The sequence below is a fragment of the Bythopirellula polymerisocia genome (assembly GCF_007860015.1).
GTDB lineage: Bacteria > Planctomycetota > Planctomycetia > Pirellulales > Lacipirellulaceae > Bythopirellula > Bythopirellula polymerisocia.
Window position 1 is genome coordinate 230,685 of record NZ_SJPS01000001.1, and the last position, 230,686, is coordinate 461,370.

193 protein-coding genes, 3 pseudogenes and 1 riboswitch (2 of these 197 only partly in view) are annotated in these 230,686 nt (G+C 53.2%); of the genes and pseudogenes, 100 read left to right on the forward strand and 96 right to left on the reverse strand.

What is annotated here, in order from left to right:
* From Pla144_RS00920 to Pla144_RS00940, 5 genes are all read left to right on the forward strand, one after another.
* A protein-coding gene (locus Pla144_RS00920) for a pyridoxamine 5'-phosphate oxidase family protein (protein WP_146447446.1) crosses the window boundary here: on the forward strand, positions 1 to 73 show its 3' portion. It extends 527 nt beyond the left edge of the window; the window shows 73 of its 600 coding nt (coding positions 528–600); the start codon falls outside the window, past its left edge; its stop codon occupies positions 71 to 73.
* 44 nt (positions 74 to 117) lie between these two features.
* Positions 118 to 789, forward strand: coding sequence for a cysteine hydrolase (locus Pla144_RS00925; RefSeq protein ID WP_146447447.1), 672 nt, complete (start codon positions 118 to 120; stop codon positions 787 to 789).
* Positions 790 to 867: 78 nt separating this feature from the next.
* Positions 868 to 1,524, forward strand: a complete 657-nt coding sequence (locus Pla144_RS00930) for an FMN-dependent NADH-azoreductase (RefSeq protein WP_146447448.1) — start codon at positions 868 to 870, stop codon at positions 1,522 to 1,524.
* Between the two features lie 570 nt (positions 1,525 to 2,094).
* Complete coding sequence (locus Pla144_RS00935) at positions 2,095 to 3,027, forward strand: S16 family serine protease (protein ID WP_146447449.1); 933 nt, start codon at positions 2,095 to 2,097, stop codon at positions 3,025 to 3,027.
* A gap of 32 nt (positions 3,028 to 3,059) precedes the next feature.
* Complete coding sequence (locus Pla144_RS00940) at positions 3,060 to 4,007, forward strand: hypothetical protein (RefSeq protein ID WP_146447450.1); 948 nt, start codon at positions 3,060 to 3,062, stop codon at positions 4,005 to 4,007.
* Positions 4,008 to 4,021: 14 nt separating this feature from the next.
* On the opposite strand, the gene Pla144_RS00945 is transcribed toward Pla144_RS00940, so the two are convergent.
* Positions 4,022 to 6,517 (reverse strand): alpha/beta hydrolase family protein, encoded by a 2,496-nt coding sequence (locus tag Pla144_RS00945; protein WP_146447451.1) that lies wholly within the window; start codon positions 6,515 to 6,517, stop codon positions 4,022 to 4,024.
* A 130-nt stretch (positions 6,518 to 6,647) separates the two neighbouring features.
* On the opposite strand from Pla144_RS00945, the gene Pla144_RS00950 reads away from it, so the two are divergent.
* Positions 6,648 to 7,799, forward strand: a complete 1,152-nt coding sequence (locus Pla144_RS00950; RefSeq protein WP_146447452.1) for an HlyD family secretion protein — start codon at positions 6,648 to 6,650, stop codon at positions 7,797 to 7,799.
* Positions 7,796 to 10,030: an ABC transporter permease gene (locus Pla144_RS00955; RefSeq protein WP_146447453.1), complete on the forward strand. Its 2,235-nt coding sequence runs from the start codon at positions 7,796 to 7,798 to the stop codon at positions 10,028 to 10,030. Before Pla144_RS00950 ends, Pla144_RS00955 begins: the two co-directional genes overlap by 4 nt.
* A 12-nt stretch (positions 10,031 to 10,042) precedes the next feature.
* Here the strand turns inward: Pla144_RS00955 and Pla144_RS00960 are convergent, their stop codons facing one another.
* From Pla144_RS00960 to Pla144_RS00980, 5 genes are all read right to left on the reverse strand, one after another.
* Complete coding sequence (locus Pla144_RS00960) at positions 10,043 to 10,981, reverse strand: PfkB family carbohydrate kinase (protein ID WP_146447454.1); 939 nt, start codon at positions 10,979 to 10,981, stop codon at positions 10,043 to 10,045.
* 284 nt (positions 10,982 to 11,265) lie between these two features.
* The gene (locus tag Pla144_RS00965) at positions 11,266 to 14,208 is read right to left on the reverse strand and encodes a PEP-CTERM sorting domain-containing protein (RefSeq protein ID WP_146447455.1); all 2,943 of its coding nucleotides are present in this window, start codon (positions 14,206 to 14,208) and stop codon (positions 11,266 to 11,268) included.
* 10 nt (positions 14,209 to 14,218) lie between these two features.
* Positions 14,219 to 15,778 carry a M14-type cytosolic carboxypeptidase gene (locus Pla144_RS00970; protein ID WP_197530297.1) on the reverse strand — a complete coding sequence of 520 codons (1,560 nt, stop codon included), beginning with the start codon at positions 15,776 to 15,778 and terminating at the stop codon, positions 14,219 to 14,221.
* A 65-nt stretch (positions 15,779 to 15,843) separates the two neighbouring features.
* A complete protein-coding gene (locus Pla144_RS00975; RefSeq protein WP_146447457.1) occupies positions 15,844 to 17,526 on the reverse strand; it encodes a gamma-glutamyltransferase family protein in 1,683 nt (560 codons plus the stop codon).
* Between the two features lie 203 nt (positions 17,527 to 17,729).
* Entirely contained in the window at positions 17,730 to 18,533 is an 804-nt protein-coding gene (locus tag Pla144_RS00980; RefSeq protein ID WP_146447458.1) for a PEP-CTERM sorting domain-containing protein, read from the reverse strand.
* A 357-nt stretch (positions 18,534 to 18,890) separates the two neighbouring features.
* Between Pla144_RS00980 and Pla144_RS00985 the strand changes: the two genes are divergently transcribed.
* Together Pla144_RS00985 and Pla144_RS00990 are read left to right on the forward strand one after the other, a co-directional pair.
* Entirely contained in the window at positions 18,891 to 19,985 is a 1,095-nt protein-coding gene (locus Pla144_RS00985) for a DUF1559 domain-containing protein (RefSeq protein ID WP_146448927.1), read from the forward strand.
* Complete coding sequence (locus tag Pla144_RS00990) at positions 19,969 to 20,460, forward strand: hypothetical protein (RefSeq protein ID WP_146447459.1); 492 nt, start codon at positions 19,969 to 19,971, stop codon at positions 20,458 to 20,460. Before Pla144_RS00985 ends, Pla144_RS00990 begins: the two co-directional genes overlap by 17 nt.
* A gap of 835 nt (positions 20,461 to 21,295) precedes the next feature.
* Here the strand turns inward: Pla144_RS00990 and Pla144_RS00995 are convergent.
* The 3 genes from Pla144_RS00995 to Pla144_RS01005 form a co-directional block, all read right to left on the reverse strand.
* Positions 21,296 to 21,619, reverse strand: a complete 324-nt coding sequence (locus Pla144_RS00995; RefSeq protein ID WP_146447460.1) for a hypothetical protein — start codon at positions 21,617 to 21,619, stop codon at positions 21,296 to 21,298.
* Positions 21,620 to 21,860: 241 nt separating this feature from the next.
* A complete protein-coding gene (locus Pla144_RS01000; RefSeq protein ID WP_146447461.1) occupies positions 21,861 to 23,096 on the reverse strand; it encodes an ROK family transcriptional regulator in 1,236 nt (411 codons plus the stop codon).
* 542 nt (positions 23,097 to 23,638) lie between these two features.
* A complete protein-coding gene (locus Pla144_RS01005) occupies positions 23,639 to 24,739 on the reverse strand; it encodes a hypothetical protein (RefSeq protein ID WP_146447462.1) in 1,101 nt (366 codons plus the stop codon).
* Positions 24,740 to 24,881: 142 nt separating this feature from the next.
* Between Pla144_RS01005 and Pla144_RS01010 the strand changes: the two genes are divergently transcribed.
* Entirely contained in the window at positions 24,882 to 25,532 is a 651-nt protein-coding gene (locus tag Pla144_RS01010) for a TVP38/TMEM64 family protein (RefSeq protein ID WP_146447463.1), read from the forward strand.
* Positions 25,533 to 25,724: 192 nt separating this feature from the next.
* A complete protein-coding gene (locus Pla144_RS01015; RefSeq protein ID WP_146447464.1) occupies positions 25,725 to 26,570 on the forward strand; it encodes an EF-hand domain-containing protein in 846 nt (281 codons plus the stop codon).
* 12 nt (positions 26,571 to 26,582) lie between these two features.
* Here Pla144_RS01015 and Pla144_RS01020 read toward each other — a convergent pair whose 3' ends face one another.
* Both Pla144_RS01020 and Pla144_RS01025 read right to left on the reverse strand, forming a co-directional pair.
* A complete protein-coding gene (locus Pla144_RS01020) occupies positions 26,583 to 27,527 on the reverse strand; it encodes a DUF1559 domain-containing protein (RefSeq protein ID WP_146447465.1) in 945 nt (314 codons plus the stop codon).
* A gap of 5 nt (positions 27,528 to 27,532) precedes the next feature.
* Positions 27,533 to 27,793, reverse strand: coding sequence for a hypothetical protein (locus Pla144_RS01025; RefSeq protein ID WP_197530298.1), 261 nt, complete (start codon positions 27,791 to 27,793; stop codon positions 27,533 to 27,535).
* A 373-nt stretch (positions 27,794 to 28,166) separates the two neighbouring features.
* Between Pla144_RS01025 and Pla144_RS01030 the strand changes: the two genes are divergently transcribed.
* From Pla144_RS01030 to Pla144_RS01040, 3 genes are read left to right on the forward strand one after another with little or no spacing between them, the layout of a single operon-like run.
* The gene (locus Pla144_RS01030) at positions 28,167 to 28,556 is read left to right on the forward strand and encodes a GntR family transcriptional regulator (RefSeq protein ID WP_146447467.1); all 390 of its coding nucleotides are present in this window, start codon (positions 28,167 to 28,169) and stop codon (positions 28,554 to 28,556) included.
* An 8-nt stretch (positions 28,557 to 28,564) separates the two neighbouring features.
* The gene (locus tag Pla144_RS01035; protein ID WP_146447468.1) at positions 28,565 to 29,506 is read left to right on the forward strand and encodes an ABC transporter ATP-binding protein; all 942 of its coding nucleotides are present in this window, start codon (positions 28,565 to 28,567) and stop codon (positions 29,504 to 29,506) included.
* Positions 29,503 to 32,730 (forward strand): hypothetical protein, encoded by a 3,228-nt coding sequence (locus tag Pla144_RS01040; RefSeq protein ID WP_146447469.1) that lies wholly within the window; start codon positions 29,503 to 29,505, stop codon positions 32,728 to 32,730. Before Pla144_RS01035 ends, Pla144_RS01040 begins: the two co-directional genes overlap by 4 nt.
* A gap of 173 nt (positions 32,731 to 32,903) precedes the next feature.
* Here Pla144_RS01040 and Pla144_RS01045 read toward each other — a convergent pair whose 3' ends face one another.
* The 3 genes from Pla144_RS01045 to Pla144_RS24365 form a co-directional block, all read right to left on the reverse strand.
* Positions 32,904 to 34,772, reverse strand: coding sequence for a phosphoenolpyruvate carboxykinase (GTP) (locus Pla144_RS01045; RefSeq protein WP_146447470.1), 1,869 nt, complete (start codon positions 34,770 to 34,772; stop codon positions 32,904 to 32,906).
* 253 nt (positions 34,773 to 35,025) lie between these two features.
* On the reverse strand, positions 35,026 to 36,342 hold the full coding sequence (locus Pla144_RS01050; protein WP_197530299.1) for an esterase-like activity of phytase family protein: 1,317 nt from the start codon (positions 36,340 to 36,342) through the stop codon (positions 35,026 to 35,028).
* A complete protein-coding gene (locus Pla144_RS24365) occupies positions 36,332 to 39,409 on the reverse strand; it encodes a tetratricopeptide repeat protein (protein ID WP_197530300.1) in 3,078 nt (1,025 codons plus the stop codon). The genes Pla144_RS01050 and Pla144_RS24365 overlap by 11 nt, the downstream gene beginning before the upstream one ends.
* Positions 39,410 to 39,790: 381 nt before the next feature.
* On the opposite strand from Pla144_RS24365, the gene Pla144_RS01055 reads away from it, so the two are divergent.
* Positions 39,791 to 40,033: a hypothetical protein gene (locus Pla144_RS01055; RefSeq protein WP_231936112.1), complete on the forward strand. Its 243-nt coding sequence runs from the start codon at positions 39,791 to 39,793 to the stop codon at positions 40,031 to 40,033.
* Positions 40,034 to 40,296: 263 nt separating this feature from the next.
* On the opposite strand, the gene Pla144_RS01060 is transcribed toward Pla144_RS01055, so the two are convergent.
* Positions 40,297 to 41,511 carry a GNAT family N-acetyltransferase gene (locus tag Pla144_RS01060; protein WP_146447472.1) on the reverse strand — a complete coding sequence of 405 codons (1,215 nt, stop codon included), beginning with the start codon at positions 41,509 to 41,511 and terminating at the stop codon, positions 40,297 to 40,299.
* Between the two features lie 249 nt (positions 41,512 to 41,760).
* Between Pla144_RS01060 and Pla144_RS01065 the strand changes: the two genes are divergently transcribed.
* Complete coding sequence (locus Pla144_RS01065; protein WP_146447473.1) at positions 41,761 to 42,918, forward strand: hypothetical protein; 1,158 nt, start codon at positions 41,761 to 41,763, stop codon at positions 42,916 to 42,918.
* Here Pla144_RS01065 and hemC read toward each other — a convergent pair.
* Together hemC and Pla144_RS01075 are read right to left on the reverse strand one after the other, a co-directional pair.
* Positions 42,915 to 43,838, reverse strand: coding sequence for a hydroxymethylbilane synthase (gene hemC, locus Pla144_RS01070; RefSeq protein WP_146447474.1), 924 nt, complete (start codon positions 43,836 to 43,838; stop codon positions 42,915 to 42,917). The two genes, Pla144_RS01065 and hemC, sit on opposite strands and share 4 nt — an antisense overlap.
* 92 nt (positions 43,839 to 43,930) lie before the next feature.
* On the reverse strand, positions 43,931 to 44,860 hold the full coding sequence (locus Pla144_RS01075) for a DUF502 domain-containing protein (protein WP_146447475.1): 930 nt from the start codon (positions 44,858 to 44,860) through the stop codon (positions 43,931 to 43,933).
* On the opposite strand from Pla144_RS01075, the gene Pla144_RS01080 reads away from it, so the two are divergent.
* On the forward strand, positions 44,859 to 45,278 hold the full coding sequence (locus tag Pla144_RS01080; protein WP_146447476.1) for a hypothetical protein: 420 nt from the start codon (positions 44,859 to 44,861) through the stop codon (positions 45,276 to 45,278). The genes Pla144_RS01075 and Pla144_RS01080 overlap by 2 nt on opposite strands.
* 220 nt (positions 45,279 to 45,498) lie before the next feature.
* Here the strand turns inward: Pla144_RS01080 and Pla144_RS25405 are convergent.
* Positions 45,499 to 45,762: pseudogene (locus tag Pla144_RS25405) on the reverse strand (double zinc ribbon domain-containing protein); the annotation flags it as partial.
* 118 nt (positions 45,763 to 45,880) lie between these two features.
* Between Pla144_RS25405 and Pla144_RS01085 the strand changes: the two are divergent.
* Positions 45,881 to 47,014, forward strand: a complete 1,134-nt coding sequence (locus Pla144_RS01085; RefSeq protein ID WP_146447477.1) for an LptF/LptG family permease — start codon at positions 45,881 to 45,883, stop codon at positions 47,012 to 47,014.
* A 128-nt stretch (positions 47,015 to 47,142) separates the two neighbouring features.
* A complete protein-coding gene (locus Pla144_RS01090; protein WP_146447478.1) occupies positions 47,143 to 47,577 on the forward strand; it encodes a peptidylprolyl isomerase in 435 nt (144 codons plus the stop codon).
* A 100-nt stretch (positions 47,578 to 47,677) separates the two neighbouring features.
* Here Pla144_RS01090 and Pla144_RS24370 read toward each other — a convergent pair whose 3' ends face one another.
* The 12 genes from Pla144_RS24370 to Pla144_RS01145 all read right to left on the reverse strand — a co-directional run bounded on the left by Pla144_RS24370 (position 47,678) and on the right by Pla144_RS01145 (position 58,714).
* Positions 47,678 to 47,854 carry a hypothetical protein gene (locus tag Pla144_RS24370; protein ID WP_197530301.1) on the reverse strand — a complete coding sequence of 59 codons (177 nt, stop codon included), beginning with the start codon at positions 47,852 to 47,854 and terminating at the stop codon, positions 47,678 to 47,680.
* 52 nt (positions 47,855 to 47,906) lie between these two features.
* Positions 47,907 to 49,562, reverse strand: coding sequence for a type II secretion system protein GspD (locus Pla144_RS01095; protein ID WP_197530302.1), 1,656 nt, complete (start codon positions 49,560 to 49,562; stop codon positions 47,907 to 47,909).
* Between the two features lie 243 nt (positions 49,563 to 49,805).
* The gene (locus tag Pla144_RS01100) at positions 49,806 to 50,336 is read right to left on the reverse strand and encodes a hypothetical protein (RefSeq protein ID WP_146447480.1); all 531 of its coding nucleotides are present in this window, start codon (positions 50,334 to 50,336) and stop codon (positions 49,806 to 49,808) included.
* On the reverse strand, positions 50,333 to 50,923 hold the full coding sequence (pilO, locus tag Pla144_RS01105; protein WP_197530303.1) for a type 4a pilus biogenesis protein PilO: 591 nt from the start codon (positions 50,921 to 50,923) through the stop codon (positions 50,333 to 50,335). The genes Pla144_RS01100 and pilO overlap by 4 nt, the downstream gene beginning before the upstream one ends.
* 11 nt (positions 50,924 to 50,934) lie before the next feature.
* Positions 50,935 to 51,516 carry a hypothetical protein gene (locus tag Pla144_RS01110; RefSeq protein WP_146447482.1) on the reverse strand — a complete coding sequence of 194 codons (582 nt, stop codon included), beginning with the start codon at positions 51,514 to 51,516 and terminating at the stop codon, positions 50,935 to 50,937.
* Positions 51,513 to 52,592, reverse strand: coding sequence for a hypothetical protein (locus tag Pla144_RS01115; protein ID WP_146447483.1), 1,080 nt, complete (start codon positions 52,590 to 52,592; stop codon positions 51,513 to 51,515). The genes Pla144_RS01110 and Pla144_RS01115 overlap by 4 nt, the downstream gene beginning before the upstream one ends.
* 24 nt (positions 52,593 to 52,616) lie before the next feature.
* The gene (locus Pla144_RS01120; protein ID WP_146447484.1) at positions 52,617 to 53,813 is read right to left on the reverse strand and encodes a type II secretion system F family protein; all 1,197 of its coding nucleotides are present in this window, start codon (positions 53,811 to 53,813) and stop codon (positions 52,617 to 52,619) included.
* Positions 53,814 to 53,855: 42 nt separating this feature from the next.
* Positions 53,856 to 55,643, reverse strand: coding sequence for a GspE/PulE family protein (locus tag Pla144_RS01125; protein WP_146447485.1), 1,788 nt, complete (start codon positions 55,641 to 55,643; stop codon positions 53,856 to 53,858).
* Positions 55,640 to 55,975, reverse strand: a complete 336-nt coding sequence (locus Pla144_RS01130) for an STAS domain-containing protein (protein ID WP_146447486.1) — start codon at positions 55,973 to 55,975, stop codon at positions 55,640 to 55,642. Before Pla144_RS01130 ends, Pla144_RS01125 begins: the two co-directional genes overlap by 4 nt.
* Positions 55,975 to 57,792, reverse strand: coding sequence for a sensor histidine kinase (locus tag Pla144_RS01135; RefSeq protein WP_146447487.1), 1,818 nt, complete (start codon positions 57,790 to 57,792; stop codon positions 55,975 to 55,977). The genes Pla144_RS01130 and Pla144_RS01135 overlap by 1 nt, the downstream gene beginning before the upstream one ends.
* A 42-nt stretch (positions 57,793 to 57,834) precedes the next feature.
* Positions 57,835 to 58,212: a response regulator gene (locus tag Pla144_RS01140; protein ID WP_146447488.1), complete on the reverse strand. Its 378-nt coding sequence runs from the start codon at positions 58,210 to 58,212 to the stop codon at positions 57,835 to 57,837.
* A gap of 61 nt (positions 58,213 to 58,273) precedes the next feature.
* Positions 58,274 to 58,714: a type II secretion system protein gene (locus Pla144_RS01145; RefSeq protein ID WP_146447489.1), complete on the reverse strand. Its 441-nt coding sequence runs from the start codon at positions 58,712 to 58,714 to the stop codon at positions 58,274 to 58,276.
* 398 nt (positions 58,715 to 59,112) lie between these two features.
* Between Pla144_RS01145 and Pla144_RS01150 the strand changes: the two genes are divergently transcribed.
* Genes Pla144_RS01150 through Pla144_RS01170 form a run of 5 tightly spaced genes read left to right on the forward strand, consistent with a single transcriptional unit; the run spans position 59,113 to position 64,327 of the window.
* Positions 59,113 to 60,738 (forward strand): HD-GYP domain-containing protein, encoded by a 1,626-nt coding sequence (locus Pla144_RS01150; protein ID WP_197530304.1) that lies wholly within the window; start codon positions 59,113 to 59,115, stop codon positions 60,736 to 60,738.
* A 34-nt stretch (positions 60,739 to 60,772) separates the two neighbouring features.
* Complete coding sequence (locus Pla144_RS01155) at positions 60,773 to 61,273, forward strand: pilus assembly FimT family protein (RefSeq protein WP_197530305.1); 501 nt, start codon at positions 60,773 to 60,775, stop codon at positions 61,271 to 61,273.
* A gap of 23 nt (positions 61,274 to 61,296) precedes the next feature.
* The gene (locus Pla144_RS01160) at positions 61,297 to 62,367 is read left to right on the forward strand and encodes a PulJ/GspJ family protein (protein WP_146447492.1); all 1,071 of its coding nucleotides are present in this window, start codon (positions 61,297 to 61,299) and stop codon (positions 62,365 to 62,367) included.
* Positions 62,364 to 63,017 (forward strand): type IV pilus modification PilV family protein, encoded by a 654-nt coding sequence (locus Pla144_RS01165; protein ID WP_146447493.1) that lies wholly within the window; start codon positions 62,364 to 62,366, stop codon positions 63,015 to 63,017. Before Pla144_RS01160 ends, Pla144_RS01165 begins: the two co-directional genes overlap by 4 nt.
* Positions 63,018 to 63,043: 26 nt before the next feature.
* Entirely contained in the window at positions 63,044 to 64,327 is a 1,284-nt protein-coding gene (locus Pla144_RS01170) for a hypothetical protein (RefSeq protein WP_146447494.1), read from the forward strand.
* A gap of 83 nt (positions 64,328 to 64,410) precedes the next feature.
* Here the strand turns inward: Pla144_RS01170 and Pla144_RS01175 are convergent, their stop codons facing one another.
* Positions 64,411 to 65,580 (reverse strand): hypothetical protein, encoded by a 1,170-nt coding sequence (locus Pla144_RS01175; RefSeq protein WP_146447495.1) that lies wholly within the window; start codon positions 65,578 to 65,580, stop codon positions 64,411 to 64,413.
* A 569-nt stretch (positions 65,581 to 66,149) separates the two neighbouring features.
* On the opposite strand from Pla144_RS01175, the gene Pla144_RS01180 reads away from it, so the two are divergent.
* A complete protein-coding gene (locus Pla144_RS01180; RefSeq protein WP_146447496.1) occupies positions 66,150 to 67,646 on the forward strand; it encodes a diguanylate cyclase in 1,497 nt (498 codons plus the stop codon).
* A 22-nt stretch (positions 67,647 to 67,668) separates the two neighbouring features.
* Here Pla144_RS01180 and Pla144_RS01185 read toward each other — a convergent pair whose 3' ends face one another.
* Positions 67,669 to 68,469 carry a hypothetical protein gene (locus tag Pla144_RS01185; protein WP_146447497.1) on the reverse strand — a complete coding sequence of 267 codons (801 nt, stop codon included), beginning with the start codon at positions 68,467 to 68,469 and terminating at the stop codon, positions 67,669 to 67,671.
* Between the two features lie 400 nt (positions 68,470 to 68,869).
* Between Pla144_RS01185 and Pla144_RS01190 the strand changes: the two genes are divergently transcribed.
* Positions 68,870 to 70,339, forward strand: a complete 1,470-nt coding sequence (locus Pla144_RS01190) for an ATPase, T2SS/T4P/T4SS family (protein WP_146447498.1) — start codon at positions 68,870 to 68,872, stop codon at positions 70,337 to 70,339.
* Between the two features lie 11 nt (positions 70,340 to 70,350).
* Here the strand turns inward: Pla144_RS01190 and Pla144_RS01195 are convergent, their stop codons facing one another.
* Genes Pla144_RS01195 through Pla144_RS01205 form a run of 3 tightly spaced genes read right to left on the reverse strand, consistent with a single transcriptional unit; the run spans position 70,351 to position 73,865 of the window.
* On the reverse strand, positions 70,351 to 72,420 hold the full coding sequence (locus Pla144_RS01195) for a helix-hairpin-helix domain-containing protein (protein ID WP_146447499.1): 2,070 nt from the start codon (positions 72,418 to 72,420) through the stop codon (positions 70,351 to 70,353).
* Complete coding sequence (locus Pla144_RS01200) at positions 72,413 to 73,180, reverse strand: PP2C family serine/threonine-protein phosphatase (RefSeq protein ID WP_146447500.1); 768 nt, start codon at positions 73,178 to 73,180, stop codon at positions 72,413 to 72,415. Before Pla144_RS01200 ends, Pla144_RS01195 begins: the two co-directional genes overlap by 8 nt.
* 1 nt (position 73,181) lies before the next feature.
* Positions 73,182 to 73,865, reverse strand: coding sequence for a vWA domain-containing protein (locus Pla144_RS01205; RefSeq protein ID WP_197530307.1), 684 nt, complete (start codon positions 73,863 to 73,865; stop codon positions 73,182 to 73,184).
* A gap of 288 nt (positions 73,866 to 74,153) precedes the next feature.
* On the opposite strand from Pla144_RS01205, the gene Pla144_RS01210 reads away from it, so the two are divergent.
* The gene (locus tag Pla144_RS01210; protein WP_146447501.1) at positions 74,154 to 74,966 is read left to right on the forward strand and encodes a hypothetical protein; all 813 of its coding nucleotides are present in this window, start codon (positions 74,154 to 74,156) and stop codon (positions 74,964 to 74,966) included.
* 49 nt (positions 74,967 to 75,015) lie between these two features.
* On the opposite strand, the gene lpxA is transcribed toward Pla144_RS01210, so the two are convergent.
* Complete coding sequence (lpxA, locus tag Pla144_RS01215) at positions 75,016 to 75,879, reverse strand: acyl-ACP--UDP-N-acetylglucosamine O-acyltransferase (protein ID WP_146447502.1); 864 nt, start codon at positions 75,877 to 75,879, stop codon at positions 75,016 to 75,018.
* A 302-nt stretch (positions 75,880 to 76,181) separates the two neighbouring features.
* Between lpxA and Pla144_RS01220 the strand changes: the two genes are divergently transcribed.
* The 18 genes and pseudogenes from Pla144_RS01220 (at position 76,182) to Pla144_RS01300 (ending at position 103,578) form a co-directional block, all read left to right on the forward strand.
* A complete protein-coding gene (locus Pla144_RS01220) occupies positions 76,182 to 76,511 on the forward strand; it encodes a tetratricopeptide repeat protein (protein WP_146447503.1) in 330 nt (109 codons plus the stop codon).
* Positions 76,512 to 78,647: 2,136 nt separating this feature from the next.
* Entirely contained in the window at positions 78,648 to 79,367 is a 720-nt protein-coding gene (locus tag Pla144_RS01225; protein WP_146447504.1) for a PEP-CTERM sorting domain-containing protein, read from the forward strand.
* Between the two features lie 101 nt (positions 79,368 to 79,468).
* Entirely contained in the window at positions 79,469 to 79,597 is a 129-nt protein-coding gene (locus Pla144_RS25260; protein ID WP_261342306.1) for a hypothetical protein, read from the forward strand.
* Between the two features lie 155 nt (positions 79,598 to 79,752).
* The gene (locus Pla144_RS01230) at positions 79,753 to 80,157 is read left to right on the forward strand and encodes a hypothetical protein (RefSeq protein WP_146447505.1); all 405 of its coding nucleotides are present in this window, start codon (positions 79,753 to 79,755) and stop codon (positions 80,155 to 80,157) included.
* A gap of 543 nt (positions 80,158 to 80,700) precedes the next feature.
* On the forward strand, positions 80,701 to 80,988 hold the full coding sequence (locus Pla144_RS01235) for a hypothetical protein (RefSeq protein WP_146447506.1): 288 nt from the start codon (positions 80,701 to 80,703) through the stop codon (positions 80,986 to 80,988).
* Between the two features lie 262 nt (positions 80,989 to 81,250).
* The gene (locus tag Pla144_RS01240; RefSeq protein ID WP_146447507.1) at positions 81,251 to 82,021 is read left to right on the forward strand and encodes a hypothetical protein; all 771 of its coding nucleotides are present in this window, start codon (positions 81,251 to 81,253) and stop codon (positions 82,019 to 82,021) included.
* A 353-nt stretch (positions 82,022 to 82,374) separates the two neighbouring features.
* Positions 82,375 to 83,436: an SUMF1/EgtB/PvdO family nonheme iron enzyme gene (locus Pla144_RS01245; RefSeq protein ID WP_146447508.1), complete on the forward strand. Its 1,062-nt coding sequence runs from the start codon at positions 82,375 to 82,377 to the stop codon at positions 83,434 to 83,436.
* 768 nt (positions 83,437 to 84,204) lie between these two features.
* Entirely contained in the window at positions 84,205 to 84,882 is a 678-nt protein-coding gene (locus Pla144_RS01250) for a DUF642 domain-containing protein (RefSeq protein ID WP_197530308.1), read from the forward strand.
* 170 nt (positions 84,883 to 85,052) lie between these two features.
* Positions 85,053 to 85,825 (forward strand): annotated as a pseudogene (locus Pla144_RS24990) (DUF4185 domain-containing protein); the annotation flags it as partial.
* Positions 85,826 to 85,849: 24 nt separating this feature from the next.
* Complete coding sequence (locus tag Pla144_RS25410) at positions 85,850 to 86,059, forward strand: PEP-CTERM sorting domain-containing protein (protein ID WP_391580953.1); 210 nt, start codon at positions 85,850 to 85,852, stop codon at positions 86,057 to 86,059.
* A gap of 397 nt (positions 86,060 to 86,456) precedes the next feature.
* Positions 86,457 to 87,713, forward strand: coding sequence for an IS110 family transposase (locus Pla144_RS01265; protein WP_197530309.1), 1,257 nt, complete (start codon positions 86,457 to 86,459; stop codon positions 87,711 to 87,713).
* 877 nt (positions 87,714 to 88,590) lie between these two features.
* Positions 88,591 to 91,371, forward strand: a complete 2,781-nt coding sequence (locus Pla144_RS01270; RefSeq protein ID WP_146447513.1) for a hypothetical protein — start codon at positions 88,591 to 88,593, stop codon at positions 91,369 to 91,371.
* 159 nt (positions 91,372 to 91,530) lie between these two features.
* Positions 91,531 to 92,532 carry a hypothetical protein gene (locus Pla144_RS01275; RefSeq protein ID WP_146447514.1) on the forward strand — a complete coding sequence of 334 codons (1,002 nt, stop codon included), beginning with the start codon at positions 91,531 to 91,533 and terminating at the stop codon, positions 92,530 to 92,532.
* Between the two features lie 847 nt (positions 92,533 to 93,379).
* A complete protein-coding gene (locus Pla144_RS01280) occupies positions 93,380 to 93,985 on the forward strand; it encodes a sigma-70 family RNA polymerase sigma factor (protein WP_146447515.1) in 606 nt (201 codons plus the stop codon).
* 76 nt (positions 93,986 to 94,061) lie between these two features.
* A complete protein-coding gene (locus Pla144_RS01285) occupies positions 94,062 to 95,819 on the forward strand; it encodes a serine/threonine-protein kinase (protein ID WP_146447516.1) in 1,758 nt (585 codons plus the stop codon).
* A gap of 162 nt (positions 95,820 to 95,981) precedes the next feature.
* Positions 95,982 to 98,681: a hypothetical protein gene (locus tag Pla144_RS01290; protein WP_146447517.1), complete on the forward strand. Its 2,700-nt coding sequence runs from the start codon at positions 95,982 to 95,984 to the stop codon at positions 98,679 to 98,681.
* 26 nt (positions 98,682 to 98,707) lie between these two features.
* Positions 98,708 to 99,421 carry a hypothetical protein gene (locus Pla144_RS01295; protein ID WP_231936113.1) on the forward strand — a complete coding sequence of 238 codons (714 nt, stop codon included), beginning with the start codon at positions 98,708 to 98,710 and terminating at the stop codon, positions 99,419 to 99,421.
* Positions 99,422 to 99,444: 23 nt separating this feature from the next.
* The gene (locus tag Pla144_RS01300; protein WP_146447518.1) at positions 99,445 to 103,578 is read left to right on the forward strand and encodes a DUF1559 family PulG-like putative transporter; all 4,134 of its coding nucleotides are present in this window, start codon (positions 99,445 to 99,447) and stop codon (positions 103,576 to 103,578) included.
* 327 nt (positions 103,579 to 103,905) lie between these two features.
* Here the strand turns inward: Pla144_RS01300 and Pla144_RS01305 are convergent, their stop codons facing one another.
* Entirely contained in the window at positions 103,906 to 104,307 is a 402-nt protein-coding gene (locus Pla144_RS01305; RefSeq protein ID WP_146447519.1) for a hypothetical protein, read from the reverse strand.
* A gap of 162 nt (positions 104,308 to 104,469) precedes the next feature.
* Positions 104,470 to 105,900 carry a selenium-binding family protein gene (locus Pla144_RS01310; protein ID WP_146447520.1) on the reverse strand — a complete coding sequence of 477 codons (1,431 nt, stop codon included), beginning with the start codon at positions 105,898 to 105,900 and terminating at the stop codon, positions 104,470 to 104,472.
* A gap of 291 nt (positions 105,901 to 106,191) precedes the next feature.
* Here Pla144_RS01310 and Pla144_RS24375 point away from each other — a divergent pair, with 291 nt between their 5' ends.
* Positions 106,192 to 106,365 (forward strand): hypothetical protein, encoded by a 174-nt coding sequence (locus tag Pla144_RS24375; RefSeq protein ID WP_197530310.1) that lies wholly within the window; start codon positions 106,192 to 106,194, stop codon positions 106,363 to 106,365.
* A 169-nt stretch (positions 106,366 to 106,534) separates the two neighbouring features.
* On the opposite strand, the gene Pla144_RS01315 is transcribed toward Pla144_RS24375, so the two are convergent.
* Positions 106,535 to 107,467 (reverse strand): hypothetical protein, encoded by a 933-nt coding sequence (locus tag Pla144_RS01315; protein WP_146447521.1) that lies wholly within the window; start codon positions 107,465 to 107,467, stop codon positions 106,535 to 106,537.
* 862 nt (positions 107,468 to 108,329) lie between these two features.
* On the opposite strand from Pla144_RS01315, the gene Pla144_RS01320 reads away from it, so the two are divergent.
* From Pla144_RS01320 to Pla144_RS01360, 9 genes are all read left to right on the forward strand, one after another.
* Complete coding sequence (locus Pla144_RS01320; RefSeq protein ID WP_146447522.1) at positions 108,330 to 108,602, forward strand: hypothetical protein; 273 nt, start codon at positions 108,330 to 108,332, stop codon at positions 108,600 to 108,602.
* Positions 108,603 to 108,737: 135 nt separating this feature from the next.
* A complete protein-coding gene (locus Pla144_RS01325; protein ID WP_146447523.1) occupies positions 108,738 to 111,167 on the forward strand; it encodes a hypothetical protein in 2,430 nt (809 codons plus the stop codon).
* 248 nt (positions 111,168 to 111,415) lie between these two features.
* Complete coding sequence (hpf, locus tag Pla144_RS01330) at positions 111,416 to 111,868, forward strand: ribosome hibernation-promoting factor, HPF/YfiA family (protein WP_231936114.1); 453 nt, start codon at positions 111,416 to 111,418, stop codon at positions 111,866 to 111,868.
* Between the two features lie 59 nt (positions 111,869 to 111,927).
* Positions 111,928 to 112,401: a PTS sugar transporter subunit IIA gene (locus Pla144_RS01335; protein ID WP_146447524.1), complete on the forward strand. Its 474-nt coding sequence runs from the start codon at positions 111,928 to 111,930 to the stop codon at positions 112,399 to 112,401.
* A 62-nt stretch (positions 112,402 to 112,463) separates the two neighbouring features.
* Entirely contained in the window at positions 112,464 to 112,769 is a 306-nt protein-coding gene (locus tag Pla144_RS01340; protein WP_146447525.1) for an HPr family phosphocarrier protein, read from the forward strand.
* Between the two features lie 349 nt (positions 112,770 to 113,118).
* Positions 113,119 to 114,861, forward strand: a complete 1,743-nt coding sequence (gene ptsP / locus Pla144_RS01345) for a phosphoenolpyruvate--protein phosphotransferase (RefSeq protein WP_146447526.1) — start codon at positions 113,119 to 113,121, stop codon at positions 114,859 to 114,861.
* 222 nt (positions 114,862 to 115,083) lie between these two features.
* Complete coding sequence (locus Pla144_RS01350) at positions 115,084 to 116,724, forward strand: Rne/Rng family ribonuclease (protein ID WP_146447527.1); 1,641 nt, start codon at positions 115,084 to 115,086, stop codon at positions 116,722 to 116,724.
* Between the two features lie 197 nt (positions 116,725 to 116,921).
* On the forward strand, positions 116,922 to 117,236 hold the full coding sequence (rplU, locus tag Pla144_RS01355; protein WP_146447528.1) for a 50S ribosomal protein L21: 315 nt from the start codon (positions 116,922 to 116,924) through the stop codon (positions 117,234 to 117,236).
* A 149-nt stretch (positions 117,237 to 117,385) separates the two neighbouring features.
* Positions 117,386 to 120,883: a mechanosensitive ion channel domain-containing protein gene (locus Pla144_RS01360; protein ID WP_146447529.1), complete on the forward strand. Its 3,498-nt coding sequence runs from the start codon at positions 117,386 to 117,388 to the stop codon at positions 120,881 to 120,883.
* Between the two features lie 56 nt (positions 120,884 to 120,939).
* Here Pla144_RS01360 and Pla144_RS01365 read toward each other — a convergent pair whose 3' ends face one another.
* Positions 120,940 to 121,251 carry a hypothetical protein gene (locus Pla144_RS01365; RefSeq protein WP_146447530.1) on the reverse strand — a complete coding sequence of 104 codons (312 nt, stop codon included), beginning with the start codon at positions 121,249 to 121,251 and terminating at the stop codon, positions 120,940 to 120,942.
* A 1,197-nt stretch (positions 121,252 to 122,448) separates the two neighbouring features.
* On the opposite strand from Pla144_RS01365, the gene Pla144_RS01370 reads away from it, so the two are divergent.
* From Pla144_RS01370 to Pla144_RS01390, 5 genes are all read left to right on the forward strand, one after another.
* On the forward strand, positions 122,449 to 124,014 hold the full coding sequence (locus tag Pla144_RS01370) for a sigma-70 family RNA polymerase sigma factor (RefSeq protein ID WP_391580954.1): 1,566 nt from the start codon (positions 122,449 to 122,451) through the stop codon (positions 124,012 to 124,014).
* A 192-nt stretch (positions 124,015 to 124,206) separates the two neighbouring features.
* Positions 124,207 to 125,382, forward strand: coding sequence for an alpha/beta hydrolase family protein (locus Pla144_RS01375; RefSeq protein WP_146447531.1), 1,176 nt, complete (start codon positions 124,207 to 124,209; stop codon positions 125,380 to 125,382).
* Between the two features lie 68 nt (positions 125,383 to 125,450).
* A riboswitch (cobalamin riboswitch) is annotated at positions 125,451 to 125,679 on the forward strand.
* 155 nt (positions 125,680 to 125,834) lie between these two features.
* Entirely contained in the window at positions 125,835 to 126,671 is an 837-nt protein-coding gene (locus tag Pla144_RS01380; protein ID WP_231936116.1) for a DUF1559 domain-containing protein, read from the forward strand.
* A 46-nt stretch (positions 126,672 to 126,717) separates the two neighbouring features.
* A complete protein-coding gene (locus Pla144_RS01385) occupies positions 126,718 to 127,752 on the forward strand; it encodes a hypothetical protein (RefSeq protein WP_146447533.1) in 1,035 nt (344 codons plus the stop codon).
* A 71-nt stretch (positions 127,753 to 127,823) separates the two neighbouring features.
* On the forward strand, positions 127,824 to 128,633 hold the full coding sequence (locus Pla144_RS01390) for a class I SAM-dependent methyltransferase (protein WP_146447534.1): 810 nt from the start codon (positions 127,824 to 127,826) through the stop codon (positions 128,631 to 128,633).
* On the opposite strand, the gene Pla144_RS01395 is transcribed toward Pla144_RS01390, so the two are convergent.
* Complete coding sequence (locus tag Pla144_RS01395; protein ID WP_146447535.1) at positions 128,588 to 129,427, reverse strand: hypothetical protein; 840 nt, start codon at positions 129,425 to 129,427, stop codon at positions 128,588 to 128,590. The two genes, Pla144_RS01390 and Pla144_RS01395, sit on opposite strands and share 46 nt — an antisense overlap.
* A gap of 188 nt (positions 129,428 to 129,615) precedes the next feature.
* On the opposite strand from Pla144_RS01395, the gene Pla144_RS01400 reads away from it, so the two are divergent.
* On the forward strand, positions 129,616 to 130,470 hold the full coding sequence (locus tag Pla144_RS01400; protein WP_146447536.1) for a shikimate dehydrogenase family protein: 855 nt from the start codon (positions 129,616 to 129,618) through the stop codon (positions 130,468 to 130,470).
* 111 nt (positions 130,471 to 130,581) lie between these two features.
* Positions 130,582 to 131,265, forward strand: coding sequence for a dethiobiotin synthase (gene bioD, locus Pla144_RS01405; RefSeq protein WP_146447537.1), 684 nt, complete (start codon positions 130,582 to 130,584; stop codon positions 131,263 to 131,265).
* 76 nt (positions 131,266 to 131,341) lie between these two features.
* On the opposite strand, the gene Pla144_RS01410 is transcribed toward bioD, so the two are convergent.
* The 4 genes from Pla144_RS01410 to Pla144_RS01425 form a co-directional block, all read right to left on the reverse strand.
* Complete coding sequence (locus Pla144_RS01410) at positions 131,342 to 133,525, reverse strand: alpha-amylase/4-alpha-glucanotransferase domain-containing protein (RefSeq protein WP_146447538.1); 2,184 nt, start codon at positions 133,523 to 133,525, stop codon at positions 131,342 to 131,344.
* Between the two features lie 206 nt (positions 133,526 to 133,731).
* A complete protein-coding gene (locus Pla144_RS01415; RefSeq protein ID WP_146447539.1) occupies positions 133,732 to 134,748 on the reverse strand; it encodes a galactose-1-phosphate uridylyltransferase in 1,017 nt (338 codons plus the stop codon).
* Between the two features lie 54 nt (positions 134,749 to 134,802).
* Positions 134,803 to 136,293, reverse strand: coding sequence for a glycogen synthase GlgA (glgA, locus tag Pla144_RS01420; RefSeq protein WP_146447540.1), 1,491 nt, complete (start codon positions 136,291 to 136,293; stop codon positions 134,803 to 134,805).
* Positions 136,294 to 136,441: 148 nt separating this feature from the next.
* Entirely contained in the window at positions 136,442 to 137,635 is a 1,194-nt protein-coding gene (locus tag Pla144_RS01425; protein ID WP_146447541.1) for an amino acid aminotransferase, read from the reverse strand.
* 158 nt (positions 137,636 to 137,793) lie between these two features.
* Between Pla144_RS01425 and Pla144_RS01430 the strand changes: the two genes are divergently transcribed.
* From Pla144_RS01430 to Pla144_RS01440, 3 genes are all read left to right on the forward strand, one after another.
* Positions 137,794 to 139,065, forward strand: a complete 1,272-nt coding sequence (locus tag Pla144_RS01430) for an inositol-3-phosphate synthase (RefSeq protein WP_231936117.1) — start codon at positions 137,794 to 137,796, stop codon at positions 139,063 to 139,065.
* A 525-nt stretch (positions 139,066 to 139,590) separates the two neighbouring features.
* A complete protein-coding gene (locus Pla144_RS24380; RefSeq protein ID WP_197530311.1) occupies positions 139,591 to 139,884 on the forward strand; it encodes a hypothetical protein in 294 nt (97 codons plus the stop codon).
* A gap of 221 nt (positions 139,885 to 140,105) precedes the next feature.
* Positions 140,106 to 141,389: a DEAD/DEAH box helicase gene (locus Pla144_RS01440; protein ID WP_231936118.1), complete on the forward strand. Its 1,284-nt coding sequence runs from the start codon at positions 140,106 to 140,108 to the stop codon at positions 141,387 to 141,389.
* A gap of 29 nt (positions 141,390 to 141,418) precedes the next feature.
* On the opposite strand, the gene Pla144_RS01445 is transcribed toward Pla144_RS01440, so the two are convergent.
* Positions 141,419 to 142,474 carry an extracellular solute-binding protein gene (locus tag Pla144_RS01445; RefSeq protein ID WP_146447542.1) on the reverse strand — a complete coding sequence of 352 codons (1,056 nt, stop codon included), beginning with the start codon at positions 142,472 to 142,474 and terminating at the stop codon, positions 141,419 to 141,421.
* 176 nt (positions 142,475 to 142,650) lie between these two features.
* On the opposite strand from Pla144_RS01445, the gene Pla144_RS01450 reads away from it, so the two are divergent.
* Entirely contained in the window at positions 142,651 to 143,391 is a 741-nt protein-coding gene (locus Pla144_RS01450; protein ID WP_146447543.1) for an MBL fold metallo-hydrolase, read from the forward strand.
* Between the two features lie 54 nt (positions 143,392 to 143,445).
* Here Pla144_RS01450 and Pla144_RS01455 read toward each other — a convergent pair whose 3' ends face one another.
* The 3 genes from Pla144_RS01455 to Pla144_RS01465 form a co-directional block, all read right to left on the reverse strand.
* Complete coding sequence (locus Pla144_RS01455; protein ID WP_146447544.1) at positions 143,446 to 143,688, reverse strand: DUF6868 family protein; 243 nt, start codon at positions 143,686 to 143,688, stop codon at positions 143,446 to 143,448.
* A gap of 41 nt (positions 143,689 to 143,729) precedes the next feature.
* On the reverse strand, positions 143,730 to 145,028 hold the full coding sequence (locus Pla144_RS01460; protein WP_146447545.1) for a flavin-containing monooxygenase: 1,299 nt from the start codon (positions 145,026 to 145,028) through the stop codon (positions 143,730 to 143,732).
* A 215-nt stretch (positions 145,029 to 145,243) separates the two neighbouring features.
* Positions 145,244 to 146,161: an EF-hand domain-containing protein gene (locus Pla144_RS01465; RefSeq protein WP_146447546.1), complete on the reverse strand. Its 918-nt coding sequence runs from the start codon at positions 146,159 to 146,161 to the stop codon at positions 145,244 to 145,246.
* A gap of 209 nt (positions 146,162 to 146,370) precedes the next feature.
* Here Pla144_RS01465 and Pla144_RS01470 point away from each other — a divergent pair, with 209 nt between their 5' ends.
* Positions 146,371 to 148,230, forward strand: coding sequence for a cation:proton antiporter (locus Pla144_RS01470; RefSeq protein WP_146447547.1), 1,860 nt, complete (start codon positions 146,371 to 146,373; stop codon positions 148,228 to 148,230).
* Here Pla144_RS01470 and Pla144_RS01475 read toward each other — a convergent pair.
* The 36 genes from Pla144_RS01475 to Pla144_RS01650 all read right to left on the reverse strand — a co-directional run bounded on the left by Pla144_RS01475 (position 148,199) and on the right by Pla144_RS01650 (position 174,087).
* Positions 148,199 to 149,020 (reverse strand): DUF3891 family protein, encoded by an 822-nt coding sequence (locus tag Pla144_RS01475; RefSeq protein ID WP_146447548.1) that lies wholly within the window; start codon positions 149,018 to 149,020, stop codon positions 148,199 to 148,201. The genes Pla144_RS01470 and Pla144_RS01475 overlap by 32 nt on opposite strands.
* An 81-nt stretch (positions 149,021 to 149,101) precedes the next feature.
* Positions 149,102 to 150,145, reverse strand: a complete 1,044-nt coding sequence (gene fba / locus Pla144_RS01480; RefSeq protein ID WP_146447549.1) for a class II fructose-bisphosphate aldolase — start codon at positions 150,143 to 150,145, stop codon at positions 149,102 to 149,104.
* Positions 150,146 to 150,355: 210 nt separating this feature from the next.
* A complete protein-coding gene (locus Pla144_RS01485) occupies positions 150,356 to 151,243 on the reverse strand; it encodes a hypothetical protein (protein ID WP_146447550.1) in 888 nt (295 codons plus the stop codon).
* Positions 151,244 to 151,352: 109 nt separating this feature from the next.
* Positions 151,353 to 151,934 (reverse strand): hypothetical protein, encoded by a 582-nt coding sequence (locus Pla144_RS01490; protein WP_146447551.1) that lies wholly within the window; start codon positions 151,932 to 151,934, stop codon positions 151,353 to 151,355.
* A 78-nt stretch (positions 151,935 to 152,012) separates the two neighbouring features.
* Positions 152,013 to 152,684, reverse strand: a complete 672-nt coding sequence (locus Pla144_RS01495) for a bL17 family ribosomal protein (RefSeq protein ID WP_146447552.1) — start codon at positions 152,682 to 152,684, stop codon at positions 152,013 to 152,015.
* Positions 152,685 to 152,719: 35 nt separating this feature from the next.
* Positions 152,720 to 153,766, reverse strand: coding sequence for a DNA-directed RNA polymerase subunit alpha (locus tag Pla144_RS01500; RefSeq protein WP_146447553.1), 1,047 nt, complete (start codon positions 153,764 to 153,766; stop codon positions 152,720 to 152,722).
* 68 nt (positions 153,767 to 153,834) lie between these two features.
* Complete coding sequence (gene rpsD, locus Pla144_RS01505; protein ID WP_146447554.1) at positions 153,835 to 154,461, reverse strand: 30S ribosomal protein S4; 627 nt, start codon at positions 154,459 to 154,461, stop codon at positions 153,835 to 153,837.
* A 51-nt stretch (positions 154,462 to 154,512) separates the two neighbouring features.
* Complete coding sequence (gene rpsK, locus Pla144_RS01510; protein ID WP_146447555.1) at positions 154,513 to 154,911, reverse strand: 30S ribosomal protein S11; 399 nt, start codon at positions 154,909 to 154,911, stop codon at positions 154,513 to 154,515.
* 93 nt (positions 154,912 to 155,004) lie between these two features.
* Positions 155,005 to 155,388 (reverse strand): 30S ribosomal protein S13, encoded by a 384-nt coding sequence (gene rpsM, locus Pla144_RS01515; protein ID WP_146447556.1) that lies wholly within the window; start codon positions 155,386 to 155,388, stop codon positions 155,005 to 155,007.
* 77 nt (positions 155,389 to 155,465) lie between these two features.
* A complete protein-coding gene (gene rpmJ, locus Pla144_RS01520; protein WP_146447557.1) occupies positions 155,466 to 155,579 on the reverse strand; it encodes a 50S ribosomal protein L36 in 114 nt (37 codons plus the stop codon).
* 169 nt (positions 155,580 to 155,748) lie between these two features.
* Entirely contained in the window at positions 155,749 to 156,561 is an 813-nt protein-coding gene (gene map, locus Pla144_RS01525) for a type I methionyl aminopeptidase (protein WP_146447558.1), read from the reverse strand.
* A gap of 62 nt (positions 156,562 to 156,623) precedes the next feature.
* Complete coding sequence (locus tag Pla144_RS01530) at positions 156,624 to 157,193, reverse strand: adenylate kinase (RefSeq protein ID WP_146447559.1); 570 nt, start codon at positions 157,191 to 157,193, stop codon at positions 156,624 to 156,626.
* 69 nt (positions 157,194 to 157,262) lie between these two features.
* Positions 157,263 to 158,639 carry a preprotein translocase subunit SecY gene (secY, locus tag Pla144_RS01535; protein ID WP_146447560.1) on the reverse strand — a complete coding sequence of 459 codons (1,377 nt, stop codon included), beginning with the start codon at positions 158,637 to 158,639 and terminating at the stop codon, positions 157,263 to 157,265.
* 65 nt (positions 158,640 to 158,704) lie between these two features.
* Complete coding sequence (gene rplO / locus Pla144_RS01540; RefSeq protein WP_146447561.1) at positions 158,705 to 159,205, reverse strand: 50S ribosomal protein L15; 501 nt, start codon at positions 159,203 to 159,205, stop codon at positions 158,705 to 158,707.
* On the reverse strand, positions 159,202 to 159,723 hold the full coding sequence (gene rpsE, locus Pla144_RS01545) for a 30S ribosomal protein S5 (RefSeq protein WP_391580950.1): 522 nt from the start codon (positions 159,721 to 159,723) through the stop codon (positions 159,202 to 159,204). Before rpsE ends, rplO begins: the two co-directional genes overlap by 4 nt.
* A 78-nt stretch (positions 159,724 to 159,801) precedes the next feature.
* Positions 159,802 to 160,170, reverse strand: a complete 369-nt coding sequence (rplR, locus tag Pla144_RS01550; RefSeq protein ID WP_146447562.1) for a 50S ribosomal protein L18 — start codon at positions 160,168 to 160,170, stop codon at positions 159,802 to 159,804.
* A 55-nt stretch (positions 160,171 to 160,225) separates the two neighbouring features.
* Positions 160,226 to 160,768, reverse strand: coding sequence for a 50S ribosomal protein L6 (rplF, locus tag Pla144_RS01555; RefSeq protein ID WP_146447563.1), 543 nt, complete (start codon positions 160,766 to 160,768; stop codon positions 160,226 to 160,228).
* Between the two features lie 70 nt (positions 160,769 to 160,838).
* A complete protein-coding gene (gene rpsH, locus Pla144_RS01560; protein WP_146447564.1) occupies positions 160,839 to 161,240 on the reverse strand; it encodes a 30S ribosomal protein S8 in 402 nt (133 codons plus the stop codon).
* Between the two features lie 49 nt (positions 161,241 to 161,289).
* Positions 161,290 to 161,475 (reverse strand): type Z 30S ribosomal protein S14, encoded by a 186-nt coding sequence (locus Pla144_RS01565; RefSeq protein ID WP_146447565.1) that lies wholly within the window; start codon positions 161,473 to 161,475, stop codon positions 161,290 to 161,292.
* A gap of 63 nt (positions 161,476 to 161,538) precedes the next feature.
* Positions 161,539 to 162,099, reverse strand: coding sequence for a 50S ribosomal protein L5 (rplE, locus tag Pla144_RS01570; protein WP_146447566.1), 561 nt, complete (start codon positions 162,097 to 162,099; stop codon positions 161,539 to 161,541).
* Positions 162,100 to 162,171: 72 nt separating this feature from the next.
* Complete coding sequence (rplX, locus tag Pla144_RS01575) at positions 162,172 to 162,519, reverse strand: 50S ribosomal protein L24 (RefSeq protein WP_146447567.1); 348 nt, start codon at positions 162,517 to 162,519, stop codon at positions 162,172 to 162,174.
* A gap of 2 nt (positions 162,520 to 162,521) precedes the next feature.
* Positions 162,522 to 162,890 (reverse strand): 50S ribosomal protein L14, encoded by a 369-nt coding sequence (gene rplN, locus Pla144_RS01580; protein ID WP_146447568.1) that lies wholly within the window; start codon positions 162,888 to 162,890, stop codon positions 162,522 to 162,524.
* A 65-nt stretch (positions 162,891 to 162,955) separates the two neighbouring features.
* On the reverse strand, positions 162,956 to 163,264 hold the full coding sequence (gene rpsQ / locus Pla144_RS01585; protein WP_146447569.1) for a 30S ribosomal protein S17: 309 nt from the start codon (positions 163,262 to 163,264) through the stop codon (positions 162,956 to 162,958).
* A 29-nt stretch (positions 163,265 to 163,293) separates the two neighbouring features.
* Positions 163,294 to 163,506, reverse strand: coding sequence for a 50S ribosomal protein L29 (gene rpmC, locus Pla144_RS01590; protein ID WP_146447570.1), 213 nt, complete (start codon positions 163,504 to 163,506; stop codon positions 163,294 to 163,296).
* 70 nt (positions 163,507 to 163,576) lie between these two features.
* Positions 163,577 to 163,987: a 50S ribosomal protein L16 gene (gene rplP / locus Pla144_RS01595; protein WP_146447571.1), complete on the reverse strand. Its 411-nt coding sequence runs from the start codon at positions 163,985 to 163,987 to the stop codon at positions 163,577 to 163,579.
* Positions 163,926 to 164,621: a 30S ribosomal protein S3 gene (gene rpsC / locus Pla144_RS01600; RefSeq protein WP_146447572.1), complete on the reverse strand. Its 696-nt coding sequence runs from the start codon at positions 164,619 to 164,621 to the stop codon at positions 163,926 to 163,928. Before rpsC ends, rplP begins: the two co-directional genes overlap by 62 nt.
* 54 nt (positions 164,622 to 164,675) lie before the next feature.
* Entirely contained in the window at positions 164,676 to 165,002 is a 327-nt protein-coding gene (rplV, locus tag Pla144_RS01605) for a 50S ribosomal protein L22 (RefSeq protein ID WP_146447573.1), read from the reverse strand.
* A 79-nt stretch (positions 165,003 to 165,081) separates the two neighbouring features.
* Positions 165,082 to 165,354, reverse strand: a complete 273-nt coding sequence (rpsS, locus tag Pla144_RS01610) for a 30S ribosomal protein S19 (protein WP_146447574.1) — start codon at positions 165,352 to 165,354, stop codon at positions 165,082 to 165,084.
* A 94-nt stretch (positions 165,355 to 165,448) separates the two neighbouring features.
* A complete protein-coding gene (gene rplB, locus Pla144_RS01615) occupies positions 165,449 to 166,312 on the reverse strand; it encodes a 50S ribosomal protein L2 (protein WP_146447575.1) in 864 nt (287 codons plus the stop codon).
* Between the two features lie 77 nt (positions 166,313 to 166,389).
* Positions 166,390 to 166,704 (reverse strand): 50S ribosomal protein L23, encoded by a 315-nt coding sequence (gene rplW, locus Pla144_RS01620; protein ID WP_146447576.1) that lies wholly within the window; start codon positions 166,702 to 166,704, stop codon positions 166,390 to 166,392.
* A 21-nt stretch (positions 166,705 to 166,725) separates the two neighbouring features.
* Entirely contained in the window at positions 166,726 to 167,376 is a 651-nt protein-coding gene (gene rplD, locus Pla144_RS01625; protein ID WP_146447577.1) for a 50S ribosomal protein L4, read from the reverse strand.
* A 48-nt stretch (positions 167,377 to 167,424) separates the two neighbouring features.
* Complete coding sequence (rplC, locus tag Pla144_RS01630; protein WP_231936203.1) at positions 167,425 to 168,078, reverse strand: 50S ribosomal protein L3; 654 nt, start codon at positions 168,076 to 168,078, stop codon at positions 167,425 to 167,427.
* Between the two features lie 206 nt (positions 168,079 to 168,284).
* Positions 168,285 to 168,608 carry a 30S ribosomal protein S10 gene (rpsJ, locus tag Pla144_RS01635; RefSeq protein WP_197530312.1) on the reverse strand — a complete coding sequence of 108 codons (324 nt, stop codon included), beginning with the start codon at positions 168,606 to 168,608 and terminating at the stop codon, positions 168,285 to 168,287.
* A gap of 231 nt (positions 168,609 to 168,839) precedes the next feature.
* On the reverse strand, positions 168,840 to 171,938 hold the full coding sequence (locus Pla144_RS01640; protein WP_231936119.1) for an efflux RND transporter permease subunit: 3,099 nt from the start codon (positions 171,936 to 171,938) through the stop codon (positions 168,840 to 168,842).
* Between the two features lie 89 nt (positions 171,939 to 172,027).
* The gene (locus Pla144_RS01645; RefSeq protein WP_197530313.1) at positions 172,028 to 173,326 is read right to left on the reverse strand and encodes an efflux RND transporter periplasmic adaptor subunit; all 1,299 of its coding nucleotides are present in this window, start codon (positions 173,324 to 173,326) and stop codon (positions 172,028 to 172,030) included.
* 35 nt (positions 173,327 to 173,361) lie between these two features.
* A complete protein-coding gene (locus Pla144_RS01650; protein WP_146447581.1) occupies positions 173,362 to 174,087 on the reverse strand; it encodes a TetR/AcrR family transcriptional regulator in 726 nt (241 codons plus the stop codon).
* 249 nt (positions 174,088 to 174,336) lie between these two features.
* Between Pla144_RS01650 and Pla144_RS01655 the strand changes: the two genes are divergently transcribed.
* Genes Pla144_RS01655 through Pla144_RS01670 form a run of 4 tightly spaced genes read left to right on the forward strand, consistent with a single transcriptional unit; the run spans position 174,337 to position 178,969 of the window.
* Positions 174,337 to 175,008 carry a PEP-CTERM sorting domain-containing protein gene (locus Pla144_RS01655; RefSeq protein WP_231936120.1) on the forward strand — a complete coding sequence of 224 codons (672 nt, stop codon included), beginning with the start codon at positions 174,337 to 174,339 and terminating at the stop codon, positions 175,006 to 175,008.
* Entirely contained in the window at positions 175,005 to 176,234 is a 1,230-nt protein-coding gene (locus Pla144_RS01660; RefSeq protein ID WP_146447583.1) for a hypothetical protein, read from the forward strand. The genes Pla144_RS01655 and Pla144_RS01660 overlap by 4 nt, the downstream gene beginning before the upstream one ends.
* A 1-nt stretch (position 176,235) precedes the next feature.
* Positions 176,236 to 177,237, forward strand: a complete 1,002-nt coding sequence (locus Pla144_RS01665) for a DUF1559 domain-containing protein (RefSeq protein WP_146448948.1) — start codon at positions 176,236 to 176,238, stop codon at positions 177,235 to 177,237.
* A 58-nt stretch (positions 177,238 to 177,295) separates the two neighbouring features.
* Entirely contained in the window at positions 177,296 to 178,969 is a 1,674-nt protein-coding gene (locus tag Pla144_RS01670) for a DUF1668 domain-containing protein (protein WP_146447584.1), read from the forward strand.
* A 118-nt stretch (positions 178,970 to 179,087) separates the two neighbouring features.
* Here Pla144_RS01670 and Pla144_RS24385 read toward each other — a convergent pair whose 3' ends face one another.
* Positions 179,088 to 179,237 (reverse strand): hypothetical protein, encoded by a 150-nt coding sequence (locus Pla144_RS24385; RefSeq protein ID WP_197530315.1) that lies wholly within the window; start codon positions 179,235 to 179,237, stop codon positions 179,088 to 179,090.
* A gap of 385 nt (positions 179,238 to 179,622) precedes the next feature.
* Between Pla144_RS24385 and Pla144_RS01675 the strand changes: the two genes are divergently transcribed.
* The 4 genes from Pla144_RS01675 (at position 179,623) to Pla144_RS01690 (ending at position 184,582) form a co-directional block, all read left to right on the forward strand.
* The gene (locus Pla144_RS01675) at positions 179,623 to 180,687 is read left to right on the forward strand and encodes a polysaccharide biosynthesis/export family protein (RefSeq protein WP_146447585.1); all 1,065 of its coding nucleotides are present in this window, start codon (positions 179,623 to 179,625) and stop codon (positions 180,685 to 180,687) included.
* Between the two features lie 98 nt (positions 180,688 to 180,785).
* Entirely contained in the window at positions 180,786 to 181,604 is an 819-nt protein-coding gene (locus Pla144_RS01680) for a hypothetical protein (RefSeq protein WP_146447586.1), read from the forward strand.
* Positions 181,605 to 181,826: 222 nt separating this feature from the next.
* Complete coding sequence (locus Pla144_RS01685) at positions 181,827 to 182,585, forward strand: exosortase-associated EpsI family protein (protein WP_146447587.1); 759 nt, start codon at positions 181,827 to 181,829, stop codon at positions 182,583 to 182,585.
* A gap of 539 nt (positions 182,586 to 183,124) precedes the next feature.
* Positions 183,125 to 184,582 (forward strand): NADH:flavin oxidoreductase, encoded by a 1,458-nt coding sequence (locus Pla144_RS01690; RefSeq protein ID WP_146447588.1) that lies wholly within the window; start codon positions 183,125 to 183,127, stop codon positions 184,580 to 184,582.
* Positions 184,583 to 184,634: 52 nt separating this feature from the next.
* Here the strand turns inward: Pla144_RS01690 and Pla144_RS25415 are convergent.
* Together Pla144_RS25415 and Pla144_RS01700 are read right to left on the reverse strand one after the other, a co-directional pair.
* Positions 184,635 to 184,766: pseudogene (locus tag Pla144_RS25415) on the reverse strand (IS5/IS1182 family transposase); the annotation flags it as partial.
* Positions 184,767 to 186,082: 1,316 nt separating this feature from the next.
* The gene (locus Pla144_RS01700; protein WP_231936121.1) at positions 186,083 to 187,609 is read right to left on the reverse strand and encodes a DUF1254 domain-containing protein; all 1,527 of its coding nucleotides are present in this window, start codon (positions 187,607 to 187,609) and stop codon (positions 186,083 to 186,085) included.
* A gap of 1,386 nt (positions 187,610 to 188,995) precedes the next feature.
* Between Pla144_RS01700 and Pla144_RS01705 the strand changes: the two genes are divergently transcribed.
* Positions 188,996 to 190,480: a vitamin K epoxide reductase family protein gene (locus Pla144_RS01705; protein ID WP_146447590.1), complete on the forward strand. Its 1,485-nt coding sequence runs from the start codon at positions 188,996 to 188,998 to the stop codon at positions 190,478 to 190,480.
* 445 nt (positions 190,481 to 190,925) lie between these two features.
* On the opposite strand, the gene Pla144_RS01710 is transcribed toward Pla144_RS01705, so the two are convergent.
* A complete protein-coding gene (locus Pla144_RS01710) occupies positions 190,926 to 192,410 on the reverse strand; it encodes a cation:proton antiporter (RefSeq protein ID WP_146447591.1) in 1,485 nt (494 codons plus the stop codon).
* Positions 192,411 to 192,448: 38 nt separating this feature from the next.
* On the opposite strand from Pla144_RS01710, the gene Pla144_RS01715 reads away from it, so the two are divergent.
* Positions 192,449 to 192,676 (forward strand): hypothetical protein, encoded by a 228-nt coding sequence (locus tag Pla144_RS01715; RefSeq protein WP_146447592.1) that lies wholly within the window; start codon positions 192,449 to 192,451, stop codon positions 192,674 to 192,676.
* 895 nt (positions 192,677 to 193,571) lie between these two features.
* Here Pla144_RS01715 and Pla144_RS01720 read toward each other — a convergent pair.
* The gene (locus Pla144_RS01720; protein WP_146447593.1) at positions 193,572 to 194,819 is read right to left on the reverse strand and encodes a carbohydrate porin; all 1,248 of its coding nucleotides are present in this window, start codon (positions 194,817 to 194,819) and stop codon (positions 193,572 to 193,574) included.
* A 386-nt stretch (positions 194,820 to 195,205) separates the two neighbouring features.
* On the opposite strand from Pla144_RS01720, the gene Pla144_RS01725 reads away from it, so the two are divergent.
* The 7 genes from Pla144_RS01725 to Pla144_RS01760 all read left to right on the forward strand — a co-directional run bounded on the left by Pla144_RS01725 (position 195,206) and on the right by Pla144_RS01760 (position 203,236).
* On the forward strand, positions 195,206 to 196,153 hold the full coding sequence (locus Pla144_RS01725; RefSeq protein ID WP_197530317.1) for a YybH family protein: 948 nt from the start codon (positions 195,206 to 195,208) through the stop codon (positions 196,151 to 196,153).
* A 70-nt stretch (positions 196,154 to 196,223) separates the two neighbouring features.
* Positions 196,224 to 197,828, forward strand: coding sequence for a protocadherin (locus Pla144_RS01735; protein ID WP_197530428.1), 1,605 nt, complete (start codon positions 196,224 to 196,226; stop codon positions 197,826 to 197,828).
* Between the two features lie 36 nt (positions 197,829 to 197,864).
* On the forward strand, positions 197,865 to 198,107 hold the full coding sequence (locus tag Pla144_RS01740; protein WP_146447596.1) for a DUF3302 domain-containing protein: 243 nt from the start codon (positions 197,865 to 197,867) through the stop codon (positions 198,105 to 198,107).
* Positions 198,104 to 199,225 carry an HlyD family secretion protein gene (locus tag Pla144_RS01745; RefSeq protein WP_146447597.1) on the forward strand — a complete coding sequence of 374 codons (1,122 nt, stop codon included), beginning with the start codon at positions 198,104 to 198,106 and terminating at the stop codon, positions 199,223 to 199,225. The genes Pla144_RS01740 and Pla144_RS01745 overlap by 4 nt, the downstream gene beginning before the upstream one ends.
* A 271-nt stretch (positions 199,226 to 199,496) precedes the next feature.
* Positions 199,497 to 201,149, forward strand: a complete 1,653-nt coding sequence (locus Pla144_RS01750) for an FAD-dependent oxidoreductase (protein ID WP_146447598.1) — start codon at positions 199,497 to 199,499, stop codon at positions 201,147 to 201,149.
* A gap of 28 nt (positions 201,150 to 201,177) precedes the next feature.
* Complete coding sequence (locus Pla144_RS01755; RefSeq protein WP_231936122.1) at positions 201,178 to 202,449, forward strand: putative sensor domain DACNV-containing protein; 1,272 nt, start codon at positions 201,178 to 201,180, stop codon at positions 202,447 to 202,449.
* 304 nt (positions 202,450 to 202,753) lie between these two features.
* Complete coding sequence (locus Pla144_RS01760) at positions 202,754 to 203,236, forward strand: DUF1269 domain-containing protein (RefSeq protein WP_146447600.1); 483 nt, start codon at positions 202,754 to 202,756, stop codon at positions 203,234 to 203,236.
* Positions 203,237 to 203,301: 65 nt separating this feature from the next.
* On the opposite strand, the gene Pla144_RS24390 is transcribed toward Pla144_RS01760, so the two are convergent.
* From Pla144_RS24390 to Pla144_RS01775, 3 genes are all read right to left on the reverse strand, one after another.
* A complete protein-coding gene (locus tag Pla144_RS24390) occupies positions 203,302 to 204,717 on the reverse strand; it encodes an HlyD family secretion protein (RefSeq protein ID WP_197530318.1) in 1,416 nt (471 codons plus the stop codon).
* A gap of 12 nt (positions 204,718 to 204,729) precedes the next feature.
* Entirely contained in the window at positions 204,730 to 205,095 is a 366-nt protein-coding gene (locus Pla144_RS01770) for a DUF3302 domain-containing protein (RefSeq protein WP_146447601.1), read from the reverse strand.
* Positions 205,096 to 205,830: 735 nt separating this feature from the next.
* Positions 205,831 to 207,429: an efflux transporter outer membrane subunit gene (locus tag Pla144_RS01775; RefSeq protein WP_146447602.1), complete on the reverse strand. Its 1,599-nt coding sequence runs from the start codon at positions 207,427 to 207,429 to the stop codon at positions 205,831 to 205,833.
* Between the two features lie 209 nt (positions 207,430 to 207,638).
* On the opposite strand from Pla144_RS01775, the gene Pla144_RS01780 reads away from it, so the two are divergent.
* The 16 genes from Pla144_RS01780 to sdhB all read left to right on the forward strand — a co-directional run bounded on the left by Pla144_RS01780 (position 207,639) and on the right by sdhB (position 228,025).
* The gene (locus Pla144_RS01780; RefSeq protein ID WP_146447603.1) at positions 207,639 to 208,379 is read left to right on the forward strand and encodes an LssY C-terminal domain-containing protein; all 741 of its coding nucleotides are present in this window, start codon (positions 207,639 to 207,641) and stop codon (positions 208,377 to 208,379) included.
* A gap of 186 nt (positions 208,380 to 208,565) precedes the next feature.
* Positions 208,566 to 210,287: an arylsulfatase gene (locus Pla144_RS01785; RefSeq protein WP_146447604.1), complete on the forward strand. Its 1,722-nt coding sequence runs from the start codon at positions 208,566 to 208,568 to the stop codon at positions 210,285 to 210,287.
* A gap of 94 nt (positions 210,288 to 210,381) precedes the next feature.
* Positions 210,382 to 211,392, forward strand: a complete 1,011-nt coding sequence (locus tag Pla144_RS01790; protein ID WP_146447605.1) for an HAD family hydrolase — start codon at positions 210,382 to 210,384, stop codon at positions 211,390 to 211,392.
* A 116-nt stretch (positions 211,393 to 211,508) separates the two neighbouring features.
* Entirely contained in the window at positions 211,509 to 211,973 is a 465-nt protein-coding gene (locus tag Pla144_RS01795) for a hypothetical protein (RefSeq protein ID WP_146447606.1), read from the forward strand.
* Positions 211,970 to 212,326, forward strand: a complete 357-nt coding sequence (locus Pla144_RS01800; RefSeq protein ID WP_146447607.1) for a hypothetical protein — start codon at positions 211,970 to 211,972, stop codon at positions 212,324 to 212,326. The genes Pla144_RS01795 and Pla144_RS01800 overlap by 4 nt, the downstream gene beginning before the upstream one ends.
* A 168-nt stretch (positions 212,327 to 212,494) precedes the next feature.
* On the forward strand, positions 212,495 to 214,132 hold the full coding sequence (locus tag Pla144_RS01805; protein WP_146447608.1) for a DUF1254 domain-containing protein: 1,638 nt from the start codon (positions 212,495 to 212,497) through the stop codon (positions 214,130 to 214,132).
* 174 nt (positions 214,133 to 214,306) lie between these two features.
* The gene (locus Pla144_RS01810) at positions 214,307 to 216,820 is read left to right on the forward strand and encodes an arylsulfatase (protein ID WP_146447609.1); all 2,514 of its coding nucleotides are present in this window, start codon (positions 214,307 to 214,309) and stop codon (positions 216,818 to 216,820) included.
* Positions 216,821 to 216,908: 88 nt separating this feature from the next.
* Positions 216,909 to 217,574 (forward strand): potassium channel family protein, encoded by a 666-nt coding sequence (locus Pla144_RS01815; protein ID WP_146447610.1) that lies wholly within the window; start codon positions 216,909 to 216,911, stop codon positions 217,572 to 217,574.
* A gap of 214 nt (positions 217,575 to 217,788) precedes the next feature.
* Positions 217,789 to 220,161 (forward strand): ABC transporter permease, encoded by a 2,373-nt coding sequence (locus Pla144_RS01820; protein WP_197530319.1) that lies wholly within the window; start codon positions 217,789 to 217,791, stop codon positions 220,159 to 220,161.
* A gap of 117 nt (positions 220,162 to 220,278) precedes the next feature.
* Complete coding sequence (locus Pla144_RS01825; protein WP_146447611.1) at positions 220,279 to 221,502, forward strand: efflux RND transporter periplasmic adaptor subunit; 1,224 nt, start codon at positions 220,279 to 220,281, stop codon at positions 221,500 to 221,502.
* A 107-nt stretch (positions 221,503 to 221,609) separates the two neighbouring features.
* Positions 221,610 to 222,104: a 5-(carboxyamino)imidazole ribonucleotide mutase gene (gene purE, locus Pla144_RS01830; RefSeq protein WP_146447612.1), complete on the forward strand. Its 495-nt coding sequence runs from the start codon at positions 221,610 to 221,612 to the stop codon at positions 222,102 to 222,104.
* A gap of 60 nt (positions 222,105 to 222,164) precedes the next feature.
* Positions 222,165 to 223,322: a 5-(carboxyamino)imidazole ribonucleotide synthase gene (locus tag Pla144_RS01835; RefSeq protein WP_146447613.1), complete on the forward strand. Its 1,158-nt coding sequence runs from the start codon at positions 222,165 to 222,167 to the stop codon at positions 223,320 to 223,322.
* Between the two features lie 183 nt (positions 223,323 to 223,505).
* Positions 223,506 to 223,979, forward strand: a complete 474-nt coding sequence (locus Pla144_RS01840) for a hypothetical protein (RefSeq protein ID WP_146447614.1) — start codon at positions 223,506 to 223,508, stop codon at positions 223,977 to 223,979.
* Positions 223,980 to 224,170: 191 nt separating this feature from the next.
* Positions 224,171 to 225,016, forward strand: coding sequence for a succinate dehydrogenase cytochrome b558 subunit (locus tag Pla144_RS01845; protein WP_231936123.1), 846 nt, complete (start codon positions 224,171 to 224,173; stop codon positions 225,014 to 225,016).
* A 46-nt stretch (positions 225,017 to 225,062) separates the two neighbouring features.
* Positions 225,063 to 227,078, forward strand: a complete 2,016-nt coding sequence (gene sdhA, locus Pla144_RS01850; protein WP_146447616.1) for a succinate dehydrogenase flavoprotein subunit — start codon at positions 225,063 to 225,065, stop codon at positions 227,076 to 227,078.
* A 92-nt stretch (positions 227,079 to 227,170) separates the two neighbouring features.
* On the forward strand, positions 227,171 to 228,025 hold the full coding sequence (gene sdhB, locus Pla144_RS01855; protein WP_146447617.1) for a succinate dehydrogenase iron-sulfur subunit: 855 nt from the start codon (positions 227,171 to 227,173) through the stop codon (positions 228,023 to 228,025).
* A gap of 10 nt (positions 228,026 to 228,035) precedes the next feature.
* On the opposite strand, the gene Pla144_RS01860 is transcribed toward sdhB, so the two are convergent.
* From Pla144_RS01860 to Pla144_RS01870, 3 genes are all read right to left on the reverse strand, one after another.
* Positions 228,036 to 229,337, reverse strand: coding sequence for a YbaY family lipoprotein (locus Pla144_RS01860; RefSeq protein WP_197530320.1), 1,302 nt, complete (start codon positions 229,335 to 229,337; stop codon positions 228,036 to 228,038).
* A 75-nt stretch (positions 229,338 to 229,412) separates the two neighbouring features.
* Positions 229,413 to 230,411 carry a PstS family phosphate ABC transporter substrate-binding protein gene (locus Pla144_RS01865; RefSeq protein WP_146447619.1) on the reverse strand — a complete coding sequence of 333 codons (999 nt, stop codon included), beginning with the start codon at positions 230,409 to 230,411 and terminating at the stop codon, positions 229,413 to 229,415.
* Positions 230,412 to 230,545: 134 nt separating this feature from the next.
* On the reverse strand, positions 230,546 to 230,686 hold the final stretch of the coding sequence (locus Pla144_RS01870; RefSeq protein ID WP_146447620.1) for a YhdH/YhfP family quinone oxidoreductase. Its footprint extends 867 nt past the window's final position; the window shows 141 of its 1,008 coding nt (coding positions 868–1,008); its start codon lies off the right edge, out of view; its stop codon occupies positions 230,546 to 230,548.

Genomic DNA, 230,686 nt, shown 5'->3' on the forward strand with positions numbered 1-230,686 from the left:
AGTTCAGTTCGAGATCGAGCGTCTCATGCGAGAGATCGATGATCTGAAAGCTCGGCTTGGCGACGTAGCGTAATCCAGTTCAAGAATCATTTCCCCTTTCACTCCAAGGAGTTTGTCATGCCGTTGCCAATCCCCGGATTCGAATTCTCCCATAATGACACCGCCCTGGTAGTCATCGACCCCCAGAATGACTTCCTGAGTTCCGAAGGCGTCGCGTGGGGCGTCGTCGGCCAAAGCATTACCGAGAACAAGACCGTCGAAAACATCGAGTCTCTGTTCCGTTCTGCGAAAGAAGCTTCGCTACCCGTATTCATCTCGCCACACTATTACTTTCCGCATGATCACAAGTGGAGATTTGAAGGCTCTCTCGAACGGCTGATGCATGACATCAAGATGTTTGACCGTCCGGGTCCGCTAGACTTAACGAGCTTCGAGGGTTCTGGCGCTGATTGGCTCGAACGTTACAAGCCGTACATCGACGATGGCGAATCAGTCATCGCCAGTCCGCACAAGGTCTTCGGGCCGGAGTCAAACGACCTTGCACTGCAACTGCGTAAGCGAGGCATCGACAAGGTGCTGCTGGCCGGCATGTCGGCGAACCTGTGCGTCGAGTCGCATCTACGCGAGCTATTGGAGCAGGGTTTTGAAGTAGCTGTCGCTTGGGATGCTACCGCTGCGGCCATTCTGCCAGAGTTCAATGGCATGGCGGCAGCAAAGACGAACTACCACATGCTCGCCAGCGAGACGCTCGATACCGCCGAGGCAGTCCGTCGCATCGCCTCTCTTTGATGCCGCGGCAAGTACGCCGAGCGCGGCCAAGAATCCGTCCCAAATTTACGCGATCCTTCAAATATCCAACGAAAAACCATGACTACAATCCTCAAACTCAATGCTAGCGCCCGAAGTGAGCGTTCACTTACGCGACGCCTCTCTTCGCATTTCGTACAAAACTGGTTGAAACGCCGTCCGGAAGATGTGGTCGTTGAACGAGACGTTGGCAGAGAGCCGCCACCGCCCGTGACCGAAGAATGGATTGCTTGCGCTTTCACGCCTCCTGCCGACCGATCAGTGGAGCAGGCAAACATGCTCACTCTTTCGGATGCTCTTATTGCAGAGCTCGCGGCTGCTGACATCATATTACTTGGTACGCCGATGTATAATTATGGTATGCCTTCATCGCTGAAAGCGTGGTTCGACCAAGTTATTCGCCTCAATAAAACCTTCTCCTTCGATCTTGACCGCGGTGACTTTCCACTCGAGCCGATTCTATCTGACAAGACACTTGTCATCCTTACTTCATCGGGTGAATTCGGATTCGAAACTGGGGGAGTACGGGAACACATGAATCACTTGGTACCTCACATAAAGACTTGCTCTTTCTATCTCGGCGTTAATGGGGACGACGACATTCACCATATCGGTATTGAATATCAAGAGTTTGGCGATGACCGCCATCGCAGATCCATTGACGAAGCGCTAGGTGGCGTCGTTACTCTCGTCGAAAAGCTGGTCAAAACTTTATAGCCGTTTTGTCCAATATGTCGTGGATAACGTTCGTTCGGCAGGGTTGAGCGTGTTTCGAAACCGCGGGCATCCCTGCCGGAGTCGATTCACCGATGCAGATTTGGTCCATCGCCAAGGCGAAGCGGCTGGACCAACACCAGCGAGATTCGGCCTGGGGAAATTGAATGAGGTGGAGGAGACCTCTGCAGCTGCGCCATCATGCGTACTGCACCGTGGTCATGCTTTTGGGAATCTTGTGCAAGTTTCATTCTTGCGACCAAGGAAGGCAGCTCCTGGGGGCAATAGGCACCGGTCTATATTGCGGTCGGAGAAATCGCCCTCAGGCTCGAACGGAAACTGGCCAAGTCTGAGCAGGGTCCCAATTACGTGTGCTTTTGGAATTCTCTTAGCATGAGATTTTCTCAAAACTGGTCGGCACCTTAGCGTAGAAATGCATCTCGATCTCGGCCGCTTGTCTGCTAGATTTCTCTATTCAATCTAACTATCCTGTTTGTAGGTCGTGTTCGAAGGCAAGGGAATTGTCGTTTCCCGAAAAGATCTTAATTCATTGGTAGCTGAAAGGTTTCTGCGATGAAATTCCTTGGTGTTGCGTCGATATTGTTGTCGATTCTTTTTGGTACAGCGACACGCAATTGCTCGGCGCATGAGGAAGGCACGGAACCAGGGGATGCCTTGCAGTCGGTGACTGTCAATGTCTACCCGCTGGCGTATTACGACCCTGGCCCTGGCAAGAAACCATGGGGAGGATGCGACAAGGTGCCGATTACGGTCGGAGGGTATCCCCATGGAACGATTCGAGTCGGCGTGTTTGAGTCGATACTAGGAGGTACAGGACAATTGTGGCGGGCAACCTCCTGGCAGGCGGCACTCACTGCCTCTCAACTTCTTGATTTCGATCCCCATGCCATGCAGGTCGCCGTTTCGGTCGAAGGAAAGATCGATGGACCCAGTGCCGGCGCACTGTTCACCGTGGGAATCCTTCCTGCCGTGCGAGGCGATCAGCTCAACGAGGAAGTCACCATGACGGGCACGATCAACCCCGACGGCACGATCGGCCCCGTGGGCGGAATTGCTTACAAGCTCGAAGGTGCAGCTCAAGCCGGGAAGAAGACCGTGTTGATTCCGGCTTTTACTCGTCTGCAATACGACGCGTATTCCAAAGAACACATTGATCTCGTGGAACACGGAAAGAAACAGGGTCTAACGGTTCATCAAGTCAACGACGTGTGGGAAGCCTACGAATTATTCACAGGAAAGAAGTTGCCGCGGCACAAGGAAATAACATTGCCGATGGTTTCATCCATGATGAGCAACCACCTCCGCGAGCGGACCGAGAAATGGATTGAACTGCAGAGTCGTGCTCACAAAGCGTATTCCTCCTGGGACGAGGACAGACACTCGGACTACGCCGATGATTTTCTGGAAGGTTCTGAAGACTTGATGAAGCGTAGCCTGGCGGCAACCAGCAAGGGGAGTTTGCCTCGGCCTATTGGGATGCAGTGATCTCTGCCGCCCAGGCGTGGAATGCTCATGAAATGGGCCGCTATTACCACGCAGTAGAGAACGAAGAAGACTGGGAGGGAACGCGCAAGTTGCTTTTTCAAGACGATTGGCTCACCAAGGAAGTCGACAAGACCGCCTCTGCGATGCGTTTCTACCGACCTACGACCCTTGAGCAAGTCGCTGTCTATATGGGTGCCTGCGAAGCCTTCTACGAAGGCTTGTGCTACAAAGCGCTCTCCGAAAAAATGCGGAACATCAAGCTAAAAGATGAAGACGAAAATACTGAATTGATTTTAACTACCGCAGAACAGCAATTGATTGCCTGGTTGGACATGATGTTGGCGATGGACTATCTGGAACTGGCGAATAGCTATGAAGGTCGGCCCGTGACCAACGATGAGGGTGTCGTTGAACTGGCCAGGTTTTATGAGCACTGTGCCATTGCCAGTCTCACGGTCGTGGATGAGATTGAGGTGAAGCGCGTTGGCAGTCGCTATGGCTTGCAACAGGATTCGGCCCGGGCAGAACTCATGTACCGTGACGTCGACTATGCTGCAGCCAGACTTGCAGCGACTGAAGTCTTGCCCAACCTGCATAATTATTTCGGTACCGGACCCCAGTATAATTATGCTCGGCTTTCTGCCACGACGATGTTGCATACATGGTCCGCCATGTTGATAGCCAAGTATTACTCGCTGGGAATTGAAACGGACGAGTACTACAACATCATCGGCGTGCGAAGTGAAAAAACGCTCACCGATTGGCTGGAGGATTCACGGGGACAAGCCAACCGAGCCATTGGTTCGCTGATTGACAATGGCATTGATGCAACGACCTGTTTGCAACTCTACTCGGTAGCCCGTACGTCCGAAGGTAGAGGTGAGGAAGATCGACTCGATGCGCTGGAAGGCTACTTCAACGTGAACGTGACCGCCCAGGTCTTGCGGCGACTTGCAGGCGTCAAAGGCGTGGGGAATTGACCTGTTTCTTCCGCTTATAGCGCCACATCGCGCCACACAATCTCCCCCGGTTCCACTGTCCAGCCGAGGCCAAAGTAGCCAGCCGCCCTGATGTCGTCATCACCTTGAGTGAGACTTTCGGCGCTCAGGAGTAGCAGATCGGGAAAGTTGACACCATTCACAAAATACGGCAGGCGGTCGGTGGCCCGCATTCCGGTGATTCCCGTACCGCTCACCACTCCGACAATCGCTGTTGAGCTGCGCTGGCGGGGCCTGACGAATACGCAGGCCAGATCATCCCCCACCTCGGGTCGGCGATCGATAATCACGTTCCCGTTGCGGACTTGCACGGGAGAGGTCGACAGGAGCCGCGGCCAAGCCGAGTTGGTGTCGGCATTGCCGTAGAGCATTATGTTGCGATCGGGCTCGCTCGTGGGATCGAAGGATGTATCTGCAACGACGTCGATCGAGCCGTTGGTTCGCACCAACCAGGTCTCGGCATCGTAACGGGACTTGGCCAGAGCCCAGGCGTTTTCTTCATCGCTGCCATGCGTGCCGTAGACAAGAATCGGCTGATTGGCAAACACACTGCGGAATCCACCGTAGCGCTGGGGTTGCTTTAGCACTTTTGGTAACTCAGGAGCGGGATGCCATCCGAACTCGTCGTGGACGAATATGAGCTGTCCCCCATCGACCGCGGACTGGCCGATTGGCTCACCATCCAGGACGACGTCCACGGTCGTGTCTTTCTCAAGATGAGCAACCGCGATCGACAACGCAGCGACATTCGATGTCATTCCCAGGTACAAGCGTTGCTCAGGATCATACCGCACAGCTGCGCGGCTTAGTGACCCCTGCTCGATTTGTTGCAGGATCGTGAGCCACTCAACCCGAGAGTTTTTGCCAGGATCGAATGTGACACAATCGACCAAGTCCACCTCCGAAACGAGCGGAGCCGTGTGGTCCCGACAAAACCTCAGCAGTTCCTCCCTGGCGGATGCCAAACTAGCGGGTGTGAAATCGGTCCGTTGACGGAAGATAAAGTCCGGGTGAAATAGGGACAGGGTTTGTGCGATTTCGCGTGAGTCATCGGCAGACCGGCCTGACCGCTGGCCGATGCTTTCTAGCAGAATTGCAGCGTGAGCCGTATTTACTAAAAGCGGAGCCAGTTCCCCGGCTGCGTTGATTCTTGCGAGCATTGCTTGAATCGGTGTCTGCCCGTCGGTAGGTGTCGACTCTCTTACTGCGTATTCCAACCAAGCATTGGTGGGCGCTAAAGCAGCCCACCGATTGGGGGCCGTGCTTCCCAGTCGCAATGCGCCATGTCCTCCGGTGCCAGTGCCTCTCAGCCACACACGGCGAGCGTCAAATGCAAAATGCTGGGCCGCATCGTCCAATGCTTCCAGCGCATCGGTTGCTGACCATCCTTCCCAGTCACATCCCTTAGTTCGCCTGCCGCTGGGAGCAAGAATCGAAATAGAGGGGACCGGACCATACTGGGCGAGTTGCTGCCCACCTGACTCGTCGGCGCTGTGCAGAGTCACAAGCATGCCAACAGGCAAGGAAGGTATGTCTGTGTTCGTTTCAGCCGGAAGCACATCGTAAGCCTGAACGCTCTGATCCAACTTGCTGCGAAACGTACGCCTCTGCATCTTCTGTTTGCCGACCATCGATAACTCAATCGTGGTCGTGGCTGTGGGATTATCTTTGGCTAGCTCGTTGAGGGACAAATTGACGGGAACCTTTGCAGGAAGCTTAGGCTCCTTGAATGTGCTCGGATCGAGCGGAATCGCCACCTTGCGTACGCCCAGGGGAGGTATGCTGTCTACCTTGGTGATCAGCGAACTTCCCGAGTCAAAGCTGGCGGTTGCCTGGCAATTGACGAGGCTTTTCTCCCGACAATTCACCAGCAAGACTCCCAGCCAAAGCGGGCTGGTTTCGCCCTCGACAAGCGAAGGAAGTGTCATATCGCGCTGATCAAAGAAAACCTCTTGCTGGGGCCGAATCAACTCCGCTCTCAATTTGCCTGCGGCACAATGAAACAGCAACTCGTTGCGTCCCTCACGCAAGACGATGGGCAGGATGGTTCGCCCCGTAAGATACGGATCGCCAACGCGCGGCTCGCCATTGATAAATACCATCGCGTGCCCCGACGCCTCCAGTAGCACGACCTGCCGCTCTATCGTAGTGACTTCGGCATAGGCATATCCCCCGCGGAGCGAAGAATGTTCCAGCCATCCTGTTGAATCCGATTTTGCACTGTTCCAAGTAAGTGCCCTTCCGCCGTGACCGAGAACGCTATCACCGACATAGGGTGCTTTCCACGATCCTTTGGCAATCGCGGCCTGCAATGGATCAACATGATTCGGAACGCGTCCGTACCGACCCACTTGGGGAATCACGAGAAATTCAGAAATCACAAGTTTATTTTTTGCAAATTCCTCGGCATGAACCGGCAGAACGAGTTGCTCAGACAGCAGCAAGGCCAGGGAAACAATTCCGTAGCGATATAAACATGCGAGTCGGTTCATGACCTCGGTTGTAACCTTTGTGGTCAGTGTTTCCCAGGGTGTCCGACTAACTTTCCGGCCGCAGTAGTTTCACTCTCTGAATGCAGTTAGAATCAGAGTATCTGTAAATCACCACACGAGAACCCGATTCATGACAGCACGCATTCTGGCAATTCTCTTGGTCGTTGCCTTGCTGACTGGACTCATCACCTACAGCAAGCTGCGACCCGAATCGAATCACGTGTCGGGATTCATCGAAGCTGAGGAAATCCGTCTCGGTTCTCGAGTCGGTGGTCGTGTGCAGGAAGTGCTTGTCGAAGAAGGGTCACCCGTCGAGGCGGGTCAATTGCTAGTACGACTCGAACCTTTTGATTTGGTTCAGCAGCGCGAGGTAGCAAAGGCGAATCTGGTAGCAAGCGAAGCAGATTTGGCTCGACTCGAAGCGGGCCATCGCGAGGAAGAAGTCGGCCAGGCCAAGGCCCGTTACGAGCAACTGCAAGCAAAGTTGGATCAACTCGTGGCCGGAGCGCGGAAACAGGAAATCGATGCCGCCCGTGCTCGCCTCAGTGTTGCTCAGGCCGAAATGCGTTTGGCCGCGCAAAACTTCAATCGCATTCAAGGTTTGGCCAGTACCAACGCCTTCATCAAAGAGGACTATGATCGAGCAACCGAAGGTTTGGAATCGGCCAAGGCAACGGTCACCTTGCGGGAGGAAGAACTGAGTCTCATCGAAGCAGGAACTCGCGAAGAAGAAATCCGAGGGGCCAAGGCCCAGGTCGAGGAAGCCCGACTGGCATGGCAACTCGCCGAGAAGGGATTCCGTAGCGAAGAAATCGACGCCGCCCGCGCGGCGCGGGATTCCGCTGCTGCGGCGCTCGCGGCTATTGACGACCGAATTGAAGAACTCACGATCAAGAGCCCGGTGGACGGAGTTGTCGAGGCACTGGAACTCCAGCCGGGCGACTTGGTCTCGACAGGGGCACCAGTCATGTCGGTACTCGACAAGAGCCACTACTGGGTTCGAGCCTACGTTCCCCAAAGATGGATGGATCTAGAATTGGGCCAGTTGGTTGAGGTGACTGTTGATAGCATGCCCGAGCGAAGCTTTGCTGGCGAAGTAACTTTTATCTCGCGCCGAGCCGAATTCACGCCCAGCAATGTACAAACTCCCGAGGAACGCTCGAAACAGGTGTTTCGCATCAAGGTGACTCTCAAGGAGGGACTCGATGTACTGCGCCCAGGCATTTCGGCTGACGTATGGCTCGACGGAGTGCCAAGCGATGCGGAGAAGTCCCCACCATGAACGAACTCGTCTTGAGCGACGAGACTGGCGAAGCAGTTATCGATGTCCGCGACTTGAGTCGTTCGTTTGGCGATTTGGTCGCGGTGCGGGACGTCAACTTTCAGGTCCAACAGGCGGCAATCTTTGGGCTGCTCGGTCCCAATGGTAGCGGCAAGTCCACAATTATCCGCATGCTGCTGGGGATTCTCTCGCCCACGTCAGGATCGGCAAACGTGCTAGGCTACGACGCCGTCCGCGACGCCGAGCAGATCAAGCGGCGTGTCGGATACATGTCGCAACAGTTCAGCTTGTATGCCGACCTCTCTGTTCGGGAAAACATCGAGTTCTACGGGCGTATCTATGGGCTCGACAACGCCCGCATTGCCGAACGGCAAGCGGTGGTCCTCGGGCTTACTGGCCTGGAAGATCGGCTCGACCAGTTGGCCGGCACACTTTCGGGTGGTTGGAAACAGAGACTTGCTTTGGCTTGTTCTTTGATTCACGATCCCGAGATTCTGTTTCTCGACGAGCCCACCGCTGGAATCGACCCGGTCGCCCGGCGGCAATTGTGGGATCTTCTGTTCGAACTCTCCGGTCGCGGGGTTACGCTCTTTGTCACCACGCACTACATGGACGAGGCAGAGCGTTGCACCGATGTGGGCTACATCTACATGGCGCAGCTCCTGGTCCTTGGCAAGCCATCAGACTTGAAGTCACTTCCAGCCGTAACACCCGCTGGGACCAGGCGCTACGAACTCCGAGTCCCCCGTCCCGCAGAACGCTTGCCCGAGATTCGCAAACTGGAGGGTGTCCGCGACGCGACGTTGTTCGGCGAGACGGTGCACGTGATGGTCGATGATCGGCTCACACCAGAGAAACTTGCCACGCACCTTTCAACCTCGGTCGACGAAGCCGATATTCGCGAAGTTCCCCCGACTCTGGAAGATGTGTTTGTCACTCTCACTAAAAACGCGGAGGAGGACAGAACACATTCTCAAGAAACACTTTACTCCACCAACGCCCCGAGATTGACTCTGTCTCAAAAAGATGGCCGGGGCGTTGCTGCGCTTACAAAGCCAGGTGATGAGAATAAACGTGGCGGCCCCTTCGCGGGGCTTTTGGCCGTGATGGTAAAGGAATTCTTCCACATCCGTCGCCAACCCTCGACGATCTTCTTCATGCTCGTGGTGCCGGTCATGCAGACCATCATTTTCGGGTACGCGATTGACATCCAAGTCGAGCACATCCCCATGGTCGTGTTCAACATGGATGGCCGCCAGCCGAGTCAGCAGCTTGTTGATGCCTTTGTCAACACAAGGCGATTCGATGTGGTGGGTAATGTCGGGGATGAAGATTCTTTCCAGCGCTGGATGGCCACCGGCGATGCGAAGGTCGGTATGAAGATTCCGCCTTACTATTCCGACCGCCTGATTCGCGGCGAACAGGTCGAAGTGCAAGTGCTTATCGATGGCAGCGATTCGCAGGTGGCCACCACTGCACTGAATACGTCGCAACTTCTGGGTGTGAATCTCTCCCTGCAACTCGCGCGGCAAAAAGCCGAGGCAGTGCAGATGGCACCGGCACGCGATCCCACCGGGCGTGCCGACCTACCGATCGACATCCGGCCCCGACTGCTTTACAACCCCGATCTTGAAAGCGCCCACTTCTTCGTCCCGGGGCTGGTGGGTATCATTCTGCAACTTGTGACCTTGTTTCTCACGTCGTTTGCCATCGTCCGCGAACGAGAACTCGGCACGCTGGAGCAACTATTTGTCACTCCGGTGAGTCGTGCTGGGTTACTGCTGGGAAAACTGATTCCCTATGCAATCGTGGGATTCATCGAGACCCTGATAATGCTCACCGTGATGATCTACTTGTTCGGTGTGCCAATTCGCGGCAGCGTGGGATTGCTGTTATCGCTTTCAATGCTGTTCATGGTCTGCTCGCTGGGACTGGGGCTATTGGTCTCGACAATCGCCAAGAGCCAGGTCGAGGCCGTACAATTCGCCTTTGTGGTGATGCTCCCGTCGGTGTTGCTCTCGGGTTTCGTTTTCCCTCGCAGCCAAATGCCGCTGCCGATCTATCTGGTGACTTTTGCGATCCCCGCAACGTACTTCATTGAAATCCTGCGCGGAATCGTCCTCCGCGGTGCGGGCCTGCTGGACTTGGTGCCGATGGTCACTGGCCTGGTGATCTGCGCAATCGTGGTCCTCACCATTAGTGTGAGCCGCTTTCGCAAGCAACTCGAATAAGACGTTTGCGGTTTAGCGACCAACCAACTCTAGAATCTCCGCGGGCAACTCCGGCGTCGCTCCCTGCACCGAGGCCACGAACGCTCCCACCCGATTGGCCAGGGTAACAATCTCCCCGAGCGGTTTCCCCAGCAGCAGCCCGACTATCAGGGCAGCACAACACGAGTCCCCGGCACCAACGCTGTCAGCCTGCGGCTGACGCAGATACTTTGGCACTTCCCCCTCGACCCGTTCGTCGCCTGAGTACAAAACGGTCCCAGCTTCGCCCCGGGTGAATGCCACGACCGACAGGTCAAACCGGCGTTGCAGTCCCGCAATCTGGTCGTCCACTGGTAGCTCGCGCGACTCAAGTTTGAGGAGTTCTCCAATGACAGAGAGTTCTTCCTCGTTGAGTTTGACGACATTGGCAGCCTGCAAGCTGCTCTCGATGACTTCTGCTGTGAAGAATTGCTGCCGCAGGTTGATGTCGCACACCCGCAGGGCATTTTTCGCTGAAGCCAGAAAGTGCTGGATAGACTTGCGACTTATCGGCGCTCGCTGAGCCAATGTACCAAAGCAAACGGCCGAGCAACTTTTCGCCAATTGGGCCAATGAGTCAGTGAACTCAATCCCGTCCCACGCGACGTTCTCTGTGATCTCGTACTGGGGATGCCCGGCAACATCGACAGTCACTTGCACGGTTCCCGTCGGCACTTCGGGGACAACCGTAAGATAATCGGTCGTCATCCCCCTCGCTGCAAGCTCCTTCTGCAGCCGTTCTCCGAGCGGATCGCTGCCAATAGCACTGGCAACCACCCCCCGGCAGTGAGCATGACACAGCAATTGATTGGCATGCACCGCCAGATTCACAGGTGCCCCACCCAGCACCGTCCGCTCACCAAAACAATCAAACAGCGCTTCGCCCAAGCCAACAACAGTGTAGGGTCCGGAATTGGGAGTGAAGTGCGACACGCGAAATATGTGTTCAATCTAATTCAGAAAAAAGGCCACGGATAATCCCATCTCGGCCCCAGGCCGCCACCAAGAGATTTTTCTCACAGAGGCACAGAGACACAAAGAATATGGTTATTAGTCCTCTGCTCTCTCTGTGCCTCTGCGAGAGATTATCATCTTTCCAGACAACGAGTTAGGATAATTTAAAATTGCAAAAACAACAATCAGCGCAAATCCGCCCAATCAGCGTTCATCCGCCTTTCATTCTTACAAAATGACCAACGTGTCGCAAGAAAGCATATTCACAGGCTCAAACGCCGCGTCCGGAAACAGCCCAATCCAACCAAACCCATTCCGATAAGCAGCACCGAGACTGGTTCAGGTACGGCTTGTGCCGCTGCTTGCAAAGTGCCGCTACCATACTGCGCCTTCCAGGCCGCCAGTGCCGCTGCACTCAAGGGTGGACTCGTAGCTCCTTGCTGCCAGAGCAAGAAATCACGACCATCGACGTTACCATCACCATCAAAGTCCGCGTTGATACCCAGCGAGGCTGGAACGACATTACCAGTTACCACGGCCCCTGTATCGGCATTGCGATACTGGAAACTGAGCGAATTGATGTCCCCACCCACTTTGAACGCATTGCCAAGTGTTTCCATGCGATTAGTGGCAAATACTGACTTGCCCAATAAGAATCGCTCAGCCAACACCTTGTTACTCGAACCCGGAGCTTCGTCCCAGGTTTCGCCCACGCCGTCGCCAGCGGTCGTACCACCATCGGGACCATCAACCGCATCTAAGCCGGGGACTCGGTCATTCAAGCTATTCCAACCGGCGATATTCAGGTCACCACTAATTGTCGAACTGCTGATAGTATAGGCGTCGATTTCAAATGTCGTCGACGTGTCATTGATTAGCCTCATCAAGCCTGACGCAGCATCCACTTGCAAAGTGAGTCGGTCCGGGTTCACATTCGTAGGATTGGTATTGGTGAGATACATCCGGTCAATGTCAAAAAACTCTCCAGTGCCTCCAAAGTTGTTGTTGGCCACGAACCTCACAGCAAGCCCATCTCGCCCAGACTGGTGGGGTGCCGTGCCAAGCAACGTGAAAGGCCCAGCGTTGTCTTTGTAGTATACCGAATAGTTTTCGGCATCTTCATCGATTTCCAATACAACAGTAAATGGAGTCGTCCGATTGAGAGTCAAGGGCAGGGGACCGAATTCGGGTGCACCGGTAGTGAGCCTACCCACCAATTCGATTCCTCCTGCCGAATTGCGCTGGATGTTTGCTTGAGCGGTGATCGTGCTGCCACCCTGTGCATTTCCATCGTTATTCAGAAAGGCAAAGCGGATCTCTTCCGGTTCCCCTGCGTCGAATTCGCCAGGTCCAACAATCGAAGAGAAATTCCATCCTGACATCTCTGCCACCCACCACGCCTTGCCAGATGTCACGTTCGCTACGTCCAGATAATTTGTGCCGAAATCATTATTCGACTTCTGAATTCGATACTTGCCGTTCTGCACGCTAGAACCCGACATATCGACGGTATCTTCACCCCACATATTCCCAGGTGTGGCGTTGTTTGAGGTGTCGGCCAGCAAAGTTCCATTGGGATCGTCAAACAAGAATTCCTCCAGAATGGCGCCTTGAGTCGTGCCACCGGCGATAAAGAGCACAGCAAGTGCCATAGCCACACCGGCAAGTGGTTTCGTGAAGCAGGTCATGTTGCGATCCTCATGTTTGATATGTGAGTCTAATCGTATTTCGACAAAGTTTTGCTGTAGCCGACGCCGACGACCCAAAAGCAATAGGCTTCCCGTTGCTAACAATAGGACAGTACTTGGCTCAGGAACCCCGGCAATCAGCGCCTCAAAAGCTGGCAACCCGTTCGCCGCAACGTACGCATTCTTGAATATTGAGAAATCAAAAATGTCGTTAAAGCCATCGTTATTGAGATCACCGGCTTGGTATTTTTGTGCCTCAGTCAATCCAGCCAAGTTAAGCTCGGCACCCGCATTAAAGATTGTCCAGTCAGAAGTCGTGATCGAACCGTTGAAATCAAGATCACCCACGACAAACCGCTTACCTCCGTTACCGACGAAATTTACATTGGCCTTGCGGGTGATTCCGCCATCAAAATTGAGTGTGACTTCCAGGTCTTCAATCGGGCTCTTGATCCAAGAGCCACTTCCTTGGCTCAAGACGACCATTTGATTGTTACTAAGGTTGCCGCCATTGCCACCAATGACCCCCTCGCTGAGATCGAAAGCAGTAGTCGAAGTCTTCGACCACGCTCCATCAATATCGACGCTTCCATTTTGGGGAGCCTGATCGTAGTTGTCCGTCACCGACTTCCAATTCGCTGAGTTCAAGGCACCTGCTTCTGACGTAATCGAGTATGACCTAAGATTACTGAGAGCTGCTCCTGTGGTATTCTTGAGTGTCATCACTCCCGTTATTCGATCGACTTCTAAAGTCATAAGGTCTGTGAGTGGATTGGTGTCACTAAGAGCAATTCGATCGATCGAGAAGAACTCATCAAGTGTGCTGCCAAAATTGTTGTTCACTGTAAAACGCATCGAATTACCGTTTCGGCCAGGAGAGATTGGAGCAGCCCCCAGAGCTTGAGACGGATTCGGTCCATCTTTGTAAAAGACTTCATAGGTATTCGAGGTCTTGTTGAGTTCCAAAACCATCGTGAACGGAGAGGTTTGGGTTGTATTGAGTGTGGCACGACTGGAGATATCACTTGAACCTACACCGATCGCCGTTCCGCGAAGTTCGATGTCGCCGGTATCAGTGTTTCGATCTATTCGAACCTGCGACGTCACACTGCTACCACTATTGCCAGTATCATCGTCCAAGAAATCGAAGCGGATTTCTTCCCCCTCTCCCGGCACATTATCGTAGAAGTCCCAACCTGACATCCGTACGACGATATAGCGACTCCCTACGGTCGATGAGGTAATGTTTTCAATCTGCAAATAGTTGTTGGCAATGCTATCGTTGAATTTCGCGATGCGGAAATTTCCTGCCCCATCTGTTTCCGAATCTGTGAGCAAGTTGGATTCGTCCCAAGTCTCAATACCAGGCGTTCCCGTATTGGGGGCTTGGGAGAGAAATTGGCCAATGCCCCCTGAGAATTCAAAGGCATGAAAATCGACCGCAAGACAGGGTTGGGAAATGAATAGCAGACAAGCGAGTGTCGTGGAGGCAAAAACATTCAATCGATAGCAAAACATAACTAGCTCCTCAAAAGGATCCAGAACAAAGGGGATGTCGAGAAATACGAAATAGCGCAAGGCAAAACAAGGCGATCAAGGTTGTTGATTTTGAATTCGGTTCGGGCACCTGGGTAAAGAGTGCCTGAAAACCTGGAAGCCCATTTGCCAGGACATACGCGTTCTTGAATATACCAAAATCGATGATGTCATTAAAACCGTCGCCGTTAAGGTCGCCAGCAGCATAAGCGTCGATCGGCGACAGAATAGACAAGTTGGTCTCGCTCCCGGCTAGAAACAAGTTCCAGTCCAGCGAAGTCAGTTGGCCGTCAAAGTTGAGATCAGCCGCGACCACAAACGTTCGCTCGAAGGCAAGGCCGAAGTTGCGCCCTAACGTCAGGAAGCGATCGATGTTTTCTCCCGCCAGGAATTGTGTCTCAAAAGTGGCCGAGAATTCAGCATTCAAGTGAACACGACCAAACTTGGCTCCAGTATCATCGATCAAACTGGCGCCCTGGGTATGCACCCCTGGATCCAACTGCAACAGATTCAACCACATGGGATCGGATTGATAGGCTGGCAAGATGAGTCCGTGGTGCCCATCCTTACCGTTAACGGTGGAATGGAAATCGAGCAGATAATCCACATCCCCCCCCGTGTCGGCAATTAAGGCGTCCCCGACCACTTCGATATCATCCAGATTGTTGTAATTGGGCGGCACCCAATATCGATTGGGGTCAAGAGATTCCCGTTGCACGGTGCTTCGATTGTACCCTGCAAAACGACCGTCCGGATTCGCCATGGGATACACATAGAAGTCGGCGTACTTGCGCAATAGCGAAGCTTCAATGTCATCGCTCACCAAAAAATCCACGAGGCCTTCGAGATTGTAATTCCCCAACGTTTCGTTGGAATGGACCCCACTCACTAAGGCGATCTTTTTCTTATCGGGGACACCCGTGGGATCGGAGATCTTATAACCGTACATATCCTGCGGCATAACCGTGCGCCCCAGATCGTCAATGCCCCCAGGCGATTGGCCGATCACAAGTGAACTGTTACCGCTCAGTGTCGGAGAAACCCACGGACTGCTGACAAGCTGACTGGTGTGGCTCGCCGTTCGCCCCGCCGAGTAGGGAAGTCCGTACGCCACCCAGACCTGATTCTGAGTAAAAGCACTGTTGTTAGAAAATGTGAAAGTGCCAGCCGAGCTACTGCGAGCATTGTTGTCGAAGAAAGACCAATTCTCCTGATCATAGCTATAGACCATCGCATGACCGACGAGGCTACTTCCTCCCGTGTTAAAGTTGTCGCCGATGCGAAATGTTGGTTGCAGGCCGTTGACTCCATCAGCTGAGAAGTAGAGCCATTTCCAATCTCCCGCATTGTAATTGTCGCGTCCAGCAAGCATCACGAGATTACCAGCAACCGACGAGTTGGCCTCATCCAACCCGCCATGGTCGAAATCACCGTCGAGCGTAATGACAGCCCGAGCGCTAGACACGCTGAGTAAAATCAGCAAGCAAGCGCAGACTATTTTCTTGGTAGGCATTGTCATTGGCGTGTTGTATTTCTTACGTGGGGCAGGCATCCTGCCTGTCATATCCAAAAAGACAGGCAGGATGCCTGCCCCACTTACTTATACGTGCTTGTATTCTAATCTCCCGCGACAAAATTAGTGCGCCTGGGGTCGGCCACTCCGATCAATTTGCCAGATTTCTCAACCTGAATTGCATTGCCTCCCCCGAAATAATGACCATTGCGAGGGTAACGTTTTGTTTTCCACCCCAGGTCGGCCAGTTCTTGATCCCAACTGGCCGGGGCATCGTCTTCAAACTCCATCAGATTGAACGGCTGCTTTGCCGTCACGGGCCGCATCAGGTGAAACCGAGGTGCCGCAAAGGTTTGCTCCAGAGTCTTTCCACGGTCAAAAAACTGCCACAACAACTGGGTCGTCGTCGTTGGAATTCGTTGCCCCCCGGGGATTCCTAACGTCAACACCGCCCGGTCCCCCTGCGTGACCAGGATCGGAGCGATTGTGCTGCGAGCCCGTTTACCAGCAGCTACGTGATTGACGTTCTCCGGATCGTGAATGGAAAAATTACTAAGACTGTCGTTAAGCAAAAAGCCTGTACCGGGGGCTACCACTGCTGCCCCGAAATGCAAACTCAGGGATTGTGTCAGGCTCACCATATTGCCTGCTGCGTCGGCCACGACCAGATGAGTTGTGCTCGCTGATGGTAAGCCATCAGCAGCCGCTTCTACATTCTTAGTTTTGGGATAGGGGTTTTGCGGATCGACCTTTTGAGCTGCGGCAGCCAGTCGCACGGCGGACTCCGGAGTGAGCAGCGCCTCGGCTGCACTGCGAGAGGTCTCCGCATCGCCAATCTGATCTTGAATCTCTGGATAGAGACCTAAGTAAGTCCGGCCCATTCGGTTCGCATAGGTCAGAAAACCTGCTTCCGCTGCAAGTGGCGGTTGTTGCTCCATTGCTTCGAGTGCTGCAAGGACGGTGGCTCCACCGGTAAGTGGAGGGGGACAAGAATAAATCTGGTGTCCCCGATAATCGATCACGAGCGGATCGCCGAATTCAGCTCGATAGTTGCGAAAATCGTCTAGCGACATGGCTGAGCCGGCTCTCTGGGCCGCTCGTACAATACTCTCGGCCGTCGCCCCCTCGTAAAAAGCCCGTCCGCCTTGATCACCAATCACCCGGAGCGTAGCCGCCAGATCCGCATTTTTGAGTCGTGCCCCCACCGGAGGCAGTTCGCCTTTATAGAGATAAAGGTCCGACGCCTCGGAATCTTTCTGCAAGTCAGCGACATGCGACTTATAGAGCCCTTGCATCGTCGCATCGATCTCTATGCCCGCCTCGGCCAACTCTGCAGCGGGTTCAACCAATTCCTGCCAGGGTTTGGATCCCCAACGCTCGTAAGCCTCATCGAGTCCGGCAGCGAGTCCGGGCACTCCCACCGCAAGATATCCGTGCTCACGTTGATCTTTCGAAAGCCCTCGAAAGGCCTCGGCATCCAACTCGGCAGGTGAAGAACATAGTGCGACGATGGAATACACTTTTCCTGTTGCTGCTTCGCGGTAGAGCAGGATCAGTTTGCCTCCCAAGCCTGAACCGTATGGCTCAGTGACTCCGACGGCCAGCGACGTGGCAATTGCCGCATCGATCACATTGCCTCCGTTGCGTAAGACTTCTAGTCCAACGGCAGTGGCGGAAGGGTGCCCACTGGCGACGGCATACTTCTCGGCCTCGACCTCCTGCTGAGCATTGGCACTCGCAATAGAAAACACGATTATGAACATCACGAACAGCTTCGCGAAAGTCATTTCTAGTCCCAAAACTAATTGTTGAGTTACTCTGTAGGCCGGAACGAGTTATACGAGTTCCGGCATTGCAGTGCTAATTGTGACATTCTGCCGGAACTCGCGTTGCTGGTTCCGGCCTACAATTCAAACGGGGCTTCGTGCAATTGCGCGAAGCCCCGAATGGTGAAGCATAAATCAACTAGATCAGATGAAATCTAAATGAACTAGCCTCTTTGACGACGACCCACTATCCCAACGAGTCCCAAAGCAATCAAAGCTAAGGAAGCCGGCTCAGGGATAACCGACACTGCAAAACGATCTATTAGCAGTCTATCGCCTGTAAAATCTTCGTTGATAACTAGGCGAACGGATTCAATGCCGCGGCTTGGATCTAGAGCACCCGAGCCAGCAGAGATGAATGACGCACCATTGTCTGAGGAATAGAACAGCTCCATAGTGCTGGCACTCAGATTCAAGTCGAGCATAGTCAAGAGATTTCCGCTACTTCCAAAAGTGACCGTTGGTGTGTCGGACGAGCCGGTACCGACCGCATTGCCCACCAACTCTACTGCCGTAGCGGAAGTGCGCGTAAAAAAGATCTCACCAGTAACAAAAGTGGATCTTGGGTCGAACTGAATCAACGACAAGCGAAATTCTTCATCCTGTGCCGCGTCATAGACATTCTCATCGAAGGCCCAAGACACATCGAACAACCCGATCACACGCCCGGAAGCAATGCCTGCAATATCGACGTAGTTACTCCCGAAATCAGTATTGTTTTTTCCAGAAGCATCAAGTTGACCCGAACCGTTTGTAACTACATTGTCAGTATCAGGAGAATCGGAGTCAAAAGACTGACCGCCCGCCGCGGAGTTGACTGTGTTAGGAATCTGGGTGCCGCTGGCATCGCCGAACTGGAAGTCGGTCACGATCGTGCCGCTATTGAAATCATCCAAGATGGTCGCCTCCGCCACGGAAGCGGCGCAAACCAACGCACAGGCAAGTGAAAAACTACATAACTGCTTCATTAGACATTCCCCTAAGATGACGGAAACCCTGATCTTGCCCAATCGACCCTCGATTGTTGGCAAGAATCCAAAGTACGACGAAACTTACGCACCTTGCAGTTTAGCCACTTTGTGTCGGGTACGCCAAAGAATTCAGCCAAAAATTGCAAAAAACAGCCTTCCGAGTCGACTGGGGTATCCGGACCCGGCCAGAGATTTTAGCCAACCCTAGGAGGTAGTTCATGCTTTTTCCCGATTATTTGTCGAAGAACAATTGTGCCTGGTGTCGTAAATTCGTACAATCCAAGATGGTCCGCACTTTGGGTCACCCGCCTGCAATTGTTCTTTCTGCACGTTTGTTCAGGGGAGATAGCCGCAATGGTTCGTCGCATAGCCCGTTCGCGAGCGTTTCGTTCGCGCCTCGCTTTCACTTTGGTTGAGCTCTTGGTGGTGATCGCCATCATCGGTGTTTTGGTCGCCCTCTTGTTGCCAGCCATCCAAGCCGCTCGCGAAGCGGCAAGACGCTCCCAGTGTGTGAACAATTTACACAATATAGCACTGGCAACCCACAATTTTGCCAGTGCTCGAGGCACCCTTCCCCCTGGCGATGTTCGCGACCCATTCTTCAATGGTGGATCGCAGATTAAATCGATGTATAGCTGGATCACGCTAATCATGCCTTATATTGAAGAGGCGAACGCTCAAGGAATCATGGATTGGACCCAAGGATTAGAAGTCAATCAAAATTCATCCACTCCAGCGCATCATATTTTTTTGAAGACCTTTGCTTGCCCCTCTGAAGTGAACCAAGCTGCCGACATCGGTATTGTAAATGATTTCTATGGAGCCCGAGGCAACTATGTTGGCAACGCCGGCCTAGGATGGTTTTGGGCCGACGACATTTCACCAAACGATCAGCTATCGGGATGGTTGAATGACACGTCTGCGGGCGGAAATCCTCTGAAAGCTCGCCCCAGTCCTACCGGGGTTCACATGACAGCTCTTGGGACATTTGTGGTCAGCACATTGACCCCTATTAAGGGTCGCAAGTTTGGGGCATTCACGGATGGCACAAGCAATACCGCTGCCATTTGTGAATTGAGATTGGTTCCCAATGGAGATGTTGCCGATACGCGTGGTGCGATGCACTTTGGTCCATCTTCACTTTATATGCACGACTGGGTGCCCAACGTGGCCTTTGGCGCACGAAATGACTTAAATGGTTTCAGGGCTGAGGACTTTACGCGCTGGTGTGATCGTCAAGGAGCGCCGAAAGATATCGCCCCCTGTCGGCCAACTTCCGGTGGCTACTTGGGATTGTGGCAACACACAGCTCGAAGTTACCACAATGGAGGAGTAAATCTTGCTATGGCAGACGGCTCTACAAGGTTTGTTTCTGACGATATTGATCCCTTAGTTTGGTTAGCCCTCGGCACCTCCGACGGTGGAGAGGTCATTGATTCCAGATTCTAGATTCATAATATCAGCCTTTGCTACCCTTGCTCAGCCCACGCGTAGCGCAGTTGCCTTAATTCTATTTGCAGAGCTTTTCTGTTGGGGTTGCAGTGGCGGGGGACCCCAGCGTTTTGCCCTCAGCGGCCAAGTCACTTACGATGCTCAACATGTGACGGATGGGACAATCGGGTTTGCGCCTTCCGATACAACCACTCGTAAAGGAATCGCAGCTGATATTGTCGATGGTCATTACGACATCCCTGCCTCGCAGGGCCCCGTAGCTGGCACATACACTGTGTGGATCGAAGCCCGCAAGCCAAGTGGCAAAAAGATCCCTAGTGAGGATGGCTCGCCTCCCACGGACTTCTTAATTCAATACATCCCAGCCGCCTACAACACCGAGAGCACACTCGAAGTCGAGATCACTGACGACAGAGACGAACTCGACTTTAATCTCGAGAAAGTCGCCCCCACTCCTCGTCGCCGCCGGTAGTCCTCTGGTTTACCACAACACGGCAGACGGTTGGATCTCGTCAGAGCAGAGCCCACATTCTCCACCGTGGCCCCAAAAATCGCCACTAACTAACGGTCATCTGTTTCATATAATGACCCATGAGAGCAAAGCACAGGGTTTTCTTAGAGCCAATGAGCTGAGAAGTTCGCACCGGTTCAGATGCAGCGGACCAATCGACAGTTGAATGATCTGGCTAGAGGATGACTGGTGCTGCGTGGAGTTTGCGTGAGAGTTCGAGCGCTGGGGCGCCCCATTTTTCTAGCGATGAGAAACTACCAATCAATCATTCGATTCCCCCCTGACAACAGTTAGGCTGGGGTTATCTGTATTGAAGGAGAGGCGACTAAAACAACCAGGCGGAGCCGAAGGGAAGGTGATCGCGTGAAGGGTTTTGTGTTACAAAACTCCGGACCGCCGAGGGCGTTGTGTTTTACGCAAGACTCGACTCGCTAACGGGTTGAAGCAATTCGGACCGACGAAAAGTGAGGGGGTTTTTTAATAAAAAAAACGAATTTCGATAAATGAGGCGTGACAAAACCCCTGCCCCGGTGCGCAGAAGCGAGCAGAGATTGCTAGGTTTACGCAAGCTGCGGTCCCCCAGCGGACAATTCTGTGGGATCGACTTTGATATTCTGTTCGCGTTTCAGAATGGCCTAAATAATCACCTTTCGCTCCGCAAAAGTAGCGCTACTTTCGCGGAGCGAAAGGCGACAAAAAGTGCCGAAAACAACCAATGAGGGAATGTGTCAAAGCTGCCCGCGTGCAGTATAGGAGAGGCGTGGCAGACCGGACTAACTCATTACGCCAAACGGGCTCAATTCCCGTGATCCCAGTGGCCGGTCTGGTGGTAATCGTAGTGACCGGGGACATAATCAAAGTGGTTGTAGTGTCGCACGTAACCACCCGGATGATAGTCGTAGTGGCTGGTGTCGTGGTAAAAATGCCCACCACCCCAATGGCCCGGGTGATGCACCCGATAATTGTTTCCGTAGAACCCTCGGTAATTCCCGTCATTCCAACCGCCGTGATGGCGTGACTGTCCTACGCTAATGTAAAGTCCCTGGCCATTGGCTTCACTCGCATATCCTGCGACATAGCTGGTGACCAATACCGCTCCAATCAACATGACACTCTTCATTTCTGGTTTCCCCTTTTGCAGAACTCAATGACCAAATGGTCGAGGAAAAACCAATGCGAAATGCGTGCCGAAAAGATAGATTCGAAGAGAAATCGGCAAAAACTGCCGATTCATCGCTTGTAGTGTTTGAAAAGAGCCCTGGCATGAGATCGAAATTTGGACGAACGTGTCGTCGAAGTGATCTGTGAGATAAGAGAAAATACGGCTACTCTGCTCCCGTCGGCTCATTGTTTCCTGAGCCTCAACTTGGGACCAACGTCTCATCTGCAATCGAGTTTTGAGAATCACCTTGGCTCAAAGAACTCAGATAGTCTTCCAGGTTGGGTACCAGTGAGTCCGTGAGATAGTTGATAACGCTTGCCACGGTTCCATCCAGCAGAGAGCCATTCGCGCGAGCAAAGCTGCAGGCAGCCACCGAAGGTTTCAACGCAAGTTCTTCCGTTTTCTCTACAAGCAGATCGAATAGCTTAGGGCATGCTTCAAAGACTCGCCCGTAAATGAAAAACGTACCAGGGTTAAGTATATTCACGACGTGTGCCACGCCGATGGCCAGGTAGTCACACATCCTTTCCAATTCCTGCATGACTTCCAGATTGCCCCCCTGCGCCAATTCCAGCACTTCGGAAATCTGAACAGGTCGCCCTAAGAGCTTTGAGACACGTTCTTCCACCGCCCATTCGCTGGCCACAGTTTCCAGGCAACCCTTCTTCCCACATTTGCACAACTCGCCATCAAGGACGACAGGAGAGTGGCCAATTTCACCTGCGAATCCACTATCCCCGGTCAAAAATCTCCCTTCCACCATCAGACCCAAGCCAATACCGATACAATGATCGAGCATCACAAAATTGGAAAGTTCCTTTGCGTTTCCATGCAGACGTTCCGAAAGAGACAGTGCATGCGAATCGTGGATGATCACACACTCGTGCCCCAAAAGGTTTTGGATGTCTTTACCAATCGACTTGCCGTTCACGAGCGGCAGGTTGGCAGACATGATGGCAACTTGCTTACCGTAGTCAATCACGGCGGGGACGCTCACTCCCACACCTAGCGTTGACTTGCCACTGCTGGAAATAAAACTCTTTGCACAAGTCTCTATTTCGGCGAGTAGTAATTCATAAGTTGCAGGAGTGGGAAAACGGAGGACACTCTCTTTGTGTACGGTGCCATTCAAGTCGCCGGCAACGACAGTGCATTCGTCTCCGCTAAGTGTGATACCGATGACTTGAGAGTTTTCGCTTGCTAGGCGAAGTCGCTTGGCCGGGCGACCAGGGCCTGCTGAGGCATCGTCAATCTCTTCGAGGAGTTGCGACTCCAGGAGAGACGAAACGGCTTTAGCAACCGTGGGGAAAGTAACACCAATGTACTTGGACATCTCCGAGCGTGTGGAAGGGCCTCGTTCTTGGATCATCCTCAAGACCAGACGTTCGTTGATCTTGCTGAGAAGTTTGGGCTGAAAGGGAGAAACATTGCTCATGAGTTTGTCACACACTTTGCTTCAATAGGGAGATACTACAAAAACGGCTTGCTCAGCGACCTATGTCTTCGCAAATATCTGACGGTCTACTAGAAAATTCCCTCTGCTTCAGTCGGCGTTACCTCATCGATTCCATCTGTATCTAATGACCAGCAGGTTTATAGATGTGGGCACCATTCAATGGGGCTTGGAAGTCTGCGAGCCACGAATCCGTTCTTGAGGTTAAACTTAAGAACCACTGCCTATTTTAAGTGGCGTTAAATTAAGGTGTCAAGCTTCATAGGATACGAAGCTAACATTCGCTGCTTTGCCGGCAATCCAACCAAAAAATACGCGAGATATAGCTTCTCGGCTCACAAAGAGAATTGCAGGCTAAGCATTTATTCGAGTGCAAAAGCTGCTTGCAGGATCGTTCGAGACAGCTGCAGTAAACGTGGTAACCGGATTACGGAGTGCGCAAGTGAGCTATCCAGAACAAGTATTTGACGGTCCAACAAAGTTTTTGCGGAGTCAAGGAGTGAGAAGTAAGACAACCGATTCGATCAGTTGTCCATCCGCGAGTTAATGGCCGACAGCAATTCACGCAACTCGGCAATCTGTTCGGCTTGGGCTCCGTCGATGGAACCGAGGAAGTCGGAATCAAGCGACGCTTCGTAGCGATCAAGCTGGCGATCAACTTCTCGGAGAGTGGCACTCAGAGGACGGGGTTCCAAGATAGACCGTTGTTCCGCTTCAGTCAGTGACTCGTAATAAAGCTTCAAGAACCGATAGTCGCGGGTCATTGCGTAGAGGCGATTTGCTTGCTCGGCAACTAAGGTCAAATTCGCACTGTCGGCACGTAGCAGTGACGTCTCGATCTCATCAAGCACGTCGTGATATCCGGCAACGCGGGCCGCAAGTTCCGTGAGATTGACGGTGACTGGTTCGGCTACGGGTGGCTCAGCAACGGGAATCGGTTGCTCGGCTGGACTGGTTTCATCAATTGTGTCAAAGCTCACAAGGGACGACCCAGGCAGAGGGGCCGGTGGCCAGGTTGCCGACGTTGCGTTGCGTTTGTTGACGGCCCTTTGTTGAGTCGGGATCACGGAAGGTGGTTGCTCTAGAGCCGCTATTTTTTTCGGGGCCTCGGAGGGGGTCTCTTCAATCTCTGCAAACGGGTCATAGGGGGTCGGTGTGATTTGCCTCTCAAGAGGTGCTGTTCCACTCAGTAATTTCGGGATCAATAGGGGAGGGGTTAAAACCTGTCGAGGCAACACTGTTGATTGCGACTGCGCGAGATTATTGGATTCGCGCCCGCTGAATTCTGGAGCCGATGGCAAGTCGTTGATACTACCAGGTATAGATCGTACGGCCGTCTCGGAGAGCCAATCGATCAGCAGCTCGCGATCGCTGTCGCTCTGCGTGGATTCTTTCCAAGCAGCCATGACGGCTTCCACTTCGGCCAGACGTTCATCGCGCTTGCGAGCGTCGTGGCGGAAAACCGTTTTGATTTGATAACGTACGTCTGACTCCCACTGTTCTGGTTCATTGCTGGAGGAAGAATCGTTCTGCCGGGCTGTCACTCCAGCAGCGAGAATTGCAATGGCAACCAGTGTGCAGACAATGGTCGTTAAGCGTTCGTTATTTTCTTTAGAATGAGCCATCCGCCAGTGAGTTCCTTACCGTGAGGTTGGCACGCTTGCCTCCGGCTTGCGGCTAAACGAAATATGGATCGATCTTCTTGCACGATGCCCTACAATGGCATCGACCTAAGTGGAAAACAGGATTTAATGTAGTCTCACCACCATGAATAATCCGCTCATCAAGCCCCTGCTTCTGATATCGCTTGTGCTGGTTTTACCGCTGGTGCTACTTGCGCTGCGAGGTGAGAGCTTCCAATCACTTGTCGATCGTTGGCAGACAGGTCCACCCGAACGTTGGCAAATGTTCGTCGTCGTTACGGCAGTACTAGCCAGCGATGTCTTTCTACCTGTTCCGTCGGGGCCAATCAGCACCCTAGCCGGAAGTCAACTTGGATTTTTGCTGGGAACCGCCGCTTCGACACTCGGCATGACTTTGGGAGGGGTGGTTGCGTTTGGTTTGGCTCGGCGCTGGGGCATGCCACTGGCTGAGCGGCTCGCTTCCAAAGAACATTTGCGTAACATGTCGCAAGCCACCTCACAGCAGGGCGGGTGGATGGTGCTGCTGACGAGACCCCTGCCTATCCTGGCTGAGGCTTGCGTTCTCTTGGTGGGCACATTGCAAATGCGCTGGAGAAAGTTCCTGCCGGCACTCGTGGGAAGCAATCTCGTCGTGGCGGGTATCTACTCAGCTCTGGGGCAATCCGCCGGAAACCACGGCTGGCTCCCTGCGGCCGTGTGCACGTCTATTGCCCTGCCAGGGCTAATTGCTTGGTGGATGAGGGAATTCCTGGCCAAGCACCGGAGCAAGGACTAAGTCATCAAGAATTCCCCCCAATTCGGGCGCAGTTGACAGCCGGGATAAGAAACTCCCACAATTGAATGTCGGGACACGATTTCTGAGAAACTCGCCCTTGTCGGCGGGGTTGCATGTGCGGAAGCTTTGCGTGTAGGCGAAGTAGCTGCTTCCTCATGTTGCCCGCTATTCTTAATTTTGAGGAGAAAAGTCATGTTATGCCGTTTGCTTCTGATCGCTGTGTTGTTTGGCGGATTTACGGCAATGGCCGTGGCTCAAAATCCTGATGAAGATGCCTTTGGTGGTTCCTCTGACAATGATGGTGCTCCCCGTGATCGTGGGGATCGTGGCCGGGGGGATAGCGGTGATCGAGGCGACAGGGGTGACCGAGGCAGGGGCCGGGGACCTGCCCCTAATCTCATGTTCGAGGCCATTGATATCGATGGTGACGGCACTATTACCGCCAAAGAACTCAAACGAGCCATCGTCGGACTGAAAAAACTCGATACCGACGGTGACGGCAATCTCACACTCGATGAAGTGACGCCCCAGCGAGGGCCCGGTGGACCCGGCGGCGACCCAAATCAATTCATCGACCGCATCATGGAAAACGACCTCAATGGCGACGGACTGTTAACTCCTGACGAAGTCCCCGAGCAGTTAGCACGCATGTTGACTGGTGCGGACTTGAATGCCGACGGTGCAATTGATCGCGCAGAACTCGGACAGGCAATGCAATCGATGCGCGATCGCCGGGGTGGGCCCGGTGGGCCAGGTGGATTTGGTGGTCGCGGTGCAGCGAGTAATCCGGAAGATATGACTAAGCAACTCATGGCCGGTGACCGAAACGGCGATGGCATGCTTTCGCCTGACGAAGTATCCCCGCAAGCCCTTGGTATGTTGCGCGATGCAGATACCAACGGCGACGGCCATTTGAATGCCAAGGAAGTCCGGCAAGCGATGGAAACCGCGCGCGGGCGGATGCAGCGCTTTCAAGGAGGGCAGGGCCAAGGTGGGTTTGACCCCAGCGAGCGTGCGCGACGCCGGCCGCAGCAATGAGGTGAATAGTAACTAATTCACCGTTGCCACGGTTTCTGCTCCGTTCATGGTGCCAAGGGCTTGGTAGACATCGAACTCAATGTTTTCGTCGACCGAGTGGACCGAGCCATCGCAGAGCAGAAACTGAGCAACGCCTGCGTGTGGGGCTGCCACATCGCGGTCGTCACTCTCGGGATGGTTCGGTGTGTGGCCGGTCTGAAAGAGGACCATGTGACCATGGTCGTCTGTGGGGTCAGTAATTTCGCGGACCGCGCCAGCCCAAGTCGTTTCGTATTCGACATGTACGCCATGCACACCTGCGGTGCGGAAGGGTCCGTTTTGCCGCTCGCCGAGCATGAGAGTGTTAGAAGTGCCGTCGGAGATTTCTGCCAGCCTCGTTTCACTATTGCGATAAAAGGGCGCCCAAGCTCCTTGAAAGGGTCCAAATGGATTTGTGTCCCCCAGCGTTTGCTCCTGATCGTCGTCCAGATCGGGCGCGCCGAAATTCGCCACATAGCAGGCCATCGCATAGCGCTCGTTTTCTTGCATCTCGACAAAGTTGGTGGGTGACAAGTCATCAGTTGGGCAAAGTAGCGTTTCGATGTGCTGTTCCCGCACCATGGCGTTGACATTGTCGAATATCGGTTTGTCGAAATCGAATTGATCGTACATGGTGCGAAGCTCCATGAATGGTAAGAGCCATGCGCCCCACGAGTAGCCGCGATCATTGCCCTCAGGACCTTGCAGATATTCGTAGCCCGGTGGCAGATGGCGCAGGGAGGATTCATAGTTGTGCATCGCCAAGCCCACCTGCCGCAGGTTGTTCTTGCATGAGTTCTTGCGCGCCGCTTCACGGGCCGCTTGGACGGCAGGAAGCAAGAGTGCCACGAGTACGCCGATGATGGCGATCACGACCAAAAGTTCTACCAGGGTAAAACCGCGAAGAGTGATTTGAGGTTGATCTGACTTACGAAGCATTTGTTTTATCTTTCGTGATTCTCAGTGTCCGCAACTGGGGTTTCGTTTATTTGTGGTTCATCTTCTGTGTTACGCTGGTGCAGGTGTGCGTGGGTGTGGGCGGTTGATTGGGTGAGTTCGTGATCATGGTCGTGAGCGATTTCTGCTCCATGAACGTGATAATGTGTGTGGTCGTCGTCGACCATAGTTGGGGAGTTGTCCTCCTGCATACTGCAGCCCAAGAGCAAGATTAACATCAAGGATCTTAGGAGTTTGAGCGGGATCATATTCACAACTCGAGCAAAGTCAATTCTTCCAAAGATTTACTCCATTGTTGGTGAGCTGGCTTACATTTGGCAAGGGTTCGTTTCTCTGGATGGGTTCGCATTGGCTGCTCCCAAGATACTACCCGAGTTGGAGAGGAGTTGGATTTGGGTTTCTTCCATATGGGGAGATAATCCAGGTGACAAATTGTCATTTTTGTGCTGCGCGGGGAAGTTCCGCGCTCCGCTGCGCCGAGCTCAACTCGACTACCGCGTTGCGGCTAACAAATCTTGAAATCTGCTTGACAGGCACGAAGTGTCGTGTTACCGTACTATCTCAGTAGTACAGTTAACTTATTTTTCGTATAGTTCACAGGCTGGAAGCCTGCGCCACAAGATGTTTCTCCATATCGAAACCGATAACGGTCTGGCCGTTTACGATCAAATAGTCCGGCAGGTGAAATTTGCCGTGGCCGACGGGGCGCTCTCTGCCGGCGAGATGGTCTCCAGTGTAAGGGAGTTAGCCAAGGAGCTGGCGATCAATCCTAACACGGTCGCCCGGGCTTATCGGCAGTTGCAGGACGACGGGGTTCTCTCCCAGGTGCGAGGTACAGGGCTCGTTGTTGAGAATGGCGCTAAGCGGGCCTGCATGGCCGAGCGAAAACGACTCATTCGCGCCCGTTTGCACGACGTACTTGTTGAAGCGCATCAGAGTGGGCTCGATGAATCTCAGATTCAGGAACTTATCCAAGATGAATTGCAGGCCGCGCGTCGGCCAGCCAAATGAGGTGATCTATGAATCCAGTCATTGAAATCTCGCGCGTCACTAAACGATTTGGTAGCCACACGGCACTCTCAGATGTGTCGCTCACCGTGCCAACGGGGACGGTATTTGCACTATTGGGTGAAAACGGCGCCGGCAAGACGACCACGATCAAACTCCTCCTTGGACTCGAAGAGGCCGACTGCGGCTCGCTACGCGTGCTGGGACTCGACTGCCGGCGAGAGGCCGAGGAAATTCGCCGCCGGGTCGGATACGTTCCTGAGCAACCCGCACTCTACGACTGGATGACAGCGAGCGAAATTGGGTGGTTTACGGCTGGATTTTATCCAGAGCCCTACGAACAGGAATATCGCAAACTGCTCGAACGGTTTCGTGTGCCGTTGGGAAGGAAGATCTCGCAAATGTCCAAAGGAATGCGGGCGAAGGTCTCGCTGTCGCTCTCCCTGGCCCATCAACCGGAGCTTTTGATTCTCGATGAACCGACCTCAGGACTCGATACGTTGGTGCGGCGCGAGTTTCTCGAGAGTATGGTCGACATTGCCGCCGCGGGGCGTACAGTACTCCTCTCCAGCCATCAGATCGGCGAGGTGGAACGCGTAGCCGACATCGTGGCGATTGTTCGCGAAGGGGAACTCTTGGTGGTCGAATCGCTCGACACGCTCAAGTGCCAAATCCGTGAGTTGACTATCACGATGAGCGGCAGCCGTCCACCGGAATTGCCTTGTGATACTCTCTCTCGTCGGCAAAGGGGCCGGCAATGGCAGTTCTTGGTTCGCACACTGCAGAACACCGATTTCGACGACCTCAGCAAACAGCCGGAAGTCGTCGCCGTCGAAACCCGCACTCCTTCGCTCGAAGAAATTTTCGTGGCTTACATGCAGAGTGACAAACGAGAAGGAAGCAATGTGGAGGAAGAGTCGCGAAATTACGACCCGGCGGAGGTGCAACCATGAGCAGCTTGGCGCTTGCCGAAACGACTCGTCCACCTGACAAGGCCCAACTCAACAAAGCATTGTGGGTACGCTTCGCCTGGAAAGAGTACCGCATGTTGCGCGGATTCTGGCTGGCGATTTTGGTGCTCGGCGCGGTGGGGCAATGGGTCTCAACGCTGATGATGATAAATGATTACCTTATTCCCAGCTGGTTGTTTAGTTCTGCGTGGGGAGCGGCGGCGCTGTATGCCGTGGGGGCGGCGGTCACACTGTTTGGGGCTGAGAACGAAGAGCGGACGCGGGGCTTTTTGCAACTTCTGCCGGGTCTCTGGCAGCCGATATTTTTTGCCAAGCTGGCGGTCGCTGTTGGTAGCGCGGTATTGCTCGCTGGAGTGTTGTGCCTCACCGGTTGGATGATCGCGGGTTTTGTTTGGCCCGCCGCGGAACAGTGCATACTCTCGCTCACTGTTGCCGGAGTGGCGATCGTGGAAGCCACTGTTTGGGGCTTGCTGTTCTCACTTCTATGGAAACAACCACTCATGGCGGCAGTCGCGGCAATGGCAGTTGCTTCTTTCGGTTCGCAGTTGGCGGTTCTAGCCACGCCCCTTGCACGAGACTCGTTCAGTGCCGAATCCTATCAAGCGGCCATACCGATGCGACTGGCGATTTGTCTGGTAGTATTCGTTGTGGATGTATTGATTGGAAGTCAGTGGCTTGCACCGTTGGGACTAGTGGGAAAGCGGCGGAAAGAGGCTTCCAGCGAGTTTTCTCTGGTCACCGCTAAGTCGCAAGCGGCTGTGAAATCGGAGTTTCAGCCATGGCGGCGACGGATGTTTGTGCGGTTGTTATGGCAGACGTGGCGAGAGTCGCGGGTAGCGATTCTGACCGCGACTGGGCTCGGTCTCTTGCTGACCGTTTCCTGCTTTATACCTGCAACACTACTCGGTCAGGGAGGTTCTTCTCCACCTTGGCAGATTTTCTTTTTGCTAATCCTCCCCGCGTTGTTCGGGGCGTTGGTGTTCCGCGGTGATCAGAAGCGGAACCATCGGCTCTTTTTGGCAACACATTCCGCGCGTCCGCGACTGGTGTGGCTGGCGCGACAGATCGTGTGGCTGGGAGCACTCCTCATCGTATTGCATGTGATTCGATTTAGCTTTTGGAGGATTATCCCAATGGAGACAGCCAGGCAGATCGCTTCCTCTCTCGCAGAATTTGGAAGTAATTTTGAATTTCGAGGAGACTATTACAAAGTATCAGAGTGGTTGCAAAGGTGGTGGCATGGTCAAGTGATAGGCGCAAACCGCAGGATGGCTTTAGGGGCTTGGAGTGCAGTGTTGGCAGCATACAGTTTGGGTCAGTTCTTTTCGCTGACATTTAAGCGGGAGGTTCTGGCTGGTTTTCTTGCGATATTGTTCTCAGTCTTGCTGGCTGCGTGGTCGCTGGTGGTCTTCGTTTGGCAGTTGAATCCTCTTGCGTTTGTGCTGCCACTTGCAGTCGCATCGCTGGCCGCAACATTGTTGCGGATGCCTTACTGGCTCGTGGAAAGAGGGTCGCTACGGTATTGGCTGTTGCCGGCCCTATCGCTGGGTTTGCCCTTACTGTTTATTTCGCTCTATCTCCCTTTAGCACGGTTGCGGCAAATCGACTTGCCTATGCCGCGATTTCGTTTTCAACAGGCACCATTTGAAGCTACTCTGAAAATCTATGAACAAGGCCAACTTGATCGTCAAGAGTCAATTGTTCGCTTCGAACGGATTGCAGGAATTGCTGAGGAGGAGCTTGAAGCAGAATCTATTCGAATGCAGAGCTTCGCTGAAATCACCGTTGATGGAAAGACCTTTGAAGAATTCGGCATCAGTCCTACTGAAGTGGAAGAATACAGTTTCGGTAGTAAGAAATCGCTGGAGCCTAGTGTGAGGAAAACCTTAAATAGATTCGAGCATAAAAAACGTGAATCTTACCAAGCTTTTAAAGAAGCACATCTGGCAATTGTTGTGGAAAAGCTCCAAGAAGTGGAGTTTCCAGTACCGCTTTATAATGCGAAGAAGCAAAATCGAAATCTTCCTAGTGCGAATTTACTTTTGAATCTTGTCGAAGATGTCGAGCGACGAATGGAAGCAAATGAGCTCGAGGATGCATGGATACGCTTGCAATTCGTTCTTTCCATCGACTCCGAAGATTTTCTCGAAAGGAAATGGTTCGAGAATAAACTCCGCGATTGGGCATCGCATCCTCAGCAAACCAGTGAACGAATTAAGTTTGCAGTAGCTGGGTTAGAGAGCATCTTTTCAGCACTACCGCATCCCCAAGATTATATTCTGCAGGACTATCTGAAAACGCGTGATGTGATACTTGAAAAGCAACTACCGCAATATTTGAATGACCGGAATTCCCAATATTTCGCTTTCTTGGCAAACAAATTTCCCTGGGAGAGCGAACGAGCCTTGCAGGCACTCGATTATTTCGCGAGGCAAGCCCTGAACTATTGCGATGCCGTCGTGACACTTCCCAACGGGATGTCAACTGGTGCGGATGTCACGCCTAGATCGATCCGAGATCTCTTACTGAAAGCGCCCTACTCCAAACTCTTTGCCATAAATAGGGGTGTATTCGAGGACGATTGGCAAGAATTTGCCAGGGCTTGTAACTTGACCTACGTCGGATATACGAGCTTTCTCGCCGCAAAGGAATTCGGCAACAGCGGTGATTTCCATCATTTGCTAAATGATTGGGCCATTGCAGAAACCAAGCGGCGGGCACTCTTGATCGAACTTGCGCTACTCGCCTATCGACTTGATCATCGGGAGTACCCCGAGAAGCTTGCCGAGTTGGTCCCAGAGTATCTCGCGAAGATGCAATTGGATCCGTATTCTGGTGAAGATTTTCAGTATCGACCGGAAGGGTTGAAACATCCGTTACTTTATCATGCAGATGAAAGCACAGTTTTGAGTGAATTACCTGCAGAGTCACCGCTGTTTTGGAGTGTCGGGATCTTCGATTGCCGATTGGAAAAACTGTCAAACTATGCTGATCTCTCCAGCTACTACGAAAAAGAGTTTGGTATGAGCGGTGGTTATGGTGGCGATGGGAGCTATGGTGAAGTCAACGTCGAAGAACCAGAGAATATCGAGCCACTTCCTGAAGGCCACATCGTTTATCAATTTCGCGGGAAAAACTCTGAGGAGTACAATCCGCACAATCTAGTATTTCCCTTGTCTAGGAAGCAAGCGGAGCAGAACCCGTAAGCCGGAAGGAGTTCTGCGAGTTCCGGCATATTTTGGGCGTAAACCTTGGCAATGCCGGAACTGCCTAGAGCTTGTTCCGGCCTACAGCTTGCGTTCCGCTCCGACTCGCTAGTGGCGTCGCGGCAAACAAGGAGCCGGGTCGAAGCTTATGCGACCCGGCTCGCTCATCACTCTTACTTTTCTTCGTCCTTGCTGCTGGATTCCCAGTGCTCGGGCGAACGCCACAGGCCGGAGAGCAAAAGCTCGCGAATGAAGGTCATTTCCTTAGGCAGGCGGTCGTACAGCTTGAAGAACAGTTCGTCGTGGGAAGCGATCTCCTTCATCCAATCGCCCCGATCGACGCTCATCAGTTGTTTGAACTGCTCCTCGGAGAAGTCCAGTCCTTTCCATTCGAGGTCCTTATAACGGGGCATCCAACCCAAGGGGCATTCGATGCTGGCGGCTTTTCCCTGAGATCGCTCGACGACCCATTGCAGGATTCGCATGTTGTCGCCAAAGCCGGGCCAGAGAAAGTTGCCTTCCGCATCCTTCCGGAACCAGTTCACATTGAAAATCCGTGGTGGATTCGGGAGTTTGCGGCCAAAATCCAACCAGTGGCCCAGGTAATCTCCCATGTGGTAGCCACAGAACGGGAGCATTGCAAAAGGATCGCGCCGGACTTCGCCGAGTTGACCAAAGGCAGCAGCGGTCATTTCCGAACCCATCGTGGCACCCGTGTAGACACCAAAAGCCCAATTAAAGGACTGGTAGACCAGCGGCAACACGGTGCTGCGTCGGCCACCAAAGATGAATGCCGAGATCGGCACGCCCTTGGGATTGTCGTACTCGGGGTCGGCACAGGGGCATTGTGAGAGCGGGGCAGTGAAGCGGCTGTTGGCATGGGCCGCCTTCTTGTCGCTCTTTGGTGTCCAGTCGTTCCCTTGCCAGTCGATGGCATGCGCGGGGGGCGGGCCGTCCATTCCTTCCCACCAGATGTCACCATCGTCTTTGAGGGCCACGTTGGTAAAGATCGTGTTTTCGCGGATCGATGCCATCGCATTGGGGTTGGTCTTTTCGTTGGTTCCTGGGGCTACGCCAAAGAAGCCCGCCTCCGGATTGATCGCATAGATCTGCCCGTCATCGCTTGGCTTGATCCAGGCAATATCATCGCCGACGCAAGTGACTTCCCAGCCATCATCTTGAAATTCCTTGGGAGGAATCAGCATGGCAAAATTGGTTTTGCCACACGCGCTGGGGAATGCCGCGGCGACGTAGGTCTTCCTGCCTTCGGGATTCTTGACCCCGGTGATGAGCATGTGCTCGGCGAGCCACCCTTGCTCGCGGGCCAAGACCGACGCGATTCGCAGAGCGAAACATTTCTTGCCCAAGAGGGCGTTGCCGCCGTAACCGGAACCGTAACTCCATATCGCTCTTTCTTCGGGGAAATGGACGATGTATTTGTTCTGGGGATCGGGACTGCATGGCCATGCAACATCTTCCACTCCTGGGTTGAGAGGCATGCCGACCGAGTGCATACACTTGATATAATCCCCCTCCCCCAGAGCCTCGAGCACCGCAGTTCCCATGCGGGTCATGATCCGCATGTTAGTAACGACATATGGGGAATCGGTAATCTGAATGCCGATGTGGGCGATAGGCGAACCGATGGGACCCATGCTGAAAGGAATCACATAAAGCGTGCGTCCCTTCATGCACCCCTCGAATTTTGGGGTCAAGAGGGCCTTCATCTCCTTGGGGGCCATCCAGTTGTTGGTTGGGCCAGCATCGTTCTTGCTGAGTGAGCAGATATAGGTGCGATCTTCGACCCGGGCGACGTCGCTCGGATGGCTGCGAGCCAGAAATGAATTGGGACGCAAATCAGGATTCAAGCGGATGAACGTGCCACTCTCGACCATTTCTTCACAGAGCCGGTCATATTCCTCCTGAGTGCCATCACACCATTGCACCTCTTCCGGCTGGCACAGAGCGACCATTTTGTCGACCCATTTGATTAATTCGTTGTTCTTGACTGCATGGGGAACTTCGACCGTGGCAGTAGACATCGCCGTTTCTCCTGATATTGAGTTGACAGACCGCATCCAAACGCTGTGCGTTAATTGATTGATTTGCAGACTTAATTGTGACGTTTCCGTTGGTTGTAACGCAACTCCCAGGCCAAAAGGAAAATTGCCCAGAAGTCGAATATTCTGGTAGAAGGAATTCCTGCGGGTGCTGTTTCGCCCGGATCTGGCACTAGAGTGTGCGGATATGGCACAGTGTGCAGATTTGAATCAGTAATAAAGATGAATCGCGCAGTCAATTGCCGAGGCGACGCACAGCAATCATTGATCCTACTATGAATAACAGCAAGCTAATCGCCGCTGGTTCCGGCACTGCAAGTGTTGTCGCTGAGAGCGGGGCAGGGTAGGCGGACTGCCAGAAAGTCAGATCGTCGATATCGACATCGCCGTCGCGGTCGGCGTCTCCGTCAGAGTGAGCGGCACCGATTGATTTCCCGAAGCCGCGTTGCCAGGCGAGAAAATCTTGGCCATCGATGTCGCCATCGATGTCGAAATCAGCCGAGGGGTTTGCGGAGAGCGGGAAGGCGACGATAGTATTCAAGCTCACGGGATCACCATTATCCACGACCCCCAGCAGGACCCAATCGCCATTAGCCAAACGCGGGCCCAAGGTGAGTCCTTCGAGATTCTGGCCGTTGGTGTTGTCTGCCGCTCCGGACCAAAGTTGCTCTTTGCTAACTGGGTTAAAAATCTGTCCGATGAGTCCGGCATCGAAGGGCGTGGCACTCACGTCTGTGGCTGCCGTGAGATCAATTTCATAGATCCGATTGAGGTATAGCGGCGAAGTGAATGCCACGGACCGTTCCAATGCCAGCAGTGTGCCGTCAGGAAGCGAAACCAGATCACTCAAGCCACTCTGAGGCGAACCAAAAGTACTCGTGCCATGAATTTTATCAACGTGGTAGGCATACTGCTCGGCAGCAGTGACGCTGTTGCCAGCCACTTCCATCCGCATTAGCCGCACTGTTGTACCAGCGGCGGCCGACGACACATCTCCGTCGACCGTAAGGGCTTGCTCGTTGGCCGTCCACATTGTCGTGCCGTCTGGGCTGCGTGCAAGAGACTCAAATCCGCGATTGGCTCGGCGATTGGCAAACACACTGGGGATAGCAACACTTTGCAATTGTGCGCCATTTGCCAAACTGTATTCGCGAATGCCCGGGGTTCCTTCTTCAGCAAGAAACACACTGTTACGAGTGGGATTGGTGTAAGCAGTCCCTTCAAAGTCGAGACTCATTGACAAGGTTTGCGCGCTGACCGCTGTGGCGGAGAGCAAAGTTCCCGTCGGAGAGAGTGCCACATCAATCGTTAGCAAGACGCCGCCAGTATTCTGGACTGCTGCGAAGCGATGTAACCCGGCCGTCGGAGAGGGCCCCAAGTAGGTTACGCCGCTCATTTCGCCGATGGTACCCACTGCGGTCGTATCGAGCAATTGGTTACTGGGTGCACCGACGTTCCAGTGGGCTGCCCAACACTCGGCAGACCATCCAGATAACAACACTGTGACAAACAAGATTGCACGATTTAGTAGCAAGGCCGAATCACTTATCATCGTTCTCGATCGCTTTTGGAGGAGCAGGCTTAGCAGGAGGAGAGTCAGCTTTGGCGGATTCAATAGGGGCTGGCGTAGGGGGTTCGCCACTGTCGACGAGTATGTAGCCGGCCCAGAAGAAAGGGAAGCTGGCCGTGGGTGGATCATCCCCTACCGCGCTACTCACGCGAGGTTCCAGGGCCGGTTCCAACTGGAGCTCTTTGGCAACTTCAATACATCGTTGCCACGCGTCGGCTGCCGAAGTGCGATGCAACTCTTGGACGAATTCCCGTACGATCTCCAGGGTCGATTGCCCGCCAACGCGCCAGCGGCTTAGAAGAATCGTCTGCGCCCCGGTCGACATCAAGCCACAACTAGCCAGGAACAGTTCGCTCCCCGGCATATCTTGACTTGCACGGCGTCGAGATGTCTTGCCTCCGTTTTCGGCGATGGTGTGCGCGCCTGGAAAGATAAGCCGCTGAGGACCCATGATGGGCAACGCCAACCAGGCGGCAAGTTCCCCGTCGTGTCCCTCGCGGGCATTGGGAATCGGCGACCAAGCGAGTGGTTCAGTCCGTTCGATGTCGAATTCATCAAGCACTACCAACCCTTCCAGCAGCGAGGCAAGCACGGGCGACGCCACGGGCGACGGGTCGGGTAGCTTAATCAAATTCGGCATCGCCGTTTTGAGCGGTTCGAGCACCTCTGCTTTCGTTTCCTCCTTGTCGCCGGGTACGAGTTCATCGCCAACGATGCTTGAGTGCTGGACGCGACGCCAAGGCTGCGCATGACCGTAGGCCAAACCCATGGTCGGTACCACTCGGACTCGCGATAGCGAAGTGAGCGGAACGACTTTGCCTTCGAGATTGATCGGCAAGGCATGCAGAGGCACGTACCAGACCAGCCCATCCGGTACAACGACCAATTCCTCCATCGAATCGGGATCGATCGACGAGCCATCGAAGAGAGCATGAAACAACGCCTGACCTGACTCAAGCCAGGCGGTCGATTCAAGTTGCTTCTCGTCGAGCGGACTATTGCGATCGTTACTCCCCAGATCGCGCAGAAACTGACTCAGCAAGCGAGCAATTGCTCCATTCGGACCACAGTTCCAGCTTGTCGATGCCCGATCGGTTATTAGAAAGCCAAGCAACCCGCCACCGGTCTCGTGAAACACAACCACTGCCTGACCGGGTTGGAGCAGGCCCTGCAACTGCTCCGCTGTCACGAATTGGGGAAAGCCATACTGGCTGGATACTCGAGTCAAACTCGTTCTTCCCAACATGCCTTCGCGTTCGGCGAGATTGTCGGACCATTTTTTCCAGAGCTTGCCGAGTTCCTGTTGGTCATCCTTGCTCATCTCGGGTTTCCACTCGGCTCGGAGTTGGCTCTGAATTTGCTTGCCCTTTAGGTGAATGTCTCGGTAATCGGGATATCGTAAGAGGAGATCATCGCGCAAAGTGCGCTCTGCGGGGGTGAGCGTGATGGTCGGAGTTTCAAGCGTCTCGCGGAGTGCTGCCAGGCGTCCCCCCAGCATCAGCGAATTGTAGTAGCGGCGACGCTTGGCCAGATCGGTTACTTCCAAGGCACCATGTCGATCTTTACGCTCCTGAAGTGCCACCAGCCACCGGTCGAATGAGCCATCCAACGGCGTCTTCATCAGTGCCATTGTCTCCAATGGTCGCAAAGCCCAGTCGGCTTTTTGGGGATCGCTCAGCAATTGGTTATAAACTTCGTTGGCAGAACTTGCCCTTAACTGTTGCTGATCGAACCACCGATCGGTCAACTGCAATTGCAACGTGCGATTGGACATGCCGATTTGGTTAGCAAGAGCACTCTCGAGGACGCTGATAGCCGTAGGTTTGCCTAGCTCGGCAAGCACGCGGGCCTCCAGATACTGCGACCAGTTTCCTAACAATCCTGTGCGAGCATCCCCCAATTGCGACTGTCCGGTTTGCAACACGGAGGCAGCCTGGCGCCAATTACCTGCGTTCATCCATTCCTCAGCCCGCGCGAAACTCAGCCGAGCGAAGATATGGGCAAACCGCTCACGCCGAGCCCATGCCGCGGCATTGTCGAGCGCTGGGATGGGAACAGGATTGTGCGAGGCGAGCCGATTTTGACTAGCCAGCCGGAAGGCCTCATCGATAACTCCGGCATCTTCGTAGTAGAAGGCAGAATAGCTGGCTTCGGCGAGCAATTGGTCTGCCAGGTCCGTCTTACCCGCTTCCATGGCCAAGCGACCTTGCTCCAAGAGGGCCACACACGTCAGTGGGTGATCGAGTCGGCCTGCAAGTCGTTCAGAACGTTGCAACAGGCTATTGGCTTGATCCAGATTTCCCTGACCGGCATAGGCGATTCCCAGTAGGAGATCGGCCCAGGCGTTTGACCAATGGTTAGGGGGGGCGATGCCACTGGAAAGCTTGTTGACCATATCGCGGGAAATCGGGTCATGGGCAGCCAGCGGTCCCAATATCTCGTTGCGGCGTCGGATGGCAAGCGCCGTGGCTCGCACAATTTCCACCACGTCGATCTGCCACATTTGCAATTGGCGCAACACGCCTCCCTGCTGCGCGACTTGGCTCTGAGTAGCATAGTCATCTCCCATTTGGATCGACATCTGCTCGGGGACGTCACCCAAGATGAATTGTCGGGTACTGGTTCCCCAAGGGACTACCTTGCGGGCCAAGCTTGTGTCGGGCCGCGGATCAGAATTGAATCTGACCTGTAACAACCATTTAGGATCAACCAGATACATCGAGCAGGCTTGATCGAATTGCTCCAATGCGAGGGCAGGCTGACCGGCCTGATAGAGCACCTCACCCCACATCGCATGATAGCAGATCGAGTCGATCCACCTCTCGGTTACTCCCAAGCGTACTGACCCGCGCGCTTCGCGGTTGAGAGTCCGCAATGCGTCGCGGTACTCGCCCCGATAGAGATCCTCAATTGCCTGATAGTAGGCTTGACTAGGTATTGTGTTCGTCAGTTGACCGGGAAGGACTTGGCCAACGACAGGAGTCAACAAGCTGGCAAGGAGCAAGCATGCTACGAGAGGTAAGATATTTTGTCGCACAGATCGAATCATCGCTAGCACCGTGGCCTGCAAATAGCTAGTTGAGTGATCAGCCGCATCGCACTAGCGAGCGGTTTCAAAAAACGCATGTCCAAACCCAAGTGCTAGCTCACCACGGCCAACATATGACAAGAGCGGACGCAAGTTACAACCTTGCCGGACTCATCTCATTCTAGCAAACCCCGAGAAAAAGGCGATTTATCCTCCTCACCAACTTGGGTCTTCAACCGTGCGAAGTAGCTCCTGCGATGGCAGTAATGCTAGCGTATACGCGACTTTTAGGCCAAATTCTCGGCTGTAGTCAAAGTTTACCGATCAGGGGGACGATAACGATTGTGCACGCCGATGTATTGGAACCTGCGTGGCAAAGTCCCTCCGGTAGGAGCAACGATTGTGAAAACCTTGTCTACGAAAAACCGCTGCCACATGATCACACTGGGCAGCGGGCTCTTGATGCTGTTATCGCTCTCTGCAATTGGTTGCCAGGCAGAATACGCTGGCCAAACCTTGCCCAGCGCGTACTACCTGACCGACGACGTGCAGTACTACGCCCCTGGTCCAGAATTCAAATTAGCTCGTGAGGCGGCCGCGCTTAAAGAGCAAGCTGCCAGCACTGTCAGTGAACCACAACGCTAATCCCGAGCAAAGTTGCCGTATTAAGTAGGCAACTGGGTTGAAATACGTAAATAGAGTGATAGGTAGAGTACAATTTTTGCCGCTTGTTGTCGACTACTGCTCCAAGGTCGACGACGAGATAGGGGGGGACGGCACCTCAGTGGCAGACGTCTGAGGGGCGCGAACGCAACCGCGTCGCGTGCCTCAGGCGTCTTCGCCCGAGGATTTGGAACTACCATGTTCTTGTGACGAACAGATCTAAAAAAATCGAAATTCGTCTTTCGTTAGGCAATCGCCGGCTTCGCTTTTGTTTCTTTCACCGTGCGATCATTCGTCAGCCGCTGCTTGAGCCATTGAGTAAGTCGCACTCCTTGGCCACGCAAGGCATTCCAGGGATAGTAGCAATACCGGTAGCTTGTTTCGACATTAGTCCGAAACCGCGACTTGAAGTCATATTCTCCAATGCCTAAATCCAGTGACTGATCCCCCCGTTCGAAGCTGTCTTCGATAAATTTTGCCAGTAAGAGTTTGCCTACTCCTTTGTCTCGCATTGCAGAGAGATATCCCATCCGTAAGCCAGAAACTTCACCACGAGAAAAATAGTTGTATTGGAAGGCGACTGGAGTGCCAGCGAATTGCAGGATCGCCATATCCATCATTCCCAGTCGGGCTGCCTGAGCGTGGCAGTCAGTGAGAAACTCCAATACGCTATCGTGACAGAGAGTGTTGCCGTTGGTGACCTTCGCCTGCCACCCTCCGCGTGATATTTCTACACATTGGTCGAATAGGTCCCAGCGGGGATCTCCATCTCCATCGGCAGCAGACTGTGGGCGATGGCGAATAAATTCCACCGTCCCTTCCCGTTGGAGATTTCGAGTCTGTCTTCTTATTTCGTGCCGCCATTTCTTTGAGAGGCCGCGATGGTAGTCTTCCCAGTTAGTCTCCGAAAAACGGACGACCGAGCTTTCCTGGTGGGGGGCACTTTGGGGCTGCCATCCGGCTGCAGACATCGCACGACGAGTGGCATCGCCATCTCCTGAAGCACCGGAGGTCCAACATAGGTCGATCACGTCCCATTCACGGTGCGTATTGCGAAGGTGCTGTAACGCCATAAATAAAGTGGCCGAGCGATTGGGACCTAGCGGCCCATACCACATCCCCCAGTCACTCAAGGGATACGTGAGTACTCGTACAGTCGTGAGCCGATATTCTTTCTCGACGATACACAGGGGGAGAATGCCGATCGTTGAGTCGCTAGAGCGGACGATTAGCACGCGCATCTGCTGATTTGCCCCGTGATGTCGCCAAAAGGTGACGAACCAGTCATATGTCTGAAAGAAAGACGCACGTGGAGTTTGCAAGTGCAGGGCATTCCAAGCCAGTTGATAGGGTTGAAGCTCTTCGAGCGAATTGATTTCGATGACTTCGGCCATTGCGAACCCTGCTGGTAATTCCTGAGAATCGTCGTTGCAGCAAGTATTTCGCAAGGTTTGTGCCATTCGTTGTTTCGAGAGGTGGAACTGATAAGATGCACTGATTGCAAGGTAAGTTTAGCAGCTATTTGCGTAGGGAGGTTCGACTCGCCATGTGGCAATTTGGCATCATGTTGTATTCTGGCAACGACTGAATACATCATTAATTCACTTTGCCACAGACTTCGCAGCGAATGCCGAGAAAGCTCTCAATAGTCCGCTTTGCTTTGTGCACTCGAAGACCATCCCTTTTTTTTTAATTAACTGGACGCACTGGTGAAGAATTCCACCTGGAAACAACTGTTGACACAAATTCATTCCAGTGGTCGTCGCTGTGTGCTTGCCATCACTGGAGGAGGTGGCCAAGCTATTGGCAAGTTACTCTCCACACCTGGAGGTTCGAACTCGCTGCTCGAAGCCGTAGTTCCTTATTCCCTGTCGGCCCTGTCTGAGTTTCTCGGTGGAGAACCCGATCAGGCGTGCAGCGAACCGACTGCCCGGGCAATGGCCATGGCTGCCTGGATGCGAGCCAAAGTTCTAGCCCCAGCTGCGGACCCGCACATGCTTGTCGGAATCGGCACTACCGCGAGCTTGGTGAGCAACTCCCCTAAGCGAGGCGAGCATCGCATCCATGTTGCCTTGCAGACCGCAAACCAGACCACATCGCTTTCACTCAAGCTGGTCAAAGCAAAACGGACTCGACAACAAGAAGAACGCCTGGCGGCAAAACTACTTCTTGTGGCCTTAGGCGAAGCCTGTGGAGCAAACACGGCTGCCTGTCGTCATTCTCTTGAACAGAGACTCATGCAAGGTGAGCAAATTCTCCGCCGCCATCAAGAAGCGGAATCGAAATGGACAGAACTCCTCTTGGGCGAGCAAAGTTTCGTGCAATGGCCCCGAGGAGTCAGCGAGCAATTGCCCAGTGCGATCTTTCCTGGGGCATTTCATCCCTTGCACCAAGGTCATCGACGCATGGCAGAGATTGCTGCGAAACTCACGGAGTCGGAAGTCGTCTACGAGTTGTCGATCACAAATGTCGATAAACCCCCGCTCGATTTCGTGGAGATTGCTGACCGGCTTGCTGGCATCGAGAAAAATGATCCTGGAAGCAGGGTGCTACTGACTACAGCTTCTACCTTTATCAAAAAGGCTGCTTTGCTAGCCGGTTGCACATTTGTCGTGGGAGTGGACACATTGCAACGGATCGCCGACCCGCGCTACTACGGTAACGACCAGATAAAGCGCGATTCAGCAATCCACCAGATAGCGACTGCCGACTGTCATTTCCTGGTATTTGGTCGGCAGGTGGAGGGAAAGTTTTGTTCGCTCGGAGACTTGCAACTTCCTAACGATTTGTTGCGACTCTGCACAGAAGTTCCTGCCAGCGAATTTCGCGAAGATGTTTCGTCGACGGAGTTGAGAAGGGATCCTTAGGAATTTCGTGCCGCATCGATTAATTGCTGGGCCCCCTGGGCCAACAACTCCTCAGCCACTGTCCTTCCCAATTGCAGCGGATCATCAAGCGAACCGCTTGCCGCCGCTCGCAGAATCTGTGTTCCATCCAAGCTGGCCACGAGGCCGTCCAAGCGTAGCTTGCCATTCTCAATCCGACCCCAGGCACCGACCGGAGCGGAACAACCCGCATGCAAGAGGGCCAACATGGAACGCTCAGCGTCGGTGGACGCGCGGGTGTCGGGGTGCTGGATTTGGGCGACAAACTTGAGAAGTAACTCGTCTGCTAACCGACATTCAATTCCCAGAGTCCCTTGCCCCGGGGCGGGTAGCATTCTTGGTGGAGCGAGTTCTTCGCTAACTTTTTCTGCGAGACCAAGTCGATTGAGTCCCGCGGAGGCGAGAATGATCGCGTCATACTCACCAGTAGTCAGTTTACTTAGCCGGGTATCCACATTCCCGCGAATTCCCCGCACATTGATGTCGGGTCGCATCGCTCGCAGTTGTGCCTGCCGCCGCAGACTACCGGTGCCGACTATAGCCCCTGATGCCAAGGCAGCGAGCTTTTCGCCCGAGGCGGAGACAATGGCATCGCAGCAATTCTCCCGTTCCGGGACGGCTGCGAGTGTCAGTCCCCAGACCGTTTCCGTGGGAAGATCCTTGAGACTATGCACCGCCAAGTCGACTTCGCTCCGCAACACGGCGGCTTGAATCTCCTTAGTGAACACTCCTTGCAAACCCAATTCAACAATTGGTCCGCTCTGCTGTCGATCACCCTGCGTGGTGATCTCAATGATCTCGACCTGTGCCCCAAGCCGCTCAAGCTCAGCGGCAACCCATCGGGCTTGCCAGAGTGCCAGTTGGCTGGAGCGAGTACCAATGCGGATGTGAGGGGTGGACACAATGAATTAAGCAATGATCGCGGAATGAACTCGAAACGGGAAAGCTCATGGTAAAGATTCCCGAATTGGTCGGCAACCAGGGGTGCAATGGCTCAGAGCCCGTCCGGATTCGACAACCGGGCATGATCGCTTCGTTCGCGCGCTGCCAAGGCATCGGCAAGTTGCTGGGGCGGCACGACCACGCCACAACTCACGATGAACTGGAACGCTTGCTCCATCGTAATATTGAGGTCGATCGTCTCACTTTTCTTTACTGTGACAGTAAAACCGGTGAACGGCATCGGGGAGGTCGGAATCAATACCGAGACGACTGGCTCATTAGCAGCACCACGAATATCCAGTAAGCTCTCGCCGGTGAGGAATGCCACGGTCCAGACGCCTTTGCGTGGATATTCGACAGCTACAACCCGTGTATATTCGAGCCTAGGCTCGCTGAACATGAAATCGGTCACTTGTTTGACTGACGAGTAAACATTGCGCACTAGGGGCAGTCTGTGGATAATTCGCTCGATTTGAATCCAAAAAATGCGTCCGACACCAGCCGCTAGAAATTTTCCCAGCAAGTATAAGATCAGTAGAAATACGCAAAGAAACGTCGGGATCACTATATAAGGTGGCAAGAAACGACGGTTGACGTATGTTCGGATCAGTTCATCCGATGTCTGGGGCATCGGACTAACTCCTAGTTCCACTACATAGTCGTAGAAGCTAGAAGGCACGAGTCGATCGTCGGGCATTGGCTGAAAAGGACGCAGGGCATTGACGTCATTACCATCCCTAATCTCATTCTCTGGGACTTCCTTGCGATTGCGTATATCACCGCGAAAATGACGGGTCAGCAATTGGCGCGTCCCCGATTCCATCGGCGCGAGCAGATAATTATTGACCGTGTTTCCCACCCACAGAAATATCACGATGGTCAATAGAGGCGGAAGCAAGACCCCTAGCCCCCGGAGCACGGCCCGGCGGAAGGGGTCGAGCGCCTTGATCGTCGCATCAGTCTGCGGAGGGATAGGTTCCATGGGTCCTCATTGTGCGATTCGTTTGCAGGGATACAAGCCGAGTTATCCGGTGTTGGTCCAGCGAACGGAGCTAGGTGGGATTGGTCGGTGGAATACTTGGGTCAAGAGTCTGATGTTCGGCCTACGACCAGTACAGTTACCAGAGAAGCACCTCGCCTTTTCAGTGTCCGAGCAGCTTCGCTACATGTGGCACCTGTGGTCAGCACATCGTCCACCAGCAGGATGTGGGGGAACTCTAAATGATAGCCCCGGGGAACGCTCAGCCCGCCACGAATATTGCGAAATCTCCCCGGACGAGATAAACCGTGCTGCGGCAGGGAGTTACGACGACGGGTCAATAGGTGAGGCAGGTGCAACCAGCCCATGGAACTTGCGATTTTCCGGGCAACTACTTCCGGAGGATTCGTTCCCCGAATGAGGCGGCGCAATGGGGTCATGGGAATAGGCACGACAGCGTCAATCGGCAGGCTCTGGAGCTTCTCCCCCCAGCGCTCCTCTAGCAAGCAGGCAAACAATCGTCCGAGCTTCTCACTCCTTTCGTTTTTCATTCTTAAGACCAGATCTCTGAGCAGACCCTCGTAGGGTCCTAAGGCAAATGTGTTATCAAAGTGTAGTTTGTCTGTTTCACACCTCGGACACGTTTCCATCGATCCGCTCAACTCTGGTACTCTGGCACCGCACCGAAGGCAAACATTATCCAGTGGAGCCAACAGCTCAGCTCGACAATCCAAACAGAGGCCACTGGAAGTCGACTGCTCCATTTCGGCAGCGCAACTCAGGCAACTGGGAGGAAACAACAGATCGAGCGATCGGTCCCCGAGTCGATGCAGCCAGTTTGTTGTCGAGATTCGCATCGGTGATTGAACTGCAAATTGGAATTTCCGCCTTGGATTGGAACTCATGATACACTTTGCCAGCAGTGCCGTCAGTAGGTGAGAGACAGCTCTCTTGACGCTAGCAAACTGGCTCCGTTACTCTTCCGACCCACTGCTTTCCCCCAACCGACCACGATTCTCGACGATGACTATCCTCGACCGCTATGTTCTGAGACAGTTCGTGCAGATTTTCCTAATTTGCTTTCTCAGCTTGGGCGGGCTGTATGTGGTGATCGATGCTTTCCAGCATCTCGATAGTTTTTCTTCTTACGCGGAAGAAAAAGGGAGTCTGCTGGGTGCCATCAGCGAATACTACGCCTATCAATCATTCGATCTCTTTGATCGCACCGCTGGGATCCTGGCAATGATTTCCGCTATGTTCACCGTGACTTGGCTGCAACGACATCATGAACTGACCGCGATGATGGCTGCAGGTATTTCTAAGTTCCGTTCGATCCGCCCGATCTTGTTCGCAGCGCTTGCGGTTAGTGTATTAGGAATGTTGAACCGAGAGATCGTAATCCCCCAGATTCGCAATGAGTTGACTCGCGACACTAAAGACCTGGGGGGGAGCGAACTACGCGACTTGGAACCCCGTTTCGACGGGCAAACCGAAATCGTTTTAGGAGGCGACAAGACAGTCGCTAAAGAACTACGAATCGTCAAACCAACTTTTGTTTTGCCGGACTCGCTGTCAAAATACGGCAAGCAACTGGTCGCCGAAAATGGTTTCTATCTTAGTCCCACAGCAGATCACCCGGCTGGATACCTACTTGATAAAGTCAGCGTTCCAGGAAATATCAACAAAGTTTCGTCATTGCGCAGTGAAGGTCGCGCAGTTGTTGTTACGCGAAAGGATGCACCGTGGCTCAAGCCCGGGCAGGTATTTGTGGTCTCGCAAGTTCCCTTCGAATTGCTGGCCAACGGGTCAACGTGGAGACGCTACGCATCGATCGGAGAAATGGTTCGTGAATTGAACGAGCCAAGTACCGAGCCGGGGACCGATCTTAGAGTTGCTGTTCACACGCGTATCTTGCAGCCGTTTATGGATTCGACGATGCTTATGCTGGGATTGCCCCTCATGTTTTCTCGACGCAACAGGAACGTTTTTGTGTCTATCGGAATCTGCCTCTTGGCCGGGATTTCATTCTCGCTTGTGACGCTCATCTGCCAATCTCTCGGTGGACTAAGCCTCTTGCGACCCACTCTTGCTGCCTGGCTACCGCTGATGGTATTCGTGCCCATTGCCGTCGCTCTGGGGCATTCATTTCGCACCTGAAATCGACGATCTTCCGCAAGCAGGGGTTGCGAAAGCTGCCCTCCGCTGCCATCTTGGGGTCTTCGTCTGGCTCAGCAATTGCGATGGCCATGGACCGCTTCATATTCTAGTAAGGACGGGATGACAGGATGAAAGTCGCCACAATCACCACCAATCGCGGGGATATCCGTATTGAGTTGCATGAAGACAAGACGCCGAAGACGGTGGCAAATTTCGTCAAGCTCGCCGGCGATGGCTTTTACGATGGACTCAAATTCCATCGCGTGATCGACGACTTCATGGTGCAGGGAGGTTGCCCGGAAGGGACGGGATCTGGAGGTCCTGGCTACAAGTTCGAAGACGAATTTCATGCCGACTTGAAGCACGACGGACCGGGGGTCTTATCGATGGCTAATTCCGGCCCCAATACAAACGGGTCCCAGTTTTTTATCACTCACGTTGCTACCCCGTGGCTCGACGGTAAACATTCGGTGTTTGGCCGGGTACTTGATGATGGCCAAGAAGTTGTCGACGTGATCCAGCAAGGGGATAAGATCGAGAAAGTCGTCATCAGCGACGAATGATCAGTTTACCGAATTGCTAGTTCGATAGCACCACTTTGAGTGTGCGCCGTTGGCAGAGCAAGAAACTCGTAGCGCAGGCGAGGTCTATTCAGATGACGTATCAGCTGATGTCATCTGCACGACGGCCCGTCCCATGACGCCGGTCGTGGGCAGGCTGATCGCATTGTGCGTCCGTCGAGGACTTTTTCTCGCCAGCCAATTCCTGCTGACGACGGTCCTTTTCCCGTTTTTCAATTAACAGTTCCAGTTCTTCTGGAAGATTCAAGCGATTAGGCATGGTTACGTTCTCCCTGGGAAAGCGAATTTGGATTCAAAAAGCGTGGGGAGAGCTAGTACTGGTAATCGATTTCTGGCAATGGCTGATTGGGGAAGGCAATCTCTTCAGAGTCTAACTCTGTTGGACAGTCCCAGGTCTCCTCAACAGGAGGTAGCGGCATAGGCACCATCGAAACCATTGGCACCTCATGATGGGCAGCATGGATCGTGGCAATCGGTCGGCGAGGATTGCGGAAGGTATCGTAAAGTTGCGCTTCGTAAGGTCGTGGCACGCGCACTAAAGGACCCGTGAGCAAGCGATCATGAGCCGCCTTCATGTAATCATTCGATTCACGAGAATCAATGATAGGATTGTACGGCTGGACGTGGGGTACTAAGGTGACGATGATTTCGGTTCGCTTCTTCACGACTTGACGATTCTGGAACAAGATCCCCACATACGGCAAATCACCGAACCAAGGAAGCTTGCTTTCCGAGAGAGTGTCTTCTTCTTGAATTAATCCCCCGATGACCATACCCTGGCCATCGCTCAGAAGAATACTGCTGTCGACATTCGCAGTTTGTTTCGAGGGTGTTTGGGTCTCTGCATTGACCTGCCCTTTGGAGACTTCGGGCTTGACTCTCATCAGCACTCGCCCATCGCGAGTGATTCGTGGCACAACGCGCAGGATGACGCCCGTATCCAGAAACTGAATGTTTTGCTGTGTGGTCTGGTTCACATTCGTGGTGACTTGCGAATAACCGAGTTGGTCGCCAATCTGAATACTGGACTCTTGACCGCTCACCGAAAGAATTTTCGGCGAGGCGAGCGTTTTGGCGTCAAGTGTCGTCTGCAGAATCTGGACGAAGCCATTCAGAGCCGTGCCATCGACTGAGATAAACGAAGTGGAATTCGTGGGTGCTGCATTTGCGCTACCCGATGGATTGGTGAAGCCTCCTGAGAGAAATCCAAAACCAACCTGATTGTTGTAGAAGCTGGTGATCTGCTCAAAATTGACGCCACTGCGGCAATCATCATTCAGTGTTACTTGCAGAATATTGGCTTCTATCAAGACCTGCCGAGGAGGCTGATCCATCTGGCAGATGTAATCGCTGATCCGCGCGACATTTGCCGGGTAATCAAAAACAGCTACCACTTCGCGGGTGCGGCGATTGTCATCCGAACTCGTTTCGACCAGCCAACTATTGCCAGCAGGGGAGAGCAGGCCTTTCACCGTATTGTCGACATCCACGGCAGCGGCAAAGTCGAGTTCAAAAACTTCTACGACTCTACCCCCTGCTTGCGGTGAAACATAGTCAGCCGCTTCGATATTTGTGACGTAAATGATTCCCTCGTTCATATGCCACGTGTGGCCCGAGATAGAAAGCAGGGCTTCCATCACTTGTTGCCACGGCATGCGGTCGAAGGAAGCGGTGACGGGTACTTCGGCTGGTGATGCGAACACGATATTCAGCTTTTGCGTCTCAGCCACCAGTGCAATTACTTGCCTCAAAGGAGCATCGCGAACCATCAACGAGATCAGTCCAGCATCTTCCTGGACTTGGATGTTTTCAGCAGCAACCTCGCCCAGGGGAAGTGTCCGACGGTTTGGCAAATCCTCTGGATTGCTCGGTGGTGCCGCAAGCGTATCAGTTCCTGTCTTCCCTGCCCCAACTGCCTGGCGTAAGGCGTCCAGATTCACGGATGTCCATGGTGAAGAGGGTGCCACCGGGGCAGCTTCCGGGGAAACTGCTGGCTGTTGTTCTACTACAGGATTAGCTGGCTGAGCGCCAATTGTACGCTCTAGTTTGCTTTGGCCCGACCAAGCCTGAGTCTCCGGAGCCGATTGTCCCCAGACGGGTACCGAACAGAGTGCGCACACCAACCAGCAGACAACCGGTCTATAGGCCCGGCGCCTCATTTGTGAGCCGCACTGTTCTCCCCCCAAATTCATAGCCTGCTCAAAGTGTTCTCAGCGATGGATCTCCGTGAGGACAATTCCATCCGTATTAATTTCAGTAATCTCATAGCCTGCGACGGTGTCGCCAACTCTAAAACTTTCATCTCCGAAAGTGGCGATGCGTTCTCCGTTGGAAATCACGACTATCATCCTCTGCTCGTTGCGAAGTTTTTCCAGCAGCTGTTCGGTTTGTGAAGCTATTTCACCACTACTTTGCGATGGATCAACGATCGTCGCCAGGTACCACGCTGGCATCGCAAAGGGATCATTTTTTACTACCCTTTCAAGCGGCATCTGCGGCCACTTCAAGGGTATTTGTTCTTTCGACTCGGCATCGACTTTTTGGGAGACAAGGTTCTTATTCGCGACTTCTGCTTGTTGATTAGGAGGCGATTGAGGAGTACTTCTGGAGACCAATGTCTCGTCGGTACCATCTGTCTGCTGATTCCATAGTACGAAGACAAGTCCAACCGCCAGGCAGACCACCAGTGCTAGCTTGCGTGGTGTCGCACCTGATTTCTGCATCCAAGTGCGCTCACTCATAGGACTTCCCCTCTCATACTTCTATCGTGGGAATTTCCCCCAAAATACAAGACAAAATTTACCTGAATAGGATACCTTTCCAAATACTTATCCGATTCGATCTCCAACTGGGAAACTTCCGTAAGCCTGGGGAGATGGTCAATCCCATGCAGGAATCGACAGATGCTGGCAAAGCTACCTTTGCATTGGAAAGTTACGTACGCTTTCGAGTAGCTTTCCAGCCGTTCCGTCAGGCCACTCTGGTGGCCCACAATCTTGACACCTGAAGCCAGGGCGACCGAGTTGACCTGCTCAATAAACTCATTCTCATCGAGTTCCGCTGGGAGCCGGAGCAAGGTTTCCTCGACCGAGGCTTTCAAGGCCTGTAGCTCTGCTTTGCTCTGACTGTAAGCTGAACGGACTTGAGGGGCTCGCTTGAGCACTTCTTTTAGTTGCGCAACTCTGCTGGTACTTTGATCCAACTGGGTATTGAGAGGTCGGGTCACCAGTGCAAAATAGGCCCCCACAAAGACAAGGACCACCAGGACCCCTGCAACATGAAGCGCCCACCCAAGCGAAGCAACTTGTTTTTCTTGGTAATTTCTCACGGTTTGAACCTCTAATTCTGGAAAGTACCGTGCAAGGCGAAATTGTGCATCAATAGATTGTTGATGCGTGTCTCTTTATTCGTCGTCACGTCCACCTTTCCTGCTGGGATCGAGGATTGCAACTCTTCGGCAACCTGAATTGCGGCCGCTTTGTTGTCGGCAATGCCGGCAATATCCAACACCATCGGTGAGTTCGTCTGAGGGTAATCGGTTCGTCCGGAACTAGATAACTCGATCTTCTCAAAGAATACTCTGTCGCCGACTTTTGCCACCGCACTCCCCAAAAGTCCTAACACAGTTACGGTATGATTTTCGCTGGATAGGGCCAGGACAAATTGCTCCTCATCGCGTATAGCCGCTATTTGCTTAGCGAGCCGTTTATTTGCCTCTTTGAGGTGATTGATCGGCTCAAGCATAGTTTCCAACAATTGTTGTTCGAGACCAATTTGCCGAACGTAGTAGTAGTGAGCAGACGTCACCAGTGCTAATACCAGAAACAGGGCGCTAGTGATCTTCAGCCATTGTCTCAACCGGGCACGGTAAATCTCGCGGCGTCGGGCATACGGTGTCATGAGGTTGATTGTGCGACTCATGCGTTCTCCCAGGCCAAAGCCGACAAAGCGAGAGCCGGACCAAACAGGCATTGGTTTTCGCATTCTGAGGAATCGTAAACAGACGGATCAGGATTCAATCCCCACACCCGCGATTCAATTTTCAATTGGCGAGTCAGGTAATTAGTCACACCCCGAATGAGACCGCCACCGCCGAAGACATAGACTTGTTGCGGCTTGATCGACCGGCGTAAACCATTCACATACGATATGGTCCGTGAAAGTTCATGTTCCAATTGATTCAAGGGTTCCTTGATGAGTTCCGCAACTAGAACGGCCATCTCGTCGGCGTTGCGCGACTTCAAACCGCTTAGACCATAACGGGACAGCAGTCCATACGCCTGCTCGGTTCGTATACCGAGTCCCTGAGCCAGCGAACACATTATTCGATCTAGACCGCAGTCCTTTAGCATCCTCGCATAGACAGGACTCCCATCTTGCACGATGCAAAAAGTTGCCTGACTGGATCCCCAGTCGAGCGTCGCCACTGGCAATGTAAGGGGGGTGGGGAGGCCCAATCCAACCGCCCTGGCTAGGGAGTGCGGCAGCCCGTCGATTCTTTGGCAGGCAAAACCATTCTTGACCACATCCCAATAGAGTTGGTCAGACCACGGTCTTGCCACCGCCATCACATTCCACCGCAATGGTTGGTCTTTGCCGTCAACGGACTCTGCCGGCCATAGATCGAATTGCAGATGTTCCGCCGAAGCTTGGGTAGCCGTTTCGACAGCTCGCCGTACGACTGAATCAAGGTCGTCAGAAACGTCGCTCAAACTATCCAGGTGGTGAATGTCGCAGAGCCCCATGGGCATCGTGAGGGCGGCTTGCCTCCCACGAAGCCCACCCGCCAAAGCTACGGCGGCGCCAATCTCTCCGGAAGCCGACCAACGGGATTCGTTTTCCGTCTCTGCGTCCTCACTGATTTCGGGCGCAGAACGCGGCACGATGGCTCGCGCGATGATACGCAGTTTACCATCGAACTGCGCAAGTTGCGCGACCTTGACAGTAGCACTGCCAATGTCGATTCCAATCCAACCGTTTTTTTGTTGACGGAACATCACTATTGATTTTCTTTCGAAGTATTAGTGTCCACGATTGGCAAGGCTGGAAAGATCGAACACCGGCAACATCACTGCTAGGACGACAATCGCAATGACGAGCCCCATACCCACTGTCAGAGCTGGCTCGATCATGCCCACTAGTTGCCGCATCTTTGCCTCGGCTTCTTCCTCGTAATAGTCCCCCAGCAATCTGCTCACTTCAGCTACGTTGCCAGTGCTTTCGGCAGTCACAAGCATATCGCGGGCTGATATCGGAATGATCTCGGCGGTTTGCAGAACACTCGCCAGGTTGCGACCGTTCACCACGGAGTCTTCGAGTCTTATCAACAAGGCTCGGTACAATGAATTCTCAACTGCATCGCGAGTTAGTCGTAAGGTCTCCAGTAACGGCACACCGTTGGACAACATTATTCCCATCAACCGACAGATCCTTCCTGTCAAGCGAGCACGGCAAACGTCTCTAATTCCGGCGGTATTGACCCACATTGCATCCAATGTCTGTCTCCCTGCTACCGACTTACGCCATACAAGCCCCCCTCCGACGAACGCGATTGCAAGCGGCCCCCAGAGCCACCAACGTCCGCGCAACTCATCAGCGAAGGAAATCAACATTTGGGTTATAATTGGCAGGGCAACATCATATTGCGCGAATATTCCTGAGAAACGCGGTAGGACAAAAATTACCAATCCAGCGACCACTGAGGTCGACACCGCCAAGAGTAGGACCGGATAGGTCATCAATGCCCGCATAGTTCGACGATTGCGGAGTTCGTTGCGTTGCATCTGAGATAACTGAACTAAAACGTCTGCCAAAGAACCCGACGCCTCACCGGCGGCAACCGTGGCAACGAATGCAGCATCGAAGACCGATCCGTGGCGACGGAGGGATTCCGAAAGGGTGGTACCTGCTAGAACCGACTGATGGACTCGCAGCAGCACGTCGGCAAGCTGCGAATTTTGGCTTTGTGCTACCAAAGAACCGAGCGCTGTCGAGACATCGATTCCTGATTTCAGCATAATTGAGAGTTGGGCGGTGAACTCGGCGATGTGCTGCAAGGGTACCGACTTGCGGCGTTTTAACGCTTGCTTCTCGATAGACGTCGAGGCAGACTTCCAGCGGATAAGATCCGCAGTTTCCAGCCCAGAACGTTTGCCGGCACGCTCGGGTTGAGCGGACGACTGCTCCTGCATTCCAAAGGTGGTGTTGTATGCATTCATAATGAATTAATCGCCGTTTGCAATTGTGTTCATTCAGGTGGACTATTCAACAAATGCGACCCGAGCAACTTCTTCCAGACTGGTCATTTCATCTTCCGCCAGCCCTAACCCACATTGCAAGAGATCGGGTAACCCCTTCCCTTGAAACCACTGTCGCACGGATTCCAATGAGGCACCTTCGCCAATGAGTCTCCGTAATTCTGCTTCTGCAGGAAGGACTTCATAAATACCTATGCGTCCTTGAAAACCTGTGTCAAAACATTCTCGGCACCCCTGGCCGCGAGAGAAGCTCCGTCGCTTGTCTCCCCGATATTTCAATGCCTCCAAGTATTCTGCACTTGGATAGTAGGAGCTGCGACAATGCGGACAGATTGTGCGCACAAGACGTTGGGCTATGACCCCCTGCAAGGCCGCAGCAAGCTTGTATCCTTCGATTCCCATATCGGTCATTCTTGTGATAGCGCTGACACTGTCATTTGTATGAAGCGTGCTCAATACAAGGTGCCCGGTCAAAGCTGCTTGCACAGCGACTTTGGCTGTCTCGGCATCGCGAATCTCACCAACCATAATCACGTCGGGATCTTGGCGCAGGATCGACCGTAGTGCGGTGGCGAAGTTGACGTTCCGACTGGAATCGACCTGTACCTGATTGACCAGCTCGATCTGATACTCGACCGGATCTTCTACAGTTACGATGTTGTGGTGTACGGACTTGATTAGCTCTAGAGCGGAGTACAGCGTCGTCGTCTTACCGCTACCTGTTGGTCCAGTGACTAAAACCAACCCGTAAGGTTTCTTCAGGAGAGCCTTGACCATGGTCAAGACGTCATCGGGAATTCCGAGGCGCTCAAGGTTAAAAGTGAGTCGGGCTTTGTCGAGAACACGAATCACGACTTTCTCACCCAAAACGGTCGGTAGCGTCGAAACGCGCAGGTCCACTTCCTTGCCATCGGCGACCACTTGGCAGCGGCCGTCTTGTGGAGTCCGCTGTTCAGCTATGTCGAGTTTGGCCATGACCTTGATACGAGACACGATCGCCGGAAAAATATCACGGCGAGGTCGCAACATCTCAATCAATTGACCGTCGATGCGAAATCGCACCGTTCCAAACTTGCGATTTGGCTCAATATGGATGTCGCTGGCTTGCTTGCGGATTGCCTGCAGGATCAAATAGTTAACCAGATTGATTACCGGACTTCCATCCACCAGATTGTGGACCGAGGCGACATCCATGTCGGCACTGTCAAGCTGGAGTTCGACTGCCGATTCGTCCATATCTGCTGTTACGGTGTCGACATGGAACCCTTCTTCATAGGCGCGCTGTAGTATGCGAGTGATCGATGCCCGAAATGCAAACACGGGACGAACGTCGAAGCCTGTGACTTTTTCAATGCAGTCGATTACGTCCAGATTAGATGGGTCATCCATTGCCACAGCAAGTTGGTTCCGTACTCGGAAGAGGGCCAGAACCCCCAACTTTTCCGCCAATGGCCTCGGAATTATTTGTACTGCAACTGGATCGAGCATTCCTTCCCGAAGTCGTACTCCAGCTACGCCGATTTGAGTTTCCACGAACGGCAAAAGTTGCTCTTCGCTGGCGAATCCTAATTCCAGGAGTGATTCACCCAACTTGTGGCCATTCTCCACCTGGTGACGCAATGCCGACTCAAGCTCCTCTTCACCTATAAGATCAGCACTGAGAAGTCGCTGGCCCAAAGGACCTCGACTTGACAGCGGATTCAAAGCCGGATCGTCGCTGTCAACGCCCAACGGAACTGTATATTGCTCGATCTGATCTTCTTGCCGATCTGATACGATAATGGCACTCATTGTACAAAGCTCCTTACGGCAGCCTTGTCGTCGGGGAATACCTCAAAATGTTCTGCTACCCCAGTTATTCTCAAGATGTCTTGACTCAACGGAGTTAGCGAAGCGAGCTTGACACTCCCGCCACGCTCGCGAACCGTATCACGGATATCTAGCAACGATTCCAGGCCGTCACTGTCTATCAGGGGTACGTCATGTAGGTTGAGTACCACCATTGGCAGCCCGTTAGAACTACAATGCTCAATGGTTTCGCGCAGCTCGTCGGCGTGTTCGCCCGTGAGTGGCACGTTGGGAACTATCACCTCGACGGCACCTTGGCATCTGATCGCGAACATCAAGTTGCTCCTTCAAGTGGAATCGTAACCAAGAAGGTCGAGCCCTGATTGAGGACGCTTTCGACGCTGATTTCGCCGCCGTGCATCTCTACTATTTCCTGTGCTAACGAGAGCCCTAAGCCCGTCCCCACTTCCTCTTGCACGCGCTCGTCGGCACTGCGGAAGAATTTGTCGAACACTTTTGGTAGTTCTTCAGCGGCGATTCCCACACCCGTGTCCACAACAGCAACTTCCAGCGATCTCTGGTCTAGCTTGACACGCAACGTGACGTGGCCGCCAGCTGGGGTATATTTGGCTGCATTGCCTAGTAAATTCACCAGCACAGCGACAATTTTGTCTTTGTCCAACTTGATTTCAGTAAGCTTTTCTGGCAACTCCTTGATGAAAGCAATCTGCTTTTGTTGCATCAAAGGTTCAACTTTTTCGAACACTTCTGAAAACAATCTCGCCGTATCAACTTTCTGTCGGTCAATACTCAGCGATCCCATTTCCATACTACTAATACTCAATAGGTCATCAACAAACCGTGCCAAACGGGTTACTTCGCTATTGATGATGTTACAGAATTCTTTCTGCTGTTCGACGTCAATGGCATCGCCAGTAACTAACGTTTCTGCATAAGCTTTGATATTCGACAGTGGCGTGCGCAGCTCATGAGTTGCTGTGTCGATAAACTGATCTCGCATCTTATCGGAGAGTTTTTGCTGAGTAACATCACGCAAGCACCAAATTTGGCCTGGCCGTTGAGTACTTTGCATCCCTTGTCTCGATACACGAATCACACGTTCAGTGAGATTGCCTTTTCGGTGGATCTCGCACACATTTGCATGGTTCTCGCTAGGAGAATCAGTCAAGTGTTTTGCATTGTTGTCCATCTCTGCCAGTAGTTGTTGGATTGCGACTCCTTCGGTCGCATCGTCGCCCAACAAGGCTGCCACAGCTCGATTGGCAAATGTAATGCGGCCCTCTGCATCGGTCATCGCAATGCCGTCTGGAATACTCTCCAGGATCTCACGGTCCTGGTTGGCTCGCCTCGCAGCAGTCGCTTCTAGTAACTTTGACTCTAGGGCTTGGTTTTCAGGATTAGCCTTTTGATGCTCTAATAGAGTGGCGAGGCGGTTCCAGCCTAAGGAGAGTGCATCACGAACTGGAATCTTCGTGATTACTTCTGGATCTTCCGGCGCGAGTGCTGCAATGTGCTGGAGTTGGTTGCTGATTTCTCCTAAGGGACTCGTCATACGTGAAAGTACAAATCCACCCAGTCCTATAAGCACAAGCGGTACAAAGATGGCTACCGGAGCGAGAGGTGCCACCTCAGCCAATGTTCGCCATAACTCGGGTTCCACGACACCTATGTGAAGTGTTCCAATGGGTTGATCGTTAACAATCAATGGCAAGCGATATTCACTGACTTGTGCTCCATTTGAGTCTCTATAACGAATCCCCTTGAGTCCCCCCCATTGAAGATGGCTTCCCTCGCGTTCGGGAGGTGCCTGACCAAGAAATTTGGTTTTCGTGTGGCTACAGTAGAGCCCGTCGTTTGAGACAATGGCACAGAAGTCGAGTCTTGACTCAGACTTGGCCCGCATCAAGAGTGGCTGAAGGTTCTTCGTACCACTGTGAAGATACTCAAGCTCGATTGCCGCCGAGAGCTTGTCTAGCTTTGACAGGCACGAACCGATAGTTTGGCTATTAAGAACTGTGTGAGTCGTAACCAGTACACCTACAGTCAACCAAGCTACGGGAATAATACAAAAGAGCAAATAATAGGAAACAACCTTACGCGGAAAGCCCAGATTGGGACGAAACACTTTCATGGTTTTTCTGCAATCTGAGCATGTGAGCAATCAATTCGATGCCTAAACGCAGACACCTAGGAGTTCTTTGATTTCATTGACAATGGCGGCCGGGCTAAAAGGCTTGCAGAACACTGCGTTGATCCCCAGTTCCTCCCGCAATTTGGGCAGCTCTAATTCCAAGCCTTTGGCGGTCAGCAGGAGCAGAGGACAATCGACATAATCCGGCAACTCTCGTAGCGCCCGACATAACTCAGTGCCAGACATGACGGGCATTTGTTGATCGGTAACTACAACATCAAATTGAAACTCTTGGGCCAGCTCGAGTGCAACTTGGCCATTCTTGGCTACTTGTGTCTCAAAGCCAGCGCGATCCAGAGCGAACTGGGTCACCCGCGCTAGGGCAATGTTGTCGTCGACGATCAGTGCTCGTAATTTCATGGTTCTCGATATTCCTTGGCCAACCTATTCCCAAAAGTGGCTTTCAATAAACGTTTGAAACTTACAGTGCATCATACGTTACTGCACCATTCGTCGGTGTAGCCGAGGTGCTATTGCAGATGAATTCACCCGTCGTCGGATTGTACATCCATCCTGTGGTATCATCTGCAACAACAGGGTCGACCGCGGATACCTTGATTAAGTTGTCTTTTGTTCCCACGGGGCAAGTGGGAAAGTCTCCACGAATGTAAGTCTTCATCAAATCGTGGAAATTGCCTGCACCAGTTCCGTCCCCAGTACAAGTGGGAAAACTGCCAGCATTGTCGGCGGAATAAAGTTCAATTCCATCTCGAACCACTGACAACGTCTGGCGCAGTCCGTTCTCGGTCGCAACTCCTGAAGTCGAAAAGAGCTTCGGTGCTCCCACTCCAGCGAGAATTCCAAGAATCAAAATCACAACCACAAGTTCGATCAGCGTGAATGCATTTTTCTGGTGAGACATGTGTAAGTCCTCTTATCTTTTTCAATTACAATACTTTGTGAACTTTTTGCCAATTGCGGCACTATTAACTTAGCTTGCAAATTGGCCAATCAGAGAAAGGTAGTGAATTAATTCACACGAATCTGCCTGTACTAAGAAATAAATAGCACATCTTCTCGTCGTGATGTACAAGATTTTGCAAGGCTTACATGGCATTATCCTCATATTCCTCACTTGCCCTACACTCGGATAAATGCCTGTAAGCTAGTATTTGAAAAACACATTTCTGAGCTATTCTTCGAAATATGAATACTTATATGAATCCCTGAAGTGGACTCACTATAAGAAGTTTGCTTTGCATGAGAAACCTACTGGAATTGCGACCAGAATCGTTCAGCGTTGGCCGGAGTTGTCGTCCCATGACTATTGACCTTTTAGCGAAGCCTCCGAGTGCGCGTACTGGATCTCAGCATCTTCGTGAACTCGAAGATGCGCTTGGAACGCATTTCGATACTTGGGTAAAAGTAGGTGATCAATGGGAATGCCGCTCTGCTGATTACGATTACAAGGATCTATCTCACGAACTGATTTATGCAGCATGCTCTGCGGTTTGGAATACGCGGCGCCCTGTCGTGAAGGAATTAGAGGTTGGAGTTACCCTTGTCGCGTTCCCATGGAAAGACTCGGCAACAAGATCCACCCAGGTCCTCGCCACAATAATCGCCTCTGCATCTAGTAAGTTGTTGCTATTCGCGCTAAACCAGACTCTCAAAGCGGAACAGCAACAGGAAGAATTGGAGGGGCTTCGCGATGAAAATCTTGCTTTCTTGCGACAAGTGACCGAAGATTTCGAGGAACTCACGTTCCTGCGGTCCATGGCCGAGCAACTTACTTTGGAAAACAGCAGCCAGGGGCTCAATCACCTTACCAACTATACATTGTCACTGTTGGGTCAGCTGGTAGGCATCGAGCAACTGTACTATCTCGAAAATGTGAAGGGCAAATCACATGTCAGTGCAGTGTGGAACGAATTTGAAGAGACGACTAATTCACTGAGCAACTGGCAAATTGAATCCGTCGTCGATGGTTTTTCTGGTCAGTTGAATGGAAAACCGCTCGTAAGGAACAAGGTCAAACCCCTTGAATTGGGCAATGGCATTCGCACGATAAAAGAACTGATAATTGTACCGGTATCGACTACGCGCACGCGAATTGGTTGGTTGGTCGCAATTAACCGCAAAAAGAACAACACCGAAAATCGGGCGGAACCAAAATGGAATCTCAGTCAGAACGAACTCGGTTCTCGTGAAACTTCACTTCTGACCACTGCTGCAGCAATGTTGGGTTCTCATTCAAACAACCTCGCTCTGTTTGACGAACGAGAAAAACTGCTAGTCAATGTGGTGCGCACGCTGGTTTCGGCTATTGATTCGCGCGATCCGTATACCTGCGGCCACAGTGAGCGGGTAGCCCTTTATGCCAAGAGACTTGCAAGTGAGATCGGGCTCAGTGATGAAGCCTGCGAGAAAATCTATCTGACTGGCTTGCTGCATGACTTAGGAAAAATCGGCATTCAGGACTCAGTCCTCAAGAAGGATGGGCCACTCACTCCAAAGGAGTATGCCGAGATTCAGCAGCATCCCGACTTTGGCTGGAGTATTTTGCAGGACCTCGAACAGTTCAACTATGTTCTGCCAGGTGTACTTCACCACCACGAACGCTATGACGGTCAAGGATATCCAGACCAACTTCACGGAGATGAAACTCCTTTGGAAGGTCGACTCTTGGCGGTCGTGGATGCATTCGACGCGATGACTTCCACTCGAACTTATCGACCGAGTATGCCCCTGGAAAAAGCAATCAACATTCTCGCCGAAGGAGCTGGCACTCAATGGGATTCCGATATCGTCGATGCCTTCTTGCGAGTCATGCCTGAAATCCAGGAAATCCGCGATTCATACCGTCGACCTCCCCTGCCCAAGCGAACACAACACGCTACTTCTTCCCTCGTCGAAACGACAACCGAAGTACCCGTCGCCGTTTGATTGGAACCTTGGGAGAGTGGCAATGGACAACATAATGAAGACTTCTCGGTGGTCATATTTGCGTACGCGATGTTTTGCCCAACCGATATGCCGTTCGGCCTTCTCGCTTGTCGAGCTGACTATAGTTGTCTTGGTCGTAGGTATCGTTACAGCAATTGCAGCTCCAAAGTTCGACAATGCGTTGAAATTAGCTCGTGTTCGCTCGGCAGCAAAATGGATCAAAAGTGATCTCTCCTTCGCGCAGCGACATGCGAGCCGAACTTCTTCTAACCAAACAGTGAATTTCGACACATCGACTCATTCGTATGCCCTGACTGGGGTGTCGGATATTAATCGACGCGGCCAAAGCTACGTGATCTATCTCAACGATAGTAAGTTTAATGCACAACTGGTTTCTGCCGACTTCGGCGGCAGTAGCAGCGTGACCTTCAACATTCACGGTCAGCCTGACAATGCTGGAACGGTTGTTGTTAGGTCAGGCAATACGACTAAGACAATAGTGATGAACTCCCTCGGACAAGTAACGATTCCTTAAATCAGATGGCCCAGAACTTCAACATGCAGCGACACGCCTTCAGTTTACTGGAGCTGATGATAGCCTTGGGGACGAGTTCTCTACTCGTCGCGGGACTAGCCTCGTCGTTGTATATTTCTAGCCAGGCACTCAGTGATAACCCGAACTCTTCAGAGCAATCGCGCACGTCGGCAATTGTGCTCCACGACTTGGCAGCCGATCTCAACAAGGCGATTTCATTCTCGGAGCGCACCGCTACGGCCCTCACGTTTACCGTCCCTGATCGCAACGGGGACGGTACATCGGAGACTATCCGTTATGCCTGGTCTGGCAGTCCGGGTGATCCTCTGACATATCAATACAACGGCGGAGCGATAGTCAACGTCGCCACTGATGTGCAAAGTTTCAATACGACTGCACTCACTCGTGAGATGATGGCCGATTCGGTGGTGGCATCGGTGGGAGGCGAGGTTGTCTTCGAAGAATTTAGTTCTGCAAAATTAGCGAGCAATGGCACCTCGATCGTGATTGCAAAACCTCCCGGCACCTCGGAGGGCGACTTGTTGATAGCCGCCGTATCCACCGATGGAAACGCTACCACTTCGCTCGCGGGCCCCGCTGGATGGTCTCTGATCACCATTGGTCCAACCTCAGGTTCAATTCGGCAGACTTTTGGTGTGTGGTGGAAGATCGCGTCCTCCTCGGAGCCGAGCAGCTACCAATTCAGTTGGGCACCCTCCGAACAAGCCTTCGGATGGATCATGCGATTTACTGGCCACGATTTAATAACTCCGATCAATGCTTTTGCAACTGAGTCCGGCTACGCGATCCTTACGGCCTCGAGCCCGGCAGTTATCAGCTCAGTGGGGAATGCCATGATCCTGCGATTGGCTGGATTCGACAATCGCCTCGTGTCAACTGATCTGCCCGGCTTGCTCGGCCATACTCCTATCAACATGGATTCAAGTAGTACAAGTTCAAGCGCGGCCTCAGGAGGTGCGGGTTACTTGATTCAAACTGCTGCAGGCGATAGTGGATCCTCAAGCTTTAATCTGACCGGCGCTGAAGAATTCACGAGTGTCACCATTGCGATTGCTCCGGAGGTGAACCCATGACTAAGCTTCGCATACATCGTTGTGGGACCCGTTCACACCTCAGGCATGGCATTAGCCTGTTGGAAGTTGCAATATCATCACTGCTGGTCGGTGTAACTTTGGTCGCATCGTTGCAAACCGTAGGTGCCGTGTACCGGACCCAACGGCTCAACGCTTCAAGGCTGACGGGTTCCAGCTTGGCCATGGAACTCATGACCGAAATTCTTGCGATGCCTTACGAAGACCCGGACATCAATAGTCTCACTCTCGGGAGAGAATCCGGTGAATCCGCCGTCAATCGGTTGGATTTTGATGACGTGGATGATTACAAGAATCTTAACTCTCTGGGAGTCAAGTCAAAGGATGGAACTGCAATAGCCGACCTCACAGCCTGGCGCCGCCAGGTCGATGTAAATTGGTTTGATCCGTTGACGGGTCTCAATGCGATCTTGGATTCTAAACTCAAAAAAATCGTTGTCACTGTCACCAGCCCCGTGGGGGACGTTACAACATTGACTGCCTACCGTTCGAAATGGGGGATGTTGGAACAAACCCCAGTCGTCGATACGACTGCCGTTACTTGGATTGGAGCCACTTTGCAAGTGGGAGTCGGAAATCCATCCACCTACATTGGCACTCAAATAACGAACCTTGCTAGCGATGCACCCTGATGAATGGGTAAATGAAGGGATAGGGTATGGAAGAAATAATAATTCGAAGACGCACTTCCTGCATGCGCGGTGGCACGGTCTATGTGGCCGTGATGGGCGTCTCGCTGATTGTGGCAGTTATCAGTATCGCCGCTATTCACGTTGCCCGGATTGAGATGAGCGAAGTCACTGCAGTGAATGAAATCTCGCGCGCTCGACTGATGGCCGAGTCTGGCATCGAATTCGCTATCTGCAAGATCAAATCTAATCCACTTTGGAGGACCGATTACACTAGCGGCGTTACGAATATACTCAGCGTCGCACTCGGTTCGCTCAACGGCTCAGGACAATTCGATTTCACGCTTACTGACACCGACGGCGATTTGAGCGACGATGATCAAGACACAGTTACCCTCCGTTCGGTGGGCACCGCGGGTAGCGCTATAAGCGTAGTCGAAGTGTTGCTACAACCCACTGGTTCAGGGCTTAGCTGTTTGGAATCATCTTTTCATAGTTCCGGGACGTGTATTGTTCAAGCCACGATGAATACTGATCAAATTATCAGCGCGAATGCTCTGATTGATGCCACCCATTCCTTGGCCAACGTACAAGGAGATGCCTGGTCGACCAATGCAGTCAATGGGAACGTATCGGGTACGAAGTACCAAAACCAAGCTCCACCCCGAGAGATGCCAGACCCTCTAAGTGTATTCGAATACTATGTTGCAAACGGCACAGCAATTAGCGCTGGCAGCATTGGCTCACGAATTGAACTCTGCGTACTCTCTCCTGGAAATAATCCTTACGGGTCAGGTGCAACGAATTCACAAGGCATCTATGTGATTGATTGTTTAGGAGGGAGTATGAATGTGCACAACTGTCGCATCGAGGGAACTTTAGTATTTCTCAATGCTCCTGGCGGAGTGAAGCTTGAAAACTCCATCAATTGGAAACCTGCAATTTCGAATTTTCCTGCACTAATGGTGCAAGGCCCCGTTCAGATGGATTGGGACCGAAATTCAGCACTTTCGGAAGCAGCTTTGGGGATCAATTTCAATTCCGCAAATTCGCCAGATAACGGCATTTCGGACAATGACACCACCGATACTTATCTCGGGAACATCAGTGGGGTCATTTACATTGACGGCAACCTAGCGATTACACGTAGTTCAAGCTTCACTGGAGTCGTTGTTGTAGAGGGATCTGTTCAAGTGGATGCAAGCACGAATTTGAACTATCAATCGACATTCTTAAATAATGCGCCACCAGGTTTTGCTTCTGGAACGGACATGCAGATCGTTCCCGGCACCTGGAAACGAGTAGCATATTGAGGGCTGAAGAATTTAAGCGAAGGAAATGAAAAGGAACGGGAGAAAATTAGATCCTCCCGTTCCAGGAATTCTTAATTTTCGCCTTACACAACGAATTCTTCCAACATCTCGAAGGCAAGGTCGAGTTCCAAGTTGATGTCGTTACCACCCAAATCTACTAGGGAATCATATCCTTGGCCACCGTTAAGCAAAGCCAACTTAGAAACAACAACTTCTTCAAGTGCAAGGACATCATCACCTTTGCCAAGTTTTACGAACAGCAACTCAAACGCCGAATCGAATATCTCTACCTCATCATTTCCGTCCCCTGTAGAGATCGACAAAATGCCTGTGGAGCTAGCGTCTATACCCACAACATCATTCCCATTAGTTGTCACGATAGTTATGAATGAGGTGGCCGTGACCTCTCCAAGCCCGATGTCATTGGTCCCGGAACCAACCACTGACAGAGTACGTCCAGCATCGAACAATGAGAGACTTAAGAAGTCGTTGCCATTTCCTAGGCTCACTAATGTAGAGCCACTGACTGTCGTGAGAAGCCCATTCACAATATCATCACCGCCATCGACTGAAACGAGCAAGTTGTCATTTACTATGGCACGGTTGATAGAGATGTCGTCGTTTCCACTTCCCATGACGATGGTAAAATCGTCACCCACGGACGTCGACTCATCGCTATCTTGATATATCGGAAATGGCAAAGTCAGAGTATTAGAACCTTGTGTGTCAACCACAGTGAAATCGTCAGCAACTCGGACAGCAGTAAACTCGAAATAGTCATCTCCTGTTCCGCCCTCGACGATCAAGTCGTCAGAAATTGACAATGGCAATTGGGAATCAGGGTTCGATAGGGAACTGCCCATAGCCAATTCGTCATCTCCGTCTCCCAAATCGATCCTCAAGTCGCCCGGAAATATAAGGGGATCCAGGTCATCTGTATTCGACCCACCGAAAATGCGGACCGAGTCGTCTCCGCTTCCGGTGTTGATAAGGACGTTGCCCGTAATTCCGGAGTAAAGAGTATTAAATGCGTCCGGCACCTCGTTATTAATTGTATCTCCGGCGATACCCAATTCGAACTTAAACTGTCCACCATCTGCCACTCCACTGCGAAGAACAAATGAATTGGGCTCGGCGTCACCAGTGATGACAAGATCGCCATCAATCACCGCGACAGTCAGGTCAGCGGCGAGCAATTGCTTTTTTTCAAGGCTTTCAAAACGCAGACGCTTTTCCATGCGATTGTGAAACATGTTACTTTCGATCTCCAAAAATGACATTGGGTGCAAAGATTTCCCCGAACAACTTTCAAACGTGCCGGGTTTAACAAGAGTACCAAGTTAGGTATTTCTAATCAGTACGATTCTGGGCGAACAACCATTATAGACAGAGTTCCAGGCCTTATAAAAGAGCACTCGTGCGATTTTCCAGTTATTCAAATAGTTCTGCTTCTGATGAATCTGTCAAAGAATCTGTGTGGCACTGACTGGACTGGCTTCGACGCTTAGCTAAGGATGCTACAGACGGCTTATTCGGCCCCCTAACATGAGGGGAGTTGCTCTCCACTTGAATTCATTCTGCATAGAGAGATTCCCAAGAGGAATGGTTCCAACTGTGGCGATTTGGCAGCTAGCATACTCATGAAAGTGTCGAGTTTCACAGGTGGTACCTCACACTTTTCGCATCTGTAGCCTAACCTTTAATAGGTAAAATGTGAGGGCCGTGATGCCTCACAATCCATCTATTCGTCCCGTTGCCTTTGTCCGTTGCCCCAAACTGTTCGACGGATTTGCTGGCAGCCACGATCCAGATAATCTGATAAATGCTTAGCTTCCTACCAAATATCTCCTCGATCACTGTAAAGCGAGCTTCTCTGCTCGAGTACGCACTCCTGCTTGCCGTGGGTATGATCACACTGGTTATGTCGAAATCTGAGCATCATGACATACTACTGCATCTGTATTACCTCCCTACTCTGATTACAGGATTCTTTCTTGGCTCTTATCGGTCACGGTTTATGGCGCTGCTGTGTATTCTCTCAGCAACCTTAGCCTTGATACCAGGAATATGGACTTCGTCAGCGAAGCTTCCAGAACCCCTGTTGCTGTCATACAGTATCTGGGCCGCCACGATCCTTTTGGTCGCCATTCTCGTGGGAAAACTTAGCGACGGCTGGCGAGATGCTTTGGAAAGTCTTCGCCGCGAACATCAGAAAGATGTTCTCACGGATTCACTCACAGGAATTGCCAATCGCAGGGCCTATGAATTTGAACTCAACCGTCGCATCTCTCAATGGGAGCGAGATGGAACTCCCGTGACACTGATATTGCTCGATATCGACTTGTTTAAGAAACTCAATGATCGCTATGGCCATCCTGCCGGAGATTCTGTTTTGAAGGGCGTGGCTGAGGTTCTCCAGTCTCTCATTCGCAAAGCCGACCTCTGCTGCCGCTATGGTGGCGAAGAGTTTAGTATCATCCTGCCCGGCATAAGTATTGCAGAAGCTGCGGAGGTTGCGGACCGGGCCCGCACACTTATTGAGGAACGCCGATTTTCTTTCAATGGGCTTCTGTTGCGAACTACCGTAAGTGTGGGTTTTGCTCAGGTTCAACCCTGTGAGGAGTCGAGTTCGTTGATGAAACGGGCAGATGCAGCTTTATATTCTTCTAAAGAGTCAGGCAGAAACCGTATTTTCTTTCATGATGGGATCGCATGTCATCAGAAAGGCACAGGATCTGCGATCCCAGCTAATGTTGCAACTCCCTTCGAACGTCTTTCTACAACACCGGTGGAAGCCTATGCCGATGAAACAACGGGGCTACCTAGTCAGAGAGTTTTAGTCGAAGAATTGCGCCGGCGGGCAGCCGAACGTAGTCGCTATGGGACAGATCTTGTCATGGCACTTGTGCGAGTTGAACACCATAACTCCACCCCTGAGTGCCAGATACACACCAAGAAAAATCTATTGGCTATTACCGCCAGGCTGATTTGTTCGCAACTTCGTGAGACCGATTTAGTGGTTCGCTATGGGATAGATACTTTTGGAATCTTAATGCCCTCCACGACTGTTCAGGGGGCCACTATTCCTCTGGAAAAAATCTGCAATCAAGCCAACACTTATCGAGACGATCAGTACCCAAGTCTTTCCTACTCGGTCAGCATTGGAGCTACTGAAGTTGCTCGTAACGAAAATCCTGGCTCAACGATTGATAATGCCGATAAGGCATTACAAATCGCAGCTGAGGGCTGCGTCGAGTACTATCATCCAGCAAGCTTCTTGGAAAAATCTTCCTTGACTTCTTCTTCGCTCATTTCTTGAGCTTCGCCAGGGTGGGTTGTGCTTACCAGTTGCGAAATGTCGTAGTGAGTCCCCGCGAAAAAGGCCGGAAACCAAGTTGCCGCGTGTTATGGGTAAGCTCATTACTAAAAAAACGACTTCCCTCGTAGTATTGGAGTTGTTCTCGAAACGGGTTTAAAGTCCGCAAGTCTACCGGAACACTGGCCTCAAAATTACCAGTCCCAGGAATTCCCAGACGCACGTTGACTAGTGCAGTTGTGCAGAGGGCGAGGTCGAATTCGGGGCGGATCTGTCGAAAACGCAAGGATACCCCTGCCACGCCGTCGGCAAACATCGAATCTGCAATTCTCGAATTCCAACTTTCCAATTCCAGAAAGCTCACTCGACCCGTGTGCTGGTCGAATAGCTCACCCAGCAAACGCACAGATACGTTTCCACACACAGGCACTATTCGTCCGTGTGCATCAAGAGGTGATACTGCTAAAACAATTCCGTCAGGTTCAACTGTGCGGTCAAGATTAGCCAATCGCGCACCGATCTCCAAGCTGGCCACTCGAGGAAGTAGCCCATACTCTGGAACAACTCGCTCAATGATCTGACTCTCTTGAGCCAAGACCTCGTATTCAGTCAGAAATCCTTCTGGGCCGTTAGACCCTAGATGGGAAACCTGAGAGGCGAGTTCCATCTTTGCAATTTCTTTTCCGTCGAGTCGTGTCGAGATTATTTCTGTCCAAGGTACGGCTGTGGTGAGAATGATGCCAGAGTCTCTATAGCGTATCCACATCGTTTGCGCATCGCTCTGCGCGTCGATCTCGCCGTTTAACACGCGACCATCCGTTGTCATGACCTCAATTGCTGCTTGGGAAGATCCAGCCGAGCAAACAATAATGAGGAACGCACACAGCTCGGTAGCGAGGTTTCGGAGGTATTGAGAAGTTCTAGATTTCATGAGAAAACCGGGCAAAAGTGGCAATTGGCCCAAGGAGCGTGGTGAAGTGGTTAACTCCATTTTCCTTGCCAGCTATCAGGCATTCCACAAGAAAATCCGGTCGTCGTGATAAATGCCGACAAGAAGTTCCATCTAACCGATACAACCGAGCCTCTGAAAAGCACTCAAAGACTTGGCGAAATTCACCGGTTCTACCGCCCGCAGGAAAGTTGGAATAGAATGAAGCGGTCTTTCCTCTTGGTGGGATGCTCTCGTTTCATTATCTCAACGGCAAGTGTTACCGGAATTCTTTTCGATGAATGACCAATGGTTTTTCGAGATTGGCGACGGCAATACCTATGGGCCCTACCCATTGGAAAAGCTCCAGAAATGGGCCGAGGCGGGCAACTTGATGCCCACGCATCGGGTGCGCAACGTCGATTCCTCGGAATGGGTTATTGCCGCTTATGTACCAGGACTTGAACTGACGACGGTCATTCCTGACTCCGTTGAGCAGGGCGAAAAGACTGAGCAAGCTCCGAGCAACTCCTTGGGCACCCTGGTGCGCGGTTTAGGTCGCAAGCACAAAGAGGGGAATGGAAAAAAATCAGTACCGACGGATCCCCCTGACATCGTTGCGATGTGCAACGAAATGCTGAAGATTGCCTTTCTGCGGGGCGCATCGGATCTACACATTGATCCTGAACGCAATGTCACACTAGTGCAGATTCGCGTTGATGGCGAACTGGAAACGATCCGTAAGCTTCCCAAGAATCTGCACAATCCAGTTGTGAGTCGCTGCAAGGTGCTCTCCAACATGGACATCGCCGAGCGTCGTTTGCCACAGGATGGGCGATTCGTTCACAGCTTCGATGAAGAAAAACGCAAAGTGAGCATCCGGGCTGCCTGCCTCCCAACGACCCACGGCGAGCGCATGACCCTGCGACTCCTGGCACTCGAAACAGAGGAATTGACTCTTAATCGGTTGGGCATGTCCCGCAGGACCTACGATACTTTTGTAAAATACGCCAGCCAGCAGCAAGGCATGATCTTGATGACTGGGCCCACAGGGAGCGGCAAGTCAACGACACTCTACGCTGCACTTCGTCATCGTCTGGCAAACTACCCTGGACGAATTATTACGGTTGAAGATCCCGTGGAATTCGACATCGTAGGTGTTGCCCAGGCTGAAGTAGATACAGCGGACAAGGTGCAGTTTACAACCGTCCTTCGCAATATTCTTCGTAGCGATCCTGACGTTATTATGATCGGGGAGATACGCGATTTTGAATCGGTCGACATAGCCATCAAGGCCGCCCTCACGGGGCATTTGGTGTTCAGTTCACTGCATACCAACTCTGCAGCAGGTGTCGTCACACGGCTAATTGACATGGGGGTGAAATCATATCAAGTTGCCGCAACATTACGACTGTGTGTCGCCCAGCGGCTTGTCAAACGACTCTGCTCGCAATGCCGCAAGCCCCGAAATCTCACGGCGGTTGAAGCAGCCAATCTAGGCAACCCAACCTTGGAGGGGAGCATTATCTACGAACCGGGTCGGTGCGAGCGTTGCAACGAGCGCGGATTTCATGGCCGAGTCGGCATCTTCGAAATGCTTCCCGTCGATGACGAACTCATCCGGCGCATTGTCGCGAATTGTGATGAAAGCCAAATTGTGGATTATATGCGAGAGTGCAAAATGCCACGTCTACGAGACGACGCTGTAGACAAACTTTTAGCCGGAGCCACCAGCCTCGATGAAATTCTTGGCATCCTTATTTGGTAACGCGGAAACTATCAGCCAAAAATAATGCGCAGGATGTATCCCACGAGTGGAATGCCAACTGCCACGACAGCTGTCACAGCCGGATGGCGGTTTAATTCACGCTCCAAAAATCTGCGACCGCTTTGGAATTCTCGTAGTTGGTTGGCGATCTGTCGCCCTTTTTCCGCTACATCATTGAATCGCTTCAGATCGCGCTTAACCTCTGCCTTGCCCACCTCTGCCAGTGCGTCCAGCTGTGTCCCTCCTATGAGTACCTTACGAGCCTGAGCGATCTTGAATCGACGAAGGGCCGCTTCACTTGCCAGCTTGGCATCCTCGATGGAAACTCCATGCTCCGGCTTATACCTGAATGAATTGACCACGGTCTCACGCCAACTCAAGAGCTCCAAGGTCAATTCCGGACTCAGCATGGGTACTCCCATCAGTTTCACATCGTCAACATCCCAGGCGGATTCGACGCCGTAGGATTCCAATACGGAAAGGATTGAAAACGTCAGGCCAGGAATCCGAGCAACATTATCTTGCAGTAGCTGTCCCGCCAAGTAGCGATTCAGTTGTGCTGTTCGCTGAATGGCGAGCACGTCTTGCAATTGGTCTTCTTCCGACTGGTAAATCTCGTAGGCTTTCTTGAGATCTGCGACCGAAGCATTAAACTGGCGCTTGCGACTTTGATATTTGGCCATTATCAGCCTTGCCCCCTTGGCAAGCTGCGCCTGATTATCCTCCAGTTTTCCTAAAAGTTTTCCACCACGTTCCCGCTGTTCACGACCCGCTTTGCTAAAGATCAAGTATGCGGCAGCCCCGAAAGAAGCAATCGCCCCGAGACCAAGCGCAGGTAACCATTTGATGCCAAGCAAACACAGACTTGCCGCTACCACCATCCCACTGGCTGCCACGTCAGAAAGAGTGGCAGGTGGGGATTTCGATAACTTTTTGGGTTTAAGCACGCTGGGCAGTTTTAACTGGCCTGGAGACAAATCGACGAACTCTGGGATAAGTAAACGTTGTATTTTCTGATCCAGGGCTTCCAGGCGACCTACGGAAATCTTCGAGACGCCACCGTCTGTGAAGAAAAATGCCGGTCCTCCCCCGTCTTCTATACGGCACCAAGGGCATTCCTTGAGTTGATTGAAGTAAATGTGCGAATGGTCGTAGGAGCAAATACTTCGTTGTTTAATGAGCAATTCGAGTTGCTCAACCCACTGGGGGGGAGCGGGACGACTCTGCTGGTCGCCGTTGCTACGGAAAGCAGCCTCAAACATCTCCGCTAAAGGAGTCGGAAGATCGTTAAGCAAGAGCGAAGCAGGAGGAGGATCGACTTGAGTTTCCTCTCGATGCCGTGAGAAAGCGAAGCGGCGCTCGGCGATGGCAGATTCGATGGTCAAATCCCCTTCGCCAAGGTACCTACCAGCAAATGGATGGCGACCCACATAAAGCAGGTGAAAGATGACAATTGCCAACCCGAACGCATCGTGATCGATCGTGCGTTGGACATTTCGTAGCTTCAGTGACTGTAACTCCGGAGGTGTGAAATGAGGTGTCCCTACCGGACAAGGAAAGACCTGTCCGCCATGCTCAAATTGAAACGAATCGCAGTCAATAAAGCGAACGCACATATTTTTGTCGACAAGCATGTTACCCTGGTTTACGTCCCCGACAATCATGCCTGCGGAATGGAGCGTTTCGAATGCTGCCGCGACATTACGTGCTGCCAAAAGCAGATGATGCCAGCGAGCTTCGGGAAATTGGCGCCGCCGATTGGCCGTGCCATAGAGATCATGCAAATGGTACGAGTCGGCTACCCGCGGCATGATGATCCCGAGTACGTCGCGACTTCGCGGATCATGGATCAGCGATCGTGGCCACGCGGAGATGGAATCCAATTCTGAGGTCCGCAACGAGACCATGGCCCGAATTTTGGCGAGCATCTCATTAGATAAGGGTCGCTGGTGGTAGAGCTTGGCAACAAGAGAGTCTTCGCCCTCAATATCGTAAACGCTCCCCTCACCCCCTTTACCGATGGCCTCCCCGAGAAGTATCTCGCGACCCTGGGAATCAAAAAGTTTTGGGGAGTTAGTCATTAGTGAGCGAGGCTAAGAGGAGTGTCTTGTCGTCGTCGCTTCGGCTTGCAACGGAGGATGACCGGAGAAAAATTTCTAATTTTTCGCCTAGGCTCTGCCAATCCGGAAGCGTTCGTAATGCTTGAAACAACGGCCCAAAAAAAGGGGGATGCGGGGTTCGGGTGTCAAATCGAAGTGCGATACGTTCGATACCGTCAGTGAATAATGCCACGTTGTGGAAGGCATCAGATGTAACATAGGACTGAATACGATCACGATATTCTTTGGAGGTCAGGAATGTCGTTGTATTGATATATTCCCCAGATTCAGGCCAAAATACGACGCCACAAATACCTGCCTTTTCGAGCACGATCGCTCCATCACCGATCTGGAAGAAACATGAACCGGTAGGAGACAGAATAGCCGCACAGATGGTAGTAGCGAATTCTGCTGACAAGGATTCACGAAGTTTGGCTTCCTCTTCGATTCGTCCACGGGCAACTTCACACCACTGCAGAATGTGTGACTCTTCTACGTTTGCAATCGTGCCATGCTTCTCCATATACGCATCTATGCATTCGACGATCGCGCTACAAGCCACTAGCGATCCGACCGCACTATGCTTTGCAGACCCTGCTCCATCCGCTACGCAAGCAACCAGTGTACCATCGGATTTCCCATCCAGAATGCGCACCCTGCTATTGTCTTGACAGGGGATCTCGTCCGCCAAATGTGAAGCACCTTGCACGCTGCGAAAAATTGGACGCCAGACGCTTGCCATATCAGATTTGAGCCCAACCACGTGGGCCAGTAGTGGGATCTTCCAGAGGGACTTCGTCGCCGGGCGACGAACGCGAGACCGCCTGCTGTGAGTTGGATAGCCAACTGAATAGCTCGCAGAATTTCGTTCCCTGCAGCCAGAGAGGCTTGCGCACACTGATTTCATCGAGAACCGTCATATTGGCTCCCTCGACCCCAACGGCAAAGAAGCAAAATGACTTTTGCTGTTCTCCGCTGTGGACTCGCGAAATGACTGGTTTCCAATGATCGTTCGGCTCGCCATCGGTGATCAAGAAGGCCCAGGGACGATAGTAGGCGATGCCGTTATCTCGATAGCTTGCCTTACGCTCTTCGATCATGTCCAGGGCCAAGCTGATCGCTTCTCCCATTGGCGTTCCGCCGATCACGTTCAGTTTGGGAGGGTTAAAATCCAGTGCTGTGGCAAATTCCACTAAACGAGTAACCCGACCGCCGAAGGTGACGATTGCCACCTCTACCCTCTTAGCCGCCAAGGGGTCGGCCAGCAGTTCATTCCGATAGGTTTCCAGTCCCTTATTTAGCTCCGCGATTCGTGGGCCGTGCATGGACGTAGAAGTATCCAGGATCAGCACGCAAGGAACCCGAGGTTCGGGATTCTCAGCGAATTCCACCGAATCAAACGCGTTTTCAGCAGAGATTTGGTCCATTTCCACCCCCAACTTTCGCACCGGGCCGAAGGAACGCTAGCAAACTGGGACCGCCCCCAAAGGCGACCAGTTCGCAGTGACAAGAAGCCCAGTATGCACGGATTGCTAGCACGTTTCAAGCCATAGCGACAATCTGAAAGTCCCTAAATTAACCTCTAATCGGATTGACCTATACTGCTTGCAATCGTGAGAACCGCCGTTTACCGAGCCTTTCGATGTTCGTATTCTCCCTAGTCGTGCGAAGCAGATTTCGCACCCCGCAAGAAAACTCTCCTAGGGAGCATGACCATGCAAGTTCGCTTTTCCTTCTTTAATTCATCCCAATTCAGCTGGTTCGCACTCCTGGCAGCGGTAACCTTTGCTTATCCAGCCATAAATTGTATTGCACAAGAATTGCGGATCGAGACAGATATCTTTGCTGAGGATGAAGAAGAACCCTTAAGCCGGACAGTCACGCTCTTTGATTCGAATACGGTATTCGATTTCACAGAGAATCCCCCTGCGGTTGCCGTGTTCCGCCCACCCTCTCCCTCACATGAGGGCCAATTCATCTTGCTCGATTTGCAGTCGGAGAAGCGTACCGAGGTTTCTACGCAGCGTATTACGGGACTCATCGACAAACTGGTGCGCTGGGCGCGGGATCAGAAAGATCCCTTGCTAAAATTCTGTGCGGATCCACAGTTTGAAGAATCCTTTGATGCCTCCACAGGTATGCTCAGTCTTACCAGCGAGATGTGGAATTACCACGTCGCGACGGTTCCAGCTGATGATCCCACCACATTAAAGCGTTATCGCGAGTTCACCGATTGGTACACACGACTCAATACCATGATGCATAGCACTCCCCCTCCCGGACCACGGTTGGAACTCAACAAGGCCTTGGAAAAGCACGGTGTTGTGCCCGTCGAGATCCGTCGCACCGTGGATTCCAGTGGCTCAACTCTCCGAGCAGTCCACCTATTTACTTGGCGGCTGTCACGGGAAGACCGCGCAAGATTGGAAGAGGTACGTCGCCACCTTGCTACCTTTGAGAAGGTAGACAATGCGAAATTCATTGCGCAACGTTTTGAGTCGGAACTGGTTCGCGGGCAATCTGAGTAACGAACTCTCGCCCGAATTCCAAGCCTACGCGGTAATGAGTTCCAATTCCCTAAGCAGCGTGTGGGAAGGCCTTGATTGCCGGCTTGTCCGTTTCTTCTTCGTCGACCGCTGGATGAACTCGCAGGGCAAACTTCGGCGGGCTACGGCGTTCCTGGACGAAGCCACGGGTTCCGACGCGGAAGAACTCGGCGAATTCAGCAGCAACGCCCACAGGAAAACGGCCTTCCAGAGCAGAGACCATCTCGCGGAACGTAAGCCCTTCTCGATAGATCAGGCGGTAGGCTGCCTTCAGTTCCAGCACCTCTTCACGAGAGAAACCGGCTCGTTGAAGTCCAACTTTGTTGAGCCCGACGATGAGAGCTGTCGCTCCATCGGTAAGTACAAACGGTGGTAAGTCCTGTACCACCTTGGTGCAACCTCCCACCATTGCCAGGCGGCCTATGCGACAATGCTGATGCACAGCGGCATTCCCGCCGAGGCAGGCTCGATCCCCTACCTCTACGTGCCCACCTAGCATGACGCCATTAGTGAGTATCACGCGATTGCCGACCCGGCAATCGTGAGCCACATGGGCACCTACCATGAGCATGCAATCATCACCGATGGTAGTGGTTTGATCTGCTTGAATCGCACGATGCACCGTGGAATGCTCGCGAATGATGTTTCGTGAGCCGATCATTACGCGGCCCGAATTCGGAGGACGATTCGCGTGCTGTGCAAACCCACCCAGCACGGCTCCTTCGCAAACGGTATTGTCCGCGCCCAGGGTAGTGCCACTCTTAATTGTGACATGGCCAGCTAGCTTGGTTCTGTCTCCAAGAACTACGTCAGCTTCGACGATGGAGAAAGGGCCGATCTCAACATCGGCACCAACTTGGGCCAGCTCACTGACGATTGCGGTTGAGTGAATCATAGAAGTTGGGTCCTTGTGTGGGCCGGATCATAGCAAGGTGTGCGATTTAGCGAAACGTCGAGCGGAGCCAGCAATTGGGGGGCAAAGTTGGCAGATTGCCCTCTCCCTGGTAGTATCGGATGGGAGGGTTATGACGGGTTAGGTTCACTGGCATAACCGGTCCATTTTGACAGGAGGGGTACGTGACGAGTCCCGAGCCCCTGGGCTAAGCGTGCTATCGTGCATTACACTCAGGTGGTCGGGCGAATCCAACTGCTAGCACTACCCTATAGCCCAGCTTTCACACAGGAGCACCGAGAGCCATGAGCGATGAAGTACGTCTCTATGACGAGGCCGACCAACTTAAAGCCGCTGGGGAATTGGAAGAGGCAGCTAAGAAGCTAGGCGAAGCGATCGCCATCAACGACGAGTACGCGTTGGCCCACTCAGCACTGGCCGTGGTCTTGCAGAGGATGGGCAAACATGAAGAAGCCCTTGAGCACGCTCGCAAGGTAAGCGAGCTGGAGCCGATGGATCCCTTCAGTTTCACCGCCCTGAGCGTCACCTATCAACGTGCCTACGCCGGCACTGGCAATATGGACTACATCCGTCTTGCCGAAGAAGCAATGGAGCGCAGTCGGCAATTGGGTTAGAGTCGAGGGAAAAGTGTAAGTCGAGCAGGATGCGATAGCTTCCAGACGGTTCTGAACTGGTGCGAACTTTTCAGCTCATTGAGTCTAGAAAAACCAGTGCCTTGCGTTCGTCATTATATCTTTTCGGGGTGGTGTGTTTAGAGACTATTTTTGGGCCAAAGTAGTTTCGAGTGGCCAGGCGCGAGGCGCTAGTCAGAATTATGATTCTCTGCGCCGAGGGAAAAATGACCGAAATCATTCCGCAAACTGTATTCCCCCTAGCCTCTGCCCTCTAACATCTAGCCTCTATTTTGTTGAGGGCTGGGGGAAGATTTTCACTGCGGAGTCGCAGGGTCGCAGAGGGGAGGATGGGTGGTTCTGCTGGCTGAGGGATACTCAACGCTTCGGAAGTATGTCGGCCAGCAGGTTCACCCATCTGAATTGGCCTACGCATCGAAAGATGGGTGCAAGCACGCCATCCTACGAAAGACCCTAGCGACGATTGGCTTGCCGCGAAGGTAGGTGACCGGACGGATGTAGCCACAGCATTCCCCCCGGTAGACGGGCTTATTTTTGTGTAAACGTTTTTTTATTAAATAACCCCCTCCATTTTCAAGAGACTCACTCGCTTCAAATCATTGGCAGATAACGACTTACGTAGCATGCGGCCGTTCAGTTTCTGGGGAGTTTTGTAAAACAAAACTCGACTCCCCCGCGAAAAAACTCCATGTGCTTCGCGCCATCGGAGGCCAGGCGCTCTACCGACGGATCTCTAGCCCAGTCGCCGGTCTTGGGCAACAATAAAACAATTCGATTATCAAGGTACTTGCCTGGTGGATGGCAAGACACATTGTACTAACCAGAGTGGCACAATTTCTACTAAAAAAGTGACGAGTGGAGAGAGGGGGAAAGCCGTTAGCCGGAACGAGTAATCCAGAGCGGGACCTAGCCGTAACCAAAATTCGTGGAACAGGAGTTAACCAAGCTAACAGAGTAAATGCAAGTAATAAAGAAAGAAGCACTTATTTCCGCTAATTTTCACTAACCTGGATTAGCGCTGATTAGCGTGGATTAGTGTTCCTGATTCTATCCTTTCCATTCCCTCCGTTTTCTTTGTTACCTCATGTTCAATAAATTGATGCAAGCTGCCAAGATTTGTATCATTACTCCCACGGAAATAGAAGGAATAGGAGGAATTGGGGAATGGAGGAATGTTCATACTACGGCTACAACCGAGTTCTCATCCGTTAGGGTGAACACCATCATGCAGGCTCAAAGTGAAAACAGTTGCCGAGCCAGTAATTTGAATCCACGGTGTTTGCTGCTTCAGGCTTATTAGCTATTAGCTGTTAGCATTTAGCCAGAAAAAAGGCGAAACTGCGGCGATCTCTGGCTAAAAACTAATAGCTAACGGCTAACAGCTTACTTTGAGATTCTAACAAATCGCGCGGCCAAAAACTTGCGCAAAGTTACGACAAACTGCCTCTCCCAATACCCTCCCCCGGGAGGGTCGGACGCGGTAGCGGCCGGGGAGGGGATTGGAGAAATCTTGGTATTGGGTTAGGCCCTGACTGCCAAAGCAGAAAATACAGCCACTCACGCCCAGGTATCGGAACGACCCCAATGCGATGAACCCAGCGCTTGCTTCACTCAGATGAACCCTATTTGGCTGGATAGAAGGAGGCAAACCAGGGGACCGCCTCCGACGATTCACACAGGTCCGATACTGCCCCCCCGCAGGAGGGTATTTGGGGGGCAGCCCATCCAGATTTATCTAGCGGCGGACGAGAAAACCGAGGGACTTAGCGAACTGCCGTTTCTGGCGGCGGTTGTGCACGCAGACTGCTCATATGTGTGCGTCAAGGTGTAGTCACTTCGATTACGCTTTTCACTGACGCGAACTCGCTGAGGCGTCGGCCGAGGCGAGACACCTCCAGCAGTTCGCCAAAGTCCTAAACCGCCGCGGCTGATGCATCCTCAGCAGGTTTGGAAGGACCGTTCCTCACAGCGGTCAGATTCCCAGCCGTTAGTTAATAGAAACACTCAAAATAGACTACTGGGCGATCTTAATTGCGTGATTGGGGGATTTGGAGGATAACAGAGATGTGCTTGTTCTTGACTCTATCCTGAATTGTGAGCAATGGGGGGTACAATAATATGACTCAGAGAATTGAGCTACTCGTAAGCGTTGCGATTGTGCTCGTACTAGCCAGTTCTGCGATAGGTGGAACTGCTTGGAATGTCGATTTCCAGGGCGATAGAGACCACCTCAGACTATTTGGCCAAACCAACCCCGTTGACCATACAGAACTTGGCATCTTTTGGAACACGTTTGAAGTTCAGGCATTCAATTCGACGACCAACAGTGAATTCGAATCGAATACTTCGATGACACTTCTAGATGCCTTTGGAAACGACGAGGGTGTAGCTCTGGCATTTTCTGGAGACCTCGTTGGGTGGGCCGGTTCATCCGGGGCCGACTCGCTTGTTGGTGATTACCTGATTCTTGCTTCATTTGCCGGTATCGACACGAGTTCTGTTTCGTGGACAGTATCGGGCCTGGACGCGAATACCGAATACGATCTGACTTTTTACGCACATAGCACGGGAGGCACGGGGAGCCCTGTCCGAGGCATAGACTATGCGATGAACGGAGGAGTGTCCTTCACACAAACGAATGCCGACGCTCCAGTCACGGTACGAGTGCTGACAGAGGTTAATGGAAAAATTTTTGGGACCGCAATGAATATGCTGGAACCAGACGCGGAAGGAAACTGGGCAGGGTTGCAGATTGAGCGAGTCCCCGAACCCTCCACCCTTGCCCTAGCAACCCTCACTCTCCTCGGCATGAGTTACTGTAGCCGCAAACACACATAGACTAAATCACAGTTACTCCGCTTACAAAAGGGATGGGGCCGTTAAAAAGTCTGTGGCTAACTCGCAGTTTCCTGCGGCGTGCACAACCGCCGCCGCTTCAAATGGCAGCCCCGTCCAAGTACAGCGGTTTGGCACGCCGCCGCGTCCTGGACTTTGCCGTATCTGGCGGCGGGCAGATTCACGCCACACTCAAAGTGTCGTGTCTAACTGTGGACGAAACGGCTCAATAGTGAGGATGACCGGCGTGACTTATTGCTAAAGGTCTCATCGTATCGGACGATGTATCCTGCAAATTTGGTGCACATGCTGTTACAATGGACGGCGTTCTGAAACTAGAGCGTTCCCAGACCGGACCCGAATTGGAAATCCCGGATTGAGAGGCCGAATGCGTGTAATCGCAGCCATTCATGTCGCTGTGGCACTTGGTCTGGTAGTAGCGATCGGTGGTCTATGGAATTGGGGCGATCCGTCGGAGGCCATTTGCTGGGGTTTCCCAACGATTCTGCTGCTCACAATGGCCTGGGGTCTGTGGAGACGTCAGGCTTGGGCTCTTGATGTTGTATCGATCGCTTACCGACCAATGTTTGACGTAGGAATTGTACCCTTACTTTTATGTCTCTCATACTATTTTCTAGTTCCGGCTAGGGGGATCGCAGTCTTGCACGTTTTCGCGGCTTTAGGGATTCTTCTTCTGTTCCCAGCCGTACTCGTTACGGGCTCGACAGTTTGGTTCTTGAAACGGCGAACGTCCAGTGAACAGAAGAAGGGACAGGACGATTTGATGGAGTAGGGCGAAGAAAGCAGCTATAATCTTCGTTGAAGGCAGCCTTGGTCTAGGTGAACTTTTCTCGGTGAAGCTCTCGAAACTAATATCGCCATCATAAAGCGGCGTGAAAAAAATCTGGGCTATAACAGCTTGCTGCTAAGTTCAACGCCATTATCGTCCGCCGCTAGATAAAGCACCTTGGCTAAGTTCCGAGGTTTGGCACGCCGCCGCGTCCTGGCCTTTGCCGTATCTGGCGGCGGTCAGGTTCCCCGCCGCACTTTGACTGTGTACGTAAAATGCATTCGTTAAGCATCACAGATTCGGCTCATCGGAGCCGAACAAGGGGCAACGGCCAAGAACAGCCTTGAAAATTGTTGCAATTTAAAGGCTCTGGGAGGAGAAATGTGAGAATGGGGTGTGAATTAACCCAATACAGGTTCAGATTAGAACCAAATGGCATATCTGATATAATGCGTAAGGGCACAAGGACGGCAGATTCTGGGCCGTGAGTGCCAGACCACATGGCGTCGAGAGACTTCGTTTCCTTCATTTAGAGGAGTGAGTCCGATGTGGAAAGTCGTGGCAACCTTAGCTTCAATGGTAGTCTGCGGAGCTGTAACTCTGTTTGTGACGGCCCTCGTTCTGATGGAACTAGGCTCACAACATCATAATAACAAGGACTACTACGGTAGCCATCCAGCGTTGGTCTTGGGACCCGCGGTCCTGGGCTTCCTAGTCCCGTGGGCATTGGTGTGGTTGCTCGACAAGTTCGTAAACCAAGAAGCATGGAAAGTCGGACTTCTGGTCTTCGTGTCGCTGGTGCTATGTTTAGCGATAAGAGTATCGCTGGGTTAAGTTGCTGTGGAGACATACAGTCTACTGACTCTCTTGCGGCGGCGTGCACAGCCGCTGAAGAAAACTGTGTTCCAACTAGTTCCGCGGTTTGGCACGCCGACGCTGGATAAGTGCTGGCCCCTTTATTTGGAGTAGGTACAATCTAGTGAGGTGACTGGTCATCCACACTCACTCGGCGAACGCTGGGAGGGCTTTTCGTTGGTTTCGTGCCGTCCACTTCTGCAGACGCTCACGATTAGCATTTTTCACGAGAGGTAAGTAAATGAAATCCGGCTTAATCCTTGGTCTGGCCACCGCCGTTCCGGCATTTCTTGTTCTCTTGATTCCTATGGGCGAGCCCACATCTGCCATTGCAGCGTTAGTAGCTGGAATCGTACTCTCGGCAGTCTGCGGACTACTTAGTCCAACACGTCGCAAATCAACCTGGGCCAAGGGTAAAGTCTTGGTCGTCTGGTGGACCGTTGTTGGTATTCTTGTTGGCGTTGCTGAGGGCTTTGCTGCCGGAGTTTTTATCGACGTTCCTCCTGGTGATTTTCTTGCCATGATGGTTGCGGTGTTAGGCTCACTATATCTGGGAATCTTGGGGAGTAGTGTGGGGTTCGTCATCGGCCTAGCCCATTCCTACCAATTACGCCCATCCCAATTCACGAAATTCAGTCTTCGCTCACTGTTACTCGTCGTTACCTGCGTCGCCGTCGTTTTGGCAACTATCGCATATTTCCTCGCCCCACAGAGCGAGCAAGGCCGGTTAAAAGAACAAATTGAGCATTTGGAGCAGGAGGCTCGGATGTTGGATGAGAAAGCCGAGCAGCTAGGCCACTATATCGAGGGTTCTGAAAAACCACCTGGATGGAATGTACATGTGGACATGGCGAGAATGAAGGGCACGCCGATGACTGATGCAGAGCAAGAGGAGTTACGCATCCGTATGTTAGAAATGGAGCGTGGAGAAGTGGAGAAGGCTCACAAGGCCGCAGAAGAAAACCGAAATCTAGCGAATGAAAAGCGAGAGCTGCTCAAGCAGATCGAATAGCCCATTTGCCAGAAACGGCAGCCTTGACTAAGTACAGCGGTTTGGCACTCCGCCGCGTAGTAGCTTATTGCCTTTCAAGCTCCGGGGCGACATGTCCTAGGCGCACAAGCGTGCCAACCTAGAAGGCAATCTCCGCGAGCTCGGTTGATTTATGCGGCACCACAACAAGGTTCGATCGCTCCGACGATTCCGGGAAATTCCCCAAGATTCTTGCTAGGGCGCTAGTCACGGGGAAGTGGGTGCATTGGTAGAATAGGGGCTGTGCGCCGACAAGCTTTCGGTACGGTCAGTGGGAAGCTTACTTTCGTTCACATGCCAAAAATGCATTGACCAACATAGGGGCTTAACCAATTATGAAAGTCTCCACAGCATCATTTTTATTCGTGCTGGCCACGCTTGTCAGTGCGGTCAATGCTGCAGTTACCTTTGATTGGGCCACGGTCGGGAATCCTGGAAATCTCGGCGACAGGCAATATGTTCAAGGTCAAGGTAGTTTCGGCGCTGTCAATTATGTCTACCGTATCAGCAAACATGAAGTCACCAACGCCCAGTACACCGAGTTCCTGAACGCTATCGATCCGATGGGGTCAAAGCCGAATTTGGGCGGGAGTGATCCATTTCTCTACACCCACTTCATGTTCACCAACGCAAACGGCGGCATCAACTTCAACGGCGGCGCCGCCAACGGTTCGAAGTACCAGGTCAAGCCAGGACGCGACAACAACCCGGTTACCTTCGTGTCATTCTTTGACGCGATGCGTTTCACAAACTGGCTACAGAACGGCCAAGGCAGCGGCTCGACGGAATCGGGGGTTTACACGATTGGCTCGGGCTACAGCGAAATTCGCAATCCGAGCGCCACGTACTTCATTCCCAGTGAGGATGAGTGGTACAAGGCGGCTTATCACAAGAATGACGGCGTGACAGCCAACTACTGGAGATTTCCGACATCGACCCATGCCACTCCGTACAGCGACCAGCCGCCCGGGAGTGGCTCGCCCACCCAGTCGAACACAATGAATAGCAGAAATGATGACGGCATCGCCAACGGCTACGACGACGGTTATGCTGTCACCGGTTCAACGAGCACCAGCAGCACGCAGAACTATCTGACCGATGTGGGCGCCTACACGGCATCGCTGAGCCCATACGGCACGTTCGACCAGGGGGGTAACGTGTTGGAGTGGAATGAGGCTGCCATTTTCCAAAGTTCTTTTTCCCGCGGTCTTCGGGGCGGCAATTGGACCTGCTCTTCCAGCTGCTCGATCGCGTCGCCCCCACTATACTCCTACACTGGGACCGAGAGCGAAGTCATTGGTTTTCGCGTCGCAAGCGCTGTCCCCGAGCCAAGTACAAACCTGTTAGTAGCATTCGCAACCCTGGGATTGATGATTTGGAGACGAAGGTTAGGGTGAAGATTACTGCCGGTCCCAAACCCTATCGGCTTTAACGACCGCCTCTAGTTAGGGCATGGTAGAGGTAGATCGATGACTCCCCACATACATCTGGCCGTCGCTTTGCTGGCAAAAACCACCGCTCTGGACCCTGGCTCTTCGGTGAGGTTCGGCCTTCTACACACTCTGAGGACACACCCGAGCTCTACGCCAAGTTCACCGCGTGCACACTGTCACTCCCAAGTTGGTTGAGAAAATGACTCCGTTGCGGGGTAGCAGCTTCTCTGAGGATGTCTCAAACCTGCGTTGGGTTAATGAGATGTTGGCACTTTGAATTGCGACATAAGTGTAGAGACTTGAGCGTCCGAAGATTCATCGGCTATTAGACTTACGGCGACTGGTGCTAACAAACCAACACTTTCCGGCAGCGTAAAGTGTAGAGTTATGGCTACAGATTCCGTGGTGATTCAAAAAAGTTTGGGAATTTCGTTGCAATGGGAGTTGGGTGGTGTTAGCATTGCGCTTGATTTCAGTTTCGATACGAAACGCTCCAAAAAGGTAAGCTAACCAAAGCCGCCACGAATCCATGCACTTGACCGCCTTCTGGCAGTCAGCGGCGCGAGATTCGTGACGGCTTTGTTTCGTTTGAATTCGACCGATTCTTAGTTGGTCTGTGAACACCTACCTGATTGAGGAGAACAAGATGATCGAAGTGCACTATGCCGCAGCTCTCACTATAGAAGGAGCTACATCACGAGATCGCTAAAAATAGGAATGGTTTTTCTAGTGGTGGCCTTGCTGTCTCCAACGGCCGTAGCGTTGACGAACTTGACCGTCAATGGAGATTTTGAATCCCCTTCAGCTCCTGGTTTCGTAACTTTCAACGCGCCGAGCAACTTTCTCGGATGGAGAGTTACGAACGGCGGAGTAGATGTCGTCGCGGACAACTTCTACGCGCCCGCATCGGGGCATCAGTCACTGGATCTCAACTCCGTGGCGAGCGGTTCTGTTTTTCAAGACGTTGCCACTAACTTCGGTCAGGCGTATCTATTCGTATTCTCATTCGCTGCCAATCCCTTGCCCGATAACCCTGCATTCCCGTCGCCAGCCATCAAAATAATGGAGGCTCGATGGAACGGCACGGTCCTGGGCACTTTCGTACAAGACACCACGGGGCACACGGCGTCGAATGTTGGCTGGCTGGATTACGCTTTCGGTGTCTTTGGGACGGGTGTTGATCGGATTACATTTACTAGCTTGACGGTCGGATCCGCCGGTCCGGCGATCGATAATATCCGCTTGTGGGTTGTTCCCGAGCCATCGACCTTTGTTCTTTTATCGGGCTCGATAACCCTTCGGTTGCTCGTTCGACGGGGATGTCAACTCGTCACACTACCGGTTTTAGCTCGAAGAATCTCGCCGCAAAGCGGTCACGAACAGAACCTTAATAGAGATTATCCACAATGAACGTCACCAAATTGACTTTAGGAGCTGCCTGTGCGTTGCTCCTCAGCTCGCAAGCGTCGGCGAGAGACATCGTCGGAATTCAGAACTTTCGAATCGTCTCGCGATTGACGGGATCTGCCTCCCAGAACCGAACCGACGCCGTCGGAGTTGGCGGCACGGATCTTGGCCATATGGTCAACCACAACGGCAAGACCTATTTTCTCTTCGGCGATACCTTCACCGGCGAGACTCCGTTCGTCGGCGGGGATTGGCGGCAAAACGCGATGGCATGGAGCACGGATTTGAATCCGAGCAACGGCATCACTTTTGACGGCTGGGTGACTCGACCTAACGGGACTGCCAACCAGGTGATCTCACCGGGCAGTCAGCCAGTCACCTACATTCCTACTGGTGCAATAAGCGTCGGCGACAAGATTTACGCTTGGTACATGCACGTATCCGACTGGAATGGGTGGACGCTCAGCCATGCTGGGCTCGGCTGGTGGCGGGAAGGGGATAGCCAGTTCACCAACGTGCCCAACTACCGCTTCGAAAATCCGGCAGGTGGCGCCTACACGACCGGCAATGGTACCCTGGGTGGTAACTTCGGCATGGTGGCCGCGAGGGAGGAGTCAAGCTCGCCCGGGTGCTGCCAGGCCTGATCGAAGATTTATCTGCATACCGCTACTTCGATGGCCTGGTCGCGGACGAACCACAGTGGACGACCAGTGAATACGATAGCAACAAGCTGATTCAGAACAGCGTTGGCGAGATGTCGGTGATGTATAACGAGTTCCTCGGAGCATGGACGTTGATGTACATTACTGGCGGCGCCGAACCCGACTTCGAGATCCGCCAAGCTGAGTATCCGTGGGGACCATGGTCCGAACCGATCACTGTCGCCGATTTTTCACAGGCTCCGGGGCTCTATTCGCCTTATATGAATCCGCTCTACGTGGAAAACAAGGGCGAGACAGTGTACTTCACAATGTCGCTTTGGGGTCCGTATGACGTTTATCTCGCGAAGGTGACACTCGTATCCGTACCCGAGCCGCAATCTGTAGCTATGTTTGGTGTCGCATTGGCCGCGTTTGGCATGGCCACATTGCGTCGCACTCCATGTCATCCTGTATGGGTATTGGTCTCGGGGCAGCTTGGCGGGATCGCAATGTACGTAAGGCTGTCGATCGACGCATGATTGTGAAACGTGGAACCAAGGGAGGATGGACCAGTTTCAGCAAGTTACGCTGGATGCTAAGTTGCTGAGGTGTTTCTCAGATTGAGACACCTTATAGAATCACCAGTCCACCGGCTTTGTGCGACTCGCTGAAACGTAGGCTCTTCTCGTTTGCACGAAGTTTCAGCGAGACGGAAACACAAAGCCGCTGCAATAATCGATTGGAATCGGTAGCCAGCGGACGTTACGGATAGTAGACACCAGCCGTTTAACGGCTTCGCAGAGACGTCCGAACGCCCGCTTGCTTCGCCCGATAACGGATCACTCAGATGACGCTCAGCAAAGCTCTCTATAAGGTTTCCGCCAGGACGAAGCTGGACTACCGACTTACCTTCTTCCAACTTAAGGAGATTCAATCGTGAACGAAAACCCCAAACCTGGCCTCTTCATTGGCATCGACTGGGCCGACCAGAAGCACGACATCCATGTCATCGACCGTCAAGGCAAGGGATTTCACCAGCAGTTCGAGCACTCGGCCGAGAGCATCCACGCTTGGGTTGGCGATATGCTCAAGCTCGCTGGTGGACAACCCATCGCCATCATGCTCGAGCAGTCTCGCGGAGCACTCATCCATGCGCTCATGTTCCGAGAGAACGTGCTACTCTATCCGGTCAACCCCAAGCAATTGGCCCGCTATCGTGAAAGCTATCCTGGCGTTGGCAAGAACGATCCCACGGACGCCATGTATCTGGCGCGGATGCTGCGTGAACGAATCACGACGCTGAACGTCTGGCAGCCTGACGACGAAAACACGCGCCTGATTGCCAATTTGTCCCAGCAGCGGCGCAAGCTCGTGGACGGTCAAACGAAACTGCGACTGCAGCTAACGGCCCTCTTGAAGTCGTATTTTCCCTTGGTTCTAGAGATTTTCGGCAAGCAACATCAGCTGCCATTGTTGCTCAGTATACTGCGCCGATGGCCCGACCCTCGCCAATTGCGTCGCGCGGATCGTCGACTCATTTGCCGCGTCCTGTGTGAGCACTCTCTCCGCAACGAACAGCAGCAGAAGGAGATCATCGAGCGTATTCGTGCTGCTCAGCTACTGACCCGCGATGACGCGCTGATTACTCCTTCGGCGATGTCGGTCAAGCTGTTGGCCTATCAAATTCAGCAAGCCCAGAAGATGATCAAGGAGTTCGATGACGCAATTGACGAAGCGATGAAGCAACATCCCGACGCACACTTATTCGCGAACCTGCGTGGCGCCGGTAGCGCGCTGGCGCCTCGCCTCCTCTGTGCGTTCGGCTCGCAGCGTGACCGCTGGGAAGATGCCGAGAGCGTGGCGTCGTTCAGTGGGATCGCACCTGTGACGAAGCAGAGCGGCAAGCAGCGCCACGTCCACCGGCGATTCGCTTGTCCGAAGTATCTGCGGCAAACGTTCCACGAGTTTGCCGACTGTGCACGACGACATTGCCCATGGAGCAAAGCCCGCTATCGTATGCTCCGGGACCGCGGGATGAAGCATCACGCGGCGCTGCGAAAGATCGCTCGCAGTTGGATCCGAATCCTGTTTCGCGTCTGGAAGACACGAGTACCCTTTGACTGTGATCGCTACATCGCCAACCTGAAACAGCGCTGCCCAGACATCGTTCCCTACTTCGCCCAAGAAAACTGACAATTATTCCCAAGACCACTTGACGACAACTCAGATGCCTCTGCGCATTGGAAAAACCCCTTCGAGCTGGCGGGTGATGCATCCTCAGCGAGTTGGCCAGTTGCCAAACTGATCGAAGTCAGATTCACCTCCGCAGCCAAACGGTCACCCCACATCCGGATGAGAACTGACTCCGATGCGGGGTAGAACTTTCTATGAGGGTGTCTCAACCGACGCCGATTCGATGGCAAACTGGCACTATGATTGATGACATGGGTTTAGAAAAGGCGTGGTGCGAAGATATTGACGTATTTAGACTAATGTCGACGAGTGCGTCAATCCAACTTTTTCTCGGAAGGAGACGCTTGGGTGTTTTGGCCTGTCGGATGCTCCATCAAACCAACGTTTTATTGGAGGTGCCGTTTGCAGTTTGCAGGACATTCGAGCTGACCGGAAGTTAACCTCTCGTGATACCTGCCAGAGGCCTATTCTTATCCAGGATTTGGACGACTTATCTTAAATTGCGGCCAAAACCAGAGCACCTGGCGGCTCTAATCGAAGGGTTTCAGCAAACGGGCGATTGTGATCGACCCCGGTAGTTCCTGGTGGCAATAAACCAAGCACCGCGGCAATAGATGCAAAGAGACATTCGACGAAGCGCTAGCCAGTTCCGTCGAAGAACACAAGATCGATACTTGTATTAACTAAGTCGCTTTGATTTGCTTTATGGTCGAGGGCGGAACCAACGTCGCAAATCATACGGGCTCCACGCCGGTCGGGCTTGGGAGACCCCTCGATGAAACTCATGGAAGGGGGATTGCTTCGCGAGGTCTACTAATTCATACTGGTGAGCTGGACGGTGCCGTCCTAACTCATCTCTCCTGCGGGAGGCGGTTCCATGAAAGTTGTAGAGCTGTTTGTTGGCGCGTGTTGCTTGTCGATGGCCTGCGCGGCTAGTTCTGTCAAGGCGGCCCCAATCATCTCGGTCGACGTGCCGATCGCTCAGCCCCTGGCCGTGGCATTCTCGCCGGACGGTCGGCAAGCGGCGGTCGGCGGCACGGAGACGATCGGCAACGTTCCTAACGACGGAGTCGTTGCTTTAGTGGACGTCGAAACGGGAACGCAAAAGGCACTGCTCCGGCACTCTGGCGCAGTCAAACTTGCCTCCGGCGGAAGCTCCGCCTCTATGAATATTATTCACGACCTAGCGTACGCGCCGGACGGGAAGTTACTCGCCGTAGCGGCCGAACTGGGTTTACACCTGTGGAACACCGCTGACGGATCCGAGTCAGCGACGCTTGTAGGCGACAAGCCTAAGGAATATGTCGGCGGGATTTCTTCGGCCACGTTTTCACCCGATGGAAAGCTTTTGGCGGCAACCTTGGGTTGGAAAAGCAAGGTTGGATTGTGGGATGCCGACACGAGCGCGCGACTCCGTGAAATCGAGGGCAGCGGTCACGCCGACTTGGCTTTCACGGCGGACAGCCTGCACTTGGTTTCCGCGGAGCACGGCAATCTCGTTCGCCTCTGGCGTGTCTCCGATGGTCGGCAGTTAACAGAGGTGCATGCCCAAATGGGTCCGCTCTATGGCGTTGCGATCGATCCCGCAGGGAAGCTCCTGGCGGCAGTCGGCGAAGGTGGCGAGAAGATGTGGAGGTTAGGGAGTACGGCGGACGACCAGTGGCGATTTACCGATGAGGTGCAGCTAGTAGGCCAGACGGGGCCTGTGCAGAGCGTAGCCTTCTCTCCCGATGGGAAGCTGTTGGTCACTTCAAGCGCCAGCGGCGTCGTGATGCTCTACGACGTCGAGACGCGCGCTGTGTGCGGGGCGTTGTGGGCCGGTGGGCCTTGCGCATTCTCGCCCGACGGAGAGCGCCTGGCAGTTGCCGAGACGGTGCGCGGGAGACGCGAACCTAAGAGTCGATTCTCGATTTGGAGGGTGGCTGACTTGTTGGACGGCGACCGACTGGCCGAGCAGTCTCGCATGGCGGCAGAAACATTGATCCGCATCGCGTCGTCGGACCGGCCGAATTACGACGCCCAGCCGCGAACGATCGCGGTGTTAGCCGTCCCGCAGGCCGCTGCGGCAGCGCCGGCGCTGATCGACGCGCTGACCGATCCCAAGATCAAGCGGAAGAAGCTCGTTGCCATGGGACTGGGACGGATCGCAGCCGTCAGTCGCGAGGCGGTCGCCGCCTTGACCAAAGCGCTGCGCGAGGACCCGGACGTCGACGGGCGGACTGACGCGGCCCTGGCCCTATCCATGACGACGCCTGAGGCGGCGGAGTTCGCCGTGCCTGCGCTGACGGACGCGGCATTGAACGACGCTTCTCCCGCCGTCCAGCGTATCGCCCTGCGTGCCTTGGAGAAAATCGATCCGATAGCGTTTCGCGAGACGGTGACCAAGCTGCGGGCCCGCGGCCCGGTGCGGGCGAAGGTCGAAAAGCGCAACGACGAGTTCTACTACCAGGACCGCTCGCTCGATGATTGGATGGACCGACTCACTCAGTGCTTTATCCCAAACGAAATCTTCGGGCGGCCAAGCCCGCAGGAGCCACTGGCCGCCATCCGGGCCATGGGCGCCGACGCCGTCCCGACGCTTATGAAGGCGCTTGAGAGCACCGAATGGTCGCGGCGACAGGCCGCGGCAGCAGGACTTGAGATTCTGGGTCCCGCGGCGGCAGTCAACGCGGGAGTCAGCGAGGCGGAACTGCAGCAACTCATTCGAGCCGCCGTCGCTCCGCTATCCCCTCCAGCCGTCGCACCGCCATCCCCTCCAGCAGTCGATCGCGCCATAGTTCGCCCAAAGAAGCGATTATTGCTCGAGCCGGGCACGGTAAAAGCGTGGCCGACCGGTGCGACGCCGATCGAGATCCGAAATCCGAGTTTTGAAGACGACAAGATCGCCGACGGCAAGTGGCTAGGGGGGCAGATCAGCGGCTGGACGAACGTCACGCGCGAAGATTTTGCTTACGGCGCCCAAAATCCAACGGATGCTCACTTTGCCAAAGCCAACGACGCCGACGGCCGGCTCAGTGTGGTCCCTGACGGCGCCAACGTCGCCTTCAGCTACGGCTGGGGTCGATCGCGGGGTTCGACAATCGCCCAGGTGCTCCAGGAGGTTTTAAGGCCCGACACACGGTACTACCTGAACGTCGAGGTAGGAAACCGGCTGGATACGAAGATGCCGAAGTACAAAGTACAATTACTAGCCGGCGGCAAGGTGCTGGCGGGGGACGACAACATGCTACGGCCCAAGCACGGTGAGTTTCTTACATCGCGGGTCGAGTATGTCAGCGACGATCGCCCGGCACAACTTGGTAATGTGCTCGAGATTCGCCTGTCAACGTTTGACATGGACGACTCCACGGGTTGGACGCAAGCAGAGTTCGATCATGTGCGACTGGTGAGCCTGCCCACAGCAGAGGCCAACGAGCGACCGTCCATTTCCCTAGCGTGGCCCCACGGCAAACCAGAGGACCGGTGGTTGATTGCTCGTGCGCCGACGCCCGCAGGGCCATTTTCGGTGGTTGGCCAAGTGACGGGCGGAGAGGGCGCATTCGTCGACAGCGACGCGAGGTTGCAGCCCGCAACGACCTACTACTATCAGGTAGAAGGCGACGGGGCCCAGTCGACGGTGAGCGCGGTGATTGGCGTTACGACGCTCGGAAAGCACTAGCGTGCGACACGACTCGTGATGGAAGTGTTGGGCTCCCTCCAAACTTTGCCCATACCTTCTACTAGGTGCATCATGTAAGAACCCGTTCGAACACGGTTTAACTAATCGTCCGGCAGCGGCCTAGGAGACTGCTGGACATTTAATGGAGGAAATAGTGCCATGGTTGTTTTGCAAACAGTGCGATCGAGAATAGTATGCGTAGACCAGCAGCTGGCTACCAACAGCAACGATTCGGTTACTGACAGATCCCACCCCGACCCTGCGTTGGCCTCCCATTCGCGTACTTGTCGACGTAAATGGATGATTAGCGCCGACGCGCCGCTTAGCCAATTCTTGTTGGCAGGAATTCTGCTCATCATTAGAGACCCGAATGGCAATGAGACGAAGCGATTGGCACTCGAAAAAGGATCTCGGGTCGAAATTGTTGAAAACACGTCTCTGCAGACTCCAAGCGATCCATTAAAGCAATCAAGTAGCAAGCCACCGAATGTCAATTCGCTAGAACTCGTCGACGATCAACCTTCCGGACGATTCACGGTCTTTGCGCCAACTTACGAGCCAACAGCAACCCGTCTGTTGACGGAAATGATGACGTCGGTAAACAAGCCGGATTCAGTCCACGTCATCGATAAACTATCGGACATCGGCGCCGACGATCGCGACGTAGTGCTGCTAGTGATGGACAGTAAAGCATTTCTCGAAATTGGCGACTACGATCCTCAGAATCTGAAACAGCGAAAGGTGATCGGCATCGGATACGGTGCCGCCAAGCTCTTCGGCGAGTTGGGTCTGGAGATCAATGGTGGCGCTTGCGCACACGGAGTCCAAGGCCCACCGCGAATTTCCATGGAACCAAATAGGCTGATCGTTGAATCCCGCGTTCCGGCTCCGTTGTTCGTATTTGAGCCTCCCGTGATTGACGCCGAGCACTATCACAACGACTTGTTTTTTGGAATGTACATCGGTGATAAAAAGCCAATGCGCCGTGACTTGGTTGACATCATCTCCCTCCAAACTGCCGACAAAAAATACGCTCCGATTGTTCGACAAGGAGTTAAGGTGTTGATTTGCGTCGATGCACCTGCGGACCAATGGTCGAAACCTTTTCGTCAACTGGTGAATGAGATCGCGATTGCTCTTGATTCTCATCGACCAAAATGATGCGCAGTGTCACAGTTGCTGACCTGCGCAGCTAGTGGAGGGGCCGTACACGAGCCACTATCCCTGCTGCTGATATTTGCAACTGCAGTCTGGCGTTGCCGACCCGCATTGACAGAGCCGAAAAGCAATTCAATTGAGAGAATGTCAACAAACCACCGTCTTAAAATTGGCTGAATCGCTTCAGTGGGCGTTCTAAAACCCGTCGTTGCGGTAGCTTCTTGACACAGATTTTTCGTGCCGGAAAGTCATACGTGTTCTCAGACTGAGACGCTTCGACTTTTTGTCCCGTTAGATGCGTTAATCAGCCAACCTTTATGATGCTCTAGAATACGCTTTGAGAACTAAGTTTTAGATTCGCCGGTCGTTCAGAAAAATGCTGAACAACTTCGCTAAACGATAAATCCAGCTGTCACTGGCCTGTTTTTAAGAAATGTCATTGACAGTGCCAATCCGCCAGCCGAAGATTGGGTATGCACGTCCCAATCCGAGGTGCACTCTTTTCACAAGACTTGTTTGGAGGACTAATCTACAGCAATTGACTCAACAAAGGATCGTTCTGTACTCACGAAGACTTTCTTTTACCCCAATCTGCCAGAAGGTGCTCGCACCTTTTGGTACCTGTAGCCGACGTGCGGGAGAAATCGCGAACACTTTTTTATTGCGCCGACCAAGTAAGTCGGATGAGGTTTACATACGGAGTATTCGAAATCTGAAACGATTCCAGGCACAGCCATATGGGAAATACCGGATCAGACTTTAATATGCGGCCGACCTCGCGCCGACTTTCATGTGGTGGTTCACAGTTCTCGTCTCGCCGTAAAAATGCGTGTGCAGATTGGTTTCTGGCATGAGCGAATTCCCGGATACTCCCACGCAAGCCGAGGAAATTCAGGCGGAGTTGGAACGGTGCCGCAATTACTTGCGGTTCCTGGCCGACATCAAACTGCATCGTCGGCTCCGTCGCCAAATCGATCCCTCCGATATGGTCCAAGAGACTATGCTGAAGGCATACGCTGCCTGGGATAAGTTTGCTGGGAGCGAACCAGGGCAGCGAGTGGCCTGGTTGAGGCAGATACTAATGCGAACGATCCTCCACGCGCTACGTGATGCTCATTGTGCTAAGAGGGATATTGCTCGCGAGCAGCGACTGGAAGGCCTCATCGAGGAGTCGTCTCGCAGGATAGAGCAGTGTCTGGCCGCTGACGAATCATCTCCGAGTGCGGCCGTACAGCAGGCAGAAGAATTGATGAGAGTTGCCGATGCCGTCTATCAGTTGCCAGAGGCGGAGCGCATCGCTGTCGTGGGATATTACTGGCAGGGGGGCACGCTTAGTGAAATTAGTGAAACTTTGGGGCGCAGCGCGCCAGCCGTGGCTGGACTGGTCCATCGAGGCTTGCGTCGCTTACGTGGGCAATTGATCGATATGGATTCTCGGGAGCTGACAAATACCTGACACCGACTGACTTTCGCTTGACCATACTCCTTGGGCAAGTGGCGTGTAGGTGATTCAGGCCTTGTAAGAATAACACATGGGTCAGATGAATAGACCGTCGGCCGGGGATGACCAGCAGCGATTGGAGCGCGCCATTGCCACGTATCTAGATGATGTGGCGCAGGGCAAGCCTCGAAACCCAGACGATTTGCTTGCCGCTCATCCGGAGTCGGCGGACGCCCTACGCCAGTTCCTGGAAGACCATGAGCGACTCATGCGGCTCGCTCGATCCTGGCGTTCGGACGCTCCGGTCAATGACAATGAACTTAACGCTGCCAGTCGATTCAACTCTGAGAAAGTCAAATCGAGCTTCCACCAGTATCCAAGACGAGAGTGCGATCCTGCCGGACAGACGGCTATCTTCGAGACGCATTGTTCAGGACTAGGCCAGTTTGGCGACTACGAGCTCCTGCACGAAATCGCCCGAGGCGGCATGGGCGTGGTCTACAAGGCTCGTCAAGTGAGCCTCAATCGCATCGTCGCGATCAAGATGATACTGCAGAACCGCTTGCAGGAAAGTGAGGACATTGAGCGATTCCGTCTCGAATCGCAGGCCATCGCCAAGCTTACTCACCCGCACATCGTCGTGATTCATGATGTCGGACAAAATGGTGAACAACATTATTTCTCGATGGAATTTGTCGCAGGTCAGAGCTTAGCTGAGTTAATCCGTCGAGGCTCTTTGACCAAGCAAAAAGCCGCGGAGTATGTCGAGCAAGTAGCCAGGGCGGTTCATTTCGCCCACGAACACGGAGTCATTCATCGCGACATCAAGCCGTCGAACGTCCTCATTGACGAAAATGACCGGGCCCGGGTAACAGATTTCGGCCTGGCGAAGCATATTGATCGCGGGGAGCAACTGACCGTGACTGGACAACTTTTGGGCACTCCTGCCTACATGGCACCCGAGCAGATCACCAGTCGCCGCGGCGTAATTGGACCTTCATGCGATGTGTATGGTCTCGGCGTACTCCTCTATGAGTCCTTAACTGGACAACCTCCGTATAGAGGTCGTGACCACATCGATACGCTCCTGCAGATTCTGGAGTGCGACCCTCCAGAGCCCCGACAACTCAACCCGCAAATCCCGCGAGACTTGGAACTGATTTGTCTTAAGAGTTTGGAAAAGGACCCTAAGCATCGCTATGCATCGGCTGCCGAAGTGGCCGACGACTTATCGCATTATCTGGTAGGCGATTCGATAAGTCTTACTAGTCCCAACCTGATGGACACTTTTGTGCGCACTCTTGAGCGCAGTCACTATGATCGCGAGTTCCACACTTGGTCGCGCATGCTGCTGCACTTGGCTTGGATCTCGCTGGCCACGCACCTGATGGTGTTCCTGAATCGGGAGCTCGAACTTCCGCATCCGTTAATTGGTTTGATGGGGACTCGGCTATTCGAAATCGTCGGCATGGGAGCGGTCATGTGGGGGTTTCACAAGCAGTGGTACCCGCCGCGCGGAGCTCCGGGGAGACAATTGCTTTCGCTGTGGCTGGGGTACATGGCAGGCTCGCTCGCACTAGTGAGCATTGCCTACATTCTCACTCCAGCCGATACTGCGTTTAACGATTTTCTGGCATATCCACCAATGGCAGTATTGGCAAGTCTATTGCTATTGATGCTAGGCAGTAGCTATTGGGGTTATTGCTACATTCTCGGGGCTGTATTTCTAGCATTGGCATTCTTGATGACGTTGTGGCTGGGGATCGCTCCTTTGTTGTACGGGGTGGCCTGGGCAGCCAGTCTTTTGACACTTAGTAGGCGCCTGGGCCGGTTGGCCGAGAGTCAGTGAGAGTTTTTTTCTAATTATTGCAGATCGGCGCGCAGGGTTCGGGGGGTTTCGGGCTCTATAGTCTTAGGCAGACCCTCAGGGAGATGAGTTCGAAGTAGGCCCAAACGTGTGGCGACGGGTGGACTGCGCGGTGGTTTGCGATCCAACTATGGGAGAACCTAGATGTCCATTTTCCTTAAATGTTCTTGCGGAGAAGCCCTTCAAGTGCCAGACGAATTCGCTGGACGCCGTGGAGAGTGTCCCGTCTGCGGCAAGGCGGTGGAAATCCCGAGTGCTCCCTCTGAGGAGGCCGTTTCGGCCGGATCTGCGGGCAGCCCCGCTCCTGGGGCGATGCCATTTACGATTGAACACTTTCTCGACCCACCGGCTGAACATCAAACCACTACGGCGGCGGCTACCCCCCGCAAAAACCTAATTTGGCAGCGCATGTTTGAGGCCCTGCTCGACCCGCGGAGTATTCAATGGATGCTCATGATCGGGGGTGGCTTGTGTGTGCTGGGTTCGATAGTCTGGCTCGTGAGTAAAGGAGTTTTCGAAAATCCACGCGTGTTGGCGGTGGCCTTGGGTGCAGGGACATTAGCTATCCTGGGTGCCGGCTGGTTTGTCGCGCTGCGTACTCGCTTCCACATTGCAGGCCAGGCGCTCACCTTCCTGGGATGTGTCGTGGCACCGCTGAACCTGTGGTTCTATCACGCCCAAGATCTGGTGACAGTTGATCACCATTTGTGGGTAGGGGGCGTTGTCTGTTGCTTGCTCTATGCGGCAACGGTGTTTGTACTTCGCGATCCACTGTTCATCTATGCGTGTGAGGTCGGCGTAACTCTCACAATACTACTGCTGTTAGCCGACATGGGTAAGATCACAGATACAACCTGGCTCAGTCTATTCTTTATGGCATTGGGGCTGATTTCGATCCATAGCGAACGGGTGTTCCCTCCAGCAGAAGAAAACGAATTCCCGCGCCGGCGATTCGGTTTGCCTCTGTTCTGGTCGGGGCACATTCAGATTGCCGCCTCGCTGCTGATCCTCTTGGGGTCGCAGTTGTTGACTTGGTTGGCGGAACCAGCCCGCGGACTGTTGGGCATTGAATGGACGGGAAACCTGTTGACCAGCAACTATTTGTTGGCGGCCGGCGTGTGGCTGGCGGGCGTATACGCCTATCTCTATTCAGACATCGTTGTGCGTAAAGTCGGCATCTACTTGGCACTGGCTGGCGTGTGCCTCGTGATGGCGGAGGCGACACTGCTCTTAGGATTTGACGTACAGGCTGAGTGGATCATTGCGGCCCTGGCGGTGACGTCCGTTCTGGTCAATGTTGCTCATCATCAATGGCCAGACACCTACAAAAATGTGGACCGCTTCGTTTCGCCATTAGGCTGGATCTTGGGTATTGTTCCGGTTTTGTGGGGAGTCGTGCTCCACATTCGTGCCACAAGTGCCGCGGCCACGTCGTTCGACTGGACGTATGAGACTGGTGGCCAGTTCGTGGCAGTGATGTTAATCACGGCTGTGGCGAATCGTGTCAACGCGTATTTGTGTCGACACACCGATCCCAAATCGTCGGCCGTTTACCTCTTTGTCAGTGCTGCTTCTTTGCTGGTCGCAGCTGCCGGGCTGTTGCGTGTGCTCGGGCTAACCTTGTGGAGCGAACAAGCACCGTGGATGATGCTCATCCCCATCGGTTATCTGATCGCCTCTTGGCTGTGGCGTAGACACAGTGCAGAACGGCCTTTGTATTGGGTCGCTCAAACGGCAACGATCGTGATTCTGCTGAACGTATTTGGCGCCACGGTGGAGAATATGCAATCCTTCGCACCGATGGAAGGGCTGCGCTCGAGCCTGCTATTGGGACTGGTTTTTACGGAGGCAGCCCTCTTCTATTTGTTGGCGGGGATCCTGCGCCAACGGAGCATCAATGTCTATCTTGCCGCTGCGGCGGCGTGCGGAGCACTGTGGCAGTTTATGGGATACTACGGTATCGATGATCGATACTACACGATGCTGTACGCTGGACTTGGCCTGGCATGCCTGATCGTTAGCCGTACGCTTGGGCTCCGACAGATCACCGTTTATCGAGCGAACAACGAACAGACCTTGGTCACCCGCGGTCGAGGTCTGGCAGCGTTCCAATCCGGCAATGGCATTTTCTGCGTTGCCTGCTTGGCAGCGATCATGCAGGGCCTCGCCGGGGTGGCCACAAAGACAGGCGGCTGGCTGGACGTCGGATCGCTAGGCGTGACGGCAGGATCGGCCGCTCTCGCGGCTGCTGTCGTGCCGGCCTTTCGCTGGCGCCGGGTTTACACCACTGCAGCGGTTGCTTTGGGCGCTGTGACGTTCTTACGATTGAATCTGCTTATCGATTTGAGCGGTTGGCAAAAGCTCGAGATCTTCTGCGTCGTCGCCGGCCTGGGCATGCTTGTGGCCAGCCACTTGGGAATGTTCCGTGAGGCAGATGGTAAACGTAGCCAAGAAGTGGACTTTGGCTTGGGCCTCGGGAGTATCTTGGCGACATGGCCGCTGGTGTTTGCTTTTCTGTACCACCGCTGGGCAAATGGAGAGCCATCGCTTTACGATGAAATGGCAATCTTGACCGTGACAATCTTGATGCTCGTGACTGGCCTGAGCTGGCAAGTCAAGGCCACGACGATGTGGGGCGGTGCGGGGCTGGTCCTGTACCTGATCGTGTTGATCGCCTCGCTGGCTTATCGTCCACAAGTGGCGATCGGTGTCTATATGGCCACGGGCGGGGCGCTGGTGTTCGCACTGGGAATCGCACTGAGTATCTACCGCGATAAGCTACTAGAGCTACCTGAGCGAATGGCCAGACGGGAAGGTGTGTTTCGAATTCTGAATTGGCGCTAGGAGAGTCGATCCACGATAAATTCTTTATGAACGAGGTACTAGTATCAATGAATCCAGCAGCTCAGACGAGTGCGGCGACGCCTGTAGGAAAGCGGGTATCCAGCATTCCGCTATGGGCTAAGCTGGCCTATACGGCATTCGTAACGGTACTTGTGCCGTACTACTTGAAAACGTACGGGCCGACCAACTTTTTGTATTTCTGCGACGTGGCGCTGCTGATGACGGTGGCGGCAATGTGGCTAGAGAGTCCTCTGTTGGCGTCGATGCCGACGGTGGGCATTCTGCTACCCCAGATGTTTTGGTGTCTCGATTTTCTCGTCACGATCATTGGACATCCAATCACTGGCATGACAGCGTACATGTTTGACGAAAACTTGTCGCTGTTTGCCCGCGGTCTGTCGTTTTTCCACTTTTGGCTGCCGCTGCTCTTGGTGTGGCTGGTCTGGCGGTTGGGGTACGACCGCCGGGCACTGGTTCGCTGGACGCTGTTGACTTGGGTGTTGCAGGTGGTGTGCTTTTTCGGGATGCCGGCACCACCTGCTCCCGCTGATGATCCTAATCTGCCAGTCAACATCAACTATGTTTATGGATTTAATGAATCAGTCCCCCAGGCATGGATGCCTCCAGGCACATTCTTGACCCTGATGATGATCGGGCTACCGATGTTGGTGTTTCTGCCGACACACCTAATCCTTCGCCGCGTGTTCGGCGGGAAGCAAGAGGTAGTTAGTTCGGAATAAATTAAATGAAAGGAAACTAAGCCATGTTCACACGAAATCTCAGATTCACGATGGTGGTGGCGGTCGCACTGTTAACATCTCTAGCAAACCTATACGAAGGAGTGGGGCAACAGCCTGTTCAAAGTGCCGATCCGGCCGTTCTTTCCCGCGATGACTTCACCGGCTCTCTCTCACTTCAGTGGGACGTTCGCCGGGAAGATCCCAGTCACGTCTCGCTCACCAAGCACCCCGGATTTCTCACAATCACCACACAGTTTGGGGATCTGATCGAAAGACGCAGCACGGCCAAGAATCTGTACCTTACGCGAGCTCCAAAATCCTTTTCAAATATTCAGCTTACCACGTGCATTGATCTCTTTCGGCCTCAAGCGAATTGGAATCAGGCGGGACTCCTTTGCCTCACTGACGAGGACAATTATGTAAAATTTACTGTGGAAAATAATCCCCAAGGGGGACGACACTTCGTGATGATTGGAGAGTCTAACGGACGCCCTGAAATCAAGAGCGCAGCCGATCCGATGCCAACGGCCCAGAAACTGTGGTTGAGAATTACGACTAAGAATGGCGCCTATCAATTCTCTGTCAGTGCCGACGGAAATCTGTTTCAGATATGTGGCAGTCAACCCTGGGGTCGAAGAAATGGATTGGAATCTCCTCAATGGGTCGGCTTGATGGCAATCAACGGTCCCGACCAAGCTGCCCCGAACATTGATGCTTCCTTTGATTACTTCGAAGTACGACGCTTGGAAACAAGGCAACACTACCCCGGACGACTCGCCTGGACCCTTGACGAGGCGATTGACCATCTGAGGCTCTATCCCCGGGACGTCTATATGCAATACGTTGCCCTGCAACTGGCGCGAAACGAAGGACGCTTGCAGGAAGTGACTGCAATAATCCAAAGTGTCAACCCAGGGCAGAGTCGCTTTGCAGCGCGCCAAAGACAAGTCGATCTGTTTAGCATTTTCTCGGGGCAGCTTGCCGTACAAGAGAGCTTGCAGCTCGACGCTATGGCGGCGGAGGAACCTATTGAGGAGCAGGCAAGCAACGCTCGTGCAGTCGTCGAAGGACGCGCGGGGCCCCCGCCGATTGGACAACAGGAAGTTCGGAAGTCTGACCAGTCGAGTACGGTCGCAGTGTCGGAGCTGGAAGGACCAACGATCAAGAGCCATCCCTGGCAGGAGATGCTCGCAGACCAGTCCCCGGTAGTCAGTGGATTGGCGCTCAATGTGCCGAGTGATTTCTACTTCGTAAGCTTCCGCTCAATGAATAAACTTTTGGACGCAGCTGACCTATCTACTCTGTGGGGATCTCACGTCTTTAACCAGGCTAATCGGGAGGCACAGACACACTTGGTGGGCGAGCGGCTGCTAAGACAACTCGCCATAGAGGCAGAACCCGAACTGCGGCCGTTTTATGACACGGTGGTGGATGAAGTCGCGTTAGTCGGTAGCGACCTGTTTCTACGCGAGGGGAGCGACGTGACACTGCTGTTCCATGTGGAGCAACCAGCCGTGTTTAGGATGAAGCTAGATCAATCCCTCACCAAATCAGAAAACACCAATCATGGCACACGCCGCACGGAGGGTGAGTATCTGGGAATTGAGTATGTGCATGTGTCGACGTCCGATCGGCAGGTTTATGTGTATTCGGCCTATCCCACGCCGGAACTCCATGTACGCAGCAACTCGCTGGCGGGCCTGAAGCGTGTGCTAGAGACTATTGTCGGCCACGGCAAGAATAGTGAGCCGGTCGAGCGGCTTGGTGAGACGAACGAATTCCGCTATGTCCGCACACTCATGCCGCAAGGCGCTGCCGAGGAGGATGGGCTCATCTATCTGTCTGATCCGTTTATGCGGCAGATGATGAGTCCTAAGCTTAGACTGACAGAACGACGACGGTTGGTGTGCTACAACGACCTGCGGATGATCGGGCACGCTGCCTTGATGTACCGCACGCAGACCGGCCAAGTTGCCAAGTCGCTAGACGATTTGGTCGCAGCGAATTGTGTGCCGGGGCAGTTCGGTCAGGACAAGCTGGCGTGCCCCGACCACGGCAAGTATTCACTCGGCAGCGATGGTCATACAGCCGTCTGCTCGGTGCATGGCTACGCCAGTTACCTTACACCATGCAGCGAACTCGAACTAGCAGACGTTAGCCGGGCAGAAGCGCAGGCCTACCGGCAGTTTGTCGAAGAGTACAGCCGCTTCTGGCGTCTGTTTTTTGATCCGATTGCCATTCGGCTGCAGATTACGCCGGAGCGTTACCGGGCCGAGACCATTGTCCTGCCCTTAATTGACAACACAATTTACTCCGGCCTCGTCCGATCCTTGGGCGGGGAGCCCGAAGCGCTCGATGCGCTGCCTGTGCCCAAGCGGAATATCTTTAGCTTTGCCGTGCGGCTGAACAAAGAGGAAATATTGAAGCAAATGGGAATGGAGGAATTACTGGAGGAGGACTCCAATGAGACTGTTTCCGGGCAGCAAGTGGCCGACACAGGTAGGGTAATTAATTCACTGCAACAATTGTCATTTGGCGTCCATTATTACCATGACAAACACCAGCGGTTTCCGCAGGCTGCCTTGTTCGACAGCAATGGCCAATCGCTACTGAGCTGGCGAGTGCAAATCTTGCCATTTATTGGACAGCAGCAGTTATACGAGCAGTTTCGTCTCAGCGAGCCGTGGGATAGCGAACACAACCGCAAGTTGATCGCGCAGATGCCGGACGTCTTTCGCCCCGCTGACCACCAGTTGGCTGCAACGGGAAAAACGAAGTTCGTCGCCCCACGCGCTGATGACACCGTTTTTCCCGCGAATAATCAGCAGGTGAAGTTCGCGAACATCCATGACGGCTTGTCGCAAACAATCATGATTCTCGAAACGGATGATGAACATGCCGTAGTGTGGACCAAGCCAGACGACTTAAATTTCGACGAGAGCCAGCCGCAACGAGAGTTGGAAATACGTCCATCAGGAGTATTTCTGGCGGCGTTCTGCGACGGCAGAGTTTGTCAAATCGCCCGCGAAATTGACCAACCGGCCCTGGCGGCGCTGCTGACTCGCGCAGGCCAGGAAACTCACACTTGGCAGCAGTTCGATAGGACGCCTCCACCGCGGAGGGGAGCGTTCGGACATCTCCCTGTAGAACTTGTCCAGAAACTCCGTCTCGGTGAATTCCTTACCAAGGGGGTGGGCAATCAGATCGGTTTCCACGTCTACGATTCCGAACCGATGTTCGATTTGAGCCTTTCCCGCTTCATGGGCATGTCGCTAAGTTCGTTCCGCGGGGGGATGATTGACGATGACTTTCTGTTTATTTTTCCACTGGTGGGAGCACTCAACGGCCCGGTGTATCTTTCCATTCCAGTGCAGGACCACGAGATCGTCGACGGCTTCCTCAATCGCTTGGACGATTACTTGGCCCAATTGGCCCGTCGCTTGCCCCGAGGCTGGTTCTTCAGCGTCGATCAAGATTACTATCGATTGTCCAACACTAATGGTCAATCTACTCGGGCTTACAGCATTGAGTTCGGCCCTCTCAAGTGGCGTTTCTTCTGGGACCGCATCGGCGACGCCGTTTGCATCGCCAGCAAGCAAGCGGTGCTCGAAGACCTGTCAGCGTTGGAGTCCAACGGCAATGCGATCACCGCTCCGGTTGAGGATGTCTCGCAGGCCTTGGTGCGACTACGCCCCCAAAACTGGAATCGCGTGCTCGACACATATCGCTTGGGTTGGGAGGAAAACCAGCGAGAAGCGTGCCTCAACAACCTGGGTCCGCTCAGCAGCTTAGGCCGGGGAATAGCTTCCAGCACCGAAGCCGGCGGCCAGATTACTGAAGGTGAGTTAAATCAGTATGCCGGCCGAGTCTACGACGTTCACCACTTCTGTCCGGATGAAGGGAATTATGAAATCTCGGCCGATGGCCGCACCGTTGCCTGCTCGGCGCATGGCACGGCACTCAAGCCGCGACAGACGGAGGGACCGGCTGAAGCTAGCGAGCTTGGACAGCAGATGAGGCGGTTTCGCGACTTGAGCATCACGTTCTCTTTCCTGGAAGATGGCCTGCGAGCAATCGTAACCTTGGAGCGACAACCGGGACAGCCTCTCCATCCCAATAATTTGAATGCTCCAGATGCAAAGAACACGGGAAACTAAGGCTCATGCTCAGCAAAGAAGTCATCGGCAAGGAGGATTGATCTTTGGACCAGTCCTCTTTTCAGCAGCATGACCGGGAGTTGCCAACACCAATGGCACTTCGCGCTTTATCAAACTGCAGGAGGTTGGACCATCCGATGTGACTTAAGCTCTCCTCAAACTGATGCAGGTGGTGGCGACCTCTGTCGTTGCGCCACCAAATCGACAACAACTAATCCCTGGCTGGCGAAGCCCACTTCGACTACACCCTTCGGGCAAAAATTTGGTGTGTCCTTTGCACGCAACCCGTATGCCGTAACCCGCAAAAGAGTGAGACGCCAAAGCTAGTTACTGAGCTTGCCAGGACGCGGCGGCGTGCCAAACCGCCGCTAGAAATGGGGCTTGGCATGCCTCGCCCTTCCGGGGAAATTCCTGCGATTCTGCCGATGACTCGGCTCGGAAGAGAATAGGGTTCCAGGCCGAGGGACGTGGCAACTCGAACTCGCCACTTCTCCCCGCCGTAGGGGCACCTCGGGCGACCGCTTGGCGGAGCGCGGCCAGTTCCGCTTCGCTTTCCACTCCGTTGACATAATACGTCCAACCACGAAATTTCTCCAACGGCCCTTTTGAAAGCAAGCCCCCTCTGAAAGCCAACCCGGCGGACTGTTGGCCGGCTTTAAGCTCGACCACCGCCAGTCCTGGCTGCGACGGACCAAGCCGGTGCGCAGCGGATTCCGTTCGACGTATCACAGCACGGTCCAATAGTGCTCGTCGTCTTGGAGGGGAAATGCCTCAAAGCGGCACTGCCATGGGAGAGGTGTCCCCCGCACTAGGCTCTGGCAGTTCTTGGCATGGAGATTTGCTAGCAAGTAAGTTCGGCGAAATTAAATTAGAATGACTCTTTGACTAAATTCAAACCCAAATATCCGACGTACAATCTCCCCCGGGAAAACGAATTTCATGTGCACGTGCAGGCCCCCAAGGCTCTTTTCCGAAATCGACTAGGAACTCATCGTTTAACTTCATACCTTCTCTTTCGATATTACAGTCTATTTGCATCATCCAGGAACCTTCCTCTGCCATCGACGGATAAAACTGATTATCCCAGACGCTATAAAGTGAACTAGTTACATAAAGCCTTTTTCCATCCAGACTTAGCTGCAGCATCTGAGGGCCACCGGTCAACTCATCTCTTTTATGATCCGGCTTATGGCCTGTAACTCCCCCCAGCCACAACTGCCCCGTCAAACGAGGGCTAGCTGGGTCACTGACGTCATACTGACGAATATCACCATGCAACCAATTCGAGAAATAGAGGTATCGGTCGTCGAGTGACAACACCACGTCGGTAATCAGACCTGGTACCGGAAAGGGCCACCCGTCTGTCTCGATAGGATTAACCTGAATCACATTGTCTGCATTCCATTGAGTTCCTTCCTGGTACCAGTGGAAGATCGCACTGCTCAACGCTGCTCCGACAAATCCATGGGTGCTGTCAGGATTGTGGTGGAAGCGGACCTCCAGTGGAATCATGCCTCCTTCTCCTAGATCCACTGACTGTGAAATCTCTCTTCTTGACCAATCCCAGAACTGTAAGTGTTGCCCGTATTTGCCGGCTTGGACGTCTTCAAGATGAAATCCTTTTCGGACCGTGTTGGGGGCCGCCCATTCGCTACTGACCATGACGTTATGCCGAGGTTGATACCAAAAGTCGTAGTTGAAATTCATTCCTTTTGAATTATCTTCCCATGTCCCGATCAAGTTGAATTCTTCATCGATCTCCAAAAAACCTCCAGGTGCATTCCCCTGAGCGTCTCCTAGCATGGAGATCATTATGATTCCGTCGGCACGGCAATGAACTGTGTGTGGTGTTGATAAATTGCTTTTTTTAGCGATCTCCTCGGCAGTAATAGTTTTATGTAATTTAAGTTGCTTAGGGTTCGCAGCATCGATGATATAGATGTTGCTAGAGCCTAGGCCAGGGACGACAAGGTATCGCCGATGCCTTTCGCCATGGCAACTGCTGCATGCGTTCCAGCCGTAGTGATGTAGTTCGTCACCTACATTTGGCAGCGAGAACCGGCCCACTACTGTGCCGTAGGTGACAGATTTTGGATTGACATCTACGGTGGCCATATAGTCTGGATGCTTTGATTGAGTTCCCACTAGAATGGCAGGAACAAATGCATATTCTTCTGCCGGAGCAGCCATAGCTGCTTTCAAGTCGGCATAAGTTGCATGGCACTGCCCCTGGGTTTCTGAGTTGGCCAACAGAGAGTTAACCGAAGTGCCATTGAGTAAACCATAGGCTGCCGCTGTACTGAGAAATTCACGACGTCTCATTATTTAAACTCTCGCTATGAACCGTTGTTCACAAAAAAGCATGAACAAGTATTATCTCGTTACCCTTAAAAACAACTCACTTTTTGAATGTAGAGGGTACGAGACGAAGTAATCACAAGAAAGCAAACGTCAAAGTCATATATCGCGAGCTCCGGATAATATGCTCAGAAAGCCGAGTCTAAGCGTGAAATATAAGGCAAACTAAACGCGAAAAATATACTGTACATGGGTATACTTCTGGCTATAATAGTGGCAGGGCAAATCTTCTTGACCTTCACGGAGAACTCCACCATGCATGCTAACCCGTCGGACCTTCCAGCACCGGCTAACTCAGATTACCACTCCATCGGAGAGATTCTCCCAGCAGTGCTGGCGCGCTATGGAATTGACGAGGAGCCCAAAGACTCCTTCGCCTGCTTGGGCTGTCTGCAGGGTGCAGACTACTCGGTGCTTGTTACTCAATAGGGCTTTCAGATGTCAGAGCAATCTCCAGACAATGAAATGGCGTGCGAAAAAGAGCCTCCCGCTCGGGAGCACACACAAGATGAGTTGCAGGCTCGCTACCTGGAGCAGCAACGCCGAATGCAATGCCACGGCTGTGGGGAGTCGATTGAGATTTACTGAGAGTGGTGTTCTAGGCTTCGCCTTCTAGACCTGGGCGGCTTAGGTATTTTCTGCTGCGTCTAATCGCAATGCATGCGACGAGGAAAACACAAAGTAATCCTGAATTCGGTTCAGGTACGAACTCGACGCGGAAATTGTCGAAGACCGCCCGTTGAAAATCAGGTACTGCCGATAGCCCCGCAAAGGGATCCATATATCCTAGGAAAGGGGTTCCATCTGTATTGGTGGCAGTTTCACTGAAGAACCGAACACCACTAAAAAAAACGTCGACGACATTGTTTTCTACGACAATGTCAACTGGCACCCAGCGATTCCACGGAACATTGTTCGGCGAGACACTGCCAAAAGCTTGTGAAAAAAATGGAGCTTCATCTGGCGGCTGCTGCCTTAGTTCTTGAACAGCCACATCCTCATTATAAAAGGTGGCATCTTCACTAAGGAATCCTCCATCAACTGCTAACCAACCCCAGACCCCATCATTGGCCGTCGGTGCACCTCGTCCATTGGCATTCGTATCACCCGTTCCGATTCCCCACAGCATTGCTTGTGTTGAACCTGAATAAGGTAGAGAAGCGATTCGCAAACTCATGTAGACATCGAACGAGACGCGATAATTATTGGTTAAATCAAGAGTAGGACCATTAGGTGCGATAAGTGCCGTCGCATTAACTGAAGAAACGGTGCCTGGTGATGATCGATTCACTTCGATAACGAGCCCCGTAGTGGCCGAACCCCCAGGGACCGAGCGGGGTGCCTCAGGAATGAAAAAACTAGATGCGTAATCCGCCACGAATACATTGTTCGAACCCCCGAATTCAGTGAGCGCCACCTTCGCATTCGTCAACGAGTCAAACGATTCGGACCACTCAGTACAGTTGCCACAATCAGGTTGCGTGGCGGCAATTAATAGAAAGACAAGAGACAAGACTCGATAGCAATTCATTATCGTACTCCCTCAGTTTCAAGGAATTAAGAAAAGAGCATGAAGCATCTCAAACCTGCTGAACGCTTGTTGAATGACATTTACAACGATGATGATATTTACCGAACGATTGCAATGCCCAGTCACGAATTGGTCTCGCATTCCGCAGTCTATCGACCTGTCAGGGAGAAAGCAAACTACAGAGTCCAGGATTCCGAAGCGGACTATTCACAAAAATTGAATCTGCATAGAACCCAGGCAAATGAACAAATAGCAGGCCAAACTCGACTCTGGCAGGGCAGTTGTCGATGATTCCTTGCCAAAACTCGGCGGTGGTGGGACAGGGGGGGCGAGTAGAGGGGCGTACAAGAACTCAGTTAGCAGGACGGAGAATTGGCCCTATCAATCGACCACCTTCACGCATGGAGAGGCGTCGCCTTGCCGAATTAAGATGTCGGAACATTATGCCACATCGAATGTGACTCCGATCGGTACCTCTGCTGGACCGTACTAGAATCGGTACTGATTTAACTGTTGCCCAATCCTTATTGGCGAGAGATAAAGACATGCTGCGAGCTTGGAAGGTCCTGCTTCAGCCTTTTCACCTCTTAGTCGCCTACATCTAGCTCTCCAGCTGCAGATACGGCGGGGTGACGCACGCCATCAAGCCTTTCACCAATGTTGACCTGCGGCAACATGGCGGTTGATTTTCTGCCACAGTCACTAGCACTCGACTAGGCCGACTTCTCACAAACGACGAGAAATACGGCACTTCTACCCTTTCCGCCTCTCGCGGAACGCGCCTTGCGAATTCCCCACTTGAAGGATTGGGCATCTGCTCTCTCCTTCGATTCTCTTCTGGAATTCTCGGAGACACTTCATCGTGCTGCGAATGTTGTTTACCATCTGTGCCGTGGCGGCTCTTAGCTACGCAGCGAGCCATCTCGAAAACGCACAGGCCGACCGCGCGACTTTGCCGCAATGGGTTCGCACTGTGGACGGGTGGGAGCCGGCCACGGTCCTCAGTACCGATCTAAGCCCGACGAAGCTCCCATCGTTGCATCCCTTTCTGGTCGCGGGGTTTGAATTGGGGGCCTCTCTGTTCGTGCTGCTGGCCTTTCCTGGCAGCGCCACTCGGCGAGCCATAGCCCCGTAGTAAGATTATCTGCCGAAAATCTGATTTCTTTGCACGAAGTCCTCGCGATCTCACCACTATTAACTGTGGATGCGGAATGTCCGCGATTGCGATGATTTGTCCCGAAGCAGAAAACATAGCCCCCCTGAGGTTTCCATGCGACTTACTCTCCGCACCATGCTGGCATACATGGATGACATCTTGGAGCCGGCCGATCACGAAGATTTGGGGAAGAAGATCGAAGCCAGCGATTTTGCTGCTGAGCTGATCCACCGCTCCCGTGATACTGTACGTCGATTGCGATTAGGGGCTCCCGACGTGCTTGCCGACGAATCCGATGACGTATTGGACGGTGACCCGGCTGCCGACGCTAATGCTGTGTCGGAGTATTTGGACAACACGCTTCCTCCAGATCGCGTGGCAGAGTTCGAGCGTTGCTGCCTGGATACGGGCACCACGGCAGATATGCACTTGGCAGAGGTGACCTCTTGTCACCATGTGTTGACGATGGTGCTAGGAGAACCTGCTGAGATCGATCCAACCTTGCGTCGACGCATGTATGAATTGCCTGAGAAACTTGATGGCGGTCAAAAGCTGCGTATCGATCCTTCCCACACCCCGGTGGCCCAAGCGGAGCCAATCACAGTAGCTGCCCCGGTAGCTCCTGAGCAGGTTGAATTTGTGGAAACTGACACTGTCACTCCTTCTGTTGTAACCACGCATGTTACTCACCTCGAAGAACCAGCCAGCGAAGTCTTGCCGGATTACTTGCGCGTGGCAGCTGACGGCAAACGGCGCCGCCACCTCATGGCAACTGCAGGCGTGTTGGCTATTCTGGGTGGGCTGACGGCCTATGTAGTTTTGGAATCCGTGAAAGAAACCAAAGTACCTGATAGCGTTGCGGAGAATGTTGATCCCGATCAGATGGTTTTAGATATTTCGGTAGGAGAAGTGGCCTCACCTACTACGCCTGCTAACGAAGTGCCACCTCATGTTTCGATACCTGAGTCTGGGAATAACGGCGGGGAACTCATTGCCGAGGAAGATCGGTATGGTGGTTACGAATCTCCTGAAGGGTCTAGTGACGCTCCCCCGTTTGCTGGCGAGCCATCAGAGCCTCCAGCAAAATCCATCTCCTCGCTCGATTCAACGACTGATTCTGGGCAGCCCGGAGATCCAACGGATACTAAGTTATCCGGTGATCCCAGTGTGTTGATACCCGACGACCTTGAGGAAGGTACTTTAGATATCGGGTCTGCACCTGGTCTACCTGGCGCGGAATCGGATCTCCCGACCGTTCCAGGCAAAAATAACGGCGAATTGGCTCTGGGGGATCCTTCCTCGCAAGACCCGCTTGGTCTCGGATCACTGTCAGGAGACGCTGAACCTGGTACTTCTGAGGAAGAAGCGGCGCCGCCCGAGCCAGTCGGCCCAATACAGTTGGGCACTTACCTTGGCAATAACGATATTCTGCTAAGTTATGCACCCGCCACGCGTGAATGGATTCGTCTCCCTCCACGCACTGCCCTCACGGGGAATACAAAACTGCTGTCCTTGCCGAAGTATCGCACCCATGTTGTCTTGGGAAACATCAATGCATATCTATCCGGCGGAACCCAAATTACTTTGCCTGAGCAAGAGCTGTCGGGTGATGATCCAGTCTTGGCACTGGAAATGAGCTATGGCAGGCTGCTACTCAATGCCGGTCTCAAAGGGGCGGATTTGTCACTGCAGGTCGGCAACGATTTGCGCGAATTCCATATGGATAGCTCCGCTAGTTTGGCAGTGGACGTGCATCGCGTATTTATCCCCGGCAGCAGTTACGAAGTTGACAATGCCCCCGTCGAAGCCAACTGGTATTTGACAAGTGGCAACGTGAACTGGTCCGACTCAACGGGCTCAACATCAACCATTCGCGCTCCCGCGACCTGGAAGACAGTCAATGACCTTGATGAAGCCCCCGTGCCTATTCTTGACCTACCTCGTTGGATCGACCGTGAACCGATGACCTCGTTGGAACGCCGTGCACGTGATCGGTTTGCTGAAGAATTGGTGGTTGGACGTCCTGTCGAACTGCGATTGCAGGAGCTCAATGAAGAGCAGAGCGCCCCACGCGAAGTGAAGATGCTCTCCGCCGAAGCGAGTCTTTACGTCGGAGAGTTTGCCCCGTTCGTTAATTCTCTCAATGACAGCGACCAACGCGTTGCCTGGCGATCGCACATCGAAGCCATGCGTCAGGCCTTGGCGCGTAGCCCCCAAGTCGCTGAACAGCTCCACGAGACATTCATCCGCCTGCGTGGAAGTGAGGACGGTGAGGACCTGATGCGTATGGTCCGTGGATTCAGTCCTACTGAAGTGGGGACCACAAGAGAGGAAGTTAAGCAAGGTGTCGTAATTGATCTGATCCGCTGGCTCGAACATCCAAGCCTGGATTATCGTGTTCTGGCCATTTACAACCTGGACGAAATCAAGGGAACCAAAGATCTCAAGGATTATCGACCGGATGGCCTCCAGAGAAGTCGCGGGATCGCCGTATCTAAGATTCGCCAATTGGTAGAAGACAATGAGTTTTTACCAGCTCGATAGACCTAGTAGATCCATCTGAGAGATTCGGCTCGGTGATTTACGCTATCCAATTGAGGGATTTAGTCGGGACGCAGGAATCGACCCCAAAAGCATGTTTGGACCTGGACGTCAAGGTTGGGCATGAGGCGAATTCTCGTTGCTCGCCATCATTTCTTAGGCAACAAATAGCCGCTAATTGGCCGAAAGAGCCGGTTTGTCGCCCAGGCCATTTCTCGCTAGAATGGAAATCTAGGCGGAAGATGCATTGTGTGCGATTGGCACGTCTCGCGGTCTTCCGCCGACGTTTCTTTGGCCTATGGGCAGAATCTAAGCAAGGAGTTGCATCTGTGCAGGTAAGTATTTCAGCAAGACATGGCCACTTGGGCGAGGCCAGTCAAGAGAAACTCAAGGCCAGGGCGGAGAAACTTGCTCGTATTTTCGAGCGAATCATGGCGATCGAAGTGACGGTCGACTTGAAAAACGAGCAGGTTCCTGAAGTTGGTATCCATGTTTCGGCGGAACACAAACACGATTTTGTGGCGCATGCAACGTCGGAGACCCTGCAGGGTGCACTAGATGGGGCCGTCCAAAAAATCGAACAGCAGTTGAGGAAATACAAAGAGCGCGTCCAAGAGCGCCATCGCAACTCGAACGCACGTCATATGGATGTGGGAGCCAATCTTGCTGAAGAAGGCGTTGCTGACGAACTGGTTGAAGAATAGCGTCTTGGATGGTGTACGCGGCTTCAGAGAATATTTTTCAATAGAGGATAGATTTAATTATGAAGTTCGTTGATTTTGTGAGCCGTGAGGCGATTCGAACGGATATCGAAGTGGACAATAAAGAGCAGGTCATCCGGGCAATGGCAAATGCGTTGCTCGAAGCCGGCAAAATTGCTGAAGACCAACACGAGAGCATCGTAGAAGCGATTCTCAAGCGTGAAGAACTGGGCAGCACGGGAATTGGTCGAGGGGTAGCGGTACCTCATACCAAACATCCAAGTGTGAAGGAACTCGTGGGGACCGTGGCGGTCAGCGACTCCGGAGTCGACTTCGATAGTCTTGATGGCGAGAAGGTCCATCTGCTATTCATGCTCGTCTCCCCTCCCGACCGACCGGGGGACCATTTGAGAGCCTTGGAAAACATCTCCCGCCAACTTCGTGACGAAACCTTTTGTCGGTTTCTCAAGCAAAGTAAAGAACCCGGCGACGTGTGGCAACTTCTAGAAGAAGCTGACAACAATCAATTTGTATGATTTCTCGATGAATGCAATCGTGACCGTTGGTCACAATTGTCCGAAATCAGACAGTGAGAGTGATGAACGAACAAATCGTGCAGCGATTGGTGGTAATCAAGAACGAGCAGGGTCTGCATGCGCGGCCTGCCCAAATGATGGCCCGGCTGGCCCTCCAATTCGAGTCGATGATCGATCTAGTTCGTGATAGCCAACGTGTGGATGCCAAAAGCATATTGCACGTGTTGACCCTGGGGGCAGACCAGGGGACGGAATTAATCATTGAGGCCAAAGGGCCTGATGCTGAAGAAGCATTGGACGCACTCGTTCGCTTGGTGGAGAGCGAGTTTGCGACCGACGAAACAATTAGCCAGGAAAGTTCGGGGTAGTTTTCCCGTTGGTGGGGAGCATCCAATTGATGTCGCCTCATCCAGTCGGCACCCAGATGGACTTGACTTGGTAAAACAATGGAGCTTAGTCCCGCGACTGACTCCGGAGCGAACAAGATGGTTACTGCGTTAATTCGCTTGGATCTCATTGCATAGCGAGTGGTTGGCAATGAATCTCATGTCAAGTAAATGTAGTGCCAGTCGTGACAGATTCGGCAATCTGCTAACTTTCTGTAGATAGTTAGTTCCTGTCGAGGAGTGGGTCCCTAGGGACACTCCCCATAATGTCTGGCGACAATCCTGTTGTGCTCTCAAGCTAGTCGGGACTGGCGTGTATAGAGAGGGCGCAATGGAACGCCTGCAAGGTATCGCCGTATCACCAGGAATCGCAATCGGCGAAGCACTGGTTCTGGATAACGAGGGGTTTCGGATTCCTCGGCGGTTCCTCCCGCGCGATGCTGTCGAAGAAGAGCTAATTCGTCTTGATAAAGCATTCCATGCTGCCGAAGCCGAAGTCGATCGCAATCGAAAATCTGTAGCGGAGCAGCTGGGAGACGATTACGCTGCGATCTTCTCGGCTCACCTTCAGATGCTGCGGGATCGCCGTCTGCATGATGAAATCGAAGAGATGATTCGCGTCCGGCACTACTCTCCCGAGTATGCAGTCAGTCGGGCCCTACGCCGCTATGCCAAAGTTTTCCAGTCGCTTCAAGGCAAATATATGGCCGAGCGGGCGAATGATATCTTCGATATTGAAAAGCGGATTTTGCGGAATCTACTTGGCCGAAGTCGCGAAGAGCTAGCGAATATCACCTCACCAGTGCTAGTCTTGGCCCACAACATCACCCCCAGCGAAACAGCCAGCCTTAACCCTCGATTTGTCCTCGGATTGGTGACCGAAGTGGGGGGGCCCGGCAGCCATACGGCGATTGTCGCCGAAGGCTTAGGAATCCCGGCCGTAGTAGGTGTGGGTCCCTTTCTGACAGATGTTTCCGGGGGTGACACGATCATTATCGATGGCGATCAAGGACAGATCGTCCTTCGTCCCGATGAAGAAACAGTCGCCCGATACCGCCACGAGGTCGAAGAGCAACGATCACTTGCCGCCAAGCTCGAATCACTCCGCGACCTGCCAGCTATTACGACAGATGGACAGCACGTCCAGTTGATGGGCAATATTGAATTTCCCCATGAAGTCGAACTCTGTAAACAACGCGGTGCCAATGGTATCGGGCTTTATCGTACCGAATTTCTCTATTTAGGCCGCGATGACGACCCTTCCGAGGAAACCCATTATGAGGCGTATTCGGCAGTCGTCCATGACATGGGCAACCTACCCATAGTCATGCGGACCCTAGATCTGGGGGCCGATAAGATGCGCTCGCTTCCCGATCCAGAAGATGAGCGCAATCCCTTCCTGGGACTCCGTAGTATTCGTCTTGCCCTTCGAAACCGTGATTTGTTCCGAACCCAATTACGGGCGATTCTGCGGGCAAGCACCTGGGGCGAGGTTCGGATCATGTTTCCTTTGATTAGCACCATCATGGAATTGCGCCAAGCGAGAATGGTACTCGCAGACGCGATGGAGGATCTCGAGGAAGCCAAGATTCCTTTTGATCGCTCGATCAAGGTCGGCATGATGGTGGAAGTTCCATCAGCCATCATGATGATGGATCGTTTTGTGGATGAGGTTGATTTTTTCAGCATCGGAACCAACGATCTCATTCAGTATTGCCTGGCCGTTGATCGTAGTAATAAAGATGTAGCGAGCCTGTACACAGCCGCCGATCCTGCAGTCATTCGTATGATCGAAATTGCTGTGCGTGTTGCCAATCAACATGGTGTCCCCATCAGCATGTGTGGCCAAATGTGTGGCAACCCTCTCTATACGATGTTGCTTTTGGGTTTAGGGTTGCGGAGTTTCAGCGTCACACCCGCAGCAATCCCTGAAATCAAACGCGCTTGTCGCAGTGTCTCCACCGAGCAATGTGTACGGGTTGCCGAACACGTACTCAAATTGGAAAGTGCCCGCGACGTTAAGAATTACCTCAAAGAAGAGTTAGCTAAAGTATTTCCCGAGTTACCGCTCTAACAAGAACTAGAGCAAGAGTTTGAATCAATTTCGTTATGGATAAGTGCATTTTACAAGCAAGGCCTACAGCTTCAGGCGGTCACCACTTCATGGTGCACCAGCCGCCTCGCTCAATTGGGTCTCTGACAAGCGAATGCCAATCCACATACAAGCACAATTGTCACCACAAGATTCGAGGACAGAACTCCAATCCCAACGGTGCAAGTCCCAGAAAGAAGCAATATGAAAAAGGAGATGTTGATCAACGTCGCCCAACCGGAAGAGTGCCGGATCGCGATCGTTGAAGACGGCATACTCGAAGAGTTGTACGTCGAACGTAGCAGCCAAGACAATTATGTCGGAAATATTTACAAAGGTCGGATCGTCAACCTAGAGCCTAGCATTCAAGCCGCCTTCGTCGATTTCGGTGTCGGGCGCAATGGCTTCCTGCACATCAGCGATGTCGAGTCGCAATATTTTCGACAAGGAGGGTACGATCCCAGCAAACTTATTCAGCCGGGTGAAGGACCCCCAAGTTCGGACGATGACGAAGATTGGACCGAAGATGGTCCCGTCGAAAAAAGCCGCAATGGTCGCGGTGGAACGCAAACCCGCAAGGCCCGCCCCGGAGTGCGCCCGCGCGTAAAGCCTCCGATTCAAGAGATCTTTAAACGCGGGGACGAAGTACTTGTGCAGGTAATCAAGGAAGGGATCGGCACCAAAGGACCAACCCTTTCCACGTACATAAGTATTCCTGGCCGCTATCTGGTGTTGATGCCGGCGCTGGGACGTATCGGCGTTTCACGCAAGATCGAAGATGATGATGACCGTCGGCGACTGAGGGACATCCTCCGCGAGCTAAACCCCCCCAAAGGCTTGGGATTCATTGTCCGAACCGCAGGTACCGATCGGACTAAGAAAGAACTCTCGCGCGACTTGGCTTATCTCTTGCGACTTTGGAAAGTCATTGTGCGGCGGATCAAAAAAACCACCGGTCCGGTCGATATCTATGAAGAAAGCGACATGATTATCCGTACGATTCGTGACATCTTTAGCAACGATGTCGATGCAATAGTTATCGACGAACCTCAAGCGCATGAGCGAGCCAAGGAGTTTTTGCAGATCGTGATGCCTCGCTATGCAAGCCGGCTGTCGCTCTACGAAGGGAAAGAGCCTCTGTTCCACAAGAACAAGCTTGACGAAGAAATCGCCCGAATCCATCAACGGCAAGTACCACTTCGAGGAGGCGGATCGATAGTGATCGACCAAACTGAAGCTCTGGTGGCTATCGACGTGAACAGTGGCAGTTTCCGCACAGATGGTTCCGCCGAAGAATCAGCTTTCCGGCTCAACCAAATTGCCGCCAAGGAAATTGCTCGGCAACTTCGCCTCCGCGATCTGGGGGGTGTGGTGGTCAACGATTTTATCGACATGAGAAAAGAACGCCATCGTCGCACCGTTGAGCGAACCCTTCGCGACGCCGTCCGACGGGACAGAGCCAGAACCAAGATTCTGAGGACAAGTCCATTTGGCCTGATCGAGATGACCCGCCAGCGAATCAGGCCCAGTCTGCGCCGCAGCGTCTACCGGGAGTGTCCCGCTTGCAATGGCTCAGGATTGGTTAAGAGTGCCGAGAGCATGGCAATTGAAGTAATCCGCAAGCTACTGATGTGTGCCCATAACGAGCGGATAGCTCGGGTTTCAGTCCGGATTGAGGAGAACGTGGCCAACTATCTCAACAACCGCAAACGGCGCGAATTGACCCGCATGGAGGACGAATACAGTTTGCAAGTACAGATCCTCAGCGATGAGGATGCCTCACCGGAATTCCTGCGAATTGAGTGCGAAGACGCCTCGGGGCGGGAAATCCGGTTCACGGAATAATACACGGGGCAGCCACCTTGGCTGTCCTTTAGCGGGTGGAAACCTGTACCAAGAAGCCAGCCCCTCGACAGGGCGAAATCGTTCCGTTAAGTTATGGGGTTTGGTGACGGCTGAGCCTGCTCTTAGGAGGTTCGCTTCTCACCCCCCCGAATCATTGACATTTATTTTTTGCCAGGATCAGAGCAGGTTATTTTGCCATGTATGCAATTATCTTAGATGGTGGACGACAATTCAAAGTGGAAGAAGGTCAGGAACTCACGATCGACTATCGTGATTTGCCGGCAGGCGACAAACTAACCTTTGAGAAAGTGCTGGCCATCTCCAACGGCTCGGGTGATCTGCAACTCGGCGCACCCACGGTCGCTGGTGCCACCGTTACCGCTGAGGTATTGGGTGCTGACAAGGGCGAAAAACTAGTCGTACAAAAGTTCCGTCGCCGCAAAAACTCCCGCCGCAAAACGGGTCACCGCTCGTTGCTAACGCGTGTGAAGATCGCCAAGATTTCTGGCTGATTGTCGGCTTGTTTGGTTAGTTGAATCGAAACTGCCAGCACTTTCTCACGCATTCTTTCCAGCCTTTCCAAGAATTCCGCCCTGGAGTTCCTCCGTCGAATCGCGACAATGGAGTTTACGGGCGAAGTGTATCTTGAGAGGGGTTTGTGATGCGAACAGATTTTCTGCGGCGCTATTCATTGGCGGCTTGCTTGAGCCTGGCGATCGGGAGCTTTTCAACGCCGCTATTTGCCCAGTCGACAGACAATATCCCCCCTTCTCCTCCGCCAACGGCATCTCCCAAGAATGCTGTCCCAACTGAATCCGTCGTCAAGGCGGAAGAAGGCCAAGACTCGGCAAAGCTCCTCACGGCTGAAGAAATCCAGCAACGGCTAAGTACTCTCGAAAGCGCTTCGATCGACGAAGTCGACAAACGCAAAGCGACCGAGTTCTATCAAAAAGCTCTCAGTTCCCTCTCGGTTATCGAGCAAAAACAAAACGATTTGGCCCATTTCGAAAACCTCAAGGCGAGCTACGAACAGGATCTCAAGAATAACAAGGAGGGTCTTGCCAATCTCCCGTCCGAAGTCCCTGGCATCGACGATGGGAAAACCCTTACTGAATTAGAAGATGAATTAGCACGGCGCGAGCAGGCGTTTGTAGATCTCCGTAGCGAACTTGAGAAAGCCAATACGCTACTTAAAAATCGCACGGACTGGCTTGCAAATTACCCCAAGAAGCTAGCGGACACGCAACTGGAGTTTGATCGGGCCAAGCAGGAGTCTGAAAAGTTTAGCGCCGCCGAAAAAACAGGCGTTGTTGCAGATGCAGAGAGAGCCAGTCTCAAAGCTTCAGAAGAAGCGCTCGCCAAAACGCTGCTAGTGATAGAAAAAAGGCGACAATACTACCTGATGAGCGGTGATCTGGCGCAAGTCCGCCGCGATTACCGTGCTAAACAGGTGTCTCTGGATGAGAAATATCTCGCCACTCTGAGAGAAGTTGTCAATCAACAGAGGTTGGCAGATGCCAACCAACAGGCCTCTGCCGCGGCCAGCGCTGCTGCCGTGCAACGTCCTGAAGCAATAGCCAAGCTCGCGACTGCGAACGCTGCCCTCGCTAAGGATCAAGCAGCTATCGTCTCCAAAATCTCTGCATTGGACAAAGAATTAACGGCAACGAAAAGCCAGCTATTGAAAGTAGCTGATGATAAGAAACTAAGCGAAGAACGTGTCAAGGCGGCTGGTCTTACTGAGGCCAGCGGCCAGCAACTCCGTCAACAACAGGAATTATTGCCCGACAATCGAGGCATTGCTCGAGAAATTGCCCTTCGCGAAACCGAAAAATCGGATGCCGTCTATACCCAGTACAAACTGCTCGATCAACGCAATGAAATCGAAGATGCCGATCTTGAAGCACGGGTCGCAGGCATTCTGGAGCTGGTGCCCGCTGATCAACGTGCCACTGCGGAACAGGAAATCCGCTCGCTGTTGGACTCCGAACGTAAAATCCTGGATTCGACCTTCGACAATTATGGAAAATATGTCAAGAATCTCAATGATCTGACGGCTGCCCAAGAAGAACTTATTCGCACGACAAATGAGTACCGCGAATTCATTGCCGAACATATTTTGTGGATTCGCAGTTGCTCTTGGCCTCGCTTGGCAGACCTGGAGCCAGCGGCCGGGGCTCTTGCATGGAGTCTCGATCCCGCGAATTGGCAGGCCGCACTGACTGCTTTCTGGGCACGTACGGGAAAATCCCCGCTTGTCGTGAGTATATTCGCCTTGGTGTTGCTTGTTTCTCTGTATTACCACCGACGTTTGCGGGTCCGTTTGCGCGAACTCGGAGAACAAGCCGCCAAACGCACGACGAGCGAGTTCTTGCCGACATTCAAGGCATTGTGCATTACCCTCCTATTGGCCCTGCCCTGGCCAGCATTACTGGCCTTTGTTGGATGGTGGATTGATAGCCCGCTAAACGAATCTGAATTTGTCCGCGCGTTGTCCGCCAGTTTACTTTTTACTGCATTATGCTTGCTGCGACTCGAGGTCGTGCGTCATATGTGTCGCTCTGGAGGATTGGCCGACGCCCATTTCGGTTGGTCGCAGGCTGGACTGGGTCAAGTTCGTCGGCACGTACGCTTGCTCATTTGGGTGGGCCTCCCATTGGTATTCTGGCTCACAGGATTAGAATTGCAGAACGTCGAGAAACTATGGAGTTCTACTCTGGGGCGGGCCTGCTATGTCGCCGTGATGCTGATCGTGGCGATCACTTGTTACCGTATCTTGCTTTCTCACCGGAGCCCCTTCCGGCAACTGTGGGCCAGTCATTCTGAGAAAGGCATCTCACTTTACACCTTTTGGACCCCAATGGTGACGGCACTCCCGCTTTTGCTGGCCCTGCTGGCAGTCGTTGGCTATTACTACACAGCTCAACAACTGACATTGCGACTATTGCAGACAGCGGTTCTCGTCTTTTCACTCATTGTAATTGGTGGGTTAACGCGACGCTGGATACTGCTCAATCGACGCCGTTTGGCCCGAGAACTTGCCAAACAAAAACGGGCTGCTGCTCTTGCCGCAGCCGAAGCCGCAGCAGCAGGAGGAGAAACTCCTGCAATTACGTCCGCTGAGTTGGTTGAAGACTCTGTCGATTTGGTAGCGCTTGGCGAGCAAACCATCAAATTGGTTGTCACGATACTCATGTTCATTGGGTTGGCTAGCGCTTGGTTTATCTGGGGTGAAATGTTGCCTGCCTTGGCGCGTGTAGATCAATGGGAAATCTTCCCTCAAGAGGGTGTCGAAGATCTTCTCACCTGGGGCCAACTGCTAAAATTTTTCTTGGTCGTTATTATTACATTTGTCGCTGCACGCAATGTTCCGGCCCTGCTGGAGTTTGCAGTTCTCCAATATCTGCCGATGGACTCCGGTTCACGCTATGCGGTCACAAGCATATGCCGCTACGTCTTGGTTGCGATTGGTATGGTCATGGCCTACACGTCACTCGGATTTGATGGCACAAGTATCCAATGGCTAGTCGCCGCGATGGGTGTCGGCTTGGGTTTCGGTTTGCAGGAAATTTTTGCCAACTTTGTGTCCGGTATTATCCTGCTCTTTGAACGTCCGATCCGGGTAGGCGACATTGTCACCCTCGGCGAGAAGACAGGTGCCGTCAGTCGCATCCGCATGCGTGCCACGACGTTAGTGGACATGGAGCGCAAGGAATACATCGTCCCCAACAAGGACTTCGTCACCGAACGGCTCTTGAATTGGACGCTGAGCGATCAAACGATCCGGATCGAGATTCTTGTCGGAGTTGCCTATGGATCCGATACAGAATTGGCCTGTCGATTGCTACGCGAGGCCGCCGCAGAACATCCTCATATTCTAAAGGAACCGGAGCCACTTGCCACGTTTTTTGGATTCGGTGATAGCGCTTTGAGCTTGCGATTATTCGCCTTTATCTCGAATTTGGAAAAGCGCCTACAGACAACGCATGACTTGCATACGGCGATCGACAAAAAGTTTAAGGAGGCTGGACTGGAAATCGCCTTCCCGCAGACCGACCTCCACATCCGCAGTTTGCCGCCAGATTGGCACCAACAGTCCTCCCAGCACAGCCAACCTGCGAATGGTAGAGCAGCGGAATCGACTGGTAGCAAGACGTGAAAGAGTCTGTGACTAAGTCTTACCTGCAAATCATTCACTATCGCTCGTCATGCGATTCACTCATCTACAGAAGGCGACAAGACCAATCGAGTATTCGGCAAGTTGCGGGGATTGATAGCGATTGTCATGTCCCGGCTGAATCCCAAAGCGGCCATCGCGGTTGATGAGAAAACCGAAGTGCTGTCGCTCGGGGTCAACCTTCCAGTATTCTGCGACGCCGAATTATGCCCGGATGTTGAGTTTATCGAGCGATCGTAACGGGGATTCTCGGAAAGAATCTGGATGACCAAATTAGGGGGGACCACGACATGTCGCTTGACGATATTGCGTTGTTCTTTGGAGATATAGGGAAAAACGGGTTGGGGCATAGAAGGATCCAATATCCATCGCAGCAGGAATCACCCAACAGCAAATGCGCGGGACGTTTATGCCCCTTGAGCTTGCCGCACAATGTCTTGCCGTCCATCGTTACCGTTTCGAGACTGTCTGAGGTGGACACTCCCTGACCGTTCTTGGCGCGGTGGCCCGCGAGTGAAGCCAGGAAGACGCCGGTCGTCGGAGTGCTTGTGGAATCCTAAGTCCTTTTGCCGTAAGGCAATCAGGCGTTGCCAGCAGGCTTTGACTGACCTGACCAGCCGGTACCCTCTTGCTAGGCACTTGACGAAACTTGAGCCTTTGTCAAGTTTTTTGCGAAAAAACCACTAGACTCCTCTGTCAACTCGATTACAATTATAAAGTTGAAAACAAGTCGTTCTCCCCCTTCCCCTCAAGCAACTCCCCAAAGCCAGTCGCACGCAAAGTAAGACAGCTCACCGCACGAAAAAAGACTCGCTAAACCTCTTGTGACGGCAGAGGATAGCTCCTTTAGTCCGGTAGCCTTACGGCCTATATGGCAATCTCCGCTGGCACAGCCGATGACGGCTAGGGGATCTCTGAGTCTAGGGCCCGAGAATAGGGTGGTGTTCCTGTCCGGTGCAAGTGCGTGCATTTCTTGCTCCGAGGTTTTTGGTTTTTTCCTAAAAGTTTCCCACGAACGGGAGGCTTCCTGACTAAAAGGACTTTCTTACTCGGCATGGGGCATGCTTGGTTGGTCCGTTGAGCATCAGAGGGAAACTGGATTGTAAGTCTAGTTTCCCTGCGCAGCGCGTACTCGATTACTCTTGCTCACTTCTTGCTGATGGATTGTCTGGGAAGCCCAGTTGCGTTAGGCAATTTGAATCGAGCGAAATACGATTCTGTTTGCCTATCGCAGGTGACTCAAACGTAATTTTTTTCCAAATTTTAGAACGTGTCAGCCATGCGAATTGTTGGTGTTAGAATTGGTTGTCTAGCTGATGCTTTTCAGGGGGAATTCTTGCTGACTCTCGACCAATCTCTTTCCCGATATGCCCTGACCAAACTATCTGATTTACTGATTTTGTCGGGCTATTTGGGTCAGCTAATGCCTTATTGTGCATGGCCCACAAAAGCTCTGTGCCCTGCAATGAATATTCATCATGGCATTTCACCATCGTCCAATACCTGAGCACTTATATATTTGAGGAGTAATTAACTTGTACGACGCGATCATGGATCACGATTTAGAGGATGACTCGAGTGTCTCCGAGGTAGACAAGGACTTTGACACCAAAGGTCTGGGCGACGACTCCGATTCCGATGGGGATGATGATCTCTCCCTTGAACTGGGGAGTAATTCCGACAGTAAGGATGCCGCTGTTGAAAGCGACAACGAGTTCGACGACGAATCTGTAGAATTGGAATCCTGGTCGGACGACCCGGTGCGCATGTATCTGACGCAGATGGGTGAGATTCCCCTGCTAACCCGCCAGCAGGAAATCAGCCTGGCCCGGAGAATTGAACACACACGCACAGCGTTTCGCCGCCGCCTACTAGCCTGCGACTATGTAATCCGTGTGGCTTATAAGGTGCTCTGTCGAGTCCATCGAGGCGAGTTACCTTTCGACCGCACAGTGCAGGTTTCCGTAACAGACCGGCTCGAAAAGGAACAAATCCTCGGTCGCTTGCCACACAATCTGCGCACTCTGGAAATCCTGCTCCAACGCAATGAGGAAGACTACACACTGGCTACCAGCAAGAGTGCCAAGCCTGCCATAAGGAAAGCGGCTTGGGCGCGTTTGGCCAGTCGGCGTCGTCGGGCCGTGATGCTTATCGAAGAACTCGGTTTGCGGACCCAGCGGATCGAATCCATGATTGCTCCGCTCGAAGACTTCAATCGGCGTGTTTGTGAACTCAAGCAGCAGCTTGATCAGATGAAAAAAGATCGCAGACCGCTTTCCGAGCGGAAGCCCTTGTTGGTTGAGTATCGCAATATACTGCGGATGACTCAGGAAACCCCTACAAGTCTTCGCAATCGTGTGTACTACTTGCGAGAAGTCTTCTCGAAATATCAGCAGGCCAAGCGAGGCCTTTCGGAAGGCAACCTCCGTCTGGTCGTCTCGATCGCAAAGAAGTATCGCAATCGTGGACTGAGCTTCTTGGATTTGATTCAGGAAGGGAATGCTGGTCTTATGCGGGCGGTGGACAAGTTCGAGTATCGTCGCGGATTCAAGTTTTGCACTTACGCAACCTGGTGGATTCGTCAGGCGATCACTCGCGCTGTAGCTGATCAAAGCCGCACGATTCGCATCCCGGTCCACATGGTCGAAACCATGAGCCGAGTCCGCAACGTGTCGCGAGCCCTACTTCAACGATTAGGCCGCGAGCCGACGATCGAAGAAACGGCTCGGGCTGCCGAATGTACTGTCGATGAAGCTCGCCGTGTGTTGGCCATGAGTCGCTATCCAATTAGCCTCGACCGTCCAGTCGGCAACAGCGAAGATAGCCATTTTGGGGATTTGCTGCCTGACTCGGGCGCGGAAAGCCCTGCCATTGGTGCCGGCCAAGAGATGCTGCGAACGCGGATTACCAAAGTGCTCAAGACGCTCAGCTATCGCGAACGCGAGATCATCAAACTTCGCTACGGATTGGGCGACGGCTACAGCTACACGCTCGAAGAAGTGGGCCATATTTTCAAAGTGACCCGCGAGCGAATTCGCCAGATCGAAGCCAAGGCTGTCCGCAAGCTGCAACAACCTAGCCGCAGCCAGGAACTTTCGGGATTTTTGGATTAAGCTCGCCCGATATTTGACACTCAACCCCCGCGGTGCGTTTTGCATCGCGGGGGTTTTTTGTTGAGGCGATTATTCGAGTGTTCTATTTCTTCCCATGCAGTACGATTTGGGAAGCTGATATTGAGCAACTCAACTGGAGTTGCGTCATTGCGTTCCCTTTTCTGTCAACTTCTTTAGCTAGAAGGATTTGCGATGAAATTGTTTTATCTCTATGCATACACTCTTTTTTTTCTATTGAATCTGTTCTTGGTCGATGCTTCCCACTCGCAGGTGGTGACGCTCATCCGCGGGCGGGCCTATACCGAGACGGTTGCTGAAGAGAAGCTTGCCAAGCTCGCTGAGTCGTACAGCGATCAAGCGGCGTGGCAAGAGCGTGCCGAGATGCTTCGAACGGGAATGCGTCGGGGTATGCAACTGGAAGGGCTTCCCCCACCGTGCGAATTGAAACCAATTCGCCACAGCAAGCGCGAGATGGACGGATACACGGTAGAGAATGTCGCGTTCGAAAGTCTGCCCGGCTTTTGGGTCACTGGTAATCTCTACCTTCCGGTAAACATCGAGGGGAAGATACCTGGGATTCTGAATCCCCACGGGCATTGGGGTAATGCCCGAATGACCGATCAAACCCAGGCTCGTTGCGCTGCCCAGGCTCGCATGGGAGCGGCTGCGTTTGCTTACGATATGGTCGGCTACGGCGAGTCCAAGCAATGTGAACATCGTCGCTTTCAGGTGCAGCGTTTGCAAACCTACAACAGCATGCGCGCGATCGACTTCTTGCTCTCGCTCGGCATAATCGACGAGGATCGACTCGCTGTGACTGGGGCTTCGGGGGGTGGCACGCAAACTTTCTTGCTCTCCGCGATCGATGATCGAATCGACTTGTCGATACCAGTGGCACAAGTGTCAGCACATTTTTTTGGTGGCTGCGAATGTGAGAGCGCCATGCCGATCCACAAGACGGACGAATATGAAACCAACAATGTCGAAATCGCGGCTCTCATGGCCCCCAAGCCACAGTTGTTGGTTTCAGACGGAGGGGATTGGACAGTGAACACTCCGCAAGTTGAGTTTCCCCATGTTCAGCGAATTTACTCGTTCCTTGATGCCGCGGATAACGTAGAGAACGCCCACTTTGCCAACGAAGGCCACGACTATGGCCCTTCGAAGCGGGCTGCCGCATACCGCTTTCTGGCGAAGCATTTCGGGTTGAATCTTGCCGCGGTGGAGAACTCACTGGGCGAGATTGACGAGGCCTTTTTCAAGCCAATTCCAGAGGACGAACTACGAGTCTTCACGGCCGAGCATCCTCGCCCTGACTATGCGATTACGGATTGCGAGGAGGTTCTAGGGTTGTTGAATAAGAAATAGAATCGCTGCTATATCGAGCAGTCATGGATGCCATTTGACAACCCCTTTTCTCCCCGCTAAACTGCCTGCTGAATTGATCGTGCCTTGGTGATCGGCCAGTGAGAATGTTGTCTCAGCCGACAAACAGGGAACTCCGGTGCGAATCCGGGACGGCCCCGCCGCTGTGACCGAGCAATATCAAGCGAATTTTTCTTTTGTGCCATTGTCTGTAGTGCCCTGCAAGTTGTGAGGCCAGGCGAGAAGGCCCGTTCGCTTGAGCTTGGGAGTCAGAAGACCTACCAACGCGTTGTATGTGGCCTGCTGCGAGGGACAGCGACCGCGTAATTAAGAAACTCTGCTGAGTTCCTAGTCAGTTGTACTTAATGCTCGCAAGTTGCTTATATGCACATGTATAGCGTTAGCGCGACTGCCTGCAGAATTCTCGAAAGCAGTGTATGTGCGGCAAGAGTACAATGCGGCGACTCCCTTCGCAGCGGGTAGGTTTTACATTAGTGGAACTGCTGGTCGTGATCGCCATCATTGGGGTGCTGATTGGGCTCTTGCTGCCTGCCGTGCAGGCGGCACGAGAGGCGTCGCGGCGTTCGCACTGCCAAAATAACTTGCGGCAAATCGGCGTGGCCCTGCTCAACTATGAACAGCAACATGAGGCGCTCCCAGTCGGCTGCCTTGAGAAGCGTATCTCCGGCAAGAATCCACCTGGACGCCAATTATCATGGATTGCTTCCTCGCTTCCCTACCTAGAACAGTCGACGCTCTTCGAACAACTCAACTTTGCCGTTGCTTACGACGATCCCCAGAATCTGAATGCAACCCAAACGGCACTCCCTGTCTATCTATGCCCAAGCACTTTCCGTTTGGCACCCAACCGCAGCAGGATGTTGGCTGGCGCTTCCGACAGTTCGCAAGGATTGGCGGTGTGCGATTACGGCGGAATCTATGGTGCTGCTTTCGTATCCCCCTCAGCTAACGGCGTACTGATATACGACCATGCTATAGCCATCCAAGAAATCACCGACGGCACAAGTTCCACCTTAATGGTGGCAGAAGATACGGGCCGCAACTGGATCATGGATGGCGAGTGGATCAACGGCGAAAACATCTTTGACCAGAGTAATTCGATCAATACGCAGCAAGACAACGAGATCTGGAGCGACCACCTAGGGGGTGCCTTCTCGCTCCGCTGTGATGGGAGCGTCCGTTTTCTTGATGAAAAGACTTCGACCGAGGTGCTACGGGCCCTGTGTACCCGCAATGGTACTGAAATTCCCGCGATTGTTTCTAGCAATTGATTGGAACTACTTACTAACAAACCTGGTTTTCATAGGACTGAACAACATGAAACTGAATTCTCGCCCGTTTCGCATCGCCAGATATCTAATTCTACTAATCGCTTTGTTGTCATCCGTTAATTCTGTGCAAGCGTTGCCCGAGGGATATCGAAAGACAATGATAGAGTTGAATTCGCCCCCTATAGGTCTCGCTTTTGATTCGAGTGGCATTCTGTACGCTATGGAAGGAGCCCCTTTTGGTACAAATGCCGCAACGATCCGTGTCAATCACCCTGATGGCTCTTTTGGCATGGATCTCCCGATCGCTGGCGATGACGAAAATAATTTCTTCATCGGTGGCATGACATATGATCCGATTGCCGATGGCCTCTTGGTCACGGACAACACGGCGGATGGACGCATCTATTCCTTGAGTAAGACTGGCACAAAGGGGCTCTTGGCCAGCGGCATTCCCGCCATCGCTGGAGTTGCGGTGCGCAGCACGGGGGAGATTTTTGTTTCGTCAGCATTGGGCGACAACCTGGGTCAAGTTTTTCAAATTGATCGAGTCAGCGGAACTGCAACACCCGTTGTCTCAGGCATTGATTACGGAGCAGGTTTGGCTTTCGATACCAACGGCGACCTGCTATTGCAAGATGCCGATGCGACAACTTTTGCGGGCAGAATCCAACGGCTGCCGATCTTTGAAAATGGTGGAGGATTAACCTTTGGCAGCCTCACGCCGTTGATTGATGGCATGCAGTCCTCCGCGGGAATCGCATTCGACAGCGAGGGAGATCTCTTTAGTACAGGGCCCGGCGGTCTGTTTGCCATTGCCGGCGAGCCACTCGCCGAAACCCTGTTTGACAGCGATGGCGATCCTTCTCAATATGCCACGGCGATCGCATTTAGTGCAGGCACCGCCCCGTTCGAACCCTTCGCGGGACCCGACGGAGGTCGGATGGCATTTATGGCGAATTTTGGTTTTAGTACTCAAGATACATTTATCACAATCATTGAACCACTTCCGGAACCAAATTCCCTTCTACTGGGGGGCCTACTCCTTTCTTTGCTGGGGGCCCGAAGAAAACTGACCGCGTGACTTTCTGTCTGTGGAATGGTTCAATGAAAGGCACATTTGTTTGATCGATGAACCATTCTGCAGGCTCCATTATGTCTGAAAACACTGGCGAGCTTCAGCACAATGCCCTCGCTTGGGACAAGCTGGCGCGCAAACAAGTACCGCTGGCCCAGCCTGCTGTTGATGCCGATCTGACTGATCCCTTGGCCAAGGTCGATCCTCTCGGATGGCTAGGTGGGAGCGTCCACAACAAGCGAGTACTCTGCCTTGCAGCTGGGGGAGGTCGCCATGGGGCAATCTACGCTTCCGCTGGGGCCAACGTAACGGTCGTCGACATCAGCGGTGAGATGCTCGCACTCGATCGTGCAGTGGCCGCCGAGCGCGGCCTCGCGATTCGCACTGTGCAGACTTCGATGGATAACCTGAATATGTTTGTCAAAGGGGAATTCGAGATCGTGATTCATCCCGTCAGTACTTGTTACATCACGAACGTGTCACGTGTGTTTGCCGAAGTAGCCCGAATACTCCGGCATGGAGGGCTCTACGTGAGTCAACATAAATCGCCGGTCAGCTTGCAGGCGGAAATACGCCCTCAGCATGGCGGCTACCGTCTGACTGAGCCATACTACCAGTGTGGGCCTCTGCCTCCAGTGGCCCCCTGTCGACTGCGCGAGTCAGGCACACTGGAATTCCTGCACCGTTGGGAACAACTCATCGGCGGTATGTGCCGCACGGGATTTGTCATAGAGGATCTAGTCGAGCCGCAACACGCTGACCCAGAAGCTGAGCGTGGGAGTTTCGGCCATCGTGCGCAGTTTTTGGCGCCATATGTGAGGATCAAAGCGCGACGGATCAATCAAGCATCCACGTCCACGCCCTCTTCGCTCTTCGTCGGATCGTAAATAGACAGTGCCTCCCGGCTTGCTGTTGTCACTGCTCGGCGTTCTCCCATGACTTCGTCCATCCGCATCACTGCCCACCATGCAGTGATATAGGTGATTTGTGTGATGGCCATCGCGAAGGCCCACGAAGGAAGCGGGCCTTGATCGTAAATCCTGGCAATGCCAAACAGCAACAGGGCAAATAGATAGGCTACCATCAGCCGTAATAATCGGGTCCCCGGTTGCAAGGGTTTGAAAAATGCGAATGCCAGCACTAAGGGAATTAAGGCTGCCCACAGCAACCAGATCCACCAGGTTTTTTGCGTGACAATCGCAAAGTCAGCAAAACGAACAGCGAAAGCCCAGAATGCGACGATGATCGTCCAGCCAAAGATTTCTACCAGCGAAAACTGAAATCGACTCTTCTCATCGGTCATTGGCTCAGACAACTTGGCTATCCAACCAAATTTTTCCAAAAAGAAACAACCTACCAACACGAGCATTAGCTGCAAGAAACAGTAGGCTACTAATTCGCTGCGATATTCTGAATAAATCACCAGCCAAGTCATCACCAGCAGCATTCCCCCAGCCAGGGTTACCCAGGCGGCTTTCGCGAGCCGGTGAACTCGACTCAGGACGGCCCAAATGGCGAGGGCACTTATTTGTGCTGGCAATCCGTAGTTGTAAACGAAAAAAGCCAGCCCTTCACTGGAGCCTTGGATTCGTGATCCGCCGCTTGATCCCAGGACTAGTGCTAGATCGACGCACAGCGTCGCGATTATGAATAGCCAGGTCAACGGTCGGGGGTAGAACATGCTCAATTAGCGAAAAGTAATGATGTTTGTCAGACTTTAAGATACCACGCACGAGAGAATTCGCCTTGGGCCGCTATAACATAAGGCGTTGAAATTCGTCCCGTTGGCGGTCAGAATGGAGGATTCTTACGAGTATTCCGCCGCCAGTAATAAGCTACCGCTTCTAAGTAAGGGAACGGATAACGATTTTGACCAGCCAGCCTCAGCAAGACGTCTGCTGCCTGATGGGGGAGCCGATCGCCGGGAATCCGACCCAGTATATGCTGGAGAAGGCCTTTGAGGCGGCACGCCTAGACTGGCGATTCCTGACCTTTGAAGTCCCGGCCCTTGATTTCGAGGGCGCACTTCGCGGGGCGCGGATCTTTGGCTTTCATGGGATCATGCTCGCCCCGCCGCATCGCAGCAATGTGATTCCCTATCTTCAGGAGATCGGCGAGGCAGCCCGTATCAGTGGGCAAGTCAATTGCATCAAGCAGACCAAAGGGGCTTACTTTGGCTACAACACTGAAGGCAGGGCGCTGCGGCAATTGCTCGAACAAACAGGTGCGGTGAAAGGCTTGCAAGTGGCCATTATCGGCTCAGGACGGATCGCACGAGCTATTGCCGCAGAACTAGCGATCGTGGGCGCGAGCGAAATCCGTTTCCTTTGTCGCAGGCCCGAAAAAATTGAGGAGCTGACCAAAACGTTGGTCGACCAAACTCCCCTGACGAGTTGTCTGGCAGAGGAATTGGCCGCTGATAGTCTGTTCGCTATCGACAATGTCCAGGTACTGATCAATGCCACCCCGGTCGGTCCCAACCAACCCAACGAACACTTGCCACTCGATTTCGATGGACTTGAAAAGCACACGATCGTCGCCGATGTGGCCTTTAACCCGCCTCACACCCACCTGATGAAACAAGCCCAAGCCTGTGGCTGCCGCACAGTCGACGGCCTCACGCTGTTGATTGAACAGGCCGCCCTGGCATTCGAAATCTGGACCGGCGCAAGCGCAGACCGCCAAGCGATGCGAGAAGCGGTTGAAGAATTTTTAGTATTATAGAGGTTAGATGCTGGAGGCCAGAGGATCGAGACTATCAATCTCTCGCCTCCTAACTTCAGCCACGGATCTCAAACTATCGACGCCTAGCCACTAAACTCTATCCCCTATCTCATGACACGCGGAATATTTATCACTGGCACGAACACCAGCGTTGGCAAGACACAAGTAAGTGCGTTAATTGCTCGCTCTTTAGTCGCAGACGGGCACCGAGTTGGCGTTTACAAGCCTGTGGCGAGTGGATGCAAGCGGGAAGGGACAGAGCTCGTTGCCGAAGATGCGGTCAAGCTCTGGGAAGCCGCCGGCCGTCCCGGCACTCTGAACGATGTCTGCCCCCAACGATTTGCCGCTCCGCTGGCTCCCTCAATGGCAGCCGAAGCAGAAGGGCAAGCGGTGGACCGCGGGTTGCTTCGTAGCGGGCTGCAAGTCTGGCTGGAGCAGAGTGATATTGTACTTGTCGAAGGTGCTGGAGGACTTATGTCGCCGTTGAGCGACCAGGACTATAACGCAGATCTGGCGGAGGAGTTTGGTTTTCCGCTATTGGTCGTGGCACTGAATGAATTGGGGACGATTAACGCGACGCTTCAGACGCTCATTACCGCACAAACCGTAGTGCCCAAACTCCCCATCGCGGGTATCGTACTCAACCGCATTGCCCTTTCCCCAGAAGACGAGAGCATCGCCTGGAATGCCCAAGAAATCACTCGCCGTGCTAGCGCTCCGCTGCTAGCTACTGTGAACTACGGACAACACAAAATGAATCCGCCGGTGGACTGGTTTGCCCTGGCAGGTGGATGAGATCAACGTCTTTTTTGACCAACGCCTCGGGACAGAAATCCAGGGGGGCGCTCATTTGAAATAATCTCTATTCTCACTATACCGTAGCAGCAACCACCGCTTCATTCATTCGGCCTTCGGCCAGGCTTGTGTCGATTGAAAGGTTAATGGTGACACTCCAGCAGCCATTGGCGTCGGGGATGAGGTGCCAGTGGGGGACGACGGCTACGGATTGATGTACCAATTCAAATCCCCCTTCGCTTTGACTGACTGTCTCGACGGGGTAGGTCCAAATCGCGGTGGGGCGATCGAAGGCGAGGCCCACGTCGATTCCTAGCCACTCATCCACCAAGCCAAGGTGGTTGACCTCGTTGAGATCAAGCTGGCTTCCCAATTGGTTGATTTTCTCTTTTTTCGCATCGTAAAAATAACGGTCGTCGGCACCCGCAGGGAGACCAGCGAAGTTTAGTTCCGGAGCGAACAGAAATTCATGCTGCTCCGGAAGATTTTCGACGAAATAGGCAATCTCGACCGTGGAGCCTTCGTACGTGAGAGTGATCCCTTTGGTGATCTGGATCCGTTTGTCGCCGATGTTACCTTCGCGAGCCAATTGCAACTGGACACGCCCCGGAGCACGACGCAGCTTGGCCTCATAGGGTCCGTGCACAAAATCGCCCAGCTCCTCAGCAGTGCCAGCCACGACGGCTTCCCGCGGAACGTGCACCGAATAAAAATGATCCACTAGGGAATTGCGGGACCACGTGTCGTATTGAAGCCGCTGGTCGAGCCCTTCTTGTTTAAAGACTACTTTGTCGTGGATGCTGGCGACTCCATCGCCGCCGTCGTTGGGGCCTGTGAGAACCTTGCGATGATAGGCTTCAGGGCGGCGTGTGAGCGTCGCCTGCAAATTGTGGCAAATCGTTTTCACGTCCAATTCGTAAATCTGGCCACCCTCGACGGGCGAAGATAAGAGCATCAACCGGTTGTTGGCCAACCGGCTCTCTGGGCGTCCATCGAGGTTGAAGTCGGCTGCGTCGATTTCGACCCACAACTGCTGATCAAGTTGCCAGCCGCGGTTTTCAAACTGGTTCAATAGATTCTCTGCTGCGATCAGGTGTTGATAAACCCCATTGCGGAGGTGAGGCAAATAGACACCGCCAAACGCTCCATGCCAATAGCTGCAATTGCACTGGCCACGGTAAAGTTCCAAACGTGCCTGATCAATAAGTTCGCCACTGGCACCTTCGGCCACGAGTTGCTCAAGCCGCCTGCTTACCATCTGCATCCGGGAGTACATGACGTTGGTTTCAGGATACTTGACTTTGAAATTCCGCCAATACCCACCACGCACATAGGGTACGACCTGATGCCAAATGCCTTTCTCTTCAAAGTCGTGATGAAGGTCTTCAAACTGATTGATCTTCGCTGCCGGAAGTGCCCATTCGGTCATCTCACGGTAGCTCCCTTCGGGAATGTAGAGCTTGCCCACCGGTGGAACATTTTGGATCGCTTCACTGGGTGTGGTCACTTGGAGCCAGTCGCTATTTGCACTCAAAGCATCGAAGAACTGGGTGAGCCAGCCCCGATCGTAGACATGTTCCTTCGTGCCGGGCCAGGTGCCGAACTTCTCGCCGTCGTCACCAAACACAACCACCGCACCTGGATGCTGCTCGGCCACGCTCCGTAGATAATTGATCGATTCGTTCGCATGTTGAAAAGGAATGAGATAGCGTAGTTGCTCACTGCCAGGAAATACCTTGAGCAAATTACCGTCGTCCTCGGTGACGTAGTACCCGTGAAGCTGGTCGGTGGTCAACCCGGCATTCTTAAAGTGGAAATCATCAAGCACCGTGTAGCTGATTTCCGAATGGACCAAGTCGCTGGTGAGCGACTGTTCCCACACACGTTCAGGGACCCACATTCCCCTCACTGTGGCACCGAGTCGTTGCTCGAGCCATTGGGTATAGGTGGTTATTTGTCCGCGGCGATCGCGCGAGGGAATCATAGTCAGAATGGGCTCAAAAAAAGCACCTCCGACAATCTCAATCCGCCCTTTAGCAACCAGACTGGCCAGGCGATCAACATACTCCGGATGGTTGGCATCCAACCATTCCATAAGTGAACCACTTGTGTGCAGCGCAATCCGCAAATTATCGTATTGCTCAAAGACGTTCAGAAACGGCAAATAGCTGTCCTGATACGCCTGCTCGAACACGCCATCGAAATTGCCGATGGGCTGATGATTGTGGAGGACCAAAACAAGTCGTAGTGGATTATGCATGGCGTATTATGGGCACGGTTACGTTTATGACTCGACTGACGGTAGTTCAATCTATTCTAGGATTGCCGTTCACTTCAAATAAAGCTAGCGGAAACTTGCTGAAGTTTCCTAAATGATCGGGCTCTGAGGGGCCAGCTTATGGCATAAACGGTACAGGGCAAAGAGGTCTTGAACTTAGCCCAGTTTACTGAATCGGCAAGATTTTCTCAGATGTTTATCTCAAGCAGGGTGCGTGCGGCTCGTTCCGGTGATACCGAATTGATGTATATCCCGCCGCCCCATTCGAGTCCTGCTAGCGAGGTGCTGCGCGGGATCAGCTCCCAATGCCAGTGGAATGCGTCTGAGCGAGGATCATCTGCTGGGGCAGTGTGCAGAATCAGATTATACGCGGGGGGAGTAAGTATTCCCGCGACACGGCGGATCACTGATTGTAGAGTTTCTGCTAATGCTGTGACCTCGGCTAGGTTGGCAAAACTGCTGGCGTGCTTTATTGGTAGTATGCACGTTTCATAGGGCTGCCGGCCGGCATAAGCACAGAAAGCCATGAAATGGTCGTTTTCGTGCACGAGCCGCCTACGGTGTCTGAGTTCGTCCGCGATGATCTTGCAGAAGAGACACTCTCCCTGCTGAATGATGAAATCGCTGGCAGCCTGAAGTTCGCACTCCAGCACATCGGGCACAAAGGGGAACGCCATCAACTGAGAATGGACATGCTCCAACGATGCCCCCCCCAGCACACCAACATTCTTAAATAACACAGCCGCCGGGAGGTTCAATTGCTCGTAGGCATGGCGCAACCGCTCGGCATAGATCCCTAATACCGCGGCAAGGGATTCGAGCGAGAAATCCCTCCAGTCGCATATATGCTGTGGCGAGTCAATAATGACTTCGTGGGTGCCCAAAGCCGATTCACAACGGCCAAGCACACTTGAATCTTCCACCACCACTGGGGCATCCAATAAGACAGCGGGAAACTTATTGGGCACCACGCGGACTTGCCAATTTCCCTCGGCGTCATTCAATTGTGCCAGTTCTCGCGGGGTCTGATGTTCGTTGCCTCGACAGAAGGGGCAAGTCGAAACGGGACCACGTGCGCTTGGCTGCTCGACGGAAGAAGCGGCGAAATCGGTAGGCCGTGCTGCACGGCCTTCAGCGATTAAGACCCTGCGACCTGTGACTGGGTCGATGCGTAGTTCAAAGGCAGGTTGGTTGATCAGATTCAAGCCCCCAGGAAACTTAGCGAAAGCATTTCAGCTTCGCTTACGCAATACCAAGCCTCAACTCAACACCCCTTGCCGTGCCTGGGCGAGGGTTCGTTTATAGAGATTGCTGTACTCGCGGGCGCTGTTGCCCCAGGACCAGTCTTGGCGCATTCCGGTCTGAACGAGTTGCTGCCAAACGTCTTTGTCGGCGAAAACTGTGCACGCTCTCTCTAATGTGTCTGAAAGGGCAAGTGCTGTGTACTCGCTGAAACTGAACCCTGTGGCTGATCTGTCGGCCAAGGTTTCGGCACTGACATCAACGACCGTGTCCGCCAGGCCACCGGTTCTGCGGACAATGGGAACTGTGCCGTACTTGAGGCTGTAAAGCTGATTGAGTCCGCAAGGTTCGTACTGGCTGGGCATTAGGAACATGTCGGCGCCAGCCTCTATCTTGTGGGCCAACTCGTTAGAAAACTCCAGTCGAACGGCAACCTTGTCAGGACGTTCTGCCGCCAATCTGCCAAGCACCTGATGATACTTGGGATCGCCAGTACCCAATATCACCCATTGAACTGCCCGATCGGGAGCCCAACGCTCTATGACCCGAGAAATCAGGTCGAACCCTTTTTGATCAACCAGCCTGCCCACTGCCGCGACCAGCGGAACCCCTGAGTTTACGGGCAGATTCATCTCTCGTTGCAATGCTTCTTTGCAAGCAGATTTGCCGACTTTAAGACTGTCCTGGTCGTATGTGTTTGTTCCTAAGTACGAATCGATAGCGGGGTTCCAATCGTTATAGTCGACCCCATTGATGATCCCAAAGAGATCATCGCGCCGATGCTCGAGGGCACCTTCCAAGGCACAACTTAGCGGAGGCCGGAGTATCTCTTGGGCATAAGTGGGACTCACCGTGCTGATCACGTCAGCAAAGGCGATCGCAGTTTTCATGAAGTTGAGATTGCCAAAAAACTCCATGTATCGCCAATTGAAGTATTTCCAGTCGATCCCGGTAAGGGCCATGTCCCAATGCCAAAAGCTTCCTTGGTAAGCTAGATTATGAATCGTGAAGAGCGACGCCATCTGGTCAAAGGGTGGCTCTTCTGCATAGAGCGTCTTTAGATAAGCAGGGATTAGGCCTGCACACCAATCGTTGCAGTGGATGAGTTCGGTCCCCAGATCGAGCTGCAGAATCGCTTCCAACACGGCCCGGCTGTAAAACACGAAACGCTCGCAATTGTCACGGTAATCTTCGCCATCCTCGCCATAAAGTTGAGGGCGATCGTAGTAGTCTCCGTTTTCAATGAAGTACACCGGCACGGCCGAATTCGGCAAATGACTCTCCAGAATCTGGCAACCGACTCGTTTTTGGCCAATCGGAATCTCGAAGCTGATACCGGTGGAATCGATCGGCAACCCTGCCTGATAAATCTGCCTAAACGCGGGTAAGATCAGAGCCGGGCGATGTCCGAGGGTGTAAAGCTCTAAAGGAAGACTTCCACACACGTCGCCCAATCCACCGGTTTTAGAAAAAGGTGCTGCTTCGGCTGTGGCGAACAGGATGTTCACGTTGGACCACCTTGGAACGGAGTTTTCGGACAAAACGACTCAGCAGAGTTTCAGATTCGAAGATGGGCATTAAAATTGGCCAGCAACTTGCAATGGCGACTACTATCGTTAGTCAGAAACCATTCTAATTCTATACGATTCAAGCATATTAGCCGACTGCGACTCCGATTGCCTCGGCCACGCGGTCGATGTTAGCGGGGGTTAAGCCGGCGACGTTTATGCGACCAGACCCCACAATATAGATAGCATACTGCTCACGAAGCAGCTCAACTTGGTCTTTCGTCAAGCCGGAAAAGGAGAACATGCCTCGCTGCCGAGCCATGAACGAATAGTCTCCCGGCACTCCCTTGGCGGTCAAAACATCCACCAACTGCTGACGCATGCTATTGATGCGGTTTCGCATGTTGGTGAGCTCCTGTTCCCAAGTCTCTCGTAATATCTGATCGCGGAGGATCGTCTCGACGATCTCTGCCCCGTGGGCTGGAGGATTTGAATAATTCGCACGAATCGATCGATTAATCTGGCTCTGCACAGCACTGGCAGCCTCTTTGGTGGAACATACCACCGACAAGGCACCAACTCGCTCACGATACAGCCCAAAATTCTTAGAGAAGGAACTACACACGAGCAATTCACTATCCGCTTGGCAAAACTCACGCACCCCGGCGGCATCCTGCTCAAGCCCGTCGCCGAAGCCTTGGTAGGCAAAGTCGAGAAAAGGTAGCAAACCTCGTTGGTATATTGCTTGAACGATTTGATGCCACTCTTTTGCCGTAGGATCGATCCCCGTCGGATTATGGCAACAACCATGCAAGAGGATCACGTCCCCGGCAGGGATCGACTCGATGGCAGCGAGCATCTCATCGATAGCCAGGCTGTTGGTGGGTTGGTCGAAGTAGGGGTAGGTTTTGGTAGGTACCCCCGCAGCAGCAAAGATGCTTGGATGGTTTGGCCAAGTGGGATCGCTAAGCCACACCGTGGCCTTGGGGAAATTCTCGTGTAGAAAATCGGCGGCAACCCGCAGACCACCCGTGCCACCGGGTGTGTGCGCGCCTGCAACTCGCCCTGATGAAAGAAGTTTGCTCTGTTCCCCAAATGCCAAACGCTGAACCACCTCGGCATATCCGGTCGATCCAGAAATCGGTAGGTAGGACTTGTTCGAAGGTCCCGCTGCAAGTTGTCTTTCCGCCTCGCGGACACATTCGAGGGTCGGTGTTCTACCGTGTTCGTCTTGATAGACGCCTACGCTCAAATTTACTTTCTCTGGTCGCGGATCCTCATTGAATGCCACGGTGAGACCCAAGATCGCATCCCGGGGAGCTAATTCAACGGTTTCTAACATGAAAGATAACTTGTTCTGATTGGCAATATGTCTGTACCCAGGATCGACTGACAAGGTCCGAGGTTCGTGAGAAATCAAACTTTGGTGGACTCTCGCGCCAGTTGACGCTCTTTACCGGATAATGCGACAATCATAAACCCTGCCGGAGCCTGTTCCTAGTGGACTTGCAACGAGCAACCCCTCCGCCCCGGCCAGTTGTGGCTACTTACTCCCCTAATTATCGACTCTGCCCCATGAGCGTGCCTCGCATCGGAATCTGGATCATCGGGGCCCGCGGAGGGGTCTCGGTCACCACCTTAGTTGGTCTCTCTGCATTACGCAGGGGGGTAATTCCTGAGACTGGTCTAGTGAGCAGTCTTGCCGATTTCGCTCATCTTCCACTGGCGGAGTGGGACCAGTTCGTCGTGGGGGGGCATGAAATCCGTTCCACGAGCCTGCTGGCCGAGGCCGAGAGACTTCATCGCGAGAGCCGAGTCATCGAAGCTTCGGTTCTAGGAGCAAGCCGAACGTTTCTGTCTCAAACAGATGCCAATATTCGACCAGGAGTGCTATGGAATGTCGGTTCCACCATCCGACAATTGGCCGATGGAGCAATCCCCGACGAGAGTCTTGCTCGCTCTGCCGTGGATCGCATCCAGAGAGACCTCAAGGAATTTCAGCAGCGTGAGGGGCTCGATAAGGTCGTGGTAGTCAACCTAGCATCTACTGAGGCCCTGCTGGACCCGACTCTTTGGCCGGAGACATGGTCGCAGGCCGAGCAGATGCTCGAAGAGCCCAATTGTTCTCTACCTGCCAGCAGCTTGTACGCCATTGGGGCTTTGGAGTTGGGGATGCCATACATCAACTTTACCCCCTCCTTGGGTGCCACTCCTCTGGGTATCGATGAGCTAGCCAAGAAAAAAAATATTTGCCATGCAGGACGCGATGCCAAGACTGGCGAGACCCTGCTCAAAAGTGTGCTAGCTCCGATGTTCGCGGCCAGGAATTTGGAGGTCATGAGCTGGGTCGGCCACAACATTTTTGGCAACCTCGATGGCAAGGTTCTGAGTGACCCGGAGAACAAAGCTTCGAAGGTAAAAAGCAAAGACCAACTCTTAGAACGCATCCTGGGATATCCTCCACAGAGCCTCGTTTCAATCGAGCACATCGGGAGCCTCGGCGACTGGAAAACTGCTTGGGATCACGTCCATTTCCGCGGTTTTTTGCAAACTCCGATGACTTTGCAGCTCACCTGGCAAGGATGCGATTCCCTCCTGGCAGCCCCCTTAGTCCTCGACCTGGTACGCTTCGTTTTAGTGGCTCAAGAGCGCGGCGAAACCGGCGCCCTGGGGGCGCTCGGGAGCTTTTTCAAGAGTCCGTTGGGAACCGATCAACATGGGTTTGCGGACCAGACTCGAGTCCTTCTTAAGTGGTCGCGCGGACCAGAGTGAACCAACCTCACGGACCATTGTTTGCCCCTGGTCGGTTCTATCCACGGGCAAAAAATCGCCTGCCAATCTTTTCGATTTTTCAATTTTTTGCCGAACTCGTATTGACGCGATCAATAAGAAATTGGTTCAATTGCGCGTAGTGAAGTAAATCATTCCGACTGAGTTGCGAATTTGTGACCGAATCGATTAATTCTTTAACAGTTTTTTTGACGATTATTTCATTTGCATTTATACTGACAACATTCATTACGTTCTCTGAATCATCTTTCTGGTCGGTCACTCATTCATAAACTAGTTCGTAAACCTGGCGGCCCACGCAAGTTTTCCTCTGGCAAATTAATCGCCTCCACCTGTGGCCGTTCCCCCAAGAATTTCATGAGGAGTCATTAGAGCTGTAAACTATAGATACTTTCTAGCGTAAACAGTTCTATTCAATTCTAAGTGGGTTCCTCCCTTTCTTTCTGAGCGCCCAGAGGGAGAACCATATCAATTCCGGGCGCATTTATGGAAGGAGCCGAAAAGGCTATGGCTACAAAGAAAAAGTCAGCGAAGAAGAAGGCAGCCCCTAAAAAGAAGGCTGCGAAGAAGTCGACCAAGAAAAAGGCAGCTGCCAAGAAGTCGACCAAGAAGAAGGCCGCAAAGAAGTCAACCAAGAAAAAGGCCGCAAAGAAGTCGACTAAGAAAAAGGCAGCCAAAAAATCTACCAAGAAAAAGGCGGCCGCAGGATCAATTAAGAAGGAGCTGGTCAAGAGAAAGAAGACCCGCAAGAAGGCTGCCAGCCTCATCACTCAGGCTGCGAAGATTCTGCAGACTCCTTAGTCTAGACTCCTCCACACCCCAACGGTGTGGGAGCCAAGAGGTTTATCGAGCCGACTGTGCCCTCTGGGGGCTCAGTCGGTTTTTTCGTGCTCAATTGACCCATTCCCCTAGAAGTGTTAGCCTCTTTTCAAGGAGTGGTCCACCAAAGAGGTATCTCTGTGGTCGACGCCATTCTCTCAACTCACCCGACTTTTTGAGTTCCAAACGAAATTCAACTAATTTTGGTTACTAACCCAACCCCCAGCGAAGAGTCCCCCGACTCTGCTCCTGCTCTTTCCTTTAACCAACTCGGCCTTTCCGACGTGATGTTGGCAGCGCTAGATTCTGCTGCATATCACAACCCATCTCCAGTTCAAGCGGGGATGATTCCCCGCGCGCTGGCTGGGGTTGATGTCTTGGGCCAGGCCCGCACAGGCACTGGGAAGACAGCAGCCTTTGCCATTCCGATTCTGGAAAAGCTCGGCACAACCACTGATGGACCGCTCCCTCAGGCGCTCATCCTGGTGCCGACAAGGGAATTGGCAGTCCAGGTCCGCGACGAAATCAGCAAATTGGCCAAGGGACGCAAAACACGTTGCGTGGCGATTTACGGCGGCAAGCCGATCCGTCAACAGATTGAAAAGCTCAGCCGTGGCTCGGATGTTGTGGTCGGTACCCCGGGCCGGGTGATCGACCTCTTGGCCCGCAGTTCGCTTCGCCTGGAGAAACTCGAAATCGTCGTGCTAGACGAGGCGGATCGTATGCTTGACATCGGTTTTCGTCCCGATATTGAGAAAATTCTTCGCCGCTGTCCTGAGAAGCGGCAAACCTTGCTGTTGAGCGCGACCGTGGCTCCGGGAATAGAACGGTTGGCCAAGCGATACATGGTCGATCCCGAGATCATGGATTTCTCGCCTAATACTAAGACGGTCGACACCATCGAGCAGCACTATTTCTCGGTCGATGAGGAGCGTAAGTACGAGCTTTTGGTGAGGCTTCTGGATCGTGAATCGCCTGAGCAAGCGATCGTGTTTTGCCGCACCAAACGAGGAACGGATCGGCTTCACCACAAACTCGCCAAGAAGAATCCTGCGGTAAATCTGATTCATGGTGACATGCCGCAACCGGCGCGTGACCGGGTGATGCGGAAATTCCGCGCCGGCGAGGTGAAAATCCTGATCGCCACCGACGTGGTTGGCCGCGGGATCGACGTATCCAATATCTCGCACATCATCAATTACGACATGCCTCAATCCTCTGATGACTACGTGCATCGGGTGGGTCGCACGGGCCGAATGGGGCGCGAAGGGGTCGCTTATTCCTTTGTGACCCCTGAACAGGGTATTGAGCTGACGCGGATCGAAATGCTCATTAATACCCTTCTGAAACGCGACGAAATCGAGGGCTTTCAAACCGTCGCTAAGGCTGCCCCGCCACAAGAATCCCCTGCCGACGCTGAACCAGCCGAAAAGAAACCGGCCGCTCCCGGCCAACGCCCCCGCCGCCGCCACCGCCGAGCCCTGTAAAGCCCAGGGATTGCAATCCCTGGGCATTTTCAATCCGCCGCAGCAAACTCCCTGCGAAGAAACTGTGCCGCTACATCCCAATTCTCTGCCGCCTCTTCAAAGTCAACCTGCATCGCCTGTACTGTCTCAGGTGACTCCACTCGGTCGCTTTTCGATTCGCCCGGCCTAAGTGGGATCTGCGCGCTCGGACCCGCAGCGAGTGTCTGTTCAACTTCAGACGAGAGCAAGTATTCGATCAATCGCTTGGCAGAATCCTTATGGGGTGCACCCTCAATCATGGCAATCGTGTTAGGAATGAACAGTGTTCCCAGTTTGCCTTCCCCCTGGTCGGGATAAACGATCTCGACCGGATAGCCAGCCTCGAGTTCGATGAGCGCGTCATCAGTATCTGTGAGCCCGAAGGCCAATGCACCGGTTGCTACGGCGCGTGCCACTTGCTTGTTTCCACCAAGCACCTGGGCATTTGCCTTCAAGCAACGAAAGAATTCCTTGGCTCGCTCTTCGCCCCAGACCGCGAAGAGGCAAGCCGCGTGGCTGGCTGTGGTACCAGCAAGGGGCTTGGCAATGCCAACCCGATTCTTCCATTGGGGATCGCACAGGTCTTCGATGCTCGTGGGCATTGCATCTTTATTGACGAGATCAGTATTCACCAACAGAACTCGCGCTCGAGCTGCGAAGCCACACCACAAGTCTGACTTCGATCTATACTCGGCTGGAAATTGTTCAAAGACTGCACTGTCGCAATCCTGCAACAAACTGCCGCGTGAGAGACGCAGTGTATTCACGATCTCATTATTCCAGAACACATCGCAACGAGGCCGGGCCCGCTCGGCAAGCAGTGCCTGGGTAAGCCCCACGCTCTTGGTGGACTCGGTATCGTACTTGGCGAGCACGCGGATCCCCGTCTGGTCGGTAAACCTCTCGAGTATTGGGCGCGAGAATTGCTCATCCAAGGCTGAGTAGACCACTACCACTGGGCCACTGGGTGAATTACGCAAAGAGACCACGAGGCCCACGGCGGCAGCCAGTGCCAATACACCGATAAAAACAACAGGTAATCGACCTGAATTACTCTCACTATGCATATTCGCTCCGGGAAAAATGCTAGGCTTGAGATAGGCTAGGGCACGCCGTTTGCACCGACTTGCAATGGATTGCCTGCCCCATGCTCTGTACAATAGCAGACGACTCCAGCTTAGCACTACTGAGTGGAGATAGCATTCAGCATAGCAACGACTTGTCCGGTTGATCAGAGACCCTTATGAAATTGGTTTTATTGGGCACAAGCGGCTACCACCCCAACGATCGCAGGCAAACTGCCTGTTTGATGTTGCCGGAGTTGGGAGTCGTCTTCGACGCCGGTACGGCCATGTATCGGGTCTCCGATTATCTTTCGACCGACACACTCGACGTGTATCTCTCGCATGCTCATCTCGACCATGTGATGGGGCTCACGTTTATGTTTGACATTCTCTCCGACACGTCTCTCGAGAAGGTCATCGTGCATGGTGAAACAGAGAAACTGAAAGCGCTGCGCGAACACTTGTTCACGGAAATGTTGTTCCCCGTCGATCCACCATTTGAGATGCGCCCCCTCCAGCCGAAATACACCTTAGCCGATGGTGGTGTACTCACTCACTTTCCCCTACGGCATCCCGGAGGCTCGGTCGGATATCGCATCGATTGGCCAGACCGTTCGCTGGCCTATGTCACCGACACCGTCGCGGCACCAGACGTCGATTACATCGAGCACATTCGCGGCGCAGATTTGCTTGTGCATGAATGTTTCTTCGACGACACGGAGCCAGCTCAGGCCGAACTGACGGGCCACAGTTGCATCACGCCGGTAGCCCAAGTCGCCAAAGCCGCAGAGGTAGGCCGTCTGGTGCTGGTGCATATCAATCCCGTGCTGGTCAATGACTCTGATCTACCATTGGCCACTGCCCAGAAGATTTTCCCCAAAACGGAAATCGGCACGGACTTCATGGTATTGGATTTCTAAGCAAGCACAGCAGCGAGCCGGGTCGTCCCCGACCCCGATCGACTTCTACTACTCTCAGCGCATAATCGCCAGCGTGAGATATGGCACGAGATTAAGCAGAAAAATCCCCACCTTGTACGCTGCCATGCCTGCGTAATGGATGGAGTCAAACGTTTCGACCGGTATTTTGAAAAGATTACCGTGATAGCGATATATCCAGTCATGGGCCAGCCAGAACATCAGAAACCACCAAGTGAGCAGTCCAATATTCAAAAGGGCACACCAGCCGAGAAATGTTTGGATCGTTTCGAGGGACATGGATAATTTTCCTTTCCAATGTCTCGTAAGTTGAGACACCGTTATACAAGTTTTCCAATCAACTTCTTCAACTCCCGCCGATATCCAAAATGCTCCACCTCCAACCTATGGCGTGGAGAGTCGAGATAGCTTCCTCGACCGTTCCAATTATTGATGGAGGATTGTTTAAGCTCATTGAACCGCGCGGCCGCCGGAGAGTTGTTCCTCAAGGCAACCAAGTAGCTCGCCATGAGTTGCGATTGATAGTCTACAAGACCCCATTGGCCGCTGTCGGGTTGGATGAGACCGGCACAGAACAGGTCGTTCCGTTCGGGGTGAAAAATATTGAGAAAGAAGTCGGGTCGACCATCTCTCCAGTTGAGTTCCGCTTTTTCGATGAACGGGAAGCTGAGTTTGAAACCGGTGGCGTAGATGATCAAGTCAATCTGTTCTGAGCTGCCGTCGACAAATCGTACCGTGTCGCCAGCGAGTTCGGCGATATCAGGTTTTACATGCAGATTTCCGTGGGCGATCTGATCGTGCAGGCGCGAGTTGATTACCGGGTGAGTTTCAAAGAGTTTGTGATCCGGGCGTGGCAGGCCGACCATTTCTGGTGGGCCGAGTACCCAGCGGACGACCAGCTTGGCAGCCAGGCGCCGCAACGGGAGTGGAATTCTCCAGCGGAGCAGTGTTTCTCCGCACTGGTCGATTGGTTTGCCTTTGAAAAACTTGGGAAGGATCGGATAGCCCCGCCGCATGCTGTGAAAGGCTCGGTCGGCATAGGTCGCCGACTCGACAGCCAAGTCGCAACCAGAATTCCCACCGCCGACGACCAGTACCCGCTTGCCAGAAAGCACATCGGGTGTCTTGTACTCGCATGAATGCAGGGTGGTGCCAGAGAATTCGCCCGGCTTCTCAGGAAAGCTGGGATCCCAGTTGTGGCCGTTGGCGATCACTACGCCGCGATAGTTGCGGGTCTCACCTCCAGCGAGGGTTATTCTCCATTTGGATGCAGAGGGCTCAATTCGCTCGACTGTGGTATTGAACCGGATATGCGGCAACAAATCGAAGTGTCGGGCGTAGTCTTGGAGATAAGCGTGTACCAGCTCGTGGCCGGGAAACTCGGGATACTCCTCCGGCATGGGAAAGTCGGTGTACTCGGTCAGCCGTTTGGACGAGATCAGGTGCGTCGAGGCATAAACGCTGCTGGCCGGTTTGCCGTAGCACCAGTTGCCGCCGATGGAATCCTCGCGTTCCAGGCAGTCGAAGGGAATTCCTTGCTGGAGAAAATTCTTCGCCACTGCCAGCCCTGAGGTCCCGGCACCCAGGATGCAGTAGCGGTCGGCGTATGAAGAATGCATGGCAGGGCATCAAGAGGGACTGGCGGCAATCCCTCTATTATGCCGCATTCCGTCCCGACTGCGAGCCATGATTGTAATTGAATGAACAATGCACAATGACCAATGGAGACGACTCGCACTCAATTACTGGACATTCTCCTACACCGGCCCCGTACGTCTGCTGGGGGCAAAGACGTCAGGGCACGGTGTATCTCGATCCAATAGCTGCCCGTCTCTCAGGCGGCGGTTGCGACGCCCTCAGGAGGGAATGCGTCTGCATCTTGGTCCAATTCAGGCCGAGGGGGACGGCCAGGACGTTCGCCTCGTGGTCGATCTCGATTTGGTGGGCCACCTCGATTGGGAGGGCCAGCCCCTTCGCCTCGCGGCCCACCAGGTCGCCGACCCGTTTCCATCATCCGCTGTCGCATCGTCTCGGTAAGATGCATGAATTCCTCGCGGCTGAGTTGATCGTCGCCATTCTCATCGAAGCGGTCGAATAAGACGTTAGGGTCCGGACCAGGGCGACCGTCAGGTCCACCGGGTCCAAGCCTTGGTCCGCGACCATCTCGTGGTGGTCCGTCGAGTTGATTCTGGAGTGGACGATCCACTTCATCTCTTACTCGGGGGCGATCCGAATCGCCTCGGTCGCGAGGAGGACCTCCACCTTCAGGACGTCGTCGTGGTCGGTCGGCACCCTCGGGAGGACCGGGTCGCGGGCCGCGATCTGCTCTCGGCCCACCAGGACCTCCCGGACCACCTCGACGATTGCGCATCTCCTCAGTGAGCTTCATAAACTCTTCGCGACTGAGCTGGCCATCGCCATCTTCATCAAAACGATCGAACAATTCGTTGGGATCCGGCGGCCCTTGGGGTCCACCGCCTTGCCCGCGTCGCCCTTGAGGCCCACCGCGACCTGGACGGCCTTGGCCATCTTGTCCTCCACGACGCTGACGCATCGTTTCCCTCGCTTCTTGTCGTTCTTCGTCGTTGAGTTTCCCATCGCCATCGGCGTCAAATTCCTCAATCATTTTCTGACGCATCTCTGGATTTCTCTGCCGCGATTGATCAGCATCGCCCCCTTCGGGTTGCGCCGTGACAATACCGGTCAGCATGAGCGGAAGTGAAACCGCTAGAAAAAATATGGTAGCTCGCATGATTCTGTCTCCTTCTTTGATGAGAGGTGTCTGATAGCCTCAAGTGCCGACCGGGATAGTCGTCCAATAGGCCCTACTTAGTTCAACTCCGCACAGGGACAAAAGTTTCGCGTTGGGCTATGATTTCCCGGTTTTTACTCTGCTATCGGTGGAAGTGTGGAATGGCTTAGAATGTGTGGTCAACTAGAGAGCCTCCCGAGATTTCGCTCATGGAATATTCCTTGTACATCGCTTGTATTCTGTCACTGGGCATGGCCGTGCAATGGCTCGCTTGGCGATTTCAAATCCCTGCGATTGTGTTGCTCCTAGTCTCCGGCTTTGTTTTGGGTCAGATTACCGACTTGCAATCTGGACCCCATCAAGAACTGTTTTTCGCCTGCGTCTCCCTGGCTGTCGGAATCATTCTGTTTGAGGGAGGGCTGAGTCTTGATTTCCACGAAATCAAAGGGGTCCGCGGAGTTATATTCCGCCTGGTCAGCCTCGGTCTGCTGTCAACGTGGCTATTAACTGCGTGGTTGGCACATCGGGTTGCCGGTTTTTCCATGGAGATGTCGCTTCTCTTAGGGGCGTTGCTCACAGTAAGTGGTCCTACGGTCATTATGCCCCTCCTGAGACAGGTACAGCCCGAGAAGCGGATCGGGTCTCTAATTAAATGGGAAGGGATCGTCAACGACCCAATCGGGGCCGTCCTCGCTGCGATTGTCTTTGAATTAATCCTGGGCCGTACAACGGGCAGCATTGCTAGCGATTCGCTGATCAGCTTGGGCCTCACCCTACTGACAGCGTTGGTGCTGAGTATCTCAAGTGCGCTGCTGATCGTGCAAATGCTGCGACGTTATTGGGTCCCCGATTATTTGCAGAATCCACTCGTTCTGGCATTGGTAGTCCTGGTCTTTGCGCTGTCGAATCAACTGCATCATGAATCAGGACTAGTCACGATCACTCTTTTGGGAGTAATTCTCGCCAATCAACGGAGCGTGCCGATCAGGCATATCGTTGAGTTCAAAGAAAATCTGCGCACCTTGCTGATCTCGACGCTATTCATTGTGCTTGCTGCCAGAATCAAGGTGGATATGCATTCCTTGGAGATGCTGGGTTGGCGAAGTGTGGTTTTCGTTGCCCTCTTGATACTTGTCGTTCGCCCTGTGGCGGTATTTATCTCGACGGTGGGTAGCAACCTTTCGAGGTCTGAGCGGTTACTGCTGGCCTGGGTTCATCCGCGCGGAATCGTTGCCGCTGCGGTGAGTTCTTTGTTCGCCTTGGAAATTGTGCGCGTGCTGGGACCTGATAACCCACTCGCCCAAGAAGCCAATCGTTTCGTCCTGACAGTGTTTCTCGTGATTGTGGTGACGGTAACCGTATATGGCATGCCCCTTTCGTGGATTGCGCGTCGCCTGGGACTCTCCCGCCAGAATCCTCAGGGGATTCTGTTCGCTGGTGCCTCGCCAGCAGTTCGAGAAATTGCCTCGGCAATCATGAAGGAAGACTTTACGGTGCTGGTCGTGGACACGAATCCGAGGAACAACTCGACCGCACGCATGGCAGGACTCCCCGTAGTTTTTGCCAGCATAGGCAGCGAACTTGTCCGCGAAAAAACCGATCTTGGCGGCATCGGGCGACTGCTGGCGATGACCCCCAACGACGAGGTGAACACTCTGGCCGCGACGGCCTACGTAGAAAGGTTTGGCAGATCGGAAGTTTATCAGCTTGCCACTGGAGAGTCCTCCAATGGAATTAACGAACGCCAGGCAAGCTATCGCAAAGGCCGAATTCTTTTTGCCAAACCAACCACTTTCGATGAATTGCAGAAGCGATACGCCGAAGGTCAACGTGTCAAGTCAACCCTCTTAAGCGAAGACTTTACTTTCGATGACTTCCGTGACCGTTATGGCGATTCGGCATTGGTTCTTTTTCGCATCGACATGGCAGGCAAACTAATCGTTGCTACGAATGAAACTGAATTGACTCCTCAACCGGGGCAAAAACTCATTGCTCTGGTAGATGCCGCGGAGGAGGAAAAAGCACCTAGTTCAAAGACTAACGCGGCACCAATTCCCAACAAGCAGTGAATGGCTTGGCAGCAGCGAAAAGTTCTGCCGAATTCTTGTACTCGCGGAAGGGTACCATTTGGGCAGCAGCTTCCAGTGTGATGGAAGGCAGCATGAATGGCCACGGATCAAACACGATCTGCTGGCTGGCATCGCTCGCAGGACATATCTCTCGCACCAGAACCCAATCTTCGGAAGTTCGAAAGGATTTTGGGATGGCCTGCACTATCTCACCTACTACTGGGTAGAGCATACAGGGCCACAGGCTCAGAATATCGAACAACTGAAGCCACTTTAGTGCTTCGCCAGCTAGCCGCATGGTATGGGCATGCTCGTTGGCCGAGTGCCAGTTTGTGAACCACTGCGTCCGCTGTTGGGAAGTGTCCTGTAACCATTGTTTAGCCTGAGGATCAGCCAGATGATGCTCTGACGTAGCCAGGATCGCACTGAAATGGCTCGCCACAACCCATGGAGCCAGATCGCCGAATTCGCTGGCTGCCAATGCCGAGTTGGTCCAAATCTTGAATGCATCCTGCGCTGGAACTTCATCGAACGACAGCGGACGGTGCAAGTCCTTGTCCAGTGGAGGACAACTCTCCCATTCGCGCCAGCCATCGTCGTGGTGGATGATTGCCTGCAGCAATTCTTGCTGAACCGCAGTAAGTGCATCTCTATCCGCACTAGGCACCGATTCACCAAACTGGTCCAGACACAACTCCGCCAAATAGCCGCTGAGCCTGGCATGCTCTACCTGCGAAATTAGGAGCCAATACGGAACACTGTCGGCAAAAACCACTTCGCGGCAAATCATGGAACACTCCGCGCTCCAGGGGTCTGCACCATTGGTTCTTAACCTGTATGTCGGTCCAACCAGTCTGATTGTTGGAAAGTACTACACCGCGGCGTAGAAGCTGGAAAACTTGTCGATCGAGACTGGCTTGATCTTGCCGGCCTGACCCGCCTGGCCAAAGCTGACCATTCGCGCGATGCAGACTTGCTTCATCGCCTCGCGGGCAGGTTTCAGATAGTCGCGCGGATCAAATTTCTCGGGCGATTCGATGAATACTTTGCGGATAGCACCGGTGATGGCCAGACGATTGTCTGTGTCGACGTTGATCTTGCGTACTCCGTGCTTGATACCACGCTGAATCTCTTCGACCGGTACGCCCCAGGTTTGCTTGAGCTGGCCGCCGTACTTGTTGATGATATCCTGCAACTCTTGAGGCACGCTGCTAGAACCATGCATCACCAGATGGCAGTTTGGCAGGCGGCGATGAATCTCCTCGATGCGATCCATGGCCAAGACGGAACCCGTCGGCTTGCTCGTGAACTTGTAAGCTCCATGACTGGTGCCGATAGCGACTGCCAGCGCATCGACCCCGGTCTCGGCGACAAATCGCTCGGCCTCATCGGGGTCGGTCAGCAACTGGTCGTGTGAGAGAGTACCGGTCGCTCCGTGGCCATCTTCTTGTTCCCCCTCGCCAGACTCTAGCGAACCCAGACAACCGAGTTCTCCTTCGACGGATACCCCCTGGTCGTGGGCCGACTCGACCACCTCCTTGGTGACCTTCACGTTGTATTCGTAACTGGCTGGAGTCTTGCCATCTGCTTCGAGCGAACCATCCATCATCACGCTGGTAAAGCCATTCTCGATGGCACTCTTGCAGGTCTCAGGGCTATTACCGTGGTCTTGATGCATGACGATGGGAATCTTGGGATATAACTCAGCGGCGGCGAGCATTAAGTGGCGGAGATAGTTGTCCTGCGAGTAGGATCTTGCCCCTCGGCTAGCCTGTACGATGACCGGGGAATCGGTCTCTTGAGCGGCTTCCATGATGGATTGAATCTGCTCCATATTGTTCACATTGAACGCGGCCAAACCGTAGTCATTTTCGGCGGCGTGATCCAACAACAATCGCATGGGTACCAATGGCATGACGGGAACTCCTCTAACTTTTAAGAGCCACTCTGGTGGCACAAATTGGGTTGATTACTTTCCGCCGTATTGTAGCAAGTCAGTAGCGGTTGGCGGAGGGGGCAGAAGTCACGTATTCAAGTCTCTCCAAGACAGGCGTTCTCAGCGACTTCTTAGGAAAGTCCGCCTCGAAGAGGAGGGCTTTCGTGGAAAAACCGCAAGTCAGATCGCCTACAACGCAGCGTCAGCCAGGATTTCGCTCTGGGGGACCTGGAGCAGGCGAATCAGCACCAGTTTCTGTGCCACTGCTCCTGACTGCCGCGAGTCGTGGAAGGCACTTCCCAGGCTGCTGGAGGACTCTGAAATACCGCTGATAACCAGGAATTCTCCCGAAGACAGATCCAAGCTGAGCTTCAACTGATCGAAGACCTTGCGCTCTCGCGAGGTCGTCATCATCAGCACGCCATTGTCGCTCCCAGTGTAGCGATTCTTGAGGTCTCCGAATTGCAATTCCGGCGTGATTTCAATGGCAACTTTCTGGCCAGGTACCGACTCAGCTTGCAGACTATACACCCCCTGCACCTGCTCATAGGTACGCCCCTGCAGGCCATTCTCTGAATTCAGCAAGACATGGGCTTGCTCCTGGAGTTCTGAGGCCTGAATCGTAGCATGTTCACGACGCTTCAGTTGCACCACCCGCCTCACGATTTTGGGGGCCGCATTCTCACCGGTAATGACACGCTCGATCTCTTCCTCTGGCATTTCACTCTGCAGATTCAACGAACGGGCAACTGCATCCGGCAGGGCCCCACTAATCACACCAGCTCGAAAGCCGTTGCTGATAAGCTGATTACGAACCTCAAGGTCCAAACGCTGCTCATCACTCGCTTGCCAAACTTCATCGAGCAATTGCTTATTATCACCTGGGATCCGCACTTGAAAAATCTCCAGGGTCACTTGATCGGAATTGGTCTTGATCGCGCGGAGAATGCTCTGTGGATCAGAAACGGTAGCCGTGCTCAACACGACCCCACAGCCAGCAATGGACATGGATAGCAACACGATCACACTTCTTGTGATGTGAAGAATCCAGAGTCGCCTAAATTGCTGGACAGGCATAACGAGACCGTCCCTGTGGAAGCAGGTGCGATGATTAAGAGCGTGAAAAGGGTAAAAGAGCCGAAAACTGTAGGAATCACAGCTCTCGGCGTCAATGGAAACTGGCTTGCTAGCAGCGCACCAGATGCGGCGCAGGCCAGCGTCTACCGAAGACGCGGCCATATTCTGCTATCAACTCCTTGAAATCGAGTGAGAGAAACTCGTAAAGATGTCCCGGCGGATTACGACCGAGCCAAGACTGCGCCAGGCGAGCCATGTGGGCGTCGTAGTCGCGCTGGGAGGGGCCGTGGGCGTAGTAGCGGCCGGCGTGGCGGCGGAGATCGCCATCGAAAGCGGGGCTGATATGCCAGAGTTCGTGGAATACGGTTGAGAGTTTTTCTTCGAGCGACGTATTCTGAAAGCGTGGCAAATAGAAACTCAAGAGATAGAGGTATTCGTTCCCCTGGTCATCCAGCAGAGGAGGGACTTCCCAGTATATGCCGCGGAGCTTTTTGCGGCGGGCACCAGACTCAAACCGCAGCGGAGTCAACGACGCGTACATCCCATGGGACACATCCTGCCGTGTCTGGCTAACGCTCAAGGCGATTCGCTGCATGTCGATGTGTTGCAATTCGAGCGAGCGCTCGACGATGTCCTGGCAGAGAAGGGCCATCGCGGCAGTAAAGTCGAAGCCTTGGCGGGTGCTTTCCATTGCAGTTCGCAAAGGTGATACAAAAACAGCAGCGAATCTCTCGCTGCTGTATAATTGAATCGAACGTTAGGGAAACGGCTACTCAGCTTCGGCAGTCTTAGTATGCTCTTCGTCTGCAACATCCGCTTCGGCAGTGGCCGATTCAGTGACTACTTCATTTTCATTTACTGGGGTCGCGTCGTCGGCAGAATCCTCAAAAGAGGGTCGCTCGCTACGCTGCACGACTCGGTCGCGAACTCCCACGAATTCCAAGATCGCCTGGATACCTGCATCGCCCAATCGGGGCTGAGGCAGACGAACGATCCGGGTATAGCCACCGGGTCGATCAACGAACCGGGGGGCGATTTCATCAAATAGAATACTCACCGCCTGCTTATCACCCAAGAGCTGTATGCAGCGGCGCCGGGCGGCGACTGAGGGGGCTACAGCGTTGGCCCATGCTGTCCAACGTTCACTATTCCGCCAAGACTTCCACTCTTCGCTTCCGCGATCAGCCGAGGTGCTATGTTCGGCAGCAGCTTCCTGAGCTGCAAGCGACCGACGTGCAATGGTAACGCACTTCTCGACTAGCGGGCGCACTTCCTTTGCTTTTGCGATCGTCGTGACAATGCGACCTTTGACCTTGGGCTTGTTGTCATCAAATTCAGCGTCGCGCTCGGTAAGCATCAGCGCACTCGCCAGATTTCGCAACAAGGCTCTTTGATGGTTCGGATTGCGGCCGAGCTTACGGCCTTTATTTCTATGTCTCATGACGATTTCTTAAAAAGTTAGGGTCGCCGGTTGAATTAAATGCTACCCGTGGGAGTTGGATTTGGAGTTGGAACTGGAGCTGGAATGTTGCGTGCTGGTGACGCGGGGACTCGCATCCCCAGATGGAGTCCTAGGTCGCGCAGCTTTTGGCGTACTTCAGCTAATGTGGTTTCGCCAAAATTGCGAACTTCCAGCAACTGATCTTCGCTCTTTGACACCAAGTCCCGTACGAACAAAATATGCTCGGCTTCGAGGCAGTTGCTCGCACGCACAGAAAGATTTAACTCCGCGATGCTCATATTGAACATCGCCTCTAGGGCCGAATCGAGGCCCATGCCAGGACTCCCGCCACGCGAAGGGGCGTGTACCTGGGGACCCAATTCTGTGTACTGAACAAACGGCGTAAGGTGTTTACGTAAAATCTTAGCAGCCTCGATCATCGCCATCTCTGGATTCACGCTGCCGTCTGTTTGAATCTCCAAAACCAGCTTATCGTAGTTCGTTTTTTGACCTACGCGGGTTTCTTCGATGGAATAACGCACGCGAGTGACGGGGCTATAGATCGCATCGATCGGAATAATGCCGATCTCTTGGATGTTGGCACCATGCTCCGTCGAAGAGACGTAACCGCGTCCGTTTTCCACGACCATTTCCACGATGAAGGGGACGTCGTCGGTGAGGGTCGCAATCACGAGGTCTTTATTGATCACTTCGACCGCTTCATCAGTTTCGATGTCGGCAGCAGTGACTACGCCAGCCGTGTTGCGCTCGACGCGAAGCACTTTAGTCGAATCGCTGTGATTCTTGACAACCAGGCTCTTGATGTTGAGCACGATGTCGGTGACATCTTCCAACACGCCCGGAATCGTCGTGAACTCGTGCTGTGCATTATGCACCTTGATTTGAGTGACGGCGCTTCCTTCCAAACTGGAAAGCAGCACACGACGAAGACCGTTACCGACGGTCGAACCAAAACCGCGCTCAAAAGGCTCGGCGATGAACTTGCCATAAGTGGCCGAGAGGGATTCGACTTCACAAACCACCTTGCTAGGCAATTCCAAACCACGCCAGCGAATATGCATAAGATACCTCCACCCGAAAATGTAGCGGATGATGAAACTTGAGAACTCTTAATTGGGGAGAACGCGAGTTAACGCGAACACAATTCAACAATCAGTTGCGTCTGAATCGGCAGTGAAGCATCCTCAGCAACCGGCAGGCGACTTACGATTCCTTCGGGGATGTCCCCGGCGGAAACAGAAAGAAAATCAGGGACGTCGTGGGAATGTTCCGCCATGACGCCACGCACCAAATCCAAACTCTTGGCACGATTCTTGACACGGATCACGTCCCCGATATTCACCAACTTGCTGGGAATGTCGCAGCGACGACCATTGACTGTCACATGACCATGATTCACCAACTGGCGGGCAGCACTTCGACTCGCACCGAAGCCCATTCGGTACACGATGTTATCCAACCGGCGCTCCAGGAAGGCCAACAGGGAATCTCCCGTGTTGCCTTTGGAGCTCACTGCCTTTTGGAAATAACCGCGGAACTGTCGTTCAAGCACTCCGTAGTAATGCTTCACCTTCTGCTTCTCACGCAGGTGAATTCCGTAGTCAGTAAGCTTGCCTCGCCGATTCTGCTGTTGTCCAGGAGGATTACTACGACGCTCGATCCCACATTTCGGAGTATCGCACCGGAATCCCTTGAGGAACAACTTCATGCCATCTCGACGGCACAAGCGGCAAACTGGACCTGTGTATCTTGCCATGGATTAAATCTTTAACTGCTATTGTTTTCTGTTTGATTCTTATTGTTGCGATTACACGCGACGCTTCTTCCGGGGACGACATCCATTGTGAGGCAGCGGCGTGACATCCTCGATCGACTTTACCTTGAGTCCAGCTGCCTCTAAGGCTGTGATGGCACTCTCGCGACCACTTCCAGGACCCTTCACCTTCACCTCCACGTCCTTGACTCCAAATTTCTTGGCTTTTTCTGCAGCCTGTTGGGCAGCACTTTGACCAGCAAACGGTGTACTCTTACGACTTCCCTTAAAACCGCTCGTGCCGGCACTGGCCCAACAGAGAGTGTCCCCTTTGGTGTCAGTGATAGTCACTGTTGTGTTATTAAAGGTAGCTTTGATATGGGCAAACGCGACGGTCACATTGCGCCGCACCGTTTTCTTCTTTACCTTGCTTGTCTTGACTTGCTTGGCCACTGGTAGGCAAACTCCAAAAGATAGGTTTTGATCGGAAAAATTTTTGAGCCTGCAGACTCATCAACAAGGCCACAGGCAAAGTGGATACTCCGCCTAGCGAAGATCCTTAACGCCCTTCTTACCGGCGACCGTCTTCTTAGGACCTTTACGAGTACGAGCATTGGTCTTGGTGCGCTGACCACGAACCGGCAGGCCGCGGCGATGCCGCAGGCCACGGTAACTGGCTATGTCTCGTAGCCGGGAAATATTCTGACTCACCTGGCGACGCAACTGACCTTCGACAACGTAATCTTTGTCCAAAAGGGCCGCTAAGCGGGCCACCTCGTCTTCGCCCAGCTCACGTGCCCGCACAAGAGGATCGATCCCCGCCTTGATACACAACTCACGGGCAATCTTTGGACCAACTCCGTAGAGATAAGTCAAAGAGATCACGGTTGGACGATCCGTCGGAATATCGACACCTAACAAACGGGGCATCTGGCACTCACTTCAAACGCTAGGGACTATGGAATCTGATCAAAAAATTAAAATGCATTGAACCAACAAGCAGTCGACTATCCTTGCCGTTGCTTGTGGCGAGGATTCGAGCAAACTACGTACACCACTCCTCGGCGGCGAACCACCTTGCACTTATCGCACATACATTTGACGCTGGCTCGAACTTTCATCACTCATCTCTTACTGAAAGGGCAGGGTCCCCGCTGCGGACATTGGGCACCGGCGAAACATGTGAATATAGACCTTTTACGGCTCACCCTTCAAGGCCTCCACAGGATTGAGGGAGAGTTTTTTCCCAGTAAATGGGCTCTCGAAGGGGAAATCAGACCCCCAGCTCTCCTAGACGGCAATTTCCTTCAATTCTGCTGGACTGGGGGCAACCGTCAGCAGAATAGGCCCGTCCCTCGTGATCGCCACGGTATGCTCAAAATGTGCGCTAAATTTTCCATCCGTAGTCACCTGGGTCCATTGATCTTTGAGCGTTTTCACTTTCTTAGTACCGATATTGACCATCGGCTCCACCGCTATCACCAATCCCGGCTCGATTCGGAAATCCGCACTTCCACGCAGGGTGCGGCTTGAGTAGTTCGGCACTTGGGGATCTTCGTGCATATCGCGTCCAATCCCGTGACCCACAAAACATTCGACTGTAGAAAAACCATGATCGGCAACATATTGGGCCATTTGCTCAGCAATCTGGCTCCAATAGCTTTTCTCGCTCATCAGCTCGATTGACAGATTGAGTACTCCTTCCGTAACGTCGAGGAGTTCTTGAACTTGAGGGCTGACTCGGCCGACAGGATAAGTTACCGCCGCATCACCACACCACCCATTGAGCCGACAGCCTGTATCAATGCTGACGATATCCCCTTCTTGCAGGGGGCGATCGCTGGGAATGCCATGCACCACAGCCTCATTGACCGACATACAAGTTACCGCAGGAAAGGGGCGCTTGTTCTTAACCGAGTTGGGGTAATCCTTGAACAGCGGAGTAGCACCAAGACTGGAAAAGTGTTCCTCCACTTTATGATCGATCTCGGCAGTGGTCGCCCCGGGCTCGATCATTTCGCCGGCTATTTGATGCGCCTTCCAGACGGCCAAGCCCGCCTGACGCATTAAGCCGATCTCTCGTGGAGATTTGAGGTGAATCATTGAAGAATATCGCTCAATGCTGGCTGGAAACAAAAGTTCCTTACGAAAATTGTTGTACGTAGCTATTGCTGTTTTGGCTTTACACTTTTGATGGCGGCAAGCATGCGTTCAAATACTTCATCGGGACTCCCCAGGCCATCAATTCTATGCAGTTTACTGCGACCTTGGTAGTAATCCAACAAGGGGCGAGTCAGGTCATCGTACGCCCTCAAGCGTTTCTTAACGACATCTTGAGAGTCGTCTGCTCGGCCTCGTCCTGCCAACCTGCGTTGCAATTCTTCGAACGGAACGTAAAGCTCTAGCACAATTTCCAGAGGACTTTGTCGCTCTGCAAGCCATTGGTCAAGTGCCTCAGCTTGTGGCACCGTACGAGGGAAGCCATCGATAATGCACCCCTCGGCACAATCTGGGTCGCCCAGCCTTTGAAAAAGAATCTGCTCAACGAGATGGTCTGGAACAAGCCGCCCTTGCTTCATGAATTTGGCCGACTCGATTCCTAATTCGGAACCGTTCGCGGTGGCATCGCGAAGCATGGCGCCAGTCGAAAGGGGGGGCACACTCAAATGTTTTGCTAGCCGCAAGGACTGAGTCCCCTTGCCAGCACCAGGTGGCCCAATGAAAACGATCCGCATGTAAACTTAGGTCCCACTACCTCACGCGATTCTCGCGGGCAGTTCTACATCGGCCTAGCTGCCAGCTTCCTATGACTTTTCTAGCAGACCCGAGTAATTACGCATTACCAAATGACTATCGATCTTTTGCACCAGATCGAACGCTACACTCACCGCAATCAAAAGGCCCGTTCCTCCGTAGAAACTCGCCAATCGATAGGGAACCCCCATGGAAGTGGAGATAACCGTCGGAATAATAGCTACTAGGGCTAAGAATCCCGCACCTACATAGGTAATACGGAACATTACCTTTTCTAAATAGTCTGCGGTCCGCTTTCCAGGCCGATAGCCCGGAATAAAGGAACCGTAATTTTTCAAATTCTCGGACACATCTTTCGGATTGAACGTAATTGCGGTCCAGAAGTAGCAGAAGAAGTAAATCAACGCCACATAAAAGAGCACATACGTTAATGAATCCCGGGAGAAGGCATCGCTGGCCCAACCAAAGAAGTTATCCCAGAAACCGTCAACTTTCCAAGGAATATTATTCAACTGAGTGAAAACAAGCGCCGGCAACATCAACAGACTACTAGCAAAGATGATTGGCATCACGCCCGACTGATTCACTTTGAGGGGGAGATATTGCCGCGTCCCACCATAGACTCGACGACCCCGCACATGCTTGGCACTTTGCATAGGAATCCGACGTTGACCCAGCGTGATATAGACCACACCTGCCACGACAGCCACAAACATGGCCGCGAGCATGATAAGTTGCTCGATCCCGAGCTTTCCACCGGATCCGCCTCCCAATTCAAATGAGGCCTGTTTGATTAATTCATAACCTGCACCAGGCATGGCTGCCAAAATACCTGCCATGATCAATAGGCTGATACCGTTGCCGATGCCAAATTCATCGATTTGCTCACCAATCCACATCAAAAATACGGTTCCGGCGGTCATCGTAAGCACCGCTACGACTTTCCAGCTAAACATAAGCGAGCCGGTATCGGGATTGAGAAAAGCAGTATCAACCAACTGCATGGGCACAATATAGGCGTTCACATACACCCAGCTCTGGATAACACAGATCAAGACGGTCGCGTAGCGCGTGTATTCGTTGATTTTCTTCCTGCCGGCCTCCCCTTCCTTCTGCAAGGCTTCCAACGGCGGGTAAACACTCCCCAAAAGCTGAAAGATAATCGATGCGGAAATGTAAGGCATAATACCCAGACCAAAGATTGTCACCTGGGTTAGCTGGCTAGCACTAAAGACGGCTACCTGTTGTAGCACATCGGTCATGCCACCAGATTGCCCACTCGTGGCAGAGGCCTGAACTTTGACGGGATCGACGATCGGCAACGGGATCTGAAATCCCAATCGATAGATGGCTAGGAGGCCCAACGTGAGCAAAATCTTCCGGCGCAACTCGGGGATCTGCCAGATAACGCGAAATTTTTCCCACATAGCTCCATCCTAATCGGAATTGCAAATTGAAAATTGCAAATTGAAAACTCTCAATCTGCACAAACTTAGGACTTTTTCGCTTGTCTCTTCTCACGTTGCTTCACGGCGACTGGAGTCTTCCCCGGCAGGACGACCATCTCGCAACCAGCCTTTTCGATTTTTTCGATGGCCGACTTGCTAAATTGGTGGGCGTTGATTTTAAGCTTTTTCGTTAACTCGCCATTACCAAGTACCTTCAAGAGATCGAAGCGTCCCTTGGCCAGATTTTTGGCTTCCAGTGCTTCGAGCGTGACTTCCTCGCCGGCGGCAAAGGCCTTATCAATCTGTCCGACATTGACAACAGCCACCTCAAGAGCAAATTGATTGTGGAAACCTCGCTTGGGAACGCGGCGCACCAACGGGGTCATGCCTCCCACCCAAATCGAGAGTTTCGAAACGCCGGAACGAGAGCCCTGGCCTTTGTGGCCACGACCTGCTGTCTTGCCGTGCCCGCTACCTGGACCACGGCCCAAGCGTTTGCGCTTCTTATTTTTCTGTATGCCGCGATGGACATCATTGAGAATCATGACAGGGTCACTCCGCGTAAGCGTTCTACATCGATCTGGGGACGCAATTGTTCCAGGGCACCCAAGGTCGCCTTAACCAAGGTAACAGGATTGGTAGAGCCAAAGCTCTTTGTAAGGATGTCGTGGATACCAGCGGCTTCGCATACAGCACGCACCGCCGAGCCTGCAATCACACCGGTTCCAGCCGATGCGGGGACCAAGATCACCCTGGCAGCACCGAAATGCCCTTTCACCACGTGGGGAATCGTGGAATCTTTACGGGCGACGGTTACCATACTCCGCATCCCTTCCTTCACTGCTTTTTCCACACTGGGCGGAACTTCGTTGGCCTTTCCGTAGCCCCAGCCGACCTTTCCTTTGCCGTCGCCTACGACCACCATAGCGGCAAAACTGAAGCGACGACCACCCTTGACCACAGCGGAACACCGCTTGATCTTGACGACCTTTTCCATCAGCTCGCCTGCGCGCGGGCCTTCTTGGTCTTTTTTGTTCTGTCTGCCTCTACCAGGACCAGCCACGTTGTTTACTCCAACACTTGGTAAATAGTGATTAGGTGAAAGGTATCGGATGCTTACGCATCCGGCTTGCTTAATATCTTAAAATTGTAGTCCGGCTGCCCGGGCTGCATTCGCCAAGGCCGCCACACGACCGTGATATTTGCAGGTACCTCGGTCGAAGCAGACCTCAGACACTCCCTTGGAAGTTGCTCGTTCGGCTATCATTTTGCCAACAGCCTCAGCTGCCGCACAGTTGCCGCCGTATTTCACTTGCTTGGCAAGGGCCTTATCAGCTGTCGAGGCACTGGCCAAGGTAACACCGGCGATATCGTCAATCACCTGAACGGTGATATGGCGTAGTGTTCGAACGACACACAAGCGCGGCCTGTCCGCAGTGCCACGTACGCGCTTACGAACGCGATATCGCCGACGCTGACGCTGTTTGCCGAGTGCTTTGTTATGGTCCATGGTCTTTCTCTTTTTTTACCTTGCAGCTCAGTCTCTACGAGACTTGGCCACTAATCTATTTCGCTGTCTTGCCTGCCTTGCGACGGACTTGCTCTCCCTCGTAGCGGATCCCCTTGCCCTTGTATGGCTCAGGCTTTCGGACGGCACGAACTTCGGCCGCAAATTGTCCGACTTTTTGCTTGTCGATGCCACGGATTACAACGTGGGTTTGATCAGGGCAAGTGACTTCTACGCCCGCAGGGATGGGCTTCTGGATTTCGTTGGCAAAACCTACTCGCAACTGCAGGACATTGTTTTGGATGGCTCCAAGATAGCCGACGCCATGGATTTCCAACTTCTTTTCGTAGCCAGTCGATACACCCACGACCATGTTCTGAATCAACGCACGAGTCAAACCATGTAGAGCGCGGCCCTCACGATTGTCCTCTTTGCGGCTGACGACGGCCTCTTTGCCATCCTCCAAAACTTCCACGCTCACTTCGGGACGGTGCGACCACACGAGCTTGCCGAGTTTTCCCTCGACAGTAATCTCGCGCTGCGACACTCCCACCTTAACCCCAGATGGAATGGCAATTGGTTTTTTTCCGATACGTGACATCTTAAAGCTCTTAGCTGTTAGTCGTTAGCTGTAAGCAAAGCCTCTGTCTGGCTAATTGCTAACCGCTCTACTACCATAATTCACACAAAACTTCGCCGCCTAGATTCTTCTGACGCGCCTCGCGGTCGCTAACCACTCCCCGACTCGTGCTAATGATCGAAATCCCTAACCCATTCAAGATGGGTCGCAGGTCTGTGGCCCGACTGTATACTCGCCGACCTGGCTTACTGACCCGCTTGATATGGCGGATGACACGCTCACCGTTCGGGCCATACTTCAGGTCGATACACAACTGAGTACCCGGGATATCGGTAGCATTCTCCTCGCGCCAATCCCAGATGTAACCTTCACGCTTGAGCACTTCGGCAACGCCGCGTTTTACCTTGGAATGAGGCATTTCGACGATAGGCCGTTCAATGCAAACTGCATTGCGAATGCGTGTGAGCATGTCGGCAATAGGGTCGGTCATCATAGTTTTCTGGTCCCCCTACAGGGTTTTACATCTCACTAATTAAAGCTTCTTACCAACTCGCCTTTTTGACGCCAGGGATCAACCCTCTATCCGCCAACTGCCGAAAGCAAATTCGACAAATACCAAACTTGCGATAAACGGCGCGAGGTCTGCCACAGAGCTTACAACGCGATTCAGCACGCGATGAATACTTGGGCTTTCTCTCGGCCTTCGCTATTTTTGATTTACTGGCCACGTGACTTACTGTCCTTTCAAAACTACTTGCGATTCTCTTAGAGGGAGAATCGCCTCGCTTAAGTTATTTATTTTTTTCTTCTTCCGTGCGGAACGGCATGCCAAAACCGCTGAGCAACTCTCGCGACTCGTTGTCCGAATTCGTCGAGCAACACAAGGCAATGTTCATCCCCTGGGGTCGGGAATACTTATCTGGATTCAACTCGGGAAACACCAGTTGCTCATTGAGCCCCAGGCTGTAATTCCCTTGCTTATCAAACGCCTTGGGGTTGAGCCCACGAAAGTCACGAACGCGAGGCAACACGATCGAGATCAAGCGATCGAGAAACTCGTACATACGCCGGCCACGCAAGGTCACTTTGCAACCGATTGGCGAACCTTCGCGGAGTCGGAATGCCGCAACGGATTTCCGGGCCCGACAGACCATTGGCTTTTGACCACTGATCTCGGTCAAGGCCGACAAGGCGTCTTCCATGTGCTTCTTGTCGGAAATAGCACTCCCTACACCCATGCTGACCACGATCTTTTGGAGCTTGGGCAGCGAATGTTGATTCGTACGACCCAACTTGTCAGCCAAGCTGGGGAGAATCTCTTTCACGTATTGTTCTTGTAAGCGAGCTGTCATGGAACGGTTGATGTTAGTTTCTTAATTACTTGTTTGTATAAGTGGCCGCCAACTGGTCGCAGGCGAACCCCTTTACTTTTTAGCATGACCCACATGAGCTGGAGAAATCTCCCCAGCGCTGGCACCACATTTTTTGCAGAAACGTTCCTTCGCCCCCTCCGCACTGAAACGGGCACCCAGACGAGTACGCGATCCGCAGGATGAGCAAATGTACAACAAGTTGGACAACTGCAACGGCATTTCCTTGCTTAGCCGGCCACCCTGAGGATGCTTCTGACTTCTCCGCACATGCTTGTACACACGATTGACGTTTTCCACCAAAGCCTTGCCAGTGGTGCGATCGACCTGGATAACACGACTCTTCGTGCCCCGATCGGCTCCGGCGATTACTTCGACATGGTCTCCACTACGAATCAACATGCTTAAATAACCTCGTTGGCAAGACTGACGATCTTCATGAACTTACGTTCGCGGAGTTCACGGGCTACCGCACCAAAAATACGCGTCCCGCGGGGGTTGTTGTCTTTGTCGATCAACACCACCGCATTTGAATCGAACTTTACATAACTACCGTCGGTGCGGCGAGTAGGGTACTTTGCTCTAACGATAACGCCTCGAACCACTGATTTTTTCTTGACATCACTGCCGGGGATGACGCTTTTAACACTGCAAACGATCACGTCTCCCACGTTGGCGAAGCGCCGGCGGCTTCCTCCTAACACCTTGACGCACATCACTTCCTTGGCACCGGTGTTATCGGCAACGGCAAGGCGGGTTTGCATCTGGATCATGACTTAAGCCTCAAACGACTCGGATATTTTAATATTGGATTAATGACAGGGCTTCGGGCCTGAAATCAGGTTCCTTCAGCAGCGGCTTGCTCAGCTTTGGCAGCGGCACGCATCGCAACAATGTCAACTTGCTGGTTCTTGGCAACGACTCGCACCAGGTCCCAGCGCTTTAGCTTCGACTTGGGAGGACATTCGATAATCTCGACTGTATCCCCCAGATTTGATTCGTTATTCTCATCATGCACATGGCAAACGGTCCGACGATGAATGAACTTGCCGAACATAGGATGCTTGACCAAACGGCCGATCTCTACACGGCGGCTCTTGTTCATCTTGTCGCTTGTGACGACGCCAATTAATTGTTTCTTAGGCATTGGTTAGCTCTCAGCTATCGGCTTTCAGCTTATGCGGTTTGTGCAACGGCCGAAGCCGCCTTTTCAGTTTGAATGGTTCTAATGCGAGCAATCAGCCGACGCTGTTTCCGCAATTCGCTGGGGGCATCTAAACGATCCGTCTGAGCCTGCACGCGAAAGCGAAACAAGTTTTCAACGGCTTCATTAAGCGTCAGCTCCAACTGCTCGTCGCTCATGTCGCGTAATTCTTTGGCTTTTGTCATTGTTAGCTATTTGCGGTTAGCTGTTAGTTTTTAGCTGATCTATTTTCAACTGCTTACGAACAGTTAAGGTCTAAGTTCTCTTTACCATTCGAACTTTAATGGGCATCTTGTGCGCCAAGCGTGCCAGGCAGATCCGAGCGGCCTGTTCGGTCACGCCGGATACCTCATACAGGACAGTCCCTGGCCGGACGACTGCCGCCCAAAACTCAGGTTCACCCTTGCCTTTTCCCATTCTCGTTTCCAAAGGAATGGACGTAATCGACTTGTGAGGAAAGATCCGGATATAGAGCTTTCCTTCACCACGCACATATTGTTGCGCGGCGATACGTCCTGCCTCGATCGTTTGGGCACTAATCCACCCCCCCTCCATGGCTTGCAAACCGAATTCGCCAAAGACGACTCGATTTCCACGGGTGGCGTTACCTCTTATACGACCTCTTTGGCTTTTTCTGTGCTTGACCCTCTTGGGCATCAGCGCCATCGATCTCGTCCTCGTACATACCTTGGTTAATCCAAACTTGAACGCCAATATGGCCCTGTGCTGTCTTGGCTTCAACAAAACCGTAGTCGATCTTTGCCCGCAAGGTACTTAGCGGTATCGACCCAGCTATCTGCTTTTCACGGCGAGCCATTTCGGCTCCACCTAAGCGGCCTGCCAACTGCACCTTAATGCCCTTGGCACCTGCTTCCATTGTTTGCTCAAGCGACCGCTTCATCGTGCGACGAAAACTTGATCGCTTGCTAAGTTGTTCAGCGATATCCTCGGCCACCAGTTGGGCCTGCAACTCAGGACGCGATACTTCTTCGATCTTGATGTTGATTCGCCGACCCACCAGGGCCTGTAATTCATCCTGCAGTTGTTCGACTTCCTGGCCCTTACGACCGATGATGACACCCGGACGGGCGGCAAATAAAATCACCTTCACCTCGTCACGGGTCCGCTCAATTTCCACCTTAGGAATGCCGGCGAACTTGTATTTTTGGTGTACGAATTTCCGGATCTTATGATCCTCGATCAGAAGGTCCGAAAACTCTTTCTTTGAGGCATACCAGCGGCTCTTCCAGCCCAGCATAATGCCTGTGCGAAAACCAATTGGATTGACTTTTTGACCCATGTGTTCGTGTCTCGGGTTAAGAACTGGTCGCTAAAGCGACCCGTCCGTCGGGGATTATTCGATCGATACGTGAATGTGTGCGAAACGTTTCTTAATAATGTGTGCCATACCACGGGCGCGGGGACGAACCCGCTTGAACATAGGGCCTCCATCCACGCGAGCGTCAACCACTCGCAAGCCACCCAAGTTAGGCGCCCGCAAGTCTTCGGCATTGCCGAGCGCGCTCTTAAGCACCTTCTCGAGCATCCGAGCCCCTCGCTGGGGCTGATAACGCAGGATGGACAAGGCATCGTCCACTTTCTTACCACGAATCAACTGAGCCAAGGGGCGAACCTTGGATGCGCTGATGCGGGCGTGTCGGTGTATTGCAGTGTATGCCATTTTTGAGCTCTTAGCTTTTGGTATTTAGCCTTTAGCAAGAAAGCTTTCTGCCTTCCAACTACCTAACTAACGCAATTCCCTATCTCTTGCCGCCCTTACCACCATGGCCACGGAAGTTTCGCGTCGGCGAAAACTCACCCAACTTATGGCCAACCATGTCTTCTGTCACAAACACCTTGAGGTGCTGCTTGCCGTTGTGAACCATAAAAGTGTGTCCCACGAATTCAGGAATGATCGTACACGCCCTCGCCCACGTAGTGATTGGCTCCTTGCGTCCCGAATCATTTTGCTTGTCAACCTTCGAGTACAGCTTGGGATCAACAAACGGACCCTTCTTCAGTGAACGTCCCATAGTTAGCCTTTAGCAATTAGCTATTAGTAGTTAGTAAGTATTTGCCTAGCCTTCTCAGGCCAATCACTAACGACCAATGACCAATGACTCCTCCCTAGTTTTTCGGTAACTTCAATTGACCATAGCGGCGACTCTTACGTCGACGGATGATCGCCTTATTGGATGCCTTACGACGATTGCGAGTCGCTCCACCCTTGGCGCTCTGGCCCGTAGGACTTACTGGGTGGCGACCACCCTTAGTACGTCCTTCGCCACCACCGTGTGGATGGTCGATAGGGTTCATCGCCGTACCACGAACGTGCGGACGACGCCCCATCCATCGCTTGCGACCTGCCTTACCCAGGACAATGCTGCTGTGGTCGCCATTGCTCGTCGTGCCGACGGTGGCCCGACAAGCCGACGGAATACGACGTATCTCACCACTGGGCAGTGAAATCTGAGCCCAATCTGACTCGCGAGCCATCAGCGTGGCGTGGGTACCGGCACTGCGACAAAGCACACCACCGCGACCCTCACGCAACTCAACATTATGAACCTCGGTCCCCAAAGGCATCTTGGCCAGCGGCAGACAATTCCCCACCTTGGCCGGCGCCTCGGCACCACTCTGCACTTTGTCGCCCTGCTTCAAACCATCCGGGGCAATAATGTAGCGCTTCTCACCATCCGCATAGTGCAGTAAGGCGATGCGCGCTGAGCGATTGGGGTCATACTGAATCGAATCCACCTTGGCCGGCACACCGTCTTTGTTACGACGGAAGTCGATCAACCGATAGCGTTGCTTATGACCACCACCACGATGCCGGACAGTAATCTTCCCTTGAAAATTACGACCACCCTTTTTGGGCTTCGGGCGCAGTAAGCTCTTCTCCGGCTTGGCGCCAGGAGTGAGCTCAGCAAAGTCACTTACGCTCGCTCCGCGACGGCCTGGTGTAGTCGGTTTGTATTTTCGGATACCCATGATTTAGTTACGAGTTTCGAGCTTTGAGTTGCGAGATTAATAACTCGCGACTCACAACTCGCAACTCGTGCCTTCTCTTAAAACAATTCAATTCGATGCTCGTCGTCGAGCGTCACGATGGCTTTCTTCCAGTCCTTCGTATGACCGAGCTGCATCTTCGTGCGACGCGGCTTTCCCTTACGATTTTGCGTGTGCACCTTCAACACCCGCACTTCAAACAACTCTTCCACGGCCCGCTTCACATCCTGCTTGGTTGCCAAACGATTGATTTCAAAGGCGTAAGCATTGTTGCGGGTGGATCGATGCATTCCCTTTTCCGTCACCAACGGCTTTAAAATCACCTGGTGAGGCTGGAGGATAATGCTCGTGGCTTGAGGGATATGTCTGGGCATGATCTTGTCTTATATGACTATCTATTCTTGCTTGGCAGCGCCATTGGCACCGGAATTTGTCTTCAACTGATCGAGCGCCTCGGTCGTAATCACCAACCTGTGAGCGGACAACACACTTAAGGCATTCAACTCAGCAGCTGGCGAAACAGCCACCCTCTGGATATTGCGAGCACTCTTGTAAACATTGGGAGAATAACCGGCCGTGGCAATCAAAAGCGATTCTCCCTGGCAACCCAGGTGACCGAGAACACTGACCATTTCGCGAGTCTTCGGCTCAGAAAACTCCAGCTTGTCGATTAATGTGATTTGATCGTCGCGAATTTTTGAGGCTATCGCCATTCGCGTTGCCAAACGCAGCGCCTTGCGAGGAAGCGAATAGGAGTAATCACGATTATTGATGGCGTGAATATGACCACCACCCGTGCGAGTACCGCTCCGCCTTGAGCCGGCACGGGCGTTACCTGTTCCCTTTTGCCGATACAGCTTCTTCGACGAACCAGCAACCATACTGCGGGTCTTGGTCATGTGGGAACCCTGCCGCTGATTGGCCTGGTACATGACGACCGCATCGTGCAGCAACTGCTTATTGATGCGCGGAGCGAAATCGGTCGGCTCGATGGTATAGGTGCCGACCTTCTTTCCCTTAGCATCGTGAACAGTGAGTTTTGGCATGGCTTTGTTTATCCAACAAGAACTGGTCGCTGAAGCAACCAGTCCGATTTACATCTTGTTACTTTTCTTGACTACTACGTAGCCGCCGTTGGGGCCAGGGACAGCACCCCTCACCAGCAGCAGATTGTTCTCCGCATCGATTCGCACAATTTTTTGATTGCGGACCGTGCAACGTGCCGCACCATACTGACCCGGCATCTTTACGCCCTTCATGAGCCGACTAGGCGAGGCACTGCAACCGGTACCCCCCAGATGGCGATGACACTTCTTTACACCGTGAGTCGCCCGCTGGCCGGAGAAGTTGTGTCGCTTCATCGCTCCTGAAAAACCGCGGCCCTTGCTGGTGCCGACGACATCCACGGTCGCCACTCCCTCAAAAGCATCGACCTTCACCAGACTACCGACATCCAAATCGCCAGCAGGACCTCGAATCTCGCGAACGTATCGCTTGGGCTCGCAATTGGCCTTGGCCAATAGCTCCACACCAGCCGCTGACCTCTTCTTGCTGCGCTTGCTGTCGAGCTTGGCCACCTGACCGCGCTGAGCGCGGGAAGCCAAGCGACGGGGTTTATCAAGATAACCCAACTGAACGGCTTCGTAGCCATCGCGATCGGAAGTACGGACCTGCAGAACATCACAGGGACCAGCCTGCAAGACAGTCACGGGTACCGATTGGCCCGATTCATCGAAAATCTGCGTCATACCGATCTTTCGACCCAATATGCCGACAACTCTCTCGTCTTTAGCCATGTAGTTGATCCCTAGACAATTTTCCGTTGCCGGCCCGTTTGTTCGAAGTCAGTTGTCCGCTGATGCAGGAGACACTCGCCGCAGCAAGGCTTACCTACACAACTTCCGTTACATATGAATTACCCAGAATAAACCGGATAGGAATTGCTATTTAGTTTCTATGCCGTGGTTGCCTTGATCTTGATATCGACGCCTGCCGGAAGACTCAGCTTATTGAGCGCTTCAATGGTCTTGGCAGTGGCCTGAACGATGTCGATCAATCTCTTATGGGTTCGAATCTCAAATTGTTGACGCGCCTTTTTGTCGACGTGGGGACCCGACAAAACCGTATAACGCTCAATTCGCGTCGGCAACGGAATGGGGCCATGCACTTCGGAATTGGTTCGCTTGGCAGTATCCACAATCTCTATAGCACTCTGGTCCAAGACCGAGTGATCGTACGCTTCCATACGAATTCGAATAACTTCCTTAGCTGCGGACACAATAATTCCCCACCAAACAGGACTCGAAACCCAAATATCAAAGAACACACCTATCGCTATCGCCAACGACTTGTGGCGAATCGCAGATTCTAGATCAGAACGGATAATGGGTCAATGGGCTCACGCTTTGAGATTGGAGAATTTTATGAGTCCTTACTCCAGCTAACCTGCCTAGCATTTGAGCCGTGAGAAAATGGGCGATATATCTGACAAGTGCGCCCCCAAAACATCTCAGCTCATAGCTCCAACCAGATTCCCGTGAGAGACTTGTGACAACTGCCTTTCAGCAGCAATTTCGCTCTTTTTGCCGATGCACTTGGGGCACATGACGAGAATAAATGCCGAAGGGATAAAAACGAGCGCCAGCAAAGTTGCCCCAATCACACCGCCAGAAATCGCGGTTGCCAACGGGGGCCAGAACCCTCCACCACCCAGAATTAGTGGGATAAATCCTGCCACGGTCGTCAAAGTGGTTGAAAGTACATGGCGAGTCGAATGAAATACCACCTGTCTGACCGCCGGGGGATCTCCCGAGCGGGCAGCCTCATCCTCGCGGAGTGCTGCCAAGACCACGATCGTATCATTGATTGCTACCCCGATAAGTCCCATCGTGCCGACAATCCCCATGAATCCAAATGGATAGTCAAATAGTGCGAGAGATCCTAGGCTCAATCCTGCCGACATGACTGCCACCGCACCGACCAGCCCCGCCATTCTGAAGCTATTGAAACTCAGCACCAGCGTGGCAATCATCAGGACAACCAAAACGCTGACGCTCGACATCAAGTTCCCGATGGCATCGTCGCGTTTTGAAGCTTCTCCGCCAATCTCATAACGATAGCCTCTTGGCATTTCAAAGCCTGACTTCGCCAGACGGGCTTGGAAATCAGATAGCACCTGAGCAGGTAATGTTCCTGCAGTAATATAAGCCTGAACTTCATTCATCCGAGTCGTATTGAAGTGTTGTATCACCGATAATTCAGGAACTAGCGTTATCTTTGCCAACCCAGATAACGGCACTTCTGCAGCGTTCGATTCAGGTCCAACGTCAAGTGAACCAATCTCTTCCATGCTTCCCCGTGAGGAATCCCCAACTCGAACCCTGACGGGCAGCTCTTCGGTGGATTCGAGCAAAGAGCCTCCGACAGAACCCTCCAAGACAAAGTCCAACCTCTCAGCGACGTCCTGATGATCGAGATTCGCGAGCCGTGCCTGTTCTTGGTCAATGACTACGGCAAGTTTCGGCAAGGTCTCAGAGAGACTAGCTGTTGTATGGATCACATAGGGAGTGTCTGCAAGAACACCGCGTACCTGATCCCCGACTTCTCGCAACACTTCCAAGTCCGGACCATAAAGACGCATTTCCACTGGTGCGTCGAAAGGGGGGCCCTGCTCTAACTGCCTAACGAGTATGCGAGCCTCAGGGAATGCTCCATTGAGTTCCTCTTGAAGGTCCTGAATCAGCTCACTAATGCCCTCTGCAGAGGCCGACTGCACTAGGGCCTGTGCGTACTGCGGTGTTCCAGCACGATTGGCCAGCATGTTGTAGTAGAATGGCGGAGCACTTTCGCCCAGGAACCAGGAAACTTCACTGATCTCAGGATGCGCTAGCAGTACTTTGCGTGCGGACTCTGCGACTTGCCTAGTCGATTCCAGGGAACTCTGCGTGGGCATCGTTAACTGTACTTGAAACTGGTTCCTGTCTGCGGGGGGGAAAAACTGCTCTTGAAGTGTGGTAGCCGAGAGAAACCCCGCCACCGGTAACAGGACTCCCACCAACACTCCGACCATGGGGCGTTGGAAAATCCAGTCGAGCGCACTGCGATAGGTTTCGGAGAGAGACGCATTACTGTAGCCACTTGTCCACCAATGACTCGCAGATTGTGGACTTGGCTCTTTGTCGAGAATTGCAATGATCGCAGGAGTCACCGTAAGCGCTAGGATAAGCGAACTGGCAACTGCCAGAATAACGCTAATCGCAATCGAACCGACAAATTCCCCGGCAGGACCAGGCATGAGTGCGATCGGTGCAAACGAAAGGGCTGTCGTGACAGTCGATCCGAATAGCGGAATCGCCAAGTGCTTTGTACTCCGAGCCACGGCCTGTTGGCGAGAGACTCCACCAGCGATTCGGGTGCGAACCTCATCCACCATTACGATAGCGTTGTCGATCAAGAGTCCCAAAGCGATAATCAAGCCTGTAATCGACATCTGATGCAGTGGCACACCGAGTAGTCGCATTCCTGAGAGCACCATGAGAGATGCCAAAGGGAGTGCTGAGCCGACTGCGATAGCGCTCCGCCAACCCATCATGAACCAGACTACGGCTACGACTGCCATGGCGCCTAGCAGGAGGTTTTTCAGGAGAGTCGCAAGTCGCACGGCGACATATTCGTTCTGCTCGAACAATACCTTTAGCTCCACACCAGCGGGGAGTTGCTCAGCGAACTCGGATAGTACTGATTCCAGGTCGGCAGTCCAAAGATCAACTCTTTGCTGGCTACTGACTAAAGTCCCCAAAGCAATGGCAGACTTGCTACCTACCAATGCCAGACTGCTCAGGGGTTGAGTAACTCCTTTGCTAATATCAGCGATATCCCCCAATGGAACGAAACTGCCATTAGCTCCACTGGCAATTGGAAGTCGCCGAATCCGCTCTAGAGAGTCAAATGCCGTATCGACTTCTATGACAAAGGTGTCTTGGTCCGTTCGCAACAACCCCGCCGAAACCTTCGCATCGCTGGCCCGCAGTTGGCGTGTGATTTCTCCGACAGACAAACCTAAGGGACCAAGTTCGTGCTGTTTGATTTCCACAAGTATTTCTTCTTGAGGTGCTCCGAAAGTATCGACTTCGCGAGTGCCCGGAATCGCTCTGAGGAGATCTTCCAGCAGTTCTGCCTTTCGGCGCAGGATGGCATAGTTCGGTTCTCCAGGGAGATTCCATTGGAGAGCAACGATCGAAGCGTAGGCTGTCACCTCGAGTTTGTCGAAGTTTGGCTCTCTAGCTTGATCCGGGAGTAGAGGTTCGGCATCAGCGATCTTGTCTCGCACGCGAGACCACACCTCATCGACGGCATAAACGTTGTCTTTGAGTTCAATCGTAATCGTCGAAATACCACTGCGGCTTGATGAGCGAAGTTCCTTGATCTCCTCGATTTCCTGCAGTTCATCCTCCAGCTTCTCTGTGATTAGTGATTCGACACGTTCGGGGCTGGCACCGGGATAAAGCGTATTTATGATCGCTGCACGTTGGGTTAGCAACGGATCTTCCATACGAGGCAATACGATAAATGAGGAGAGACCTCCCACCACGATGAGTCCTATTGCCATAACAAGCAATCGACGATTGTCATAGAGTAGACTCCACGGGCTCGAAGTCGGCGTCAGCTGATTTCTTGAGTTGTCTGATTGCATATGCGTTAATTCTCGGAGCGGACTACCAACTTCGCTTGGGGAATCACTCGTTGACCGGCAACGATACGGTGTGTGCCATCGGTGATTATCTGGTCTCCATTTTTGAATGCACCCCGCACAAACGATCGATCGCCTACTGTGTCAAGCAGCTCCACGTCGCTTCGAGCCGCAACAGGATTGTCGCTCTTAGAGTGCACGACATAAACGGACCACAACCCTTTGGTACCCTTGGTCAAGGAGGCAGTCGGAACCCAAAAACCGGAATCCAACACCGTCTCAGAGACAGCCATCCGAACGACTTGACCAGGCAACAATTGCAGCTCTCTGCCTGCTCCAACGCGGAGACGAACCATCCTGGTTCGCGTCGCCTGGTTGACTTCGGAAGACATCGATTGAATAACCGCGGTGACCTCCTTCCCATCAATACTCAGATGACAACTTTCCCCAACCCTAAGTTGATTTGAAGCGGATGCTGGAAGGCCGATCCAAGCTTCAAGATCGGTGTCATCTAGAATTTCGAGCACGGAACTACCACTACTTACAACGGTGCCCTCATCGACATATCTGTGGGTTATACGACCTGCGAAGGGCGCCTTGAGAACTGCGTCTTCCAAGTCGTGATCGACATCAAGCAGGGTGGCTTGCAATTGGGAAATGCGAGCTTGCTGGGCGGTTATCTGCTCATCGCGTGTGCCCGCAAGCAACTCATCTAGTTCGCTTTGTAATCGCTCGACCTCTGCAATCGTGGCTTGAAGATCGAAGGATACTGTCTCAAATTCCTCTCTCGATACGGCGTTGGTATCAACCAAAGTGCCGCGTCGAGCGACCTGTTTCTTAAGAGACTCGCTCCTTGCTTTCTGCGCACGCAATTCGGCTTGCTTGGCGGAGATTGCTTCCTGGCGAGGGCCGGCAACGAGTTCAGCCAGAACGGCATTCGCTTCGGAGAGCTGTGCTTCGAGTTGCAAACGCCCGGCTTGAATATGGCGGGAATCGAGACGGCTAAGAATCTGTCCTTTGGTAACTGCGTCTCCTTCATCAACTAAGATCTCGGTAATTTCTCCACCCTGAAGAAAACTTAGCTGACTGCGCCGGGACTCCTTGAGCATCCCTGTGTAAACCCGCTCTCGTTCGTAGCTAGCCATTTCCACAGCTTCGAGCGTATTGACAATCAGAGGACTGGCTTCTCGATGAGCCTCAGTTGAGGGCACTTCCTCGGCCAGTACATCCATGCGAATCACAGCCAAGGCGGCGACACAAAAGGCCGTAAGAATACCCATTGCAACTAAAAATCTGCGTTTAGTCATTTCTTGACGCCTCGTCATTTTCTGAACAAAAAAATTCACGGCTCGTTAGGAGTTCTGCCGCCAAATAGTTCTTGCTTTGCTTGTTCAAAGGTGTGGAAGTAATCGAAGTCGCTTGACAGTGGCGTCCAGCCGTAACCGTCCAAGAGTAAATTCTGGTTGTGCCAAAGAGCTATTTCAGGTTCGGGAAGTCCCACCTGCTCCAGACTGTCGCTTGAGGTAATTATTGAGTACGCACCAAAGTTCATTGACCACAGTCCGAAGACCAACACTTCAGCAGTCATGTTATTTGCTAAGCGGAGGTCACCGTCTGTGATCGCGTCATTCACAATCCCTCCAACGATTCGCATGCAACTAGCTTCGCAATTCTGCATAAATTGGCGTCGCTGATCGCTCGTTTTTTCCCAGATCGAAGCCGATCGGACGAGCTGATCGACAGCGAAGTACATTGGGTGAATTCGCACAAACTCAGCAGCAGCGGCTCCGATAGCCGCCATTCTCTGTCGAGAAGTTGCGTTCCAAGCAGAGGCGGTCTCGAACATATCAAGTCGCTTTTTGAGCGCTTCGTTGGCAAGCGAAAGTATGATCTCCTCTTTGTTAGGGAAATGCTGGTAGATCGTTCCTTTGGAATACTCCATCTCCGCAGCAATTCGATCCATACTTAAACCCAGATATCCGGATTCTTTTAACATCGCGCTCGCGAGCTGCAGGATTTTGGATTCCCGTTCTTGCTTTTCCCGTTCTTTTCGAGTGAGTGTTTGCATGACCCTCAATTATTGACTATTCGTCATTTAATGACAAGTTGTTTTTTATTATTCTGAGAAACTCTTATTTTTCGCACTTGAAGTGCGTTAAATACTTGTTATCTTATCGCTTTTGAGAGTCAGTATCAACAGAAAATGGCTAGTTTTCCACGTAATTTCCAGCTTTGCGGTCGCCTTAGAATGAAATATTTCCTGCGAATAGTTTTGAGCTTTTCCATCTGCTTGTTCATTCATATCAGCAGTTTTGCTGTGACAACGGTCCCGTTTCAGGAGGATTTTGCATCTGATTCTGAGTTGTGGACTAATTTTAATAATTCCGCACTCTTGTCGTTCAATGCTGCAGGTGGACCCGATGGAAGCAGCTATGCCTCGGGGAGTTTCAATTTCCTTAACTCCGTTTTTGGAGATCAGGGACCGGTTGTATTCCGAGGAGAGACCACCCCTGGCGGCCCTGCGAGTGGCGGCAACTTTTTCGGCAATTGGATTGCAGACGGCGTGCGAGAGTTTAGCGTCTTCGTTCGACATGATTCTCCGGTCCCATTAACCTTCTTCACTCGTTTTGCAGATTCCGTCAACTTCCCTGGCGCTACATCTGTGCAGTTTGCACCTGTTTTGGGAAATACCTGGACCGAATTGAACTTTTCGATCACCCCCTCAAGTCCGAACTTTGTCACCTTTGAAGGGGAAAGCTTCGCTACGGTATTCGACAATATCGGTCGCATGCAGATCGGAGTCTCCATTCCTGCTGGTTTGGCCGGCGTCGATCAGAACATAACTTTCGATTTGGACCAAGTCGCCATTAAGACTCCGGAACCGACGACTCTGCTATTGAGTTGCCTGGGAGCACTCTTGGGTCTGTCTCGCAGAAGTAAGTTTGCAGGTAACTTCCTTTCATTGGGGCGACGCGGGTATTTCGAATGACAAGCATTGCTGCTTCAAGCTGCCAAGTGCTGTGGAAGGCCGCCTGCCTACTGCTGGTCTTCACTGCCCCAACACGGGGCGAGATTGCTATTTGGAGCGAGCCCGAACTTGATCGCTGGTTTCACCTGGGAGATACAACTCCCGGGTTAAAGACCGAGATGTCTACCTTTACCAACTACGGAGTCAGCTCTGAGTTTTCCCAATCACGGGCTGGCTCTTTCATGCTGGGATTCAATACTGCCAGTCAAACCGATTTGCTCAACCCCGCGCTTTATACGCTCAATTCGGTGAGGTTCACGATTGATTTCGTGGATGATGGCCGTCAGGTTATTTACGACCCATCAGTCGACTCACTAAGTGCAATATCCGAAGGCACGGATGATCCGGGCAATCCAATAGAGCTCTTCGGGATTGGCTACGCGAATGATTACGAGAGGCTTGGCTTTGACACGAACGACTCTTTCCCACCTGAGTTCGAGGAGTCTAGTCCGTTATGGCCCAACGTTCCAACGCTCGAAAGGACGTTTAATGTCTATCCGTTGGGGGACGATGGAACCGGAAACTTTGGCAACGTGTTCAATAGCCCAGGTGGTGAAGGTACGTTCGTGCTTGACGGAGAAGACGAACCACAATTGCTCGATGTTTTGCGAGATCCTTGGAATACAACTCCTTGGGCTGTGGGTACTGTAGCCGGATTAAATGCAGGACAAGCTGTGCCGGGCGGATCCGTTTTCTCTTTGGAAGTGGACTTACAGAAGCCGGGGGTATTGGAATACTTCCAGCAATCGCTGACCACTGGCCAAGTGGGTGTCTTCATCACATCCCTTCATGATGTGAGCGGATTTCACAATGGAATCATGAGTGACTTTCCTGCGTTCTATTCAAAAGAATCGCTTTTTGTGAGCTTCGGCGTGGCTTCTGCACCAACGCTTGAAATCGACTACACAGTTTTGACTGAACGCACCCCCGGTGATTTCGACGGAGATCACGATATAGATGCCGACGATCTTGGGGACTGGCAAACTCACTTCGGCATCGACTCCGGGGCCGACGCTAATGGAGACGGCGACACAGATGGAGCCGATTTTCTTGCTTGGCAGAGAAATTTCACAGGCCCCAACTTGCCCATGCTCAACGCCGTCCCCGAACCTGCTACCGCACCCATAGCAATCTGCCTTGCAGTCCTTTCGAACTTAACTAGCAGGCCAAGCCGCTGGATTATTTGATATGTTACTGCTTCCCATCCCACACCGAACGCAAGCAACTCAGCACCGGGCATTCAGCCTCGTGGAACTGCTGGTCGTGATCGCAATCATAGGGGTATTGATTGCGTTGCTGCTGCCAGCAATTCAAGCGGCTCGTGAAGCGGCCCGTCGTTGTAGTTGCCGCAATAAACTTCGGCAAATTGGTGTGTCAGTCCAACATTTCCATGATTCTCAAAAGACACTCCCCCCGCCCAAAGTATTGCAAGGCCGAGGAGGATTGGTCGCCGTCACCGGTGGTGGGAATAGCGCTGATCAATTCAGCAATCTCGGCAGTGCGTTCGTCTCACTGCTTCCGTACTTGGAAGTAAATAATCTCTACAGTAATTACGACTTAACAAAGTCGATCTACTCTGCCAAAAACCTGGAAACTACCAGCCAGCCGATTGATCTTTATATGTGTCCATCCATGGCACTCCCGCGCGAGGTACCTAATCTTAGTGCGGGCGAAAAACTTGCGCCGGGGAGTTACATGCTCTCGGTTAGTACCGATTTTGGAGCGACAGCGGACACCAATGGGGCCTTTACGAACCCGAATGCCGTGTCTCAGATCGGCTCGACTGCGGTTGTGGAAACTCAATATAGCCTTCCCCTCTCGCGTATCGTCGATGGTACATCCAACACATTTCTCATTGGCGAGAATAGTTACAACGTGCCAGGCATTCCCTGGCCCGAAGCCCCAGGTTCAGAGAAGTGGGGAGACCACACTTGGGCGAATGGCTATTGGGCCTATGCCTGGGGAAACATCCAATGGTTTTTGTACGACAAGCTTCATGTTGCCACATATAACCAACCCAGTACTCCCGATCCAAACAAGATTCTCCGCGTCTTTCGCAGCGATCATCCTGGCGGTGCGCAGTTTGTTTATCTTGATGGCTCAGTACATTTTGTCCCGACCGAGATCGACTACCAAGTACTCAAAGCATTGGTGACTCGCGCCGGTGAGGAAGTCAATCATTCGTTTTGATTCAACGCGGCGGACCTGATCCGTTACCGATGCCTAGTTCTACGAAAAGGTTTTTGTCATGAACTTTCGCTATTCACTTGTCTGTCTAATTCTTACTTTCGTTGCAGCATGCCTGCAGATCAGCTCGGCATCCGCACATTTTCTGTGGCTCGACTCGGAGTCAGCGGGCGAGACCCGCACAGGGTTACTCTTTTTCGGCGAGAGTCCGCATGATCGCAACTACCATCTGCCCGTACCGATTGCGGCTGCGGAAGTGTTTGTCCGCACAGGTGAGAATCGCGAGAAGTTAGCAACCGCAGCACGTGACACGGACGACTTTATCGGCCTGGAAATGTCGCTACCGGCGGGGAAACCGACCGCTCTTGAGACGGTGTGTGAATACGGAATCTATGGCGGTTCGATGCTGTGCTATTTCTCGCAGCACCTGCTTCCAACGTCTGATGGGAAGATCGCTGATGGGACTTCTACTGAGCTAAAGCTTAATATCGTTCCTGAGAGCAAACCGGGTGGTTTGGCCGCCACTGTCCTGTGGGAAGGCAAGCCACTGGCCGACGCCGTGGTTACGCTGATTGACTCGGCCGGAGAAACCTCCGAGGAAACCACGGACGCGGAAGGCAAGGTGTTTTTTGTACTTGCCAAGGCGAGCACGGTCGGCTTGATGACCAATCACTCTGAGAAGGAGAAGTCTGGCGAGTTCAAAGGAGAGAATTACAAAGGACAAGCCAACTATGCTACGCTGACGCTCGACTTTAAGCCAAGCGGCGAATCGGCAGCACCTGCTAAGAAGGTATCCATGACCAAGAATCCCAAGAACACGAAGGACAGCTTCGGCCCTCCGCTACCTGAAGCGGTCTCCAGTTTCGGGGCGGCGGTCAACAAAGACTGGCTTTATGTTTACAGCGGCCACACAGGGAAAGCTCATCAACACTCACGCGAGAATCTTTCAGGCACGTTTGCACGACTCAATTTGACCGAGCCCACCGAATGGGAACTTCTGGATATGGAAACTCCACTGCAAGGCACCGCATTGGTGAGCAGTGGAGACAACCTGTACCGGGTTGGAGGGATGCAGGCCCTGAACTCCCGCCAAGAAGATGACGACCTCCACTCGGTGAATGAATTCGCCCGCTTTGATCCTGCAACGGGACAATGGACGGCCTTGCCACCGCTTCCGGCTGCACGATCTTCGCATGATGCAGTTGCACTCGATGGAAAGATATACGTCGTCGGGGGCTGGACCCTCAGCGGGGATCGCAGCGGAGAGTGGCAAACCTCCGCGCTAGTGTACGAGACTGCCGCAGGGGACAACGCCCAATGGAAAGAAATCCCGCTACCTCCCTTTCAGCGTCGAGCTTTGGCACTGGCTACCTGGCAAAATCGAATCTGGGTCCTGGGTGGCATGGACGAATATGCCGACATCCAGCGAACCGTCTATTCTTTCGATCCAAGCACTGGTATTTGGAAGGAAGGCCCGCTGATGCCCGGCGACGATATGCAGGGATTTGGCATAGCGGCCTGGGGGTTGGATTCAGGGCTCTATGTTTCCGGCACCGACGGAATACTCTACCGCCTGGCGGAACCTGCTGAAGCATGGCAGGCCGCGGCTGAACTGGAAACGCCAAGATTCTTTCATCGCCTCATGCCGAGCGGGCAAGGAAGTCTCCTAGCCATCGCCGGGGCTTCAATGATGGATGGGCATATCAAGGGAATCGAGCGGTTGAAGGTTCGCTGAGCGATTCCCTGCGGAGGACGTTAATCCAATGGCACTCACCGCAGGCCTTTTACTCTCCAACGGACGTTTGTACACGGATTTGCAGTGACTTGAATATAATGTCATCGCTGCCAAATTGTCATGCAACTCCGTTCGGATGTCGTTGGAAGAGAGTCCCCTTGGTGACGAAGACTTTCCTCTGCGGTAGGCTTGTTTCGGCAGCTACTGCCCGATGCTCCGCATTGAGACGCACGCCCCCACCGTCATTCCCGCGCAGGCCGAAACCCATATCCTTCTCTCCCCCTTCTGCACACCAAATTCCATTCCCCCACCGCTGTCCGAAAGTCCGGGGCTATCGCAGTTTACTCCTGCTCCATTTCTTCGATCGGCACCTTGGCTGATAGCAGATAGCTGACTGCTTTTGCTCCGAACCCCTCAGTGGATCAGCTCGCCCGAACAGGGTTTCAGGGGCCGCTCGCTATCTCCGCCAGACAGGAATGCTAGCTCTATCAACTCTGCATTTCCGCAGTTTTTTGAACTCAGAGCAAAGTTGATGTTAAACCCTACCGATTATAGGCATTGTAGCTGTTAGTAAACAGTTGCCGGTTGCGTGGTCCATTCATTGCTTATGGGCCAACACCGTGGACATTCCGCGCTAGAAGTGAGAGTCTCAAATGAAGCTCAGCAGCAGACGACAAACAGGTATAGCCAAGACACTTGCGATGCTCGCAGTGTTGCTGGGAAGTTCAGGGTGTACCGCCTTTCTTGCGCCGCGGGATCCTTTTCCCGTTACTCCACCAGAGCCTCCGATCGAGAGTTCCGTTCCGCGAGAGCTAGAAAAGGTGACGCTGCCGCGTTACGTAATCGAGCCGCCGGATATTTTGCTCATTGAAGGTGTCAAGCTCGTACCAAAATCGCCACACAAGATTGAAACGTTCGACGCACTATTAGTCCGTGTGTCGGGTGCCTTCCCTGACAAGCCAATTGATGATGCCTATTCGGTTGACGCCGACGGAAGCATCAACCTGGGCCCAACCTATGGCCGGATCAAGGTCTCAGGCCTCACCCTTGAAGAAGCTGAAGACGAAGTACGACGCCAGCTCTCACAGATTCTTACTGATGTCGATGTTTCGATTTCACTCTTGCAGTCTGCAGGTGCCCAGGCAGTCACTGGCCAGCACTTGGTTGGCCCGGATGGACGTGTCAACTTGGGAACGTATGGTTCGGCATTCATAGCCGGTATGACGATCGAAGAAGCACGTGAAGCCATTGAAAAGCAATTGAGCCTGAAATTGGAGAGTCCCGAAGTCTTTGTGGACGTATTAGCTTACAACAGCAAGCTCTACTATGTGATTACTCAAGGAGGCGGCTTCGGCGACGATATCACTCGCTTGCCGATCACTGGTAACGAGACGGTGCTTGATGCCGTTGCCTCGATTGGCGGTATTTCTCAGGTTTCATCGTCGCGGATGTGGATAGCTCGACCTGCCCCCAATGGTGTGGGTTGCGAGCAGATCCTGCCCGTGAATTGGGATGATGTTAGTCGTGGTGCTGTCACGGCCACTAACTATCAGCTCATGCCGGGTGACCGCCTGTTTATCGCTCAAGATCGCTACTCCGCAGCCACTGCCACTGTGGCCAAGATCCTGCGGCCATTCGAGTCGATCTTCGGATTCGTATCACTTAGTACCTCAGCACTCAACCGTATAGCACGATTTGGATTGGGTAACACGTTCTAGGACCTAGTCAACTACAAGGTTCATGGCCGGAGTTCGAAAGGACTTCAACATTGGTCAATCCAAGCGTACGACTCGTCAAAAGCAAAGAGCAACTCAGCATGTGTAAAGGACGTAACATGTCTCGCGTGTCAAAAATCGGTATCGGTGTGTGGAGCTCAGGACTCGCTCTGGTCATGGCATTTGACATCGTCGGAGCAAACCTGGGCCAGGCAAACGAATGCCAGCCTCCGACTCCGTGTCCATGTGCCGCTGACGGAAATTGTCTTCCCAAACGTGAAACTTGGGGAACCTACAAGACGCACTGGCGCCCCTGGCCCGGCGAACAAGTTGGCTTGACCCCCACCAAGGCCGAGGAAACGAAGAGCGACATCCGTGAACAGCTGCCTGTTTATCAGCCACCACGTCCCGATCAGGAAGATTTGCGTGGTCCTGCCAAGAGAACTAAGGCCCCGAGTGCCACCACTTCAGCTCCCCCGGAAGGGGGTCCACAGGCCCTCCCAGATGCAGGAGAGGCTGAGCCAGCAGAAAACGAATTCGAACTGCCAGGCCTACCGGGCTTGCCGGGCATCGATCCTCAAGGCTATTTGCCGCGAGAGAACCATAAGTTGCTTACAGAAATGGATGATGCTCCACCTACCCTACCGTTGGGTCTAAGCGAGTCACTCGCCGTGACAACCTCGTACGAACAACAGCAGGTCCAACCCGCATCAGGGCCAACTGCTGTGGCCAACCGGAGCAAAGCGGCTTTCATACCAAATGTAGATGGTCCCATTGTACAGGCCTCAGCTGAGTTGAAGCAGGCAAGCGAGATCCAGCTTTCCAATCCAGCTGGCCGACACATCTATAAGCCGACAGATGAAGAACTGCATCAGGCTATCTTCATTGAAGCAAGCGATGGCTCTCCGGAAGTCAAGTAGTAAGGGAATCTACTGGCTTTGGACTGAGCCAAGAATTCAGTGACTCTTAGCTATACAGGATTCGTCGTACGGCGGCACATGCAGATTGTGCCGCTTTCGGCGATTATAGGCCCAAACACTCCCTGGTAATTGCTGCTCCGCACGAGCAATTCTTGACAGTTGTCCCCGTGATGCATACGGTAGATTAATGGCAACCTGTCCCCTCTCCTGCGTGAGTTCACCATGGATCGCAATCTCTTAATACCTGCCCTTTTGGGCGGAATTCTTATTATTTCCCTGAGCTTCTACGAAGGGTATGCACTCAAAGACCGCTGGGGAACACCAGGCGCCGAGGCTGCTGAACTCGGGAAGCGATTCGAGCAGGTACCCAAAGAGATTGGCGATTGGGTCGGTGAAGACCTTCCTGTTGACGAAATCGTCAAGAATACTGCCGGGGCTGTGAATTACGTTTCTCGCCGTTACAAGAATCAAGAGACAGGCCGTATGGTCACCATGTGGCTGATCGTTGGTCACTCGCGTGACATTTGCCGTCATACGCCGAACATCTGTTACCCCGCCTCCGGATTTCGTCAGGACGGGATGCAAATTAAGTCTTACATGGATTTGCCTTCAGAGGAAACGGCGGATTTCTTCACTGCCAAATTTATCAAAGACGATGTCTTAGGTCGTCGCGTGGAACGTGTATTCTGGGCCTGGAATCATCCTGACAAGAACGATTGGGAGGCTCCCGAATCTCCACGGATGCACTATGGACTTGCTCGGGCTCTTTACAAGCTCTACTTCACAAGCGATGTCTTAGTGGGCGAAGATACTGCGGACGAGAATGTCGCCGCAGAATTTGCCGAACTGATGCTTCCTTCAATCAACGAAGCCCTTTTCCCGGAAGGCACAGAGCAACTAACGGGAATGTCTGAGGAAGTTGACGAAGAAAATGCTGGGATTTCTTCCGAAGTAGGCGTTGAAGAAGAAGTCGCCGAGTAAGGCAAATTCTGGCCACCTCTACCGGCTAGGTATTTTTAACCCAATCAGATTTTTTCTGCATAATTGTGAGATTCGAGATTCTCCCAATCAATCCCCCAGATTTCAGTGTATCACAATTGAACACCTGTTTAATTGTAATACACATGAAATAAAACAAGCGGGCCAGAAAATCGAAATCCGATTTCCAGCCCGCTATCTTGATTGGACCTCTGACAACTTCAATCGACAGGCAATAGGGGAGGTACATGCCCGGCGAAAAATGCTGTCTATCTAGTTAAGGCCCGCAATCATTTGCCTTTTCTCAACCGACCCCAGCGAACAGTGCTCTTCTCTGTTACGGCCCCGAAAGTGTGTTCCAAGCACTGTCAGGCTGCCCGCATCGCGATTGTGCTCCAATATCTACGCAATGCGCGTGCCAAAACACCTTGTGGCTCTATGCACAAATTGAATCCTTCTCTCTCCACGATAGATAGCTGGGCTGTTCCTCCTTAGAATCATGGTTCACCATACCCACATTTGCGACGCAAGGCACAGTTCGAATGGAAGTTCCCTCCTACACCAAAATCGCACAATTGCGAACCGTTGAGCAACTTCGGGAACGACTCACCCAACTTGGAGTTGAACTACCCGTCGATGAGACCTGCCTGACGGTTGATTCGGGTTCCCCCCTGGCTAATCCAATCCGAGTAGGGGATTACGAGGTCGGCAACCGTTGGTGCATCCATCCGATGGAAGGGTGGGATGCCAACGCCGACGGGAGCCCGAGCGAATACACACTCCGCCGGTGGCGCAGGTTTGGCCAGAGTGGCGCCAAACTGATCTGGGGAGGTGAGGCCGCAGCCGTGCAGCCCGATGGCCGTGCGAACCCGAATCAAACCTTGGCCACCGAGAGCAATCGGGCCGGCTTGACGGCGTTGCTCGCGGAAGTTCACGCTGGCCATCGAGAGCAAACCGGTTCGCTTGACGGCTTGTTGGTCGGCCTGCAACTCACCCATTCGGGGAGATTTAGCAAGCCGCATGACAAAAAAAAGTTCGAACCGCGGATCGCCTATCATCATCCCCTGTTGGACGACAAATACGGACTCGATTTCGAGGATGATTCGATCGTCTGGAAAGACGACGATCTTGAGAAGCTGATAGACAGCTACGTGACCGCAGCACGGTTGGCACATGAGGTTGGTTATCAGTTCGTCGACGTCAAAGCGTGCCATGGTTATCTCTTGCATGAGTTCCTCAGCGCCCGGCGGCGACCTGGAAAATTTGGTGGAGACCTCGAGGGTCGCAGTCGCATGCTCTTGGAAATCATCCGGCGGGTCCGGCACGAGGTGCCCGGTCTGATGGTAGGCGTGCGGCTGAGTATTTTTGATTTCGCCCCCTACCGCACGAGTCGCGAGGTAGGACAGCCGATGGATTTCACCGAGCTGTTGCCTTACGATTGTGGGTTTGGCGTCGATGCCGAGAATCCGCTCGACTACGATTTGACCGAGCCCTTTCAGCTCATGCGGATGCTCGTTGATGCGGGGGTGGCGACGATCAACCTCAGTTGCGGGAGCCCCTACTACAATCCCCACATCCAACGGCCGGCGATCTTTCCCCCCAGCGATGGGTACCTGCCCCCCGAGGATCCGCTGGTCGGGGTATGGCGGCAGATCGATGTGGTCAGACAATGCAAGGCCGCCGTGGGAGATGTGCCGCTCGTCGGCACGGGTTACTCGTACTTGCAAGACTATCTGCCGCACGTCGCCCAGGCCGTGGTGCGGGCGGGGTGGGTCGATTTCGTCGGGCTGGGCCGGATGGTTTTGAGCTATCCCGAAATGCCGCAAGACGTGCTGATCCACGGGAAGCTTACTCGCAAACTTGTCTGCCGCACTTTCAGCGATTGCACGACCGCCCCACGACATGGCCTCGTGAGTGGTTGCTACCCGCTCGACGAATACTACAAACGGCTCCCGGAGCGCGAGCAGCTTGTCGAGATCAAGAAGAGCTTGGACGGTTGATCCTCTGATAAAGTGTTTGACAAACGCCAACATTTTTTTGCGGCAGTGCAGGTTGGCAGAGTCGTTGTAGCATGAGGCGGATCATAGCTTTCTGGACCAGGGCTTCGCTGTTCTCTACCAATTCCTCGTAGTCTTTGCTGAGGCGACGGGAATGTCCCAGCCAGGCAAACGTTCTCTCCAACACCAGACCCGGCACTGGCACCACGGGCATTGAGAACCCATTCCAAAACCCCTCCTCTTTACTCAAGGGGAGAGAGTTTTGTCGTGTCCAATTTCGTAGAAAACTTTTTTTCCAAAACAAAACTACCCTCTTCTCCACCAAGCCCGATCATTGCAACTCATTTGCAAACCAAGACTTAGGTATCGTCCAACTCTTTGGGTTTTTGTGTGTTTTGTAAAACAAAACCCCGACTCCCCGCGACAAAAACCCAGGTGGCCAATGTGCAATTTCCGATGATCCGTGTCCAATCACTAATCACCAATCTCCCACCAGCTACCGCGCAGCATCCGCGCGAGTGGTTCAAGTTGGTCATGTTGGTCAACTTGGTCATGTTGGCCGCGCGTTTTTGTTTTTGCTTGGGCTGGCTCACTTTTGAGGTTGCTGGTTGGGTGTCAGTGGTTAGTGGAAGTTTGCCACGAAAAGCACGAGAAGACACAATAAACAAGACTGAGTAGCCTGGGCTAATCATTCCCGTTTTTTGTGCCTTTTTGTGTTTCTTGTGGCCATTCACTGAGCAGCGTGGAGCCAGAATGATTGGCACTGGGCTCCTAGCTCTTGAATCTCGACTCGCATGTTAGCAAATCGGATGGAACAATTTCTACAAGATAATGGAAGGAAAGGGGACGGAGGGACGAAGAGAATGGGGGGAATGAAGGAACGGAGGAATTGGGGAATAGGAAGAAAGAGCTAACGACTAACAACCTATGACCAACCACTCCCAACAACCGTCATTCCCGTGCCGACGGGAACCCAGTCCCAAGTCCTCAGATCCCAATCCTCCCTTTCCCCATCAGTCGCAGTGCGTTGGCAACCGGTTTGTTTCCACCCACCAGACGATCGCTCGCTCTTGGAGCTGGCATCAGCACTCTTTTAGCAGGACCTTGCCCTGCGCATCGGCGAGTAATCGGGTCTACCGGCGAAAGACTGAACTAGTTTGGTGATTAAATCTACAAACGTGGGCCAATTCACTTGTCTGCACAGGTGTTTACGGCTGATGCAGTTTGGAGCACGGATCACCATACCGGATGGGTCGTATGGCATGTTGCGCATCAGAAAGGAAGATAAAGCATTTGCGGGCAGCACCATTCTGTCATCAATATGACTCCCTAGATGCTGAGGTGATCGCCACCTCCTTTAGTTTCTGCGGGCCGAAAGTCGCTAAAATAGATGGTCCACCCGTCCTCAGTTCTGAATCTCGTAAATCGGCGACGGCGCAACATCTGCGCGACCCAGATTCCATTATTGTGGCGGGCGTGAACACCGCCACGTTGCGGAACGGCCTAGTCAAGCAACTCGATTTCGCCGGGACGCCATGTTTTGTCAAACCAGGGTTCGAGTGGTCCGTAGAGTCGGAGGATCATGAACCAGCCTTTGCCGGGAATCGTCTGTATCCAGTTGGCCTCTTTCCCTACAGGTGACGTCGGACCGAAGTAAACATCCACTGAACCATCGGAATTAACCTGAAGGTCCTTGTTCTGGCTGCTGACACTTGGGAACTGCTGGTCGGTCTGGATCATCGAGCGAGTCTGATTGTCGTAAACGATGACCGACCAGAAGTCCTTTGCAGGAACATCAGGTGGAATGCGCAGCTTGTAGTTTTTCCCGCCATCAAAGGGATTGCCATCGGCGTCCTGGCAACACCAGGGATACTGGGAGCCCTTGCCGACCATTTTCTCCGCCATGGCTGGGGTGACGCCGGTGGCGATGTAGTAGAAGAAGATCGCCCCGTCCAGATTCGCCACGCCGGGAGAATCCTCAAACTTGTAGCCACCGAAGAAAGGCAAACGCCACGGGCTATTTGGATAGAAATACGCGTCCTTGTCGCGAATCTTGAAGGCAATTGCCCTGGCAGTCACAGCACCAATCTTGGCGGCGTCAGTGAGAATTCGTTTCATTCGCTCATCTGGAGTGAACGGCTTGCCCTTCTTGATGCCGATTGAAGCAAAGAGACCGAGAGTGGTGGGATTACTTCCCTCGCTGGGTTCTTCTTGAATGACTTCATTCAACAGACTCCAGAACGAGTAATCGGCGGGGGCAACAAAATTCGACGGAATACCTGAGGCATTGACAAATCTCATCGCTGGCGGATTGTCTTTTTCGGAGAGGTAATAAATCTTGAGGTGCTTCTTCACTGCCTCGACGCCAGGCGTAGTCGATCCATCGACAAGGAAAGAACGGAATGGCATCCAATTGCCATAGGTACTTGGACGCACGACGTAGTACCCCTCGGGCACCTTACCCTTATAGTCCGGAGGCAGGATCAGATACTTGCCACCTTTTCCCTGGTCAGGGCCGGTGATCCCGACGTCTGCCACCCAGCGATACCAAAAGTCATCAATCAGCCCCAGCACCATGGGAGGGATTTCAACAACCAATGGCCCCTTCTTAGTATCGAGCCAGATGAAGCTGTAGATGGTATTATCATTCGCTGTCAGCTCCACGGTTTTGGAATCCACAAGTGCTTCCCAGATGACATCCGTCTGGTTGACCGGTCCGAATTCCTTAAGCGAGGCACGCATACCCGCTTGGTTCACAATGGGAATCGCCAGCAAGTAGGCCTGTAGGGCACGGGATGCATCGAGGTTGTCGTAAACCTTCTGCGTAGTCGCATCGTCGGGATACCCGTACTGCAGGTTCAATGTGCCAATTGACGTTTCGACTTCGTTCGGGACGGCAACTCCTGGTGCAAATGGGGTCGTCATCTTGTAATCTTCTGCGTGCCCACAAGACGCAATGCCAACAATAATTCCTAGGAGCAGGGCATGGAACAAAGGGGCCGTCATCAATCTTACTCTGATGGTCTTCATGGCTTTTTCCATTTAAGTTGTCTTAGTGTAACCGCTGTCTGCACGCAGCCCGAACCCCGTTGGCGTGCGGGGCCGCACACTCGTCGATCGCTTCATTTTCATTTTCCGGCTTGATTATTCCAATTACGCGAGTCGGGCACTGAAGCAAATCCTTGTGGTGCAATTACGGTGCCGGAAGGATCACCCACTACGCCGACTCATGGCGGATGCCTTGTGGGCTTCTAGGACTTTCGCCTGCAATTCCTTCCAGGGCTGCCTGCCCTACAACTAGATTTCCGCCCAAGTGGCTTCGCCCTCGCGAGATAGAAGATAGACAAGAACGCGCCAGGGAGCCTCAGCGAACTGACGTTGGTGGAACACACTTCACTCAATTCGGCGAACGGCCAACAAACATCGGGTGCATCAGCTTGTGCAGCTAAGGAACCCGCCGAAATCGCATCGGTGTGATCTCGCCAAGGACACCTCAGCAGCTAAGCTTCCAGCCCAAGATGCTGAAACTGGTCCAACTCATCGTTCCACATAAGTCTTGGTCGAAAGAAAATCGAATTAGGGCCCGAAAAGCCTTTTAACCGGTGGACACATCGCTAACGCCTTGGAGGTCCTCCTAAAGTCTGTGCAAACTAGCCCGTGCTAAAATGCTATCAAGATGCTCTCGCGGCGATCCAATTATGTAAATGAGATCGGTTAAATGAAGGTAAAAGTATCTGCGTGAGAGAATTTGTAGACGGAGTACTTATCAGTTGGTCCCCAGAATGAAAGGTAAAGTAATCTTTTCCCGACCGGCTTCTCGTATCCAGGTTGCTATCGATGCCGCAACAACAAGCAATGACTACTGCGTTTGGCGACTTGTGTGGTACGATGAGCCGATCCAACTTCAGCAAGCAGGACTGCTCGCGAACTGCATGAGGTCGGCGTGACCGCTGGCATAGATTTTGCACATTCTGATTTTAGAAACTTGAAGAAGCCGAAATCCCGTAGCCGGATGGCTTACAGCGGCGATGGGTGTGCGGAAATGCACGGAGAAGTGGTAGAAGTATGCACCCTACATAACCGAAGCCAGACAGGAGTCACCTCGCCACGTTCTGCAAAGTGCACAGGCTATGAGACAGCTAGTGGATGTGAAGGAAACATCCAATCACGCTGTATCAACCTACTACATAGTTAGTGCGTTGGCCTTCTCAGGCGTGGCACAATGCAAATTTAGCAAACTGTACGACTTCACCAGATGGGCCGAATGCAGCCAGCGCCTTAATAACGCCCTTGCGGCTGGCTTAGTTTTCGGTGCTTTTGCAGATGGCGTCGCCAGCGCTGATGGACGACACTTGCGGTCTTTACAGATAGAAGTTGCTTAGGGCTCTGACAGTTCTCAATGCCCCGTGAACGATCATGAATAGAACACATTCAGCAAGCTTTACGCATGGTACCGCATACAAAGTCCCGCTTATCGCGAAGACCAATCGCTGGTTCTTTCGTGAAATGAAATCGCTGCCGAGTTGGCCAGTAACGCTTGTGTTGGCTTTGTGTATCAGCGTGGCGATTTGTGCGAGCGGCTATTTGCTTTGGGCAGACTTAACTTCGTCAAAGATAGCGGGGTGCGGAGATACTGGCGGATTGGTCGACTGTGGGCATGTCGCCAAAACCCGTTGGGCTCTGTGGCTTGGCGTTCCAGTGAGCTTATTGGCTTTGGGCATCTATTTTACGATGGCGATTGCTCTTGTCGTCGGTTCCGTTGGCTGGTTTAGTCGATCGGTGCGGAAAGTTAGCTGGGTCGTCGTTACAGTCGCCGTGTTTGCGGCTGGGCTCAGTGCGATTTGGTTTATAGCACTGCAGATGATAGTCATTAAACACATTTGCCTCTATTGCATGATTGCTCATGCCTGTGGTCTGGTCGCTACCGTGACCATGCTATTAGCCAGTCCGCTGAGGGCAAAGGCGATGTTAGCCGCAGCGGCCTTGAGTTTTGCAGGGTTTGCTGTTTTAGTAGTCGGTCAGGTATTTGCTCGCCCCCAAGACATGCATCGAATCGAGAGGTTTGACAATCCAGCCGGTTCGGAGTCAGAACAGATAGAGTTCGCTCCACCAAAAGATAGAAGCCCGGCCGAGGAGGAATTGAATGAGCAGCCAAATGACGAGCTATTCCAACCTCCGACATCGGACTACCATAGTGCGACTGCGTTGTGGCCGGATTTGGTCTCCGTTTACTTTCCAAGTCAAGCGAGGATCGCTTTGCCAACCTTTCTAGCCACAGAAATGACTGCAGATGATGCAAGCGTACCCGAATCGGCAAACCGCAGGATCGTTGCTATTCAAGGTGGCGCTATCAAGCTAGATATATCGCAGTGGCCGCTGATCGGCTCCAATGATGCGAAGTATGTTCTTGTTGCAATGTTCGATTACTGCTGCCCGCCTTGTCGAAAAACTTACATGACCGTAACTCGTGCCCGAGAGAATTTGGGGGATCAATTGGCTGTCATTTGTTTGCCTGTCCCGCTCAATTCAACCTGCAACCCCAGCGTGCGAGTGACAAACCCGAATTTCGAGGAATCGTGCGAATTGGCGAAGCTAGCTGTGGCAGTATGGCGAGTTGATCCAACCCGTTTCGCATCGCTTCACAATTGGATGTTCCAAGGTACTGTGGTGCCGAGCTATGCAGATGCAAAGGTGAAGGCAGCGAGACTCGTTGATGAAAAGAAACTTGATGCCGAAATAGCATCCGGAATTCCTGAGAAATACATAGCAAAACATGTAGAGATTTACCAACAAGTGGGAGCAGGAGCGATCCCAAAATTGATGTTTCCGAGTACTAGCATCATTGGTGAGTATTCTTCAGTCGAAGGAATGGTAGATGTGATCCGCCGCGAAGCGAAGTAGCTTAGATTGTTGTGCGGTAATCAGAGAAAGTCTCGCAATCCCCACCGAGCGATCCGCCATGGCGAAGCTGTGGGCAGAGGGTTGTCCTGCGCTGCTGCATCGGTCTCTCCACCGCTCTCACGTGACAAGCTTTTACAGGAATGGGTGCATCACTCTCGCAAAGTTGACGTGTGAGCTGGCTCGCGTCGGTTGTGGCCACCTCCTATAGCATTCCACAAACCCCAGCGGGAGGTGCTCCAGCCTCGGCGACTTGGCGGACAGGCCACAAATGCGGTCGGTCTTGTTGACCGAAGCAGGTCCTGAAGACAGGCGATGGGCAGTTCGGTCATGTCCTGCTGATCTATGGCCGAAGGCCATATTCATCCACTGGCGACGTGAATATGGCATGTTTTCCGTCACCCCGAAAGACCGCGATGAGGCGGAACGCTCCGTTTGCTACCAGTAGCTAATCGGCGTCTGCTTTGCCCTGCCCCGCGAGACCCAGCCGGTTCAGCATCGGCCCCATGGTCAGCCCGCCGACGAGGATCGAGAAGGCGACGACGACGTAAGTCATGGTCAGGACGAGTTCGCCGACGTTGTCGTACTGGGATTGCTGGGCGTGGATCTCTTCCTTGAGCGATAGCGCGAGTGCAACACTGATCCCGCCGCGCAGGCCGCCCCAGGTCATGATCTTGATCGCGTGCGGCGTGAACTCTCGGCCGTTCGCGTTCTTCAAGGCGGTCACCACCGTACCGACGGACAGGAATCTCGCCAGCAGTGCAGCGGGGATCGCCAGGGCCCCGGCCAGCAGATACTGCCCCTCGAACGACAGCACCAAGACCTCCAGCCCGATCAGCACAAACAGCACCGCGTTCAGCAGTTCGTCCACCAACTCCCAGAACGTGTCCAGGTGCTCGCGCGTTTTGTCGGACATCGCCAGCGTTCGGCCATGGTTACCCAGGATCAGCCCCGCGACCACCATCGCCAACGGCCCAGACAGGTGCAGCTTCATCGCCAGCGCATATCCGCCCGTCACCACCGCCAGCGAAAGTAAAATCTCCGTCGCGTAGTGATCAATTGAGCGCAAGAGGAAGAACGCGAGCAGCCCCAGCACAAAGCCCAACGCAAGCCCGCCGCCAACTTCGAGGGCGAAGAGCTTGGCGACGTCGATTGCTGTCGTCTCTGCCTCTTCCATGCTTTGTTGGACATCGTGCGGATGTTCGCGTTGTGCCGCATCTATTGGTTCGTCATTTATGACGGTTTGTGGATCGCCATCGACGTTGGGCCGTATGCCGAAATCTTCTTGGCTTCGTTCGACTACGGGATTGAAATCATCTTTCTTCTTTGATTCTTCCTGCGACTCCCCATGCCCACCCAACCCCGCGATGCCCAAGAGCGCAATAAACACCACCACGCCCATGCCATCGTTAAACAGTGACTCGCCCGCGATCTTGGTCTCCAGCGACTTGGGTGCGCCCAGGCTCTTGACGATCCCCAAGACCGCGATCGGGTCGGTTGGTGCAACGATCGAGCCAAAGATCAGACAGTAGATGAAACGGACCTCGATGCCGAGCCAGCCGGTGATGACGTAGGTGAGCCCGCCGACGATGAACGTGGTGGCGAGGACGCCGACGCTCGCGAGCAGAGCGATGACCGCGGTTTGCTGCTTGAGGTCGTTGAGGTTGACATGCAACGCCCCGGCAAAGAGCAAGTAGCCGAGCATGCCCTGCATCAGCGTCTGGTCGAAGTCGATCGATCCGATGAGCGCGTCGGCCAAGGTGAGCACGCCCGTTCCCGGTACGATCCAATCAATCAGCAGCAGGGCGACCGCGTGCAGCATGGCCAGCAGCATCAGGCCCACCGTCGTCGGCAGCTTGAGCAGTTTGTGGTTGATGAACGCGAAGGCCGCTGCGAGGGCCACGAGGATGCCGGCGATATCGAAGAAGCTCATGGCGATCTTTATACGATACTTCGCCCGTGGAAGAATAGGTGGAACACTTTCGGGCCGTCTGCCGATACGTCGAACGCGGGTGTGCTTCGCGCCGGCTGGTCAAACGATCAGAAGATTGGCGATGGGGTTCGCTGTGGCGTTCGTTGGTTGCAAAAACCAGAACCCGGGCCGAAGCTACTATCGCCGTGGCCGATTCCGCGTCTGCCAAACTGGGTCGAGCGAACGACCCGTTGTCTCAGCCGGTGCTGGATGCAGTCCGACGCTAAGCCCAGCTGGCAAGCTGGCCATTTACGATCACACTCAACGGTGAGAACCGATCCCTTACCACCCCTTAAGAAGCCGTTATTAACTCCACGAGGTTGCATCAACCGCCATGTGGAAGGAGTTTGCCTTCGCTGCAGAGGTCGTTTCCACCTACCGCTGATCCAGGCAGGTAGTAGCGTTGTCAATATGGTGGCACTTTTTAGATTTGCGAAGAGCCGCGTTCATAACCCATTTCGAAGCGACAAGGTTCAATAGTGACCTTCTCGAAATTGCCTCAGCCCTACACGCCGAGGCACCATTAGCGTTACCTGCCCCTTTCCGTAAGAAAGTCCGGCATAATCTGAAGTTCAATTTACTTGCTGGCATTAAGTTCTGCAAAAGCAAGAGATACCTTAAATTGGCGGAGGGCTCTTTATGTTTTGTCGTCAACAGAGAGGTAAATGTCGCGGAGCGGAGTTGCACCGTAGAGAGACCGTGGATAGTTCTAATACTATCCGGCCGGATGGGGATTTCGATTCTGGGTCCCCGCCTGCCCGGGGATGACGGAGGGGGGCTTGCTCCGCCACCCTGGGTAGCAACGATACGATCGAACAAGCGTCCGAGGTGAATTCGTGGCATAACGTCGGACTTTGCCGAGGACGAAATGGTGCGCGGGTTATTTGCGGTCTCGGCAACGTCGTTCGGTACGCATCGTTGCATTACTCGACCACTGATAGGGGTTTAATTCTGACACAGGGTAGCACCAAAGTTCGTGGATCTCACCTTGATACAATCCTGGGCTATGGTGTTTAACCGCTATGCGGTATCACGCACCCGTAGCTGGATTCGCAAGAGTTCAGAATCGCGTTAGCTCCAGGGGCTCTGAATTCTTGAGAATTGAATTACCATGGGAGCAGCTCAGAGCGCGAGTGTCGCTCGCAAACCTACGACGACAGCCGTGTCGTTGGCAGAATTTCCGGGTTCGACGAACTGCAAGTCGCCGGTCACATGAAAGCACTTCGCGATTTCCATGTTGTAATAAAGCTCTGCGCCATAGACATCTTGCACGTCGATCAAGGGAGAGAGTAGGTTTTGCAAGTCGTCGCTGATACCTGTGTAGAACGCACCAATTCCAATTGCGTCTTTGGGTCGGTTGCTAACCAAACCTGTTGACTGAATCGCGACGTTGGTGGACCAGCTATAGGGACTCGTCTGTTCGTCGGAGTAACCGTTTTGACTGAGCAGCGTGACTTTTCGGTCCTTGTCGTAGTCGTCGAACCAGAGTGTCTGCTCTGCAATGTAAAGCAAGGTGTAGGCACCTGTCTCTTGGGGGGCGACAATGCCCTGCCCAGGGATGAATTCCCAGCCAGTTGGGTCTAAAGCAGTGAATGCACCAGTGGACCAGACACCACCAAACATGTGCGATCCAGGCAGCCCTCCGAAATCTGTGAAGAATCGCCAGAAGCCCATGATGTTGGCGCCGTTGTCGAACATATTGTCAAAGCCGCTGGTGGTCGGCACGCTGTTGGTGTCATATGCCAGGATGCCTCCCTGGATTTGCTTGCCGCTTAATTTCAACATGCCGGTGCCCATGAACGACAAAGGAGCCACGCGGGCAATCGAAAGTGGAATCACCATCGAGGCATTCATGAAACCACTTACGCCGCGGCCCGTCTGGGGATAGAGCATGTAAAAGAGGTCCAGCGCATTGAACTTGCCAAACGTGAACTGGACTTCTTCGCTGAGGGCCTGGGCAAACTGAAAGCCGGTGATCGCCGTGTCGTGCTCGTTGGACTTCGGATACAACATCGCGACGTTGACGGGGGAGAAACCAACCGCGTCAAAGTTCACATCATCACCCAAGCGAGACTCGGCGTGGATGACGACGGTCATTCCTTCCCAGAGACCCATCTTGGTGGTGTCGAGCATCAGAAACTGGTCGATCTTGACGCCGTTCTCAAAGTTTTCATCGACCCCACCGCTGGTGACTCCCTGGTAAAAGTCGGTCCCGATAATCGCGTAGACAACGCCACTCTCCTCCATCTTCTTGGCCATGGCCTCCATGCGGCTGGCGAAATCTTGCCCATGGCAGCAATGGATAGAAGCAGGAAAGGCTCCTGCAACGAGGAGCAACAAAACTTGGAGTCGAATCGTGAGAGTTTTCATCGTTTCAGACCATCTTCCTTGATTGGGCTGTGGCGCAAATGAGAATTGCGCGGTGAGTTACATTTTATTCGGCATTTACTTGCTCCTGGAGGTGCAAATTGCCGAGAGTTGACGTCAAAAAGCCCGTAGACTTTGCCGCCTGTAACGATGAGGAAAACACTGAGGAAGCCATGTCGCTGGATTTGCGAATCTCGCTCGGGGACGGAAAGGCCGCGATTGCGCTTCTGATCGTTTGATTGACGGGGGTATGTCAGCCCCTTATATTGCGCTCAGCGCCTCGTTCCGTGGCAAGTCGCAAGCATCACCGGTGAATTTCGCCTCAGTTGAATCACCGTGATCGTACGGGACGACATCTAATAACACATTTCTCAACAAGGATCGGAAACGTGGAAACTCATCGATATCACTCGGCTAAACTAGTGAGAATTTTCTTGATCTGGTTTGTAGTGAGCGCACCGAGTGCGGTAAGTGCACAGAATTCTCAGCCGGCCAAGTCGGACGTGGAACAGGCAATTCAGGGAAGCGCGCAGAAATTTGTTGACGCCTTCAACAAAGGAGACGCCAAGGCAATTGCAGCCTTGTGGACAGAAGATGGAGAGTATGTCGACGAAGCGGGCACGCGCATCGTTGGTCGTGCTGCGATCGAGAAACAGTACGCAGATTTCTTCGCTAACAACAAAGGGGCCAAAATTGAAATCGCGATCAATGCTATTCAACAAGTGAGTCCTGACTCGGCGATTGAAGATGGGCACTCGCAACTCACGCTCGTGTCGCCTGCTGCTGTAGCCAGCGGTCGCTACATGGCCTTCCATGTCAAGCAGAACGGCCAGTGGCTCATGGCAAGTGTGCGGGATTCGCCAGCGCAGCCTTCTTCGTCAGCCGATCTGAGCTTGCAAGACCTTGCTTGGATTGTCGGCGATTGGACTGCTTCGGGTGATGAAACTGAAGTTGAGTTGGATTACGACTGGATGGGAAACGGAAACTTCATTCGTGGTGAGACGACGATTCGTGACGATAAAGGCCCAGCTTCTGGTGGAACACAGATCATTGGCAAGGATCCCGTCACGGGTGAACTTGTGTCTTGGTTTTTTAACTCCGACGGCAGCCATGGCTATGGCGAATGGAGCAAGCAGGGAGCCCATTGGATGATTCGCACTCAAGGGGTAACAGCGGATGGACTTCCCACGTCTTCGATAAATATTCTGTATGATGCCGACGACAACGTTCATTCTTGGCAATCGATCAACCGTACTGTCGGCGGCGAACCACTGCCTAGAACGAAAGAAATCGTCATTGAGCGAAAGGCCGCCAACAAAGCGGCAGAGAAAAAGTGAAACCCACCAAGTGAGTTTGAACTCAAAACAGATACCAAGGCGAAAGTAAATCGCATAAGGAAACCAACTGATGAAACGCTATTTTCTTTGCACACTTGCAGTGACTCTTTCTTTACTGGTAGGCACTGACCTGACTTATGGACGCGGGTTCGGGGGAGGACGCGGTGGTGGAATGGGAGGCGGGGGATTTCACGGGGGTGGTATGGGCGGCTTTGGCGGTGGCGCAAGTTTTGGCGGTGGTAGAAGTCTTGGTGGAGGAGGTTTCGGCGGGGCTGGTGGATTTGGTGGCGCTGGGGGGCTCGGCGGAGCCGGCGGGTTCGGTGGCGCTGGAAGGGGACCCGGAGGAGTTGGCGGCTTCGGTGGTGCTGGCGGTCTTGGCGGCGGGGGAGGCTTCGGCGACATTGGCCGAGGACCAGGTGGCCCTGGTGGCCTTGGAGGTGCGGGCGGATTTGATGGTGCGGGCAGGGGTGCCGGAGGACTCGGTGCAGGTGGCTTTGGTGGAGGTGCTCCGACGGCTTCACGACTCAATTCATTCTTGGGCTTGCCAGGCGATTCGGGAATCTCGGCGGCAGGGAGCCGCGACTTTAGCGGGGCTGTGGGCGGCATTCATGGTCTGTCGTCCTTCGATTCCGCGGCAGAACGAACAGGGCGTGCTGAGGGCAATGTTTGGCATGGACCCAATGGCGCGACCATTGCCCACGGCTCAGCCGGAGAGCGTGGTGCTGCTGTCGGTCCACGTGGCGGTGCAGCCGGCGAACGTGGAGCTAGTGGCACAGTGATCAAAGGCCCCGATGGAAATACGGTTGCCCATGGCGAAGCGGGCGCACGAGGCATCGCTGCCGGGCCTGGCGGCGTGGCAGCCGGATCACGTGAAGCAAGCGGTACCGTGGTCAAAGGTGCCGACGGAGGCGTTGCCGCCCGTGGTCAAGCATCCAGTCGTGGATTCTATGCCGACTCGCGTGGTGCAGGCACGTGGAATTGCTCGAGAGCCGACATGCGAGTGCAAGGCAACTACGTGCGAACCAATTACGACCATTGGGGAGCGTTTGGCCGGGATTGGTATGCCCGCTATCCCGGCGCCTGGTATGCCCGTGGCTTCGCGGCCGGCGTGTGGACCGCCGCCACGTGGGCGAATATCAACTCCTGGTACGGGACCGAATGGCCCGCAATGAGCTACGACTATGGAAGCAACATCTACTACAACGACGGCAACGTCTACCTGGCTGGGCAAGAAATTGCCTCTGCGGCAGATTATTATCAATCGGCTGCCGATCTTGCCGAAACTGGCCAAAAGGCTGATGTGCAGGAAGATAGCACGGCGAGTAGCGACAATCCTCAGTGGTTGCCACTGGGCGTTTTTGAAGCGATTCCTCCCGGTGAAAAGTCGAGCAAGATGACATTTCAGTTGGCCGTCAATAAGGAAGGAATATTGCGTGGGAATTACTACAACACGGGTGACGACAATGTCCAAAAAGTCGATGGAGCCGTCGACAAGCAAACCCAGCGCGTCACTTGGGTGGTCGATAACAAAAAAAGCATCATCTTCGATACAGGCCTCTACAACTTGACGAAAGACGAGTCCACGATGCTGGTTCACGAAAGCAAAGACAAGACCCAACAATGGACGCTCGTACGATTGAAGAAGCCGGCTGATGGCACTCAGACTCAAAACTGACATCAACGATAAAGTTATCGGTGAACAAAAGTTCAAATGGATGCCTTCGATTATTTCGCCTTTGTAGTGATCGCCGTGCTACTGGTTACGGTGGTGGTGATTGTCGTTGTCCTTGGTTCGCTTCCGGGGAAGATCGCTGCCGAGCGCAAGCATCCTTATGCCACTGCTATCAACGCTGCATCTTGGATCAGCATGATCACACTGGGGGCATTATGGCCCATCGCTTTTATTTGGGCTTTTGTGCCTCCAAGGGCTGAGAAGGAAGGCACCGCCGTATGATCGCGTTTATGACGATCATCTACGTGGCCCTGGTGGTGCTTGTGTTCAAGGTTTTCAAGGTCAAGCCCAGCCGCTGGCCGATTGCGCTGTTGGCAACAATTGGCATCCTCATGCTCGGTATCATCGTAGTACTTTGGACGATTGCCGCCCCCATCTCGACACGGGCCGTGGTCAGCCGCTACGTGATCCAGATTGTCCCCATCGTGAAGGGACAGGTGATCAGTATTCCAGCCGAGCCGAATGTCCCACTCAAAAAAGGGGAAGTGCTCTACGAGATCGATCCCACCCCGTATGAGTATCAAGTCAATCTATCCACCGCCCAGTTGGCTGCGGCCAAGAGTAATGTAACTCAACTGGAAGCGAGTGTACGCGTTGCAAAGGCCACGGTTGAAAAAGCTGAGGCTGATGTAGCCACGAACCAGGCTGCCTCTGATGTTGCCCTCGCCATCAACAAGGAAAACCCGCAGGCTATCTCGAAACTCAAAATGGTTCAGGCCAAGGAATCCCTGGCTGCTGCTCAGGCCGCACTCGCGCAAGCCAAGGCCAGCGAGGACCAAGCCAAGGCAGCACTGGTCTCCGCACAGGATAATATCGGTGTCGTTGAGTCTCAATTGGAAACTGCCGAGTTCAACCTGAGCGGTTGCACCGTAAAGGCACCGACAGACGGGTTTGTCACCGATTGGCAAATTCGCGAAGGGACTTATGTCGTCGCCATGCCCTTTGCCGCCGCGGGCACCTTCATCGACACCGAAGAGACGATGGTTGTGGCTTCACTCCCGGCACAGATGCTGTTGCATGTCCAGCCGGGTAACCCAGTTGAGCTGGCCTTCAAGAGCCAGCCAGGTAAACTCTTCCGCGGCAAAGTCGAAAACATCCTTCAAGCCACGGGCGAGGGGCAGTTTACCACCGGCGGAAAACTCCCCTCCGCAGCCCAATTGGGTTCGCCTGGCATCTTGGCGGTGAAAATCAGTTTGGATGAGGGACAGCCAATTGACGAGTTGGAAATGGGGGCAGCCGGCTCAGTCGCCATTTATACTGACTGGGGAAAGCCCTTTGCGATGATCAGCAAAGTCACGATTCGACTCAAGAAATGGGCGTATTTTTTGCCCCTGCCCTGAGCGAAAACAAGCCTTTCACGTTGCAATCGTGAAGGTACATCCCAATAGGCATTGTCGGATTTCGGGATGTGGCGAGGGCGATGTTTACCTCTTCAACCTCCAGAAATTACCTCTACATCCTTTTTCTGTCCTGAATCAGCCCAGTGGACCTGCCTTTAATTTGGACAACGAAAAAGCGGGTTCAACCTGAGGGGAAGGCGTCGGCAAATTGGCATACGGAGTATAGAATGCTGCATTCCGAACTGAGAGAAATTAGTGAGGGACATCACCTATGGAAACGCTTTCGATAGATCGTGCTGCATATCCGTCCTTCAATGAAGAGCAGTTGTCGAGAATTGCTGCGATCGGCGAACTGGTCCATTTCGAAGCAGAAGAAGAACTAATCACACACGGGCAAAAGAATTATCCGTTCTTTGCCATCAAGGCAGGTGAGGTTCGGATTGTCGAGCGTGACGGAGATGGCGAGCGGCTCGTCGCAATACATGGACCTGGCAATTTTTCGGGCGATGTCGACATGTTGACCGGCCGATCTGCATTATTTGTAGCTATCGCCAATGGACCAGTCGAAGCGTATCGCATGTGCGCAGGACGGCTACGGAGGTTGTTGAGCGAGTGCCCGACGGTCAGCGAGATGTTGCTCGAAGCATTTCAAATGCGAAGGAAGTTGCTGGCAGAACTGCCTTTTGTGGGAGTTCGTGTTATTGGTAGCTCTAGCACGACGGGGACTACCCGTCTGCGCGAGTTTCTCTATAAGAACCATGTTCCCTATACGTTCTATGAAGCAACTGATGAAGACGGAAGGGAGCAACTCTCCAAGCTCGACGCCAGCGAGTTTGAGTTACCTGTCGTCCAGTGCAATGGCCACACAATTGGTAATCCTTCGCTGCCGAAATTGGCCGAATGCATTGGCATCAATCGCAATGTCGATCAAGAATTGTTCGACTTGGTCATTGTCGGTTCGGGTCCAGCTGGATTGGCCGCGGCGGTTTACGCTGCTTCAGAGGGAATCAAAACGCTTGTTATCGACAGCGTTGGGCCGGGGGGGCAAGCGGGCAGCAGTTCCAAGATCGAAAACTTTATTGGGTTCCCGTCGGGAATTAGCGGCAGTGACTTGGCGGGACGTGGTTATTTGCAAGCGTTAAAATTTGGTGCACAGTTCATTGCCCCGATCACTGTCCATTCGATCGAACAACATGAATCCGGGGAACATCATTTGAAACTTTGCACGGGACAGACCGCTCGAGCTCGATGCATATTAGTTGCCAGCGGCGTGACCTATCGGCAACTCGACATACCAGGTTGTCAACGGCTAGAAGGAGCAGGGGTCTACTACGCGGCGACCTCGGTGGAAGCACGTGTGTGCGAAAACTCAACGGCCATTGTGGTTGGCGGAGGCAACTCGGCCGGTCAAGCAGCCATGTTTTTGGCTGAAAAGGCTCGCGGTGTGAAGTTATTGATTCGTGGGTCGGAATTGTCAGATAGCATGTCTACTTACCTTTCCAAGCGGGTTTTAAATCATCCGAAAATTGAAGTGATGCCTTTTACTGAAGTTGCCAGTATCGACGGCGAACAATGTGTCGAGTCTATTCAGATACTCAATAATAAAACCAAATCGACCAGTTCGCTTGAATGCGCCGGAGTGTTCATTTTCATCGGAGCCAAGCCAAACACAGAATGGCTACCCGACGAGGTCCTACTCGACGACAGAGGTTTCGTGCTAACTGGTTCGGCATTTTACTCCAGCGATGGATCCTCGCGATCAAATTGGCCGTTGGATCGAATTCCCTGTGATCTCGAAACTACCGTGCCCGGGATTCTTGCCGGTGGCGACGTGCGATCGGGAACTACAAAACGCTGCGGCTTCGCAGTTGGAGATGGTTCATTAGCCGTTTCATGCGTGCATCGCTTCTTAAGTCTGACTTAATTATCATTTCTTGATGCTTTCAGAAAACATGAATACGGACTCGGTTTATCCCGCCAACATGGCGACGGCTCTGTATGAGGAATGGCAGAAACGCAATCTTGACTGCGCTGTATTGCCGAGCCTCGAAACAACGGCAGTTCTGCTGGATGCCATGTACCAGGCAAGTTTGTTGCGCGAGGAGACGGAGCCAATTCAATGTCGAATTATCGTTGCACCTCCTACTGAGTTTGCCGGGCAACTTGCCGACGGTGCGAGCGAACTTCAAGTGCTGCGATTCACAGAACCTTGTGCAATGACACCCCATCAACTGCGAAAACTGGCTGCAGCGGCGGGTTACTATCGATCCTTGCTGGTCGTCGACGCCAATAGCAAGCCTAATATTTGGGGCATGGCAGTCACGGGAACTGAATGGGTGAATCATGTCGATGGAGAATACTCCACCGAGCTAGGATTGCCTAAGCGGTTGGTCATTCACTGCATCGGGCCGGGCCACTTGATCGCAGCCTCGGGGTTCCAGCGAGTTTTAGAAACGTCAGGCGGCAAGTTGCTGACCGAAGGCTTCGATCCCTTTCGTTCTCTCTGGCTACCGCAACGATTCGGGGACTTTCGCGAACGCATGTTAGAAGCACTCGACGCTGATCAAGATCACACACCGTCCCCAACGCAGATGTGTGATTCGTTTGTGAAGGATGTTGCCCAAGGTGTCGTTCGGCGAGCACTGCGATTGGTTAAGAATAGTGGCTACGGTGGAATGCTGGTATATCTGCCCGAGGACTTCGCTAATAGCAGTTATTTGGATAAGTGGCTGCGCTTTCGAGTTCTATTTTGTGACGATGATTCGACGTTGCGTTTTCGCCGTGTAATGCTGGCACTGATGAAACGTGCTCGTCAAGTAGGCCAGGCACTCGGCTTTGCTGTTGTCACTTATGCTGACTATGAGCGAATGCAAGATGCCGAACTCGCTCAAATTGAAGAATCTCTGATCGAGTTTGCACATTTGCTCGCCGACTTGATGAGCGTTGACGGATCGTTAGTACTCGATCGCAGCTTTCGACTGATCGGTTTCGGAGCGGAGATTCTCGGCGATTCACATGTCAAGACAATCCATCGCGGGCTTGATCTTGAAGCGGGAAAGACTCTCGTTGAGCCGGCGGATTCCTCCGGCACACGTCATCGATCGGCTTATCGACTGGTCGATGGCCTCAAGGATGCTCTCGCCGTTGTCGTTTCGCAAGACGGTGATGTTCGCTTCGTCGCTCATCACCATGGCAAGCTGACCTATTGGCCTTATCTGCCCTAGAAACTCGGCAAATTAGTTCCCGTCTGACTAAAAAATGAGGTCTTCATTCACATTGCATATTTATTAGCTTGAACCCAGGACGACGTGCCGAAATCGCTGTTAAATCGAATTCTTAACAAAGCTGGCAAGCACCTGCTCCACTACTTGACGATTGGAAACTTGTCAGATTGAATAGAGACAGAATTCGACTAGGTATTTGTAGCATGTCGAATTCCTACAGCTTCTACCGTCAATCAGCCAACGGGGAATAATTGGCTGAGTAACTCGACTTTAATTCATTCACAGTCAATCAAGGGAAATAACCATGAGTACATTGATCGTTATCGGATATGACGACGCCTTCAAAGCAGAAGAGGTGCGACTCTCATTGCGGAAGATGCAACAGGAGTACTTGATCGATCTCGAAGACGCAGTCGTGGCAGTCAAAGAAGCAGATGGGAAAGTCAAGCTCCATCAGGCTGTGAATTTGACAGGTGCCGGTGCATTGAGCGGCGGATTCTGGGGGACACTGGTCGGGATGTTGTTCTTAAACCCGCTATTGGGCATGGCCGTCGGTGCATCGGCCGGGGCAGTTTCCGGCGCGCTCAGCGATATCGGCATCAATGACAAGTTTATGAAAGACCTGGCCGAGACTATGACTGTGGGCAGTTCCGCTCTCTTTATACTTGTCCGTAAGATGACACCGGAGAGAGTTTTGGAAGAACTGAAAGGGACCGGTGGCAAGGTGCTGCAGACTTCGCTTTCCCACGAGGATGAAGGCAAACTACAGGCGGCTTTGACAGCGTAGATGATAAGAACGACATTCTCCATGCATTGCCCTGCTCAGGGCATTGCATGGGGCTGCGACCTTAGTTAGAAGTCGAGTGGGTAGAGCCAGTTCGCCCAAGAATAACCGCGTATCCCTATCCGGCGCAAGGCTGCCCAGCCACCACCTGAGGTGTAGATAGCCGCCGCGCCTTGCGTGCCGATCGGAAACTTTGACTCGTCTTCTTTATCCAATTTGATCTGGACAGCAAACAGTGTCTGTGGCATTTCTGGTGGCAATGGATGGAATTCGGGTAGTCTCCCACTAGGCAACATTTGGCCAACGCCGCTTCCCGGCCACACTTCGCTCACGGTCCCCTTGAAAATCTGCCCGGGATACAAATCCATAGCAAGTTCAACCGGCTGATTGGGCTTCACATATTTCAGCTGCTCTTGGGTATAAGGAGCGAGGACATATCGATCAGCATCAACCACGAAGGAAGCAATGGCCCCAGCACGTATGATTCCAGCGACCATCCCTTCTTGGACTTGCAAATTGAATACATGGCCATTTGCTGGCGCAACCATCGTCGTGTTGTCCAGATAGTATTGGGCCTCAGCGAGCTGAGCCTGGTATTGGGCTACCTCAGTATTCACTCCGTCGATCTGTGATTCATAGGCCAGGCGGGCCTTAGTTTGGTTGGCAACTGCAACGGCGATCGCCGCATCCGCTTCTGGACCAGCCGCGGCAAGAGCACGTGCCTCATTGGCTACTGCGACTTGAATCGCTGCATTGGCTTCAGGTCCGTAAGCAATTTCCGCTTCTTTCACATTTGCTTGGGCTACATCGACTGCCGCTTTGGTCTCTTTCAGATGAGTCACAGCCTGATCGTAGCGTAGATTACTAATCGCCCCCGCATTGCCTTCTTTGACTGCTTCGGCTATTTGCATCGCTTCCTGTGCATAGGCCATTTTCTCGTTTGTCTCGGCTAGGCTAGCTATGCCTGCGTCGAGCGAGGACTTCATTGCATCTTTCTCAGCTCGCGCCTTGTCAACGGAAGCCTTGGCTGCTTTGAGGGTGGCTTTCAAAGCAACCTTTTTCGCACGAGCCTCGGCGACTTCTGCATCAGCTGCATCCGATGAGGCTTTCAACTCCAAGACATTCTGTTCTGCCTGGGCAAGCTGTGCTTTGAGTGCGTTGACCTGATACTGATAAGGTCGGCGGTCGAATTGAAAAAGTGGTTGGCCTTTCGTGACTGGTTCATGCGGCTTAACCAAAACTTTGGTCACAAGTGTCGGCTCTGGCAGACGTGGGATCAGCTGGATCGTGTGCTGCACGACTTTGGCATGCTTGGTATAGGGTGTCACAAATCGCAGGCCAATGAGAAAGATCAAAAGCAGATGCAAGCCAAAGACTACTGAAACTGCAATCCAGACCTTGGTAAACTTCAGCAGCTTAAGCTTGAAGAAGATTAACCACACAACTCCGATGTACGAAAATGTGATGACCAGACCAAGAAACATGCTAGTTCTCTTCTACTTGTTTTCTTGGGTGTCGGCAGGAGGAGTCGGCGGCTCAGGGCGTCGCTTGGGCGCGTTTTCCTCGGCATGTTTACGAGCTTCCTCTTCGAGGACTGCTTGTTCTTCCTTGGGAAATCGTCGTATGTCTACGACATCGGTCGGCTTGAACGCCCAGAGGAATGCCTGCATCCAGGGCACGACGGCCAAAAAACCGACCCAGCCCATCATATCAATAGCTTCTGCCTCAGGATGCTTCCTCGCATAGGCAATTCGCCCCGGAAGGCCGAGAATAAAGACGAGCGCAGCGAGAATACCAATGCCGACCAGGAAGAACGACAAGAATGTGAGGTAGTCCCAAATGTCTAACGCAAAGGCCAGCAATGCTGCTCCCAGAATTATGTCTAATAGATAGTATTAACCCTTCTAGTATAGATCGCTGATGGAGCAGCGTTGCAGAAACGCGATTCGTCCGATTATCCGGAAAATTCGCATTGCGAGTCCCTGAGATGGCCGTCCCGATTGACGGTAATTCACTTGCCACAACTATAGCGAACCGGCGATGGGGGCCAACATAGCCGGGGCATCGGCTTGGGGCAATAATCATCTCCACAGCACGACAGCGCTGGTTCCCATAGACATGGCATTGGTTTGGGGCAGTAACCCCCCGGGCAGCAACTGAGCCCTGGACTCGTCAGGCAAGGCATCGGCTTAGGGCAGTAGTTGTCCGGGCAACAAAGCATCAGCCCACTGCGACAATTGCAGTCGCGTGGCTTGAGAAGTCCACCATCACCAGCCATCGCATGCTGGACCAAGGCAATGCACATTGCGATGCCGGCGAGACAGAGAATTGAAGCTTTGTTTGGGGTCGATCTTCTCATAGATACATTCTTTGCTACTGCGACCGAATTTTTCGTAATGGAAGAAATGGTCAGCTGATAAACGCAGATTTACGCAGATAGGATATAGAATCAATTATTCTGATCCGTGAATATCAGCCTAATCCGTGCTCATCAGCGTTCTATTTCTATTGAAAATGTTGAAGCAGCACTTTGTGTCACCTCTACTCTGTTCTCTTAGTTCCCTCATGTTCAAAAACTTACGCTGCTATTCAAGGGATTACTCGTCCTCCGTAGGGATCGGCAGCGGCTCCGGTATTGGCGGGACCTCGATTGGCTCCGCCCCATCAACTGCAACGGGTATCGCGAAGTTATTAGGCGACTGCAAACGAATCTGCCAGCCGCCTCCTAGTGATCGATAGATGCGGATCAAGTTCAAGGCGATGCTACCTCTACTGGTGGCGAGACTGTCCATCTGGGCGGTTGCTGCGGCCTGCACAACGAAAACTCTGCTGAAATCGGTTGCCCCGGCATTCGCTTGGGTCAGCAGTACTTGATTCAATTCCTGAATATCACGGACCGCAAGCTGCAGTTTGGCAGTCTGCTCTTGGGCCTTGAGGAATCCCACGATGGCATCCTCGGCCTCGCGCTGTGCGCTTAGCACCGTGCCCTGGTAGGAAAAAACAGCCTGTTCAAACAGAGCCTCTTGTTGCCTGACGGAGTTGAGTATCCGTCCGTAGTTGAGGATGTTCCATCCAAACGAAGGCCCTGTTGATCCGCCGAAGCTATTTGAGTTGAACAGGGTTCCCAAGTTTTGCGATTGCCATTGCAGCGTCCCGTTGATCGAGAAAAATGGATACAGATCGGACTCTGCCACACCGATCAAAGCAGATTGGGCCGCCACAATTCGTTCTGCTTGCCGGATGTCGGGGCGACGACGTAAGAGTTGCGTCGGAACCCCCAGAGCGACCTCCGGCGGGGCGGAAGGAATGGGTCCCTCACCCAGTTCAGCGACCAAGTCACGTGGTGGTATTCCCAAAAGCACACAGAGCGCATTATTCGCCTGTCTCAAAGCGGCCTCGAACTGTGGAATCAGGGCTTCGGTCTGTTCTACGTTGTTGCGGGTTTGCAGCGTGTCCGCAGCATCTGCCTGGCCAGCGTTGAATTGGGCTTCGGCAATGGTCACAGATTCCTGCTGCAACCGCACATTCTCGCGAACCAATCGCAACTCTTCCTGTAGTGTGCGAATCTGCACATAGGTCGAGGCGACATCGGAGAGGAGTATCACGAGCACATTGTCATAGCCTTCGATCGTGGCATCCAGCGAGGCATCTGCCGCTTCCAGTGCCCGGCGGTAGCGGCCCCAGAAATCGATTTCCCACGAAGCACCTAGCCCGGTCGAAAGTAAGTTGTAATTCTTCACCGGTGGTGAATTGGCTATCGTCTTACTCAATTGAATACGGTCATAACTCCCAAATGCCTGCTGCACCTGCGGGAAGAGGTTTCCCGCAGCAATTCCTGCCGCGGCCTGTGCCTGGAGGATTCGCGTACCCGTTTCACGAAGTGTCAGGTTTTGCGCGGCAGCCGTTTCGATCAGCCCGTTGAGAACGGGATCGTTGAACACGGTCCACCACGCGCAAGTATTGACCGGTGATTCACTGATGCGTGAATCTCGCCCATAGTCGATCCAATGCAATTCGACGGGGGCCATCGGTTTGACGTAATTGGGTCCGACTTTCAGCCCATTATGGAGCCATTCGGGCAGCGGAGTACATCCGCTGGTCGCTAGCAAAAAACCAACCACAAACAGCCGCAACATTCCGCCAAGAGGGCGGAAGTTTTGTCTGTCAAGTTCTTGGCGATCCGCCGCAAAGTCCATACCATCACTCCCATACGCAGCCTCCTCGTGAAGCTACCCATCGACACTATCGGCAGAACTGTGTCAAACGTTAAAACTGAACCGGGCCGGACTCACCGCACCTTGAGAGAAATGTGGTAAGCTGTGACGATTATTCCGGCGGTGTGCAGGGTGGGCACCGCCCATTAGAATTCATGGTGGAGTCGAAATAAAAATTCGCGGGCACAACTATGGAAGACGAATCTGAAATCACGCTGCCACGTCGCCGGACTCGCGTCAAAAGGGTCGTGAGGCTCCTGGCTATCTTTGTGCTCGTCTGGTTTCTCGCGGCTTACCTGATTGTTCCCTTCGCTTGGGACCGTTATGCGGAACATCATCCAGCGTTTGACGCCAGCCCCCGCATCACTGAAACCGGCGATCACCATCCGGGGGATCCCTTGAATGTGGGTCTGATCGGCAGCAAAGAGCAGATCGAAAACATTTTCAAATCCGCCGAGTGGTATCCAGCTGCCTCGCTGGGTCTCAAGAGCGATCTGGAGATTGCCGCCGATTCGGTGCTCTCTCGTCCCGACGATGAGGCACCGGTCAGCAGCTTGTATCTTTTTGGCCGCAAAGAAGATTTGGCCTTTGAACAACCGGTGGGGGACAACCCTCGACACCGCCATCATGTGCGGCTCTGGAAGTTGGACCGCGAAAGCAAAACAGGCCGCGAGGAGTGGATCGGCTCGGCGGTCTACGACGAACGCGTCGGCTTGAGCCGCACCACCGGCGAGATTACGCACGTTACTGCGCCTGATGTCGACGTGGAACGCGACTACCTGTTTGAGTGCCTCGAAAAAACTGGCGAGCTCGCCTCGCATTCCATCGACTACGGTTTTCACACACATCTCGAAGGCCGCAACGGCGGCGGCGACCCCTGGCACACCGATGGCAATCTCTTTATTGGAGTGATTGCAGAGGACGTGCCGTGAATTCCTTTATTGGTATTAGACGCCGAGCATTAGGTCACGGTTTATTAGAAAAGAGGTTGTTGGCTGGGAGCCGTCAGTCCCCTGTCGGCCCAATATACTAGACGATAACCCGTGACGACTGATAAGATTTTTTCACACTGCAACTTACCTACTATTTTTTCCCCTAACTACTATGGAGAAACTCTTATGAACTACTTGAAACACCGACTGCTCTATTGCAGTTTGAGTTTACTGGCCGCCGTTGCCAATTACTCGACCGTGGTGACGCCTGCACTCGCGCAGGCGAAGAAGCCGAATATCCTCTTCATCATGGGAGACGACATCGGCTGGATGCAGCCGAGTTGTTATCATCGCGGCTTGATGGTCGGCGAAACACCGAACATCGACCGACTCGCCCGTGAAGGCGGTATATTCATGCATTACTACGCCGAGCAAAGCTGCACCGCCGGACGCACGGCTTTTTTCACTGGCATGCATCCGATGCGCGCCGGCATGCTCATGCCAGAACTGCCAGGTGCCATTTCGTACCTGCGTCCTGGTACTCCGGCGCTTGCAAAGTTTCTGCTTGATCTTGGCTACAACACTGGCGAGTTCGGAAAGAATCACCTTGGCGATCATCCTGATTCTCTGCCGACTGCGCATGGCTTTCAGGAGTTCTGGGGTTACTTGTACCACCTCGATGCAATGCAAGGGGTCAGCTTTCCGGATATCAACAAGTCCCCAACCGATCAGGCCGTTGTGCCTCCGATGAAGATGGTTCCGATCCCCGGCATTCCCGCAACGCCCGGCGCCATCGACCCCAAAGACGGCGTCTGCATGGCGGCGCCGCGACCCATCCTCTGGATGAAATCGTCAGACGGCACGGCGAAGAATCAGAGTGGCAAGGATGAAGGTCCTCTTACCCTTGAACGGTCGAAGTCAGTGGACGAAGAGATCTCTGCCAAGGTCGTGGACTTTCTCAATCGCAACGATCCCAAGAAGACCAAAAAGCCATTCTTCGTCTGGTATAATCCAGCCCGAATGCACATCACCACGATGTTCTCGCCAAAGTATGAAGCCATGCTCGGTGTGAAGGGGGGTAAGGACTGGGGCATCAACGAAGTTGGCATGAAGCAACTCGACGACAACATCGGCGTAGTCCTCAAGAAGCTCGAGGACATGGGTGAACTCGACAATACAATCGTTGTCTTTACCACCGATAACGGCGCAGAAGTTATTACCTTTCCGGACGGTGGAACCACTCCGTTCAAGGGTGGAAAGCTCACCACATGGGAAGGTGGCATGCGAGCTCCGTGTGTCATCCGTTGGCCTGGCAAAATCAAACCGGGCACCGTCTTCAAGGAAATGTTCGCCTCCCTCGATTGGTTACCTACCTTGGTCGAAATTGCGGGCGGCAAGAAGGGCAACGCTCTTAACGAGCAGATCATGGCCGGAAAGTATCCCGGTATCGTGAAGACCAAGCTCGATGGCGTCAACCAAATTGACTACCTGACAGGCAAGTCCGAAGAATCCGCACGGGATACCTTCTTTTACTACACCGGGGCGCAGCCTTCCGCAGTTCGGTACAAGAATTGGAAGTTCTACTACACGATGGTGGGAGCGGGTGCCATGGATGGATTGATGGGCGCCCAAACGTACCACTGGACCCAGCTAGCCAACATCATGCGCGATCCATTTGAAATTAGCGTCGGTGCGGACACCAAGTCGCTACTAAGCTATGCCGGAGCGCTCGCGTCTCCCAGTACGGCTTACATCTACGACTGGAACCTCCTGCCGATTGGACAGCTCCTCTGGGAAAAGGAACTGATGTCGTATAAGGAGTTTCCGCCGCTCCAGATGGCGGCAAGCTATAACCTCGATCAGATCCTCGATTCGTTGAAAAAAACGAGTGGCACCCACTCCGACTAATCGAGCGACAATCTGATTGCAATTCGCGCGGGTCGTCTGTCAAAAGGCGGCCCGCGTCTATACCTCCGTAACTATAGGAAAGGCGTATCAAGCGATGAACTCAATCCTCTGCACTGGAAGTCTGCTGACGATTTTTCTCGCCAGTCATTTCACTATTCAAGCCCAGGACCCGCTTCCATCCTGGAACGATGGCCCGGCAAAGCAGGCAATCGTCGAATTTGTACAAAAGACCACGACCGAGGGCAGCCCGCAGTTCGTCCCTCTTACCGATCGCATCGCCACCTTCGATCAAGACGGCACGTTGTGGGTGGAACATCCGATGTACAGCCAAGTCATGTACTGCCTGGAGCAGGTACCAGCAGTTGTCAAAGCTAAACCGGAGCTGAAAAACGTAGAACCCTTCAAGATGGTGCTCACTGGCGATTTTGCTGTCATCGCCAAACTCCCAAAGAAAGAACTCATTAAGATTCTCGAAGCAACGCTTACTGGCATGTCGGTCGAGCAGTTTCAAGCGGATGTGAAAAAATGGCTCGCCACCGCCAAGCATCACCGCTGGCAGCGACCCTATAATGACCTGACCTACCTGCCCATGCAGGAAGTGCTGGAGTATTTGCGGGCCAACGGCTACAAAACCTACATCGTCACAGGTGGTGGCCAGGATTTTGTGCGCGTTTATGCAAAGCAGACCTACGGTATTCCCACCGAGCAGGTCGTTGGCACCGCGGGGGGGACGAAGTATGGCTACGAAAAAGACGGCAAGCCATTCTTGACCAAAGAGCCGCGGCTACTGCTCAATGACGACAAAGCTGGCAAGCCTGAAGGAATCCATCTTATGATCGGCCGACGCCCTCACGCCGCGTTCGGCAACTCAGATGGAGATCGGCAAATGCTTGAGTACACCAAGGCCGGCGACGGGGCACGGCTCTGCATGCTCGTCTTCCATGATGATGCTGATCGAGAATATGCCTATGGCCCTGCCCAAGGTCTGCCCGCCACCAAAGTCGGTGCTTTCACTCAGGCGCTTTACGACGAAGCTCAGAAAGATGGCTGGACCGTTATTAGTATGAAAAACGATTGGAAGCGGATTTTTTCGTTCGACGAGTAGCGAAGCAGTTGTGAATTGTTGATTCGCAAGATAATACTTCCACCGAAATTTGAAATGCACGGCTGGCGGGCGCCGTCGTATTCATTTTCTGCATTGGATTACTATGGTAGGATTTCATGGCAACTGCACTCTTAATCCTACATGGCCTGGTCGCGATGGCCCTATTGGGAGCGATTACTCATCAGGCCGTAGCAATCTGGGTGCCGCTACCCACTCGGCCGGAATCATTCATTGGTCGCCTTCGCGCGGTGTCGTCGGACTCGTTCACCAATGCCGTCGTTGTGCTTTACGTGCTGTCGGCGATCCTGGGAGGAATTGTCTATTTGTACTTCCGTGTCGAAATCAAGCCTGTTCTCGAGCAATCCGAGCATTGGCAAACCATCAGCCTCTTCGACATCAAGGAACATTTCATCGCGATTGGAATGGCCCTCCTTCCGGCCTATTGGGTCTCTTGGCAAGAAATTCTTGACCGAGAATACTCAAGCAGTCGCGTTGCCCTGACCATGATGCTGACATTTATAGTTTGGTATGGTTTTCTGATCGGCCACATTGCGAACAATGTGCGAGGTTTCGGGTTATGAATTCTTCGCACGCATTTCGGCGATTCGCTTTCGCTTTCGGGCCGGCATTTGCTATCACTTATGTAATCGCCTTCGAGCAGGATATCGCGATGTTTACGGTCTATCCAACTCGACTGCTCTCCTTCAAGACTGCTCAGTACATGCAAGATGTCACATCTGCGAACGGTCTACCAGCCATGCATTGGTATGGGTGGATGGCTACCGCAGCGCTGGGCGCTCTCACAATCGGAGTGTTTGCGATTCTCATACCTGATCGTTGGTTGCCCTGGATTTGGCAGGGATGGGTATGGTTGATTCCTCTCGTCGCAATGTTAATGTGTGTCTACTTCACACTCCCTATGCTTCGAAATTGATTCACATGAACTTAACAATATCTCCGCCAGAAAGATTGCTACAATGCTTGATTATCAAAACTATCTTGAACCCAGTTGGGGCACTTTGGATGGTTTTTAAGTTATTGGGGTTCTTTGTCTTGCTAGAATTTAATCCGATTACACAACGACCACTATTGGAGGCAACAGATGAAAGTTTGTTTTACAAAATCATTAATCTCTACGCTGGCGATCGTCTTCCTCACACAGGTCTGTTTCAAAGGTATAGCATCGGCCGAGTCGAATAGTGGCATACCCTCGTCGCTCACCACCCCTAACAAAGTCGAGACGAGCATTGGCACGTTGGAATACAAAGACGGCGCTCCAAGCATACAAACCGCTGAGAAGGTGCGCGATGCTCTCGACTTCACCCGTGCACTGAACTCCTACAACAATAGTTTCCGCGGCGCATCTGCCTACGCGATATGCAAGGGATTTCGCGATATTGGTGCACAGGACAACGACGTTGTCATCTTCTCCGACCTGATGGACTCCAAGTCATTGTTTCTCACCGCCAATGCGGACACCATCTATTATCTTTCTGCGGTAGACCTGTCTCAGGGTCCGATGGTGATCGAGCAGCCGCCTATGGGACTCGGTGCCGTTAACGACATGTGGTTCTCGTGGATCATTGACATCGGTTTCCCAGGCCCAGATCGGGGTGCGGGAGGTCGATACCTGATCGTGCCACCAGGATACGACGGACCGTTGCCCGAAGGCGGTTTCTACATTGCCCACTCGAAGACCAACCATGTTCTCTACGCGGCTCGTGCTTTCCTCACCAACAATGACCCCAAGCCGACCGTCGAGAACATCAAGAAGCACCTCAAGATCTATCCATACACACCCGGGGCGGTAGGGACGTCCATCGCCACTGCACTTGAAGGCACGGTGCGCCTTGCTAAAAATCCGCCCGTGCCCGAAACCAAGTTTATTGAATGCAGCGGCAAATCGTTCAACACCATTCCCCCCAGCGACTTCGGCTATTTTGAGATGATTAACGAGAACGTCCAACAAGAGCCGGCTACCAGCTACGACGTAGAGCTCGCCGGGCAGTTGGCTGCAATCGGCATCGTCCACGGGAAGCCGTTTACGCCTGATGCTCGGCTGAAGAAGATCCTCACCGATGCTGCCGCTGTGGGTAACGCCACCGGCCGCGTATTGAACTGGCACTGGTCAGTTTCTCACCCAGATTGGTCCTACTACCCCGACTCGATGTGGGGCAGCATGTTGTGGCAAGGTGGAGCGTTCTTCGAAACACCTCCGCCTCAGTTCACCAAGGAGGGCATGTTCAAACCCTATCCGCCAACTGGCGCACGCACCCTCGACTCACGTACTGCATTCTACTACGCCTACACACTCGATTCGCCGGGCATGATCATGCGAATCCCCGATGTTGGCTCGCAGTATCTCATGGGCTTCCTCGACTCCAACGGCAATCCCTACGATGGCAGCAAGACCTACAAGGCAACGCTGCCCAAGGACATTCCGGCAGGGAAGTTTTGGTCGTTCACCGTCTACGATAATCAATCGCGCTCAATGTTAGATACGCCTCAACGTTATCCTCGCGCCGGTAGTCAGACTTATCCCTCACCCTCCGCCGATGCGAATGCCGATGGTTCGACGACGATTTATTTCAGTCCTAATCAGCCACAGGGGGTGAAACGTGGCAACTGGATTCAGACGATGCCCGGCAAAGGGTGGTTTACGATTCTACGCCTTTACAGTCCGCTCCCGTCGTTTTTCGACAAAAGCTGGCGGCCGAGTGAGATGGAGTTGGTCAGGTAGGGTGGTGTTTCGACAAATTTTTTGTCAGGAGTGTCGCGAAACTTTAACGTAGCCAGCAGGGGCATTGAAGTTCATCTGTGAATAAGTATTCTTACTAGTGTTCATTCTGCAAAAAACATCGCCTGTCAAACTATGATCGTTGATTCCCCGAAGAATTATCGAAAGGAAGAAACCATGAGTCTCAAAAAACAAAAAATCTCGTATGGGATTCTCACAGCTTTATTATTGGTGTTTACTGCCTCAACACATGCCCAAGAGGTCACAGGCACTCTTGGTTCCCCCAGTGCTACCACGACAATCAGTGGCAAGCAGCTGCCGGCACCGGATCCGAAGTTTAGTGGCGTAATAAAGAAAAACGCCGCCGAATCCAAGGCGTGGTGGGCACCGCGTGTGGTTCCTCCCAAGAGTGCACCGAATGTTCTGCTGATCATGACCGATGACGTGGGCTACGGTGCCCCGAGTACTTTCGGAGGAGTAATTCCTACACCGGCACTCGACCGCATTGCCAAGGCGGGCTTGCGATACACTTGCATGAACTCCACCTCGCTTTGTTCGCCGACTCGGGCTGCACTCATCACTGGCCGCAACCACCACTCGGCAGGCTTTGGAGTGATCTCTGAGCAATCCACCGGCTTTCCTGGCTACAACAGCATCATCGCCAAGGACAAAGCGACGATCGGGCGAATTCTCCAGGACAATGGATTCTCAACCTCATGGTTCGGCAAGGACCACAACACACCAACGTTCTCTGCCAGCCAAGTCGGGCCATTTGACCAATGGCCAATCGGGATGGGCTTCGAATACTTCTATGGATTCGTCGGCGGTGACACGAGCCAATGGCAACCGAATTTGTTCCGCAACACGACCGCCATTTACCCTTACATTGGCAAATCCGAATGGAATCTAACGACGGCCATGGCCGACGATGCCATCGAGTGGCTCAACATGCTCAACCAGATCGATCCCGAAAAACCATTTTTCTGTTATTACGTTCCAGGCGGTACCCATGCTCCTCATCATGCGACACCAGAATGGATCAAGAAGATCACCGACATGCACTTGTTCGACGAAGGTTGGAATAAGTTGCGCGAGACAATCTACGCCAACCAAAAGAAACTCGGTGTGATTCCCCAGGATGCCAAGATGACACCTTGGCCCGAGGAATTGCTCAAAGAGTGGGATCAACTCTCGGCCGACGACAAGAAAATGTTCATCCGGCAGGTCAATGTCTATGCCGCCTATCTCGCCTATACCGATCATGAGATCGGCCGCGTGGTACAAGCAGTCGAAGACATGGGCAAGCTGGACAATACGATAATCATTTACATTAGTGGGGACAATGGCGGCAGCGTCGAAGGCACGCTGATCGGCACACCCAACGAAGTGGCCTCCTTCAACGGGGTCGATGTCCCCGTCGAATTACAGCTGAAAGAGTTCTATGATGTGTGGGGTAGCGACGAAACCTACAACCACATGGCGGTTCCCTGGTCCTGGGCATTTGATACCCCCTTTAGTTGGTCCAAGCAGATCGCGTCACATTTCGGCGGCGTGCGACAGGGGATGTGTGTCTCCTGGCCGGGGCACATTGATGACGAAGGCGGCATTCGCCATCAGTTTCATCATGTGATCGACGTTGTGCCGACGCTCCTGGAGGTCTGCAACATTCCAGCCCCCGAGGAAGTCGACGGCATCAAGCAGGCCCCGATCGAAGGCGTCAGTTTCGCGTACACGTTCAAGAATGAGAATGTCGACGCACCTTCCACGCATAAGACTCAATACTTTGAGATGATGGGTGACCATGCTATCTACCACGAAGGGTGGATCGCCAGCACCAAAGTAATTCGTCCACCGTGGGAAATCGTGGGGCCAGTCAATCAAGATCCTTTTGGCAATGTCACCTGGGAACTTTACGATCTCACCAAGGACTGGACCCAATCCAATGACGTAGCAGCCACGAATCCTGAAAAACTGGAGGAAATGAAACAGCTTTTCCTACAGGAAGCAGAGAAGTATCAGGTACTCCCGCTGGATGCCTCGGTAGCTACTCGACTTGTAGCGCCGCGTCCGAATATCACGGCAGGTAGAACGGAGTTCGTTTATACGTCTCCCTTGACCGGAATTCCCCAAGGGGATTCCCCCTTGATCCTCAATACTTCGTATACCATCACCGCTGAAGTGGAGATTCCTAAGGAAAATGCAGAGGGAGTTCTACTCACCTCCGGTGGGCGGTTTGGCGGCTATGGATTTTACGTGCTAAAAGGGAAGCCCGTCTTCTTGTGGAATTTGGTTGATCTCAAGCGTCCGCGGTGGGAAGCTGCCGAGGCATTGTCGCCGGGTAAGCACACCCTGGAATTTGATTTCAAATACGATGGTCTCGGTGCCGGGACGCTCGCCTTCAACAGCATGAGTGGCATCGGCCGATCTGGAACGGGAGTGCTCAAAGTCGACGGCCAAGCCGTCGCAACCCAGAAGATGGAGCATACCATTCCACTCATTCTCCAGTGGGACGAGACTTTTGATATTGGTTCCGATACGGGCACCCCCGTGGACGACAGCGATTATCAGATTCCATTCAAGTTTAGTGGGAAGCTCAACAAGTTGACTCTCACGATGGACAAGCCCCATCTCACTCCCGAGGATATGAAGAAGCTCGAAGCGGCCCAGCGGAACAACAAGAGTAGCGAGTAAACGAACCAGATCGCTAAATCTTGCCGTGAATCCACGTCACGTACTGTCCCAGCGGTAGGGTGTCGCTCCACAATACGGGAATGCAAAGATGCCTTACGAAGGTCGTTATCGGCTGTCGGTCGCTCATTTGCTTGTCGCGTTGGTGGCGATGTTTGTCGTCCAACCGTTTGTCGATCATATGGCCTATGGCTATCTGGTTGCATCGGTCTTTTTCACCATAGTTTTATTGGTAGCGGTGAACGCCGTTGGAGGTCAGCGTCGATCTCAAATTGCGGCTGCCCTTTTGGCTGCCCCGGCAGTAGGTGCGAGTTGGCTCCAGCATGTGTGGCCCGACTCATTGCTCAACGATTTCTATTTTTTCTTCTCTATCGTGTTTATTATCTATGTCATTGTGCATCTATTTCGCTTTGTCGTCTTTGCACCCTCAGTCAATGACGAAGTTTTGTGTGCTTCCATTGCAATCTATTTATTATTGGCCGTCGCATGGGCTCTGCTCTACACACTGCTTGCCCTGTGGGATCCAGGAGCAATCATTTTCACTGAAGCCGCCGATGCCCACTCCAAACTTGAAGGTTTCAAATCGCTCTATTTTAGCGTTCAAATCATCACCACGATTACCTTTGGCGATATCATGCCTATTTCCGACACGGCGCGAATGCTCGCGCTGGTAGAGGCCACCTTTGGCATGTTCTATTTGGCCATCCTCGTCTCTCGCTTGGTCGGTGCCTATACTGGGAGAAATGACTCGAACTGAGAATACCTATCCTCTTGTGGCGCCTGACAAGCGATATTCCTAGTCAATTGCTCTCTAGCCACAGAGAACACAGAGCATTCAGAGTGTGGAAGGCATTGGAGTCTCGGTGTTCTCTGTGGCTTTTTTTGTATTCGGACTTTATGAGAAGTGAGTAGGGTGGGCACTGCATAGCCTACTTATCATCACGCTGAGCCGTATCGGCTATACTAAACCCATGGCCGTCATTACCGCACTCGACCGTAAGGCGCTTCGAGATCTCTGGCACATGAAAGGCCAAGCCGTGGCGATTGCGCTGGTGATCGGTTGCGGTGTAGCGCTCTTTACTCTCTCGCGCAGTATGCTGCACTCGCTGGAACTGACGCAAGTTACGTACTACCAGCGATTCCATTTTGCCGAGGTTTTTGCTTCGCTCAAGCGGGCGCCCGACGCCCTGCGAGATCGCATTGCCGAGATTCCTGGCGTTGCGCGAGTTGAAACGCGGATCGTGGTGGGAGTGAATCTCTCGGTCCCCGGGCTTTCTGAACCAGCGACTGGTCGCATTATCTCGGTCCCCGATACTCGCGAATCACTACTGAACCAGCTTTACTTGCGGCGGGGCAGCATGCTTACCCCTGGTCGGGATGACCAGATTCTGGCGAGTGAAGCGTTCGCCGATGCGAATCTCCTGGAGGTGGGGGACTCGATCTCTGCGGTCATCAACGGCCGTTTGAAGAAACTTCGCATCGTCGGCATCGTGCTCTCGCCGGAGTATATCTACGAGATCAAGCCGGGCGATATCCTGCCCGACAACAAACACTTTGGCGTGCTGTGGATGAATCACGAAGCACTCTCTACGGCGTACAACTTGGAAGGGGCCTTTAATGACGTAACGATTTCGCTCATGCGCGGGGCATCATTGCCCGAAGTTCTGTTCCGGCTCGATGAGTTGATCAAACCTTATGGCGGGCTAGGCTCATATGGTCGCAAGGATCAGCCCTCGCACATGTTTCTCGACAATGAGATCGAACAGAACCGCCAGATGGGCCTGATCATGCCCACGGTGTTTTTAGGAGTGGCAGCATTTCTCTTGAATGTGGTGCTCACCCGCACGATCAACCTCCAGCGAGAACAAATCGCTGCACTCAAGGCTTTCGGCTACAACAACCTGGAAGTCGGTTGGCACTACATGAAGATCGTGCTGCTAATCGTGGGAGGTGGACTGGCTTTCGGGATTCCTTGCGGGGCATGGTTTGGCCAGGTGGTAACCGGTATGTATGCCAAGTTGTTTCACTTTCCCGAGTTCACTTACCACTTGACCTACGGCGTTGCGCTCACCGCGGCACTGGTTAGCGTTGTAGCCTCGGTCCTGGGTGCCTGGAGTTCCATCCGCAAAGCGGTGTCCCTGCCACCAGCCGAAGCAATGCGGCCTGAGCCACCCACGAGTTTCAAGCCCACCATTCTCGAGCGATTGAATCTAGGGCATCTCCTGCCTCCAGTGATGCGGATGATCCTTCGCCAGTTGGAGCGTCATCCCGTGAAGACGGGTTTATCAGTGTTTGCGATTTCATTGGCGGTGGCGATCATCGTGCTGGGCAATTTCATGGAAGACTCGGTCGACTATGTAATGGAGGCCCAATTCAATCGAGTTCAAAAATATGACATGTCGGTCGTCACCATAGAACCGGTATCAAGCAATGCGCTCTATGAAATCGCAAGCATGCCGGGGGTCATTCACAGTGAACCGACTCGCGGCGCCTCGACTCGGTTTCGGGCTGGTCCTAGAAGTCGCCGTGTCAGTATTCAAGGCTTGCCAGCCAATGGCACTTTGTTTGGTTTGATCGACATCGATGGCAACCAGATTTCGCTTCCACCGGATGGATTGGTCATTTCCAGAAAGCTCGGAGACATCCTCAACATCAAAGTAGGGGACATGGTTCAGGTAGAAGTACTCGAAGGGAAGCGACCCGTCAAAGACATACTGGTAGTCGGATCACTGCAGGACTTTTCCGGAGTGTCGGCCTACATGAATATTGATGCTCTGCATCGATTACTACGTGAAGGACCTGTCATCACCGGGGCAAACATGATCGTCGATGCCCGGTACGAGGATCAATTATTTCGCGAATTGAAGACCGTCCCAGCAATCGCGGGAGTGACAATGAAAGAGCATGCCATCGAGAGTTTCCAAAAAACGGTCGCCGAGAATTTGATGACCATGAAGGCGATCAATCTATTTTTCGCCTGTGTGATTGCTATCGGGGTGGTGTACAATAGCGCCCGAATTTCACTCTCAGAGAGAAGCCGAGAACTGGCCACGCTGCGTGTAATCGGCTTCACGCGGGGCGAGATTTCTGGCATCCTCCTGGGGGAACTAGCGATCATCACCCTGTTGGCGGTACCGCTTGGCTTGTGGATCGGATACAAAATTGCCGGTGGAGTGGTTGCCCTATTAGACTTGGAACTGTTCCGCTTCCCTTTGGTCATTGAACGCACCACTTATGGGTTGGCTGCAGGAGTGGTGATACTCGCTTCGGTAATATCGGGCCTATTGGTTCGTCGCAGACTGGACGAGTTGGATTTAATCGCCGTACTAAAATCACGAGAGTAATTGTAAGAAATGGAACACGGATGAACGCTAATTAAGCGGATTTTCGCAGATCGCTTTGATCCGCGACGATCCGTTAACTCTGTGTTTGTCCGCGTCTAATTTCTTCCTGCAAAACTTATGCGATCGAAATTCAGAAAATTCCTGCTCTACGCATTCGGTCTGGCCGTCTTGGCTGCGATTGCCTTTGGCTTGATACCCGAACCTGTGGAAGTTGATCTGGCACAGGCAGAACGAGGCGCAATTCGCGTGACCGTGGATCAGGATGGCAAGACTCGCATTCGCGAAAAGTATGTGGTCTCGGCTCCCCTGGCAGGGCGGGTACTACGGATCGATATGGACCCCGGTGACGAAGTCCGTGCCGGAGATACCTTGCTCGCCAACATTGAACCCCGCGACCCTGAACTCTTGGATGCTCGTACAGTTGCCCAGGCAGAGGCTCGCGTGAAAGCCGCCGAAGCGACACTTGAGAAAATGGAGCCGATGCTCGAGGAGGTCACCGCCAATCAACAATACGCCGACAGTGAACTTAAGCGTGTGCAAGATGCCCGATCTAATAGTCCTTCGGCAGTATCGGAGAGTGAGGTAGAGAGCCGCCTGCTGGCGTCACGGACTCAGAAGGCGCTCTTGCGCACGGCGTTACAAAACAAGGAGATCGCCCGATTTGAACTCGATCAGGCGCGGGCGGCCCTGATCCGATCACGTCCACCTTCAGAGAATCCCCCCTTGGCGGAGAACAATGGTTGGAACTTTCCGATTCGGTCGCCAATCGACGGTCGGGTGCTGCGAGTGTTTCAGCAAAGTAGCGCCGTCGTAAACGCCGGCACACCCCTGTTAGAGGTTGGAGATCCAACAGACCTGGAAGTCGAGATCGATGTGCTCTCACGCGACGCAGTGAAGGTGGAGCCGGGAGCTCTTGTTCTGTTGGAGCATTGGGGGGGCGATCGTGTGCTGCAGGGCCGTGTAAAAATTGTTGAACCTTCGGCGTTCACCAAGATCAGCACGCTTGGCGTCGAAGAGCAAAGGGTTAATGTGATTGTCAGCCTGGTCGATCCCCCACAGGATCGGACCGAACTCGGTGACGGGTTTCGAGTGGAGGCCCGGATCGTCGTTGCCGAGTCAGCGGATGTGTTAAAGGTTCCCACGAGTGCGCTCTTCCGGATAGGGGACCGCTGGGCCGTATTTCGTGCCGTGGACGGGGTCGCCCGTGAGCAAGTGGTAGAAATCGGCTTGGAAAACGGTCTCGAAGCGGAGATTCGCTCGGGACTTTCTCCAGGCGATTCCGTGATCGTACACCCTGGCGACGAAGTCGCCAACGGCACCACAATCCGTCAACGCAACTAACTCACGCCGACTGGTCGCTAAACGGACCATTCAAGTCCTGCGTTGACAAGCCATGTTGCCCCGTCGAAGATGAAGCTTTCTAGATCCGACCCAAAGAAACCACCGCAATGACCGAAACTCTTTCGCCTCTCGTAGGCGTCATCATGGGCAGCCGCAGCGATTGGGAAACGATGCGCGCCGCTGCCGAGGTGCTCACTGATTTCAGCGTTCCGCATGAATGCGAAATTGTCTCCGCCCATCGCACTCCCGAGTACATGGTGGAATACGCCAAGTCCGCCGAAGAGCGTGGCTTGGAAGTCCTAATCGCCGGCGCAGGCGGAGCGGCTCATCTGCCCGGGATGGTCGCCGGGCTCACGGTATTGCCGGTACTCGGTGTGCCCGTCGAGAGCCGTGCGCTCCAGGGGATGGATTCTCTGTTGTCGATTGTGCAGATGCCGGGAGGAGTACCCGTAGGAACCTTAGCTATTGGCACGGCCGGAGCCAAGAACGCTGGTTTGTTGGCTGTAAGGATTCTCGCAGGAAGCCGTCCTGAACTCCGCCAAGCGTTGCACAAATTCCATCAGGGACTTACCGATCACGTCCGTCAAGATAAGCTTCCGTGATTGACATCTTCAGCGATTGCCAGCTTCCGTGATGAACGAAGGCCCGGTATCCTAGTTGCCATGAAGGCTACTACTCCGCAAGAACACGTTCAGGCCCCCATTCTGCCTGGTTCTCCGTTGGGAGTGTTGGGCAGTGGTCAACTCGGCCGCATGTTTGCCATCGCTGCCGCCGAGCTTGGCTATCATGTTCATGTTTTTTCGCCTCGGGCCGACAGTCCCACCGGCCAGGTTGCCCATCGAGAGACAGTCGCCGAATACGACGACCTTGCAGCCCTTGAAGCGTTCGCTCGATCAGTCTCCGTGGTCACATTGGAATTCGAAAACATCCCTACGGTGGCGGTCGAGACAATTCAAAAGTTTGTTCCTGTCAGACCTTCTTTGGATGTGCTACATATCTCGCAACATCGGCTTAGGGAAAAGCAGTTCCTTACCAATGCGGGCATTGCCTGCGCCCCCTTCGCTGAAGTGAATTCCCGCGAACAATTAGTCTCTGCAATCGAGACAATTGGTCTACCTGCCGTTCTGAAGACGATACACGCCGGGTACGACGGGAAAGGGCAAATGCTGATTCGCAATTCAGATGACGCAACGACAGCATGGAATTTTGTTGGTCAACGGCCGGCTGCGCTAGAGGGCTGGATCGAATACCAACAAGAATTGTCCGTGCTCGTGGCCCGTTCCGTATCTGGCGAGATGACCACTTGCGGCCCAATTGCCAATGACCATGTGAATCATATATTAGACCTGTCCTATTTTCCCGCACCGGCACTCGCAAAAGTTGCCGATGCCGCAGAATCCATTGCCAAGAAAGTCGCAGAGCGTCTCAGTTTGGTCGGCATCGCCTGTGTAGAGATGTTTCTTACTAACGAAGGACAACTTCTGGTGAATGAGATTGCTCCTCGCCCTCACAACTCCGGGCACCTTACCATCGAGGCATGTGCTACTTCGCAATTCGAGCAGCAAGTGCGTGCCGTTTGTGGTCTTCCATTGGGCTCGATGCAGGCACGCTCTCCGGCGGCGATGGCAAATTTATTGGGAGATCTTTGGTCCGCAGGAGTGCCAAACTGGCACTCAGTACTCCTGGTCCCACAGGCTCACTTGCATCTTTATGGCAAGGCCGAGGCCAAAAAAGGGCGAAAAATGGGACATCTAACGGTGCTGGCAGAGCAATCCCAAACCGCTTCAGAAGCCGCACTTGCCCTACGCGCAGGTCTCTAAAACTGATACTAACCGGGATAATTAGGTAAAGTTAACTCCCTGAAATACGTCCAATTTTCACGGAGTATACGCTGCATCACTTTCTTCAGCTAACCGCGACTGTTAGAATAAGTAACTTGATCAGTCGTACACCGACTCTTTTTCATTGGTTCCCTCGTCCACATCAAACGGAGAAATAAGAGCATGAGTAAAATTTTGGCAATATTGTGCTTCGGCTTTCTAGCTGCGGCAGTTATGTCCGATCGTATGGATCTCAAGCTACTCGACTCGGACAGCTTCGCCCACTGCGGAAAATGCGGTGATGGCGATGCCGAAGACGATCACGAGCATGAAGGCGATGACGAAGAGTCGTTCGTTCACTGTGGCAAGTGTGGTGATGGCGATGCCGAAGATGACCACGAGCACGAAGGCGATGACGAAGAATCATTCGTCCATTGTGGCAAGTGTGGTGATGGCGATGCCGAAGATGATCACGAGCACGACGGCGATGACGAAGAGTCGTTCGTTCACTGTGGCAAGTGTGGTGATGGCGATGCCGAAGATGACCACGAGCACGAGGGCGATGACGAAGAATCATTCGTCCATTGTGGCAAGTGTGGTGATGGTGACGCCGAAGACGACCACGATCACGATGATGACGAGGAATCCTTCGTCTAATTTCGGGTTCAGCCGAATTTATTGCTGCGAATTCACAAATTACGCCAGCCCGCAGGTTGATTCCTGCGGGCTGTTTTTTTGAGTTCTCTCCCCGGCTTGTCAGTATGCGATGCTGTTCTATACTGAACACCTAATAGCGGGTTTCGGTGGCTCGCTGATCCCTGATGCCGGTAGGCTTTCGTGCAAAGGACATGACGCGCGTGCAAGATTCACCTCCTTCGTTCTTGGTTCGCCATGAGTTCTTGATCCGGCGACTGCATTCGCTCTCGGGACTGGTTCCTGTGGGCGCTTTCATGTGCGTCCACTTGCTGGTCAATGCTAGCGTTCTGGAGAGCCCCGCCGCATTTCAGAAAAATGTCTATCAGATCCACAGCCTCGGCTCCCTGCTCCCTGTGGTGGAATGGGTGTTTATTTTTATTCCCATTCTGTTTCATGCAATCATCGGTGTTGTGATCGTTATGGGTGGGATTCCCAACACGGGCAACTATCCCTATGCCGCCAACCGACGATATACCCTGCAGCGGGTAACGGGGATGATCGCGTTTGTGTTCATCGCGATCCATGTATTCCACATGCACGGATGGATTCATCAGGATACTTGGCTCGAAAAAGTGGTTCGTCCTCTCGGAGGCGCCGAATTTCACCCTTACAGTGCGGCGTCCTCGGCTGGGTTGGCCCTGCAAAGTTACGTCATGGTCGCCATCTATCTGATCGGGGTGCTGGCCTGTGTATTTCATCTCGCCAATGGAATCTGGACCATGGGAATCACCTGGGGAGTCTGGATCAGCCCCAAGGCACAAAAGCGGGCTTCGAATGTCTGCGCCATCTTTGGCCTACTTCTAGCCATCGTAGGTGTAGGGGCGTTGTTTGGAATGCGTGCCGATGGAGCAGGCGAGAGATTGATCGAAGCCCGACAGGTAGAGGATAAAATGTACGAACACAAGCTCGAATCGGGTGAGCTGAAGCCGAACGAACATAAGCGCGGTGGCGGAGAAGTGACCAAGAGTGAAGAAACGTCCCAAGTTTCGGTTGAATAATAGTTAAGTTCCAGGAAAGAGACGCATTCGTAATTAAGGTATTGGGATGGCAAAACAACGCGTCGTGGTTGTAGGTGGTGGACTGGCAGGTCTGGCAGCCACCATGAAATTGGCTGAGTTGGGCATTGCTGTAGACTGCATGAGCCTTACCCCTGTCAAACGCTCGCACAGCGTTTGCGCCCAGGGAGGCATCAATAGCGTCAATGAGCTTACGCGACAGCAAGGAGACACCGAATGGCTCCACCTGGATGATACAGTCTATGGAGGTGACTTTCTGCAACATCAGCCGCCCGTTAAGGAAATGGCCTACGCGGCCCCAGGAATCATCGACTTGATGGATCGACTCGGTGTCCCCTTCAATCGCACACCCGAGGGCTTTCGCGATCAACGGAGATTCGGCGGGACGCTCTTTAAGCGGACTTCTTTTGCGGGGGCGACAACCGGACAACAGTTACTCTATGCGCTCGATGAACAAGCCCGCCGTTGGCACAACGCTGGTGCTGTCGAGATGTACGAAGGCTGGGATTTCTTGAGTCCTGTGATCGACGAAGAAGGCCGTTGCCGTGGGGTGGTTGCGCAGAACCTTGTGACCATGGAAATTCGTTCCTTCCCTGCCGATGCTGTGATCCTGGCCACCGGCGGGTGCGGCTTGATCTATGGCCGCAGTACGATGTCCATGGCTTGCACTGGCAGCGCAGTGAGTCGCGCTGCTCAGGTGGGAGCAAAGTACGCCAATGCGGAGTTTATTCAGGTCCACCCAACCGCAATACCGGGTGCCGACAAACTACGGCTAATGAGCGAATCGGCCCGTGGCGAGGGAGGCCGTGTTTGGGTTCCCCGCAAGCCACATGACCCGCGTGATCCCAAGCAGATTCCCGAATCTGAACGTTACTATTTCCTCGAAGAGCGCTATCCCAAGTATGGCAACCTCGTTCCGCGCGACATTGCCACGCGCGAGATCTTTGACGTGTGTGTGAACGATGGACTAAGCGTCGATGCTGACCGACAATGTGTGTACTTGGATCTGACGCACATTTCACGCGAGGAATTGGATCGCAAGCTCGGTGGCATCCTTCACATCTACGAAAAGTTCCAGGGGGTCGACCCGCGGGAATACCCGATGAAGATCTTCCCCGCGGTGCATTACTCGATGGGAGGTCTGTGGGCTGACTACGAACGCGCCGCCGACGGCGGACTAACACTTGGTTCGCCCCGCAACCACCAGACGCATATCCCTGGACTCTTTGCCATTGGAGAGTGCGACTACCAATACCACGGGGCAAATCGCTTAGGTGCCAACTCGCTCTTGTCGTGTATCTTTACTGGGCTGATTGTCGCCCCTGGCATCGAGAACATGTTCAAGTCGCTCAAAGAGTCGGCCGGTGACGAAAAATTTGCCAGCCTACTTCGTGGCCAGCGAGCGGTTAAGCAATTGGAACACGATAACTTGCTCAAGCGCGAAGGTGGCCGTGAAAACCCTTACGTCATCCACCAGGAACTTGGCGACGTGATGACCAAGGCTGCCACCGTCGTGCGCAGGAACGACCAACTTACTGCTGCCATTGAAAAAGTAAATGAGTTGGCAGAGCGTGTCGAAAACTGCTCACTCTCCGACACAGGTAACTGGACGAATCAAAATGTGGTCTTTACCAAGGCACTGCGCGATATGTTCCCCGTCGCCAAAGCTATTCTCAAAGGAGCATTGGCCCGCGATGAATGTCGGGGGGCCCATTACAAACCGGCCTTCGACATGCCAGGTATCGATGCGACCGACCCCGCCGAAAAACGCCGTCAGGCCGAAGCTTGGTGCGATTCCTTTGACGAGAAGAATCGCAAGTGGCTCAAGACTACGATTGCCAGCATCGATAAGTCCGGCGAGCCGACGCTGAGTTATGAGGATGTCGACACTTCACTGATCCCGCCTCGCCCACGTCTCTACGGCCTTGTCGGAGCTGAGGTGATTGAACAAGTCTGGAAAGAGCGACAAGCTGAGAAAACACCGCAGTCAGATGGCCCCAATGGTGCGGCAACAAAGGCAGCGGTTGGTGCGGGGGTAGGGTAAGAGGAATTGATGATGCATGCCTATTTCTGCCAATAGTGTATATCATTGAAACACAACAAATCACATAATCTTAACTTTTAAGACAACCTACCATGATCGCTGACGCCACACCTGCCTCCAAGAAACCGTCTTCCTTCGAAGTCCGTGTCCTTCGCCAGGATGCCCCTGGGGAGCCCGGTTATTGGGAACGGCACCAGATTACCTATGAGCCGAATCTCAATGTAATCAGCGTCTTGCAAAAGATAGCTGCGCTATCTACCACTGCCGACGGCAAGAGCACCACCCCCGTGGCATGGGATTGCAATTGCCTGGAGGAAGTCTGCGGGGCATGTACGATGCTCGTCAATGGCCGCACTCGGCAGGCATGCTCGGCATTAGTAGATCGCCTCCTGGAAGATAATCCAGCGGGTATTGAGCTGCAGCCGATGAGCAAGTTTCCCGTATTGCGGGATTTAGTCGTCGATCGCACTCGGATGTATCGTGCCTTGGAGCGAGTCAAGGCCTGGATTCCTGTCGACGGCTATGGTGATCGTGGTGCCGGCCCTAAGGAATCGCAGGAAGGGCAAGAGGTCCGCTACCCACTCTCCGAGTGCATGACGTGTGGTTGCTGCGTGGAGGCCTGTCCACAGTTTGCAAAAGTGGAATTGTTCCAGCGGAGCGATGAGAGTGATGCCGAGTTTGCCGAGCGGAAGAACCGAGCCTACGACCAAGCATTCATCGGGGCCGCTGCCATCAGTCAAGCGATACTCTTCAACGAGCATCCCACCGGCCACATGAACGCCGACGAGCGGCTTGAAGCCCTGTCGGCCCCCGGTGGTTTGCAAGTCTGCGGCAACGCTCAGAACTGCGTGGCGGTTTGTCCAAAGAACATCCCACTCACAACGTCCATCGCCCGCGCCGGCCGGCAACTTACGGGATACATGTTCCGCAAGTTCTTTGATCGGTGATCAATAGTCGCTACAATCTTCCCGGTTGCCTTGCCTGAGCCGTTGCCGCTGAGGAGAGGAACTCTCGCGCCACTTCAGGTCGCAGGCGATTGTAATAGTTCAGTCGACTGAGCCACTGCTGGACTTCCTGCTGCGAAGGTTGGCGATTCGTTACGAGCAGGAACATGCGGCGGACGTACTCGGTGTCGTCGGCGTTCGACTGATAGTAGAACTCCGGAGTACTGAGGATTTGCAACTGGGCGTCGGACAAAGTTCCCCCCCGCGCTAAGTGGGCTTCCCACACATAGAGTTCCTGCGCACGCGGTTCGCGGCCCAGGTATTGGCGGAACCACTGGGAGATTTGATTCAGCTGATCCTGTCGATTAGGAATCGTCGTTCCGCCGGGGTAGGTGGTCGACTCGACCAGGAGCTGCACATTGTTACGAGGATTTGAGCCTAGGACAGGGATATCGCGCTGCATGCCATAGATTTCGCGACCTTGCGATTCGATGCTGGCATGAAGCTGGTAGTTACGACGCGTGTCGATCTGCGTGGGGTCGTAGTCGATCGTGAACTGAATCGGCACCGTGCGGATGCCGGTGATCGTTTGCTTTGCCAATGTGATCGGACGGATGTCGCTGCGTACGATCTCGCGCAATTCCACCGTCGCCACGGCATCTCTCGGAAGCGCCGCCGACCCACGGTAGGTGATCGTGCCGGTGATCGCTTCGCTGCGACCATCGAGCTTGATCGGCAAGTTCATCAGCCGCCCGTTGCGGTTATCCTGCACCAACACCCGAACCCAGCCATTAGCATCCGCGTGGCGTTCGAATTCCTGGCCGATGTCATACAGTACGCCGTTGACGTAGCCGACTTGGTAGCCGTGAGACGCAATGATGCGGTCGTTGACTTCCAGCCCGGCACGCTCTGCCGCCGAGCCGCGCACGACTTCGCGGATGACTACGCCCGTATCGGTATCTTCAGGATAAATGCCGAGCCGCCATTTCTGCGGGGCGGACTGACCGTAAGGGTTTGGATTGAACGAAGGATCCAACGGCCTCGCGATTCGAGGATCGAACGAAGGCTGTGTCGGATCGCTCCACTGTGGCAGTGAGGTGGCGCTCGCTCGATTGCGATCACGACTGGGGTCGATCGTGGTCGCCCCGTAGCCATTGGCAGGATCGTTATACGCGTTGGTCGAAGACTTGGCCCAGTCGGGAGCCGACTGAGTTTGGGCAGATGACCGACTGGTATCGACTGCGTTGGCCGAGTTGCCCACGAGCATCAGGAGTGCATAGCAACTAGCCCAGCAGAAGAGTGGCAGTTTTTTCATGGATATCCTTTCCCACATGAAATTGATTATTTTGGTTCAGAACAAGGAGAAATCTACTCAAGCCAGCCGTATCAATTAACGCGATAAACCCAATCCAACTGAATCGAGCGCCACGCGGGCTGGGCGGGCGGGAATTGCCTGATAACCGGCCTTCACTACGTCTTCCTGACCCAGTCGGCTGAATACATAGCGAATGAACTCGCGTTCGACCGGGGGAAGTTCTTTCTTCGGATCATGCTTCACCACCAATTGGAGGCGTCGAACCAAAGGATACATACCCATGTCGGCCTCAGGGGAATCGATGGCGACAAATTCCTGTCCCTCGGTAAAGGCTAGTGGCACGGTCTTCACATCGGAGGTCGCATATGACAAACCGCCGAAACCGATTCCACCCTGATCTTTGGCCACGGCGTTGACAATATCGATGTTCGACTTGTGCGAAACCATATCCTCGCGCATCTTTGAACCGAGCAGCACGGCTTCCTGGATAAAAACTTGCGAACCGGTGTCGAACGTGCGGCCATGCACGGTGACTGGCAGCTTGGCCCATTTGCCTGTGAGGCCCAACTGGCCCCAAGAGCGACACGGCTCTTTCGCTTGGCGTTTGCATTCGGCACCAAATGCGGCGTCGAGCTGAGCAAGCGTGAGCCCCTTTATCGGGTTATTCTTGTTGACATAGATAGCCGTACGTTCCAGGCAGGGGGTAAGTACCGTGGGAGAGTAACCGAGCGATTTGTTAAAGGACTCAACCTCTTCCTCGGAAATCGTTCGACTCAACAGCCCAATCTGAGTCTCCCCTTTCTCAACCGATTCAACCGCCTCGCGCGAGCCATTCACGTCGATTACAATTTTCACATCAGGATAGAACTCCGTGAAGCTATTGATCCACACACTTGCCACATGCGACATCGTATTGGAACCACCCAGCTTCAGCTCTCCGGAAAGCTTTTCTACCGGCCGATAATAGGGCAGATTCGGGTCCAACAGAGGAATCTCAGTTGTGGCGGCAAAAGTCTGCCCGCAAGTGGTTAGTGCCAGGGCGAGAACTGAGAACAACGTGGCAAAGTGGCGCATCTGCTAGCTCCTTCAGTGCAGTGTGATTAGATAACCTGGGTCGACTGCGTTTAGGACACGCAGCCGAGAGGCCAATGTAATTCGAATCGCTTTTCGAGGTAAAGACGAGAATCACCGTTGCTAGCAGACCCAGATCAATCCACAACCGGACGTACCAGAATCCGGCCATGATTTTTTCCAGCGAGCATAGCCTCGACTTCACTCGAAACCTGATTCAAAGACACCTCGCGGGCGAGCGGCTCCAACTGCTCAGCGACATTCCAGGCTCCAGAAAG

Bases quoted from the DNA above. Each gene is read 5' to 3' on its own strand.
- Pla144_RS01325 (WP_146447523.1), top strand. From the start codon at position 108,738: ATGCGACTTACTCTCCGCACCATGCTGGCATACATGGATGACATCTTG.
- Pla144_RS01130 (WP_146447486.1), bottom strand. From the start codon at position 55,975: ATGTTCGCGATCAGATGCCAAGGTGCCGTCGAGGTGATAGTTCCCAAC.
- fba (WP_146447549.1), bottom strand. From the start codon at position 150,145: ATGCCATTGGTACCCATGCGATTGTTGTTGGATCACGCCGCCGAAAAT.
- Pla144_RS01705 (WP_146447590.1), top strand. From the start codon at position 188,996: ATGAATAGAACACATTCAGCAAGCTTTACGCATGGTACCGCATACAAA.
- Pla144_RS01460 (WP_146447545.1), bottom strand. From the start codon at position 145,028: ATGCATTCTTCATACGCCGACCGCTACTGCATCCTGGGTGCCGGGACC.
- Pla144_RS01365 (WP_146447530.1), bottom strand. From the start codon at position 121,251: ATGCCCCAACCCGTTTTTCCCTATATCTCCAAAGAACAACGCAATATC.
- rpsH (WP_146447564.1), bottom strand. From the start codon at position 161,240: ATGATGACCGACCCTATTGCCGACATGCTCACACGCATTCGCAATGCA.
- Pla144_RS01825 (WP_146447611.1), top strand. From the start codon at position 220,279: ATGCGATCGAAATTCAGAAAATTCCTGCTCTACGCATTCGGTCTGGCC.
- Pla144_RS01335 (WP_146447524.1), top strand. From the start codon at position 111,928: ATGAAGTTCGTTGATTTTGTGAGCCGTGAGGCGATTCGAACGGATATC.
- Pla144_RS01150 (WP_197530304.1), top strand. From the start codon at position 59,113: ATGACTATTGACCTTTTAGCGAAGCCTCCGAGTGCGCGTACTGGATCT.
- Pla144_RS01680 (WP_146447586.1), top strand. From the start codon at position 180,786: ATGTGTAAAGGACGTAACATGTCTCGCGTGTCAAAAATCGGTATCGGT.
- Pla144_RS01220 (WP_146447503.1), top strand. From the start codon at position 76,182: ATGAGCGATGAAGTACGTCTCTATGACGAGGCCGACCAACTTAAAGCC.
- rpmC (WP_146447570.1), bottom strand. From the start codon at position 163,506: ATGACAAAAGCCAAAGAATTACGCGACATGAGCGACGAGCAGTTGGAG.
- Pla144_RS01115 (WP_146447483.1), bottom strand. From the start codon at position 52,592: ATGTTCCGTCAACAAAAAAACGGTTGGATTGGAATCGACATTGGCAGT.
- Pla144_RS25260 (WP_261342306.1), top strand. From the start codon at position 79,469: ATGGCAGCCCCGTCCAAGTACAGCGGTTTGGCACGCCGCCGCGTCCTG.
- Pla144_RS01735 (WP_197530428.1), top strand. From the start codon at position 196,224: ATGAAACGCTATTTTCTTTGCACACTTGCAGTGACTCTTTCTTTACTG.
- Pla144_RS01165 (WP_146447493.1), top strand. From the start codon at position 62,364: ATGACTAAGCTTCGCATACATCGTTGTGGGACCCGTTCACACCTCAGG.
- Pla144_RS01180 (WP_146447496.1), top strand. From the start codon at position 66,150: ATGCTTAGCTTCCTACCAAATATCTCCTCGATCACTGTAAAGCGAGCT.
- Pla144_RS00985 (WP_146448927.1), top strand. From the start codon at position 18,891: ATGGTTCGTCGCATAGCCCGTTCGCGAGCGTTTCGTTCGCGCCTCGCT.
- Pla144_RS01810 (WP_146447609.1), top strand. From the start codon at position 214,307: ATGAGTCTCAAAAAACAAAAAATCTCGTATGGGATTCTCACAGCTTTA.
- Pla144_RS01085 (WP_146447477.1), top strand. From the start codon at position 45,881: ATGACTATCCTCGACCGCTATGTTCTGAGACAGTTCGTGCAGATTTTC.
- secY (WP_146447560.1), bottom strand. From the start codon at position 158,639: ATGTGGGAAAAATTTCGCGTTATCTGGCAGATCCCCGAGTTGCGCCGG.
- Pla144_RS01350 (WP_146447527.1), top strand. From the start codon at position 115,084: ATGAAAAAGGAGATGTTGATCAACGTCGCCCAACCGGAAGAGTGCCGG.
- Pla144_RS01205 (WP_197530307.1), bottom strand. From the start codon at position 73,865: ATGGACCAAATCTCTGCTGAAAACGCGTTTGATTCGGTGGAATTCGCT.
- Pla144_RS01815 (WP_146447610.1), top strand. From the start codon at position 216,909: ATGCCTTACGAAGGTCGTTATCGGCTGTCGGTCGCTCATTTGCTTGTC.
- Pla144_RS01270 (WP_146447513.1), top strand. From the start codon at position 88,591: ATGAAAGTTGTAGAGCTGTTTGTTGGCGCGTGTTGCTTGTCGATGGCC.
- Pla144_RS00950 (WP_146447452.1), top strand. From the start codon at position 6,648: ATGACAGCACGCATTCTGGCAATTCTCTTGGTCGTTGCCTTGCTGACT.
- Pla144_RS00945 (WP_146447451.1), bottom strand. From the start codon at position 6,517: ATGAACCGACTCGCATGTTTATATCGCTACGGAATTGTTTCCCTGGCC.
- Pla144_RS01720 (WP_146447593.1), bottom strand. From the start codon at position 194,819: ATGAAAACTCTCACGATTCGACTCCAAGTTTTGTTGCTCCTCGTTGCA.
- Pla144_RS01750 (WP_146447598.1), top strand. From the start codon at position 199,497: ATGGAAACGCTTTCGATAGATCGTGCTGCATATCCGTCCTTCAATGAA.
- rplC (WP_231936203.1), bottom strand. From the start codon at position 168,078: ATGACGCAGATTTTCGATGAATCGGGCCAATCGGTACCCGTGACTGTC.
- purE (WP_146447612.1), top strand. From the start codon at position 221,610: ATGACCGAAACTCTTTCGCCTCTCGTAGGCGTCATCATGGGCAGCCGC.
- Pla144_RS01450 (WP_146447543.1), top strand. From the start codon at position 142,651: ATGAAATTGGTTTTATTGGGCACAAGCGGCTACCACCCCAACGATCGC.
- Pla144_RS01495 (WP_146447552.1), bottom strand. From the start codon at position 152,684: ATGAGACATAGAAATAAAGGCCGTAAGCTCGGCCGCAATCCGAACCAT.
- Pla144_RS01685 (WP_146447587.1), top strand. From the start codon at position 181,827: ATGGATCGCAATCTCTTAATACCTGCCCTTTTGGGCGGAATTCTTATT.
- ptsP (WP_146447526.1), top strand. From the start codon at position 113,119: ATGGAACGCCTGCAAGGTATCGCCGTATCACCAGGAATCGCAATCGGC.
- rplX (WP_146447567.1), bottom strand. From the start codon at position 162,519: ATGTTGATTCGTAGTGGAGACCATGTCGAAGTAATCGCCGGAGCCGAT.
- Pla144_RS00965 (WP_146447455.1), bottom strand. From the start codon at position 14,208: ATGTTTTGCTATCGATTGAATGTTTTTGCCTCCACGACACTCGCTTGT.
- Pla144_RS01795 (WP_146447606.1), top strand. From the start codon at position 211,509: ATGGCAACTGCACTCTTAATCCTACATGGCCTGGTCGCGATGGCCCTA.
- Pla144_RS01390 (WP_146447534.1), top strand. From the start codon at position 127,824: ATGTCTGAAAACACTGGCGAGCTTCAGCACAATGCCCTCGCTTGGGAC.
- Pla144_RS01840 (WP_146447614.1), top strand. From the start codon at position 223,506: ATGAGTAAAATTTTGGCAATATTGTGCTTCGGCTTTCTAGCTGCGGCA.
- Pla144_RS24380 (WP_197530311.1), top strand. From the start codon at position 139,591: ATGGCTACAAAGAAAAAGTCAGCGAAGAAGAAGGCAGCCCCTAAAAAG.
- Pla144_RS01020 (WP_146447465.1), bottom strand. From the start codon at position 27,527: ATGCTTCGTAAGTCAGATCAACCTCAAATCACTCTTCGCGGTTTTACC.
- Pla144_RS01110 (WP_146447482.1), bottom strand. From the start codon at position 51,516: ATGAGTCGCACAATCAACCTCATGACACCGTATGCCCGACGCCGCGAG.
- Pla144_RS01530 (WP_146447559.1), bottom strand. From the start codon at position 157,193: ATGCGGATCGTTTTCATTGGGCCACCTGGTGCTGGCAAGGGGACTCAG.
- rplP (WP_146447571.1), bottom strand. From the start codon at position 163,987: ATGGCGCTGATGCCCAAGAGGGTCAAGCACAGAAAAAGCCAAAGAGGT.
- Pla144_RS00955 (WP_146447453.1), top strand. From the start codon at position 7,796: ATGAACGAACTCGTCTTGAGCGACGAGACTGGCGAAGCAGTTATCGAT.
- Pla144_RS00970 (WP_197530297.1), bottom strand. From the start codon at position 15,778: ATGCCTGCCCCACGTAAGAAATACAACACGCCAATGACAATGCCTACC.
- Pla144_RS24375 (WP_197530310.1), top strand. From the start codon at position 106,192: ATGCATGCTAACCCGTCGGACCTTCCAGCACCGGCTAACTCAGATTAC.
- Pla144_RS01050 (WP_197530299.1), bottom strand. From the start codon at position 36,342: ATGATAAGTGATTCGGCCTTGCTACTAAATCGTGCAATCTTGTTTGTC.
- Pla144_RS01280 (WP_146447515.1), top strand. From the start codon at position 93,380: ATGAGCGAATTCCCGGATACTCCCACGCAAGCCGAGGAAATTCAGGCG.
- Pla144_RS01745 (WP_146447597.1), top strand. From the start codon at position 198,104: ATGATCGCGTTTATGACGATCATCTACGTGGCCCTGGTGGTGCTTGTG.
- Pla144_RS01275 (WP_146447514.1), top strand. From the start codon at position 91,531: ATGGTTGTTTTGCAAACAGTGCGATCGAGAATAGTATGCGTAGACCAG.
- Pla144_RS00925 (WP_146447447.1), top strand. From the start codon at position 118: ATGCCGTTGCCAATCCCCGGATTCGAATTCTCCCATAATGACACCGCC.
- rplU (WP_146447528.1), top strand. From the start codon at position 116,922: ATGTATGCAATTATCTTAGATGGTGGACGACAATTCAAAGTGGAAGAA.
- Pla144_RS01090 (WP_146447478.1), top strand. From the start codon at position 47,143: ATGAAAGTCGCCACAATCACCACCAATCGCGGGGATATCCGTATTGAG.
- Pla144_RS00995 (WP_146447460.1), bottom strand. From the start codon at position 21,619: ATGAAGAGTGTCATGTTGATTGGAGCGGTATTGGTCACCAGCTATGTC.
- Pla144_RS01475 (WP_146447548.1), bottom strand. From the start codon at position 149,020: ATGATTTGCCGCGAAGTGGTTTTTGCCGACAGTGTTCCGTATTGGCTC.
- Pla144_RS01235 (WP_146447506.1), top strand. From the start codon at position 80,701: ATGTGGAAAGTCGTGGCAACCTTAGCTTCAATGGTAGTCTGCGGAGCT.
- Pla144_RS01490 (WP_146447551.1), bottom strand. From the start codon at position 151,934: ATGGAAAGCACCCGCCAAGGCTTCGACTTTACTGCCGCGATGGCCCTT.
- Pla144_RS01245 (WP_146447508.1), top strand. From the start codon at position 82,375: ATGAAAGTCTCCACAGCATCATTTTTATTCGTGCTGGCCACGCTTGTC.
- Pla144_RS01360 (WP_146447529.1), top strand. From the start codon at position 117,386: ATGCGAACAGATTTTCTGCGGCGCTATTCATTGGCGGCTTGCTTGAGC.
- Pla144_RS01670 (WP_146447584.1), top strand. From the start codon at position 177,296: ATGAACTTTCGCTATTCACTTGTCTGTCTAATTCTTACTTTCGTTGCA.
- rpmJ (WP_146447557.1), bottom strand. From the start codon at position 155,579: ATGAAAGTTCGAGCCAGCGTCAAATGTATGTGCGATAAGTGCAAGGTG.
- Pla144_RS01820 (WP_197530319.1), top strand. From the start codon at position 217,789: ATGGCCGTCATTACCGCACTCGACCGTAAGGCGCTTCGAGATCTCTGG.
- bioD (WP_146447537.1), top strand. From the start codon at position 130,582: ATGACACGCGGAATATTTATCACTGGCACGAACACCAGCGTTGGCAAG.
- Pla144_RS01455 (WP_146447544.1), bottom strand. From the start codon at position 143,688: ATGTCCCTCGAAACGATCCAAACATTTCTCGGCTGGTGTGCCCTTTTG.
- sdhB (WP_146447617.1), top strand. From the start codon at position 227,171: ATGATCGCTGACGCCACACCTGCCTCCAAGAAACCGTCTTCCTTCGAA.
- Pla144_RS01785 (WP_146447604.1), top strand. From the start codon at position 208,566: ATGAACTACTTGAAACACCGACTGCTCTATTGCAGTTTGAGTTTACTG.
- Pla144_RS01340 (WP_146447525.1), top strand. From the start codon at position 112,464: ATGAACGAACAAATCGTGCAGCGATTGGTGGTAATCAAGAACGAGCAG.
- Pla144_RS01445 (WP_146447542.1), bottom strand. From the start codon at position 142,474: ATGCATAGTGAGAGTAATTCAGGTCGATTACCTGTTGTTTTTATCGGT.
- Pla144_RS01690 (WP_146447588.1), top strand. From the start codon at position 183,125: ATGGAAGTTCCCTCCTACACCAAAATCGCACAATTGCGAACCGTTGAG.
- Pla144_RS01470 (WP_146447547.1), top strand. From the start codon at position 146,371: ATGGAATATTCCTTGTACATCGCTTGTATTCTGTCACTGGGCATGGCC.
- Pla144_RS00940 (WP_146447450.1), top strand. From the start codon at position 3,060: ATGGGCCGCTATTACCACGCAGTAGAGAACGAAGAAGACTGGGAGGGA.
- Pla144_RS01395 (WP_146447535.1), bottom strand. From the start codon at position 129,427: ATGTTCTACCCCCGACCGTTGACCTGGCTATTCATAATCGCGACGCTG.
- Pla144_RS01025 (WP_197530298.1), bottom strand. From the start codon at position 27,793: ATGATCCCGCTCAAACTCCTAAGATCCTTGATGTTAATCTTGCTCTTG.
- Pla144_RS01210 (WP_146447501.1), top strand. From the start codon at position 74,154: ATGCAAGTTCGCTTTTCCTTCTTTAATTCATCCCAATTCAGCTGGTTC.
- rpsS (WP_146447574.1), bottom strand. From the start codon at position 165,354: ATGGGACGTTCACTGAAGAAGGGTCCGTTTGTTGATCCCAAGCTGTAC.
- Pla144_RS01120 (WP_146447484.1), bottom strand. From the start codon at position 53,813: ATGAATGCATACAACACCACCTTTGGAATGCAGGAGCAGTCGTCCGCT.
- rplB (WP_146447575.1), bottom strand. From the start codon at position 166,312: ATGGGTATCCGAAAATACAAACCGACTACACCAGGCCGTCGCGGAGCG.
- Pla144_RS00930 (WP_146447448.1), top strand. From the start codon at position 868: ATGACTACAATCCTCAAACTCAATGCTAGCGCCCGAAGTGAGCGTTCA.
- Pla144_RS24390 (WP_197530318.1), bottom strand. From the start codon at position 204,717: ATGTTTCTTGGTCTGGTCATCACATTTTCGTACATCGGAGTTGTGTGG.
- Pla144_RS01780 (WP_146447603.1), top strand. From the start codon at position 207,639: ATGGAAGACGAATCTGAAATCACGCTGCCACGTCGCCGGACTCGCGTC.
- Pla144_RS01835 (WP_146447613.1), top strand. From the start codon at position 222,165: ATGAAGGCTACTACTCCGCAAGAACACGTTCAGGCCCCCATTCTGCCT.
- map (WP_146447558.1), bottom strand. From the start codon at position 156,561: ATGATTCACCTCAAATCTCCACGAGAGATCGGCTTAATGCGTCAGGCG.
- rpsC (WP_146447572.1), bottom strand. From the start codon at position 164,621: ATGGGTCAAAAAGTCAATCCAATTGGTTTTCGCACAGGCATTATGCTG.
- Pla144_RS01805 (WP_146447608.1), top strand. From the start codon at position 212,495: ATGAAAGTTTGTTTTACAAAATCATTAATCTCTACGCTGGCGATCGTC.
- rplO (WP_146447561.1), bottom strand. From the start codon at position 159,205: ATGATTCTCAATGATGTCCATCGCGGCATACAGAAAAATAAGAAGCGC.
- Pla144_RS24385 (WP_197530315.1), bottom strand. From the start codon at position 179,237: ATGGGTTTCGGCCTGCGCGGGAATGACGGTGGGGGCGTGCGTCTCAAT.
- Pla144_RS01485 (WP_146447550.1), bottom strand. From the start codon at position 151,243: ATGCCTGTCCAGCAATTTAGGCGACTCTGGATTCTTCACATCACAAGA.
- Pla144_RS01290 (WP_146447517.1), top strand. From the start codon at position 95,982: ATGTCCATTTTCCTTAAATGTTCTTGCGGAGAAGCCCTTCAAGTGCCA.
- Pla144_RS01700 (WP_231936121.1), bottom strand. From the start codon at position 187,609: ATGAAGACCATCAGAGTAAGATTGATGACGGCCCCTTTGTTCCATGCC.
- lpxA (WP_146447502.1), bottom strand. From the start codon at position 75,879: ATGATTCACTCAACCGCAATCGTCAGTGAGCTGGCCCAAGTTGGTGCC.
- Pla144_RS24370 (WP_197530301.1), bottom strand. From the start codon at position 47,854: ATGCCTAATCGCTTGAATCTTCCAGAAGAACTGGAACTGTTAATTGAA.
- Pla144_RS01080 (WP_146447476.1), top strand. From the start codon at position 44,859: ATGGGTCCTCATTGTGCGATTCGTTTGCAGGGATACAAGCCGAGTTAT.
- Pla144_RS01200 (WP_146447500.1), bottom strand. From the start codon at position 73,180: ATGGCAAGCGTCTGGCGTCCAATTTTTCGCAGCGTGCAAGGTGCTTCA.
- Pla144_RS01310 (WP_146447520.1), bottom strand. From the start codon at position 105,900: ATGAGACGTCGTGAATTTCTCAGTACAGCGGCAGCCTATGGTTTACTC.
- Pla144_RS01675 (WP_146447585.1), top strand. From the start codon at position 179,623: ATGAAGCTCAGCAGCAGACGACAAACAGGTATAGCCAAGACACTTGCG.
- Pla144_RS01285 (WP_146447516.1), top strand. From the start codon at position 94,062: ATGGGTCAGATGAATAGACCGTCGGCCGGGGATGACCAGCAGCGATTG.
- Pla144_RS01135 (WP_146447487.1), bottom strand. From the start codon at position 57,792: ATGAAAGTGTTTCGTCCCAATCTGGGCTTTCCGCGTAAGGTTGTTTCC.
- rpsM (WP_146447556.1), bottom strand. From the start codon at position 155,388: ATGCCCCGTTTGTTAGGTGTCGATATTCCGACGGATCGTCCAACCGTG.
- Pla144_RS01385 (WP_146447533.1), top strand. From the start codon at position 126,718: ATGAAACTGAATTCTCGCCCGTTTCGCATCGCCAGATATCTAATTCTA.
- Pla144_RS01790 (WP_146447605.1), top strand. From the start codon at position 210,382: ATGAACTCAATCCTCTGCACTGGAAGTCTGCTGACGATTTTTCTCGCC.
- rplR (WP_146447562.1), bottom strand. From the start codon at position 160,170: ATGGACCATAACAAAGCACTCGGCAAACAGCGTCAGCGTCGGCGATAT.
- Pla144_RS01000 (WP_146447461.1), bottom strand. From the start codon at position 23,096: ATGAGCAATGTTTCTCCCTTTCAGCCCAAACTTCTCAGCAAGATCAAC.
- Pla144_RS00980 (WP_146447458.1), bottom strand. From the start codon at position 18,533: ATGAAGCAGTTATGTAGTTTTTCACTTGCCTGTGCGTTGGTTTGCGCC.
- rplE (WP_146447566.1), bottom strand. From the start codon at position 162,099: ATGACAGCTCGCTTACAAGAACAATACGTGAAAGAGATTCTCCCCAGC.
- Pla144_RS01005 (WP_146447462.1), bottom strand. From the start codon at position 24,739: ATGGCTCATTCTAAAGAAAATAACGAACGCTTAACGACCATTGTCTGC.
- Pla144_RS01190 (WP_146447498.1), top strand. From the start codon at position 68,870: ATGAATGACCAATGGTTTTTCGAGATTGGCGACGGCAATACCTATGGG.
- Pla144_RS01160 (WP_146447492.1), top strand. From the start codon at position 61,297: ATGCAGCGACACGCCTTCAGTTTACTGGAGCTGATGATAGCCTTGGGG.
- rplW (WP_146447576.1), bottom strand. From the start codon at position 166,704: ATGCCCAGACATATCCCTCAAGCCACGAGCATTATCCTCCAGCCTCAC.
- Pla144_RS01800 (WP_146447607.1), top strand. From the start codon at position 211,970: ATGAATTCTTCGCACGCATTTCGGCGATTCGCTTTCGCTTTCGGGCCG.
- Pla144_RS01740 (WP_146447596.1), top strand. From the start codon at position 197,865: ATGGATGCCTTCGATTATTTCGCCTTTGTAGTGATCGCCGTGCTACTG.
- Pla144_RS01295 (WP_231936113.1), top strand. From the start codon at position 98,708: ATGAACGAGGTACTAGTATCAATGAATCCAGCAGCTCAGACGAGTGCG.
- Pla144_RS01125 (WP_146447485.1), bottom strand. From the start codon at position 55,643: ATGAGTGCCATTATCGTATCAGATCGGCAAGAAGATCAGATCGAGCAA.
- Pla144_RS01650 (WP_146447581.1), bottom strand. From the start codon at position 174,087: ATGCAAACACTCACTCGAAAAGAACGGGAAAAGCAAGAACGGGAATCC.
- Pla144_RS01380 (WP_231936116.1), top strand. From the start codon at position 125,835: ATGCGGCGACTCCCTTCGCAGCGGGTAGGTTTTACATTAGTGGAACTG.
- rplD (WP_146447577.1), bottom strand. From the start codon at position 167,376: ATGCCAAAACTCACTGTTCACGATGCTAAGGGAAAGAAGGTCGGCACC.
- Pla144_RS01030 (WP_146447467.1), top strand. From the start codon at position 28,167: ATGTTTCTCCATATCGAAACCGATAACGGTCTGGCCGTTTACGATCAA.
- rplF (WP_146447563.1), bottom strand. From the start codon at position 160,768: ATGTCACGTATCGGAAAAAAACCAATTGCCATTCCATCTGGGGTTAAG.
- Pla144_RS01760 (WP_146447600.1), top strand. From the start codon at position 202,754: ATGAGTACATTGATCGTTATCGGATATGACGACGCCTTCAAAGCAGAA.
- Pla144_RS25410 (WP_391580953.1), top strand. From the start codon at position 85,850: ATGTCGCTTTGGGGTCCGTATGACGTTTATCTCGCGAAGGTGACACTC.
- Pla144_RS01645 (WP_197530313.1), bottom strand. From the start codon at position 173,326: ATGACTAAACGCAGATTTTTAGTTGCAATGGGTATTCTTACGGCCTTT.
- Pla144_RS01010 (WP_146447463.1), top strand. From the start codon at position 24,882: ATGAATAATCCGCTCATCAAGCCCCTGCTTCTGATATCGCTTGTGCTG.
- Pla144_RS01300 (WP_146447518.1), top strand. From the start codon at position 99,445: ATGTTCACACGAAATCTCAGATTCACGATGGTGGTGGCGGTCGCACTG.
- Pla144_RS01500 (WP_146447553.1), bottom strand. From the start codon at position 153,766: ATGCATATTCGCTGGCGTGGTTTGGAATTGCCTAGCAAGGTGGTTTGT.
- Pla144_RS00935 (WP_146447449.1), top strand. From the start codon at position 2,095: ATGAAATTCCTTGGTGTTGCGTCGATATTGTTGTCGATTCTTTTTGGT.
- Pla144_RS01640 (WP_231936119.1), bottom strand. From the start codon at position 171,938: ATGGCAATAGGACTCATCGTGGTGGGAGGTCTCTCCTCATTTATCGTA.
- Pla144_RS01425 (WP_146447541.1), bottom strand. From the start codon at position 137,635: ATGTTAGAAACCGTTGAATTAGCTCCCCGGGATGCGATCTTGGGTCTC.
- Pla144_RS01145 (WP_146447489.1), bottom strand. From the start codon at position 58,714: ATGTCTCACCAGAAAAATGCATTCACGCTGATCGAACTTGTGGTTGTG.
- Pla144_RS24365 (WP_197530300.1), bottom strand. From the start codon at position 39,409: ATGATTCGATCTGTGCGACAAAATATCTTACCTCTCGTAGCATGCTTG.
- Pla144_RS01060 (WP_146447472.1), bottom strand. From the start codon at position 41,511: ATGGCACAAACCTTGCGAAATACTTGCTGCAACGACGATTCTCAGGAA.
- Pla144_RS01375 (WP_146447531.1), top strand. From the start codon at position 124,207: ATGAAATTGTTTTATCTCTATGCATACACTCTTTTTTTTCTATTGAAT.
- rplN (WP_146447568.1), bottom strand. From the start codon at position 162,890: ATGATCCAGATGCAAACCCGCCTTGCCGTTGCCGATAACACCGGTGCC.
- Pla144_RS01035 (WP_146447468.1), top strand. From the start codon at position 28,565: ATGAATCCAGTCATTGAAATCTCGCGCGTCACTAAACGATTTGGTAGC.
- Pla144_RS01015 (WP_146447464.1), top strand. From the start codon at position 25,725: ATGTTATGCCGTTTGCTTCTGATCGCTGTGTTGTTTGGCGGATTTACG.
- Pla144_RS01225 (WP_146447504.1), top strand. From the start codon at position 78,648: ATGACTCAGAGAATTGAGCTACTCGTAAGCGTTGCGATTGTGCTCGTA.
- Pla144_RS01710 (WP_146447591.1), bottom strand. From the start codon at position 192,410: ATGAGCTTCTTCGATATCGCCGGCATCCTCGTGGCCCTCGCAGCGGCC.
- Pla144_RS01140 (WP_146447488.1), bottom strand. From the start codon at position 58,212: ATGAAATTACGAGCACTGATCGTCGACGACAACATTGCCCTAGCGCGG.
- Pla144_RS01315 (WP_146447521.1), bottom strand. From the start codon at position 107,467: ATGAATTGCTATCGAGTCTTGTCTCTTGTCTTTCTATTAATTGCCGCC.
- Pla144_RS01230 (WP_146447505.1), top strand. From the start codon at position 79,753: ATGCGTGTAATCGCAGCCATTCATGTCGCTGTGGCACTTGGTCTGGTA.
- rpsQ (WP_146447569.1), bottom strand. From the start codon at position 163,264: ATGCCTAAGAAACAATTAATTGGCGTCGTCACAAGCGACAAGATGAAC.
- Pla144_RS01075 (WP_146447475.1), bottom strand. From the start codon at position 44,860: ATGGAACCTATCCCTCCGCAGACTGATGCGACGATCAAGGCGCTCGAC.
- Pla144_RS01755 (WP_231936122.1), top strand. From the start codon at position 201,178: ATGAATACGGACTCGGTTTATCCCGCCAACATGGCGACGGCTCTGTAT.
- rpsD (WP_146447554.1), bottom strand. From the start codon at position 154,461: ATGGCAAGATACACAGGTCCAGTTTGCCGCTTGTGCCGTCGAGATGGC.
- Pla144_RS01100 (WP_146447480.1), bottom strand. From the start codon at position 50,336: ATGAGTGAGCGCACTTGGATGCAGAAATCAGGTGCGACACCACGCAAG.
- Pla144_RS00975 (WP_146447457.1), bottom strand. From the start codon at position 17,526: ATGACTTTCGCGAAGCTGTTCGTGATGTTCATAATCGTGTTTTCTATT.
- Pla144_RS01040 (WP_146447469.1), top strand. From the start codon at position 29,503: ATGAGCAGCTTGGCGCTTGCCGAAACGACTCGTCCACCTGACAAGGCC.
- Pla144_RS01865 (WP_146447619.1), bottom strand. From the start codon at position 230,411: ATGCGCCACTTTGCCACGTTGTTCTCAGTTCTCGCCCTGGCACTAACC.
- Pla144_RS01775 (WP_146447602.1), bottom strand. From the start codon at position 207,429: ATGGACTTTGCGGCGGATCGCCAAGAACTTGACAGACAAAACTTCCGC.
- Pla144_RS01465 (WP_146447546.1), bottom strand. From the start codon at position 146,161: ATGCGAGCTACCATATTTTTTCTAGCGGTTTCACTTCCGCTCATGCTG.
- Pla144_RS01860 (WP_197530320.1), bottom strand. From the start codon at position 229,337: ATGAAAAAACTGCCACTCTTCTGCTGGGCTAGTTGCTATGCACTCCTG.
- sdhA (WP_146447616.1), top strand. From the start codon at position 225,063: ATGGCAAAACAACGCGTCGTGGTTGTAGGTGGTGGACTGGCAGGTCTG.
- rplV (WP_146447573.1), bottom strand. From the start codon at position 165,002: ATGGCATACACTGCAATACACCGACACGCCCGCATCAGCGCATCCAAG.
- Pla144_RS01240 (WP_146447507.1), top strand. From the start codon at position 81,251: ATGAAATCCGGCTTAATCCTTGGTCTGGCCACCGCCGTTCCGGCATTT.
- Pla144_RS01155 (WP_197530305.1), top strand. From the start codon at position 60,773: ATGAAGACTTCTCGGTGGTCATATTTGCGTACGCGATGTTTTGCCCAA.
- Pla144_RS01665 (WP_146448948.1), top strand. From the start codon at position 176,236: ATGTTACTGCTTCCCATCCCACACCGAACGCAAGCAACTCAGCACCGG.
- Pla144_RS01175 (WP_146447495.1), bottom strand. From the start codon at position 65,580: ATGTTTCACAATCGCATGGAAAAGCGTCTGCGTTTTGAAAGCCTTGAA.
- Pla144_RS01195 (WP_146447499.1), bottom strand. From the start codon at position 72,420: ATGACTAACTCCCCAAAACTTTTTGATTCCCAGGGTCGCGAGATACTT.
- Pla144_RS01045 (WP_146447470.1), bottom strand. From the start codon at position 34,772: ATGTCTACTGCCACGGTCGAAGTTCCCCATGCAGTCAAGAACAACGAA.
- Pla144_RS01170 (WP_146447494.1), top strand. From the start codon at position 63,044: ATGGAAGAAATAATAATTCGAAGACGCACTTCCTGCATGCGCGGTGGC.
- Pla144_RS01660 (WP_146447583.1), top strand. From the start codon at position 175,005: ATGACAAGCATTGCTGCTTCAAGCTGCCAAGTGCTGTGGAAGGCCGCC.
- Pla144_RS01185 (WP_146447497.1), bottom strand. From the start codon at position 68,469: ATGACAACGGATGGTCGCGTGTTAAACGGCGAGATCGACGCGCAGAGC.
- Pla144_RS01410 (WP_146447538.1), bottom strand. From the start codon at position 133,525: ATGCATAATCCACTACGACTTGTTTTGGTCCTCCACAATCATCAGCCC.
- Pla144_RS01845 (WP_231936123.1), top strand. From the start codon at position 224,171: ATGACGCGCGTGCAAGATTCACCTCCTTCGTTCTTGGTTCGCCATGAG.